Genomic DNA, 179,044 nt, shown 5'->3' on the forward strand with positions numbered 1-179,044 from the left:
CGGAGAGCGGCCAGACCACGGAGTCGACGCGGGCGACGACGGCGGAGCGGGGCACCGAGCCCTGGGCCGCGTCGTCCAGGTGGCTGCGGGAGTCGAGCGAGATGGTGCGGTCGTCGCCGAGGAGGAAGAGGCTGCCCTCGGGGACGGTGGCGCTGAACTCCTCGGGGACGACCCCGCCGGGGCCGCCCGACTGGGCGCCCAGGTACGGCTCGTCGATCGGGGTGCCGTTGACGGTGAGCCGGCCGTCGGTGCCGCAGCAGGCGACGGTGTCGCCGCCGATGCCGACGACCCGCTTGACCATGGTCGCGCCGCCCCACAGCGGGTCTTCGAAGACGACGACGTCACCGCGTCGCACCTCGGCGCCGTCGACGCGCTGGGCGAGGACCTTGGCGCCGGTCTCCAGGGTGGGGGCCATGGAGCCGGTGGGCACCGAGTACGGCCGGTAGAGCACGGCTCCCGCGGCGAGGCCGCCGAGGAAGAGCAGACAGCCGACGGCCACGGCGAGTCCCGACAGCACGCTGCCGAGACGGCCGCGGCCGTCGGTCTTCTTGTTCGCTGCGCCCATGTGCACCCCAGAGGTCCGTCGACGATCTGGGACGGCACCCTACCCGCGCGAAGCTACTCGGCGGTATGGCGCGTGGAGCGCTTCCTGCGGCGCCAGAGCACCAGCGGGAGCGCTCCGGCGAGGCCGGCCGCCGCCGGGGCCATGGCCGGCGCGGCGGCAGCGGCCTGGTCGAGTCCGGGCTGGTCGAAGACGTCCGGGACCGGCAGGGTCGCCCAGCGGGTGAGGGGCCAGGCGACGACGACGGCCCGGCCGACGACCTGGTCGTCGGCGATGGTGCCGCCGCCCGGGAGCTCCTGGTGGAAGCGGGAGTCGAGCGAGTTCTGCCGGTTGTCGCCCATGACCCAGATGCGGTTCTCGGGGACCTTGATCGGGCCGAAGGAGTCCTGGCAGGGCACGGAGCCGGGGTAGAGGTAGGCGGTCTCGTCGAGTTCCTTGCCGTTGAGGACGACCTTGCCGCCCTCCTTGCAGGAGACGGTGTCGCCGCCGACCGCGATGACCCGCTTGATGAGGTCCTTCTCCTCGGCGGACGGCATGAGGCCGATGAAGCTGAGGAACTTCTGGATCGCGTTCGGCTTGGGGGTCTCCGCGGTCTCCAGCCAGCCGCCCGGGTCGTGGAAGACGACGACCTCGCCGCGCTCGGGCTCGGAGCCGAACCACGGCGTCAGCTTGTCGACGAGGACCCGGTCGCCCTTCTTCAGGGTGTTCATCATCGATTCCGAGGGAATCGAGAACGCCTGCACCAGGAAGGTCTTGATCAGCAGGGCGAGGATCAGCGCGATGCCGATGAGGAGCGGCAGCTCCTTCCAGAAGGACCGCTGCTTCCTGGGCCGCGCCCCCGTCCCCTCGGCACCGTCGGTGCCCTCGGCCCCGTCGCCGTGCTCCGGCCGGTCGTCGCCGGACGGCGACGTCCCGCCGCCGCTGTTGTTCTCTTCCGTCACGTTCTCACCTCTGGCCCCGTCGGCCCTGTCCTCGGGCCCGTCGTGTCCGGAACGTGCGCCGACGGCCACTTCCCCCACATCCACTCCTCACTCCGTGCAACTGCCCGTCCCGGAACAGGGACAGGCCCGCCACTCCCATAACGAGCAGGAGTTCCGCAGGGGTCGGCGGCCAGGGCATTCCGTTCACGTTCCGCGTGGACACACTATGCGACATGCCGAGCGCGGTCCCGGAGGTCGTACGTCCGTCCGGCACGGCGGCGAAGGTCTCCCGCTCCTCCAGGCCGCGCCAGTGTCCGAGCGGCCAGGCGATCACCACGGCGCGGCCCACGACCTGCTCCTCGGCGATGGTGCCCCGGCCGGGCTCGTCGAGGTGGTAGCGCGAGTCGGCGGAGTCGGAGCGGTGGTCGCCGAGGACGAAGACGCGGCCCTCGGGGACCTTCACGTCGAAGGGGATCGTGGACGGCTTGTCCCCGGGGTTGAGGTACGGCTCGTCCAGCGGCACGCCGTTGACGGTGATCCGGCCGTCCTTGCCGCAGCAGCGGACGGTGTCGCCGCCGACCGCGATCACCCGCTTGATGAGGTCCCGGTCGTCGGCCGAGGGCATCAGTCCGATGAAGGTCAGCGCCTGCTTGAGCTGCTTGATCCCGACGGGGTCCTCGGCGGCGGGGGCGGTCTCCTGGTGGAGCCAGCTGCCGGGGTCCTTGAAGACGACGACGTCCCCGCGCTGCGGCTTCGAGCCGAACCACGGGGTGAGCTTGTCGACCAGGACCCGGTCGTGGATCCGGATCGTCTGCTCCATGGAGCCGGACGGGATGACGAAGGCCTGGACGAGGAAGGTCTTGAGGACGAGCGCGATCAGCACGGCGACGCCGACGAGGATGGGGATCTCGCGGATCGCGGAGCGCCGGCGGCGGCGCTGGACCCGGCGGGCCAGCCGGCGGCGTTCGGCGCGGCCGGGCGGCGCCGTCGGCGCCTCCTCCGGCCCGGTGCCCGCCCGCGGCCGGCCGCGGCTACCCATGCCCGCTCCCCCGCGCGCTCCCCTGACCGCCGTCCTGCCCGCTCCCCGGTGCGCTCTCCCGCCCGCTCCCCGGTGCGCTCTCCCGCCCGCTCCCCCACCCGCTCTCCCGCGGCCCGAAGGGGTGCCCGCCGGCGGGCGGCGCCGGTACGGAGTCGTACGCGTCGGTCTCGGGCACGGTGGTCCAGCGGCCGAAGGGCCAGACGATCCAGTCGGCGCGGCCGACGACCTTGTCGACGGGGACCACGCCGCCGCCGGGGCTGCCGAGGTGGTCGCGGGAGTCGCTGGACTGGCTGCGGTGGTCGCCCATCACCCAGAGGGTGCCCGGGGGCACGACGATGTCGAAGGGGACGTCGGAGGGCCGGTCGCCGGGCGTGAGGTACGGCTCCTGGACGCGGCCGCCGTTGACGGTGATCCGGCCGTCCTCGTCGCAGCAGACGACCCGGTCGCCGCCGACGCCGACGACCCGCTTCACGAAGTCGGTCTCGTCGGGCGCCGCGAGCCCGAGGGCGGCCGCCGCGTCGTGCAGCAGACCCGTGACGGGGTTGCCCGCCGGCTCCTCCCGGACGAAGGATCCGGTGCCGTCGAAGACCACGACGTCACCGCGGCGCGGCTCATTGCCGAAACGGTACGCCAGTTTGTTGACCAGGATCCGGTCCCCGACCTGGAGGGTGGGTTCCATGGAGCCGCTGGGGATCAGGAACGGCTGGGCGACGAAGTGGCTGAGCAGCAGCAGGAAGACCACACAGGCGGCGCCGACCAGCCCCGTCCTGCGCCAGGAGGGTCCGGCGCGGCCGGAAACGCGCACGGAGCGCGACCCGTCCTCCGACGCGGGATCCACTGGGGATTCCGCCGGGGAGGAGGGGTCGCGCTCCGTGTGCTGTGCTTCGGTGTCCATCGGGGGGTGAGCCTATCCGGCCCGCCTGTACGTGGAGTGTGAAGCCTCGCGCGAGCGGTGAGCCGAAGCTCAGTTGTCGCGCTTCTCCTTGATCTTGGCGGCCTTGCCGCGCAGCTCACGGAGGTAGTAGAGCTTGGCGCGACGGACGTCACCGCGGGTGACGAGCTCGATCTTCTCGAAGATCGGGCTGTTCACCGGGAAGGTGCGCTCGACGCCGACGGAGAAGGAGACCTTGCGGACGGTGAAGGTCTCGGAGACGCCGGAGCCCTGGCGGCGGATGACGACGCCCTTGAACTGCTGGATACGCGAGCGGTTGCCCTCGATGACGCGCACGTGGACGTTCACGGTGTCGCCGGGACGGAAGGCGGGCAGGTCGGAGCGGAGCGAAGCCGCGTTCACCTGGTCGAGCAGGGAGGCCATGGAGGTCTCTTTCCTCGCCGATGCCACAGGCCATCAGCGGTGACGTACGAATCATGGGGATGCCGTCCTGTCGAGTGGCGGGCGGCTCCCCCTGTGGCAGGGGCGCGCGCCGGACGGACGGCAGTCGCCTATTCTTCCACGCCCTCGACCCTGCGCCAAAATCGGCCGCCGGGCTCGGGGGCCCAGCCGAGGATCGAGAGGGTCTCGCGGTCCTTCTTGTCGAAGGCGGAGGGGTCGCAGCGCTCGATGAGGTCGGGCCGGTTGGCGGCGGTGCGCCGGAAGGCCTCGTCGCGGCGCCAGCGGGCGATCTTGCCATGGTGGCCGCTGACCAGCACCTCGGGGATGGCGTGACCGCGCCACTCCGGGGGCTTGGTGTAGACGGGGCCTTCGAGGAGGTTGGCCATGGCGCCGGGGGCGAAGGAGTCGTCGCGGTGCGACTCGGCGTTGCCGAGGACCCCGGGGAGCAGCCGGGCGACGGCCTCGGTGATCACCAGGACGGCGGCCTCGCCGCCGGCGAGCACGTAGTCGCCGATGGAGACCTCGTAGACGGGCATGCGGGTGGCGTACTCGTCCATGACGCGGCGGTCGATGCCCTCGTAGCGGGCCGGGGTGAAGATCAGCCAGGGCCGCTCGGAGAGCTCGACGGCGAGTTCCTGGGTGAAGGGGCGGCCGCTGGGCGTGGGGACGACGATGACGGGGCCGTGGGCGCCGGCGTCGTAGCCGTCGGCGAGCGTCTGGTCGAGGGCCTCGCCCCAGGGCTCGGTCTTCATGACCATGCCGGGGCCGCCGCCGTACGGGGTGTCGTCGACGGTGTTGTGCCGGTCGTGGGTCCACTGCCGCAGGTCGTGGACGTGGACGTCGAGCTGTCCACGCGCGCGTGCCTTGCCGACGAGGGAGACGTTCAGCGGTTCGAGGTACTCGGGGAAGATCGTGACGACGTCGAGCCTCATGCCTGATCGCCCTCTTCGCCCTCTTCGGCGTCGTCGGCGTCGTCGGCGTCGTCGGCGTCGTCGGCGTCGCGGGCGGAGGCGATCTCGGCGCGGTCGTCGATGAGGCCGGGCGGCGGGTCGATGACGGCCCGCTGGTTCTCCAGGTCGATCTCGGTGACGATCTGCTCGACGAAGGGGATCATCAGCTCGGTCCCGTCGGGCCGCTCGACGATGAACAGGTCCTGCGAGGGCAGGTGGGAGATCTCGGTGATGGCGCCGATGACGGTGCCGTCGGCGAGGACCACGTCGAGGTCGACGAGCTGGTGGTCGTAGTACTCGTCCTCCTCCTCGGGGAGTTCCGCCGGGTCGACCTCGGCGATGAGGAGGGTGTTGCGGAGCGCCTCGGCGGCGTTGCGGTCGCGGACGCCCTCGAAGCGGAGCAGCAGCCGGCCGCTGTGCACCTTGCCGGACTCGATGGTCAGCGGACCGGCGGAGGCCGGGTCGGTGAGCAGGACGGCGCCGGGGCCGAGCCGCAGTTCGGGCTCGTCGGTGCGCACCTCCACGGTGACATCGCCCCTGATCCCGTGGGCGCGGCCGATCCGCGCGACTACCAACTGCACTGGTGAACTCTTCCTGTCGTACGGCAACGGGCCGGGGTGGGCGGTCTGCCCTCCCCGGCCCGTGCCGGTGTCAAACTTTCAGCGGACCTGGTCCACGTCGACGAGGTCGACGCGGATGCCACGACCGCCGATGGCGCCCACGACGGTGCGCAGCGCACGCGCGGTGCGGCCGTTGCGGCCGATCACCTTGCCGAGGTCGTCGGGGTGGACCCGGACCTCCAGCACGCGGCCGCGACGCAGGTTGCGCGAGGCGACCTGCACGTCGTCGGGGTTGTCGACGATGCCCTTCACGAGGTGCTCGAGAGCCTCCTCGAGCATGATCAGGCCTCGGTGGTGGACTCGGCCTCGGCCTCGTCCGCCTTCGCCTTCTTGGCCTTCGGGGTGATGGCCTCACCCTTGTCCTCGGCACCCTCGAGAGCCTTGGCGAACTCGTCGAAGGAAGCGCGCTTCTCTTCCTTGGTCGCCGGGGCGAGCAGCGGCTTCTCCGGGGCGGGAAGGCCCTTGTGCTTCTGCCAGTCGCCGGTGAGCTTCAGGATGGCGAGGACGGGCTCGGTCGGCTGGGCGCCGACGGAGAGCCAGTACTGCGCACGCTCGGAGTCGACCTCGATACGCGACGGGTTGTACGTCGGGTGGTAGAGGCCGATCTCCTCGATCGCGCGGCCGTCACGGCGGGTGCGCGAGTCGGCGACGACGATGCGGTAGTGCGGCTGGCGAATCTTGCCGAGGCGCTTGAGCTTGATCTTGACTGCCACTGGAGTGGTGTCTCCTGGTCTTGACGTGGTTGGGCACTTGAGATGCCACGTGGGGTTGCGGTACTCGGGTGCCCGATGGACGCGTCAGCCGGAGGAGAGAGGGGTCCTGTGCGACTGTCGAGTACAGCTGTCCATTGTGCCACACGCCGCCGCACCGCTCGCCGCCAGGTCAGCCGACGGCGCCGACCGTCTCGGGGATCCGGAACGGCTTGCCGCAGCCTCCGCAGACGATCGGGGCCTGGGCCAGCACCGAGGGCACCACGCGCACGTTGCGCCCGCAGTCGCAGACGGCCTTGACGCGGACGCCGCCGCCCGAGGAGCCGTGCCGGGCGGCCGGTCCGCGGAAGGAGCGCTTGGTGTCGGCGGCGGTGGCGACGGTGTGGGCCTTGAGCGCGCGCTGCAGCCGCTCGATGGTGGGCCGGTACCGGCGCTTCGCCTCGGGGTTGAGCGTGACCAGGGAGAAGCCGCTGCTGGCGTGCGGCTCCTCGGGATGGTCGAGGCCCATCTCCTCGGCGATCGCCAGGAATCTGCGGTTGTGGTAGCGGCCGGCGCGGGAGGTGTCGCGGACACCCCGGGCGGCGGCGATGCCGTGGACTGCCTCGTGGAGCAGTCGCTCGAAGGAGAGCTCGGCGCCACAGGCGGACGAGGACTCTCCGATCAGGGACTCGGGCGCGGCGAGGTCCGGCAGCTCGGGGTGGTGCCGCTGAATGTCGGCCCACGCCTGCGCCAGCTCTGCGGCGAGGACAGGTGGTGTCGTGCTCACGTCGGGTACAACGAGCTGGATCCCCTCCGGGTTCCATTCCGGGGCAACTCAAATATTTTGCACGTACCCGTCAGTCGGTACCCAGGCGTCCACAGCTGGTGCACAGGGCGCATACGCCCCGGCGCGCGGTCACCTCACGCACGCCCGGCCCTTGCGGGAGGGGACCTTACCGGGTCGGTGCCCGACTTCGGGCACCGACCCCCGGCTTCGCCGTCGCCCTCGCGGGGTGTGTGGCCCGAACTCGCCCCCGGTCGTCCGGCCCGAGCACTGGACGCCGGGCGCGAAGCGCAGTTCCCTGACTACGGGGGGCTGTCGTCCGGCACGGATTGGGGCCTGATCCATGACACCTACGCTCGTCCCGCACCACCCCGCGCGCGATTGGGCCGAGATCCAGGAACGGATGCTCGTCCCGCTCTACGAGGCGGTCCACGAACGCCTCGGCGTGGGCCCGGGCACCCGCCTGCTCGGCCTGGACTGCGGGACCGGTCTGGCGCTGCTGATGGCGGCGGCCCGGGGCGCCCTGGCCGCCGGGGCGGAGGCGGACCACGCGCGCGTGGAACTGGCCAGAACCCGTCTGCCCGACTCCGTGGCGGTCACCTCCGGCGTCCCGGAGGACGGCCCGTACGACGTGATCACCGCCTTCCACGCGGCCGACCGGACCGCCTTCGTGCCGGACGGGCTCACCCGGGCGGCGCAACGCGGCACGGCGGTGGTGCTGGCCGGCTGGGGGCCGCCGGAGCGGTGCGCGACGGAGCCGCTGCTGCGGCTCGCGGACCGGCTGGCGGACCGGCGCCCCTCCCCCCGTACCGACCTGGGGGCGCTCGCCGTCCGGGCCGGGCTGCGGCCGGTGGGCGACGGCCGGGTCGCCTGTCCCTTCGGGTACGCGGACGAGGCCAGCGCCGTGCGCGGGCTGCTCTCCACCGGGGCCTTCGACGCGGCGGTGCGGGCCTCCGACCCCTCCCGGGTGGAGAAGGAGATCGAGGAGGCCCTGGCGCCCTACCGGCGTGCCGACGGCACGGTGTGGATGCCGAACGTCTTCCGGTACGTCATCGCGCGCGTGCCCTAGGCCGTCTCTTCCGGATCGCGCGCGTGCCCCGGCCGCCCCGGGAGGCGGTGCGGCTCAGGCGGGCGGGCGCTCGGGGTTGGGGCCCACTCCGGGCTCGGGGGCGTTCGGGTCGGGGCGCTCGATGCCGGCCGCGCGGTAGGCCGCGTCCTCCTCCAGGGTCTCGCCGGCCAGGAGGGCGGCGGAGAGGGCGTCGAGCTTGTCGCGGTTCTCGTTCAGGAGGCGGACGGCGTCCTCGTAGCACTCGTCGACGATGCGGCGCATCTCGGCGTCGACGGTGTCGAGGGTCGAGGGGGCGGCGGAGAGGCCGTACGCCTGCTGGGCGTCGCTCGGGATGGCGGTGAGCCGGCCGACGGTCTCGCTCATGCCCCAGCGGCCGACCATGCCGCGGGCGATGGTGGTGACCTGCTCCAGATCGCTCTCGGCGCCGGTGGTGATGACGCCGAAGACGACCTGCTCGGCCGCCATGCCGCCGAGGGCGCCGATGATCCGGCCGCGCAGGTACTCCTCCGTATAGGCGTACTTATCGGCGTCGGGTGTGGACAACGTGACGCCGAGGGCGCGGCCGCGCGGCACGATGGTGATCTTGCGGACGGGGTCGGCGCCGGGCTGGAGCATGCCGAGGAGGGCGTGGCCGCTCTCGTGGTAGGCGGTGCGGCGGCGTTCCTCCTCGGGCATGACGAGGGGGCGTTCGGCGCCGAGCTGGACCTTCTCCAGGGCGTCGGAGAGGTCGGACTGGGTGACGGCCCTCTGTTCGCGCTTGACGGCGAGGAGGGCGGCCTCGTTGGCGAGGTTGGCGAGTTCGGCGCCGGTCATGCCGGGGGTGGTGCGGGCGACCTGCTCCAGGTCGACGTCCTTGGCGAGCGGGATCTGCCGGGTGTGGATCTTGAGGATGGCCTCGCGGCCGCCGCGGTCGGGCGGGTTGACGTGGACGATCCGGTCGAAGCGGCCGGGGCGGGTGAGGGCGGGGTCGAGGACGTCGGCGCGGTTGGTGGCGGCGAGGACGATGACGCCCTCGGAGCCGGTGAAGCCGTCCATCTCGGTGAGGATCTGGTTGAGGGTCTGTTCGCGCTCGTCGTGGCCGCCCATGCCGGAGCCGCCGCCGCGGGCCCGGCCGATGGTGTCGATCTCGTCGATGAAGATGATCGCGGGGGCGACCTTGCGGGCCTCGGCGAAGAGCTCGCGGACGCGGGAGGCGCCGACGCCGACGATCATCTCGATGAACTCGGAGGCGGAGGCCGAGAAGAAGGGCACCCCGGCCTCGCCCGCGACGGCCCGCGCGAGGAGGGTCTTGCCGGTGCCGGGCGGGCCCGCGAGGAGGACACCGCGGGGCATCTTGGCACCCATCTCGCGGTAGGCCTGCGGGTTCTTCAGGAAGTCGACGACGTCGTTGAGCTCGCCCTCCACCTCGTCGATGCCGGCGACGTCGGCGAAGGTGGTGCGCTTGCCGCCCTCCACCTCGACCGGTTTCGGCGGCTGCTTGCGGCCGAGCATCCCGCCGGCTCCGCCCATGCCGGAGCTCATCCTGCGGGCGATGAAGACCCAGAGGAGGACGAGGAGGAGCATCGGGGCGAGGGAGAGCAGCAGATTGGCGAAGAAGGAACGTTCCTGCACCACGGGCTCGGCGGTGACGGTGACCTTCTGCTGGGTCAGCTGCGCCCACAGGTCGTCGTCGGCGAAGGCCGGGCGCTGGGTCTGGAACTTGGTGTAGTCGCCCTTGCCGTCGGGCACGGGCTGCTTGTCCTTCAGCTGCCCCTGGATGGCGTCGCCCTTGGAGTAGATCTTGGTGACGTTCCCGGCGGTGACCTGCTTGCTGAACTCGGTGTACGAGATCGTCGGCCCGTCGCCCTCGTTGAAGAACGACAGCACGAGGTTGGCGATCAGGTAGACGGCGAGCGCGGTGAGGATGAGGCCGCCCCAGCCTCCGGGCATCTTCTTCTTCTGCGGCGGGGGCGGCGGCGCCCCTTCCGAGCGCCAGGGCTGGTCGGTCCGGTCGCGCGGGGGTACGGGGTTGGCCACGTCGCTCTCCTCGGGGCGGCAGTGGCCCCAGTATCGGAGAACGGGATCAAGGCGGCATTCCGGGTGGTCCGGGTGGACGAAAAGGGGCCCGGGGCGGTTTCGATGACACGAAACCGCCCCGGGCCCCTCCGGCCGACGGGGGTCAGCCCATGAACTTCTTGAACTCGTCCGGCAGCTCGAAGTCCTGCGGGCCCTGGCCGGCGCCCGGCAGCCCGAAGGCGCCGCCCTGCTGGGCCTGCTCCCGCTTCTCCTGGGCGGCCTGCTCCTCGGCCTTCCGCTTCATCGGGTTGCCGCTCTTGCGCTTGCCCTTGGCCTGCTTGACCTGCTTCTTCTGCCGGCCGGGGCCGCCGCCCATGCCCGGGATGCCGGGCATGCCGGGCAGGCCGCCGCCCTGGGCCATGCGGGACATCATCTTGCGGGCCTCGAAGAACCGCTCGACCAGGCCCTTCACGGCGCTGACCTCGACGCCGGAACCCTTGGCGATACGGGCGCGGCGGGAGCCGTTGATGATGGTCGGGTCCTGGCGCTCGGCCGGGGTCATCGACTTGATGATGGCGGCGGTACGGTCCACGTCCCGCTCGTCGATGTTGGCGATCTGCTCCTTCATCTGCCCCATGCCGGGCAGCATGCCGAGGAGCTTGCTGATGGAGCCCATCTTGCGGACCTGCTCCATCTGGGCGAGGAAGTCGTCCAGGGTGAAGTCCTGGCCCTTCTTCGACGCGAGCTTCGAGGCCATCTTGGCGGCCTCTTCCTCGTCGAAGGTCTGCTGGGCCTTCTCGATGAGCGACAGCATGTCGCCCATGCCGAGGATGCGGGACGCCATGCGGTCCGGGTGGAACGCGTCGAACTCGTCCAGCTTCTCGCCGTTGGAGGCGAACATGATCTGCTTGCCGGTGACGTGCGCGATGGAGAGCGCGGCACCACCGCGGGCGTCGCCGTCGAGCTTGGAGAGGACGACGCCGTCGAAGCCGACGCCGTCGCGGAAGGCCTCGGCGGTGTTGACCGCGTCCTGACCGATCATCGCGTCGACGACGAAGAGGATCTCGTCGGGGCTGACGGCATCGCGGATGTCCGCGGCCTGCTGCATCAGCTCCTGGTCGATGCCGAGGCGGCCGGCGGTGTCGACGACGACGATGTCGTACATCTTCGACCGGGCGTACTCGATCGAGTCCTTGGCGACCTGGACCGGGTCGCCCACGCCGTTGCCGGGCTGCGGGCCGTAGAAGGCGACGCCCGCGCGGTCGGCGACGACCGAGAGCTGGTTGACCGCGTTGGGGCGCTGGAGGTCGCAGGCGACGAGCAGCGGCGAGTGGCCCTGCCCCTTCAGCCAGAGGCCGAGCTTTCCGGCGAGGGTGGTCTTACCGGCACCCTGGAGACCGGCGAGCATGATCACGGTGGGCGCGGTCTTGGCGAACCGCAGCCGGCGGGTCTCGCCGCCCAGGATCGAGATCAGCTCGTCGTTGACGATCTTGATGACCTGCTGCGAGGGGTTCAGCGCCTTGGAGACCTCGGCGCCGAGGGCCCGCTCCTTGACGTTCTTGATGAACGCGCGGACGACCGGCAGGGCGACGTCGGCCTCGAGGAGGGCGATACGGATTTCCCGGGCCGCGCTGTCGATGTCCTGCTCGGAGAGGCGGCCTTTGCCCCGGAGGGACTTGAAAGTCGCGCTGAGGCGGTCGGAAAGCGTATCGAACACGGTGGTCGCGATCCTCGGGTCGGGGCGGATGGTCGCCACCCAGGGTATCCGGCCCCGGGACACCCCTGGCCTTGCCCGTCGGATTGGGCCGGCGAGGCCCTCGTCACGCCAGCGCCGCCTCCAGCGCCCGCGCCAGGTCGATCGCCTCCTCGTCCGGCAGGAGGGAGCCGTCGGGGCGGGTCACGTACAGGGTGTCGACGGCGTTGGCGCCGAGCGTGGAGACGTGGGCGCTGCGGACCCGTACCGCCGCTCCCTCCAGGGCGCGGCCGATCCGGTGGAGCAGGCCGGGGGCGTCCTGGGCGCGGACCTCCAGGACGGTGGCGAGGCGGGAGTCGGCGGGGGCGACGGTGACGCGGGGCGGCGGGGCCTGGACGCCGCGGCGGCGCGGGTAGGCGGCCTCGCGCTCGGCGAGCCGGGCGGGGATGTCGAGGGAGCCGTCGAGGGCGCGCAGCAGGTCGGCGCGGAGCCGGTGGCCCTGGGGCAGGGAGCCGTACTCGGCGGCGACCCGCCAGTCGAGGACGAGGACGGATCCGGGGCCCGCGTCGAGTTCGGCGGGGAGGTCCACGGCGCGCAGGTCGGCGGCGCGGACGGTGAGCCGGTGGAGGGCGAGGACGCCGGCGACGGCGGGCAGGACGCCGGGCTGGTCGGGGAGGGCGATGACGAGTTCGACGCCGACGGGCTCGGGTCCGTCGGGGTCGAGGGGCTGCTCGTCGCGGGTGTGGAGGGTGAGGGCGGGTTCGCCGGTGCGCAGGGCCTCGACGGCGAGCCGTTCCTGTTCGGCGCTGGGGGCGGCGGCCTCGGGGTCGGGCAGGGGCTGGCCGGCGAGGACGCCGGAGACCCGTTTGACGAGGTCGGCGACGAGGGAGGCGCGCCAGGCGGACCAGGCGGCGGGTCCGGTGGCGAGGGCGTCGGCCTCGGTGAGGGCGTGGAGGAGTTCGAGGGTGCCGACGGTGCCGACGGCGGTGGCGACCGACTGCACGGTGGCGGGGTCGTCGAGGTCGCGGCGGGTGGCGGTCTCGACGAGGAGGAGGTGGTGGCGGACGAGGGTCGCGACGGTGGCCGTGTCGGTGCGGTCGAAGCCGACGCGGGCGGCGAGGTCGCGGGCGATGGTCTCGCCGGCGACGGAGTGGTCGCCGGGCCAGCCCTTGCCGATGTCGTGGAGGAGGGCGGCGACGAGGAGGAGGTCGGGGCGGCCGACGCGGCGGGTGAGGGAGGCGGCGCGCACGGCGGTCTCGACGAGGTGGCGGTCGACGGTCCAGGTGTGGACGGGGTTGCGCTGCGGGCGGTGGCGGACGCGCTCCCAGTCGGGCAGCAGGCGGGTGACGAGTCCTTCGGCCTCCAGGGCCTCCCAGACGGGTACGGCGGAGGCGCCGGCCCCGAGGAGGGTGACGAGGGCCTCGCGGGCCTCGGCGGGCCACGGCACGGGCAGCGGTCCGGCCGTGGCGGCGAGCCTGCGGACGGCGTGCGGCGAGAGCGGCAGGCCGTGCTGGGCGGCCGCGGCCGCGGCGCGCAGCGGGAGGGCGGGGTCGCGTTCGGGCCGCGCGGAGAGGGCGAGGACGGCCTCGCCGTCCATCTCGACGACGCCCTCGGCGAGCGGGGTGCGCTCCACCGGCTGTTTCCCGGCGCCGGTCCGGCCGCCGCCGAGGAGCGAGCGGAACCGGGGGCGGGCGGAGCGGGCCTTGAGGACGCGGCCGACCTCGCGCCAGGTGACGTCGGAGGCGTAGCTGACGATGCCGGCGGCCTCGTACACGCCCCGGAGCAGGGTGTCGGCGTCGAGGAGGCCGAGTTCCGCGGCGACGGCGTCCTGTTCCTGGAGGGCGAGCCGGTCGGTGGCGCGGCCGGTGGCGAGGTGGAGGGCGTCGCGGGCGTCGAGGAGGCGGCGGCGGGCGGTGTCGAGGCCGTCGCGGGGGGCGTCGGCGAGCCAGGAGGCGGCGACGGCGCGCAGGGCCTGGGCGTCGCGGAGGCCGCCGCGGGCCTCCTTGAGGTCGGGTTCGAGGAGGAAGCGGAGTTCGCCGGAGCGTTCGGCGCGGTCGCGGCAGAGTTCGGCGAGCTCGGGGAGGCGGCGGACGGCCTGGTTGCGCCAGTCGGCGAGGACGGTGGAGCGCAGGGCGGCGGCGAGCGCGGTGTCCCCGGCGAGGGGGCGGGCGTCGAGGAGGCCGAGCTGGACCTTGAGGTCCTCGGCGGCCGTGGCGCGGGCCTGGGCGGGGGTGCGGACGGAGTGGTCGAGGGCGAGTCCGAGGTCCCAGACGGGGTACCAGAGGCGGTCGGCGAGGGCGGCGATCGCCTCCTTGGGGGCGGTGCCGTCGTGGAGCAGGAGGAGGTCGAGGTCGCTGCGCGGGGAGAGTTCGGAGCGGCCGTAGCCGCCGACCGCGACGAGGGCGACCCCCGGGGGCGGTGCGGCGGCGGCGAAGAGTCCGGCGAGCCAGTCGTCGGTGAGCCGGGCGAGGGCGGTGCGGCGCTCCGGCCCGGACGGCGTCTTCTCCTGGAGGAGCCGCAGGCGGGCCGCCGCGTAGCCTCCTCCCCCGAGCTCTCGGCTTCGCTCGCCCAGGGGGGACCCCCACCCCTGCTCTTCGGCGGCGTCCTGCGGTTCGAGGGTGGTCACCGGCGGCTCCTTCTTCGCGGATGGGGCTGCGGGAACGGCCCGGCGGACCGTCGGGTCCGCCGGGCCGTGCTGCTAGAGCGCGTCGGGTCCGCGCTCGCCCGTGCGGACACGGACGGCGGTCTCGACCGGGACGCTCCAGACCTTTCCGTCACCGATCTTGCCGGTGCGGGCCGCCTTCACGACGACGTCGATGAGCTGTTCGGCGTCCTCGTCCTCGACCAGGACCTCGATGCGGATCTTGGGGACGAGGTCGACGGTGTACTCGGCGCCGCGGTAGACCTCGGTGTGGCCGCGCTGGCGCCCGTACCCGCTGGCCTCGGTGACGGTGAGGCCGTGGACCCCGAAGGCCTGGAGGGCCTCCTTGATCTCGTCGAGCCGGTGCGGCTTCACGACCGCGGTGATGAGCTTCATGCGTCCACCTTCTTGTTCTCCGTGGCAACCGGCGCGGCGACGGCGGTGCTGCGCCCGGAGGCGCCGCCGCCGGCTCCGCTGAAGTCGTAGGCGGTCTCGGCGTGCTCGACCTGGTCGATGCCGGAGACCTCGTCGTCCTCGCTGACCCGCATGCCCATGGTCTTGTCGATGATCAGGGCGAGGATCGCGGAGACGACCAGAGAGTAGGCGAGGACGGCGAAGACGCCGACGGCCTGCTTGCCGAGCTGCTCCAGGCCGCCGCCGTAGAAGAGGCCCTTGGCGTCGGACTGGACGCCGCCGGTGGCGAAGAAGCCGACGAGGAGGGAGCCGAGGACACCGCCGACGAGGTGGACGCCGACGACGTCGAGGGAGTCGTCGTAGCCGAACTTGTACTTGAGGCCGACGGCCATGGCGCAGACGAGACCGGCGATGGCGCCGATGGCGATGGCGCCGAGCGGGGAGCAGGAGCCGCCGGCGGGGGTGATGGCGACGAGGCCGGCGACGGCGCCGGAGGCCGCGCCGAGGGTGGTGAAGGAGCCGTGGCGGAGCTTCTCGTAGGCGAGCCAGGCGAGCATGGCGGCGCCGGTGGCGACCTGGGTGTTGACGAACATCACGGCGCCGACGCCGTCGTCGTTGCCCAGCCACGAGCCGGCGTTGAAGCCGAACCAGCCGAACCAGAGGAGGCCCGCGCCGAGCATGACCAGCGGGAGGCTGTGCGGGCGCATCGGGTCCTTCTTGAAGCCGACGCGCTTGCCGATGACGAGGATGACACCGAGGGCCGCGGCACCGGCGTTGATGTGGACCGCCGTACCGCCGGCGAAGTCGATGACGCCCATCTCGAAGAGCCAGCCGCCCGCGCCCCAGACCCAGTGGGCGACGGGGAAGTAGACGACGGTGACCCAGAGGGTGATGAAGAGGGCCCAGGCGGTGAACTTGACCCGGTCGGCGAGGGCGCCGCTGATCAGGGCGGGGGTCAGGATGGCGAACATGAGCTGGAAGACGGCGAAGACGTACACCGGGATGGTGTAGCCGTCCCAGAGCTCGGTGACGCCGATGCCGCTGAGGCCCAGGTAGTCGGAGGACCAGCCGACGAGGCCGCCGGAGTCGGTGCCGAAGGCGACGCTGAAGCCGTAGAGCACCCACAGGACCGTGACGATCCCGAGGCTGATGAAGCTCATCATCAGCATGTTGAGGGTGGACTTGACGCGGACCATGCCTCCGTAGAAGAAGGCCAGGGCCGGGGTCATCAGCATGACCAGGGCGGAGCAGATGAGCATGAACCCGGTGTTGGCGGCGGACAGCTCGGGGGCGTCTGCTGCCAGGGTCGTGATGGCTGGTGCCATCGGCGTCTCCTCGTCGTCGGATGCGGCCTGTGCGGGGCGGGGCCGGCGGTGAGCGGCGGCCTGAGGGGTGGCCGGTGATGGCCCAGAGATTCGCGCAGCGCGGTTTCCGACGATGCCGCTCGATGTTTCGGCGCAGTGACGAAGGGCGGGGGTGTGTTACGTGACCGTGAACGTCCGGGTCACGGGGAAGTAACGGGCGTACTCTCCGGGCGGTACCGGGCGGACGAGGGGGCGTCCGGTACGCGGACCGGCCGCGTCGGCGTCCGTGTGTCCTGTGCGGCGGGGGAGCCGAGTCGGGCAGTACGGGACGTCCGGCGCGGCCGGGGTCGTGGGGCTCTCGCGAGCGTGCGGTAGAGGTCAGACGGCCTCGGCGGACTCGGGCAGGAGCAGGGTGAGACGGTCGGTGAGGTCGACGACCTCGGCGACGTCACCGAAGTCGCGGGCCGCGGTGTCGACGGTCTTGCGGAGCCGGTTGTTGACCCGCTCGGATCGGATGGAGCGGGCGACCCCGAGGGCCTTCTCGGCGAGGACGACGGACTGCTCGGGTTCGCGCTTGAGCAGGTGGACGGTGGCCATGCCGATGAGGTTGAGGGCGTACGAGCGCTGGTGGTCGGGGTCCTTCTCGAAGAGTTCGACGGCCCGCTCCATGACGGGCTCGGCCAGCGAGGCGTAGCTCGGGGAGCGTCCGGCGACGTAGGCGAGGTCGCGGTAGGAGTGGGAGTTCTCGCCGTTGAGCTCGGCCTCGGTGAAGAAGCGGATCCAGTCGGGCTCGGGGCCGCCTTCGAAGGTGGCGTCGGCGAAGGTGTCCTCGGCCATCCGGACGGCCCGCTTGCACTTGGAGGGCTGGCCCATGTTGGCGTAGGCGCGGGCCTCCATCGCATACAGCATGGCCTGGGTGCGGGGGGTGGCGCAGTCCCGGCTGCCGTACTGGGCCAGGTGGATCAGTTCGAGGGCGTCGTCGGGGCGGCCGAGGTGGATCATCTGCCGGCTCATGGACGAGAGGATGTACGAGCCGAGCGGCTTGTCGCCGGCCTCCTTGGCGGCGTGCAGGGCGAGGACGAAGTACTTCTGGGCGGTGGGCTGGAGGCCCACGTCGTAGCTCATCCACCCGGCGAGTTCGGCGAGTTCGGCGGCGACGGTGAAGAGGCGCTTGGCGGTGGCGGCCGGCTGGGCCTCCTGGAGGAGGTCGGTGACCTCGTGGAGCTGGCCGACGACGGCCTTGCGACGCAGTCCGCCGCCGCACTGGGCGTCCCACTTGCGGAACATGGCGGTGGTGGATTCGAGGAGGTCGAGCTCGATGTCGGAGAGCCGGCGGGGGCGGCCGCCGGGCGCCTGCTCGCCGGGGGCCGGTTCACCGACGGGGGTGGGGACCAGCCAGCGCTGCATGGGCTCGATGAGGGCGGGTCCCGCAGCGAGCTGGAGCGAGGAGCCGAGGAAGCCGCGCCGGGCGAGCATGAGGTCGCTGCGGGAGAACTCGCTGAGCAGGGAGACGGTCTGCGGTCCGGCCCAGGGCAGGTCGACGCCGGAGACGGAGGGCGTCTGGTGGGCGGTGCGCAGGCCGAGGTCCTCGATGGCGACGACGGAACCGAAGCGCTCGGAGAACAGCTCGGAGAGGATTCTCGGGATGGGTTCGCGGGGCTGTTCGCCGTCGAGCCAGCGGCGGACGCGGGAGGTGTCGGTCGAGATGTGGTGGGCGCCCATCTGGCGGGCCCTGCGGTTGACCTGACGGGCCAGCTCGCCCTTGGACCAGCCGCTGCGCACGAACCACGAGCCGAGCCGCTCGTTGGGGCGCTTGCCGGCAGTCGTACCGTCTGTGCCGTTGCCGCCCACTGGAACGCCCCCATCCACCTGATTGCCTGTCGTGCGAACCCCTATCAGAATGCCGCGTCCCGCGGCTCCCCGCTCGGTGTTCCGACTCCTTCGAACGGGAAACCGGCTTGCCTCCGGCATACCCACCCGCGTACGCCCCTCCGGGCTTCGGGTACCGAAAGTAATCCTACGATCACCCCTCCCGTGAGGGCGTGACAAGAAACGCCACCATTCGCCACCCCTTCGAATGAACTCGCCGGGGGCCGCACGCGATTCACTTGACATGCGACGAACCGGAATCAGCGGACGGAAGCGCGAAGAGGCGCGCGCCACCGTGCGCACCACCCCGTACGAGACCGTGCGCCACCCTGGGCGACGAACCCCGGGCGCGGCGTCACCGAAAGTGACGGGGATCCTCCGGCTCGTAACCACCGGCGCGTCCGACCCGTTGGAGGGGGCATGGGCTTCACGATCGGCGGCATTCGTGAGATGCGGACCGGCTCACGCCGCCGCGCACGCACCACCGAGTGCACAGCGGTGGCCGAGTACACCGGACTCTGGGGCTGGGACGTCCAGCCCGGCGCACGGGCCGCGGGCGGCCAGTGCTCCTGCGGCGACCGGGCCTGCACGGCCCCGGGCGCGCACCCCCTCTCCTTCGCCCCGCCCGTCCCGGCGGGCGCGGGGCTCGACGACGCGGCCAAGGCCTGGTCCGAGTACCCGGGGGCGGCACTGCTGCTGCCGGTGGGCCGCGCCTTCGACGTGATCGACGTGGCCGAGGCGGCGGGCCGGCGGGCGCTGGTCCGGATGGAGCGGATGGGGCTGCCGCTGGGCCCGGTCTGCGCGACGCCGACCGGCCGGGCGCAGTTCTTCGTCGCGCCGGGCGCGGCGGAGGAGCTGCCGCGGCTGCTGTACCGGATGGGCTGGGACGACGCGGATCTGGATCTGCACTGCCTGGGTCCCGGCACCCACATCACCGCTCCCCCGTCGCAGCTGGGCGGGCTCGGCCCGGTGCGCTGGCTGCGGCCGCCGACGCTGGACACGGCGGGGGCACCGCCGCAGGCCCGGCTGCTGCTCGGCACGCTGGCGTACATGTGCCACCGGACGCACGGCTAGCCGTACGGCGGATACGACGAGGGCCCCCGCTCCGGGACGGAGCGGGGGCCCTTCCGTGAGGCCGGTGCGGGTCAGTCGCCGATGAGGGCGTCGACGAAGGCGGCCGGCTCGAAGGGGGCCAGGTCGTCGGGGCCCTCGCCGAGGCCGACGAGCTTGACCGGGACGCCCAGCTCGCGCTGGACGGCGACGACGATGCCGCCCTTGGCGGTGCCGTCGAGCTTGGTCAGGACGATGCCGGTGATGTCGACGACCTCGGCGAAGACGCGGGCCTGGATGAGGCCGTTCTGGCCGGTGGTGGCGTCGAGGACGAGGAGGATCTCGTCGAGCGGGCCGTGCTTCTCGACGACGCGCTTGACCTTGCCGAGCTCGTCCATGAGGCCGGTCTTGGTGTGCAGGCGGCCGGCGGTGTCGATGAGGACGACGTCGGCCTTCTCGGCGATGCCCTCCTTGACCGCGTCGTACGCGATCGAGGCCGGGTCGCCGCCCTCGGGGCCGCGGACGGTGCGGGCGCCGACCCGGTCGCCCCAGGTCTGGAGCTGGTCGGCGGCGGCGGCGCGGAAGGTGTCGGCGGCGCCGAGGACGACCGACTTGCCGTCGGCGACGAGGACGCGGGCGAGCTTGCCGGTGGTGGTGGTCTTGCCGGTGCCGTTGACGCCGACGACCATGACGACGCCGGGGACGTCCTCGGGGCTCTCGGTGTGGACGGTGCGGTCGTAGTCGCCGAGGAGGGCGATCAGCTCCTCGCGGAGCAGGCCGCGCAGCTCGTCGGGGGTGCGGGTGCCGAGCACCTTGACGCGCTCGCGGAGCCGCTCGACCAGTTCCTGGGTGGGGGCGACGCCGACGTCGGCGGTGAGGAGGGTCTCCTCGATCTCCTCCCAGGTGTCCTCGTCGAGGTGCTCGCGGGAGAGCAGGGTCAGCAGGCCCTTGCCCAGCGAGTTCTGGGAGCGGGCGAGCCGGGCCCGGAGGCGGACGAGGCGTCCGGCGGTGGGCTCGGGCACCTCGATCTCGGGCGCGGCGGGGGCCTCGGGCTCCTCGACGGCCGGGGCCTCGGCCTCGGGGGCCTCCGGGGCCTCGGCGGCGGGGAGGCCGACCTCCTCGACGGTGCGGCGTGGTTCTTCCCGCGGCGTCTCCGCCTCGTCGCCGACGTGCGGCTCGGCGGGCGGAGCGGTGATGGTCGGCGTGGTGGACGGCGGTTCGGCCGGCGGCAGCTGCTTCTTCTTGCGACCGCTGATCACGAGCCCGCTGGTCACGGCGACCGCGACGACCAGAGCGATGACTACAGCAAGGATGAGTTCCATAACGACTCCCAGTATGGCGTGACCCGATGCGCCCGCCGTCGTCCCCGTAAAGGGGCACAGCCCCACGGGCCGGGCTGGTCCGCCGTTCGGCGCACGCCGACGGGAAGCCCAGTGGGCGGAGTCACAACCCGTCCGGTATCGGAACACCGGACCGGTAGTGCCGCGCGTCACGCACGGCCATATGAATCTGACGCTACGTCAGCTAGTGTCCCCCCTCCGTCGGCCATCCACCACGGAGGGGGACCCCATGTCATTCACCGTCATACGGTTCAACCTGGTCGACCCGCGCGCCACCCCCGAGTCCCTCGCGGAGCGGTACCGCGCCGCCCTGGAGATGGCGGCCCACGCCGACCGGCACGGGGTGGACACCGTGCAGACCGAGGAGCACCACGGGGTGGAGAACAACTGGCTCCCCTCCCCCTTCGTCTTCGCCGGCGCGGTCTTCGGCGCCACCCGCAGGATCGCGGTCACGGTCTCCGCGATCATCGGCCCGCTGCACGACCCGCTGCGGCTCGCGGAGGACATCGCGGTCCTGGACCTGCTGAGCCGGGGCCGGCTGGTGACGGTGGCGGGGATCGGCTACCGCCCGGAGGAGTACGAGGAGCGCGGGGTCGACTGGGGGCGGCGCGGGAAGCTCCAGGACGAGCTCCTGGAGACCCTGCTCGCCGCCTGGACGGGCGAGCCCTTCACGTACCGGGGCCGTACGGTACGGGTCACCCCGCGGCCCTTCACGCGGCCGCACCCGCTGCTGCTCGTCGGGGGCTCCTCGAAGGCGGCGGCGCGGCGGGCGGCCCGGCTCGGGCTGCCGTTCTTCCCCTCCGCCCACCTGCCGGAGCTCGAGACGTACTACCGGCAGCGGTGCGCGGAGTACGGCACCGAGGGCTGGACGATGATGCCGGGGCCGGTGACCCCGCTGCTGCACGTGGCGGAGGACCCGGACCGGGTCTGGGCGGAGTACGGGGAGCACTTCCTGCACGAGGCGCGGACCTACGCCTCCTGGCAGTCGAAGGACATCCGCTCGGCGGTGCGGTCGACGGCGGCGAACGTGGCGGAGCTGCGGGCGGAGGGCGTGTACCGGGTGGTGACGCCCGAGGAGTGCGCGGGGCTCGGTCTGGAGAGCCTGGTGCTGCATCCGCTGTGCGGGGGGATGCCGGTGGAGGAGGGGTGGCGGAGCCTGCGCCTGTTCTGCGACGAGGTGCTGCCCCGCCTGCGGGGGTGACCCGTCAGCCCATCTCCTCCAGGGTCTTGCCCTTGGTCTCCTTGACGTACCTGAGCACGAAGGGGATCGAGAGGACGGCGAAGACCGTGTAGATGACGTAGGTGCCGGAGAGGTTCCAGTCGGAGAGGGACGGGAAGCTGGCGGTGATGACCCAGTTGGCGATCCACTGGGCGGAGGCGGCGACGCCGAGGGCGGCGGCGCGGATCCGGTTGGGGAACATCTCGCCGAGGAAGACCCAGACGACCACGCCCCAGGAGAGGGCGAAGAAGAGCACGAAGACGTGGGCGGCGACGAGCGCCACGACGCCCTGGGTCTCGGGGAGTTTGCCGTCGACGAGGTCGGCGGAGAAGGCCCAGGCCTCGAAGGCCAGCGCGATCGCCATGCCGACGGAGCCGACGAGGGCGAGCGGCTTGCGGCCGACCCGGTCGACCAGGACCATCGCGATCACGGTGCCGATGATGTTGATGATCGACGTGGTGAAGGAGTAGAAGAACGAGCTCGACGGGTCGATGCCGACGGACTGCCAGAGCGTCGCGGAGTAGTAGAAGGCGACGTTGATGCCGACGAGCTGCTGGAAGACGGAGAGGCCGATGCCGACCCAGACGATCGGCAGCAGACGGAAGCGGCTGCCGGGGGCGAGCAGGTCCCTGAAGGTGGACTTGTGCTCGCTGCGCATGGCCAGGTCGATCTCGGCGACCCGGCGGTCGAGGTCGACGCCGTGGCCCTCGACCTCGGCCAGCACCTCCTTGGCCCGCTCGGTCCGCCCGACGGAGATGAGGAAGCGGGGGGACTCGGGGATGGCGAAGGAGAGCAGCCCGTAGAGCAGGGCGGGGACCACCATCACACCGAGCATCCACTGCCAGGCCTCCAGGCCGCCGATCTCGCCGCGCTGGTCGCCGTCGGCGAGCTGGAGGATGCCGTAGTTGACGAGCTGGGAGACGGCGATGCCGATGACGATGGCGGCCTGCTGGAAGGAGCCGAGGCGGCCCCGGTAGGCGGCGGGGGCGACCTCGGCGATGTAGGCGGGGCCGATGACGGAGGCCATGCCGATGGCGAAGCCGCCGACGATCCGCCAGAGGGCCAGGTCCCAGAGGGCGAAGGGCAGGGCGGAGCCGACGGCGCTGACCGCGAAGAGGACGGAGGAGATCTGCATGCAGCGGATGCGGCCGATGCGGTCGGCGATCCGGCCGGCGGTCGCGGCGCCGATGGCGCAGCCGATCAGGGCGATGGCGATGACCTGGGCGAGGGTCGCGGAGCCGATGTCGTAGCGGTCGCGGATGGCCTCGACGGCGCCGTTGATGACGGAGCTGTCGTAGCCGAAGAGGAATCCGCCCATGGCGGCGGAGGCGGTGATGAAGATGACGTGGCCGAGGTGGTCCGGGTGCGCCGCCCGGCCTCCGGACGGCGGCGGCGTGGGGGCCTGTGCGGTGTCGGTCACATGGACTCCTCGGTGCGGCGGTCGTCCCGCTGTCGGCTCCCCGGGGCCCGCCGGGCGGCCGGGGCTTCCAGTGGCGCACACCTTCCGCCGGTCCACCACTTCAGCGGAGCCGCTGGCTGATCACCTTCGAGACGCCGTCACCCTGCATGGAGACGCCGTACAGCGCGTCGGCGACCTCCATCGTCCGCTTCTGGTGGGTGATCACGATGAGCTGCGAGGACTCCTGGAGCTCCCGCATGATCCGGATGAGCCGCTGGAGGTTGGTGTCGTCGAGCGCGGCCTCGACCTCGTCCATGACGTAGAAGGGGCTGGGGCGGGCCTTGAAGATGGAGACGAGCAGCGCCACGGCGGTCAGCGAGCGTTCGCCGCCGGAGAGCAGCGAGAGCCGCTTGACCTTCTTGCCGGGCGGCCGGGCCTCCACGTCGACGCCGGTGGTGAGCATGGAGTCGGGGTCGGTGAGGACCAGCCGGCCCTCGCCGCCGGGGAAGAGGCGGGAGAAGACGCCCTCGAACTCGCGGGCGGTGTCGTGGTACGCCTCGGTGAAGACCTGCTCGACGCGCTGGTCGACCTCCTTGACGACCTGGAGCAGGTCGGCGCGGGTCTTCTTCAGGTCCTCCAGCTGTTCGGAGAGGAAGCGGTGCCGGTCCTCCAGGGCGGCGAACTCCTCCAGGGCCAGCGGGTTGACCTTGCCGAGCTGCTGGAAGGCGCGCTCGGCGGCCTTCAGCCGCTTCTCCTGCTCCGAACGGATGAAGGGGCGCGGCTGGTCGCGGAGGCCCTCCGGGTCCTCCGGCGGCGGCTCCCCCTCGGCGGGCGGCGACGGCGGGACGGGCTGGTCGGGGCCGTACTCGGCGGTGAGCGCGCCCGCCTCGACGCCGAACTCCTCCAGCGCCTTCGCCTCCAGCTGTTCGATCCGCAGCCGCTTCTCGGCGCCCAGGACCTCGCCGCGGTGGACGGAGTCGGTGAGCTTGTCGAGCTCGGTCTTGAGCTCGCGGCCGCGGGTACGGGCCGCGGCGAGGCCCTGCTCGCGGTCGGCGCGGGCGGCGGCCGCCGCGGCGCGCTCGCGCTCGGCGCGCTCCAGGGAGACCTCGGCGTGGGCGAGGAGGGTACGGGCTCCGCCGGCGACGGCGCGGGCGACGCGGGCCTCGTGGCGGAGGCGGGCGCGGCGCTGCTCGGCACGCGCGCGTGCCTCCCGTTCGGCGCGGGCGGCCCGGTCGAGGGAGTCGGCGCGGCCGGCCAGGCCCTTGACCCGCTCCTCGTGGGTGCGGACCTGGAGGCGGGCCTCCATCTCGGTCTGGCGGGCGTTGGAGCCGTCGATGGCGAGCCGGTCGCGGACGGAGGTGTCGGGTTCCTCCTCGGCGGGGGTCTCCTCGGCGACGAGGAGCCGTTCGGCCAGCTCTTCGGCCTCGGCGCCGGCGCGTTCCAGGGCCTCCTGGGCGCGGGCGACGGCGGCGGCGGTCCGTTCGGCCTCGCCGGCCGCTCCCCTGGCCTGGCCGGAGAGCCGGCCGAGGGCCTGGGCGACGGTCGCCTTCTCCTTCTCGGCGGTGCGCCGGAGGGCGTCGAGTTCCTCGACGCGGGCGGCGGCGGCCCGGCGGTGTTCGGCGGTCTCCTCCTTGGCGCGGGCCGACTCCTCGCAGCGGACGGCGAGTTCGGCGAGTTCGGCGGCGGCCTCGTCGACCTGGGCCTGGACTTCGAGGAGGCTGGGGGCGCCGGCGGAGCCGCCCTGGGCGTGGTGGGCGCCGAGCAGGTCGCCGTCGGCGGTGACGGCGGTCAGGCCGGGGTGGGCGCGGACGAGTTCCAGGGCCTCGTCGAGGCCGTCGACGACGACGGTGCCGTCGAGCAGCCGGCGTGCGGCGGCGACGAGCCCCTCGGGTCCGGTGACGAGTCCGGCGGCGGGCACGGTGCCGGAGGGCAGCGGCGTCGGGTCCCGCCGCTCGGCGGCGGTGAGGAGCAGGGCGGCGCGGCCGGCGTCCTGTTTGCGCAGGAGGCGGAGGGCCTCGACGGCGGCGGCGGGGCCGTCGGCGGCGAGGGCGTCGGCGGCGGCGCCGAGCGCGGCGGCGACGGGGACCTCGTATCCGGGGGTGACGGTGAGGAGTTCGGCGGCCGGGCCGAGGATCCCGGCGAGTCCGGCGGAGAGCAGGGCGCCGGTGCCGTCCTTGCGGCGCAGTCCGAGGGCGAGGGTGTCGTGCCGGGCGCGGGTGGCGGCCCGGCGGCGCTCGGCGTCGGCGGCGGCCTCGCGGGCGGCGCTCAGCGCGGTCTCCGCGCCGGCGAGGGCGCGGCGGGCCTCCTCGTACCGTTCGCCGTGGGCGGTGTCGGCGGCGTCGAGCCCGTCGACCTCGGCCTTGAGCCGCTCGTACTCCTCCTGGGCGGCGACGGCCCGGTCGGCGGCCTCGTCGCGGGCGGCGGCGAGCCGGTCGATCTCGGCCTGGGCGGAGGCGGCGCGCGAGCGGGCGGCGTTGACCTGGCCGTGCAGCCGGGCGAGGCCCTCGCGGCGGTCGGCGAGGGCGCGGGCGGCGTCCTTGAGTCGGCGTTCCTCGGCGGTGAGGGCCCGTTCCAGCTCGGCCCGGTGGTCGACGGTGTCCTCCAGGGCCCGCTCGGCGGCCTCCAGGGCGGCGGCCAGCTCGGCCTCCTGTTCGCGGACCCGGGCGGCCTCGCGTTCCAGGTCCTCGGGGTCGCGGCCGCGCCGCTCCTCGGCGGGGGCGTCGGTGGCGCTCTTCACGCGGGCGTCGGCGAGGGAGATCGTGCCGCGGACGCGTTCGGCGAGCTGGGAGAGGGCGTACCAGCTCTGCTGGGCGCGCTCCATGCGGGGGGCGAGGGCGCGGACCTCGGCCTCCAGGGCGGCCTCGTGGGCGAGGGCCGCGCGCAGCTCCTCCTCGGTGGTCTCCTTGCGGGCCAGGAGGGCGGCCTCGTCGGCGAGTTCGGCGTGCAGGGCGCGCCGGTGGCGGACGAGGTCGTCGGCGAGGAGACGGAGCCGGGCGTCGCGCAGGTCGGCCTGGATGACGACGGCGCGGCGGGCGACGGCGGCCTGCCGGCCGAGCGGCTTGAGCTGGCGGCGCAGTTCGTCGGTGAGGTCCTGCACGCGCGCGAGGTTGGCCTTCATCGCGTCGAGCTTCCGCAGCGCCTTCTCCTTGCGCTTGCGGTGCTTGAGGACGCCGGCGGCCTCCTCGATGAAGGCACGCCGGCCCATGGGGTCGGCGTGCAGCACCGAGTCGAGCTGTCCCTGGCCGACGATGACGTGCATCTCGCGGCCGATGCCGGAGTCGGAGAGGAGGTCCTGGATGTCGAGGAGCCGGCAGGTGTCGCCGTTGATCTGGTACTCGCTGCTGCCGCCCCGGAACATGATCCGGGTGATGGTCACCTCGGCGTAGTCGATCGGCAGGGCGCCGTCGGCGTTGTCGATGGTGAGCGAGACCTCGGCACGGCCGAGCGGGGGCCGCCCGGTGGTGCCGGCGAAGATGACGTCCTCCATCTTGCCGCCGCGCAGCGACTTGGCGCCCTGCTCCCCCATGACCCAGGAGAGGGCGTCGACGACGTTGGACTTGCCGGAGCCGTTGGGGCCGACGACGCAGGTGATTCCCGGTTCGAACCTCAGCGTGGTGGCGGAGGCGAACGACTTGAATCCGCGGAGCGTCAAGGCCTTGAGGTGCACCCACGGGACTCTACCCGGGGTGTCGCGTTTCGCCCGTGATCGCGCAGGGCAGACCCTCGGGTGAGGAGCGCCGTGACGCGGGTGGACCGGGGTGACGCACGGGGGACGGGGGCCGCGGGGGACACGAGGGTCCAGAAAAGAAGGGACGCCGGAGCGCCCCTTGCCTATTCAGCTGTTCCCACCTGAGCCCGTCTGGCATGGGTGTCAGGTGAGCGCAGGCTCCGCCTGGGGTACGTCGAGGTCGATGCGGTCGAGCAGCGACTCGCCCTGCTGAGCGGCGGCAGCGTTGAGCGCGTCGTTCTCGGTCTGGATCCGTACGAGCTCGGATTCCAGGTCCTGGACGCGCTGCTGAAGCCGTCGCATCTCGGCGAGGAGTCGCGGGTCGGAGCCGCCGACGTAACCGAGAAGCGCCTTTGCCATGATGAGTGGTCCTCCACACTGAGTGACCGACCGATTGCGGTGTGGGTCGTGAGGGATGGATTCGCACCCGCGGTGCTCGGCAGTACCTGAGTCGTGCCGGTGTTCTACTGCCACACAGCTAAGGTGCGCGGGGCTTCCAGAGTCTCACCAAAAAGTTTGACGGTCAACACGATCACGCCCCGACGGGTGTGGCGGACGGGGAGTTCGCGGCCGCGACGCAGGCGGCGGCGCCTCTCGACCCGTGCGCTCCGGGGCGTGGCGATGATCCTTACCCGGGAAGCCTTGCACGAGTGCCGAATCTTGGCAACCACCAGGCAGGACGCCCGTCCGCCCGCGTTCACCGGCACGCAACCGGCCCCCCGCCCGGAGCCCGTCGAGGGCGTCCGGAGGGAGGGCCGGCGAAGGGGCGGAGAGGTCGTCGGGGCGGGGGTCAGCGGATGGCGAAGCCGTCGTAGCCGCCGCGGGGGGTGCCCCATATCTCGGTGACACCGTCCACGCGGCCGGGCGTGTCCCCGGTCCGCAGCCAGTCGAGCAGCCGGTGGCAATTGTCACTCGGGCCCTCGGCCACCACCTGCACCCGGCCGTCGTCGAGGTTCAGGGCGAAGCCCGTGAGGCCGCCGATCTCCAGAGCGTTTGCCCTGGTGAACCAGCGGAAGCCCACTCCCTGTACCCGTCCACGCACCCAGGCGGTCATCCGTACATCGTCACTCATGGCTGCACGCTAGCGGGCGGATTGCCCGAACAGCACGTCGCGGCGGCTTCCCATGGCGTACAGTCCGACGGAATGCGCCTCACCCACACGGGTGCACGCCGCTCGGCCGTCCGCACGGAGCGTCACGCTCCGCGGAACTCCGTGCCGAAAGCAAAGGCCGCAAAGATCCAGTAGCGAAGATCCGGCAGGAGCCGGTCAGAGCCAGCTCAGGGAGGCAGGGCAGATGGGACGCCACCGTCGCTCCGGCGCCGCGCCCGCCGAGGCAGACTACGCGACCGGCACCGACCGCGGTCACGCGGGTACCCGCCGCAAGCGGCGCGGCCGCCCGGTCCGCACCGGACTGATCGGCGCCTCGGCCGCCGTCGTCGTCGGCGCCGCCGCCGTCGCGGTCGCCGCCCCGGGGATCCTCCCCGGCGGCGACACCCTCACCGCGGGCAACGCCGGCAGCAGCCGGCCCGTCACCACGGAGACCCGGCAGACCCCCGAGCTGACCACCCAGGGCGGGGCGACCCGCACCCCGGCCGACGCCTCGACGGGCACCGGCGGCACGGGCGAGGGCTCCCGGAGCGCGAAGAAGACCGCGGCCCCGGCCTCCCCCAAGGCCACGCCCACCCCCACGAAGACCGCCACGAAGACCCCGACCCCCTCCCCCACGCCGTCGAGGACGCGCGCCGCGGCCCCCGCGCCCACCACCGCCCCGGCGAAGCCGAAGCCGTCGAGGACCGCGCAGGCCCCGGCCACCACCCAGGCGGCCCCGGCGCCCACCGCCACCACGAAGGCCCCGGCCGAGGAGACGGCCGAGGCGGCCGGCTCCACCGCCGACCGCGCGGACGCGGCCGAGGCCGAGGTGCTGCGCCTGGTGAACGCCGAGCGCGCGAAGGTCGGCTGCACCCCGGTCCGGCCCTCCGCCGGCCTGGCCGGGCTCGCCGGCGCCTTCAGCGCCGACATGGCCGCCCGGAACTTCTTCGACCACACCGACCCCGACGGCGCCACCCCCTGGTCCCGCGCCCAGGCCGCCGGCATCACCAGCCTCGGCGCCGAGAACATAGCCCGCGGCCAGGTCGACGCGACCGCCGTGATGGTCTCCTGGATGAACAGCGACGGCCACCGCGCCAACATCCTGAACTGCGACTTCACCACCCTCGGCGTCGGCGTCCACTTCGCCGACGGCGGCCCGTGGTGGACCCAGGACTTCGGCTACTGAACCAGCCGCCCCCACGGTTACCGTGGGGGGTATGAGCGACGATCCGGCCTTCGACGTGTTCGCGCGCGGGTGTGCCTCGCGGGTGACCCTTGAGCACATCACCGGACGGTGGGGCGGCCTCACCCTCTCCGCCCTGCACGAGGGCTCCTTCCGCTTCAACGAGCTGCGGCGGCGGGTCGACGGCGTCAGCGAGAAGATGCTGGCGCAGACCCTGCACGCGCTGGAGCGGGACGGCCTGGTCCACCGGGAGGCGCAGCCGGTCAACCCGCCCCGGGTCGACTACCGGCTGACCCCGCTGGGGCGGGACGTCGCCGAACGCCTCGTCGGCCTGATCGCGCTGGTCGAGGGGCGGATGCCGGAGGTCGTCGCGGCCCGGGAGGCGTACGACTCCGAGCGCGCCGCCGTCACGGGCTGACGCGCGGGCGGCGCTGGCAGCGCGGGCAGAAGTAGCTGGACCGGTTCATCCAGGCGCGGCGGCGCATCGGGGTGCCGCAGCGCCGGCAGGGCTCGTCCTCACGGCCGTAGGCGTCGAGCGAGCGGTCGAAGTAGCCGGACTCGCCGTTCACGTTCACGTAGAGGCTGTCGAAACTGGTGCCGCCGGCGGCGAGGGCCGCGTTCATCACGTCGCGGACGTGGCCGAGGAGCTCGGCCGAGCGCGGGCGGGTGAGGGTGGCGGTCGGCCGGTCGTAGTGCAGCCTGGCCCGCCACAGCGCCTCGTCGGCGTAGATGTTGCCGACGCCGCTGATCAGCGACTGGTCCAGGAGCGCCCGCTTGATCGTGGTGCGGCGCAGCCGGAGCGCGGCCTGGAAGGCGGCGTCGTCGAAGGCCGGGTCGAGCGGGTCGCGGGCGATGTGCCCGATGACGTCCGGCAGCCCGTCGGCGCTGTCGGGGGCCGTGTCGTGCAGCGAGAGTCCGCCGAAGGTGCGCTGGTCGACGAAGCGGAGCTCCGTACCGGTCACGCCCGCGACGGAGTCGCTGTCGGACGGCGTGAAGCGGATCCGGATCCGCAGGTGCTTCTCGTCCGGGGCGTCCGCCGGCTGCACCAGGAGCTGCCCGCTCATCCCGAGGTGCCCGAGGACGGAGGTGCCGGTGTCGGCGAGCGGCAGCCACAGGTACTTGCCGCGGCGGCGGGCCGGCTCGAAGCGCTGACCGGTCAGCCGGGCCGCGAAGTCCTCGCCGCCCGCGGGGTGGCGCCGGACGGCCCGGGGGTGGAGGACCTCCACGCCGGCCACGGTCCGCCCCGCGACCCAGCGCTCCAGTCCGCGCCGGACGACCTCGACCTCGGGCAGCTCGGGCACGGGACTCCTCCGGAGGGGGTACGGGGTGGTGTCCTCGCAGCCTACCGCTCGGGCCTGGCCGGGGACCGCGCCGGGAAAGGTCCGGGAAACGGCTCCGCCCGCCCCCTGGTGGGGGCGGGCGGGAAGAACTCCGCTGAAGGATGCGGTCGCTCACGCGAGGTCGGCGAGGTCGCGTGACCGATCGGGCTCGGGTTGTGAGGCCCTGGCCGGCAGGCGTTCAGGCGGTGGCCGGGGTGGCCCCGTCCGTCCGGTCCTGCTCGCCGGTCGTGCCGGCCTCGGCCGCGGCCTTGGCCGCCGCCGCCCGCTCGTCCGCGGCCGCGCGGATCGCGCGCCACGCGGACTCGGCGGCCTGCTGCTCCGCCTCCTTCTTGCTGCGGCCGGTGCCGGTGCCGTACGAGACACCACCGACGCGGGCGGCAGCAGTGAAGGTCTTCTCGTGGTCCGGTCCCTCCTCGGAGACGAGGTACTCCGGGACACCGAGTCCCTCGGCCGCGGTGAGCTCCTGGAGACTGGTCTTCCAGTCCAGGCCGGCACCGAGGTTCGAGGACTTCTCGATCAGCGGGTCGAAGAGCCGGTGCACCAGCTCGGACGCCGCGTCGAGACCCTGGTCGAGATAGACCGCGCCGATCACCGCTTCGAGGGTGTCGGCGAGGATGGATGCCTTGTCCCGGCCGCCCGTGCCCTCTTCGCCCCGGCCGAGCCGGATGAAGGAGCCGAGGTCGAGGCCGCGCCCGACGTCCGCCAACGCACGCGAGTTGACCACCGCGGCCCGGAGCTTGGCCAGCTGGCCCTCCGGCAGATCCGGGTGGGTGCGGTAGAGGGTGTCGGTGACCACCAGGCCGAGCACGGAGTCCCCGAGGAACTCCAGACGCTCGTTGGTGGGCAGACCGCCGTTCTCGTACGCGTACGAGCGGTGGGTCAGCGCACGCACCAGAAGGGCGGACTCGAGGTGATACCCGAGCCGCCCTTCCAGAAGCGTGTGGGACGAGGCGTTGCTGATGTTGTCAGACATCGTGCCTCTCACCAGCCCGCTCAGACCGAGAGGACCTGGCGCTTGTTGTAGGTGCCGCAGCTCGGGCACGCGATGTGCTGCAGCTTCGGCTCCTGGCAACGCTCGCACGAAACCAGGGTGGGGACCGCAGCCTTCCACTGCGACCGGCGGTGGCGCGTGTTGCTGCGCGACATCTTCCGCTTCGGAACAGCCACGGCTACTTCTCCTGCTTCTCGTCGACACCGGTAGCGGCGTCGCTCATGTTGTCCTTCTCGTCGGCTCCCAGCGAACCGGCGAGTTCCTGCAGTGCCGCCCAACGGATGTCGGTGGCGTCGTGGTGGTGGTCGGGGTGGTCGTTCAGGTTGATTCCGCAGTCGGAACACAGACCCGCACAGTCCTCCCGGCACACCGGCTGCATCGGCAGAGCGAGCACCACGGCGTCACGCAGCACGGGTTCGAGGTCGAACATGCCGTCCTCGAGGGGGGTCATGCTCTCGTCTTCATCGTCCTCGTCGTCCGCGGCCGCTTTGACACGGCCCCGGTCGTCGGATTCCGGGTACGAGAACATCTCCTGGAAGTCCGCGTCGAGCTCCAGCTCGACGGGCTCCAGACACCTTACGCACTCCCCCTCGGCCGATGCACGGGCGGTGCCTGTGACAAGCACCCCTTCCATGACGGACTCGAGTCGGAGTTCGATCTCCACCGGAGCGCCCTCGGGCACTCCGACGACCCCGGCGACGCCGAGATCGGCGGGCGCGTCGATCGTGCGGGAGATCCGCTGGAGGGCACCGGGACGCCGCCCCAGCTCGTGTGTGTCGAACACGAGGGGGTTGCGGTGGTCGAGGCGCGTGCTCAGGGCTCTTCCTGCTTTCGGATCGTTCGCGTCGCAAAGTCTTCACGGGGGCTGCCGCTTGCGGGCAGCAGGGATCGCGGGAATACACACGACCGAAGAGCCAGGATACTGGACGCTTCGCCCTGGGCCCAATCGGCCCCCGCGCCGGGCTACTGCCCCTGCTCGTAGCGGCGCAGCTGCTCCAGATCGATCATGCTCGTGTCGAAGAAGCTGGTCTCGTCGAGCGCGGCCGGCCGGGGCTGCTCCTGGTAGCCGTACGGATCGGCCTGCGCCGGCTGCTGGTAGGCATAGGGGTCGTGCTGGGGCTGCTGGTACGCGTACGGGTCCTGCTGCTGGTAGCCGTACGGGTCCGCCTGCTGGGGCTGCTGCTGGTAGCCGTAGGGGTCCTGCTGGGCGGGGATCTGCGCGGCGACCGGGGCGGGCGCGGCCACGGGGGCGACGGGCTCCGGGTCGGCGAGCTCCGCGAGGCCGGCGAGGTAGTCGGCGTCGCTGGTGTGCACGGAGTGGCCGAGGCCCTCCTGGGCGGCCATGTGCTCGCCGAGGTCGTCGGTGGCGATCCGGCCGTGCAGCTTCTGCCGGCCGCGGCCGACGGCCTCCAGGGTCTTGGAGAGGACCGCCTCGAAGGCGCCCAGCTTGGCGTCCACGTACTCGTCGGCGCGGGCGATCAGGGTCCCCGGGTCCGCGCTGTACTCGGGGGCGTCCTCGTCGGCGTAGCCCTGCTCGTCCAGGCCGGGGCCGCGGCCGAGGAGCTTCTCGCGGCCGCGGTCGACGGAGCCGATGGTCTTGTTGAGGACGACCTCGAAGTTGGCGAGCTTGGAGTCGACGTACTCGTCGGCCTCGGCGCGGACCTCCTCGGCCTCGCGGCGGGCCTCGGAGAGGATCCGGTCGGCCTCCTCCTGCGACTGCCGGGCGATCTGGGTGTCGGAGACGATGGTGCCGCGCTCGGCGTGGGCGGCCTCGATGATCCGCCCCGCCTCCTGGCGGGCCTGCTCGACCATCTGCTCGCGCCCGCCGATCAGCTCCTGGGCCTGGGCGAGGGAGTTCGGCAGGGCGTCCCGTACCTCTTCGAGGAGGGCGAGGAGATCGGCGCGGTTCACCACGCAGGAGGCCGACATGGGCATCGAGCGGGCGTTCTGTACGGTCGCGACGATCTCGTCGAGCTTCTTCTGCACGTCCACCGGGTGCTCGCCACTCTCTACAGCTGGATGGAGACGGACGGGACGACTGTAAGGGCAGTCGCGGCCCGTCCGACACCAGGTGACGGAGCGTCAGCGGCGGTGGCCGCGCGTCACTTCTGCGCGAGCCGCTCGGTGAGCCGGCCGAGGACCGCCGGGGGCACCAGGTGGGAGACGTCTCCGCCCCAGGCCGCGACCTCCTTGACCAGCGAGGACGACAGGAAGCTGTACGTGGGGTTGGTGGGCACGAAGAGCGTCTCGACGCCCGACAGGCCGTTGTTCATCTGGGCCATCTGGAGCTCGTAGTCGAAGTCGCTGACCGCGCGCAGGCCCTTGACGATGGCGGGGATGTCCCGCTGCTTGCAGAAGTCGACGAGCAGGCCGTGGAAGGACTCCACCTCGACGTTGCCGAAGTCGGCGGTGACCTCGCGGATCAGCTCGATCCGCTCCTCGACCGCGAACAGGCCCTTCTTGGACTGGTTGATCATCACCGCGACGTGCACGACGTCGTACAGCTTGGAGGCGCGGGCGATGATGTCGAGATGTCCGTTGGTGATGGGGTCGAACGACCCCGGGCAGACGGCGCGGCGCACCTTGGTTCCCTCGCTCTCCGGTCCGGTCATCGTGCGTCTTCGCACGTAGAGGCGGCGCGACCGTACCAAAACGTTCCCTCGCCGTAACGGCGGGACCGCAGTGGTTCGAAGCCGTCCGGCCAGCCGAAGGAGCCGCCTCGGGTGCTGCGTTCCACGGTGACGACGGCATCCTCGCTCAGCCAGCCCCCTGAGCGCAGTGTGAGGAGGATCTCCCGCAGCTCCTCGTCCGCGACCGCGTAGGGCGGGTCGAGGAAGACCAGGTCGTACGGCTCGGCCGGGGCCGGTCCCGTGACGATCTGCTCGGCCTTCCCGGTGCGGGCCTCGGCGCCGGGCAGGCCGAGCGCGGCCACGTTCTCCCGGACGGTGCGGGCGGCGCGGGCGTCGGCCTCGACGAGCAGGGCGTGGACGGCGCCGCGCGAGAGCGCCTCCAGACCGACGGCGCCGGAGCCCGCGTACAGGTCGGCGACCCGGCTGCCCTCGATGCCGTGGAGCGCCTCCCAGGTGGAGAAGAGGCCCTCGCGCGCCCGGTCGGAGGTGGGGCGGGTGCCGTTGCCCGGGGGCACGGCCAGGCGCCGCCCGCCGGCGGTGCCGGCGATCACGCGGGTCATCGGTTTCCTCGTCCTGCGTCGTCCAGTGCGTACGCCCCAGGATATGGCCGTGCGGGCCGGGGGCACGGTCAGCCCTTCTCCAGGTACTCCTCCCGCTCCTCGCTCAGCAGCGCGTCCAGGGCGGTGCGCAGCCCCGGGTGGGCCGCCAGGTCGGGGTCGGCGAGGACGAGGGCGGTGGCCTCCTCGCGGGCGGCGGCGATGACCTCCTCGTCGTCGATGACGGCGAGGACCCGCAGGGAGGAGCGGACGCCGGACTGGGCCTGGCCGAGGACGTCGCCCTCGCGGCGCTGTTCGAGGTCGATGCGGGAGAGCTCGAAGCCGTCGAGGGTCGAGGCGACGGCGCCGAGCCGCTGGCGGGCGGGGCTCGCCTCGGGCATCTCGGTGACGAGGAGGCAGAGGCCGGCGGCGGAGCCGCGGCCGACGCGGCCGCGGAGCTGGTGGAGCTGGGAGACGCCGAAGCGGTCGGCGTCCATGATCACCATGGCGGTGGCGTTGGGCACGTTCACGCCGACCTCGATGACGGTGGTGGCGACGAGGACGTCGAGCTCGCCGGCGGCGAAGCGGCGCATGACGTCGTCCTTGTCGTCGGGGTGCATGCGCCCGTGCAGGACGGCGATCCGCAGCCCGGCGAGGGGGCCGGCGGAGAGCTTCTCCGCGACGTCGAGGACGGCGAGCGGGGGCCGCTTCTCGGCCTCGTCCTCGGCGGAGGGCTTGCGCTTGGCGGCCTTCTTCTCGTCCTCCTCGTCACCGATGCGGGGGCAGACCACATAGGCCTGGTGGCCGTTCTCCACCTCCTCGCGGACGCGCTCCCAGGCGCGGGCGAGGAAGTGCGGCTTGTCGGCGGCGGGGACGACGTGGCTGGCGATCGGGGAGCGACCGGCGGGGAGCTGGTCGAGGACGGAGGTCTCCAGGTCGCCGAAGACGGTCATGGCGACGGTCCGCGGGATCGGGGTGGCCGTCATGACGAGCAGGTGCGGCGGCTGCTTCCCCTTGCCGCGGAGCGCGTCGCGCTGCTCCACGCCGAACCGGTGCTGCTCGTCGACGACGACCAGGCCCAGGTCGTGGAACCTGACCTTGTCCTCGATGAGGGCGTGCGTCCCGATGACGATCCCCGCCTCGCCGGTGACCAGGTCGAGCAGGGCCTGCCGGCGGGCGGCGGCCCCCATGGAGCCGGTGAGCAGCACCACCTTGGTGGCCCGCTCGGCCCCGCCGAGCATCCCGCCCTCGGCGAGCCGGCCCATCATCTCGGTCACCGACCGGTGGTGCTGCTGGGCGAGGACCTCGGTGGGCGCGAGCATGGCGGCCTGTCCCCCGGCGTCGACGACGGCGAGCATGGCCCGCAGGGCCACCATCGTCTTGCCCGATCCGACCTCGCCCTGGAGCAGGCGGTGCATGGGGTGGTCGGTGGCGAGGTCGTCGAAGATCTCCTTGGAGACCTTGGTCTGGCCGTCGGTGAGGGTGAAGGGGAGCTTGGCGTCGAAGGCGGTGAGGATGCCGTCGGCGGCGGGGCGGCGGGGGACGGCGGGGAGCTGGGTGTCGGCGTGCCGACGGCGGGCGAGGGCGACCTGGAGGACGAAGGCCTCGTCCCACTTGAGCCGTTCGCGGGCGGCGGCGACGTCGGCCTTGGCGCGGGGGCGGTGGATCAGGCGCAGGGCGTCGGGGAGTTCGGCGAGGCCGCGGCCCTCGCGCAGGGCGGGCGGGAGCGGGTCGACGGCGTCGTCGGCGGCGGGCAGGACGGCGTCGACGGCCTTGGCGATCTTCCAGGACTCCAGCTTGGTGGTGGCCGGGTAGATCGGGATGAGCGCGCTCGCCCAGGCGTCCACGGCCACGTCGCCGTCGCCGCGCAGGAGTTCGTAGGCGGGGTGGGCGAGCTGGAGGCGGCGGTTGAAGAGCGAGACCTTGCCGGAGAACATCGCGCGGGTGCCGGGCAGCAGGTCGTGGTGGGGCTTGTGGACGCCCTTGCCGAAGAAGACCAGCTGGAGCCGGCCGGACCCGTCGGTGATGGTGACTTCGAGGCGCTGGCCGCGGCCCTTGGCGCCGTTGAAGGTGTGCACGCGGGCGTCGGCGACCTGGGCGACGACGGTGACGTGCTCGTCGAGCGGCAGGTCGGAGAGCGTGGTCAGCTCGCCCCGCTCCGCGTACCGCCGGGGGTAGTGGTGGAGGAGGTCGCCGACCGTGTGCAGGTCGAGGGCCTCGGCCATGACCTTGGCGGTGGCGGGGCCGAGGGACTTCTTGAGGGGTTCGTCGAGCGCGGGCACGTGTTCCATTGCACACCATCGCTCGGACACGGGGGGTATCCCGACCCCCGGAGCTCGGACACCAAGGGTGATGCCGCCATCACGCTACGGGCATGGTGCTGTGTGCCGGGCAGGGCTTGTCCGTCACGAGTCCGCGTCAGCGGGCGAGTGAGAAGCCACCGCGTTCTCGCACAGGCGGAGTCACCGCACACCACCGGGCCGAGGGCATCGGAGAACAGGTGCGCACGGAGCGCTCGGACGATGGTTCCACGGCATCGCGGGACTGTCGCCCGAGCGCTCTCATTCCACCCCCACGAGGAGCGGCGGGGCGCCTTCGCCGGCGTGGTACGTGACGGTGTCGACGGCCAGGTAGCCGCGGCGGACGTGGGCTTCGAGGGTGTCGGCGAGGCCGGGCGGGGCGCTGTCGGCGACGACGAGGGTGACGAGTTCGCCGCCGGCCTGGAGCATCCGGTCGAGGACCGTGCGGGCGGTGGCGGTGAGGTCCTGGCCGATGACGGCGACGTCGCCCTCGATGAGGCCGAGGACGTCGCCGGCCTGGCAGACGCCGGCGCTGGTGAAGGACTGGCGGGCGGCGACGGCGAGTTCGGCGTAGCGGGTGGCGCCGGCGGCGGCGGTCATGGCGACGACGTCCTCGTCGAAGGTGCGCTCGGGTTCGTGGACGGCGAGGGCGGCGATGCCCTGGACGGCGGCCCGGGTGGGGATGAGCGCGACCCGGATGCCCTCGGCGCGGGCCCGTTCGGCGGCGGACGCGGCGGCGGCCCGCAGGTCGGTGTCGTTGGGCAGGAGGACCACCTCGCGCGCGTGGGCGCGGCGGACGGCGTCGAGGAGTTCGTCGCCGGTGGGCGGTTCGCCGGGCCGGGCCTGGAGGGTGGTGGCGCCGGCCTCGGCGCAGAGTCCGGCGAGGCCCTCGCCGGGGAGGACGGCGACGACGGCCCGCTGGGCCCGCTCCCCGCGCGCGTGGGCGGGCGCCTCGGCCGTGTCGTCGGGTGCGGGCGCGGGGCCGGCGCTCGCGAAGTGGGTGACGCGGATCCGGTGCGGGCGGCCGGCCTCGATCCCGGCCTCGACGGCGGCGCCCGCGTCGTCGACGTGGACGTGGACGTTCCAGAGCCCGTCGCCGCCGACGACGACGAGGGAGTCGCCGAGGGCGTCGAGCCGGGCCTTGAGGAGTTCGACGGCGGCGTCCTCGGCCTCCAGGAGGTACAGGACCTCGTAGCCGGGCCCCTGCTCGCCGTCGTGGCCGCAGGTCTCCTCCGGCCGCTCGGGCAGGGCGCGGACCGCCGGGGACGGCGGCAGCGGTGCGGGGGCCCGTCCGGTCACCGTCTCCACCAGCGCGCCGAGGACGGCCACCAGGCCCTGTCCTCCGGCGTCCACGACCCCGGCGCGGCCGAGCACGGCCAGTTGGCCGGGGGTGGCCTCCAGGGCCGTCCTGGCCCCGTCGTAGGCCTTCCTGGCCACGTCCGGGAGGGGACCGCCGTCCGCGCAGCCGGCCGCCGCGGCGGAGGCGACGGTGAGGATGGTGCCCTCCTCGGGGTGGGCGACGGCGGCGCGGGCGGAGGCGGCGGCGGTGTCGAGGGCGCGGGCGAGATGGTCGCCGTCGGCGCCGTCGGCGAGGACGGCGGCCATGCCGCGCAGCAGCTGGGACAGGATGGTGCCGGAGTTGCCGCGGGCGCCGAGGAGCGCCCCGTGGGCCAGGGCGCGGACCGCGTCGGCGGTGTCGGGCGCGGAGGCTCCGGCGGCTCCGGGGGCGGCGAAGACGGCCTCGACGGCCCGGCGGCCGGCCTCGGCGGTCAGGTAGAGGTTGGTGCCGGTGTCCCCGTCGGCGACCGGGAAGACGTTGATGGCGTCGATCGCGGCCCGCTCCCGGCCGAGGGCCTCGGCCGTCCGCGCGCTCCAGGCCCGGACCGCCTCGGCGTCGAGGACGAGACGCTCGTCACCTCGGACGGCGGGGTCGAAGGGCTGCGGGGCTCGCGACAACGGGGGTCCTCCTTCGGCGGTGAAGTCCACCGCAGGGTAGACCGGGGGCTTCCGGGTCCGGGGGCCGGGACGCCGTCGGACCGGACCGTGGTAGTTTCGTTCCACCGGAGCAGTCGTTGTATGCTGCTTCGGTTGCCCGGCACTCGTCGGGCCATCCCCGGCAAGCCACTTCAGACTCCTGATTCCGGTGCGCCGGATCTCACTGTAAATCTGAAGTCTTTGGAGTGACCCGTGGCTGCCAACTGCGACGTCTGCGGCAAGGGGCCGGGCTTCGGCAACAACATTTCGCACTCGCACCGCCGTACGTCTCGTCGCTGGAACCCGAACATCCAGCGTGTGCGTGCCGTGGTCGGTCGGACGCCGAAGCGGCTCAACGTCTGCACCTCGTGCATCAAGGCCGGCAAGGTCTCGCGCTAATCGCGACGTTTCCGTGTCGTAGCGCAGCCCCTGCGGTTGCCTGGGAAGGCCGGTCCACCTCGGTGGACCGGCCTTCCGCCTTGTCTGCGCCACACGCCGTGCCCGCATTGCCCGCATGACGACGAAGGGCGGGTCCGACCTCGGGGGTCGGACCCGCCCTTCGTCGTGCCGACGGCGCGGTCGCGTCAGCGGCCGAGCTCCCACCCGTGGTCGACGGGCCCGATGCCCTCCCCCAGGGCGAAGCCGGCGGCGAGCGCCCCGGTCACGTACGCCTTCGCCTCCCGTACGGCCTGCGGCACGGGCTGTCCCTTGGCGAGGCCGGAGGCGACCGCCGAGGCGAGCGTGCAGCCGGTGCCGTGGGTGTGCCGGTTGTCGTGGCGGGGGGCGGACAGCCAGTGCTCCTCGGTGCCGTCCGTGAGGAGGTCCACGACCTCGGCCGCGTCCCCGGGCAGGTGGCCGCCCTTGATGAGCGCCCAGCGCGGCCCGTACCCGAGGATCGCGTCGGCGGCCCGGCGCATCCCGTCCTCGTCCTCGACGACGATCCCGGTGAGCTGCGTCACCTCGTCCAGGTTGGGCGTGGCGACGGTCGCGGCCGGCAGGAGCCGCTTCCGTACGGACTCCAGGGCGGTGGCCGCGAGCAGCGGGTCGCCGTGCTTGGAGACGCCGACGGGGTCGACGACCACGGGCACGGCCGTCCCGGCGAGGAGCTCGGCGACGGTGTCGACGAGCGGGGCGGTGGCGAGCATCCCGGTCTTGACCGCGTGGACGCCGATGTCGTCGACGACGGCCCGGTACTGGGCGCGGACGGCCTCCGCGGGGAGCTCCCAGACGCCGTGGACCCCGCGCGAGTTCTGCGCGGTGACGGCGGTGACCACGCTCATGCCGTGGACGCCGAGGGCGAGCATCGTCTTGAGGTCGGCCTGGATGCCGGCGCCGCCGCCGGAGTCGGATCCGGCGACGGTGAGCACCAGCGGCGGCCGCGGGTTCACTCGGTCTCCCCGAAGTGGTCCCAGCCGCCGGTGCTGTGCCAGGGGGCGCCGTCGACGGTCACCTGGGGCAGCGCGGAGGGGGCGATGACCTCGCCGATCACCTTCCAGCGGGCGGGCAGCTTCACGTCCGGCGGGAAGGTGGCGACGATCGCGTGGTCCTCGCCTCCGGTGAGGACCCACTGGAGCGGGTCGACGCCGACGGCCTGGCCGATGTCGTGCATCTGGCCGGGGATGTCGATGAGCCCGGAGCGCAGGTCGATGCGGACGTTGCTGGCCTCGGCGATGTGGCCGAGGTCGGCGATGAGGCCGTCGCTGACGTCGCACATGGCGGTGGCGCCGAGCCCGGCGGCGGCCGGACCGGCGTGGTACGGCGGCTCGGGGCGGCGGTGGGCCTCGACGAAGGCGCGCGGCGAGCGGAAGCCCCGGGAGAGGACCGCGTAGCCGGCGGCGGACCAGCCGAGCCAGCCGGTGTAGGCGACGACGTCGCCGGGCTGCGCGCCGCCCCGGGTGACCGGGTCGGCGTTGCGGAGGTCGCCGAGGGCGGTGATGGAGACCATGATCGTGTCGCCGCGGACGACGTCGCCGCCGACCACCGCCGCGCCCGCGACCTGACATTCGTCGCGCAGCCCGTCCATGAGCTCCGTGGGCCAGGTGACGGGGAGTTCCGCGGGGACGACGAGGCCGAGGAGGAGGGCGGTGGGGACCGCGCCCATGGCGGCGATGTCGGCGAGGTTCTGCGCGGCGGCCTTGCGGCCGACGTCGTACGCCGTCGACCAGTCGCGGCGGAAGTGCCGTCCTTCGAGCAGGATGTCCGTGCTGGCCACCACGCGCCGGTCCGGGGCGGAGACCACGGCGGCGTCGTCGCCCGGCCCGATCCGTACCGCCGGGGTGGAGGTGAGCCGGGACGTGAGCTCCTTGATGAGCCCGAACTCGCCCAGTTCTCCGACTGTGCCCTTCACCGCGTCTCACCTCGTGTCGTCGTGCCGGCCGGCCGTCGGCGGAGCGTCCGCTCGCGCCGCGGGTCGCGGGCCGTCACCGTGCTGGGTACCGTCAAGTTGACCGTCAACTTCCGTCCTGTGTACGCCACACCCCGGGCGCTCCGGAAGGCGCGGGTCTCCCCGCGGCTTCCGGCGACGCGGTACCGTGGCGTCTCTTTCTCCCACAAGATCCTCGTGGCCGCCCTGGAGGTTCCGTGGTACAGGCGTACATCCTGATTCAGACAGAGGTGGGCAAGGCGTCGAGCGTCGCCGACACCATCTCCAAGATCCCGGGGGTGATCCAGGCAGAGGACGTGACCGGGCCGTACGACGTGATCGTGCGGGCCCAGGCCGACACGGTCGACGAACTCGGCCGCATGGTGGTCGCGAAGGTCCAGCAAGTGGACGGCATCACGCGCACCCTGACCTGCCCGGTCGTCCATCTGTAGCCCCCGTCTACCCTTGGCCGGTGACCTCTTCCCACCGGCCTCTCGGCCTGCCCGCCGCGGCCGCCGTCCTGCTGCTGGCCGTGACCGGCTGCTCCTCCGGCGCCCAGGCGTCCGTGCGGGTGCCGACTCCGCCCGCGGCGGAGGCGGCGCTCTGCCGTGCGCTGGCGGAGGAGCTCCCGGACACCGTGGCGGGGCAGGAGCGGAGCGATCCGTCTCCCGGCTCCGAGCTGACCGCCGGGTGGGGAGACGGAGCGATCGTACTGCGCTGCGGGGTGGACCGGCCCGAAAAGATGAGCGATCCGCAGGCGCAGGCCGTCTCCGCCGAGGGCGTGCGCTGGATGCTGGAGCAGCCCGAGCAGGGCGGCCCCCGGTTCACCTCGGTGTACCGGAAGACCTATGTCGAGGTCGCCCTGGACGAGCGGTACGCGCACGACATCGGGCCGCTGGTCGATCTCGCCGCCCCGGTGGAGCGGGCCGTGCCCTGCGCCCTCGAACCCGAGTGCCGTTAGGGCCCGGCCCCCCGACCGGGCCCGTCCGCGCTAGCGCAGGCCCGTGGAGCGGGTCAGCGCGGCCTGGATCAGCCGGTCGACCAGCTCGGGGTAGCTCACGCCGCTCTCCTGCCACATGCGCGGGTACATGGAGATCGGGGTGAAGCCGGGCATGGTGTTGATCTCGTTGATCACGAAGTCGCCGTCCTCGGTGAGGAAGAAGTCGGCGCGGACCAGCCCCTCGCAGGAGACCGCCTCGTAGGCGGCGACGGCCAGGCGCTGGATCTCGGCGGTGGCCTCGTCCCCGATCGGGGCGGGCACGATGCCGGAGGCCGAGTCGATGTACTTGGCCTCGAAGTCGTAGAAGTCGTGGTCGGTGACCGGCGGGATCTCGGCGGGCACGCTGGCGCGCGGGCCGTCCTCGAACTCCAGGACGCCGCACTCGATCTCGCGGCCGCGCAGCAGCGCCTCCACGATGATCTTCGGGTCGTAGCGGCGGGCCTCCTCGACGGCCTCGTCGAGGCCGGAGAGGTCGTCGACCTTGGTGATGCCGACGGAGGAGCCGCCGCGGGCCGGCTTCACGAAGAGCGGCCAGCCGTGGTCGGCGGCGAACTCGACGATCTTCTTGCGGGCCTCGGCCGGGTTGCGGTCCCACTCGCGCGGCCGGATGACCTCGTACGGGCCGACGGGCAGGCCGTAGGAGACGAAGACCCGCTTCATGTACTCCTTGTCCTGGCCGACGGCGGAGGCGAGGACACCCGCACCGACGTACGGGATGCCGGAGAGCTCCAGGAGGCCCTGGAGGGTGCCGTCCTCGCCGTAGGGGCCGTGGAGCATGGGGAAGACGACGTCGACCTCGCCGAGGGCCTGCGGCAGCGTGCCGGGCTCGTGCAGGACGACCTCGCGGCTGGCCGGGTCGACGGGGAGGACCACGCCGCCGGTCTCGGACTCGGCGAGCTGGGCGACGTCCGGCAGGGAGCGCTCGGCGATGGCCATCCGCTCGGGGGCGTCGGCGGTCAGGGCCCAGCGCCCCTCCCGGGTGATGCCGATGGGCAGCACGTCGTACTTGGTCCGGTCGATCGCCTTGAGGACGGCGCCGGCGGTGACGACGGAGATGGCGTGCTCGGAGCTGCGTCCGCCGAAGACGACGGCCACGCGCGGCTTGCGGGGGCTCTGGGTGTTCTCGCTCATATCGCGATGAGCGTACCTTGCGGTGTCCGAACTCCTGAGCGCCCCGCTCGCCGCCTCGCGCGGACGGCTCAGCGCGTCGGGGTCAGCGCCTTTCGGGCTTGGCGCTGCGCGACATGAGCTCCTTCAGGGCGACCGTCGGCGGCTTCCCGTCGTGGACGATCGAGACGACGGTCTCGGTGATGGGCATGTCGACGCCGTGGCGGCGGCCCAGATCGAGCACCGACTCGCAGGACTTGACGCCCTCGGCGGTCTGCTTGGTGGCCGCAACGGCCTCCTGGAGGGTCATCCCGCGGCCGAGGTTGGTGCCGAAGGTGTTGTTCCGGGAGAGCGGCGAGGAGCAGGTGGCGACGAGGTCGCCGAGGCCCGCGAGGCCGGAGAAGGTCAGCGGGTCGGCGCCCATGGCGAGGCCGAGGCGGGTGGTCTCGGCGAGGCCTCGGGTGATGAGCGTGGCCTTGGAGTTGTCGCCGAGGCCCATGCCGTTGGCGATGCCGACGGCGAGGCCGATGACGTTCTTCACCGCGCCGCCGAGCTCGCAGCCGACCACGTCGGTGTTGGTGTACGGGCGGAAGTACGGGGTCATGCAGGCGGCCTGGAGCCGCTGGGCGACCGACTCGTCGACGCAGGCGGCGACGGCGGCGGCGGGCTGCCGGGCGGCGATCTCGCGGGCCAGGTTGGGGCCGGTGAGGACGGCGACGCGCTCGGCGGGCACGCCGGCGACCTCGGTGATGACCTCGCTCATCCGCTTGGCGGTGCCGAGTTCGATCCCCTTCATGAGGGAGACGAGCACGGTGTCGGGGCCGAGCTTCGGCGCCCAGGCGGCGAGGTTCTCGCGCAGGGTCTGGGAGGGGACGACGAGGACGGCGAAGTCGGCGCCCTCGGCCGCCTCGCCCGGGTCGGCGGTGGCCGTGATGCCCTTGGGGAGTTCGACACCGGGCAGGTAGTCGGGGTTGGTCCGGGTGGTGTTGATGGTCTCGGCGAGCGCCGGGCGGCGGCCCCAGAGGCTCACCTCGCAGCCCGCGTCGGCCATCACCATGGCGAAGGCGGTGCCCCAGGAACCGTTCCCGAAGACGGCGGCCTTGGTCATGCGGCGCCTCCCTCGGCGGCCTTGCGGCGCAGGGCCTGACGGGCGCGGCGCGGATCGTAGGGCTCGGCGGGGGCCCGCTCGCCGCGGACCTCCTCCAGGAGGGCGGTGACGGCGGCCATGATCGTCTCGGTGGCCTCGCGCAGCACCTCGGGGGTGGGCTCCAGGCCGTCGAAGCGGGAGAGGTCGACCGGCGGGCCCGCCTGCACGATCAGCGTCTTGCGCGGGAAGAAGCTGAACTTGTCCTTCTTCGCGTACGGCGGCATCGCGAGGTTGGCGCCCCACTGGGCCACCGGGATGACGGGCGCCTTGGTGAGCAGCGCGACGCGGGCGGCGCCGGTCTTGCCCGGCATGGGCCACATGTCGGGGTCCCGGGTGAGGGTGCCCTCGGGGTAGAAGGCCACGCACTCACCCCGCTCGATGGCGTCCACGGCGGCGCGGAAGGCGTCCAGGGCGTTCGCGGTCTCGCGGTAGACGGGGATCTGGCCCGTGTTGCGGAGCATCGTGCCGACGAATCCGGCCTTGAAGAGCCCCGCCTTGGCCAGGAAGCGCGGCACCCGGCCGGTGTTGTACTGGTAGTGCGCGTAGGAGAGCGGGTCCAGGTAGGAGTTGTGGTTGACCGCGGTGAGGAAACCGCCGTCGGCCGGAATGTGCTCCATGCCGCGCCAGTCCCGCTTGAACAGAACCACCAGGGGGGGTTTGGCGATGACCGCCGCGAGGCGGTACCAGAAGCCGATTCTGCGGCGGGGCACTCGGCGCACCTTTCTCCGGGTCTTGCTGGCAGGGGGTCAAGTGTCGCCCCATGCTCCTGCTGTGTCGAGTGACACCGTACGCCCCGGGGCCCGGCCCGTACCGCCGGGGCGGGACAGAATGGGCCGCGATGAACACGGATGCGGACGACGGCTGGTCCCTGGTCGTACCCCTGAAGCCCCTGGCCCTGGCGAAGAGCCGACTGGCCCCCGCCGCCGGGGAGCTGCTGCGGCCCCGCCTCGCCCTGGCCTTCGCCGAGGACACGGTGGCGGCGGCCCTGGAGTGCCCGGAGGTCCGGGACGTGGTGGTGGTCACGGACGATCCCGCGGCCGGGCGGGCGCTGGCCGCGCTGGGGGCCCTGGTGGTGCCGGACGCGCCGGCGGCGGGGCTCAACGCGGCGCTCGCGCACGGCGCCCGGGCGGTACGGGAGCGGCGGCCGCACGCGCGCGTGGCGGCCCTGAACGCGGATCTGCCGGCGCTGCGTCCGGCGGAGCTGGCGCGGGTCCTGGCGGCCGCCCGGCAATTCCCGAGGGCATTTCTCGCAGATGCCGCCGAAATAGGTACGACATTCCTCTCGGCGGCTCCGGGGGTGGAATTGGAACCGGCATTCGGTGGTGCGTCGCGGCTTCGGCATTTGTCTTCGGGCGCGGCGGAAATCACGCTGTCCGGGGTGGATTCCGTGCGCCGGGACGTGGACACCGGCGAGGATCTGGCGGCGGCGGGTTCGCTGGGCCTCGGCCCGCGGACGGCGGCCCGGCGCCCGGCGGCGGCCGGATAGGCTGCGGTCCATGCAGGCGACCGCGTACACGTACGACCCCGAGACCCGCAGCGGCAGTGTGCTGCTCGACGACGGCACCCCGGTGGAGTTCGGCACGGAGGCCTTCGACGCGGGCGGGCTGCGGCTGCTGCGTCCGGGGCAGCGGGTGCGGATCGAGACGGAGCCGGACGCCCCCGGCGCGGCCCCGCGGATCACGCTGGTGACGCTCCAGACCTTCTGAGCCCCGCCCCCTACCCCGTCGGCCGGAGGCGGTACGGCTCCGGGAACGCGCCGCGGGCCGGGCTCCCGTGGTGGGAGCCCGGCCCGGCGGACGTGCGGGGACCGTCCTACTTCTTGGCGGCGGCCTTCTTGGCCGTGGCGGTCTTGCGCGCCGTGGTCTTCTTGGCGGGCGCCTTCTTCGCCACGGCCTTCTTCGCCGGGGCGGTCTTCTTGGCGACCGTCTTCTTGGCCGCGGCGGCCGGGGTGGCCTTCTTGGCCGGGGTCGCCTTCTTGGCGGCGGCCTTCTTGGCCGTGGCGGTCGTCTTCTTCGCGGCCGCGGTGGTGGTCTTCTTGGCCGGCGTGGCCTTCTTGGCGGCGGCGGCCGTGGTCTTCTTGGCCGGCGTGGCCTTCTTGGCGGCGGCCTTCTTGGCCGTGGTGGCCTTCTTGGCCGCGGCCTTCTTCACGGTGGCGGAGGCGCCGCCGGTCAGGCTGCCCTTGGGGGCCTTCTTGACGGAGACCTCGCCGCCCTTGGGGAGCTTCTTCGACCCGCTGACCAGGTCCTTGAAGCCCTGGCCCGCGCGGAAGCGCGGAACGGAGGTCTTCTTGACCCGCACGCGCTCACCCGTCTGCGGGTTGCGGGCGTAGCGGGCCGGACGGTCGACCTTCTCGAACGAGCCGAAGCCCGTGACCGAGACACGGTCGCCGGAGACCACGGCGCGCACGATGGCGTCGAGCACGTGGTCGACGGCTTCGGCGGCCTGCTGGCGACCGCCCAACTTGTCGGCAATCGCTTCTACGAGCTGCGCCTTGTTCACGTCTTCCCCTTCGGAGACTTTGCCGGAACGAAACTGTTCAAGCTTTTTCGCACGTTAGGCATGTATATACCGCAAATCAAACACGAAACGGGCTAATCACCCTAGTGCCGCAACGCGGAAGTGCCGTTGCGGAGTTCCTGGTGTCAGTCGTCTTCAGGGAATCGACCCTCGTCGAGGTCCTTCATCAACCGGTCCAGACGCGTCGCCGCGTCCGCGAGATCGTGCTTCGCCGCGGCCGTCACGACCAGCAGCTTCCGGGACAGCGCCATCCTTACGCCCTCCGGGACTTGCAGTGCGCGCACCCGGGAGTGCGCTTCTTTCAATCGGTCGGCGACTTCCTCGTAGAGCTTGAGTTGGTTGTCGCGTTCCATGCACCGATTGTGCCATCTAGGGCGAGTTGTCGCCCGACAGGGTCTCAACAAGCGACTGCGCCCCCCACCGGAGGGTGGGGGGCGCAGTCTTGGAAAAGCGCTGCTCAGGCCGTAATTGTACGGGGCTTGAAGGACGGCCTGGCCGCCTCGTAGGCCGCGATGTCGGCTTCGTTCTGAAGGGTGAGGCTGATGTCGTCCAGGCCGTTCAGGAGCCGCCAGCGGGCGTTCTCGTCGAGCTCGAAGTCGGCGTCGATCCCGGCCGCCAGGACCTTGCGGGCCTCCAGGTCGACGGTGATCTCGGCGGTCGGGTCGGCCTCGGTCAGCTCCCAGAGGGCGTCGACCGTCTCCTGCGGGAGGACGACCGTCAGCAGACCGTTCTTCAGCGAGTTGCCGCGGAAGATGTCGGCGAAGCGGGCCGAGATGACGGCCTGGAAGCCGTAGTTCTGCAGTGCCCAGACGGCGTGCTCGCGGGAGGAGCCGGTGCCGAAGTCGGGGCCGGCGACCAGGACCGTGGCGCCCTGCCGCTCGGGGCGGTTGAGGACGAACTCGGAGTCCTTGCGCCAGGCCTCGAAGAGGCCGTCCTCGAAGCCGTCGCGGGTGACCTTCTTCAGCCAGTGCGCGGGGATGATCTGGTCGGTGTCGACGTTGCTGCGGCGCAGCGGGACGGCGCGGCCGGTGTGCGTGGTGAAAGCTTCCATGGTTCTCAGACCCCCGCGGTGGTGACGGCGTCGGACAGGTCGGCCGGGGAGGCCAGGTGGCCGAGGACGGCGGTGGCGGCGGCGACCTGGGGGGAGACCAGGTGGGTGCGGCCGCCCTTGCCCTGCCGGCCCTCGAAGTTGCGGTTGGAGGTGGACGCGGAGCGCTCGCCCGGGGCCAGCTGGTCGGGGTTCATGCCCAGGCACATCGAGCAGCCCGCGTGCCGCCATTCGGCGCCGGCGGCCTTGAAGACCTTGTCCAGGCCCTCCTCGACGGCCTGCAGGGCGACCCGGACGGAGCCGGGGACGACCAGCATGCGGACGCCGTCGGCGACCTTGCGGCCCTCCAGGAGGGAGGCGGCGTTGCGCAGGTCCTCGATGCGGCCGTTGGTGCAGGAGCCTACGAAGACGGTGTCGACCTTGATGTCGCGCAGCGGCTGCCCGGCGGTCAACCCCATGTACTCCAGGGCCTTTTCGGCGGCGAGGCGCTCCGAGGGGTCTTCGTACGAAGCCGGGTCGGGGACGTTCGCCGAAAGCGGGGCGCCCTGGCCGGGGTTGGTGCCCCAGGTGACGAACGGGGCCAGCTCGGCGGCCTCGATGACGACCTCGGCGTCGAAGACGGCGTCCTCGTCGGTGCTCAGGGTCTCCCAGTAGGCGACCGCGGCGTCCCAGTCCTCGCCCTCGGGGGCGTGCGGACGGCCCTTGAGGTAGGCGAACGTGGTCTCGTCGGGGGCGATCATGCCCGCGCGGGCGCCGGCCTCGATGGACATGTTGCAGATGGTCATGCGGCCCTCCATCGAGAGTTTCTCGATGGCGGAGCCCCGGTACTCCAGGACGTAGCCCTGGCCGCCGCCGGTGCCGATCTTCGCGATGACGGCGAGGATCAGGTCCTTGGCGGTGACGTCGGCGGGCAGCTCGCCGTTCACGGTGATGGCCATGGTCTTCGGGCGGGCCATGGGCAGCGTCTGGGTGGCCAGGACGTGCTCGACCTGGCTGGTGCCGATGCCGAACGCCAGGCCGCCGAAGGCGCCGTGCGTGGAGGTGTGGGAGTCGCCGCAGACCACGGTCATGCCGGGCTGGGTCAGGCCCAGCTGCGGTCCCACCACGTGGACGACGCCCTGCTCGACGTCGCCGAGCGGGTGGAGCCGTACGCCGAACTCCGCGCAGTTCTTGCGCAGGGTCTCCAGCTGGGCGCGGGAGACCGGGTCCGCGATCGGCTTGTCGATGTCGAGGGTGGGGGTGTTGTGGTCCTCGGTGGCGAGGGTGAGGTCGAGGCGCCGGACCTGCCGTCCGTTCTGGCGGAGGCCGTCGAAGGCCTGGGGGCTGGTCACCTCGTGCAGCAGGTGAAGATCGATGAAGAGGAGGTCGGGCTCGCCCTCGGCGCGCCGGACGACGTGGTCGTCCCAGACCTTCTCCGCGAGTGTCCTACCCATCGCTTTCCCTCCGGCCGGCGGCTGCGCCGGCACCACTAGAGACCGTTGTGCGGTCCGTTGTGCGGCCGCCTCACCAGAGTGACAAGTTCCTCGGAAAATTGAACTTGCGTTTCACAGAGTGAGACGCGAATATCGTTGCATGGACAACTCTAGCGGCGTAGGCGTTCTCGACAAGGCAGCCCTTGTCCTGAGCGCCCTGGAGTCCGGTCCGGCCACCCTCGCAGGACTGGTCGCGGCGACGGGACTCGCACGACCCACGGCCCACCGACTGGCCGTGGCACTGGAACACCACCGGATGGTGGCCCGCGACATGCAGGGCCGCTTCATTCTCGGCCCGCGGCTCGCGGAGCTCGCGGCGGCGGCCGGCGAGGACCGGCTGCTCGCGACGGCCGGTCCGGTGCTCACGCATCTGCGCGACGTGACCGGGGAGAGCGCGCAGCTCTACCGGCGCCAGGGCGACATGCGGATCTGCGTGGCGGCGGCCGAGCGGCTGTCCGGTCTGCGGGACACCGTCCCGGTGGGCTCGACGCTGACCATGAAGGCCGGCTCCTCGGCGCAGATCCTGATGGCCTGGGAGGAGCCCGAGCGGCTGCACCGCGGCCTCCAGGGCGCCCGTTTCACGGCGACGGCCCTGTCGGGCGTACGGCGCCGCGGCTGGGCCCAGTCGATCGGTGAGCGGGAGCCGGGCGTCGCGTCCGTCTCCGCGCCCGTCAGGGGCCCGTCGAACCGCGTGGTGGCCGCCGTGTCGGTCTCGGGCCCGATCGAGCGCCTGACCCGCCACCCGGGCCGTATGCACGCCCAGGCGGTCATCGACGCCGCCGCCCGTCTCAGCGAGGCGCTCCGCCGCAACGGCTGATCTTCCTCTGTTCATCTGTACGTTCTCCGGCTCACCGCTCCAACGCCGCAGCGGTGGGCCGGAGTTGTCCGTGCGCCGTGCCGGGAACAGCGAAGAAGCCCTCCCCCGAAGGGAAGGGCTTCTTCGTCGAGTACCCCCGACCGGATTCGAACCGGCGCTACCGCCTTGAGAGGGCGGCGTGCTAGGCCGCTACACAACGGGGGCTTTGGATCATGCGGGCGTTGATACCGCCGCAGATCCGAGCTGGTCTACCAGGACTCGAACCTAGACTAACTGAACCAGAATCAGTCGTGCTGCCAATTACACCATAGACCAATACGTGGTTAGACCAGCGTCGTACCCCCGACCGGATTCGAACCGGCGCTACCGCCTTGAGAGGGCGGCGTGCTAGGCCGCTACACAACGGGGGCCCTAGCGATCCTGCATCGACATCACCGGGAGCTACCCAGGTGATCCCGCGGGAAGGATCTGTACCCCCGACCGGATTCGAACCGGCGCTACCGCCTTGAGAGGGCGGCGTGCTAGGCCGCTACACAACGGGGGCTCGTGGATGCCAATCCACTGGTTTGCAGATGAGCTCTGCGAGCTGGCCTACCTGGACTCGAACCAAGACTAACTGAACCAGAATCAGTCGTGCTGCCAATTACACCATAGGCCACCGGGGCAACTTCCCCGTGAGGGGGATCTTGCTCGGCTTGCGCTTTCCGGGTTCTTGCCTTTCGGCTTGCTCCCCTCGGCGCAGGAAGAACATTACCCGAAGGTGGACGGTGCTCCAAAACGGGTATCCCCGCGGAGCAGCGGAGGGAGCTGGTGGAGGTCGGTGATGCGGTGCAGGCCGGGCTGTCCGCCGGTGTCGGCGCGGTCCAGCCAGATGCCGTGGAGCCCCGCCTCCTGGGCGCCGAGCGCGTCGATGTCGGGGCGGTCCCCCACGTACGCCACCTCGTGCGGGGCGAGGCCGAGCGCGGCGCAGGCGGCGTGGAAGGCCTCGGCGGCCGGCTTGGCGGCGCCCAGCTCGGCGGCGCACAGGACGGCCTCGAAGCGGTCGCGGACGCCGAGGGCGCGCAGCTTGGGCTCCTGGGCGTGGAGGCTGGAGTTCGACAGGACGCCCTGCCGGTAGTCGGCGGCGAGCAGGTCGAGGACGGGCAGGGCGTCGGGGAAGAGCTCCCAGGCGGCCTCGTAGTGGGCCACGTACCGGTCGAACCAGGCGTCGGTCTCGGGGTCGGCCATCTCCTGCCGGTCCAGGAAGTCGCGGACGCGCCACCGGCGCTGCTCCTGCCAGTCGCCCAGGCCGTCCTCGTACCGCCGCCAGTGGTGCTCGGTGAGCTCCTTCCAGAGCCGCAGGGCGTCCTCGACGGAGCCGTGCAGGCCGGTCAGGCCCTCGGCGGCCAGGTGGGCGCGCATGCCGGCGCGGTCGGCGCCCGCGTAGTCGAAGATCGTGTCGTCCACGTCCCAGAGGACGGCCCGGATGCTCATGGCACCGACCGTACGCCTCGGGCGGCTCCGCCGGGAGGGGGCCGGTGGATCTTGGGACGCCGACGGGGGCGGCTCCCGGAGGGTGTTCCGGGTGCCGCCCCCGTCGTCGTGCGGGTGGCGCGGTCGGCGCGGTTACGCGGCGAGCTTCGCCAGGGCCGCGTCGATGCGGGCCAGGGTCTTCTCCTCGCCCAGGATCTCCAGGGACTCGAAGAGGGGGAGGCCGACGGTGCGGCCGGTGACGGCGACGCGGACCGGGGCCTGGGCCTTGCCGAGCTTGAGGCCGTGGGCCTCGCCGGCGGCGAGGACGGCGTTCTTGAGCGACTCGGGGTCGTTCCAGTCGGCGTCCACCAGCTTCTCGCGGGCGGTGGTGAGGAGGGCCGCGGGCTCGCCCTTCATCGCCTTGTCCCAGGAGGGCTGGTCGAAGACCGGCTCGGACAGGAAGAGGAAGTCGACGTTGGCCGTGATCTCGGAGAGGACGGTCAGGCGGGTCTGGGCGTGCGGGGCGATCCGCTCCCAGGCCGTGCGGTCGAAGTCCTCGGGCGCCCAGGGGGCGTGCGGGGCCCGCAGCCAGGGCTCGCAGGCCTCGGCGAAGGCCTTCACGTCCAGCATGCGGATGTGGTCCGCGTTGATGGACTCGGCCTTCTTGAGGTCGAAGCGGGCCGGGTTGGCGTTGACGTCCGCGATGTCGAACTTCGCCACCATCTCGGGGATGGTGAAGATGTCCTGGTCGGCGGAGAAGGACCAGCCGAGCAGGGACAGGTAGTTCAGCAGGCCCTCGGGGAGGAAGCCGCGCTCCCGGTAGAGGTTGAGGGAGGCCTGCGGGTCGCGCTTGGAGAGCTTCTTGTTGCCCTCTCCCATCACGTACGGCAGGTGGCCGAAGTGCGGGATCTCCTTGGCGACGCCCAGCTCGATCAGCGCCTTGTAGAGGGCGATCTGGCGGGGGGTGGAGGAGAGCAGGTCCTCGCCGCGCAGGACGTGGGTGATCTCCATCAGGGCGTCGTCGACCGGGTTGACCAGGGTGTAGAGCGGGGCGCCGTTGGCCCGGAGGATGCCGTAGTCCGGCACGTTCTCCGGGGTGAAGGTGAGCTCGCCGCGGACCAGGTCGGTGAAGGTGATCGGCTCGTCGGGCATCCGGAAGCGGACGATCGACGCGCGGCCCTCGGCCTCGTACGCCGCCTTCTGCTCCGGGGTGAGGTCGCGGCAGTGGCCGTCGTAGCCGGACGGGCGGCCGGCGGCACGGGCGGCCTCGCGGCGCTCGTCGAGCTCCTCGGTGGTGCAGTAGCAGGGGTACGCGTACCCGCCGGCGAGCAGCTTCTCGGCGACGTCCTTGTAGATGTCCATCCGCTGCGACTGGCGGTACGGGGCGTGCGGGCCGCCGACCTCGGGGCCCTCGTCCCAGTCGAGGCCGAGCCACTTCAGCGAGTCGAGGAGCTGCTCGTACGACTCCTCGGAGTCGCGGGCCGCGTCGGTGTCCTCGATGCGGAAGACCATGGTGCCCTGGTTGTGCCGGGCGAAGGCCCAGTTGAAGAGGGCGGTGCGGACCAGGCCCACATGGGGGTTGCCGGTCGGGGACGGACAGAAACGGACGCGGATCGCGTTAGCCACGCTTGATCACCCTGTTGGTGAGAGTGCCGATGCCTTCGATGGTGACGGCGACCTCGTCGCCGACGGTGAGGGGGCCGACCCCGGCGGGGGTGCCGGTGAGGATGACGTCGCCGGGGAGCAGCGTCATGGCCTCGGTGATGTGGACGACCAGGTCCTCGATGGAGCGGATCATGTCGCTCGTCCGACCGAGCTGGCGTTGTTCGCCGTTGACCGTGGCCTGGATGGCGAGGTCGCTCGGGTCGAGGTCGGTCTCCACCCAGGGGCCCAGCGGGCAGCTCGTGTCGAAGCCCTTGGCACGGGCCCACTGGGCCTCGCGCTTCTGGACGTCGCGGGCGGTCACGTCGTTGGCGCAGGTGTAGCCGAAGATCACGTCCTTGACGCGCTCCCGGGGCACCTCGCGGCACATGCGGCCGATCACCACGGCCAGTTCGGCCTCGTGGTGCAGCTCGCTGGAGAAGGAGGGGAACTCGATGGCGTCGCCGGGGCCGATGACCGAGGTGGTCGGCTTGAAGAAGGCGACCGGGACCTCGGGGACCTCGTTGCCGAGTTCCTTGGCGTGCTCCGCGTAGTTGCGGCCGATGGCCACGACCTTGTTGGGGAGCACCGGCGGCAGGAGCCGTACCTTGCTCAGCGGGACCTTGGTGCCGCTGAGCTCGAAGTCGGTGTACGGGATGCCCTTGATGATGTCGAGGACGAGGCCGCCGGACTCGACGGTCCCCTCGCCCTCGACCGCGCCGAAGGCGACATTGCCGTCGATGGAGAATCTGGCGATGCGCACGAGTGCTGTCGCCCCTCACTTGGTACTGGCTGGAGTCTGACGCTCCAGGCTAACGCGGCGCGGGGCGGCCGCCCGGCGGTTTTCGCCGGTGGCGGGCGGGCGGAGCGCCCGATCAGGCCTCGGCGAGGTAGGCCGGGACGTACGGCGCGGGGGCCTGCATCAGGACGGTGCGGCGCGGGTTGGCGGTCGCGCCGGGGAGCTCCGTCGCGTACTCGGGGGTGGCGCCGCGGCCGAGGGCGGCGGCGTCCGCGAGGTGGGCGAGGGTGGAACGGCGCGGGTTGGCCGTGATGGCGGGCGTGGGTGCAGTCATCGCGCAGGCAGACCTTGTCCGGGACGGGCGCCCGTACGGGCGCGAGAATGGTGTAAAGCGTCAGGCTAAATCAAGGCGTTCCCTTCGAATACATGGCCAAGACATCGATTCCGGTGTGAGTTTGCTCACCAACGGGTGGATTTTCCGGGCATTATGGACGCGCATGTCAGGTTACGGAAAGGGACATTCCGCCACTGAAGCCGCCATTCCGCTCCTGATCATCGCGACTGGGACACACGGGGGTGCCGGACCTTTGGCCAGGAAAAGTCCGAATCCTCCGTGATCATCTTCTACACCCCGTGACCTGGCGCGCACGGTTGGTCATCCCCCCTGCGGTACAGACCGCAGCCCTTGTTGGAGTTCCGGCACTGTGCTGGAATTCCACGCATCCGCCGCGGGTTCGAAGCCGGCACGCAGGGGGCGCAACGCAGCGCCGGCCGAGTGGCGGGAAAGGGGGATCTGCGCCGGTCACCGACGACCACCTGGGGCGCACCGACGCGTCCCGACGACGCCGACACCGTCCGCTCCGGTTCCACCCGGAAGGACGCCTGGTCCAGAGGTTGCGACGCTAGTGCAGGGACGTTTCAAGAGGGATGGCACGGGCTCTGCCCCGGCCCGCAAGGGCCGCGCGGAGGCTCCGTCGGAGCAGGAACCGCGTGCCGGGACCGACCGCGGTCCCGCGGCCCCGCACCCCACCCAGCAGGCGCCCGGCGCGGGCGGCCAGAGCAGGCCCCAGGGCAAGGCCCAGGGCAAGGGCAAGGGCAAGGGCAAGGGGACGCGGCCGAACGGCGAGTCCGGCGAGTCCGGCGAGTCCGGCGAGTCCGGCGAGTCCGGCACGCCCGCCGCCGCGCGCGGCGACAAGGGCACCGCGCCCGCGACGCCCGAGAACGCCACCGGCCCCCGAATAGCCCTCCGCAACTGGCGCATCTCCACCCGCCTCGTGGCCCTGCTGACCCTCCCCGTGGTCGCGGCCACCAGCCTCGGCGGCATCCGCATCAACGAGTCGCTCCAGGACATGCAGCAGCTCGACCACATGCAGCTGCTCACCAAGCTCACCCGTGAGGCGACCGCGCTCGCGCAGGCCCTCCAGGCCGAGCGCGACCTCTCCGCGGGCCCGCTCGCCAACGGCCGTCCGGTCAGCGACTACCAGGTCGCCAACCCGCGACGCCGTACGGACCGCTCCTACGACGCCTTCCTCGACGCCACCCGGGCCATCCCGAACAGCGAGGACGACGAGGCGCTGCAGAGCATCCGCTCCAACGTCGGCACCATCGCCGCGCAGGTCATCGACCTCCACAACATCCGGACGAACGCCTACCAGAAGGGCGTGCAGCACTCGGTGACGGTCGAGGCGTACAGCCGCCTCATCCGCTCGCTGCTCAGCCTCTCGCAGGACATGGCGCAGGCGACCAGCAACCCCGAGATGATCAAGCGGACCCGCGCGCTCGCCGCGTTCTCGTCCGCCAAGGAGTACGCCTCCATCCAGCAGGCGATCATCGCGGGCGCCCTGCCGGCCAGCGACAAGACCGCCGGCCGGATCCAGCCCGGCGACCGCCTCTACGGCGAGGCCGCGCTCAAGAGTGAGAACAACGCCTTCAAGACGTTCACGGCGATCTACGAGGGGACCGGCGGCGACGCCACCGACCTCACCGACTCGCTGCACTCGGGCAACCCCACGATCCTGGACGCCGAGAAGTACGCCGAGCGCGTCCTCGCCTCCGACGGCGCCATGCCCGGCGGCGTGCGCCGCGGTTACCTCAACTTCACCGACGAGTACGAGACGAAGATCGCGGCCATGGGCCGCATCGAGAACCAGCTCCTCGGCGACATGGAGACGATGGCCCGTGAGCTGCGCCAGGAGTCGCAGCGCGAGGCCATCATCAACGGTGCGCTGATCCTGCTCGTCCTCGGCGTCTCGCTCATCGGCGCCTTCGTCGTGGCCCGCTCCATGATCCGCTCGCTGCGCCGGCTCCAGGACACCGCCACCAAGGTCGCCCAGGAACGCCTGCCCGAGCTGGTCAAGCAGCTCTCCGAGTCCGACCCGCAGGACGTCGACACCTCCGTCGAGTCCGTCGGTGTGCACTCCAGGGACGAGATCGGCCAGGTGGCCGCGGCCTTCGACGACGTGCACCGCGAGGCCGTCCGCCTCGCCGCCGAGCAGGCCCTCCTCCGGGGCAACGTCAACGCGATGTTCACCAACCTCTCGCGCCGTTCGCAGGGCCTCATCCAGCGCCAGCTCTCGCTCATCTCCGAGCTGGAGTCCCGCGAGGCCGACCCGGACCAGCTCTCCTCGCTGTTCAAGCTCGACCACCTCGCGACCCGTATGCGCCGGAACGGCGAGAACCTCCTCGTCCTCGCCGGCGAGGAGCCGGGCCGCCGCTGGACCCGCCCGGTCCCGCTGGTCGACGTCCTGCGTGCCGCCGCCTCCGAGGTGGAGCAGTACGAGCGCATCGAACTGGCCGCGGTCCCGGCGACGGACGTCGCCGGCCGGGTCGTCAACGACCTCGTGCACCTCCTCGCCGAGCTGCTCGAGAACGCCACCTCGTTCTCCTCCCCGCAGACCAAGGTCCGGGTCACCGGTCACGCGCTGCCCGACGGCCGCGTGCTCGTCGAGATCCACGACACCGGCATCGGCCTCTCCCCCGAGGACCTCGCCGCGATCAACGAGCGGCTCGCCTCGCCGCCCACCGTGGACGTCTCCGTCTCCCGCCGCATGGGCCTCTTCGTGGTCGGCCGCCTGTCCCTGCGACACGGCATCCGCATCCAGCTGCGCCCGTCGGACTCGGGCGGCACCACCGCGCTCGTCATGCTCCCGGTCGACGTCGCCCAGGGCGGCCGCAAGCCGGCCCCCAAGTCGGGCCCCGGCTCCCAGGGCGCGGCCCCTCAGGGCGGCAACGCCCCCGGCGGCCGTCTCCCCGGCGGTCCCGGCGCGGCCGGCGGTCCCGGCGCTCTCGGCGGCCCCGCCGGCGGTCCCGGCGCCGGACGTCCGGGTCTCGGCGGCCCCTCGGCCCCGGCCGGCCGGCTCGGCGCGGGCCCCGGTGCCGCGCGTCCCCAGGTCGGCCCGGCCGGCGGACCGCGCACCGCGCTGCCCGCCCGGGACGGCGCGCCGCAGGCCCCTGCCCCGCAGCAGCCCCAGCCGGCCAACGCCCAGCTGGAGCAGACCGGTCAGCTGCCGCAGCTCCCCCAGCCGGCGCAGCCCGGCCCGGGTGCGGGTCTCATCGGCGGCGCGGCCAGCGCCATCCCGTCCCGCACGGACGTGTGGGGCGGCAGCCCGCGCACCCCGCAGGCTCCCCAGGCGCCGCAGCAGCAGGACCCGAACGGCTTCCCGCGCGCCGAGCTGCCCGGCGGCAACCCGCAGCCGCAGCGCCCGCAGGGCGCGAGCTGGGGCAGCGACCCGGCCCAGCAGCCGGTGCGCCGCCCGCAGCAGGACATGACGCCGCTGGACGCCCCGCGCGGCCACGACGACAGGGAGACCACGGGCTCGTTCGCCGTGCCCGGCGCCCCGCAGGGTCCCGGTTCCACGGGCCAGTTCCCGCGGCCGGACTTCAACGCCCCGCAGGCGCCCATGGCTCCGCAGGCCCCGCAGGTCCCGCAGTTCCAGGACCCGGCGTCCACCGCGGCCTTCGCCCGCCCGGACTTCGAGGCCCCGCAGGCTCCCCAGGCCCCGCAGGCTCCCCAGGCCCCGCAGTACCAGGCCCAGCCGCCGTACGGCAGCCAGCCCTTCGTACCGCAGGTCCCCCAGGCGCCGCAGGTCCCCCAGGCGCCGCAGATGCCGCAGATGCCGCAGAACCTGCAGGCCCCGCAGCCCCCGGCCCCGCGGCAGCGCACCGGCGACGACTTCGGCGCCGGCCGGCCCGGTCTCCCGCAGACGGGTCACCCGCAGCAGGGCTTCGCCCAGGCCGGTCCGCAGCAGGCCGCCCCGCAGGCGCCCCAGCCGCGTCAGCCGCAGCCGGGTCAGCCGCAGCTCGGCCGGCCGCGTCGTCCGGAGGCCCTGCCGCCGGCGCCGGCCGCGGGCGACGGGCGCACCCCGCTCTACGACACGCTGGAGACCAACTGGTTCCAGCAGGAGCAGGGGCAGCAGCAGGCCCCGGCCGCCCCGCAGGCCCAGCCGCAGCAGCCGCAGGCGCACGAGGTCGACCGGACCATGCAGACCCCGGTCGTCCCCCAGCCCGCGCCGGCGGCGCAGCGCCCGGCCCCCGGCCAGGCTCCCGACGGCGGACGGCCGGCCACCTGGCGGCCCTCGCCCAACGACGACCTGGTGCGCCAGGCCGAGCGGGCGCGCAAGCCCTCCGCCGGCGGGGTCACCACCTCCGGTCTTCCGCGCCGTGTGCCGAAGGCCAACCTCGTACCCGGGACCGCACAGGAGCAGGCCCACACGGCCGGCCCCCAGGTCTCGCGTGCACCCGACGACGTCCGCGGCCGACTCACCAACCTGCGCCGCGGTATCCAGCAGGGCCGTCAGGCGGGCAACTCGACCACGGGTAGCTTCCACCTCGGTCCGAACCACCAGCAGGAGCGATAGTTGAGCGCGATGAGCCAGGCGGCGCAGAACCTGAACTGGTTGATCACCAACTTCGTGGACAACACCCCCGGGGTGTCCCACACGGTGGTGGTCTCCGCCGACGGCCTTCTGCTGGCCATGTCCGAAGGGTTCCCCCGCGACCGTGCCGACCAGCTGGCGGCGGTCGCGTCCGGGCTCACCTCGCTGACCGCGGGCGCCTCCCGGATCTTCGAGGGCGGTCCCGTGGCACAGACCGTGGTGGAGATGGAGCGCGGCTTCCTCTTCCTCATGTCGGTCTCGGACGGCTCCTCGCTCGCCGTGCTCGCGCACCCGGAGTGCGACATCGGCCTCGTGGGCTACGAGATGGCGCTGCTGGTCGACCGGGCCGGCAGCGTCCTCACCCCGGATCTCCGTGCGGAGCTCCAGGGCAGCCTGCTGCACTAGCGGTCCCCACCCGCTCGCGGCACCTGTCCGACCCCCTCGTCGGGGCGGTACGCCCCCCACACGTACCGCCCCCGGCACCGTTCATCGTCCGGCCGCCCCATCCGGCCCCCCACCGGCCCCATCAGACGGCAGAAGGCTTGCTGTCACGCCCGGAGGATTCATGACCCCGCCCCCCGCCTCTCACGATCCGTACGGTGGCTCGTCGCTGGACGACCCGTACGGTCATGAGGGCGACCAGCCGCTGGTCCGTCCGTATGCGATGACCGGCGGCCGGACCCGGCCGCGCTACCAGCTCGCCATCGAGGCACTGGTCAGCACCACGGCCGACCCGGCGCACCTCGCCACGCTCCTGCCCGAGCACCAGCGCATCTGCCACCTGTGCCGTGAGGTCAAGTCGGTGGCCGAGGTGTCCGCCCTGCTGTCGATGCCGCTCGGCGTCGCCCGGATCCTCGTGGCCGACCTGGCCGAGGCGGGCATGGTGGCCATCCACCAGCCGGGCAACGGAGAAGCCGGCGGCACGCCGGACGTGACACTGCTCGAAAGGGTGCTCAGTGGACTTCGCAAGCTCTAACGGCGGCGCGGCGAGATCGACCACCAGCGCGAAGATCGTGGTGGCCGGTGGCTTCGGCGTGGGCAAGACCACGTTCGTCGGCGCCGTCTCGGAGATCAACCCGCTGCGCACGGAGGCCGTGATGACCGCGGCATCCGCCGGGATCGACGACCTCACGCACACCGGCGGGAAGACCACCACCACGGTGGCGATGGACTTCGGCCGCATCACGCTGGACCAGGACCTGATCCTGTACCTGTTCGGCACCCCCGGCCAGGACCGCTTCTGGTTCATGTGGGACGACCTGGTCCGCGGCGCCATCGGCGCCGTCGTCCTCGTCGACACCCGCCGTCTCGCCGACTGCTTCCCCGCGGTCGACTACTTCGAGAACTCCGGCCTCCCCTTCGTCATCGCCCTCAACGGCTTCGACGGCGCCCAGCCGTACCAGCCGGAGGAGGTCCGCGAGGCGCTGCAGATCGGCCCGGACACCCCGATCATCACCACCGACGCCCGCCACCGCGCGGACGCCAAGAGCGCGCTCATCACCCTCGTCGAGCACGCCCTCATGGCCCGTCTCAAGTAGGTTTTGAGCCAGGGCAGTTGTCATATGCCGCCGTCCGGGGCCGGCCCGAGTCGATCTGTGGCCTTCGACACGGCCCGCCCCGGGCTTCATAACATTTCGACAGAGAATTCGGGCGCCTCGGACACCCGACGCATCCGATCCGTGTCACTGCGCTCACGTGAGCCCCGCCTTTTGGCGGGGCTCGTTCTTTATGCCCGTTTTATGTGAGGCGTCGGCCACGGGAAGCCGTCCCGTCCCACTGTTTGGAAGGGACCCCCTTCACGTGCTGCAATTCATGAACTCCCGAGTAGTACGGCCCTGAACGAAACACCGGCACGACGTAGGTGCCGACGCGGAGAGGTTGTTGGTCGAGTGAGGCGAAGCATGGATGGCTCCGCGGAGCAGGAGGCGCGGGGCAACTTCACCCCGCCGTCGCGCAGCGCGCTGTCGCCCGCGGACGTACCGGTGACCCCCGCGCCCGCGCCCGCCCCGCAGGGCAGCTCCAGCAAGCTGTCCCCGCGCAACTGGCGGGTGCCCACCCGGCTGAACGCCATCCTCCTCATACCCGTGCTCGTCGGCCTCGTCATGGGCGGCTTCCAGGTCAAGGGGTCGATCGACACCTGGCAGGAGGCGCAGGACGCCGAGAAGACGGCGCTCATCGTGCGCGCCGCCTCGGAGTACTCCACCGCCCTCCTCAACGAGCGCGACCTGACGGCCGTCCCTCTGCTCTCCGGCAAGGACCGGGCCTCCGAGGAGATCACCCAGGCCTACGCGGCCACCGACGCGGCCCGCGCCAAGTTCGACGAGGCCGTCCGGAACATGCCCTCGGGCCAGGGCCTGGAGCGCCGTCTGCAGGCGTTCAAGAACGAGGAGCCCAAGCTCGCGGCCCTCCGCAAGTCCGCCTACACGGCCGCGCTCGACCCGGTGAACACCCAGCTCGGCTACACCGGCGTGCAGCACTACCTCATGGAGTTCTCCAACGAGCTCGGCCTGGGCACCGGCAACATCACCAGCTACGGCCGGACCGTCTACGCGATCCAGCTGGCCAAGGCCGCCGGCTCGCTCCAGCGCTCCATCGGCACCCAGCTGCTCGTCCGGCCCAGCGCCAAGGACGCGGTCTTCGCCCAGCAGTCGGTCGCCTTCAACTCGTACAACTACCTGGAGCAGATCGCCCTCGGCGAGTACAACTCCGGTGGCACGGCCGAGGACGTCGAGCGCCTGAAGAAGGTCATGGCGGGCAAGGCCGCCGAGGGCGAGCGGAAGATGCAGGCCGCCGACATCACCCTGCCCAAGGGCAAGGACGGCTCGGTCTACTCCGGCGTCGCCACCGCGATCGGCTCCGCCGAGGACGCGGACGCGATCAAGGCCCTCGCGGCCAAGAAGATCAACGCCGAGACCTGGATGGCGATCGCCACCGCCAAGTTCGACGGCTACAGCGAGGTCGAGAAGACCCTCGTCGACAAGGCCGTGGCCGAGGCCACCGCCATCTCCGACGAGGCCAAGACCGACGCCTGGGTCACCGGCGCCATCGTCGTCGTCGCCCTGCTCACCGCCTTCGTCCTCGCCGGGATGATGGCCCGCCAGATGAGCCGCTCGATGCGCGAGCTGCGCACCGCCGCCTTCGGCATCGCCGAGCAGCGCCTGCCGATGCTGGTCGACCAGCTCTCCCGTACCGAGCCCGGCCGGGTCGACACCCGGGTGCAGCCCATCCCGATCGACTCCCAGGACGAGATCGGCGAGGTCGCCCGCGCCTTCGACCAGGTCCACCGCGAGGCGGTGCGGCTCGCCGCCGAGCAGGCCATGCTCCGCGGCAACGTCAACGCGATCTTCACCAACCTGTCGCGCCGCAACCAGTCGCTGATCGAGGGCCAGCTGACCCTCATCACCGACCTGGAGAACAACGAGGCCGACCCGGACCAGCTGGAGAACCTCTTCAAGCTGGACCACCTCGCGACCCGTATGCGCCGCAACGGCGAGAACCTCCTCGTCCTCGCCGGCGAGGAGCCGGGCCGCCGCTGGGACCAGCCGGTCCCCCTCGTCGACGTGCTGCGCGCCGCCTCCTCCGAGGTGGAGCAGTACGAGCGCATCGAGATCGCCGGCGTGCCGGAGGCCGAGATCCACGGCCAGGCCGTGACCGACCTCGTGCACCTGCTCGCCGAGCTCCTGGAGAACGCCACCACGTTCTCCTCCCCGCAGACCAAGGTCCGCGTGACCGCGACCCGTCTCCCCGACGGCCGCGTGATGGTCGAGATCCACGACAAGGGCATCGGCCTCACCGCCGAGGACTTCGCGGACATCAACCACAAGCTGGCGAACCCGCCCACCGTGGACGCGGCCGTCTCCCAGCGCATGGGCCTCTTCGTGGTCGGCCGGCTCTCCGACCGGCACGGCATCCGCGTCCAGCTCCGCCCCTCGGGCGAGCAGGCCGGCACCACCTCGCTGGTCATGCTGCCGGACGCGATCACCCACGGTGGCGGTGGCGAGCAGCCGGTCCAGGACGACTTCACGGTCTCCCAGATCATCCCGCACCAGCAGCAGGGCTCCTTCGAGGCCGTCCAGCCGGCCCCGATGCGCACCGCCGCCGAGCTCGGCTTCGACGACTCGCGCTACGAGCAGCAGGGCGAGGGCCAGCAGCTCGACCCGGTCAACCGCTCGCTGATGCGCGAGGAGCGCCGCGCGGCCCTGGAGGCCCAGGTGCACGTCGCCGACTCCGCGGCGTACGAGGAGCCCGAGCAGGGCCCGGCGTACGGCGCCGAGTACGGCCAGGAGCAGGGCTACGGCCAGGAGTACGCCCAGGGCTACGAGCAGGGCCAGGGGTACGCCCCCGAGTACGGCCACCAGGAGCAGGGCTACGAGCAGCAGCCGCAGGACGGCTACGGCTACGCCCCGCAGCAGGGCTACGAGGAGTACGCCCCGCAGGGCGAGGGGTACCCGCAGCAGGCGTATGCGGAAGCGGCGTACGGCTCCCAGGAGCCGGCCCAGGGTGGTTACGAGCAGGCGTTCGAACCCCAGTCCCACCAGGGCGAGTGGCCGGAGCAGAGCTCCTACCAGGGCGCTTTCGACCAGGGTTACCGTCCGGAATCGGAATCTTCGCAGCGCGCTCCCGAACAGGGCGCCGAGCGCGTAGGCTTCGACCGTCCGGCCCCGGCTCCCAGTCCCGCTCCGGACACCGGCCACGGACTGACCGACGCCGGTCTGCCGCGCCGTGGCGGTGGCGCCCCGCAGGCGCCCCAGGCGCAGCGGCCCGTACCGCCGGCCCAGCCCGACCGGCCGGTGGGGCAGGACGAGCAGAACCAGAACAATGCCTCCGAAGAATGGCGCTCGGCCAATGACGAGCGCTGGGAGCAGGCCAAGAAGCTCCGCGAGCCGAAGGCGGGCGGGGTCACCTCCTCCGGCCTCCCCCGGCGCGTCCCCAAGGCCAACCTGGTCGAGGGCACGGCGGAGCAGACGCCGCAGGGCGGCCCCCAGGTCTCCCGGGCACCCGAGGACGTGCGGGGCAGGTTGAGCAACCTGCGCCGCGGGGTCCAGCAGGGCCGCACCGCGGGATCGGACACGAACGGATCGGGCTTCGGCCCGGGTAGTACCTACGACCAGGAGCGTTAGTGTGAGCGCGATGAGCCAGGCGGCGCAGAATCTGAACTGGTTGATCACCAACTTCGTGGACAACACCCCCGGGGTGTCCCACACGGTGGTGGTCTCCGCCGACGGACTCCTGCTGGCCATGTCCGAGGGGTTCCCCCGGGACCGTGCCGACCAGCTGGCGGCGGTGGCCTCCGGGCTGACCTCGCTGACGGCGGGCGCGTCCCGGATCTTCGAGGGCGGCGCGGTCAACCAGACCGTGGTGGAGATGGAGCGGGGCTTCCTCTTCATCATGTCGGTCTCGGACGGTTCCTCGCTGGCCGTCCTCGCCCACCCGGAGTCCGACATCGGTCTCGTGGGCTACGAGATGGCCCTCCTCGTGGACCGGGCGGGCTCCGTCCTCACCCCGGACCTGCGGGCGGAGCTCCAGGGAAGTCTTCTCAACTAACAGACACACAGTGCGTTTCACGTCACCGCACCGTTAGGGTGCGGTGACGCGGCTCCAAGGGACATGGACCGCGAGGCAGTCGGAGGAGGAGACGTGGGAACACCCCCGGGGGCGAACCCCTACAACGGTTTCGACGCGCATCAGGCGCCGTTGGGCGACACCGCGCAGAACCGGTACAACTTCCCTTCCGCACCCAGCAGACAGGGTGTCCCCCAGTCCTACGGGCAGCAGCAGGCCCAGCCGGTGCCGCCGCGCGCGGCGGGCTCCTCCGCCGCCGGCGGCGGGCACAACCCGCTCGTGCGTCCTTACGCGATGACCGGCGGCCGGACCCGGCCGCGCTACCAGCTCGCCATCGAGGCGCTGGTCAGCACCACGGCCGACCCGGCCAGGCTGCAGGGGCAGTTGCCCGAGCACCAGCGGATCTGCCGGCTGTGCTTCGAGATCAAGTCGGTCGCGGAGATCTCGGCCCTTCTCTCCATTCCCCTCGGCGTTGCCCGGATCCTCGTCGCCGACCTGGCCGAGGCCGGACTTGTCGCCATTCACCAGCCCGGCGGCGACGAGGCCGCCGGCGGTCAGCCAGACGTGACACTGCTCGAAAGGGTGCTCAGTGGACTTCGCAAGCTCTAGCGGCGGCGCGGCCCGTTCAACCACCAGCGCGAAGATCGTGGTGGCGGGTGGCTTCGGCGTGGGCAAGACCACGTTCGTGGGTGCCGTCTCGGAGATCAACCCGCTGCGTACCGAGGCCGTCATGACGTCCGCGTCCGCGGGCATCGACGACCTCACCCACACCGGCGACAAGACGACGACGACTGTCGCCATGGACTTCGGCCGCATCACGCTGGACCAGGACCTGATCCTGTACCTGTTCGGCACCCCCGGCCAGGACCGCTTCTGGTTCATGTGGGACGACCTGGTCCGCGGCGCCATCGGCGCCGTCGTCCTCGTCGACACCCGCCGTCTCGCCGACTGCTTCCCCGCGGTCGACTACTTCGAGAACTCCGGCCTCCCCTTCGTCATCGCCCTCAACGGCTTCGACGGGAACCAGCCGTACCAGCCGGAGGAGGTCCGCGAGGCCCTCCAGATCGGCCCGGACACCCCGATCATCACCACCGACGCCCGCCACCGCGCGGACGCCAAGAGCGCGCTCATCACCCTCGTCGAGCACGCCCTCATGGCCCGCCTGCGGTAACCGTCCCGACGGCGCGTCGGCACGACACCACGCGAAAGGGCCCCCGCTCCTCGGAGGAGCGGGGGCCCTTTGGCGTGTGTCCGGGGCGTCAGCGCCAGCTGTGCGGGGCGCGGAAGCCGCTCTCGCGCTCCAGGCGGCGCCAGCCGGCGGTGGTGCGGCCGTGGCCGTCGGAGGCGGGCTCGGGGTGGGTGGCGGCGCGGGCGAGGAGGACCGCGGTGATGGCGGCGAGTTCCTCGGGGTCGGCGTGGCCCTTCTCGACGCGGAGAAGGTTGGCAGGGGTGCTCACGTGGATGACTCCTCTGACGAGTCTTACTGAGGCGGGTTGCCGTGCTTGCGGGACGGCAGGTCGGCGTGCTTGGTGCGGAGCATGGCGAGGGACCGGATGAGCACCTGGCGGGTGTCGGCGGGGTCGATGACGTCGTCGACCAGGCCGCGCTCCGCCGCGTAGTACGGGTGCATCAGCTCGGCCTTGTACTCCTTGACCATGCGGGTGCGCATGGCCTCGGGGTCCTCGGCCTCCGCGATCTGCTTGCGGAAGATCACGTTGGCGGCGCCCTCGGCGCCCATGACCGCGATTTCGTTGGTGGGCCAGGCGTACGTCAGGTCGGCGCCGATCGACTGGGAGTCCATGACGATGTACGCGCCGCCGTACGCCTTGCGCAGGATCAGCGAGATCCGGGGCACGGTCGCGTTGCAGTAGGCGTACAGCAGCTTGGCGCCGTGGCGGATGATTCCACCGTGCTCCTGGTCGACGCCGGGCAGGAAGCCGGGCACGTCCAGAAGGGTGATGATCGGGATGTTGAACGCGTCGCACATCTGCACGAAGCGGGCGGCCTTCTCCGAGGCCTCGATGTCGAGGACACCGGCGAGGGACTGCGGCTGGTTGGCGACGATGCCGACGACCTGGCCGTCGAGGCGGGCCATCGCGCAGATGATGTTGCGGGCCCAGCGCTCGTGGATCTCCAGGAAGTCGCCGTCGTCGACGAGCTCCTCGATGACCTTGTGCATGTCGTACGGGCGGTTGCCGTCGGCGGGCACCAGGTCGAGCAGGACGTCGGAGCGGCGGTCCGCCGGGTCCTCGGAGGGGACCGTCGGCGGGTTCTCGCGGTTGTTCTGCGGGAGCATCGACAGGAGGTAGCGGACCTCCGCGATGCAGGTCTCCTCGTCGTCGTACGCGAAGTGCGCGACGCCGGAGGTCTCGGCGTGGACGTCGGCGCCGCCGAGGCCGTTCTGGGTGATCTCCTCGCCGGTGACCGCCTTGACGACGTCCGGGCCGGTGATGAACATCTGCGAGGTCTCGCGGACCATGAACACGAAGTCGGTGAGGGCGGGGCTGTAGGCCGCGCCGCCGGCGCACGGGCCGAGCATCACCGAGATCTGCGGGATGACGCCGGAGGCCTTGGTGTTGCGCTGGAAGATGCCGCCGTAGCCGGCGAGGGCGGAGACGCCCTCCTGGATGCGGGCGCCGGCGCCGTCGTTCAGGGAGACCAGCGGCGCGCCGGCCGCGATGGCCATGTCCATGATCTTGTGGATCTTCGTGGCGTGGGCCTCGCCCAGGGCGCCGCCGAAGATGCGGAAGTCGTGGGCGTAGACGAAGACCGTGCGGCCCTCGACCGTGCCCCAGCCGGTGATGACGCCGTCGGTGTACGGCTTCTTCGCCTCCAGGCCGAAGCCCTGCGCGCGGTGCCGGCGCAGCTGCTCGACCTCGTTGAAGGACCCCGCGTCCAGGAGCAGCTCGATGCGCTCGCGCGCGGTCAGCTTGCCCTTCGCGTGCTGGGCCGCGGTCGCGCGCTCGCTGGGGCCGGCCAGCGCCTGCTCGCGCAGCACGTGCAGTTCGGCGACGCGGCCACGTGCGTCGGTGGGCTCGCTCGGGATCTCGTCGACAAGGGTCATGTACCGACCCTACGAACTCGACCAAGGAAACCCCGCCGTCGACTCCGTACAGTCTCGCGTGTCGATTCCTGGCGGGGCCGGACAGAACCGTGGGGTCACCGGAGCGAGTCCACAGCCCTGGGACCCCTTTGCTTGTGGGGAGTACACAAATGGAGAGCGCGGGCCTCCGGGTTTCCGGGGGCCCGCGCTCGGTGGCGGCGCGCGGTTCAGCAGCCGCCGCAGTTGTAGAAGGTCACGTCCCAGTGGTTGCCCTCGTCGGCGTAGACGTTGCCCGCGCCGGAGCGCCACTGCGGGGCGCCGTCCCCGCGCAGGCCGATGTAGGTGAACGTGTTCTTGATGTAGTTCCCCACACACGTGTACTTGCTGAAGTCCAGCTTGTAGCCGTTCCAGTGCGAGTAGGTGCCGCTCGCGTGGCCGGTCTCGGTGCCGCCGGTGATGTTGAGGGCGCAGCCGCTGGCGCTCTTGAGGGTCTGGGCGCCCTGGGCGGTGGCGAGGTTCAGCTGCTCGAACGAGGTGCAGGTGGAGTTGTACCGGTCGGAGCAGCCGCCGGAGGACGACCAGGTGATGCCCGAGTTGCGGAACATCGAGGTCGCGGTGGCGTGGCTGATCTTGGTGACGGCGTGGGCCTCGCCGCCGGAGGTGAGGGCGCCGAAGCCGGGGGCGAAGAGGGCGCCGAGGACGAGCGCGAGGGCGGTGAGGACGGAGCGGAGCTTCACGGGGGTTGCCTCCTGCTGGTGACCGTGACGGGCGGGAACGGCTGTGCAGGTGGTGCTGCGCGCACGGGGATGATGCCGCAGTTCTACGCGCGTCCGCCAGAGGGCGTCGGGGTCCGGCGTGGACCGTTCGGGGGAAGCTTCGCGAGAAAGGTTGAAAGTTGTACGTAAGGGGGTTACAGTCATTCTCGTTGAAGGTTCAACAAACACCCCCACCAAGGAGCACGTCATGGGCATCTTCGGCCGCAAGAACACCTCGTCCGCCGTCACCACCACCCCCCGCCCGGTGGACCCGGCCCTCGCCGCCCTGACCGGCGAGTACACCATCGACGCCGCCCACAGCAGCATCGGCTTCACCGTCCGCCACGCCATGGTGACCAACGTGCGCGGCTCCTTCGGCGAGCACGAGGGGAGCCTGAAGCTGAACGGCGGCGACCCGTCCGCCTCCAGCGCCGCCATCGACGTCAAGATCGCCTCCATCGACACCGGCATCGGCGACCGCGACAACCACCTGCGCGGCGGCGACTTCTTCGACGCCGAGCAGTTCCCGCTCATGACCTTCCGCTCCACCGAGGCGGCGCACCTGGGCGGCGACACGTACCGGATCACCGGCGACCTGACCATCAAGGACGTCACCAAGCCGCTCTCCATCGACCTGGAGTTCAACGGCACCGCCACCGACCCGTACGGCAACGAGCGCGTCGGCTTCGAGGGCTCCGCCGAGATCCTCCGCTCCGCGTGGGGCCTGACCTGGAACGCGGCCCTGGAGACCGGCGGCGTCATGGTCAGCGACAAGGTCAAGCTGAACTTCGACATCTCCGCGATCAAGAACGCCGCCTGACCCTCCCGACCCGCCCGACCCTGCTGGCCCCAGGCCCCGTGTGACACGAGCGCGCCCGCCCTCCGCGACGATGCGGACGGCGGGCGCTCGGCGTTGTCAGTGGCGGCCGTTAGCGTCACGCGCATGGAAATCCGTATCGACAGCGCCGTGTTGACCGATGCCGTCGCGTGGGCCGCGCGCGTGCTGCCCGCCCGCTCCCCGATGCCCGTGCTCGGCGGGCTCCTCCTGGAGGCCGGGGAGGACGGCACGCTGGGCGTCTCCGGGCTCGACCACGAGGCCTCCGCGCGCGTGGCGGTCGAGGCCGAGACCGTGGTGGCGGGGCGCGCCCTGGTGCTCGGCCGGCGGCTGCTCGACATCTGCAAGGTGCTGCCGCCGGGGCGGATCGCGCTCGCCGTGGAGGAGGCCCGGCTCTCGGTCGGCGCGGGCGACGTCCGCTTCGGCCTCTCACTGCTGCCGCTCGACTCCTATCCGGCCGCCCCGGCGCTGCCGCCGGTCCTCGGCGAGGTCGACGGCGGCGCCTTCGCGGAGGCGGTCGGCCAGGTCGCGGCGGCGGCCGGCCGGGACGACTCGCTGCCGGTCCTCACCGGGATACGGCTCGCCCTGGACGGGGCCGTGATGACGCTGGCCGCCACGGACCGCTACCGGTACGCGGTCCGCACCCTGGAGTGGCACCCGGCCGCCGGGTTCGCGGACCCCGCCGACGTGGTCGTCCCGGCCCGGCGCCTGGCCGAGACCGCCCGCTCCTTCGCGGGCGCCGGGCGGGCCCGGGTCGGGCTCGACGCGCACTCCATCGGCTTCGAGCACGCAGGCCGCCGCACCACCGCCCGGCTGTTCGACGGCCGGCTCCCCCGCCACGACAAGCTCTTCGCCCTCGGCGACCACGCCGTCGCGGTCACCGGCCGGGCCGCCCTGGTCGAGGCCGTGAAGCGGGTCGCGGTGGTCGCCGAGGGCGACAGCCCGGTCCAGCTCGCCTTCGAGGGGACGTCGCTCCGGCTGCGCGCGGGGTACGAGGACGACGTGGCCTCCCAGCTGCTGCCGGCCGCGCTCGACGGCGCCGGGGCGATGACGGTCGCCTTCAACCCCGGCTATCTGCTCGACGCCCTGACCCGCTTCACCGCCGAGGAGGTACGGCTCCACCTGCTCGGCCCCGGCCAGCGCGCCCTGCTCGCCGACGGCGCCGACGGCGGCCACCGGCATCTGCTGATGTCGGTGAAACCGCTGGTCTGACGCGGTCCGGACTCAGAAGCCGCCGCCGCCGAAGTCGCCGCCGCCACCGAAGTCGCCGAAGCCGCCACCGCCGCCGCCGTAGTCCCCGCCGCCGAAGTCGCTGCCGCCGAAGTCACCGGAGGAGATGTCGCCGCCGCCGAAGTCGCCGCCGCCGTACTCCGCCGCGTACGCGGGGGTGGAGAGGGCGGAGCCGAGCATGGTGCCGACGAGGAGGCCGGGGAGGAGGCCGCCGCCGAAGTAGCCGCCCGCCCAGGGGCCGTAGGCCGGGCCCGCCTCCCAGTAGGGGCGGCGGCCGCCGTCGGTCTCGACGGTGCGGGCGCGGGGGTCCTGGCCGTCGTCCAGGCGGGCCGCGTCGGCGGCGCAGACCGGGACCTCGCGGGAGGCGCCGCCGGCCGGGGTCCAGGTGCGGTCCTCGGTGGACGGGCCGTGGCGCGGGTCGAAGAAGCACGGGGGCCGGCGCTCGGGCAGCGGCCGGGAGGCGCGGCGGGCGTCGAGCACGGCCAGGAAGTAGCGCCCGTCCTCCAGGGCCTGGGTGACCCCGCGCACCTCGTGCGGGTGCTCCACCGCGCCCATCCGCGTCTTCGCCCGGTCGTAGGAGTCCAGGGCCTGTTCGTAGTCGGCGCGCATCGCCTCGTCGGCGCCCGCCTCGGCGGGGTGGAAGTCGAGCCGCTCCAGCTCCTCGCCGAACGCGGTGATGTCCTCGTCGACGACGACCCGGAGCCGCTCCAGGGCGGCCCGCTCCTCGGCCTCCTTCCGCTTCCTCCGGCCGCGCACCACGGCGTAGGCGGCGGTGCCTCCGGCGGCGGCGACCGCGCCCAGGGTGACGAGGCCGGCGACCGGGACGCCGGAGTCCTCCGCGGCGCCGCCGGGCCAGGCGGCGGGCGCGGAGCCGCGCATCGCGGGCAGGGCCTGGTCGGCGAAGGCGTTCAGTTCGGTGGCGGCGTCGGCGCCGGGCCGGTCGGCGACACTGACCATGTTGTCCACGGCGGCCGCGGACAGGATCCGGGTGTCGGCCTTGGCGGCGAACTCGTCGCCGAGCCGGACGGCGTACACACCGGCGAGGCCGGTCTGCTCGCGCAGGTTCTCGATGAGCCCGTTCGGCGGGTACTCCGCGCCCTCCGGGAGGACGGCGACGAAGAGCGGCTTGTCCGCGGACTCGATCTTCTCCGCCAGGGCGGCCGCGTCGGCGGACGAGAGTTCTCCGGCGGCGCCCGGGTCGACGTACACCGGGCCCTGTCTGAGCGCGGCGGCCGCGTCCGGCACGCCCGTGGCCCTGGCGCCCGCCGACGCGGGGGCCAGGGCCAGAAGCAGCAGGAGGATCAGCCCGGCGAGGGCCGACCACACCGAAATCGCCCTGGTCCTCATGGTTCGAAATTACCCGAATGGGCGGGAACTAGACATAGCGGGCGCAGATCGGTTGTCCGGCGGGGTGGAACCCCGCTATTCGGCGGGGTCGACCCCCGCCCGCAGCAGCCCGTAGGTGAAGGCGTCCTCGATGGCCTGCCAGGAGGCGGCGATGACGTTCTCGCCGACGCCGACCGTGGACCACTCGGTGTTGCCGTCGCTGGTGGTGACGAGGACGCGGGTGGTGGACTCGGTGCCGTGCCGGCCTTCGAGGATGCGGACCTTGTAGTCGACCAGCTCGAACTTGGCGAGCTGCGGGTAGATCCGCTCCAGGGCGACCCGCAGGGCGCGGTCGAGGGCGTTGACCGGACCGTTGCCCTCGGCGGTGGCGAGCATCCGCTCGCCCTTGGCCCAGAGCTTGACCGTGGCCTCGTTGGCGTGGGTGCCGTCGGGGCGGTTCTCGGTGATCGCCCGCCAGGACTCGGTACGGAAGTAGCGGCGGGCCCGGCCCTCGGCCTCGGAGCGCAGCAGCAGCTCGAAGGAGGCGTCGGCGGCCTCGTACGTGTAGCCCCGGAGCTCGCGCTCCTTGACCCGCTCGACGACCCGGGCGACGAGCGCGCGGTCGCCGCCGAGGTCGACGCCGAGCTCCTTGCCCTTGAGCTCGATGGAGGCCCGGCCGGCCATGTCGGAGACGAGCATCCGCATGGTGTTGCCGACCAGCTCGGGGTCGATGTGCTGGTAGAGGTCGGGGTCGACCTTGATGGCGGAGGCGTGCAGGCCGGCCTTGTGGGCGAAGGCGGAGACGCCCACGTACGGCTGGTGGGTGGAGGGGGTGAGGTTGACGACCTCGGCGATGGCGTGCGAGATGCGGGTCATCTCGGCGAGCGCGCCCTCGGGCAGCACCCGCTTGTCGTACTTGAGCTCCAGGGCCGCGACGACGGGGAAGAGGTTGGCGTTGCCGACCCGCTCGCCGTAGCCGTTGGCGGTGCACTGGACGTGGGTGGCACCCGCGTCGACGGCGGCGAGGGTGTTGGCGACGGCGCAGCCGGTGTCGTCCTGGGCGTGGATGCCGAGCCGGGCGCCGGTGTCGGCGAGGACGGTGGAGACCACGGCCTGGACCTGGGCGGGGAGCATGCCGCCGTTGGTGTCGCAGAGGATGACGACGTCGGCCCCGGCCTCGTGCGCGGCGCTGACCACGGCCTTGGCGTACTCGGGGTCGGCCTTGTAGCCGTCGAAGAAGTGCTCGCAGTCGACGAAGACGCGGCGGCCCTGGGCGACCAGGTGCGAGACGGTGTCCCGGACCATCTCCAGGTTCTCGTCGAGGGTGGTGCGCAGGGCCAGTTCGACGTGCCGGTCGTGGGACTTGGCGACCAGGGTGATCACCGGCGCGCCGGAGTCCAGGAGCGCCTTGACCTGCGGGTCCTCGGCGGCGTTGCCGCCGGCCCGGCGGGTGGCGCCGAAGGCGACGAGCTGCGCGTGCCGGAAGTCGATCTCCTCGCGGGCGCGGGCGAAGAACTCGGTGTCGCGCGGGTTGGCGCCGGGCCAGCCGCCCTCGATGAAGCCCACGCCGAAGTCGTCGAGGTGCCGTGCGATGGTCAGCTTGTCCGCGACGGTGAGGTTGATGCCCTCGCGCTGCGCCCCGTCGCGCAGCGTGGTGTCGAAGACATGGAAACTGTCGTCGAGGCGCGAGCCCTCGGCGTTCTCCGTGGTCATGGCTCTGATGGCTCCTGTCGGATGTGGCTCCGGAAGGTATGGATCCACTTGCCCCCATTCTCACGCGCCGTCCGTCTCCGGCGCGGGTGGGGCCGGAAAACGAAAAAACCCCTCGCGGGTGCGAGAGGTCTGCGCGCGGGTCTGGGGCACGGTGTCCACTGCCGCGGGGGGTCGTTCCGCGGATCAGCGGTCACTGCGGACCGGCGCGCTGCTGCCGATAATCATCGTGGTAGCAAGCACGCCGGAAGTCTGCCACAGGCGGGCGTCCGGCCGGACGCCGGTCTCACGATACGGGCAGCCGGTCCCGCCGCTGCTCGGGCACGGCCTTGCCGACCCGGCCGAGGTCGATGTCGCGGGTCTCCCGCATGGTGACGTAGACGATCAGGGAGACGGCCGCGCAGCCGGCGACGTACCAGTAGTAGCCGGATTCGATGCCGGAGTCCTTGAACCAGAGAGCCACGTACTCGGCGGTGCCGCCGAAGAGGGCGTTGGCGATGGCGTACGGCAGCGCGACGCCGAGGGCGCGGATGCCGGTCGGGAAGAGCTCTGCCTTCACGCAGGCGTTGATCGAGGTGTAGCCGGTGACGACGAGCAGGGCGAGGAGCGCGAGGCCGAGGGCCGGCCAGAAGGAGCCCGCGTGCCGGAGCATCGTCATGATCGGCACGGTGAGGAGCGTCGAGCCGACCGCGAAGGTGATGAGCAGCGGGCGGCGGCCGATCCGGTCGGAGAGCCGGCCGGCGAGCGGCTGGAGGCAGGCGAAGACGATCAGCGCGCAGAAGGAGACCAGGGTGGCGGTCTGCTTGGGCAGCCCGGCGGAGTTGGAGAGGTACTTGGTGAGGTAGGTGGTGTACGTGTAGTAGGCCACCGTGCCGCCCATGGTGAGCGCGATGACGAGGAAGGCCTCGCGCTTGTGCGCCCACAGGGCCTTGAGGGTGCCCTTCTCGCCCTGCCCCACGCCGTCGTCGGCGGTCTCCTCGTACACCTCGGTCTCCAGCATGTTCCGCCGCAGGTAGAAGACGACGGCGGCGCCGAGGGCGCCCACGATGAAGGGGATGCGCCAGCCCCAGCTGTGCAGGGCCTCGGTGGACATGGTCCGCTGGAGGACGATCTGGAGGCCGAGGCCGAGGATCTGTCCGGCGGTCATGGAGACGTACTGGAAGCTGGAGGCGAAGCCCCGGTGCTGCGGGGCCGACGCCTCGGTGAGGTAGGTGGCGCTGGCCGCGTACTCGCCGCCGACGGAGAGCCCCTGGAGGAGGCGGGCGACGAGGAGGACGGCGGCGCCGCCGTAGCCGGCGACCGCGTAGGTGGGGGCGACGGCGATGAGCAGCGCCGAGGCGGACATGAGGGTGACGGTGAGGGTGAGCGCCGCCTTGCGGCCCTTGCGGTCGCCGACCCGGCCGAGGAGCCAGCCGCCGACCGGGCGCATGAAGAAGCCGACGGCGAAGATGCCGGCGGTGTTCATGAGTTTGGCGGTGTCGTTCCCCTCGGGGAAGAAGGCGCCCGCGAAGTAGGTCGCGAAGCTCGCGTACACGAACCAGTCGAACCACTCGACCATGTTCCCGGCGGAGCCGACCCAGATCTTCTTCCAGTGATCTCTTCCCATGGCCCGGAACCGTGCCGGACCCCGCCCGCGGCGGGCAAGGGTGCAGGGGGCAACGATCGGGAGTACTTGCGTGCGTTACGTTCGCGGGATCAGGGTTTCGTCGATGAACTCCCTTACCTGGGCCAGGACTTCGCTCCGCCCGGTGCCGGGCAGCCCGACCGCCACGTGCACGCTGTAGCCGTCGAGGAGGGCCCTCATCCGGCTCGCGAAGCGGTCCGGGTCCACGGCCCGGAACTCGCCGCGCGAGACGCCCTCGGCGAGGATCGCGACGAGGTCCCGGTGCCAGGCGCGCTCGATGGCGGCCTGACGGGCCCTGGCCTCGTCGTCGGCGTTCTGCGAGCGGTTCCAGACCTCCAGCCAGAGGGTCCAGTGGGGGTCGCGCGGCCCGTCCGGCACGTACACCGCGACGTATCCGTCGAGCCGCTCGCGGGCGCTGCCGGGCCGGGAGAGCAGCGCGCCCCGCTCGGCCCCGAGCCGGCTCTCGCTCCACTCCAGGGTCTGCAGCAGCAGCTCGTCCTTGGTGCGGAAGTAGTAGAGGAGGTGGCCGCTGCTCATCCCCACCTGCCGGCCGAGCCCGGCCATGGTCAGCCCGTCGAGCCCCCGCGCGGCCACGGTGTCCATGGCCGCGGCGAAGACCTCCTCCCGGGGCGGTGCCGCCTGGTTGCGGCGGCGGGGGGCGGGGGCCTGATCACTCTGCTGACTCACTCGTACGTTCTACACCGAGGGCTGCTGCTGGGTGATGCAGTGGATGCCGCCGCCGGCCGCGAAGATCGTCCGGGCGTCGACGAGGACGACCTCGCGGTCCGGGAAGAGCCGGCGGAAGATCTCGGCGGCGAGCTCGTCGTGGGGGTCGTCGAAGGCGCACAGGATCACGGCGCCGTTGCAGAGGTAGTGGTTGATGTAGGAGTAGTCGACCCAGTCGCCCTCCTCGTCGGTGAGGACGGTGGGGGCGGGGACCTCGATGACCTCCAGGGGGCGGCCCTGGGCGTCGGTCCGGGCGCGCAGGAGGTCCACGTACAGCCGGGAGCGGACGTAGTCGGGGTGGCGGGGGTCCTGCTGGCTGTGGACGAGGACGGTGCCGGGGCGGGCGAAGGCCGCGACGATGTCGATGTGGCCCTGGGTGCCGTAGAGGCCGTAGTCGCCGGCGAGGCCGTGCGGGAGCCAGATCGCCTTGGTGGTGCCGAGCCTGGCGTGGATCTCCCGCTCGACCTGCTCGCGGGTCCACTCGGGGTTGCGGCCCGGGCCGAGCTGGACGGTGTCGGTGAGCAGGACGGTGCCCTCGCCGTCGACGTGGATGCCGCCGCCCTCGTTGACCAGCTCGCTGCTCAGGACGGGGACGCCCGCCGCGTCCGCGACATGGCGGGCGATCTTGGAGTCGTGCTCCCAGCGGGCCCAGTCCTGGGCGCCCCAGCCGTTGAACACCCAGTCCACGGCGGCCAGGGAGGTGCCGTCGGTGACGAAGGTGGGGCCGATGTCGCGCATCCAGGCGTCGTCGAGCTCCCGCTCGACCAGCTCGACGTCCTCGCCGAGGAGGGCGCGGGCGCCCTCGGCGTCGCCGGGCGCGACGACCATGGTCACCGGCTCGAAGCGGCGGACGGCGCGGGCGACGGAGGCCCACGCCCCGCGGGCCTCGGCGAGCTCCTCGTCGCTCGTGAAGGTGGGGTTGGGGCTCGGCCAGGCCATCCAGGTCCGCTCGTGCGGGGTCCACTCGGCGGGCATGCGGTACGAGGTCATGGGCGGTCCTAGAGGAAGGAGAGGCGGTTCGGGGGCGGTGCCGGTCCCACGCCGTGCGGGTCGGTCGCACGTCATCCGCCTCCCGTTTGAGCGACACTCTAAATGCTGGACGGATCGCTTCCAAGTATTGACGTATCCGTCAGGTGCGGGTCACATTGAGCGCCACTCAAAAACATCCCCTTCCGCTCCCCCGGAGGTCCCATGGCGACGATCGAACAACGCGGAGTCGACACCATCCCCGAGGCCGAACGCACCAGCGGCCCCCGCGACCTCGTCGCGATCCTGCTCGGCTCCAACCTCTGCCTGGGCGTGATCGTCTTCGGCTGGCTGCCGGTCTCCTTCGGCCTCGGCCTGTGGGGCTCGGTGACCTCCGTGATCGCCGGCACCCTCGCCGGCGTCGCCGTCACCGCCCCGCTGGCGCTGGTCTCGCTGCGCACCGCCACCAACCTCTCCACCTCCTCGGGCGCCTTCTTCGGCGTCCGCGGCCGGCTCGTCGGCTCGGTGGTGGGGCTGCTGCTCTCGCTCGGCTACACCGCCCTGACCCTGTGGATCGGCGGCGACGTCATCGTGGGCGCGCTCGCCCGGCTCACCGGGGCGTCCACCGGGGACGGCGCGCACGCCGTCGTCTACGCGCTGCTCGCGGCCTGCACGGCGGTGGCCGCCGTGTACGGCTACCGGCTGCTGCTCCGCCTCAGCAAGGCGCTCGCCGTGGGCATGACCGTCCTGCTGGCCCTCGGGCTCGTCGCGTACGCCGGCGACTTCACCGCCGCGCCCGCGCCGGACACCCCGTACCTGCTCGGCACCTTCTGGCCGACCTGGCTGCTCTCGGCCGTCGCCGCGGGGCTCAGCGGCCCGGTCGCCTTCATCACCCTGCTCGGCGACTACACCCGCTACGTCTCCCCCGCCCGGCACAGCGTCCGCGCGGTCCGCCGGGCCACCTGGCTGGGCCTCCTCGTCGGCCTGCTGGTGCCCCAGCTCTTCGGTACGTACACGGCGCTCGCCGCCCGCGCGGGCCTCGACTACGCGGGGCCGCTGGTCGCCGTCTCCCCCGGCTGGTACCTGGTCCCGCTGCTGCTGGCCGCCACCGCCGGCTCGGTCGGCAACGCCGGTCTGATGCTCTACTCGATGGGCCTGGACCTGGACGCGATCCTGCCCCGGGCCACCCGGGCGCGGGCCACCGTCGTGGTGGCGGCGGTCGCCACCGGTTTCGTCTTCCTCGGCCACTTCGCCTCGGACGCCCAGTCGGCGATGACCTCGTTCGTCCTGCTCCTGACCGCGATCGGCACCCCGTGGGCGGTCATCACCCTCATCGGGCACGCGCGCTGCCGCGGGGAGTACGACCCCGAGGCGCTCCAGGTCTACAACCGGCGCTCGCGCGGCGGGATCTACTGGTACGCGGCCGGCTGGCACCCGCGCGCCACCGCCTCCTGGGCGCTCGGCGCGGCGGTCGGCCTGGCGGCCGTCTCCACCCCGCTGTACGAGGGTCCGCTGCTGGCCCTGACCGGCGGGATCGACTGCAGCTTCGTGCTCTCGGGCGTGGTGGGCGGCGCGCTGTACGCCGCCCTGACGCCGCGCGGGGCTTCCGGGACCGTGACGGCCCCGGAAGCCCTGGCGGTGTCGGAGTGACCGACGGGGCGGCTACTTGCCGAGCTCGTGCATCCAGCCGTGGGCGTCCTCGGCCTTGCCGGTCTGGATGGCGAGCAGCGCCTCGCGCAGCTTCATCGTGACCTCGCCGGGCCGGCCGCCCGACTGCTGCCACTCGCCCCGGGCGGACTTGACCGTGCCGACCGGGGTGATGACGGCGGCGGTGCCGCAGGCGAAGACCTCGGTGAGGGTGCCGTTCTCGGTGTCGGCCTGCCACTGGTCGATGGAGACGCGGGCCTCCTCGACCTCGTGGCCGAGGTCGGCGGCGAGCTTGAGGAGGGAGTCACGGGTGATGCCCTCCAGGATCGAGCCGCTCAGGGACGGGGTGACGATCTTGTTCCCGTACACGAAGTACAGGTTCATGCCGCCGAGTTCCTCGACCCACTTGTGCTCGACCGCGTCGAGGTAGCAGACCTGGTCGCAGCCCTTGGCCGCCGCCTCGGCCTGCGCGAGCAGGGAGGCCGCGTAGTTGCCGCCGGTCTTGGCGTCGCCCATGCCGCCGGGGACGGCGCGGACGCGGTCCTCGGAGGCCCAGATGGAGACCGGCTTGACGCCGCCGGGGAAGTACGGGCCCGCCGGGGAGGCGATGACGACGAAGAGGTACTCGTTCGCCGGGCGGACGCCCAGGCCGACCTCGGTGGCGATCATGAACGGGCGCAGGTAGAGGGAGGCCTCGCCACCGTGCTCCGGGACCCAGGCCTCGTCCTGGCGGACCAGGGCGTCGCAGGCCTCGATGAAGGTCTCGACCGGCAGTTCGGGCATGCCGAGCCGGTGCGCGGAGCGCTGGAAGCGGCGGGCGTTGGCGTCCGGGCGGAAGGAGGCGACCGAGCCGTCGGGGCGGCGGTACGCCTTCAGGCCCTCGAAGATCTCCTGGGCGTAGTGGAGCACGTTGGTCGCGGGGTCGAGGGAGAGCGGGCCGTACGGCACGAGCTGGCCGTCGTGCCAGCCGCGGCCCTCGGTCCAGCGGACGGTGACCATGTGGTCGGTGAAGTGGCGGCCGAATCCCGGGTTGGCCAGGATCTCCGCGCGCTCCGCGTCGGACAGCGTGCTGGAGGAGGGCTTGAGCTCGATCGTCGTCATGGGTGCTTGTCCTTCACCGGTTGTGTGTGTCGGACCGCGCCCCGCCCGCCCGGCATGACTGCTAGGACGTCCGAGCTTTCCCGCATGTGGCGGCCCACGTCCGATTATCGCGCGTGGGAACCCTGGTACGAAAGGCGGGTGAGGCGGTCCGGGGTCGATGGCGGCACCCCGCGACCGTACGAGAACAGCCGCCGGGTGCGTGGGAGACCCGGCGGCTGCTGAGTGATGTCAGTGACGCGCGGGTCAGCTCGCTACTCGCGCGGCGAGCGCGTCGCCGATCTCGTCCGTCGTGCGGACGGCGGCGCCCCGCTCGGTCAGGTCGGCCTCGACGGCCGCCTCGACGCGGGCGGCCTCGGCCTCGTAGCCGAGGTGGCGCAGGAGGAGGGCGACGGAGAGGACGGTGGCCGTGGGGTCGGCCTTGCCCTGGCCCGCGATGTCCGGCGCGGAGCCGTGGACCGGCTCGAACATGGACGGGAAGTCGCGGCTCGGGTTGATGTTGCCCGAGGCGGCGACGCCGATGCCGCCGGAGACGGCCGCGGCGAGGTCGGTGATGATGTCGCCGAAGAGGTTGTCGGTGACGATGACGTCGAAGCGGGCCGGGTCGGTAACGAGGAAGATCGTCGCCGCGTCGACGTGCAGGTAGTCGGTGGTGACCTCGGGGAACTCCTGGGCGACCCGGTTGAAGATGTCGGTCCAGAGGTGGCCGGCGAAGGTCAGCACGTTGTTCTTGTGGACCAGCGTCAGCTTCTTGCGCGGACGGGCCTGGGCGCGGGCGAAGGCGTCCCGGACCACGCGCTCGACGCCGAAGGCGGTGTTGACCGAGACCTCGGTGGCGACCTCGTGCTCGGTGCCCTTGCGGATGGTGCCGCCGTTGCCGGTGTACGGGCCCTCGGTGCCCTCGCGGACGACGACGAAGTCGATCGCGGGCTGGCCGGCGAGCGGGGTCGCGACGCCGGGGAGCAGCCGGGAGGGGCGCAGGTTGACGTGGTGGTCGAAGGCGAAGCGCAGCTTCAGGAGGAAGCCGCGCTCCAGGACGCCGGACGGGACCGAGGGGTCGCCGATCGCGCCGAGCAGGATGGCGTCGTGCTTCTTGAGGGAGTCGAGGTCGGCGTCGGTGAGGGTCTCACCGGTGGCGTGGTAGCGCCGGGCGCCGAAGTCGTACTCCTCCGTCTCCAGCTTCACGTCCTGGGGAAGCACGGCCGTGAGGACCTTGAGGCCCTGGGCCACGACCTCCTGGCCGATGCCGTCGCCGGGAATGACTGCGAGATTGATGCTGTGAGACATGGCGGCACCCTACTCTTCGTCCCATCGTCTGACACGGTACGTCCACCATGTGGACGAACCGCCAGGCGTCGGGTGGGCCGGACGGGTCCGGCCCGACGGATCAGTGGCCGGTGGAGCCGCCGTTGTCACGGCGGTCGAGGGCGCGCTGGAGGGCGGCGGCGGCGTTCTGCCGGGCCTCGTCGCTGGGACGGGCGACGGAGTGACGGACGCGGGGGGCGGTCTGAACGGCCATGGGGGATCGACTCCTTGAGATCAGTGGTGATCCGGGCGTGCGGAGATCAGTGGTGATCGAAGGCGCCGGAAGGGGCGGGGAGCGCCGCCGCAGGGGTTGCCTGCACAGGGCGTCGCGCTCTCGACCGCCATTCGCTGATGAAGCGAGACGTTCGGCTTCTACAAAGCTAGGCCAGGGACCCGCATCTGTCTCCACAATTACTCGGACTTCCTACTATCTGAGACGCCCGGTTTCGCACCGTCGGCACCGCCTGCCCACAGCGTCGCCGCCACCGGGTCCTCGCCGCACCTATCTAGCTTGCATTCCTACCTAGGTGGTGATGCAATGCGCTCATGGCCGCAGACCGCAGATCCAGCTGGCTCAAAGGAGTCCTCGACCTGCTCGTCCTCTCCCGCCTGACCGACGGGGAGAGCTACGGGTACGAGATCGCCAAGGCGCTCGCCGAGGCGGGCCTCGGCGAGATCAAGGGCGGGACGCTCTATCCCGTCCTGAACCGCCTGGAGGAGGCCGGCCTGGTGGAGGCCGAGTTCCGGGCCGCCGAGCGCGGCCCGGGCCGCCGCTACTACCGGCTGACCCCCCTGGGGCGCGAGCGCCTCGCCGGGGAGAGCCGGGCGTGGCGGGAGTTCCACCGCGCCGTCGACACCGCGCTGCACGACACCGCGCCGTAGCGACGACGCGCCGCACGACACCGCACCGACACAGGGGGAAGCACCACATGAACGACGACGACTACTTCGCCGAGGTGGCCGGGGTCCTGGCCGCCGGCGGCGTCCCCGCCGCGCAGGTCGAGGCCACCGTGGAGGACCTGCGGGCCCACCTCGCCGAGACCGGCGCCTCCCCCGAGGAGGAGTTCGGCCCGGCCGCCCGGTTCGCGGCCCGGCTCGGCGGGCGGGCCCCCGAGCCGGACGGCCCCGACGGGACGGCCGAGCAGTGGACGTGGACCGCCGACGTCTTCAACGACCGGCGGATGCTGGCGGTGCACGGCGCCCAGGGCTGGGAGGTCGAGTCCCTCGACCCCCTCGGCCGCTTCGTCTGCCGCCGCACCCCCGGCACGGCGCTCCGCTGGGAGTACCGCCGCGAGGTGATCGCCGGCCGCCGGCGCGCCCGGGTCGAGGACGAGCTGACGCCGGAGGGCTGGGAGCTGTGCGGGGAGTGGCTGGTGTACGGCTACTTCAAGCGGCCGGCGGCGGCGACGGCCGGCCCGGCGGGCGCCCTGGCGGCCCCGCCGGCCGCCCCGCGCCAGTGGCTGTTCCTGAGCCGCCGGGGCAAGGCGGCGCTCGCGGTGTGGGTGCTCCTGACGGGCGGCGCGACGACGGCGTTCCTCGTCGGCGGGCTCGGCGCCCCCGGGTTCGCGCTCGCCGTCGCCCTGACCTCGTCGCTCCTCGGCGTGTGGACGGCCACCCTGGAGACGGCCGCCGGCCGCGAGCGACGGGCCGGGGCGGAGTAGGACGGCGGCGCGGCGGGCTCAGACCACGTCGCCGTCGCGCCAGTCGAAGACCAGCGGGGAGCCGGGGTCGGGCAGCGCGAGCCCGCCGGCCGGGCGGAGGAAGACCCCGCCCTCCTCCTCGGGGAGCGGGACGGTGCCGTCCGGCCCGAGCACCGCGATCCGGCCGCCCCACACCTGCCAGCCGCGCGCCCGGTAGAGCGCCGCGCCCTCGTCGGAGGCGGAGAGCGCGCCGAAGCGGTGGGTGCCGTCGACGACCCGCTCCAGGGCGTCCATGACCGCCCCGCCGAGCCCCCGGCGCCGCGCGTCGGCCCGGACGGCGACGCCCTCCACGTACCCGATCCGGTACGAGCCGCCGCGGTGCAGCACCCGGCGCTGGACGACGGCGCCGTGGGCGACGAGCCCGGCCGCGTCCTCGGCCCAGGCGTGGATCCCGCCCAGCGTGTGGTCCCAGTCCTCCGCGGAGAAGTCCCCGTCGAAGGCGGCGTCGAGCAGCGCGCGGACGGCCGCCAGCCGCTCCGCGCCGAGTTCGTGGGTGGGTGCGGTCCGCACGGTCGTCATCCCCTCACCCTTCCACACCCGCCCCGGGCCCCGGGCGGACATGAGTACCGCCCCCGTCCCCGGCCTGGGGGGACCGGGGAGGGGGGCGGTGATCAGGGGCCGCTCACGCGGCGGGTGGGGCTCAGCCCATGTGCGGGTAGCCGTACTCGGTCGGCGGGACCAGCGTCTCCTTGATGGCGCGGGTCAGCGTCCAGCGCATCAGGTTCTGCGGGGCGCCGGCCTTGTCGTTGGTGCCGGAGGCGCGGCCGCCGCCGAAGGGCTGCTGGCCGACGACGGCGCCGGTCGACTTGTCGTTGATGTAGAAGTTGCCCGCGGCGAAGCGGAGCTTCTCCATCGTGTGCGCGGCGGCGGCGCGGTCGTTGGAGATGACGGCGCCGGTCAGCGCGTAGTCGGAGACCGACTCCATCTGCTCCAGCATGGCGTCGTACCGGTCGTCCTCGTAGACGTGGACGGCGAGGATCGGGCCGAAGTACTCGGCCTTGAAGACCTCGTTCTCCGGGTCGGTGCACTCGATGACGGTCGGGCGGACGAAGTAGCCCTCCGAGTCGTCGTAGGTGCCGCCGGCGACGATCGTGCAGCTCGGGTCGGAGGACGCACGGTCGATCGCCGCCTTGTTCTTCGCGAACGAGCGGTCGTCGATGACGGCACCGATGAAGTTCGACAGGTCGGTGACGTCACCCATCGTGATGCCGTCGACCTCGGCCGCGAACTCCTCCTTGAAGCCGTCGTTCCAGATGGAGGCCGGGATGTAGGCCCGCGAGGACGCGGAGCACTTCTGGCCCTGGAACTCGAAGGAGCCGCGGGTCAGCGCGGTCTTCAGGACGGCACGGTCGGCGCTGGGGTGGGCGACGACGAAGTCCTTGCCGCCGGTCTCGCCGACGATCCGCGGGTAGGAGCGGTACTTCTCGATGTTGGTGCCGACCGTCTTCCACAGGTGCTGGAAGGTCTTGGTCGAGCCGGTGAAGTGGATGCCGGCCAGGTCGCGGTGGTGCAGCGCCACCTCGGAGACGGCGATGCCGTCGCCGGTGACCAGGTTGATGACGCCCTTGGGCAGGCCGGCCTCCTCCAGGAGCTCCATGAGGAGCACGGCGGAGTGGGTCTGCGTCGGGGACGGCTTCCAGACCACCACGTTGCCCATGAGGGCGGGGGCGGTGGGCAGGTTGCCCGCGATGGCCGTGAAGTTGAACGGCGTGATCGCGTAGACGAAGCCCTCCAGCGGGCGGTGGTCCAGACGGTTCCACACGCCCGGGGAGTTGGCCGGCGGCTGCTCGGCCAGGATCTGGCGGGCGTACGCCACGTTGAAGCGCCAGAAGTCGACGAGCTCGCACGGGGTGTCGATCTCGGCCTGCTGGGCGGTCTTCGACTGGCCGAGCATGGTCGAGGCGGCCAGCGTCTCGCGCCAGGGGCCGGCGAGCAGCTCGGCGGCGCGCAGGATGATCGCGGCGCGGTCGTCGAAGGACATGGCGCGCCAGGCCGGGGCGGCGGCCAGGGCGGCGTCGATGGCGTCCTGGGCGTCCTGCTCGGTGGCGCCGCGGAAGGTGCCGATGACGGACTTGTGGTTGTGCGGCTGCACGACCTCGAACTCGTCGCCGCCGCCCATGCGCTTCACGCCGCCGATGGTCATCGGCAGCTCGCGCGGGTTGTCGGCCAGCTCCTTGAGCTTGGCCTCCAGACGGGCGCGCTCCGGGGAACCGGGGGCGTAACCGTGCACCGGCTCGTTGACGGGAGCGGGGACCTGGGTCACTGCGTCCATGAGGGTCTTGACTCCTTCAAAGAGGGGGGAGGTGGGCTCAGCCCTTGGTCAGGATGGAGCGGACGAAGAAGAGCAGGTTGGCCGGCTTCTCCGCGAGGCGGCGCATGAAGTAGCCGTACCAGTCGGTGCCGTAGGCCGTGTAGACGCGCATGCGGTGACCCTCGGCGGCGAGGCGGTTCTGCTCCTCGGAGCGGATGCCGTACAGCATCTGGAACTCGTACTCGTCCAGCTTGCGCCCGGCGCGGCGGGCCAGCTCCTGGCCGATGGCGATCAGGCGCGGGTCGTGCGAGCCGATCATCGGGTAGCCCTCGCCGTCCATCAGGATCTTCATGATCCGGACGTACGCCTTGTCGATCTCGGCCTTGTCCTGGATCGCGACCTCGGCGGGCTCCTTGTAGGCGCCCTTCACGATGCGCACGCGGGAGCCGTCGGCGGCGAGGCGGCGGGCGTCCTCCTCGGTGCGGAAGAGGTACGCCTGGATGACGCAGCCGGTCTGCGGGAAGTCCTTCCGCAGCTCCTGGTGGATGGCGAACATCGAGTCGAGGGTGGTGTGGTCCTCGGCGTCCAGGGTGACCGTGGTGCCGATCTCGGCGGCGGCGACGACGACCGGGCGCACGTTGGAGAGGGCCAGCTCGTGCCCGTCCTCCAGCGACTGGCCGAACATCGAGAGCTTCACGGACATCTCGGCGCGCTCGCCGAGGCCCAGCTCCTTGAGGCGGCCGATCAGCTCCAGGTAGGCGTCACGGGCGGCGTAGGACTGCTCGACGGTGGTGATGTCCTCGCCGACGACGTCGAGCGTGACCTCCAGGCCGCGGGCGGTCAGGTCCCGGACGATCGGGACGACGTCGTCCACGATCTCGCCGGCGATGAAGCGCGCGACGACCTGCTTGGTCCCGGGCGCGGCCGACACGAGACGGCGCATCTTGTCGCTGCGCGACGCGGCGAGGATCACGGGACCCAGCACGGGGCACCTCCAGAGGGGCAAGGAAGAACGGGGCCATTACCGGTCGCAGGGGTACGAACCGGGAACAGCACGGGTAACCACCGTGAAACCTAAGGATCGCTCCGATCCTGCGCCATCTACAGCTGTCACGCATCCGTGAACACGCCCTCAGACAACTGTCTGAAGGAAGCGGCGGGCGGTGCGAGAATGGGCCCGTGAAGGGCGATTACCAGGAGCTGGTGGACGAGATCTCGGCGCTGCTCGGCACCCCGGCGACCCTGGAGAACCGCGATTTCGGGCTGATCGCCTTCGGTGCCCACGACAGCGACGACGACAGCGCCATGGACCCGGTCCGCACCCGCTCGATCCTGACCCGCAAGTCCACCCCGGCGGTCCGCGCCTGGTTCGAGGGCTTCGGCATCACCCGGGCCACCGGACCCGTCCGCATCCCCGCCGCGCCGGACGCGGGCGTCTACCGGGACCGGATCTGCCTCCCGGTGCGCCATCGGGGTGTCGTCCTCGGCTACGTCTGGCTCCTGGACGCCGAACCCGGCCCCTCGCACGAGCGGCTCACCGCCGCGATGGAGGTCGCCGCGCGCATCGGCGAGCTCCTCGCCGACGAGGAGCGGGCGGGCGCCGACCTCTCCCGCGAGCTGCGGGCCGTCCTCACGGCGGAGCGCGGCTGGCAGTACGACATGGCCGTCGCCGCCCTCCGCACGGCCCTGGGCCCGGACGCGGACGGCCTCCACGCCCTGCTCTGCGTCGCCCCCTGGACCGGCGAGGACTCCCCCTCCCCCCGTGCGGTCCCCGGCGCCGCCGCCGTCTGCGCCCTCCCCTGGCAGGGCCCGGGCGGCCGCCACACCGGTGCCCCGGACCGGGGCGCGGGCACGACCGGGGGCGACGCGGCCCCCGGACCCGACGCGGCCCGCGGCGGCCCGGCCCGGGGGGCCCGCGCAGGGTCCGCCGGTACCGGCTCCGCCCGCGGCACGACGACCCGGCAAGGCCCCTCCGCCGCGTCGTCCGACCGGGGGTACGCCCCCGGGCCCGGACCGCAGCGGGCCCTCGCGGTGCTGGTGCGGCTGCGCTCCGGCGACAACCTCTCCCCCGCGACCACCGCCGCCGGGCGGCTGCGGGACACGGCCGGGCCGGCCGCCGTGGCCGGGATCGCCGCGCCCCGGCGGGGACTCGGGGAGCTGGACCTCTGCTGGCGCGAGGCCTCGGCCGCCGCCCGTACCGCGCACTCCCAGCCCCGCCTCGGCCCGCTCGCCCACTGGTCGGAGCTCGGCGCGTACCGGCTGCTCACCGCCCTCCCGCGGACCGAGCCCGACCCGGCGGTACGGGCGCTGCTCGCCCCCGCGCACACGGAACTGGCCCGCACGGCCGAGGTGTTCCTCGACCACGCGGGCCAGGCGGGCCGCACGGCGGCGGCCCTGGGCATCCACCGGCAGACGCTCTACTACCGCCTCTCCCGGGTCGAACAGCTCACCGGCCTCGACCTGGACTCCGGCGAGGACCGCCTCCTCCTCCACATGGCCCTGAAGGCGGCCCGGCTCTGAGGGACCGGCCGGTTCGGCCGGTCGGCCCGGAGTCCCGCAGCTCCCACCACCGGGCGTCCCACCGCCGGCACCCGGCGGAATCCCGCAGGGCACAGCACCGCACCCGGCCGCCGGACGGCCCCTGAGGGGCGGTCGTCCGGGGACCGGGTGCGGGAGAAGGGCCGTGCGGGCCGGGGGTCAGATCAGGTTGACCGAGCGGGCCGAGGTGGCGCCGATCTCCGTGGAGATCTCGGCGATCACGGCCGCGGGGACGGTGTCGTCGACGGTGAGGACGACGAGCGCCTCGCCGCCCTCCTCCGTACGGGAGACCTGCATGCCCGCGATGTTCAGACCGGCCTCGCCGAGGATCCGGCCGACGGTGCCGACGACGCCGGGACGGTCCTCGTAGCGCAGCACGACCATGTGGTCGGCGAGCGCCAGGTCCACGTCGTAGTCGCCGACGGCGACGATCTTCTGGAGGTGCTTGGGGCCGGCCAGGGTGCCGGAGACCGACACCTCCTCGCCGCTGGAGAGGGTGCCGCGCACGGTGACCATGTTGCGGTGGTCGGGCGACTCGGAGCTGGTGGTGAGGCGGACCTCGACACCGCGCTCCTGCGCGAAGAGCGGGGCGTTCACATAGGACACGGTCTCGTCGACCACGTCCTCGAACACGCCCTTGAGCGCGGAGAGTTCGAGCACCTTGACGTCGTGCTGGGTGATCTCGCCGTACACCTCGACGTCGAGGCGGGCCGCGACCTCGCCCGCGAGGGCGGTGAAGATCCGGCCGAGCTTCTCGGCGAGCGGCAGACCCGGCTTGACGTCCTCGGCGATGACGCCGCCCTGGACGTTGACCGCGTCCGGCACCAGCTCGCCGGCGAGCGCGAGGCGCACCGACCTGGCGACGGCGATGCCGGCCTTCTCCTGGGCCTCGTCGGTGGAGGCGCCGAGGTGCGGGGTGCAGACGACCTGGTCGAGCTCGAAGAGCGGGGAGTCCGTGCAGGGCTCCTTGGCGTACACGTCGAGGCCGGCGCCGGCGACGCGGCCCTCCTTGAGGGCCGAGTACAGCGCGGCCTCGTCGACGATCCCGCCGCGGGCGGCGTTGACGATGCGGACGCTCGGCTTGACCTTGTGCAGCGCCTCGTCACCGATGAGACCGAGGGTCTCGGGGGTCTTCGGCAGGTGGACGGTGATGAAGTCGGCGACCTCCAGGAGCTCGTCCAGGGTCAGCAGCTTCACCCCCATCTGGGCGGCGCGGGCCGGCTGCACGTAGGGGTCGTACGCGACGATCTTCATGCCGAAGGCGGACATGCGCTGGGCGACCAGGACGCCGATGCGGCCGAGGCCGACGACGCCGAGGGTCTTCTCGCTGAGCTCGACGCCCGTGTACTTGTTCCGCTTCCACTCGCCGTTCTTCAGCGCGGTGTTGGCCTGCGGGATGTTGCGCGCGGTGGCGACGAGGAGGCCGCAGGCGAGCTCGGCGGCGGTGACGATGTTGGAGGTCGGGGCGTTCACGACCATCACGCCGGCCTTGGTGGCGGCGGAGACGTCCACGTTGTCCAGGCCGACGCCGGCGCGGGCGACGACCCGCAGCTTCTTGGCGGCGGCGATGGCCTCCGCGTCGACCTTGGTCGCCGAGCGGATGAGGATGGCGTCGACGTCGGCGATCGCGGGGATCAGCTCGGCGCGGTCGGCGCCGTTGCAGTGCCGGATCTCGAAGTCCGGTCCCAGGGCGTCGACGGTGGCGGGCGACAGCTCTTCAGCGATGAGTACGACAGGTTTCGAGCTCACGTGAGTCCTCACAGAGGCAGTGCGGACGGCCGTCCCGACGGCCGCAGGCGGTGGAGGGGGCTTGCCGCGTGGAAGCGCACGACGCTGTGGGCCAGACGCGATGTTGTTGAGCAGTGTAGTGCCGCATCGGCGCACGTCGTACGCCTCGTTGGAAGGATCACCCGTCCGTGGTTGGACGAGGTGTCCAAGGATGCGGCGCGGGGCCGGACGATGTGTCCGGCCCCGCGCCGAGAGGCTTACGCCTCCTCGTCGTTCACCCAGCTCATGAGCTTGCGCAGCTCCTTGCCGGTGGTCTCCAGGAGGTGCTTCTCGTCCTGGGTCTTGTACTCGTTGTACTTCTTCAGGCCGCCGTGGTACTCGTCCATCCAGTTCTTGGCGAAGGTGCCGTCCTGGATCTCGGTGAGGACCTTCTTCATCTCGGCCTTGGTGTCGGCGGTGATGACGCGCGGGCCGGTGATGTAGTCGCCCCACTCGGCGGTCTCGGAGACGGACCAGCGCATCTTCTCCAGGCCGCCCTCGTACATGAGGTCGACGATCAGCTTCAGCTCGTGGAGGCACTCGAAGTAGGCGATCTCCGGCTGGTAGCCGGCCTCGACCAGGGTCTCGAAGCCCGCCTTGACGAGCGCGGAGGCACCACCGCAGAGGACGGCCTGCTCGCCGAAGAGGTCGGTCTCGGTCTCCTCGGTGAAGGTCGTCTTGATGACGCCGGCGCGGGTGCCGCCGATCGCCTTCGCGTACGACAGGGCCAGGGCGAACGCGTTGCCGGTGGCGTCCTTCTCGACGGCGGCGATCGCGGGGACGCCGCGGCCCTCCTCGTACTGGCGGCGGACCAGGTGGCCCGGGCCCTTCGGGGCGACCAGGGCGACGTCGACGCCGGCCGGGGGCGTGATGAAGCCGAAGCGGACGTTGAAGCCGTGGGCGAAGAACAGCGCGTCGCCGTCCTTCAGGTTCGGCGCGATGGACTCCTCGTAGACCTTGGCCTGGATCGGGTCCGGGATCAGGATCATGATGAGGTCCGCCTCGGCCGCCGCCTCGGCGGGCGTGACCACGCGCAGGCCCTGCTCCTCGGCCTTGGCCTTGGACTTCGAGCCCTCGTGCAGACCGACGCGGACGTCCACACCCGAGTCGCGGAGCGACAGCGCGTGGGCGTGGCCCTGGCTGCCGTAGCCGATCACCGCGACCTTGCGGCCCTGGATGATCGAGAGGTCGGCGTCGGCGTCGTAGAACAGCTCGGCCACTGGGATTCTCCTTGGTGTGCTGGTGTTGCGTCCCACCGTACGGCGGGTGGTGGACAGGAAGTCTTCTGGTCTCGTCAGGCGGAACGGTCGAGCGCCCGCAGGGACCGGTCCGTGATGGACCGGGCGCCGCGCCCTATGGCGATGGTGCCCGACTGGACGAGCTCCTTGATGCCGAACTGCTCCAGCATCTTGAGCATGGCGTCCAGCTTGTCGCCCGAACCGGTGGCCTCGATGGTGACGGCCTCGGGCGAGACGTCGACGGTCTTGGCGCGGAAGAGCTTGACGATCTCGACGATCTGGGAGCGGGTCTCGTTGTCGGCGCGGACCTTCACCAGGACGAGCTGGCGCTGGATCGCGGCGCTGGGCTCGAGTTCGACGATCTTCAGGACGTTGACCAGCTTGTTGAGCTGCTTGGTCACCTGCTCCAGGGGCAGGTCCTCGACGTTGACCACGATGGTGATGCGGCTGATGTCGGGGTGCTCGGTGACGCCGACGGCGAGGGAGTCGATGTTGAAGCCGCGACGGGAGAACAGGGCGGCGATCCGGGCGAGGATGCCGGGCGTGTTCTCGACCAGGACGGAGAGCGTGTGCTTGGACATGGTGTGTGGGTCTCTTCCCTGTGGCTCGTCGCTGCTCAGTCGTCTTCGCCGTCGCCGAAGTCGGGGCGGACGCCCCGGGCGGCCATGACCTCGTCGTTGGAGGTGCCGGCGGCGACCATCGGCCAGACCTGGGCGTCCTCGTGGACGATGAAGTCGATGACGACCGGCCGGTCGTTGATGGCGTTGGCCTCGGCGATGACCTTGTCGAGGTCCTCCGGGGACTCGCAGCGCAGGGCGACGCAGCCCATGGCCTCGGAGAGCTTCACGAAGTCCGGGACGCGGGTGCCCTTGGCCTCCGGGTTGACGTCGTCCGGGCCGGAGTGCAGGACCGTGTTGGAGTAACGCTGGTTGTAGAAGAGGGTCTGCCACTGGCGGACCATCCCGAGGGCGCCGTTGTTGATGATGGCGACCTTGATCGGGATGTTGTTCAGGGCGCAGGTGGTGAGCTCCTGATTGGTCATCTGGAAACAGCCGTCGCCGTCGATCGCCCAGACCGCCCGGTCGGGAACGCCGGCCTTGGCGCCCATGGCGGCCGGGACGGCGTAGCCCATGGTCCCCAGGCCGCCGGAGTTCAGCCAGGTGGCCGGCTTCTCGTAGTCGATGAAGTGGGCGGCCCACATCTGGTGCTGGCCGACGCCCGCGGTGAAGATCGTGCCCTCGGGGGCGAGCTGTCCGATGCGCTGGATGACCTGCTGCGGGGAGAGGCTGCCGTCCTCCGGCAGGTCGTAGCCGAGCGGGTAGGTCTCGCGCCAGCGGTTCAGGTCGGACCACCAGGCGGTGTAGTCGCCCTGGTTGCCCTCGCTGTGCTCGGCCTGGACGGCCTGGACCAGGTCGGCGATGACCTCGCGGGCGTCACCGACGATCGGGACGTCGGCGGCGCGGTTCTTGCCGATCTCGGCCGGGTCGATGTCCGCGTGGACGATCTTGGCGTACGGGGCGAAGCTGTCGAGCTTGCCGGTGACGCGGTCGTCGAAGCGGGCGCCGAGGGCGACGATCAGGTCGGCCTTCTGGAGCGCGGTGACCGCGGTGACGGCGCCGTGCATGCCGGGCATGCCGACGTGCTGCGGGTGGCTGTCGGGGAAGGCGCCGAGGGCCATCAGGGTGGTGGTGACGGGGGCGCCGGTGAGCTCGGCCAGGATCTTCAGCTCGGCCGTGGCGCCCGACTTGATGACACCGCCGCCGACGTAGAGGACCGGGCGCTTGGCGGCGGTGATCAGCTTGGCGGCCTCGCGGATCTGCTTGGCGTGCGGCTTGGTCACCGGGCGGTAGCCGGGCAGGTCGGTCTGCGGCGGCCAGGAGAAGGTGGTCTTCGCCTGGAGGGCGTCCTTGGCGATGTCGACCAGGACCGGGCCGGGACGGCCGGTGGAGGCGATGTGGAAGGCCTCGGCGATGGTCTTCGCGATGTCCTCGGCCTTGGTGACCAGGAAGTTGTGCTTGGTGACCGGCATGGTGATGCCCACGATGTCCGCCTCCTGGAAGGCGTCGGTGCCGATCGCCTTGGAGGAGACCTGCCCGGTGATCGCGACCAGCGGGACCGAGTCCATGTGCGCGTCGGCGATCGGGGTGACCAGGTTCGTCGCGCCGGGACCGGAGGTCGCCATGCAGACGCCGACCTTGCCGGTGGCCTGGGCGTAGCCGGTGGCCGCGTGGCCGGCGCCCTGCTCGTGGCGGACCAGGATGTGGCGGACCCTCTTGCTGTCCATCATCGGGTCGTACGCCGGGAGGATGCAGCCGCCCGGAATGCCGAAGACGGTGTCCGCGCCCACCTCTTCGAGAGAGCGGATGAGGGACTGCGCGCCCGTGACGTGCTCGACGGTGGGGGCGGGCGTCGCGCCGCTGCGGGGCCGCGGCTGCGGATGGTGCCCGGTGGCCTGCTCGGTCATCAGCATCTCTTCTCGAAGCAGAGGGTTTTTTGCGGGGGTTTTACGGGGTTTGGCGTCGACTTCGGGGAGAACCGATGCAACAAAAAACCCCTCGTGCCGGAAGGCAAGCGAGGGGAGCGCGTCGGGTGGTTCTCAGCCGGCCTTCATGGGCCCGGCTTCAGCCGACGCGCTTTCCAAGTACGAGAATTCGGGTGCGCATGGCATTGACCCTCCCTCTCGGGCCACATCACTGTCAAGTGGGTGGGACGCGCGTCTCATCATGTGAGCTGTTCGGGGGAGGGATTCCGCCGCTCCTCGGACCCCTTGCCGGCCGGTACGGAGACGGCTCCGGGCAGCGGATAGTCGCCCCGGACGAGGGCGCGCCGCAGTCGGTACTCGTCGAGCGGGCCCGAGAAGGCCATGCCCTGCGCGTGCCGGCAGCCCATGGACCGCAGGGCGAGCACCTGCTCGGGGACGTCGACGCCCTCGGCGACGGTCCCCAGGCCCAGCTCGCCGGCGATGCGGAGCACACCGCTGGTGATCTTGCGGAGCCGGGCGGACTCGACCACTCCTTCGACGAGGGTCCTGTCCAGTTTCAGTATGTCGACCGGCAGGCGTCTGAGGGCGTGAACGGCGACGTGTCCGCTGCCGAATCCGTCGAGGGCGATGCGGACGCCGAGCCGGCGCAGGGCGACCAGGCGCTGCTCCAGCTCGTCGAGGGGGGTCCGCTCGTCGGTGTCGGCCAGCTCGACGACGAGGGAGCCGGACGGCAGCCCGTGCCGGGCGAGCAGGGCCTCGACGGAGCCGAGGGGCAGGGAGCGGTCGAGCAGCCGGCGGGCGGAGACCCGGACGGAGACCGGGGTGCGGTGGCCGGCGCCGGCCCGCTCGGCGGCCTGCTCGACGGCCTCCTCCAGGAGCCAGCGGCCGAGCTCGGCGGTGCGCTCGCCGTCGTCGGTGACCCGCAGGTACTCGGCGGGGGTGAAGAGGATGCCCTGGGCGGAGCGCCAGCGGGCCTGCGCGCTGACGGCGGAGACCCGGCCGGTGGCGAGCTCCACGACGGGCTGGTGGAGGAGGGCGAACTCGCCGTCGTGGAGCGCGCTGCGCAGCCGGGCGGCGAGCTCGGTGCGCCGGACGACCTCGGCCTGCATCTGGGGGACGTACAGCTCGACCCGGTCCTTGCCGCCGGCCTTGGCGCGGTACATGGCGAGGTCGGCGTTGCGCAGCAGGTCGCCGGCGCCGATGCCGGGCTCGGCGAAGGCGACGCCGATGGAGGCGGCGACCCGGACCTCGGTGCCGCCGTCGACGCGGTAGGGGCGGGAGAGGGTGAGCCGGAGCCGGTCGGCGATCTCCTGGACCTGGGTCTCGCGGGCGGCGCGGTCGCGCAGCCCGTCGCCGAGGATGAGGGCGGCGAACTCGTCTCCGCCGAGCCGGGCGGCGGTGTCCCCGGCGCGTACGGCCTCCTGGAGGCGGCGGGCGGCCTGGATCAGGAGGTCGTCCCCGGCCTGGTGGCCGAGCCGGTCGTTGACCCCCTTGAAGCCGTCGAGGTCGATGAAGAGCACGGCGGTGCCGGGGTCGGAGGAGCGGCGGCCGCCGAGGGCCTGTCCGACGCGGCGGGTGAAGAGCGCGCGGTTGGGCAGGTCGGTGAGCGGGTCGTGCTCGGCGTTGTGCTGCAACTGGGCCTGGAGCCGGACCCGTTCGGTGACGTCGCGGCTGTTGAAGATCAGTCCGCCCTGATGGCGGTTGACGGTGGACTCGACGTTGAGCCACTCGCCCCCGCCCTCGCCCTCTCCGGGGCGGGAGGGGCCCGCGTGGCCGGAGCGGAAGCGGCACTCGATGCGGGTGGTGGGCTCCTCGGCGGGCGAGGCGGCGAGGAAGCGGCGGACCTCGTGGACGACGGCGCCGAGGTCGTCGGGGTGGATGAGCGCGGCCAGTTCGGAGCCGACGAGCTCCTCGGCGTCCCGGCCGTACACGCCGGTGGCGGCGGGGCTGACGTACCGCAGGACGCCGTTGGGCGCGGCGATCATGATGACGTCGCTGGAGCTCTGCACGAGCGACCTGAAGTGGTTCTCCTTCTGGGCCAGTTCGTGGGTGAGGGCGATGTTGTCGATCAGCATGATGCCCTGGCGGACGACGAGGGCGAGGACGACGGCGCAGCCGGTGAGGACGACGACGCGGTCGACCCGGCGCCCCTCGACGACGTTGTACAGGATGCCGAGGGTGCAGACGGCGGCGGCGAGGTACGGGGTGAGGGCGGCGAGCGAGCCGGCGATGGGCCGGCTGGCGGGCCCCGGGGCGCGGACCGCCGTCGCCTCCGGCGGGCGGTGGACGCCCCAGGGGGCGTAGGCGAGCAGCAGGGAGCCGGCGAACCAGCCGGCGTCGAGCAGCTGGCCCGAGACGTAGTTGGCGCGCAGCAGCGGCGAGGTGAAGAGGGCGTCGCAGAGCACGGTGAGGGCAAGCGCGGCGATGGCGGTGTTGACCGCCGAGCGGTTGGCCGGGGAGCGCCGGAAGTGCAGGGCGAGGACCATGCTGACGAGCACGATGTCGAGCAGCGGGTACGCGAGGGACAGCGCGGCCTGGGCCACGGACTCGCCCTGGAAGTGGGCGGTGTGGGCGAGGGCGAGGCTCCAGGTGAGGGTCAGCAGCGATCCGGCGATGAGCCAGGCGTCGAGCCCCAGGCAGACCCAGCCGGCCCGGGTGACGGGCTTCTTGGCGAGGACGAGGAGGCCGACGATGGCGGGCGGGGCGAAGAGTAAGAAGAACAGGTCGGCGACGGAGGACTCGGGGACGTCCTGGCCGAGCACGACCTCGTACCAGCCCCAGACGCCGTTCCCGGCGCCGGCCATGAAGGACGAGAAGGCGAAGAGGAGCCAGGCGGGGCGGGTGCCGCCGGGCTCGGTCCTGGCGTAGAGGAAGCAGGAGACGGCGGCGGTGAAGGCGGCGGCGCTCAGCCCGAAGTCGCCCATGAACAGGGCGAGTCGGGGCGAGCCCCAGCCGAGGGCGGCACCGGTGGTGTAGCCGGCGCAGACGAGACCGAGGGCGATCTGCGCGAGGAGCGAGCCGGCCCAGGCGGCCCGGCACTCGGGGCCGGGGCCGGGGGCGGGGCGGTCGGGTCCGGCCGGCTCCGCGGGGGCGGGCCCGTGGCGCATCAGCGCGGTGGCGCCGGTGCCGTTCACCGCGCTCCCCCACCCCGCGCCGTGCCCGGGGCCGCCGCCCTCGCCGCCGCGCTGGACGGGCACGTCGCGCCCCGCCGCCGCGGGGGCCGGGCCGGGTGTGCCGGAGCCGGGTGTGCCGGAGCCGGGGGCGTGCGCCTCCGGGACGGCCGGTTCGGTCCCGGGCCCCGGGATCCGCGGCAGGCCCGGGGCGTCGGCGCGCGACGCGCCGTCCAGGCGCTCCGCGCGGTGTGGCGCGGCCTGGTCCGGCACCGAGCGCGCGAGGTCGGCAGGGAGGAGCGGGAGATGCCCCGGCGGCGGCGTCGCCGCGCCGGACCGTCGGTCCGTCGGCCGTGCTTCACCCGTCACCCCCCTCGGAATCTGATGGCCCGTCACTTCGCTCCCCAGCGTCAGCCCGTACAGACGCATGTCCCCCGATCCGGGACGATACACCAGGACCGTCACTCAGGGACAGGGCTGCAGTACTCTCCGTGACGGCGAGGGGGCTTGCGGGCGGCGCGCCACGGGGGCGCACTCGGGCGCGCGCGCCGCCGGACCCCCCGGAAAGGTGGTCCTCAGGTGGTGCGGAGGACGTTCGCGAGCTCCTCCCCCGCCGCGTACCGCCCGACCTGCGCCGCGATCAGCCGCTTCGCCCTCGGCATGAACGCCGAGGTGGAACCGCCGACATGGGGCGTCACGAGCACCCCGGGAGCGTGCCAGAGGGGGTGCCCGGCCGGCAGCGGTTCCGGGTCCGTGACGTCGAGCGCCGCCGTGATCCGCCCGCTCTCCACCTCCTTGAGCAGGGCGTTCGTGTCCACCACCGGGCCGCGCGCGACGTTGACGAGCAGCGCCCCGTCCTTCATCCGGCCGAGGAAGCCCGCGTCGGCCAGGTGCCGGGTCTCCGGCGTGAGCGGGGTGGACAGCACCACCACGTCCGCCTCGGGGAGCAGGGAGGGGAGATCGGCCAAGGGGTGCACCGGACCGCGCGCCGTGGTGCGCGCGGAGCGCGCCACCCGCGCCACCCGCGCGCACTCGAAGGGCGCGAGCCGGTCCTCGATCGCCGCGCCGATCGACCCGTACCCGACGATCAGCACGGACTTGTCGGCGAGCGCCGGGTAGAAGCCGTCCCGCCACTCCTCGGCGTCCTGGCCGCGCACGAAGCGCGGGATGCCGCGCAGGGAGGCGAGTATCAGGGCGAGGGTGAGTTCGGCGGTGCTGGCCTCGTGGACGCCCTTGGCGTTGCAGACCGAGACGCCGGGGCCGAGCGCGCCGAGCCCGGGCACGACGTGGTCGATGCCGGCCGAGAGGGTCTGCACGACGCGCAGCGAGGTCATCGCCGCGAGCGGCCGGACCGCGATCGCGGAGCCCTTCATGTACGGGACGACGTAGAAGCCGCAGTCGGCCGGATCGGCCGGGAAGTCGGCTCCGCCGTCCCAGAAGCGGTAGTTCAGCCCCGACGCGCCCGGGTCGGGCAGCCCGTCGATCTCGTCGGCGGGGATCGGAAGCCACACGTCGGCGGCGGTGGGTGCGAGTGTCATGACCGGGAGGCTATGCGAAGAATCCCGCACGCCATTGGTTACTTTGGGGGGCGGCACAGGGAGGGGTAGCGGCACGTGGAGCGCAGGACTATCGGGGCGACGGCGCTCGGCGTGGGGGCCATCGGCCTCGGCTGCATGCCGATGAACTGGGGCTACAGCCGCTCGCAGCAGCGCGGCGACCGCTCGCTGCGGGCCGTGCACGCGGCCCTGGACGCCGGGGTGAGCCTGCTCGACACGGCCGACATGTACGGGCCGTTCACCAATGAGCTGCTGCTCGGGCGGGTGCTGAAGGAGCGCCGTGCGGACGTCTTCGTGTCGACGAAGTGCGGGCTCCTCGTCGGCGACGGGCACGTGGTGGCCAACGGCCGGCCGGAGTACGTGCGCCGGGCCTGCGACGCCTCCCTGCGGCGGCTCCAGACGGACGTCCTCGACCTGTACCTGCTGCACCGCGCGGACCCCGAGGTCCCGGTGGAGGAGACCTGGGGGGCGATGGCGGGTCTGGTGGCCGCGGGCAAGGTGCGGGCGCTCGGGCTGAGCGCGGTCGGGGTGCGGCGGACCCGGCGTTCGCGTACCGGCGATCTGTACGAGGGAACGATCCGCCAACTGGGACGGGTGCAGCAGGTGTTCCCGGTGGCGGCGGTCCAGGCCGAGCTGTCGCTGTGGGCGCCGGAGGCGCTGGCGCGGCTGCTGCCCTGGTGCGCGGACCGCGGGGTCGGGCTCCTCGCGGCGATGCCGCTGGGCAGCGGGTTCCTGACCGGGACGCTGACGCCGGGCGGCGGCTTCGAGCCGGACGACCCGCGGGCCAGGCACCCCCGCTTCACCTCCGAGATGATGGCGGCGAACCAGCCGCTGGTGGCCGGTCTCCGCCGGGTGGCGGAGCGGCACGGCGACGGGGTGACCCCGGCGCAGGTGGCGCTGGCGTGGGTGCTCGCGCAGGGGCGGCACGTGGTGCCGGTGCCGGGGACGAAGCGGGAGCGGTGGGCGGTCGAGAACGCCGGGGCGGCGGGGCTGCGGCTCACCGCCGGCGACCTGGCGGAGCTCGCCGCGCTGCCCGACGCGCGGGAGTCCTGGGACTGAGGAACCCGGCCGGAGACGGCCCGCGACCGGGGCGGGCGGGGGATCGGCGGTGTATCAAGGAGGGAAGGCCGCCGCTCGTACGCCCGTCCTGCCGAAGGGGATCGGATCATGAGACGTCCCGCCGTACCGAAGGCCCTGTGGGGCGCCGCCGCGCTGGTGCTGGTGGCCGGCTGCTCCTCGGCCGGCGACCCCGCCGACGCCGGCGCCCGGAGCACCTCCGCGCCGCCCGCCGCGTCGTCCCCCGCCGTGCCGTCGTCCGGCGCGCCGTCCGGCGCGGGGCGGGTGACGGTGGCGGGGACGCTCACCGAGGGGCTGCGCTCGCCCTGGGGCCTTGCCGCGCTGCCCGGCGGCGACCTGCTGGTCTCCTCGCGGGACGAGCGGACGATCACCCGGGTGGACGGCCGCGGCGGCGCGCAGACCACGCTGGGCGAGGTGCCGGGCGTGGTGCCGGGCGGCGAGGGCGGGCTGATGGGCCTCGCGGTGCGCGAGGGCTGGGTGTACGCGTACCTGACCGCCGAGTCGGACAACCGGATCGTGCGGATGCGGTACGGCGGCGGCGCCGGCGACCGCCTCGGCGCGCCGGAGCCGGTGCTCACCGGCATCCCCAAGGGCACGGTCCACGACGGCGGGCGAATCGCCTTCGGGCCGGACGGGATGCTGTACGCGGGGACCGGCGAGACGGGAGAGACGGGGCTCGCGCAGGACCGGGGGTCGCTGGGCGGGAAGATCCTGCGGATGACCCCGGAGGGCGAGCCCGCGCCGGGCAACCCCTTCGCGGGCTCGGTGGTGTACTCGTACGGCCACCGGAACGTCCAGGGGCTCGCCTGGGACGCCGAAGGGCGGCTGTGGGCCGCCGAGTTCGGGCAGAACACCTGGGACGAGCTGAACCTCGTCGAGCCGGGCCGGAACTACGGCTGGCCGGAGGTCGAGGGGCGGGCGGGCAAGGCCGGGTTCGTGGACCCGGTGGCGCAGTGGCCGACCTCGGAGGCCTCGCCGAGCGGGATCGCCTACGCCCGGGGCGCGGTGTGGATGGCCGGCCTGCGGGGCGAGCGGCTGTGGCGGATCGGTCTGTCGGGCGCCGAGCTCTCCGGGGAGCCGGAGGCCTTCCTGACCGGGGAGCACGGGCGGCTGCGGACGGTCCTCGCGGACGGCGGCGGGCGGCTGTGGCTGGTGACGAGCGAGACCGACGGCCGGGGCACCCCCGAGGCCGGGGACGACCGGATCCTGCGCCTGGAGGTGGGCTGAGGAGGGAGCCGGGCGACGCCGATCCGGCCCGGGGCCGGTGGACCCGGCCTCGGGGCGGGTGACGATACGGGTTCCGGGGCAGGGCGCGGGATCAGCGGGGGGCGTCGAGGAGGTGGAGGCGGTGGGCCATCGCGGCGGCCTCGCCGCGGCCGGAGACGCCGAGCTTGGCGAGGATGTTGGAGACGTGGACGCTCGCCGTCTTGGGCGAGATGAACAGCTCCTCGGCGATCTGCCGGTTGGTGCGGCCGGCCGCGACCAGGCGCAGGACGTCCTGCTCCCGGGGGGTCAGGCCGAAGGCGTCGGCCTCGGGCTCCGTGTCCGGGACGGCGGGGCCGGGGTCGTCCGTCAGGGAGATCCGGGCGCGGGCGGCGAGCAGTTCCACGTCCTCGCGCAGCGGGTGGGCGCCGAGGGCGACGGCGGTGGCCTGGGCCTGCCGGAGCAGGGCCGTGGCCTCCTCGCGGCGGCCGCCCCCGGCGAGGAGGGCGTCGGCGAGCCGGTGGCGGGCGCGGGCCAGCGGGTGGGGCAGTCCGAGCGGGGTCCACGCCTCGACGACCTCGGTCCAGCGGGCGGCGGTCTCGCGGCCCTCGGCGCGGGCCAGTTCCTCGCCGACCTGCGCCGAGTGGGCGGTCCAGACGGCGGCGGGGGCGGCGAGCGCCCGGACGCAGCGGCGGATGGCGGCCAGCGCCTCGGCGCGGCCCTGCTCGGCGGCGGGCAGGCCGCGGCTGTCGGCCTCGGCGGTGACGGCGGCGAGCACGAGGGGCCAGCCGTAGCGGTGGGTCCCGGGCGGGAAACCGGCCTCGGCGACGGCGGCGAGCCGGGCACGGACGTCGGCGAGCCGGCCCTCGGCGGCGGCCGCGGCGACGTCGATGCCGGCCAGCGGGAGGGTGTACTGCGGGATCGGGTCGCGGCTGCCGTAGACGCCACGGGCCTCGTCGAGGTGGTGGGCGGCGGTGGCGGTCTCGCCGCGGGCGACGGCGATCTGGGCGAGCCGGAGGTGCGCGGAGGCGCGCGGCTTGGTGCTGGTGACGGAGGCGAGGAGGCGTTCGGCCTCGGTGCGGGCCTCCTCCCAGCGGCCGAGGGAGAAGAGGGACTCGGCCCTGTTGCCGCGGATCCAGCCGGCGGCCTCGACCAGGCCGCGGGCGCGGGCCAGTTCGAGGCCGGCGTCGGCGAGTTCGACGGCCTCGCCGGAGCGGCCGAGCGACTCCAGGGCGGAGGTGATGTTGATGTGGGCGCGGGCCGTTTCGTGGAACTGGCCGAGGGCGGTGGTCCGTTCGCGTACCGCGTGCATCTCGGCGAGACCGGCCTCGCGGTCTCCGGCGGCGACCATGATGGTGCCGAGGGTGAGGCGGGCGTTGAGTTCGGTCGCCTCGGCCTTGACCAGGCGGGCGTATTCGACGGCGCGTTCGGCGGCCGCGAGCGCCTCGGGTCCCGGCTTGCGGAGCATGCCCCAGCCGGCGGCGCCGGCCAGGACGGTGGCGTGGACGGCGGACGGCGGCAGGCCCTTGACGAGTTCCTGGGCGCGGGAGATCTCGGTCCAGCCGTCACCGCGGCCGAGGTTGGACTGGAGCCGGGCCTGCTCGGCCCAGAACCAGGCGGCGCGCAGCGGGTCGTGCTCGTCGTCGCCGTCGAGGAGCCGCAGCGCCATCCTGCCGATCTTCAGGGCGCGTTCGCGTTCGCCGCAGAGGCGGGCGGCGACGGCGGCCTCGGCGAGCAGGTCGAGGTGGCGCAGCGGGGTGGTCTCGGGGTCGCAGCCGCAGGCGGGGTAGGACTCGGCGTAGTCGATGGGGCGCAGGCCGGCGCGGATCCCGGCGGGGGCCTCGTCCCAGAGTTCCATGGCCCGTTCGAGGAGGCCGAGCTGTTCGGCGTAGGCGTGCCGCTTGCGGGTGGCGACGGAGGCGTCGAGGACGGCGGGGAGCGCCTTGGCCGGGTCGTGGGCGTGGTACCAGTACGTGGCGAGCCGGGTGGCCCGCTCGTCGGGGCGGACGAGGCCGGGGTCGGCCTCCAGGGCCTCGGCGTAGCGGCGGTTGAGGCGGGAGCGTTCGCCGGGCAGCAGGTCGTCGCTGACGGCCTCGCGGACGAGGGAGTGGCGGAAGCGGTAGCCGTCGCCGTCGGGGACGGCGAGGAGGAGGTTGGCGCCGACGGCGGCGCGCAGGGCCTCGATGAGTTCGTCCTCGCCGAGGCGGGAGACGGCGGCGAGGAGGCCGTGCTCCACGGTGGAGCCGCCCTCGGCGATGATCCGGGCGACCCGCTGGGCGGCTTCGGGGAGGGCCTCGACGCGGACCAGGAGGAGGTCGCGGAGGGAGTCGCTGAGCGGGTGGGCGCCGTCGCCGCAGGAGCGGGAGGCGACGAGTTCCTCGACGAAGAAGGCGTTGCCGTCGGAGCGGTCGAAGATCTCGTCGACGAGGACGGGGGCGGGCTCGGCGGCGAGGATGCCGGTGAGCTGGCGGTGCACCTCGGTGCGGGTGAAGCGGGAGAGCTCGATGCGGCGGATGGTGCGCATCCGGTCGAGTTCGGCGAGCAGGGGACGCAGCGGGTGGCGGCGGTGGATGTCGTCGGCGCGGTAGGTGGCGACGACCACGATCCGGCCGCGGCGCAGGGTGCGCAGCAGGTAGGTGAGGAGGTGGCGGGTGGAGGTGTCGGCCCAGTGGAGGTCTTCGAGGACCAGGACGAGGGTCCGATCGGCGGCCAGCCGCTCCAGGAGGCGGACGGTGAGCTCGAAGAGGCGGGCGGTGGCGTCCTCGTCGCCGGCGTCCGCGGCACCGGGGTCGCCGAGCTCGGGGAGGAGGCGGGCCAGTTCGCCCTCGTGGCCGTCGGCGGCGGCGGTGAGCTCCTCGGGGAGGCGGCGGCGCAGGGTCCGCAGGGCGGTGGAGAAGGGCGCGAAGGGGAGTCCGTCGGCGCCGAGCTCCACGCAGCCGCCGAGGGCGACGACGGCGCCGGCGGCGCAGGCCGCGTCGCGGAACTCCTCGACGAGCCGGGTCTTGCCGACGCCCGCCTCGCCGGCGACGAGCAGCGCCTGGGGCTCTCCCGCGGTCGCGCGGGAGAGCGCCTCGGTGAGGGCGGTGAGTTCGCCGGCGCGGCCGACGAAGACGGGGCTGACGGACCTGGTCTCCACGGCGCCGAGCATCGCACAGGCGCCCTGCCGGTCGCTCATACGGGGGTCACGCGACCTGGGCGTAGCGGTCCTTGCCGGTACTCACCCGCCCCTCGGGTTCCCGGTGGCCGGCCCGCGCGGCCTTGGCGGCGCGGGCGGCCTCGCGGCCGAGGCGCTGGGCGGCGGCCTCGCGGACCAGCTCGGCGTGGGCGGTGCGGTGGAGTTCGTACGCGAACATGGGGTGCTCCCTGGGCTTCGGTGTCGGTATCGCTCCTTGCGATGCCTCCACCTTCCTCGCCCAGCCGGTGCCGGGGCATCGGGCGAGTGCCGCATGTTCGCGGTGCGGGGGGCCTTAGGGAGGGCCCGGGGGTGCCTTAGGCACTCCCGGGGTGCCGTCCGGGGGCCTCAGGCGGACCGGGCGGCGCGCCACTCGGGGGCGAGGACGGCCCAGATCTCGGTGTCCGTGCGGATGCCGCGGTGGGTGTAGTTCTCGCGGACGACGCCCTCCCTGGTCATGCCGAGGCGGTGGGCGACGGCGGTGCTGGCCGTGTTCGCGGTGGAGGCGTACCACTCGACGCGGTGGATCCCGCGCCGCTCGACGGCCCAGTCGATGATCGTCCGGCAGGCGCGGGTGACCAGGCCGCGGCCGGCGGCGGAGGGTTCCAGCCAGCAGCCGACCTCGGCGTTGCCGGCGGCCACGTCCATGGTGCGGAACATGACGCCGCCGACGAGGGTGCCGTCGGTCCAGATGCCGTAGAGGCGTCCGGCGTCGTGCGCGGTCTTGTCGGCGTAGCCCTGGAGGAAGGCGCGGGCGGAGTCGAGGTCGTGGACGACGTCGGCGAGGCCGATGTGCGTGCCGACGTACTCCCGGCCGCGGTCCATGTGGGCGAGGAACTCCTCCGCCTGCCAGGGCTCCAGCGGCCTCAGCTCGGCGCCGTCGTCACCCAGCGATATCGCGAACATCCTCGTTCTCCTCCGTGGCCGGTGCCGTCACTCGCTGCCCGGGGATCTTCGCACGGGCATCGGCGGCGACCCGGCATTCCGGGGGCTCGATGCTGATCCGGGGCAGGATCCGGTCGAGGCTCCGGGGCAGCCACCAGTTGGCTCCGCCGAGCATGTGCATGAGGGCGGGGACGAGGAGGGTGCGCAGGACGAAGGCGTCGAGGGCGACGGCGGCGGCGAGGGCGATGCCGAACATCGCGATGACCCGGTCGCCGGAGAGGACGAAGGCGAGGAAGACCGAGATCATGATGACCGCGGCGGAGTTGATCACACGGCTGGTCTCGGCGAGGCCGACCCGGACCGCCCGCCGGTTGTCGCCGGTCTCCAGCCACTCCTCGTACATCCGGCTGACCAGGAAGACCTGGTAGTCCATGGAGAGGCCGAAGAGGACCGAGACCATGATCACGGGGAGGAAGGGCTCGATCGGGCCGGAGCTGCCGAGGCCCAGGAGCTCGCTGCCCCAGCCCCACTGGAAGATCGCGACGACGATGCCGAAGGCGGCGGCGACGGCGGCGATGTTCATGGCGGCGGCCTTCAGCGGGATGCCGATGGACCGGAAGGCGAGCAGCAGGAGCAGACAGCCGAGGGCGACGACGGCGCCGACGAAGAGCGGCAGCTTGCCGACGATGATCTCGGCGAAGTCGTCGTACGAGGCGGTGATGCCGCCGACGTGGACGTCGAGGGAGGTGCCGGTCCCGGCGGCCGGGACGACGTCCTGGCGGAGCCGGTCGACGAGCTCGCTGGTGGCCTTGGACTGCGGCGAGGAGTCGGGGACGACGGTGAGGACGGCGGTGTCGCCGGAGCCGTTGTACGTCACCGGGGAGACCGAGGCGACGCCCTTGGTGGCGGCGAGCGCGTCCGGCAGCTGGTCGAGGGCGATCCGGTCGTCGGCGCCGTCGAGGCTCGCGACGAGGGTGAGCGGGCCGTTGACGCCCGGCCCGAAGCCGTCGGCGAGGAGGTCGTACGCCTGCCGGGTGGTGGCGGTGGCCGGATTGTTGCCCTGGTCGGAGGTGCCGAGGTGGAGCGAGAACGTCGGCAGCGCGAGGACGGCCATGACGACGGCGGCGACGGCGCCGAGGAGCTTGGGGTGGCGCTCGACGAAGGCGGACCAGCGGGCGGCGAAGCCGGTGGGCAGCTCGGGCTGCGGGCCGTGCTCGGCGAGGGCGCGCCGCTCGCGCCGGGAGAGGGCGCGCATCCCGATGAGGGAGAGCAGCGCGGGCAGCAGGGTGACGGAGGCGGCGACGGTCAGGACGACGGTGAGCGAGGCGGCGATCGCGACGCCGTTGAGGAAGCTCAGCCGGAGGATGAGCATGCCGAGGAGGGCGATGCAGACGGTGGCGCCGGCGAAGACGACGGCCCTGCCGGTGGTGGCGACGGCGGTCTCCGCGGCCTCGGCGACGCTCAGGCCGCGTTTCAGGCCCTTGCGGTGCCGGGTGACGATGAAGAGGGCGTAGTCGATGCCGACGCCGAGGCCGATGAGCATGCCGAGCATGGGCGCGAAGTCGGCGACGGTCATCACGTGCCCGAGGAGCACGATCCCGGAGTAGGCGATGCCGACGCTGACCAGGGCGGTGGCGATGGGGAGCAGGGAGGCGGCGAGGGAGCCGAAGGCGAGGAAGAGGACGACGGCGGCGACGGCCACGCCGACGGCCTCGGCGATGTGCCCGCCGGGCGCCTCGGTGAGGGCGACGGCGCTGCCGCCGAGCTCCACCTGGAGCCCCTCGGTCCCGGCGGCCTTCGCGGTGTCGACGAGGGCCCGCGCCTGCTCGACGGGGATGTCGTCGGCCTGCTCGCGGAAGGTCACGGTGGCGTAGGCGGTACGCCCGTCCTCGCTGACCTGCCCGGGAGCGGCGCCGGTCCCGTACGGGGAGGCGACGGCGGCGACGCCGGGAAGGTCCGCGACCTCCGCCAGCATCGGCCCGATCCGCTCCTGCACGGCGTCGGCGCGGACGCTGCCGCGCTCGGTGTGCCAGACGATGGTGTCGGTGTCGCCGCCGAGCCCCTGGAAGCCCCGGTCGAGCAGCGCCGTGGCCCGCCCGGACTCGGTGCCGGGCACCTCGTAGTCGTTGGAGTACGCGCTGCCGGCGAAGGCGGCGGCGCCGCCGATCCCGACGAGGGCGAGGACCCACAGGAGGACGGCGACGAGGCGGTGCCGGATGAACCACCGTGCGATGGCTGCCAAAGGACGTGCTCCCTGCCTGGATCGGTGCTCGCGGCCCACTCTCGCAGCCAAACGTGATCGTTTGCCCGTTTCGTGTCGATCCTCACAGATCGTGCGGGGTCGACGGCGGCACCGCCGTCAGGCGCAGTCGAGCTCGCGCTGGGCGAAGGCCATGAAGTCCTCCATCAGCCCCGGCAGGGCTTCCTGCGCCTTCGCCTCGTCGGGCACGCCGGTGAAGTCGATGTCCAGGGCGAGGTACTTTCCCGAGTGGGTGAGGGAGGCGGCGGGCTCACAGGCGACGTAGGCGGTGGCGCCGCCGTTCCGGATGGAGCCGCCGCTGCCCGCGTCGAGGGGGAGCGCGTCCGGGAAACTCCACAGTTCCCGTTCGGCGTCTCCCTCCGAATCCAGGAGCTCGGCCCCGGCCCTGAACGAGGTGGCCCTGTCGGCGTAGACCATGCACGACGTCCGGTCCCCCGCGTCGGCCAGTACGAAATGCCTCGCCCGGTGGTTCACCTTCTCGGCCGGAGCCAGGATCCTGTTCACGTCCGGCCCCGAGAAGGCCCCCCAGCAGATACGCTCGGGCAGCTCCGGCGCCGCCTTCGGCTCGCCCGGCGAGCAGCCGACCAGAAGCCCGGCCAGGGCCAGGACGGCGGCCGCGCTCCTCGAACGGGACCCGCGCGTCACCCTGCGGGGCACTTCAGCTCGCGCTGGGCGAAGGCCATGAACTTCTCCAGGAGCCCGGGCACCGCGCTCTGCGTCTTCTCCGTGTCGACCTTCCAGAGGGTGTCGACGTACAGGGCGATGTACTTCCCCGGGTCGGACGGGGACGTCGACGGCTCGCAGACGAAGTGCGTGGCGGCGCCACCGTCCCAGATGATGCCCCCCTTGCCCACGTCGAGGGGGCGAGGATCGTGCGAGTCCCAGGAGGACCATTCGATCGAGCGCTCGAATTCCCGGAACGTGGCATGGGCCGTGAACCGGGTGATCCCGTCGACATCGACGCTGCAGGTCTCCGAGTCCAGGCTTTCGTCCAGTACGAAATCCCCGTCGCTGACGGTGACCTTCTCCCCGGCGGGGAGGAACGGGGTGACCTCGCTGCCGGAGAAGGCTCCCCAGCAGACGCGCGCGGGCAGCTCCGGAGCCGCCTTCGGCTTGTCCTCCGCGCAGCCCGCCAGCAACACCGGCGCCACCGCACCGGCCACCGCGGCCATGGCCGTCTTCCTGAGCCGGCGTACGCGCCTCATCGCCTCACCCCTTCGCACTGGAAACCAGGTCGCGCCCGACGGAATGGGCGGTGCCGGCACCGACGGACGCGGTGCCTTGATACTCCTCGATCTGCTCGGGAGTGAGGTTGGTGCCTCGCGCAGCCGCTTCCACCGCCCTGGCGGCCGCCTCCTTCACGGCTGCCTCGGACTGCGCGTAGTCCGCGGCCGTCTCCCTGCTGCCCTCGGCCGTCTTGTCCTGCTTCGCGCTCTCCACCGCCGATTCGGTGACGTCCTCCTTGATCCAGGTGATGACGTCACCGCCCACGGGAATCATCTCGATGTACTTCCCGCCGACCATGTCGATGATCCGGTTCGTCCACTTCGCGTTCTCTTCCGTGCCCTTGTTGTACTCCTCCGCCTCGTGCGCCTTGGCGTCGTGGACGGCCTGGGCCCTCGCCTCCGTCATGATGCCCGCGATCTCGCCTCCGGGATGAACGGCGTTCTTCAGCGCTTCGCCGGGGTCGCCGTGCTTCTCGGGGTGCTGGAAGACGTCGGCCACCAGCATGGTCGTGTACGCCTGCTGGGCGTTGGTGATCGCGCCGTACGCGTCGGGATCCTGGCCGACCGCGCCGAGGAAGAAGGCCATCTCGTCCTTCTTGAACTTCGCCATCTCGCCGAACGGCATGGCCTGGTTCGCACCGTTCTCCGCGGCGGCCTGGAGGTCGGGCATGTACTCCGCCGCCATGTTGCCGAAGTTCGGGGAGAGACCGCTGAGGGGCCCGTCGTCGGTCACGAGCTCCGGCGCGTTGCCGATCTTCTCGACGACCTTCTCCATGACGCTCGCCATGGTCTTGGTGTGCTCCACGGGCTTGGCGTTCTCGTCGCCGGGGACGCGGCCGGTGACGGCCGCCTCCAGGGCGTTGCCGGTGGCCGCCTGACCGGGGTTCTGCTCGGTGCCGCCGGAGACCGTGTCGTAGTAGTCGTCCGTGGGCTTCTTGTCGAGCATGTGGTCCACGACGCTCTTCGCGTCCTTGCCCGTGAGCTCCTCGTCCGCGAGGGTGACGATGCCGTCCTTGTTCGTGTCGCCGCGGAGCTGTTCGTCGAAGAAGGCCGCGGAGGCCGCCGGGTTGTTGGCCATGGCCTCCATGAGGCCGGTGAGGGGGTTGAAGCCCTTGCCGCCCTTCTCGTCGAGGTTGATGCGCACGTCCATGTCCGTGGGCAGGGAGTGGCCCCAGCGGCCCGGGTCCTCGCGGTCCATGGCGACCATGTCGCGGCCGACGGACACCAGGAAGTCCTTGTCGTACGTGCCGTCGCGGAGGAGGCCGCTCAGGGCCTGGTAGCCGTAGATCTTCGAGAAGCCGACGCCGGGGACGTCGAGCTCCTTGCGGCCGGCTTTCAGGAGTCCCTCGGTCCACGCGACGTCGAGGTGGTTCGGGGTCGTCCGCTGGGTGGCGAGGCCGAGCATGGCGCCCATGTCGGACTGGATGTTGCGGACCATGTCGACGCGGTCCTGGCCGGCCGGGCCGAGGGAGGTCGCGTTCAGCGACATCTTCGCGTAGGCGTCGAGCGTTCCCTCGGGACCCACCCACCGGTAGAAGCCGGTCGCGAACTCGGGGTCGTTCCGGTTGTCGTCCAGGAGCTCTTCGAGTTCCTTCAGCTCGGCGACGTTCCGTGCCGTGCCGCCCTCGCCGGTGACCTTCTTCAGCAGGTCCGCGGCCCGGGCGACCTGCTCCTCGTCGAGGCTCTGGTAGGTCGGCGCGGTGAAGTTGTGGTCGTCCTTCACGTTCGCCGCGAGCGCGCGCCGCAGCGAGTCGTCGGCGTCGGCGCAGTCCTCGACGATGCGGTCGATCCTCGCCTGCCAGGAGACCACGGCCGCCTTCTGCTTCCGCACGGCCTCGGCGTAGCCCGCCTGGTCCGGGTCGTGGCGCGCCGTCACGTCCTTCTCCAGGTCGTGCCGCGGCGTGACCTTGCCCTTCGCGTCGACGTGGACGCCGGCCGCCGGGCCCTCCTCGTCCCTGATCCGGACGAGGGCGTCCCTGGCCGCCAGGAAGGAGGTGTGGGCGTCGGCGAGCAGCAGCTGGATGCCCTTCGCCTGCGCCTCGGCGTCCGCGAACTCCTTGGCCGTCTTGTCGATGAAGGGCCGGGTGACGTCGGAGTTGACGCCCTGCCACTGGGCCTTGTCGGTCTTGGCCTTCATCCCCTCGCGGGCGTCGGTGGCGAGCGTCTTCAGCCTGGTTGTCATCTCCGACCAGTCGTCCGCGGCCTGCTTCAGCTTGGCGACGGGCGCGTTCACGACGTCTTCGAATGTCAGCACGGCGGTTCCCCCGGGTCCTCTACTTGAAGTACTCGTCGATCTTGGACGTGGAGAGCAGGTCGCCCGCGATGTCCACGTCGTCCTTGGCGTGCGTGGACTTCGTGTAGTCGAGGTGGTTGGAGATCCGGGCGCAGGCGTCCAGGAGCGTCCGCAGCTGGCTGTTCCACCGGTCGTGCACCTTCAGCAGCTCCGATCCGCTGGTGAAGTTGCCGTTCGTGAGGGCGATCGACGCGTCGAAGGTCGAGGGCCTGGCGTGGTCGCCGTCCCGGGAGAGCCGGCCGTACAGCAGGTACGCCTCGTGTCCGATCGCCCCGAGGTCGTCGCGGTTCACCACGAGGTCCCCGGACCCGGCCGTCGCGCCCGCGTTTCCGTCAAGTCCGTTCAGCCGCATCCCGGCCGCCGGGCTCTGCGCGTGGTCGGTCTTGAGCTGTTCCCACTCGTCCCAGGACATCCTGCTCCCCCTCGTCGACCCCTGTGACCGGCCCGCGGACCTCACGCGCGCGAGCCCCTCGCTTCACACTAGCAACATGGCCATGTCACACCGGCTCGGGGGAGGGCCCCGGTGCGTACGCGCATGCGAAGGGATCATGGTCGCGCCCGTCCGGTACCGTCTCCGCCGGCGCGGGGCGACGCCACGCACCTCGGTTGACCCCCGACTCCCCCGAACGGCAAGCTGACCTTCTGTCATTCACTGTGCCCTGGGGGAATGTTGAGCAAGTCGGCACACCACATCGGACCCGATTCCGCGCCGGACCGCTACCGGTTGCTCCGCTCCATCGGACGCGGCGGCGAGGCGGTGCTCTATCTCGCGGAGATCGAGCTCGCGGGCGGCACCGAGCCCGTCGTCGTCAAGGTCCTCGACTCGAAGACGACGATCACGCCCGAGATCTTCGAGCGGGTCAGCCGCAAGTGGAACGAGCAGGCCGAGCTGCTCCGGTTCGTCAGCCGGCCGGGGGTCGTCGGCGTGCGCGAGCACTTCCAGGGACCGCCCATCCACGCGGCCGGCGAGTCCGGCACCCTGACCGGCCGGGCCCTCGTCCTCGTCATGAACCACGTCGACGGCCTCGACCTGCGCGACTGGCGCGCCGAGCGGACCCTGACCACCCACGCCGAGCGGCGCGAGGTCATGCGGACGCTCGAACAGCTCGCGGACGTCCTCGACTGGCTGCACTCCGGGAAGGCCACGCCGTCCGGCCGGACCGTCGTCCACGGCGACCTCTCGCCGGGCAACGTGATGGTCGACGAGCACGGCCAGGCCACCCTCGTCGACTTCGGCCTCAGCAAGCTGACCGCCGACCACCAGACCGCCGAGGTGTGGTTCACCCCGGGCTACGCGGCGCCGGAGATCTTCGAGGGCAAGCGGACCCCGGCCACCGACCGGTACGCCTTCGGGGCCATCGCCTACTTCCTGCTGAGCGGCCAGTCGCCGCCGGCCACGCCCGAACAGCTGGCGGCCGCCTTCGGCACGGTGCCGCAGATCGCCGGGCTCTCCGAGGAGCAGCGCCGGAAGGTGCTGGCCATCGCGGCGGCCGACGCGGACAGGCGGCCGCTGTCGCTGTCGGCCTGGGTCAAGGAGGTCCGGCACGGGGTCGTCTCCACGACGACGACCTCCCGCCCGGCGACCCCGCAGGACGCGCCGCCGAAGGACGCGGCCCCGCGGGACGCCGTCCCGCAGGACGCCGTCCCCCCGCGTCCGGCCGACGCGCCGGCCGTGCCTCCGCTCCCCGTCGCCCCGCCCGTGGGGCCCCCGCCGGCCGAGCCCCCCGCCCAGCCGGCCGCGGCGGTCCCGCCGGTCCAGGACACCGCGCCCACTCCCCCGCCTGTCCAGCCCGCTCAGCCGGTGCAGCAGGTCCAGCCGCAGGTCTCCACGCCGGCGCCGGCGCCCGCGCCCGCTCCGTCCGCGCCCGTCGGGTACGACGCCGGGCAGGGCGCGTACGGTCCGCCGACCGCCGGCGCCCCCGCGTACGGCGGGCCCGGCTACGGCGGGCAGGGGTTCGGGCCTCCGACGGCCGGGATGCCCACCGTCGGCGGGCCCGGCGGACCGACCGGGTCCCTGCCGCAGCGCTCTCCGGAGCCGCGCAGGCGCCGCAAGGGACCGCTGATCGGCGCCCTCGCCGGTGTCCTCCTGGTCGCCGTCCTCGCCGTGGTCGGCATCCGGCTGCTCGGCGACCGCGACGCGAAGGACGGCAAGAACGACGAGGCAGGACCGAGCACCACGACCTCGGCCTCGGCGACCACCGAGGCCCCCACGGAGGAGCCGACGACCGAGGCGCCCACCGCGGAGCCGACGACCGAGTCCCCGACCGCGGAGCCGAGCACCGAGGCGCCGACCGAGAGCGGCAGTCCGACCGTCGACCCCGGCCAGGTGCCGGACGCGACCGAGGCCGACCTCACCACCCTCGCCTCCGTCAGCGACCCCGACGACTTCGAGATCGGCAGCGCCAAGATCAACACGAAGGAGTACGGAGCCGCCCTGATCGGCGACTGCTACAGCGGCGCCTACGTCGAGTACGACCTCAACCGGGAGTGGAAGACCTTCACCTTCACGGCCGGCGTCGACGACGGCTCCAGCATCGAGACCGCGCGGATCATCGTCTCCATCGACGACAAGCCCGCCCTCTTCAACGAGACCGTCGACCTCGGCAAGCCCATCGACGCCTCCCTGAAGGTCGAGGGCGCCCTGCGGCTGCGGCTCAAGGTCGAGGCGACCTGCACCGACTCGGGCAACGGCGTCATCGCCGCCCCGATGCTCAAGCGGTAGCCCGTACGCGTACGGAAGAGCGGCCCCGCACCGGACAACTCCGGTGCGGGGCCGCTCTTCCAGGCGTACGGGCAGGAGGGCTCAGCCCTCGCTGACGCCCAGCTTCTCCAGGATCAGGTCCTTGACCTTCGCCGCGTCGGCCTGGCCACGGGTGGCCTTCATGACCGCGCCGACCAGCGCGCCGACCGCCGCGACCTTGCCGCCGCGGATCTTGTCGGCGATGGCCGCGTTGCCCGCGATGGCCTCGTCGACGGCCGCGCCGAGCGCGCCGTCGTCGGAGACGACCTTCAGACCGCGCTTCTCGACGACCTCGTCCGGGGTGCCCTCGCCGGCGAGGACGCCCTCGATGACCTGGCGGGCCAGCTTGTCGTTGAGGTCGCCGCCGGTGACCAGGGCCGAGACCCGGGCCACGTCCGCCGGCGTGATGGGCAGCTCCTCCAGGGAGACGCCCTTCTCGTTGGCGTTGCGGGCCAGCTCGCCCATCCACCACTTGCGCGCGGAGGCCGCGTCGGCGCCCGCGTCGATCGTGGCGACGATCGGGTCGACCGCGCCCGCGTTGAGGATGGACTGCATCTCCTGCTCGGAGACGCCCCACTCCTCGCGCAGCCGGTTGCGGCGCACGCGCGGCAGCTCGGGCAGGCCCTTGCGCAGCTCCTCGACCCACTCACGGGCCGGGGCGACCGGGACCAGGTCCGGCTCCGGGAAGTAGCGGTAGTCCTCGGCGTTGTCCTTGATGCGGCCGGAGGTGGTGGAGCCGTCGTCCTCGTGGAAGTGACGGGTCTCCTGCACGATCGTGCCGCCGGACTCCAGGACCGCCGCGTGACGCTGGATCTCGAAGCGCGCCGCCCGCTCCACGGAGCGGAGCGAGTTCACGTTCTTCGTCTCCGAGCGGGTGCCGAAGGTCTCGGAACCCTTCGGCATCAGCGACAGGTTGACGTCGCAGCGCATCTGGCCCTTGTCCATGCGCGCCTCGGAGACGCCCAGGGCGCGGATCAGCTCGCGCAGCTCGGCCACGTACGCCTTGGCGACCTCGGGGGCCCGCTCGCCGGCGCCGACGATCGGCTTGGTGACGATCTCGATCAGCGGGATGCCGGCCCGGTTGTAGTCGAGCAGCGAGTGCGAGGCGCCGTGGATGCGGCCGGTCGCGCCACCGATGTGGGTGGACTTGCCGGTGTCCTCCTCCATGTGGGCGCGCTCGATCTCCACGCGGAAGACCTCGCCGTCCTCCAGCTGGACGTCCAGGTAGCCGTTGAAGGCGATCGGCTCGTCGTACTGGGAGGTCTGGAAGTTCTTCGGCATGTCCGGATAGAAGTAGTTCTTCCGGGCGAAGCGGCACCACTCGGCGATCTCGCAGTGCAGCGCGAGGCCGATCTTGATGGCGGACTCGACGCCGATCTCGTTCACGACCGGCAGCGCGCCGGGCAGGCCGAGGCAGGTCGGGCAGGTCTGCGCGTTGGGCTCGGCGCCCAGCTCGGTCGAGCAGCCGCAGAACATCTTCGTCTTCGTGCCGAGCTCGACATGGACCTCAAGGCCCATGACGGGGTCGAACGAGGCCAGTGCCGCCTCGTACGACAGCAGTTCAGTGACAGTCACGGTGGAACTTTCCCTCTCAGCCCAGCAGGACGTCGTCGTCGCCGAGGCGCTTCAGCTCGCGGTACAGGATCGCGAGGCCGGTGACGATGGCGGCGGCGGACACGACGGCGTCGACGAGCTTCAGCGTGTCGTGCTCGGCGCGGGCCTTCTTGATCTGCTTCGTCACGGCGACGGCGCCGAAAGCGGTGGTGCCCATGGACAGGTACGTACCGGTCTTGGACTTCTTGAAGCCCTTGGCCTTCTGCAGCGCACTGGTACTCACAGCGACGGAGCCTCCTCGATCAGCGGGTGACCCCACTTTTCCACGAAGGCGGCCTCGACGGCGGCACCGACCTTGTAGAGCCGGTCGTCCTGCATGGCGGGGGCGATGATCTGCAGCCCGACCGGGAGACCGTCCTCCGGCGCCAGGCCGCAGGGGAGCGACATGGCGGCGTTGCCGGCCAGGTTGGTCGGGATGGTGCACAGGTCCGCGAGGTACATCGCCATCGGGTCGTCGGCGCGCTCGCCGATCGGGAAGGCGGTGGTCGGGGTCGTCGGGGAGACGATCACGTCGACCTGCTCGAAGGCCTTCTCGAACTCGCGGGTGATGAGGGTGCGGACCTTCTGGGCCGAGCCGAACCACGCGTCGTAGTAGCCGGAGCTGAGCGCGTACGTGCCGAGGATGATGCGGCGCTTCACCTCGGGGCCGAAGCCGGCCTCGCGGGTCAGGGCGGTGACGTCCTCGGCGGAGCGGGTGCCGTCGTCGCCGGCCCGCAGGCCGTAGCGCAGGCCGTCGAAGCGGGCCAGGTTGGACGAGCACTCGGACGGCGCGATCAGGTAGTACGCCGAGAGGGCCAGGTCGAAGGTCGGGCAGTCCAGCTCGACGACCTCGGCGCCCAGCTCCTTCAGCAGCTCGACGGACTCGTCGAAGCGCTGCATGACGCCGGCCTGGTAGCCCTCGCCGCGGAACTGCTTGACGACGCCGACGCGCATCCCGGCCACCGAGCCGTTGCGGGCGGCCTCGACCACCGGCGGGACCGGCAGGTCGACGGAGGTGGAGTCCAGCGGGTCGTGGCCGGCGATCGCCTCGTGCAGCAGGGCCGCGTCCAGGACCGTACGGGCGCAGGGGCCGCCCTGGTCGAGGGAGGAGGAGAAGGCCACCATGCCGTAGCGGGAGACCGAGCCGTAGGTCGGCTTGACGCCGACGGTGCCGGTGACGGCGGCGGGCTGGCGGATCGAGCCGCCGGTGTCCGTGCCGATGGCCAGCGGGGCCTGGAAGGCCGCGAGCGCGGCCGAGGAGCCGCCGCCGGAGCCGCCGGGGATCCGGGTGAGGTCCCAGGGGTTGCCGGTCGGGCCGTAGGCGCTGTTCTCCGTGGAGGAGCCCATGGCGAACTCGTCCATGTTGGTCTTGCCGAGGATGACGACGTCGGCGGCCTTGAGGCGCTTGACCAGCGTGGCGTCGTACGGCGGGATCCAGCCCTCCAGCATCTTCGAGCCGACCGTGGTGGGCACGCCCTGGGTCGTGAAGATGTCCTTGAGGGCCAGCGGGACGCCGGCCAGCGGGCCGAGCTTCTCGCCGCGGGCGCGCTTCTCGTCGACGGCGCGGGCCTGCGCGAGGGCGCCCTCGCGGTCGACGTACAGGAAGGCGTGGACCTTCTCGTCGACGGCGTCGATGCGGGCCAGGTGGGCCTCGGTGACCTCGACCGCGGTCAGCTCGCCGGAAGCGATCTTCGCGGCGGTCTCGGCGGCGGTGAGCTTGATGATGTCCGTCATGATCAGTCCTCCCCCAGGATCTGCGGCACCTTGAAACGCTGCTGTTCCTGGGCGGGGGCGCCGGAGAGCGCCTGCGCGGGGGTGAGCGAAGGGCGGACCTCGTCCGCGCGCATGACGTTCGTCAGCGGCAGCGGGTGGGAGGTCGGCGGGACGTCCTGCTCGGCGACCTCGGAGACGCGGGCGACCGCGCCGATGATGTCGTCGAGCTGACCGGCGAAGTGGTCGAGTTCCTCTTCGGCGAGTTCCAGACGCGCCAGCCGAGCGAGGTGTGCGACCTCCTCGCGCGTGATGCCAGGCATGCAGCGATCCTCTGGGGTGAGTCTGATGGTGTGGGCCCAATCCTAGGGGGCCCGCGCCCCTCCCCGTGAAACGGTCGGCCCGGACGGCCCCCTCGCCCGGGCGGCGAGGGGCGTCAGGGGGCCTCCGGATCACTGCACGACGTGTCCGGGGGCCGGGGCCTGCTCGGTCACGGGGGCGATGTCGACCGCCCGGCGCCAGCCGTGCTCGCCGCGGGCGCGCAGCCAGGCGGTGGTCTCGGCGGGCGGCATGGCGGCCGAGACCAGCCAGCCCTGGACGGCGTCGCAGCCCAGGTCGCGCAGCCGCTCCCAGGTCTCGTCGTCCTCGACGCCCTCGGCGACGACGAGCAGGCCGAGGGAGTGGGCGAGGTCGACGGTGCAGCGGACGATCTCGGCGTCCTCGGTGTCGACGGCGAGCCGGGCGACGAAGGAGCGGTCGATCTTCAGCTCGCTGACCGGGAGCCGGCGCAGGTGGACGAGGGAGGAGTAGCCGGTGCCGAAGTCGTCCAGGGACATCTTGACGCCGTGGCCCGTGAGGCCGTTGAGGGTGTCGGCGGCGCGCTGCGGGTCCTCCAGGAGGACGTGTTCCGTTATCTCCAGCTGGAGGGAGCCGGCCGGGACGCCGTGACGGGCGAGCCGGGCGGCGACGGCGCCGGCGAAGCCGGGGGTGTGGACGTCGCGCGGCGAGACGTTGACGGCGACGGGCACCTCCAGGCCCTGGGCGCGCCAGCGGGCGACCTGGGCGAGGGCGGTCTCCAGGACGTACTCGGTGAGGTGCGGCATCAGGCCGGAGGACTCGGCGATGGCGATGAACTCGTCCGGTGGAACCTTTCCTCGCTCCGGGTGGACCCAGCGGACGAGGGCCTCCAGACCGGCGACCTGGCCGTCGAAGCGGACCTTCGGCTGGTAGTGGAGCTCGACCTCGCCGGCGTCCAGGGCGCGGCGCAGGTCGCCGAGGAGGCCGAGGCGGTCGGGGGTGTTGGAGTCGCGCTTGGACTCGTACACCTCGACGCCGGTGCGGTCGCGCTTGGCCTGGTACATGGCGACGTCGGCGCGGCGCAGCAGGCCCTCGGCGTCGCGGGCGTGGTCGGGGTAGACGGCGACGCCGGCGCTGGCCTCCAGGACGAGGACGAGGCCGTCGAGGTCGAGCGGGGAGGAGAGCTCGGCGACGAGGTGGCGGGCGACCCGCTGGGCGCTGGTGGTGGAGTCGGCGACGGGCAGCAGGACGGCGAACTCGTCGCCGCCGAGCCGGGCGGCCTCGGCGCCGCGCGGCAGGGCGAGGCGGAGCCGGTCGGCGATCTGGAGGAGCAGCCGGTCGCCGGCGAGGTGGCCGAGGGTGTCGTTGACGGAGCGGAAGCGGTCCAGGTCGATGAGGACGAGGGCGGCGCGGGCCTCCTCCTCCTCGGCGTCCTCCAGGGCCGTCCAGGTGCGCTCCAGGAGCCACTGGCGGTTGGGGAGGCCGGTGAGGGGGTCCTTGAGCTGTTCCTCGGCGCGGGCGCGGGCGATCCAGAGGGTGGAGTCGAGGGCGATCAGCGGGATCGCGAAGAGCGGCAGGAGGACCGGGCGGGCGGCGGCGACGACGCAGATCAGCGGGGCGATGCCGAGCAGGGCGACGGCGACGAGCCCCTGGCGCAGGAGCGCGGTGCGGGCGACGGTGGGCAGGCCGCGGCCGGGCGGGGCGAGGGTGTACCACAGCAGCAGCCGGGTCGCGAGGAGGTAGGCGCCGGCCGCGAGGACGATCTCCGGGGCGTCGGCGATCCCCCAGTCGAGCGGCTGCCAGGGGCTGTCGACGCGGGGGACGTCGCCGAAGAGGGCGAGGACGAGGGCGGCGGCGCCGACGCCGAGGATGTCGGCGGCGCCGTGCAGCAGGCCCTGTCGCCAGCGGTGCCGGCGGGCGGCGCTGACGAGCACGACGACGGTGAGCGAGACGAGTCCGGCGGGGACCCAGCCGTACAGGAGCAGGACGGCGAGGGTGAGGGCGGCGCCGGAGCCGGTGCCGCCCCACCAGCGCTCGCGGCCGAGGGCGACGAGGTGGCCGACGATGAGCCCGGTGAGGAGGGCGAGGGACCAGCCGGCGACGCCGCCGGGGAAGAGCGGGTGGCCGGAGGTCAGGGCCTGCTGGAGGCCGGTGACGAGCACGGCGGCGGCCGTGCCCAGCACGGCGGCGGGCAGGCCGGTGAAGCCTGCGGGGAGCACCCGGCCACGCGGCCGTGACACCGGTGCGGCACTCTCGGTCGGTTCCATTCCCGTCCCTCTCACAGGCGGCGGTGCCGTCGCTGTCCGATGGGCCGCGGCGAGGCGGCCGTGGTGGCGTCCGGCCGCCGCTCGTACGCCCCGCCGGCTTCGGGGCGGGGCGCATGGCGCGGGGCCGTTCGTCCGGTCGCACGGCCGCGCAGAGCCCTCGCGCGGCGGTGCGGGACGAGACGCACGGTCACCACAGTAGGCCGCCGAGGGCGCCGAGGGGCAGCGCTCTCCCTCTCTTGCCCGAATGCGACCTGGCCACCCGTAACGATCTGGTATGCGCCGAACGGGTGAGCTTCCCGGGGCGGGAAGGGGCCGGTGAGGGTTACTCCTCGACCGGCTGTGCGACCTCGCGAGCGGCCTCGGGACCCTGTTCGAGCAGGATCTTGAAGCCTGCCTCGTCCAGAACCGGAACCTTCAGCTGCATCGCCTTGTCGTACTTGGAGCCCGGGTTCTCCCCCACCACGACGAAGCTCGTCTTCTTGGAAACGGAACCGGTGACCTTGGCTCCGCGGCTCTGGAGCGATTCTTTTGCGCCATCCCGGGTGAACTGCTCCAGGGTGCCGGTCACGACGACCGTCAGACCCTCCAGCGGACGCGGCCCCTCGTCCTCCCCGGCGCCCTCGTCCTCCAGGGTGACGCCGGCGGCGCGCCACTTCCGCACGATCTCGCGGTGCCACTCCTCGGCGAACCACTGCTTCACGGCGGCGGCGATGATGCCGCCGACCCCGTCGACCGCGGCCAGCTCCTCCTCGGTGGCCTGCTCGATCCGCTCCAGGGAGCGGAACTCGCGGGCGAGCGCCTCGGCGGCGACGGGGCCGACGTGGCGGATGGAGAGGCCGTTGATGAAGCGGGCGAGCGGGCGGGTCTTGGCGGCCTCGATGTGCGCCAGCATCGCGAGGGCGTTCTTCTTCGGCTCGCCCTTCTGGTTGGCGAAGACGGTGACGATCTTCTCCTCGCCGGTCTTCGGATCCCGCTTGGGCAGCCCCGAGTCGGCGTCGAGGACGTACGCCTTGACCGGCAGCAGCTGCTCGATGGTGAGGTCGAAGAGGTCGCCCTCGTCGGTCAGCGGCGGCTCGGCGGGCTCCAGGGGCCGGGTGAGGGCGGCGGCGGCCACCGCGCCGAAGTTCTCGATGTCCAGGCACTGGCGGCCGGCGAGGAACTCGACCCGCTCGCGCAGCTGGGCCGGGCAGGTCCGGGCGTTCGGACAGCGGAGGTCGATGTCGCCCTCCTTCATCGGCTTCAGCGCGGTGCCGCACTCGGGGCAGTCGGCCGGCATCACGAACTCCCGCTCGGTGCCGTCCCGCAGGTCGACGACCGGGCCGAGGATCTCCGGGATGACGTCCCCGGCCTTGCGGAGCACCACGGTGTCGCCGATGAGGACGCCCTTGGCCTTCACCACCTCCTGGTTGTGGAGGGTGGCGAACTCGACCTCGGACCCGGCCACGGTGACCGGCTCGACCTGGGCGTAGGGGGTGACGCGGCCGGTGCGGCCGACGCCGACCTTGATGTCGACGAGCCGGGTGTTGACCTCCTCCGGGGCGTACTTCCAGGCGATGGCCCAGCGCGGGGCGCGCGCGGTGGAGCCGAGCCGGCCCTGGAGGGGGATCTCGTCGAGCTTGACGACGACGCCGTCGATCTCGTGGGCGACGGAGTGGCGGTTCTCCCCGTAGTACGCGATGAACGCGCGCACCTCGGGGAGACCGGCGACGACCTTGTTGTGCGTGGAGGTGGGCAGGCCCCACTCGCGCAGCAGCCCGTACGCCTCCGAGAGCCGGGAGATCTCGAAGCCCTCGCGGGCGCCGATGCCGTGCACGACCATGTGGAGCGGGCGGGTGGCGGTGACCTTGGGGTCCTTCTGGCGCAGCGAGCCGGCCGCCGCGTTGCGCGGGTTGGCGAAGGGCTTGTCGCCGGCCTCCACCAGGCGGGCGTTGAGCGCCTCGAAGGCCTCCATGGGGAAGTAGACCTCGCCCCGGATCTCGACGAGGTCCGGGATCCGGTCGCCGTGGAGGCGCTCGGGGATGTCGGCGATCGTCCGCACGTTGGGCGTGATGTCCTCGCCGGCGCGGCCGTCGCCGCGGGTGGCGGCGCGGGTGAGCCGGCCGTGCTCGTAGGTGAGGTTGACGGCGAGGCCGTCGACCTTGAGCTCGCACAGGAAGTGGAAGTCGGGGGTGCCGACGTCCCGGGCGACGCGCTCCGCCCAGGTCGCCAGCTCCTCGTCGTCGAAGGCGTTGTCCAGCGAGAGCATGCGCTCGCGGTGCTCGACCGAGGCGAAGTCGGTCTCGTACTGCCCCGCCACCTTCTGGGTCGGCGAGTCGGGCGTGCGCAGCTCCGGGTGCTCCTCCTCCAGCGCCTCCAGGGCGCGCAGGAGCCTGTCGAACTCCGCGTCGCTGACGACCGGCTGGTCCTTCACGTAGTACCGGAAGCGGTGCTCCTCGACCTGCTCGGCGAGCTCGGCGTGCTTCTCGCGTGCCTCCGCGGGCACGACCGCCTCTCCGCCGGGCAGGGCCCCCTGTTCGACTGCCACCTTCGTCCGTCCTCCCGTGCCTTCAGAACCCGGTCACTCTGGGTTGTCCGCGAGCGATCTCGCCGCCCGGGCGCAGTGGGCGAGCGCCGCCCGGGCGTACGCGGGCGAGGCGCCCGCGAGCCCGCACGTGGGGGTGACGACCACGGACTCGGCGAGAGTCCCCGGATTCAGCCCCAGCCTGCGCCACAGCGTCCTGACACCCATGACGCTACCTCCCGGGTCGGACAATGCCGTGTCGGTGGACGGCACCACACCGGCGAAGAGCTTCGTGCCGGCCTCGACGGCCTCGCCGATCGGCTCCTCGTCACGTTCGGTGAGCAGGCCGAAGTCGAACGAGACGCCGGCGGCCCCGGCCCGCCGCAGCAGCCCGAAGGGCACGCCGGGGGCGCAGGAGTGGACGGTGACGGGCCCGTCGTGGGCGGCGATCACGTCCCGCAGGGCGGATTCGACGACCTGCCGGTCGACGGCCCGGTGGGTGCGGTAGCCGGAGGCCGTACGGACCCGGCCGAGGAGGACGGCGGTCAGCGAGGGCTCGTCGAGCTGGAGCACGATCCTGGCCCCGGGGACGCGCTTGGCGACGTCGGCGAGGTGCTCGCGCAGGCCCTCGGCGAGGGAGGCGGCGAGGTCGCGGCAGGCACCGGCGTCGCCCAGGGCGGCCTCTCCGCCGCGCAGTTCCAGGGCGGCGGCGAGCGTCCACGGGCCGACGGCCTGGACCTTGAGCGGGCCCTCGTACCCCTGGGTGAACTCCTCCAGGGCGTCGAGGTCCTCGCCGAGCCAGGAGCGGGCGCGGCGGGTGTCGCGGCCGGGCCGGTCGCTGATCCGCCAGCCGCTGGGCTCCACGTGCGCGTACAGGTCGACGAGCATGCCGAGGGTGCGGCCGATCATGTCGGCGCCGGGGCCCCGGGCGGGCAGTTCGGCGAGGAAGGGGAAGTCCTCGAAGGTGCCGGTGACGGTCTTGGCGGCCTCGCGGGCGTCGCCACCGGGCAGGGACCCGACGCCGGTGGCGGGGCCCCACTGTGCGATGTCGTTCATGGCGCGGCTACCGTCCCGGACGGACCGTCAGGTCGTTGACCTCGGCGTCGCGCGGGAGGTCGAGGGCCATCACGATGGTGGTCGCCACGGACTCGGGGTCGATCCACCGCGCGGGGTCGTACTCCTTGCCCTCCTGCTGGTGCACCTTGGCCTGCATGGGGCCGGCGGTGCGGCCGGGGTAGACCGAGGTGACGCGGACGCCGTTGCCGTGCTCCTCGTGGCGCAGCGAGTCGGCGAGCGCCTTCAGGCCGTGCTTGGAGGCGGCGTACGCGCTCCACTCGGCGTGCGCGTTCAGCCCGGCGCCGGAGTTCACGAAGAGGACGTGCCCCTGGGAGAGGCGGAGCTGCGGCAGGAAGTGCCGGGTCAGCTCGGCGGGGGCGACCAGGTTGACGTTCAGCTGGTGGTGCCAGGCCTTGGGCGTCAGCTCCCCGACCCCGCCGAGGTCGACGACGCCGGCGATGTGCAGCAGCGAGTCGACCCGGTCGGGCAGGCTCTGGTGCGAGAACGCCCAGGAGAGCCGGTCCGGGTCCGCCAGGTCCCCGACGAGCGTCCGGGCGCCGGGGAACTCCGCCGCCAGCTCCTTCGCCCGCCCCGCGTCGCGCACGTGCAGCACGAGCTCGTCCCCGCGCGCGTGCAGCCGCCGCGCGACGGCCGCGCCGATGCCGGAACCGGCCCCGGTGATCACATGAGTAGCCATGGGGCCATGGTCCCATCAGCGGGCGGCGATCTCGCCCTCCAGGTGCGCCAGTGCCGTCGGGCCGTCCTCGGCGAAGAAGGCGAGGTCGGCGAGGGGGCGCGGGAGGAAGCCCTCTTCCTCCATGCGCCGGAACTGGATCCTGAGGCCGTCGTAGAAGCCGGCGGTGTTGAGGAAGACGACGGGCTTGGCGTGCTTGCCGTGCTTCTTCAGTTCCAGGATCTCGGTGGCCTCGTCGAGGGTGCCGGTGCCGCCGGCCATGACGACGATCGCGTCGGACTTGGCGAGGAGGAGCGCCTTCCGCTCGGCGAGGTCCTCGGTGATGGTCATCTCGTCGGCTCCGGGCCGGGCCTTGGCGGCGAGGAAGCCGACGGAGACGCCGACGAGGCGGCCGCCGGCCTCCTGGACGCCGTCCGCCACGACCTTCATCAGTCCGGTGTCGGAGCCGCCCCAGACGAGGGTGTGGCCGCCCTTGCCGAGGAGGCGGGCGAAGTCGCGGGCGGGTCCGGTGTAGCGCTCGTCGAGGTCGGCGGCGGAGAGGAAGACGCAGATGTTCATGCCGACACGGTAGGACACCCCTCCGTTCTCCACCGCCGTGGTTTCTTCACGGTCCTGACCTGCGGGTTCCACGATTCTTCGGGAATTCCCCGGCGGCGGCGATGAGTTCCGGCGAGTCCGCCGGTCTGCCCTGCCATGGACGAGGTGAAGAGGGTCGTGTCACGGGACGGGACGCCGATCGCGTACGCGCGGTACGGGGCGGGGGCCGTGGACCGGCCCGCGGTGGTGCTGGTGAGCGGGGAGCCGGGGACGGGGGCGGACGGGCTGCCGCTCGCCCGGCTGCTGGCCCGGAGCCACCCGGTGTACGTGTACGACCGCCGGGGGCCCGGCGGGGACGGCTACGCGCTGGAGCGGGAGTTCGAGGACCTGGCGGCGGTGCTCGCGGCGGCAGGTCCCGGGGCGGTGGTGCACGGCACGGGGACGGGCGGGGTGCTGGCCCTCGCGGCCGCGGCGGCGGGGGTGCCCGTGACGGCCGTGTCGGTGTTCGAGCCGCCGTACGACGGGCGGCGGCCCGTCCCGGAGGTGCACGCGCGCGTGCTGGTGGTCGACGGGGGCGCGAGCCCCGCGCCGGTCCGGCGGGCGGCCCGGGAGCTGTCGGCGCTGCTGCCGCGCGCCCGGCACCGCACGCTGACGGGGCAGACCCACGAGGTGGCGCCCCATGTGCTGGCGCCGGTCCTCATGGACTTCGTGGCGGACGTCGCGCAGTCGGCCTACGTCGCCTGAGCCGGGCCGTCCCCGCCGCTACGCGGGGGCGGCGGCCGTGCGGCGTACCGTCGTCGCGATCGTCGCCGAGCCCACGACGCGCGTGCCGGCGTAGAGGACGACGGCCTGGCCCGGGGCGACGCCCCGGACGGGCTCGTCGAAGGTCACCTTCAGCTCGCCGTCCTCCAGGGCCGCGCTCACCTCGGTCTCGCCGCCGTGGGCGCGGAGCTGGGCGGTGTAGCGGCCGGGGCCGTCGGGGGCGGTGCCGCACCAGCGGGGCTTGATCGCGGTGAGGGCGGTGACGTCGAGGGCCTCGGCGGGGCCGACGGTGACCGTGTTGTTCACCGGCGAGATGTCGAGGACGTAGCGGGGCTTGCCGTCGGCGGCCGGGTGGCCGATGCGCAGACCCTTGCGCTGGCCGATGGTGAAGCCGTACGCGCCCTCGTGGGTGCCGAGCTTCGCGCCGGACTCGTCGACGATGTCGCCCTCCGCCGTGCCCAGGTGGGAGGCGAGGAAGCCCTGGGTGTCGCCGTCGGCGATGAAGCAGATGTCGTGGCTGTCGGGCTTCTTGGCCACCGCGAGGCCGCGCCGCTCGGCCTCGGCCCGGATCTCGTCCTTGGTGGTGAGGGTGTCGCCGAGCGGGAACAGGGCGTGCGCGAGCTGCTTCTCGTCGAGGACACCGAGCACGTACGACTGGTCCTTGGCCATGTCGGAGGCGCGGTGCAGTTCGCGGGTGCCGTCCTCGTTCAGGACGACGGTGGCGTAGTGGCCGGTGCAGACGGCGTCGAAGCCGAGCGCGAGCGCCTTGTCGAGGAGCGCGGCGAACTTGATCTTCTCGTTGCAGCGCAGGCACGGATTGGGCGTGCGGCCCGCCTCGTACTCGGCGACGAAGTCCGCCACGACGTCCTCGCGGAAGCGCTCGGCGAGGTCCCACACGTAGAAGGGGATGCCGATGACGTCGGCGGCCCGGCGCGCGTCGCGCGAGTCCTCGATGGTGCAGCAGCCGCGGGCTCCGGTACGGAAGGACTGCGGGTTCGCGGAGAGCGCGAGGTGCACGCCGGTGACGTCGTGGCCGGCCTCGACGGCTCGGGCGGCGGCGACGGCGGAGTCCACCCCGCCGGACATGGCGGCGAGGACGCGAAGGGGGCGCGGAGTCTCAGTCATAGCCCTACCAGGGTACGGGGCGGCGGGAACCGTCCGGCCGGGATGGAGCGTTCCGATAGGCATGGGGAGCGAGAACGGCGCGAAGAAGGCCGGAAAGAGGCGGGGGGTCCGGCGCCGCACCGTGCTGCTCGGCGGCGGCGTCGCGGTGGCGGGCACGGCGGTCCTGGCGCGCGAGGAGCTGGCGCGGGCCTGGTGGCGGCTGCCGGGGATGGAGAGGCCGCGCACGGACGGGGCGCTCGACCACAAGCCGGCGGAGTGGACGGCCGCGCACCAGGCGAACTGGCGGCGGGCGGACCGGCCGGACGACTACGTGATCGACCGGGTGGTGATCCACGTGGTGCAGGGCTCGTACGCGACGGCGCTGAAGGTCTTCCGCAATCCGCTGCACGGGGCGGCCACGCACTACGTGGTCCGCAAGGACGGGCACGTGGCGCAGATGATCCGGGAGCTCGACGTGGCCTTCCACGCCGGGAACCGGGACATGAACGAGCGGAGCATCGGCATCGAGCACGAGGGCTTCGTGGACCGGCCGCGGGACTTCACGCCGGAGATGTACGCGGGCTCGGCGCGGCTGACGGCGGACATCTGCCGGCGGTACGCGATCCCGGCGGACCGGGAGCACATCATCGGGCACGTCGAGGTCGAGGGCACCGACCACACCGATCCCGGCCCGCACTGGGACTGGGACCGGTATCTGGAGCTGGTGCGGCGGGAGCTCACGAAGCCCCCCGCGACGGAGCCCCCGGCCGGGGCCTGACCGGGGCCTGACCGGGGCCTGACCGGGGCCTGACCGGGCTAGCTGAGGCCGGCGGTCCTGGCGCGTTCCACGGCGGGGCCGATGGCGTCGGCGACGGCCTTCACGTCCTCCTCGGTGGAGGTGTGGCCGAGGGAGAAGCGGAGGGTGCCGCGGGCCAGGTCGGGGTCGGTGCCGGTGGCGAGCAGGACGTGGCTGGGCTGGGCGATGCCGGCGGTGCAGGCGGAGCCGGTGGAGCAGGCGATGCCGGCGGCGTCGAGGAGCAGGAGCAGGGAGTCGCCCTCGCAGCCGGGGAAGGTGAAGTGGGCGTTGGCGGGGAGCCGGTCGGCCGGGTCGCCGCCGAGGACCGCGTCGGGGACGGCCGTACGGACGGCGCTGACGAGCGCGTCGCGCAGGGCGCCGATCTCGCGGGCGAAGGCCTCCTGCCCCTCGGTGGCGAGGCGGGCGGCGGTGGCGAAGGCGGCGACGGCGGGGACGTCGAGGGTGCCGGAGCGGACGTGCCGCTCCTGGCCGCCGCCGTGCAGCACGGGGACGGGGGTGTGCTCGCGGCCGAGGAGCAGGGCGCCGATGCCGTAGGGGCCGCCGATCTTGTGGCCGGAGACGGTCATGGCGGCGAGCCCGGAGGCGGCGAAGTCGACCGGGAGCTGACCGACGGCCTGGACGGCGTCGGCGTGCAGCGGGACGCCGAACTCGGCGGCGGTGTCGGCGAGGGCGCGGACCGGCATGACGGTGCCGATCTCGTTGTTGGCCCACATCACGGTGGCGAGGGCGACGGACTCCGGGTCGCGGGCGATCGCCTCGCGCAGCGCCTCGGGGTGGACCCTGCCGTGGGCGTCGACCGGCAGGTACTCGACGTCGGCGCCCTCGTGGCCGGCGAGCCAGTCGACGGCGTCGAGGACGGCGTGGTGCTCGACGGGGCTGGCGAGGACGCGGGTGCGGCGCGGATCGGCGGCGCGGCGGGACCAGTAGAGGCCCTTCACGGCGAGGTTGTCGGCCTCGGTGCCGCCGGAGGTGAACACCACCTCGCTGGGGCGGGCGCCGAGCGCGGCGGCGAGCGTCTCGCGGCCCTCCTCGACGGTCCGCCGGGCGCGCCGCCCGGCGGCGTGCAGGGAGGAGGCGTTGCCCGTGACGGCGAGCTGGGCGGTCATCGCCTCGATCGCCTCGGGGAGCATGGGCGTGGTCGCGGCGTGGTCGAGGTAAGCCATGGTGGGTCGATTCTACGAGCCCGGGTGCGGGGCTCCCCGCCGCACCGGGCTCGTGGGGCGCCGTACGGGCTCAGCCGCGCGGGGCGCGGGCCAGCTGGCGGGACTGGGCGACGAGGCGGTCGGCGCTGTCCCAGACCTCGGCGTCCTCCTCCAGGAAGCCGCCGGCGAGGTTGCGGGTGGTGATGGAGACCCGCAGCGGGCCGGGGGCGGGGCGGCAGCGGACGTGGGTGGTGAGCTCCACGGTGGGCGTCCAGCCCTTGAGGCCCAGCTCGAAGGAGGTCGGCGGCAGGGCGTCGACGGCGAGGAGCAGGGAGAGCGCGTCGGGCTCGCGGCCGTCGGCGAGGCCGAACCAGGCGCGCATCTCGCCCTTGCCGGAGGGGGCGCCGACGGCCCAGCCGACGCAGGAGGGGTCGAGGCGCAGGTCGAGCCGGTCGGTGATGGCGGAGGAGCCGGGGATCGGCGGGGCCGGGCCGTCGGAGGCGCTGAAGCACCGGTCGATCGGGGCGAGGGCGGGCGGGACCGCGCTGGTGCGGACCTCGTCGGTGAGGGCGTCGAGGTCGCCGTAGGAGGCGAGGACGCGGATCCGCTCGACCTCGGTGCCGTCCTCGGCGTACTGGTAGAGGGAGGCGGTGCCGGTCGAGAGGGTCCGGCCGGTGCGGACGGTCTCGGTGCGGATGACCGCGGGGCCCGGCACCGACGGCGTGAGGTAGTGCGCCGAGACGGTGAACGGGTCGGGGTGCGGCAGGTGGTCGCCGAGGGCGCGGCCGAGCAGGGCGAGGAGGTAGCCGCCGTTGACGGCCTGGATGATCGTCCAGCCGGCCGAGAGCTCGGCGTCGTAGACACCGGGCTCGCGCAGGGCGACGGCGGTGTCCCGGTCGAACTCGCTGGGCGCCGCGGTCTCGGCGGCGGGGCTCGTCTCGGTGCTCGTGCTCATGCGGCCGACGGTACAGCAGGAAACTACTGAGCGGTAGCTTTTTCGGGTTCCTCGCGGGCGGACGAGCGGCGGTTCCAGGCGCGCGGCGCGCGCCAGTGGTAGCGCATCGCGAGCAGCCGCAGGAGGAAGGCGGTGAGCACGGCGGCACCGCTGGTGTAGGCGTTCAGGACCTCGAAGCGGATGCAGAGGACGACCATGGCCGCGCCGACGATCGCGGGCACGGCGTAGAGGTCGCGGTCCCAGCGGAGCAGGGACGGCACCTCGTTGGCGAGGACGTCGCGCAGCACGCCGCCGCCGACGGCCGTGGCGAGGCCGAGCGCCGCGGAGGAGGTGAGGCCGAGCCCGTAGTCGTACGCCTTCGTCGTCCCGGTCACGCAGAAGAGGCCGAGGCCGGCCGCGTCGAAGACGTTCACGGCGGTCTGGGTGCGCTCCACCTCGGGATGGAGGAAGAAGACGAGCGCGGTGGCGACCAGCGGCATGAGGAAGTAGCCGAGGTCGGTGAAGGCGGCCGGGGGTACGGCTCCGATGATGAGGTCGCGCAGGAGGCCGCCGCCGAGCGCGGTGACCTCGGCGAGCACGGCCATGCCGAAGACGTCGAAGTTCTTCCGGACGCCGAGGAGGGCGCCGGAGATGGCGAAGACGAAGATGCCGATGAGGTCGAGCGTGTGTTGGACCGACGGGCTGAACAGATCGTGGAGCACCGGGCAATTGTGCCGTGTGCACGGAAAGGGCCCGGCCGCACCACGGCGACCGGGCCCCTCCGGGCCGGGCTACTTCTGCCCGGAAGCCGCTTCGGGCTCCTCGGAAGCCTGCGCGGGCTCCTTCGAGACCTGCTCGGACTCCTCCGAAGCCGCCGCGGACTCCTCCGAGGCCTGCGCGGGCTCCTTCGAGACCTGCTCGGACTCCTCCGAAGCCGCCTCTGGCTCCTCCGAAGCCGGCTCGGGCTCCTTCGAGGACTGGGCCGGGATCGCGGCCGTGGCGGTCCCGCCCGCCATGGGGAGCTCGCCCGACCGGATCTCCTGCGTGAAGTGGCAGGCCACCTTGTGGCCGTCGCCCGCGTCGGTGAGCTCGGGGCGCTCCTGGGAGCACTTCGGCTGGGCCCACGGGCAGCGGGTGTGGAAGCGGCAGCCGGCCGGCGGGTTCGCCGGGGAGGGCAGGTCGCCGGTGAGGAGGATCCGCTCGCGCCGCTCCTCGACCTCCGGGTCGGGGACGGGCACGGCCGACATGAGCGCCCGCGTGTACGGGTGCAGCGGCTCCTCGTACAGCGAGTCGCTCGGCGCCTCCTCGACCAGGGAGCCGAGGTACATCACGCCGATGACGTCCGAGATGTGCCGGACGACGGCGAGGTCGTGGGCGATGACCAGGTAGGTCAGGCCCAGCGACTCCTGGAGCTCTTCGAGCAGGTTGATGACCTGCGCCTGGATGGAGACGTCGAGGGCGGAGACCGGCTCGTCGCAGATGATGAGGTCGGGCTCCAGGACCAGCGCGCGGGCGATGCCGATGCGCTGGCGCTGGCCGCCGGAGAACTCGTGCGGGTAGCGGGAGAGGCTGTTGGCGGGCAGGCCCACCTTGGCGAGGATCTCCCGGATCTTCTCCCGCCGCTCCTCCTGGTTCGCGCCGATGCCGTGCGCGGCCATGCCCTCGCTGAGGATCGACTCGATGTTCTGGCGCGGGTTGAGGCTGCCCAGCGGGTCCTGGAAGACCATCTGGAGCCGGCGGCGGAAGGAGCGCAGCTCCTTCTCCGGCAGCTTGGCCACGTCGGTGCCGTCGAGGACGACGGAGCCGTCGGTGACGTCCACGAGCCGCAGCACGGCCCGCCCGAGGGTGGTCTTGCCGCAGCCGGACTCGCCGACGAGGCCGTACGTCTGGCCCGCCTCGACCTTGAGGGAGATGCCGTCCACGGCGTAGACGTGGCCGACGGTGCGGTCGAAGAGGATGCCCTTCTTGACGGGGAAGTGGACCTTCACGCCGTCGAGTTCGAGCAGGCTCATGCCGGTACCTCCGTCGTGGCGAGGACCGGGTTCGCGCAGCGGGCGCGGTGTCCGGCCGCGCGCGGTTCGGTCAGTTCGGGCGTGCCGGTGAGGCACTCCATCTCGTACCGGTCGCAGCGCGGGGCGAAGGCGCAGCCGTCGGCCCAGGCGATCTGGTCGTTGATGGACCCGCGGATCGGGTGGAGCGGTTCGCCGCGCGGGGCGTCGAGCCGCGGGATGGAGCCGAGCAGGCCGTGGGTGTACGGGTGCGTCGGGTGGGCGAACAGCTCGCGCCGGGCGGCCGACTCGACGACCTTGCCGGCGTAGAGGACGTTCACCTGGTCGCAGAGGCCGGCGACGACACCCAGGTCGTGGGTGATCATCAGCAGCGCGGTGCCCTCCTGGTCGACCAGTTCCTTGAGGAGTTCGAGGATCTGGGCCTGGATGGTGACGTCGAGCGCCGTGGTCGGCTCGTCGGCGATGAGCAGGCGGGGGGCGCAGGCGACCGCCATGGCGATGAGCGCGCGCTGCCGCATGCCGCCGGAGAGCTGGTGCGGGTACTCCTTGAGGCGCCGGTCCGGGTCGGGGATGCCGACCCGGTCGAGCAGGTGGGCGGCCTCCTTGCGGGCGGCCTCGCCCTTCAGGCCGCGGTGGCGCTGGAGGATCTCGGTGACCTGGACGCCGATGGGGACGACCGGGTTCAGCGAGGACAGCGGGTCCTGGAAGATCATCGCCATCTCGCGGCCGCGCAGGTCGCGCAGTTTCGAGGGGGCGAGCTTCAGCAGGTCGGTGCCGTCGAGGTCGGCGCGGCCGCCGAGGGTGACGCCCTTGGACGGCAGCAGGCCCATGAGGGCGAGCGAGGTCACGGACTTGCCGCAGCCGGACTCGCCGACGAGGCCGACGACCTGGCCCTGGTCGACGCTGAACGAGACGCCGTTGACCGCCCGGACGTCCTTGCGGCCGCGGCCGCCGAAGGTGACGGTCAGTTCGTCCACGGTGAGCAGTGCCATGTCAGCCTCGCAGCTTCGGGTCGAGGGCTTCGCGCATGGCCTCGCCGAGCAGGGTGAAGCCGAGGGCGGTGATGACGATGCCGACCGCCGGGTACATCGACATCATCGGCTCGTTGTCGAAGAAGCGCTGGGCCGCGGAGAGCATGACGCCCCACTCCGGCACCGCGGGGTCGGGGTTGCCGAGTCCGAGGTAGGAGAGGGCGGCGGCCTCGATGATGGCGGTGGCGAGGCTGAGCGTCGCCTGGACGATCACCGGGCTGAGCGAGTTCGGCAGGATCTGGGTGAAGACGATCCGCCGCTTGCGGATGCCGAGCGAGCGGGCGGCGAGCACGTAGTCGCTGCCGCCCTGGGCGAGCATCGAGCCGCGGAGCAGCCGGGCGAAGACCGGGATCTGCACGACGCCGACGGCGATCATCACGGTGGTGAGCGACTGGCCCATCACGGCGGCGACGGAGACGGCGAGGAGCAGCGAGGGCAGCGCGAGGAGGATGTCGGTGACGCGCATGATGGCGTCGTCGATCCGCCGTCCGGCCTTCCCGCCGAGGGTGGCCGCCGCGCCGGACACGATGCCGACGAAGGCGCCGATCAGCAGGCCGATGAGCATGGAGACGACGCCGACGAGCAGGGTCTGGCGGGCGCCCACGAGCATCCGGGAGAAGAGGTCGCGGCCGAGGTGGTCGAGGCCGAACCAGTTCTCGGCGCGGGCGCCGACGAACTGGCCCCGGTTGGAGAAGACCTCGCCGCGCCAGGTCTGGTCGGCGGGGCCGTACGGGGCGACCCAGGGGCCGATGATCGCGAGCAGGACGAAGCCGGCGATGATCACGGCGCCGATGATCGCCATCTTGCTGCCGCGCATGCGGCGCATGGCCTCGCGCCAGAGGCTGGCGCCGCTGGCGGTCTCGGTCTTCGCCGTGAGCTGGGCGAGCCGGTCGATCTTGGAAGCAGTGGTGGTGAGACTCATCAGTGCACCCGCACCCTCGGGTCGATGACGCTGTAGGCGAGGTCGACGAGCATGTTGATCACCACGTAGATCATGGCGATGAACAGGATGAAGCCGACCAGCACCGGGTAGTCACGGGCGTCGATGGCGGTCCGGATGAAGGAGCCGATGCCGCCGAAGGTGAAGACGGACTCGGTGAGCACCGCGCCGGAGAGCAGGCTTCCGGTGAGCAGGCCGACGGCGGTGACGACGGGGAGCATCGCGTTGCGCAGGACGTGCCGGCCGCGGACGACCCGGCGCTCCAGGCCCTTGGACTCGGCGGTGCGGATGTAGTCCTCGCCGAGGACCTCCAGGACGCTGGCGCGGGTCATGCGGACGATGACCGCGAGCGGGATGGTGGCCAGGGCGATGCCGGGCAGCACCAGGTGCATCAGGGCGTCCCAGGCGGCGTCGAGCTCGCCGGTGAGCACGCCGTCGAGGACGGCGAAGCCGGTGACGCTGGTGGCGTCGATGCCGGTGGACTGGCGGCCGAAGGTGCCGAAGATGTCGCCGAAGGCGCCCTTGAGCAGCTGGGCCAGGAAGAAGACCGGGATGCAGATGCCGACGAGGGAGCCGGAGACGGAGGCCACGTCGAGCCAGCCGCCGCGCTTGCGGGCGGCGAGGTAGCCGAGCGGGATGCCCACGGCGGTGGCGATGAGCATGGCCGCGAGGCTGAGTTCGACGGTGGCGGGGAAGCGCAGCACGAACTCGTCCCACACGGGCTGTCCGGTCTGCACCGAGGTGCCGAGGTCGAGGTCGAGGAGGCGCTTGAGGAAGCGTCCGTACTGCACGTAGATCGGCTGGTCGAGTCCCAGCGCGCGGTTGATGCGCGCCACATCGGCCTCGGTCGCCCGCTCGCCCAGGATCGCTGAGGCGGGTCCGCCGGGCAGCCGGTTCAGCCAGATGAAGAGCAGAACCGACAGGCCGAGCAGGGTGGGTATGAGCTGGAGAAGTCGTCGTACGACGAGTCGCAACACCCCGCGTGCCCCTTTCTTGCGTGTGGAGGGTGGATGCGCGGACGCCCGGCCACGGCAGGAGCGCGTGACCGGGCGGACCGCTTACGGGTGTGTTACTTGAAGGAGACCTCGGCGAAGTTCTCCTGCGTCAGCGGGGAGACCTTCGGCGGGACCACGTTCTTGCCGAACGCGATGGCCGGCGGGGAGGAGGTCAGCGGGACGCCCGGGAGGTACTCCATGATCGTCTCGTTGGCGGCCTTGTAGAGGTCCGTGCGCTTGGTCGGGTCGCCCTGGAGCGAACCGGCCTTCACCGCGTCGAAGACCTTCTTGTCGTCGAAGCCCCACTGCTTGCCGGGGCCGGCGAACCAGGTGCCGATGAAGTTGTAGCCGTCGTTGAAGTCACCGGTCCAGCCGAAGATGTGGAGGGCGCAGTCGCCGCTCTCCACCGCGTCGACGTAGTCCGGGTTCCACTTCTTCGGCTTCGGGTTGACCTTGATGCCGGCCTTCTCCAGGTCGGCCTTGATCAGCTCGAAGATGTCCTGCGGAGCGGGCATGTACGGGCGGGTGACCTCGGTCGGGTAGCAGAAGTCGATCGACAGGTTGCCCGCGCCGGCGCCGGCGAGGAGCGACTTGGCCTTGGCCGTGTCGAACGGGTACTGCTTCACCTTGTCCGAGTAGCCGGCGATGGTGTGCGGCATGAACTGCGTCGCGACCTTGCCGCCCTCGGGCAGCTGGGTCTTGACGATGTTCTCGCGGTCGACGGCGTGCGCGATGGCCTGGCGGACCTCGGGCTTCTTCAGCGCCGGGTTGGCGCCCTGCGTCATACCGAGGTAGAGCAGGTTGAAGACGTCACGGGTCGGGACCTTGAAGCCCTCGCCCTCGAGGGTCTTGATGTCGGCGGGCGCGACCAGGTCGTAGCCGTCGATGTCACCGGCCTGGAGCGCCTGGCGGCGGCCCTCCTCGGTGTCGATCGTGCGGAAGACCAGGTTCTTCACCTTGGCCTTCTCGCCCCAGTAGTCGTCGAAGCGCTCCAGGCTGACTTCCTTGTTGCCCTTGTTCCACTTCGTGATCTTGTACGGGCCGGTTCCGGCGACCGCGCCGGCCTCCTGGCTGTACTTGGGGTACGTGATGGCGTCCCCGGCCTCGCTGATCTGCTGCTTCCCGTACTCCTGGAGGGCCTTCGGCGAGTGGATCGCGAGGGCGTTCAGGGAGAAGCCGCCGGGCAGGTTGGCGGAGGGCTCGAAGACCTCGATGACGGCGGTGGCGTCGTCCTTGACCGTGCAGGACTTGTAGTTCGCCTTGGGCGTCTCCTTGTCCTCGTTGGCCTTGAAGCCGCCCATGATGGTCTGCCAATAGTACGAGACCGCGCTCGACTGGTAGGTGCCCTTCCAGTTGAACCAGTAGTCGTAGTTGGCGCAGACCGCCTTCGCGTCGAAGGCCTCGCCGTCGTGGAACTTCACGCCCTTGCGGAGGTTGAAGGTCCAGACGGTGCCCTCGGGGTTGCTCGACCACTTCTCGGCGAGCCCGCCGACGAGCTTGCTGCCGCCGGGCTCGTGCTCCAGGAGAGCCTCGAAGGCCTGGCGGGTGACCCGGAAGGTCTCGCCGTCGCTCGCGAGGGCCGGGTCGAGGGAGGCCGGGTCGCCCGGAGCGCCGAACACGAAGGTGTCCTTGGCCCCGCCCTTGTCCCCCTCCTTCCGCTCGCTCGCACAGCCCGTGGCGATGAGGCCGACCGCGATGGCCGCCGTCAGAGCCCGGGTCGACCGGGAATTGAGTATGCGCATGGGTCCACCCCTGGCTCGCCCTGTTGTGGTCTTGACCGGCCGAACGCTACTGGCGAGTGACGCGGCAGAGAACAGTCCGCATAGCGGTGATACCAACCTGAGACCCGGACACTCACCAAAACGGTCCGATGCCGGACATCGCCGGTCCGAGTGGTCTCAAAGTGGACGCAAAACCCCGCCCTGGCAAGGAATTTCGGCCAGAACGGGGCAGGAGTCGAGCAGAAGGCGTCAGCGGTGCTGCGCGGGCGGGTAGCCGTATCCCGGACGATGAGATCCCGCATGCTGAGACGGGGCTCCGTGTGCGTCGCGGTCGTAGAAGGGCCGGGCGTGCGCCTTCAGCCAGAGCGCCACCGGGTCGTACGCGTCGGAGAGCGCGACCGTCGAGACGGGCAGCCCCTCGGGCACGGATCCGATCGACTGGCGCATCATCGCCCGCACCTCGTCGACGGCCGCGGCCGAACCGTCGTACAGGTCCAGGCCGATGACCAGGTACGGAGTCCCGAGCGCGGGCTGCACCCAGCCGCGCCGCAGCGAGCGGACGGCCGGGGTCCGGTGCGCGTTCTGGGTGAGCTGGGCGTAGAACTGCGGGATCTCCAGGGCGGGTTCGGAGACCCGCAGCGGCCCGGCGGGCATCCGGTCGAGGCCGGTGGCGATCCGGCGGAGGTCCGCCCAGGGGATGCCGACGCCGCCGCCGGGGGCGTGCGGGTTGAGCCAGACGCCCCAGCGCTCGGGGTAGAGCGAGCGGGCGATCTCGCGGCCGGTGACGCGCTCGTGGGCGCGGTGCCAGCCGGAGGCGGCGAGCTCGCCGGGCGAGGTGACGCAGGGCGCGTAACCGTGCCCGTCGACCTCCATGTTGCCGTACTGGGCGTCGGGCGAGCCCGGGGAGCCCTGCCAGAGCAGCATGTACAACTCGCCGTCGGCCAGGGCGTGCAGCAGGCCCTCGTACGCGTCGTAGCGTCCGGGCGCCACCTGGCGCAGCATCTGCTCGACCTCTCCGGCCGCGGCGCTGCCTGACGCGCTCACCCTGGGTCCCGCCCCTCTGTCTGTCTCGTACGGCTCGTGTTCGGTGGATCGGTGGATCAGTGGCCCGCGCGCTGGTAGAAGGGGCGCACCCGCTCCAGCATCCAGTCTCCGACGGGGTCGGCCGCCATGTCGAGGAGGATCAGGTTCACCGGCCAGGCGACCTCGACGCGGCCGAGGGCGCGGCCCAGCGCGTCCAGCGGGGCGTTGCGGTCGACGCCGTCCCAGCCCAGGAGCTGGACGCCGATGAAGAGGGCCGGTTCGGTGCCCTCGACGCTGGCGAGGGTGCGGCGGGCCGAGGCGACGACTCCGGTGGCCTCGAACTCGGCGGAGGCCGCGGCGAGGAAGTCGACCGGGTCGTCCTGCCAGTCGGGCTCGAAGAGCCGGACCCGGCCGCCGGACGCGGGCCCGTCGAGGGCGGTGCGGCCGACCCTGCAGAGCTCGGCGACGGCGGGCGGGGGCAGCGGGACGCCGACGGTGCCGCCGGGGTTCACCGCGATCCCGAGCTGCGGGGGCAGGCCGCGGGCGAAGTCACGGGCGGGCGCGACGGTGAAGGACATGTGGTCGCCGACGCAGGCGAGGAACTGCTCCTGGGAGCTGAAGACGGGGACGAAGGCGCCGCCGCCGATCTCCATCGTGGCGAGGTCCAGGTCGGGGCTGTCCGGACCGCCGCCGTTGGGCAGCGGGACCCACACCTGGCTGCGGCCGAGCACCTCGATGAGCCGGCCTCCGGCCGCGGGCTCGCCGAGCGCGGCGGCGAGCGCCTCCTCCAGCTCGTTGCCCGGCCACGTCACGTCCACGGTGGTTCCGTCCCCTTCTCGTACGGCCCTGGTCCCGGCCGTCCCGCAGCACCCTAACGCCGCCCCGCCCCGGCTGTGACCAGAACCCGGCGCGCGGGCCTCACACCGGGGCGCGGAAGCCGATCCGGCGCAGCGCGGCCGCCGCGTCCCGGTCGAGGAGGGTGGCGGAGGCGCAGCCGCGCGGCGGGCGGCCCGCCTCGACGGCGGCGACGAGCCGGCCCACCGCCCTGCGGTGCCGGGCGAAGGCGTACGCGGACACCCCCCGGCCCCGCTCCCGCTGGCCGTCCCTGGCGGTGGCCGGGTCGACGTCGAGGAGGACCAGGTGGAGGGCGCGGCCGCGGCGGGCGGCCGAGCGGGCGAGCCAGCCGCGGACCCAGGACTGGGTGCCGCAGTCGTGGACGACGACCCCGGCGCCGGAGCGCAGGGCCCGGTGGAGCCCGGCGTAGTGCGCGATCCGGACCAGCGGGCGGTAGAGCGCGTACGGCAGGAAGGCGGGCATCCGGGCCTCCCAGCGCTCGCGGGCGTCCTGGGAGTCGATGCCGAGGCCGGCGGCGGCCCGGCGCAGCAGGGTGGACTTGCCGCTGCCGGGGAGCCCGGAGACGACCACGACGTCACCGGCGGCGAAGGTGAGGACGCGCGGGCCGCGGCCGCCCCGGTCACGCAGGTCCCGCACCACGCGCCCGCGCCGCCGGGTCCTGGCGCGGGCCCGCTGGGCCGGTATGGCGGCGTCACTCGCGAAGACGCCGGTGTGCTGGATCCTCATCGCTGCTCCCCCTGTCGGGCCCCCGGGGGACGTGTCGGGAGACCTACGGAGACCCTTGCCCACGAAGTGTAAAGAAACGGTAATCCGAGACAAGCGATTTGCGGCGCCGACACGGTATGCGAGGATGTGCGCGCCAGGCGCGCGCAGCGCCCTACAACCGCATACCGGCCGCTCGAATCCGCGCGGGAGAGTTCCGGACCGGCCCCTGGGCCGCCCGGGCGCCGAAGGAGCAAGACCCTCCCTTGAATCTCTCAGGCCCCGTACCGCGTGGATGAGGCAGATCTGAAAAGCGGGACATGCGTCGTGTCCCCACCCAAGGTGCAAGCCGGGGATGCCCCCGGTGAACCTCTCAGGTTCCATGACAGATGGGGAGGAACGTCCTTGCCTGTCATGTTTTCCGCCTTCGGGAACCGGGAGCCACGTCCACCATGAGCACCACCCCCCGTCTGACCGCCCTCGATGCCCTGCATCGTTCGCTGGGCGCGACCATGACCGACTTCGCCGGCTGGGACATGCCGCTGCGGTACGCCAGCGAGCGCGACGAGCACAACGCCGTCCGCACCCGGGCCGGCCTCTTCGACCTCTCCCACATGGGCGAGATCACCGTCACCGGCCCGCAGGCCGTCGACCTGCTCGACTACGCCCTGGTCGGCAACATCTCCACGGTGGGCAACGGCCGCGCGCGCTACACGATGATCTGCCGGGAGGACGGCGGCATCCTCGACGACCTGATCGTCTACCGCCTCGGCGAGACCGAGTACATGGTCGTCGCCAACGCCTCCAACGCCCAGATCGTCCTGGACGCCCTGGTCGCCCGCGCCGGCGGCTTCGACGCCGAGGTCCGCGACGACCGCGACGCGTACGCCCTGATCGCCGTGCAGGGCCCCGAGTCCCCCGGCATCCTCAAGCAGCTCACCGACGCCGACCTGGACGGCCTGAAGTACTACGCGGGCCTCCCCGGCACCGTCGCCGGCGTCCCGGCGCTGATCGCCCGCACCGGCTACACCGGCGAGGACGGCTTCGAGCTCTTCCTGAAGCCGGAGCACGCCGAGGGCGTGTGGAAGGCGCTGACCGAGGCGGGCGCGGGCGTCGGCCTCATCCCGTGCGGCCTGTCCTGCCGCGACACGCTGCGCCTGGAGGCGGGCATGCCGCTGTACGGGCACGAGCTGACCACCTCGCTCACCCCCTTCGACGCCGGTCTGGGCCGGGTCGTGAAGTTCGAGAAGCCGGGCGACTTCGTGGGCCGCAAGGCGCTGGAGGCCGCCGCCGAGCGCGCCGAGACCGCCCCGCCGCGCAAGCTCGTCGGCCTGGTCGCCGAGGGCCGCCGCGTCCCGCGCGCCGGCATGCAGGTGGTCTTCGGCGGCGAGGTCGTCGGCGAGATCACCTCGGGCGCCCCCTCCCCCACGCTCGGCGAGCCGATCGCGATGGCGTACGTCGACGCGGCGCACGCGGCCCCCGGCACCGAGGGTGTAGGGGTGGACATCCGCGGCACCCACGAGCCGTACAAGGTCGTGGCGCTGCCGTTCTACAAGCGCCGGAAGTGACGCGGTCGTCCCGGATCCCGTCTCACCCCGCAAGACCCCGTACATCCGCACTCCCCCGGTACAGGAGAATCAGGACATGAGCAACCCCCAGCAGCTTCGCTACAGCAAGGAGCACGAGTGGCTGTCGGCCGTCGAGGACGGCGTCGCCACGATCGGCATCACGGAGCACGCGGCCAACGCCCTCGGTGACATCGTGTTCGTCCAGCTCCCCGAGGTCGGCTCCACCGTGACCGCGACCGAGGAGTGCGGCGAGCTGGAGTCGACCAAGTCCGTGAGCGAGCTGTACTCCCCGGTGACCGGTGAGGTCGTCGAGGCGAACCAGGACGTCGTGGACGACCCGTCGCTGGTGAACTCCGCTCCGTTCGAGGGCGGCTGGCTGTTCAAGGTGCGCCTCACGGCCGAGCAGGACGACCTGCTCTCCGCCGACGAGTACACCGCCTTCACCGCAGGCTGACCGAGACCCCCTAGGGATCGCTTCATGTCGCTTCTGAACACTCCCCTCCACGAGCTGGACCCGGACGTCGCCGCCGCCGTCGACGCCGAGCTCCGCCGCCAGCAGTCCACCCTCGAGATGATCGCCTCGGAGAACTTCGCTCCGGTCGCGGTCATGGAGGCCCAGGGCTCCGTCCTCACCAACAAGTACGCCGAGGGCTACCCGGGCCGCCGCTACTACGGCGGCTGCGAGCACGTCGACGTGGCCGAGCAGATCGCGATCGACCGGATCAAGGACCTGTTCGGCGCCGAGTACGCCAACGTGCAGCCGCACTCCGGCGCCTCCGCCAACCAGGCCGCGCTCTTCGCCATCGCCCAGCCGGGCGACACGATCCTGGGTCTCGACCTGGCGCACGGCGGCCACCTCACCCACGGCATGCGCCTGAACTTCTCGGGCAAGCAGTTCAACGTGGTCGCGTACCACGTGGACGAGGCCGGCCTGGTCGACATGGCCGAGGTCGAGCGCCTCGCCAAGGAGCACCGCCCGAAGGTGATCATCGCCGGCTGGTCGGCGTACCCGCGTCAGCTGGACTTCGCGGAGTTCCGCCGGATCGCCGACGAGGTCGAGGCGTACCTGTGGGTCGACATGGCCCACTTCGCGGGCCTGGTCGCGGCCGGTCTGCACCCGAACCCGGTCGAGTACGCGGACGTGGTGACCTCCACCACGCACAAGACGCTCGGCGGCCCGCGCGGCGGCATCATCCTGGCGAAGAAGGAGTTCGCGAAGAAGCTGAACTCCTCCGTCTTCCCGGGCTTCCAGGGCGGCCCCCTGGAGCACGTGATCGCGGCCAAGGCCGTCTCCTTCAAGGTCGCGGCCTCGGAGGAGTTCAAGGAGCGCCAGCAGCGCACCCTGGACGGCGCCCGGATCCTGGCCGAGCGCCTGGTCCAGGACGACGTCACGGCGCACGGCGTCTCGGTCCTCTCCGGCGGCACGGACGTGCACCTGGTCCTGGTGGACCTGCGCGACTCCGAGCTCGACGGCCAGCAGGCCGAGGACCGGCTCCACGAGGTCGGCATCACGGTCAACCGGAACGCCGTTCCGAACGACCCGCGCCCGCCGATGGTCACCTCCGGCCTGCGCATCGGCACGCCGGCCCTCGCCACCCGCGGCTTCCAGGCCGAGGACTTCCGCGAGGTCGCCGACGTCATCGCCGAGACGCTGAAGCCCGGCTTCGACGCCGAGAAGGCCGAGGCGCTGAAGGCCCGCGTGACCGCGCTGGCCGAGAAGCACCCGCTGTACCCCGGCCTGAAGTAATTTCGTACGCTTTTGTTCGTACGAAAGCTCCGGGGCACCGCGCACACTGGACAGTGAGCGCGGTGCCCCGCCCCATGTCTCCACCCCCGCCTTCCACGCTTTTCTGCTCCACCCCGGCAGACAACGGCGTCTAGCCCCACAAGGAGTCCTCCCGTGGCCATCTCGGTCTTCGACCTGTTCTCGATCGGCATCGGCCCGTCCAGCTCCCACACGGTGGGCCCGATGCGCGCGGCCCGGATGTTCGCCCGCCGGCTGAAGAACGAGGGCCTGCTCGCCCACACGGCGAAGGTCCGTGCGGAGCTGTACGGCTCGCTGGGCGCCACCGGCCACGGCCACGGCACCCCGAAGGCGGTCCTCCTGGGCCTGGAGGGCAATTCGCCCCGCACGGTCGACGTGGAGCACGCCGACGAGGAGTTCGAGCGGATCAAGGCGAGCGGGCGGATCGACCTGCTCGGCGCCCACGAGATCCCGTTCTCCTTCGACGACGACCTGATCCTGCACCGCCGCAAGGCGCTGCCGTACCACGCCAACGGCATGACGGTCTTCGCGTACGACGCCGAGGGCGCGCTCGTCCTGGAGAAGACGTACTACTCGGTCGGCGGCGGCTTCGTCGTCGACGAGGACGCGGTGGCGGGCGAGAACCCGATCATCCCCGACGACACCGCCCTGAAGTACCCCTTCCGCACCGGTGACGAGCTGCTCCGCCTCACCAAGGAGACCGGCCTGTCGATCTCCTCCCTGATGCTGGAGAACGAGAAGGCCTGGCGCACCGAGGACGAGATCCGGGCCGGCCTCCTGGAGATCTGGCGGGTGATGCAGGCCTGCGTCTCGCGCGGCATGTCCCGCGAGGGGATCCTGCCCGGCGGCCTGAAGGTCCGCCGCCGCGCCGCGACCCTGGCCCGCAAGCTGCGCTCCGAGGGCGACCCGGCGATGCACGCGATGGAGTGGATCACCCTCTACGCGATGGCGGTGAACGAGGAGAACGCGGCGGGCGGCCGGGTGGTCACCGCCCCGACGAACGGCGCGGCCGGCATCATCCCGGCGGTCCTGCACTACTACATGAACTTCGTCCCGGGCGCCGACGAGGACGGCATCGTCCGCTTCCTCCTCGCGGCCGGCGCGGTCGGCATGCTCTTCAAGGAGAACGCCTCGATCTCCGGCGCCGAGGTCGGCTGCCAGGGCGAGGTCGGCTCGGCCTGCTCGATGGCGGCCGGCGCCCTCGCCGAGGTCCTCGGCGGCTCCCCCGAGCAGGTGGAGAACGCGGCCGAGATCGGCATGGAGCACAACCTGGGCCTCACCTGCGACCCGGTCGGCGGCCTGGTCCAGATCCCGTGCATCGAGCGCAACGGCATGGCGGCGGTCAAGGCCGTCACGGCGGCGAAGATGTCGATGCGCGGCGACGGCAGCCACCTGGTCTCCCTCGACAAGGTCATCAAGACCATGAAGGAGACGGGCGCCGACATGAGCGTGAAGTACAAGGAGACCGCCCGCGGCGGCCTCGCGGTGAACATCATCGAGTGCTGATCCCCGCGCGTACGTGACGAACGGCCGGTCCCGCCCCCACGGGACCGGCCTTCGTGCGTTCGGGTCAGTAGCGGACCCAGAGGACGATGACGTCCGGGCGGGTGGAGGTGAAGGGCTCGCAGAAGAAGATCGGCCCCCAGATCGCGTAGCCGGCCTGGCCGGCGGCCTGGCACTCGGCGTACGAGGAGTGGTGGCTGCGCGGGTAGAAGCCGGGGCCGGCGGCCTCGGCCGAGCCGGCCGTGCCGAGGGCGAGGGCTCCGGCGGTGGCCGCGGTGGCGAGTGCGGCTGCGACGCGACGGTACATGGCATGTCCTCCTGAAATGAACGATGCGATGTGGTGCGTGTGGGTCTCGTGCGGTTCCTGACGGCTGCGCAGCCGGGACGAAACGTATCGGCGCACCCCCTGCCCGGCAATAGGTCTAGGCCAACACTCGGAGGGGATGTCCGGATTCGCGGAGAGCGGCCGGATCCGATCGGTCAGAAGCGCGCCCAGTGCGGGTCGGGGACCACCGTGAGGAGGGCGGAGAGGGCCACGATCACGCCGAGGACGGCGAGTTCCACGCGGGCCGGGGGGCTCGCGTCGGCGCCGGAGCGCAGCCGGGAGCGGGCCGCCAGGGCCAGCAGGCTGGCGCCGCCGAAGAGGGCGAGCTTCACCAGCAGGACCCTGCCGTACGCGGTGGTGAGCGCGGCCTCCAGGGGGAGGCGGCGCAGGGTGGAGACGGTGCCGGTGACGGCCAGGGCCGCGTAGACGCACGCCGCCATCCGGGCGTACCGCAGGAGCACCGCGCGGCCGCCCTCGCCGCGCGGCCGCAGGACCCGCAGGACGTACAGCAGCGTCCCGGTCCAGAGCGAGGCGGCGGTGAGGTGGACGACGGTGAGTCCGGTGCCGACGCCGAAGCCGGCGGTCTCGGGGTGGGCGCGCAGCGCCTCGGCGACGATCGCGGCGGCGAGCGGGAGGGCGGCGAGGCCGGGGCGCCGGGAGGCGGCGCAGACGGCGGCGAGGAGGCAGGCGTTGGCGGTGGCGAGCAGCAGCCGGCCCTCGCGGAGCGCGTAGACGACGGGGAGGCTGAGGCCGCTGACGGCGGCGAGGAGCAGCAGGAGGCCGGTGGCGGCGGCCGCGGCGAGCAGGGCGCCGGGGACGGCGAGGGGGCGCGGCAGGGGCCCCTCGCCCGCGATCCGGCGGCCGGCGAGTTCGCCCACGGCGACGGCGAGGCCGGTCAGGAGCAGGAGCCGGAGCAGGGTGGTGGTGGGGGCCGCGGGTATCCGCAGTTCACCGGTGCCCGTCCGGGCGAGGCCGGCGCCGAGGACGGCGACGGCGAGGGCGCCGAGGACGGCGGCGACGAGGGCCACCGCGCCGCGACGGCGGGGGGTGCCGAAGGGTCCGGGAAGCGTCACCGGACGATCGTCACCGAGCCCGGGACGGGCGGCAACTCAGGGTGAACGCCGCCCGTTCCCGGTCCCGGGGCCGGTCAGACCGGGGTCAGGCCTTGCTGAGGTGGGCCCAGAACTCGTCCCACGACAGCCGGCCGTCGCCGTTGTCGTCGCGCTGCTTGATGAGGGCCTCGGCCACCGTCTCGGTGACGTTGAAGTCGCCCAGCTGGGCCATGACGCTCTTGTACTCCGCGGCGGTGATGAAGCCGTCCCCGTCCACGTCGTACCGGTTGAATGCCGTCCGTGCCGACTCGATGTCCGCCACTGCTTCCGCCCCTTCTCGGTGCTGTTCTGACGGGGGTCAGATTAGCTGGCCGTGCGGTGTCCGATGATGGCGGTATGAGCACTGACGTGGCACGGATCCTGGAGGCGGCGGCGCGCGGGGAGTTCCCCGCGACGGACGGGAGCACGACGGTGGTCCCGCAGCCGGACGAGCGGGACGCCGGGGTGCTGGCCTTCACGGCCCACTCGGTGGTCTTCGCGGACGTCGATCCGGAGTGGGTGCGGGCGGAGCTGGCCGCGACCGGGAGCGATCCGCTGGCGGCGAGCATGCATCCCGGGTTCCTGGTGCGGCTGATGGCGAGGACCGGCCGGCGGATGAACACCGTCGACCTGCTGACGGTCGCGGACGCCCTGCCGGGCCCGCCGCCGGTGACGCTGCGGGAGATCGAGGACCCGGAGCATCCGCGGGTGGCGCGGGCGCTGAAGTACCGGGACGACGTACGGGTGTGGGCGGCGGACGGCGGTGTGCTGGTCCTGGGGCGCGGCGTCGCCGGGCGCATGGAGGCGGCGATCGAGGTGGACGAGACGGTGCGCCACCTGGGCCTGGGCCGGGCACTGGCGACGGCGGCGCGGCATCTGACGCCGGACGCCGTGGTGTGGGCGCAGCAGTCGCCGGGCAACGCGCGAAGCGTGCGGACCTTCCAGGCGGCGGGGTACCGGCCGGTGGCCTCGGAGGCGCTCCTCACCGCCTCCTAGGGCGGGCCCGGCCGTCCACCATATGGATGATCGAGGGAAACAAGCGGTGAACCGCATAGTCATTCATGGTTTGCAAGGCGAGTGCCGCACGTCACCAACGATTCACAGTTAAAACGTATGGTTATGTCCGGATTGATAACGATGTGGGCGCTTGGCGGTGTGGCCTGCCGTCTGTCATAGTCGGTGACACGACCCCCATTGACCCGGGCCAGGTCGCCTCTGCGGCCGTGGATACACCCCCCCGTCCACGGCGCATCACACGGAAGCCCCCAAGCAGCCCCACCACGGCGCACGGGGGCTTCCGTGCGTCCGGGGCCGGTCAGCGGTCGGTGACCCGCATCTCGAACCAGGTGGTCTTGCCGCGCGGCCCGAGGTCCGCGCCCCAGCGGTCGGAGAGCTTGTCGACGAGGAAGAGGCCCCGGCCGCTGACGTCGAGCTCGGCCACCGGCATCAGGCAGGGCAGCCCGCGCGAGGGGTCGCGCACCTCGATCCGGATCCGGCCGGGGCGGCGCTGGGCGCGCAGCACGAAGACCCGGGCGCCGGTGTGCCGGACCGCGTTGCCGACGAGTTCGGAGACGAGCAGGACGGCGTGCTCGGCGAGGTTCGGACCGAGCCCCCACTGCCGGAGCACCACGTACTGGGTCATCCGGCGGGCGATCCTCGCCGACTCCGGGAGCGACGGCAGCTTCACGTCGATCTCCGCCGGATTGCCGTACCGGTCCATCGCCGCGAGGGCCTCTTCGTCCTCCAGGGTCGGTGTCCACCGGGCGGCGGGCACGCCGCCCTGCCGTGGTTGTTCCCTGCTCTCCAGGCCCGCCATGCCCTCCATCATGGCCGCAGGAGACGGCCCGCGGGGGCCGTTCCGGTGGAATGGCCCCCGCGGGACGGCGTGTCGCCGTGACGGTCCGTCGGCTGACGGCCCGTCCGGCGGGAGGTCAGGCGAACTTCGCCTTGCCCGGGCCCTCTTCGACGAAGCTGCGCATGCCGGTCTCGCGGTCGGCGGTGGCGAACAGCGCGGAGAACCAGGTCCGTTCGAGGGCGAGACCGGTGTCGATGTCGGCCTCCAGACCCTGGTCGATCGCCTCCTTGGCGGCCCGCAGCGCCACCGCCGGGCCCTGGGCCAGCTTCGCGGCCCAGGCGTGCGCCTGCTCGTACACCTCGGCGGCCGGCACGACCCGGTCGACCAGGCCGAGCGTGAGCGCCTCGTCGGCCTTCACCATCCGGCCGGTGAAGATGAGGTCCTTGGCCTTGGAGGGGCCGACGAGCCGGGACAGCCGCTGGGTGCCGCCGGCGCCGGGGATCAGGCCGAGCAGGATCTCGGGCTGGCCGAGCTTGGCGTTGTCGGCGGCGATCCGGTAGTCGGCGCAGAGCGCGAGCTCGCAGCCGCCGCCGAGGGCGTAGCCGGTGATCGCGGCGACGACCGGCTTGGGGATGCGGGCGACGGCGGTGAAGGAGTCCTGGAGGGCGCGCGACCGCTCGACCATGGCCACGTGGTCCATGACCTGCATCTCCTTGATGTCCGCGCCGGCCGCGAAGACCTTCTCGCCGCCGTAGAGGACCACGACCCGCACGTCGTCGCGGTCGGTGGCCTCCTGGGCCAGTTCGCGCAGCCGGTCCTGGGTGGCGATGTCCAGCGCGTTCATCGGCGGGCGGTCGAGGCGGATCGTGCCGACGCCGTCGGCGACTTCGAGGTTCACAGTCATGGGGTGAAGGTTAGTGGCCGTTAACGGGAGCGGGCCCGGTGCCGTTGCTCACAGAGCGGACGGCACCGGGCCCGTACCCGGCTGGGGAGGGACCTACTCGGTCCACTCCGCCCAGGACATGTTCCAGCCGTTCAGGCCGTTGTCCGGCTTGATCTGCTTGTCCTTGGAGTTCTTCACGATGACGACGTCACCGATGATCGAGCGGTCGAAGAACCAGGCGGCCGGGGTGGAGCTGTCGCCCGCGCCCCGGGTGTCCGAGAGGCCGACGCAGCCGTGGCTGACGTTCTGGGAGCCGAAGGTGGACTTCGGGGCCCAGTAGTTGCCGTGCACGAAGGTGCCGGAGGTGGACAGGCGCATGGCGTGCGGCACGTCCTTGATGTCGTACTCGCCGCCGAAGCCCACCGTGGCCCCGTTCATGCGGGTCACCTTGTACTTCTCGCTGATGACCATCTGGCCGTTGTACGTGGTCGTGGACGGGGCGCCCGCGGTGATCGGGAGGGTCTTGATGATCTTCCCGTCGCGCTCGACCTTCATCGTCTTGGCGCTGGCGTCGACCGTGGAGACCTGACGGCGGCCGATGGTGAAGGAGTACGTCTTCTTCTGCTTGCCGTAGACGCCCGGGCGGCCCTCGACGCCGTCCAGGTTCAGCTCGACGGTGACCTTCGTCCCCGCCTTCCAGTACTGCTCGGGGCGGAAGTCGAGGCGGTCGTTGCCGAACCAGTGGCCCTCGATCTCGACGGCCGGCTCGGCCGTCACCTTGATGGCCTTCTCCACGGCCTCCGGGTCGGTGATGCCCCGGGTGAAGTGGAGGGAGACCGGCATGCCGACGCCGACGGTCGTGCCGGCCTCCGGCGTGTAGTGGCCGATGAAGGTGTTCTTCGGGGTCAGCGTGGTGAAGGTGGTGTCCTTGGCGGACTCCCGGCCGTCGGCGTCCTTCGCGATCGCGTGGACCTTGTACTGGGTCCCGGCCGACAGATGGGCCAGCGGCTCCCAGCTGGCGCCGTCCGCGGAGATCTTGCCCTCGACCGCGTCGCCCTTGGAGTCGGCGACGGTCACGGTGGTCAGCTTGCCCTGCTCGGCGGTGACCTTGAGGGCCCCGCTGGTGGCGACCGCTTCGGCGCCGTCCTTCGGCAGGACGGTGACGACCGCCTGCGAGGCGGCGTTGTCGGGAGCGGTGCTCCCCTGGCCGGTGCCCTTGCCGCCCGCGCCCGCGCCGGAATCGGCCGGCTCCCCGCCGCCGCAGGCGGTGAGGACCACCATCAGCGCCCCCGCGGCCAGTGCTCCGAGACGGACGCCCCGCCGCCGTGCCGGCGTCCCCGATATCGGCTGCCCGTTCACTATGGTCTTCTCCCCTCGCACGACCCGGCCGCCGGCCGGGCCCCACCCCCTGTACGCACGTCCCGCGCACGGCGCTAGATAATCACACCGGAAGACACGAAAGTTCCACGTACATGTCACCGTTCAGTCCCAGTTGGGACGGGGCCGGAGGCGAGCGGGGAGCGGCTCGCGTCCGGCCGCCGGACCGGGGCCGGGTCAGCGGAGCGCGGAGCCCTTCCTCCAGCTCCCCCAGTCCATGTTCCAGCCGCCCAGGCCGTTGTCCGGAGCGACCTTCCGGTCCCGGGAGTTGACCACCTCGACGACGTCCCCGACCAGGCTCCGGTCGAAGAACCAGCCCGCCGGGGTCTCGGCGCCGCCGCCCTTCACGTCCCGCAGCCCCACACAGCCGTGGCTGACGTTGGCCGAGCCGAAGGTGGACGCGTCCGCCCAGTAGTTGCCGTGGATGAAGGTGCCCGACTCGGTGAGCCGCATGGCGTGCGGCACGTCCTTGATGTCGTACTCGCCGCCGAAACCGACCGTGGCGCCGTTCATCCGGGTCACGTCGTACAGCTCGGTCACCACCATCTTCCCGTTGTACGTGGTGGTCTTCGGCGCTCCCGCGGTGATCGGCAGCGTGGCGAGCAGCCGCCCGTCCCGCCGGACCTCCATGGTGTGGGCGGCGGCGTCGACCAGGGAGACCTGGGAGCGGCCGACCGTGAAGCCGACCGTCTTGCGCTGGATGCCGTAGACGCCGGGGGCGCCCTCGACGTCCCGCAGGCCGAGCTCGACCGTCACCTTCGTGCCGGCCGCCCAGTACGCGGCCGGGCGGAAGTCGAGCCGCTCCTTGCCGAACCAGTGGCCCACGACCTCCACCGGCGGGTCCGCGGTGACCCGGATGGCCCGCTCCACCTCGGCCCGGTTCTCGATCGGCCGGTTGAAGCCGAAGGAAACGATCATGCCGGCGCCGACCGTGGAACGGTTCTCCGGAGTGAAGTAGCCGATGAAACGGCTCTCCGGCACCACCGTGGTGAAGGTGGTGTGCCGGGCCGAGCGGCGCCCGTGGGCGTCGAGCGCCACCGCGTCCACGCTGTACTTCGCGGCGAGCGCGAGCCGGGTGCCGTCGGCGGGGCGCCAGCGCAGCCCGTCGGCCGCGATCGCCCCGGGCACGGCGGCCCTGCGGCCGTCCGCCACCTGGGTCACGCTCACCCGTTCGAGCCGCCCGCTGTCCACCCGCACCTCCAGGGGACCGCCCGCGGGGACCGCCCGGCTGCCGTCCTCCGGGCTGACCCGGATCACGTCGCCGGGGGCCCGCGCCTTCCCCGGGAGGTCCAGGCCGAGGCCCCCTCCCCCGTCCGATCCGGTGCAGCCGGCGAGGCCCACGAGGAGCCCCGCCACCGCGAGAAGTTGCCCGGCCCGTTCCCATACACGTGTCACGCGTGGCCCAACGACGACCCCCCTCCAGGGGAAACGTCCGGACGGGCCATGTTGGGGGGACGGCGCTGCGGGCAGAACAGGGAGTACGACCGGGAGTACACGAGGGTGCGGGAGGACGCGCGGGGCCGGGGCCGGGACGCCCTCGCCCCGGCCGCGGGCCCGCCGGAGCCGCGGGAGGCCAGGGCGGTGTCGAGCGCAGCCGAACAGCAGGCGGTACCGGAGCATGCCTTGGGACGGCCCGCGCCCCCGGTGTGGCCGGGGACGCCCACCCCGCTCGGGGCCCGCTGCCGGACGGGACCGGACGGGACCAGGGGCACCAACTTCGCGCTCTGGGCGGGCGGAGCGGAGGCCGTGGAGCTCTGCCTCTTCGCGCCCGACGGCACCGAGACCCGGCTGCCGCTGACCGAGCTGACCCACGAGATCTGGCACGGCTTCGTGCCGGGCGTCGGCCCCGGACAGAGGTACGGCTACCGGGTGCACGGCCGCTGGGACCCGTGGACCGGCGCCCGCTGGAACCCGGCGAAGCTGCTGCTCGACCCGTACGCCCGGGCCGTCGACGGCGACTTCGCGGCGCTGCCCCCGGAGGCGTACGGACACGTCCGGGACTGGCCGCAGCAGCATGTCGCCGACACCGTCCGCGACGAGCGGGACTCCGCCCCGCACGTGCCCAAGGGGGTCGTCGTACGGGACGACGACGACTGGTCCGACGACCGCAGGCCCAAGACGCCCTGGCAGGACTCCGTCATCTACGAGCTGCACGTCAAGGGCTTCACCGCACGGCACCCCGGCATCCCGGAGCGCCTGCGCGGCACCTACGCGGGACTCGCCCACCCGGCCGCGGTCGACCACCTCGTGCGCCTCGGGGTGACGGCCGTCGAACTGCTGCCGGTGCACCAGTTCGCCCACGAGGACCACCTGCTGCGGCGCGGCCTCACCAACTACTGGGGCTACAACTCGATCGGCTACTTCGCCCCGCACGCCGGCTACTCCTCGTCCGGCACCACCGGGCAGCAGGTCGGCGAGTTCAAGCGGATGGTGCGGGCCCTGCACGCGGCGGGCATCGAGGTGATCCTCGACGTCGTCTACAACCACACGGCGGAGGCGGGCGAGCTCGGCCCCACGCTGTCGCTGAAGGGCATCGACAACCGCGGCTACTACCGGCTCCAGTCGGACGCGCGCAGGTACGCCGACTACACCGGCTGCGGCAACACGCTCCACGTCGTCCAGCCGCAGGTGCTGCGGCTCATCACCGACTCCCTGCGGTACTGGGTCACCGAGATGGGCGTCGACGGCTTCCGCTTCGACCTGGCGGCGGCGCTCGCCCGCTCGATGCACGACGTCGACATGCTCTCCCCCTTCCTCGCCGTCATCGCCCAGGACCCGGTGCTCCGCCGGGTCAAGCTCATCGCCGAACCGTGGGACGTCGGCAACGGCGGCTACCAGGTCGGCGCCTTCCCGCCGCTGTGGACCGAGTGGAACGACCGCTACCGGGACGCCGTACGGGACTTCTGGCGCGGCGCGCTGCCCGACGTCCGTGACCTCGGCTACCGGCTCTCCGGCTCCAGCGACCTGTACGCCTGGGGCGGCCGCCGCCCCTACGCCTCCGTCAACTTCGTCACCGCCCACGACGGCTTCACGCTCCGCGACCTCGTCACGTACGAGCGCAAGCACAACGAGGCCAACGGCGAGGGCAACCGCGACGGCACCCACGACAACCGCTCCTGGAACTGCGGCGCGGAGGGCGAGACCGACGACCCGGCGGTGAACGCCCTCCGGCTCCGCCAGCTCCGCAACCTGCTCACCACCCTGCTGCTCTCCACCGGGGTGCCGATGCTCGTCGCGGGCGACGAGATGGGCCGCACCCAGGGCGGCAACAACAACGCGTACTGCCAGGACAACGAGACCGGCTGGCTCGACTGGTCGCTGCCCGAGGACCCCGGCCGCGCCCAGCTCCTCGCCCTCACCCGCCGGCTCCTCGCCCTCCGCCACCGCCACCCGGTGCTGCGCCGCCGCGCCTTCTTCTCCGGCCGGCCGCAGGGCGCCGACGGGCTGCGGGACCTCGCGTGGTTCGGCCCCGACGGCACGGAGATGACCGAAGGGGACTGGTACGCGCCCTCGGCGACGCTCGCCCTCTACCTGTCGGGCCGCGACATACCGGGCCGCGACGAGCGGGGCGAGCAGGTCCTCGACGACAGCTTCCTCGCCGTCCTCCACGCGGGCCCCCGCCCCCTCGACTTCCGCCTCCCCGGCCCGCCCTGGGCCCAGACCTACGAACGCGTCCTCGACACGTCCCTGGACGACCAGACCGCACCCCCCGGCACGCTCCACCCCGGCGGGGCGGCGCTCACGGTGGGGGCGCGGTCGGTGGTGCTGCTGCGGGTGGCGGGGTGAGGGCCGCCGCCCGCGGGGTCAGCGGAGCGCGACGTAGCAGGTGAAGTCGCCGCGGGCGTGGGCGTCGGGACCGGTGAACACGAAGCTGAGGCTCTCGTGGCCGGTGGTCCAGAATGTGCCGGAGGGGCGGCCCCCCGCCTTCCAGGCGGCCGGTGCCTCACGGAAGTCGGCACGGCACCGGTCGACGGCGAACCGGTCCGCCACGCCCTCGGGGTCGGCGTTCCGGACCGTCTCGTCGATCCGCTGCTGTCCGAAGACCCGGAGGTCGGCGCCGCGGCAGGGGACGACACGGACGAGGCCGGTGCTTCCGAGGCCGGTGTCGGTGGACGCGCAGGCGCCCGGCTTCACGTCGGTCATCGCCGTGAGCACCGTCCTCGCGGTCTCGGAACGCTCCGTGGCCGGGACGAGGGCGGTGACCGGGGCGCCGTGCCGGGTGAGGGCGAGTTCGACGCGGAGGCCGGTGAGCTTGCGCAACGTCCCCTCGCCGTGCAGGTGCGCGAGCAGCTTCCCGAAGTCGGCCTCGGCGCGGACCAGCCGGCCCCGGCGGTCGAGCTCGACGACGACGGTCTGCGTGGGTCCGCGCCCCTCCACGTGTCCGGCGACGGCGGGCGGCAGCGCGCTCCGCGCCGTCAGGTCGTCGACGTGCGCGCGGTACCGGCGCCCGCCGCCGGGCAGCGGCTCGGAGTCGACGGCGGTGGAGACCTTCAGCACCTCGGCGAGGGTGCGCCCCCACGGGGCCGCGTCGCCGGCCAGGTCGAGGACGCCGCCGGCGGCGTCGGCGAACTCCTTGGGGTCGGCGGCGGCGTACCGCAGCCAGACCCCGCTCTCCTGGCGGTACGCGATCTCGTTCCCCTCGACCGCGTACGCGTGCCGCTCGGTCCGGCCGGGCGTGAAGTCCAGGTCGTCCGCGACGGATGCCGAGAAGCCGGCCGGCACGCGGCGGGTCCGCTCCGCGCGGGCGGCGTCCTTCCCCCAGTCGAGGACGCCGGCCGTCCGCTCCACGGCACGTCCGCCGGAGGTCGTGTAGGTGACGGTGGCGGTGAAGCCGGCCGTCCCGATGTCCGCGAGCGCGTCGCCCGCGGCGGCGGGCTGCTTGTGCGCGGGCATGTCGAAGACGGGCAGCCGGGTCGGGGACGGGGACGCCGTCGCGGTCGCGGTCGCGTCCCTGGAGTCGGCCGCCCGTTCCGCGCCGCCCTCGCAACCGGCGACGGCGAGCAGCAGCGGCAGCGCGACGACCGCCGCGCGGAATCTCTGACGGGTCCTCATCGTGTCTCTCCCCACCCTGGTACGTGCCCCGGTCGGGGATCCTATGCAGCGGGCGGCGGGGCGTCGGAGGCGGAGGGGGCGGTGGCCGAAAACCGGGTGAGACGTGTCAGTGGTGAACCGTAGGGTCGGGCCTGATGCCCACGAAACCTGCCACCCCCGAGGACCGCCCCGCCGACCGTTCGGCGGTGCGGGTGCTGTTGCGGCTCTGGCCCTACGTCCGGCCCGTGCGCGGGCGGTTCTTCGGTGCCGCCGCCGTCGCGGTCGTCGCCTCCTGTCTGTCGCTCGTCTTCCCGCTGGTCCTGAAGTGGCTGGTGGACGGGCCGGTCGCGGACCGGGACCCGGGCGGGGTGTGGCTGGGGGCGCTGTACCTGCTGCTGCTCGGCTTCGCCGAGGCCGGGCTCTTCGGGCTGCGGCGGTGGCTGGTGGCCCGGCCGCTGTCCTCGGTGGAGGCGCGGATGCGGGAGGACCTGTACGGCAGGCTCCAGCGGCTGCCGATCGCCTTCCACGACCGGTGGGCGTCCGGGCAGCTGCTCTCGCGCGGGACGACGGACCTGATGCTGGTCCGGATGTTCCTGGCCTTCCCGCTGACCTTCCTGGTGGTCAACGGGGTGACGCTGCTGGCCGGTTGCGTCCTGCTGCTCGCACAGGACTGGTCGCTCGGCCTGGTGCTCCTGACGCCCGTGGTGCCGGTGGTGGTCCTCTGCTCGTTCTTCGAGAGCCGGTACGCGGTCGTCGCGCGCCGCGCCCAGGACCAGGTCGGCGACCTGACGACGGTCGTCGAGGAGAGCGTCCTCGGCATCCGGATCGTCAAGGGCTTCGGCCGCCACCGCAGCCAGGCGGAGTCCTTCCGCCGGCTCGCCCGGCTGCTGCGCTCCACCGAGCTGGCCAAGGCACGGCTGCTCGCGCTGATCTGGGCGTTCATCACGATCCTGCCGGAGCTGGCGATCGGGGCGACGCTGGTGCTCGGCACGGTCCAGGTCGCGGACGGGGACCTGTCGGCGGGCACGCTGGTCGCCTTCCTGTCGACGGCGCTCGCGCTGCGCTGGCCGGTGGAGTCGATCGGCTTCCTCCTCGCGATGAGCCAGGAGGCGGCGACGGCCACCGAGCGGTACTTCGAGGTGATGGACGCGGAGGTGGAGCCGGACACGGCGGCGGACGGCGGGCCCGGCGCGGAGGGCCCGGACGGGGTGCGCTTCGAGGGGGTGTCGTTCCGGTACCCGGACGCCCCGGAGGGGGCGCCGCCGGTCCTGGACGGCATCGACCTGCACATCCGGCCCGGCGAGACGCTCGCCCTGGTCGGCGCCACGGGTTCCGGCAAGACCACGCTCACCGCGCTCGTCCCGCGGCTGCACGAGGCGACCGGCGGCCGGATCCTGCTCGACGGCGAGGACATCGCCCTGATGGACCGGGAGCGGCTGCGGTCGCTGGTGTCGGTGGCCTTCGAGGAGCCGACGCTGTTCTCCGCGAGCGTCGGGGAGAACGTGCTGATGGGCGCCGGGCAGGAGGCCGGCGGGACGGAGCTGCGGCGCGCCCTGGGCGTCGCGCAGGCGGAGGGCTTCGTGGACCGGCTGCCGGAGGGCGCGGGGACGCAGGTCGGCGAGCAGGGGCTGAGCCTCTCGGGCGGGCAGCGCCAGCGGCTCGCGCTCGCCCGGGCGGTGGTCGGCCGGCCGCGCTTCCTGGTCCTGGACGATCCGCTGTCGGCGCTCGACGTGCACACGGAGGCGCGGGTGGAGGCGGCCCTGCGCGAGGTGCTGAAGGAGACGACGGCGCTGGTCGTGGCGCACCGGCCGTCGACGGTGATGCTGGCCGACCGGGTGGCGCTGCTCTCGGGCGGGCGGATCGCGGCGGTCGGCACCCATCAGGAACTGCTGCGCGGCAGCGGCGAGTACGCCTGGCTGATGGCGGGCGAGGGGGACGGGGAACGATGACGGAGAGCACGCTCGCGCGGGCGGAGGACGAGGAGGAGCGGGCCGGCGGGTCCGGTCCGGGCCCGGGCGATCCGTTCGACCGGGACGATCTGCCGGCGCCGCGCGGGGCGACCGGGGCGCTGCTGCGCTCGCTGCTCGCCGGGCACCGGTTCCGGGTGGCGGTGGCGGCGCTGGTGCTCCTGGTGAAGGAGGCGGCGGTCCAGGCGGGCCCGCTGCTCGTGGCGTACGCGATCGACCGGGGCGTGCCGGCCTTCCGCGCCGGGGACCACGGGCCGCTGATCGCGGTGGCGGTGGGCTATCTGCTGTGCGCGGTGGGCGCGGGGGGGCTCCAGTACGGTTTCGTGCGGGGCGCGGCGCGGATCAACCAGGGCGTGCTGCTCGACCTGCGGGGGCGGATCTTCCGGCACGCGCAGGTGCTGAGCGTGGACTTCCACGAGCGGTACACCTCGGGGCGGCTGATCTCGCGGTCGACGACGGACGTGGAGTCGCTGCGGGAGCTGCTGTCGGAGGGGCTGCAGGAGCTGGTGGGGGTGGTGCTGTCGTTCGTGTCGATCTCGCTGGTGCTGCTCTGGCTGGACCTGGGGATCGGGGCGGTGGCGGTGGCCTCGTTCGGTCCGCTGTACCTGCTGGTGCGGATGTACCGGCGGCGGGCGGGCGCGGTGTACGCGGAGCGGTCGACGGCGATCGCCGGGGTGATCGTGAAGTTCGCGGAGACGATGAACGGCATCCGGCCGGTGCGGGCCTTCCGCCGGGAAGGGGTGAACGACGCGGAGTTCGCGGGGCTGAACCACCGGCACGAGCGGAGCAACGGGGACGCGCTCCTGGAGATGGCCCGCTATGTGGTGGGCTCGCGCGTGGTGGCGAACACGGCGGTGGCCGGAATGTGCCTGTGGGGCGCCTACCGGGTGGCGGAGGGTTCGCTGGAGCTCGGCGTGCTGGCGGCGGCGGTGCTGTACGTGCGACGGCTCTACGACCCGATCGACCGGCTCGGGATGTTCCTCAACTCGTACGAGTCGGCGGCCGCTTCGCTGACGAAGATCGCGGGGCTGCTGGCGCAGGAGCCGGGGGTGCCGGAGGCGGCGGCGCCTCGGGGGCTGCCGGAGCGGGCGGGGGCGGATCCGGGCCGGGAGGTCGTCTTCGACGGGGTGCGGTTCGCCTACCGGACGGGCGGTGAGGTGCTGCCCCGCTTCTCCTTGCGGATCCCGGCGGGGCAGACGGTGGCGGTGGTCGGCGCGACCGGCGCGGGCAAGTCGACGCTGGCGAAGCTGCTCGCGCGCTTCTACGACCCGACGGAGGGCCGGGTGCTGCTCGACGGCGTGGACCTGCGGGAGCTGTCGACGCCCGAACTGCGGCGCGGGGTGGTGATGGTGACCCAGGAGGCGTTCCTCTTCTCGGGGACGGTCGCGGAGAACATCGCGATCGGGCGGCCGGACGCGAGCCGGGAGGAGATCGAGCGGGCGGCGAAGGCGATCGGCGCGCACGCGTTCATCGCCGGGCTGCCGGACGGCTACGACACCGACGTACGGAAGCGGGGCGGCCGGATCTCGGCCGGTCAGCGCCAGTTGGTGGCCTTCGCGCGGGCGCTCCTGGCGGATCCGGCGGTGCTGATCCTGGACGAGGCGACGAGCTCGCTGGACGTGCCGGGCGAGCGGGCGGTGCAGCACGCGATGGACACGGTCCTGGCGGGCCGCACGGCGGTGGTCATCGCCCACCGCCTCTCCACGGTCGAGGTCGCGGACCGGGTCCTGGTGATGGAGGCGGGCCGCGTCGTCGAGGACGGCGCCCCGGCGGAACTGGTCGGCGGCGAGGGCCGCTACGCGGGCCTCCACCGCGCCTGGCGCGACTCGCTGGCGGGCTGACGCCCGGCCGAGGAGCGGAAGACGGGATTCGGGCCGCAGGGTTTCGGCCATCGCTTCGGTAAAGGGGGGCCGGCGTCCGAGGAGCGGGACGGGCGCCGGAGCCGGCGGGTCCGGATGGGGGCCCCTGAAGGGATTCCTGCACGGAGAACGGTGGGCGACCGGGCGTTCATGATCGACGAAACGTCCGGTTAACGAACACGACCGTACGCGCAGCGGACGACTTCCGGCCAAGTTGTTGACGCGGTCCTGACAGGTACCGGCGGTAGCTGCGACTCTCTCCCAGGTTCCTCGCAACCGCGTTCGCCGCATCACCCGTTCGTGTTTCACCGCTCTGCTTGCACCACCCGGCCCGCCCACCCAGCGGACCGGTACCCCCCTCGCAAAAGGAGTTCGCGTGAGATCCACGCCCAGCCGCCGTGCCACCGCGACCGGCGCGCTCGTCGCAGCCGCCGCCATGATCGCCGTCGGCGTCCAGGCCGGCAGCGCCTCCGCCGACAACCTCGGCACGGCCGCCGCCCCGGCGTCGGCCCTCGGGAAGGTCGACCCGGGCAAGCTCCCCGCCGACCTCTCCCCCGCCCAGCGCACCGCGCTGATCAAGGCCGCCGACGCCGACAAGGCCGAGACGGCCAAGGAGCTGGGCCTCGGCGGCCAGGAGGCGCTCGTCGTCCGAGACGTGGTCCAGGACCGCGACGGCACGACCCACACGCGCTACGAGCGCACCTACGCGGGCCTCCCGGTCCTCGGCGGCGACCTGATCGTGGCCGAGTCCAAGGCCGGCGCCACGACCGGCGTCTCCAAGTCCTCCCGCGCGGAGCTGAAGAACGTCGACCTCGCGGCCACCGTCGCCCCCGCCGCCGCGGAGAAGCAGGCCGTCGGCCTGGCCGCCGCCGAGGGCTCGAAGGCCACCAAGAGCGAGCGCGCCCCGCGCAAGGTCGTCTGGATGGGCCAGAGTGGCGCCCCGGTCCTCGCGTACGAGACCGTCGTCGGCGGCCTCCAGCACGACGGCACGCCGAACGAGCTGCACGTCGTCACCGACGCCAAGTCCGGCGCCAAGCTGTACGAGTGGCAGGCCGTGCACACCGGCACCGGCAACACCCAGTACAGCGGCCAGGTCACGCTCGGCACCGCGCCGTCGTACACGCTGACCGACACCGGCCGCGGCAACCACAAGACGTACAACCTCAACCGCGGCACCTCCGGCACCGGGACGCTCTTCTCCGGCTCGGACGACGTCTGGGGCGACGGCACCCCGTCCAACCTGGAGACGGCCGGCGCCGACGCCCACTACGGCGCCGCGCTCACCTGGGACTACTACAAGAACGTGCACGGCCGCTCCGGCATCCGCGGTGACGGCGTCGGCGCGTACTCCCGGGTCCACTACGGCAACGCCTACGTCAACGCCTTCTGGCAGGACTCCTGCTTCTGCATGACGTACGGCGACGGCGCGAGCAACGCCAAGCCGCTCACCTCCATCGACGTGGCCGCCCACGAGATGACCCACGGCCTGACCTCGGTCACCGCCAAGCTGGTCTACAGCGGCGAGTCCGGCGGCCTCAACGAGGCGACCTCCGACATCTTCGCGGCGGCCGTCGAGTTCTACGCCAACAACCCCAACGACAAGGGCGACTACCTCGTCGGCGAGAAGATCGACATCCGCGGCAACGGCACCCCGCTCCGCTACATGGACAAGCCCAGCAAGGACGGCTCGTCCAAGGACGCGTGGTACTCGGGCATCGGCTCGATCGACGTCCACTACTCCTCGGGCCCGGCGAACCACTTCTTCTACCTGCTCTCCGAGGGCAGCGGCGTCAAGACCGTCAACGGCGTGACCTACGACTCGCCGACCTCCGACGGCCTGCCGGTCACCGGCATCGGGATCGACAAGGCCCGGATGATCTGGTTCAAGGCCCTCACCACCAAGTGGACCTCGTCCACCAACTACGCGGGCGCCCGCACCGGCACGGTCGCGGCCGCCGAGGAGCTCTACGGCGCCGGCAGCCCCGAGGCCCTCGCCGTCCAGCACGCCTGGGCCGCCGTCAACGTCGGCACCCGCCCGGGCACCACGCCGCCCACCGGCACGGTCTTCGAGAACACCGCCGACGTCTCCATCCCGGACTCCCCCGGCGCCGCGGTCACCTCGACGGTCAACGTCACCGGCCGCACGGGCAACGCGCCCAGCAACCTCGCCGTCGGCGTGGACATCGTCCACACCTACATCGGTGACCTCGTCGTCGACCTCGTCGCCCCCGACGGCTCGGTCTACAACCTGCACAACCGCTCCGGCGGCAGTGCGGACAACATCGCCCAGACCTACACCGTGAACGCCTCCTCCGAGGTCGCCAACGGTGCCTGGAAGCTCCGCGTCCAGGACAAGGCCGGGGCCGACACCGGTTACATCAACAGCTTCAAGCTGACCTTCCCGTAAGGCCGGGAGCACAGCCCGAAGCGGACACGACGGACGCCCGGAGGGATCCCATCCCTCCGGGCGTCCGCCCGTTCACCCCAGCTCGTCCCGCGCGCTCAGCCGCCCGCCGGTGAAGCACAGCCGGTAGACCGGCAGCTCCGCGAAGACCGTCGCCCGGTAGTACCGGCACTCGTCCGCGCCCGCCGGCTCCGGCGGCAGCCCCGCCGGCGGCGCCTCCAGGGCGTGGTCGGGCAGGTCCTCCACCAGCTCCCCGTACGCCTGGCCGACCAGCAGCCGCGCGTAGTTGTCGGGCTCCAGGTACGAGCGGGACTGCGACCACAGGGCCACGCCCGCCGTCAGCACCGCGAGGGCCGCGAGCAGCGCCAGCGGGATCCAGATCGCCCGCACCAGGTCCTTCCGCACCCGGCGGCGCGCCCGGTCCAGCTCCCGGGCCGAGGTCGGCGCGGCCGGCACCGCGGCCGGCGCCCGCCGGGGCAGCACCGCCGTCAGCGCGAAGCCGCCGCCGCGCACCGGGCCGTGGGTCAGGGTGCCGCCCGCGAGCCGCACCCGCTCGTCCAGGCCGACGAGCCCGGAGCCCCCGGAGGCGGGCTCCCCGGCCCCCTCGCCCGGCCCGTTCCCCACCCGTACCGTCACCCGCCCGCCGGTCTCCCGGACCTCGACCGTGACGGCCGCGCCCGGGGCGTGCTTCGCCGCGTTCGTCAGCCCCTCCTGCACCACCCGGTGCAGCGCCCGGCCCGCCATGCCCGGCAGCTCCGGCACCGGACCGTCGCCGCGGAGCGTCACATCGAGCCCCGAGGCCCTGGCCCGGTCCACCAGCTGGCCGACCGTCTCGTCCGCCGGTGTCGTCGGCGCCCCCTCGCCGTCCTCCCTCAGCACCCCGATGACGTCCCGCAGCCGCTCGGTCGCCTCCGCCGCCGCCCTCCGCAGCTCGCCCGCCGCCCGCTGCTGCTCGGGCCCGAGTCCCGGATCCACCTCCAGGGCGCCCGCCCGCACCGCGATCAGCGCCAGGTCGTGGCCGAGGGAGTCGTGCATGTCGCCGGCGATCCGCGACCGCTCCCGCAGCCGCTCCCGGTCGGCGACCGCCGCCTGCTCCCGCTCCATCCGGTCGGCCAGCTCCCAGCCGCTGCGCACCAGCCGGTCGTACTGGCGGACGTACCGGCCGACCAGCCAGGGCGCCACGATCGCCAGGGCGAGGGCGAGCAGCAGGGTGAACCAGGGGCCGAGGGAGGTGCCGGTAAGCCGGGTGGCGACGAGCCCCACGGCGGCCACCGCCCCGAACAGCCAGAGCGAGCCGCGGGTGTGGTCCTGCCGCCGCCCGGCGAGATAGCCGAAGGCGACCAGGGCGAGGCTGTACGAGGGCGTGAACAGCTCCAGCGAGGCGGGCAGGCTCGCGGCGACCGTGACCGCGAGCGGCAGCAGCGGCCACCGGCGGCTGACGGCGACACAGCCGCCGAGGACGGTGACCCCGGCGGCGACCTGGAACCAGGACCCGCCGTCGTTCGGGTCGGAGCGCAGCAGCACCGGGAGCGAGAGCAGCAGCCACAGCGCCAGGTCGAAGAGCCGCCGGCGCGCCGGCGAGACCTCAGGCATCCGAGGGCCCCGGGCCGGCGGTGAGACCCGCCTCGTGCGCGAGGATCGCGAGCTGGACGCGGTTGCGCAGGCCGAGGCGGGCGAGGACGGCGCTGACGTGGGCCTTGACGGTGCCCTCGACGACGTACATGCGGGCGGCGATCTCCTGGTTGGAGCAGCCCGCGGCGAGCAGCGAGACGACCTCGCGTTCGCGGCCGGTGAGCGGGGCGAGCCGGACGCGGGCGGCGGCCGCGCGGGTGAGCCGCTCGCCGCCGAGGGTGTCGATGACCCGGCGGGCGACGGTCGGCGAGAGGGCGGCGCCGCCGGCGGCGACCGCGCGGACCCCGGCGATCAGCTCGCGCGGGTCGCCGGACTTCAGGAGGAAGCCGCCGACGCCGGTGCCGAGGGCCCGGGCGATGTAGTCGTCCTCGGAGAAGGTGGTGAGCATGACGACCGCCGTCTCCGGCAGGGTGCGGCGGAGCGCGTCGGCGGCGGCGAGGCCGTCGAGCCGGGGCATCCGGATGTCGAGGAGGGCGACGTCGGGCCGGTGCAGCCGGGCCAGCTCCACCGCCTCGTGCCCGTCGCCCGCCTCGGCGACCACCTCGATCCCCGGGTCGGTGGTGAGGATGGCCCGCACCCCGGCGCGGATCATCGTCTCGTCGTCGGCCAGCAGCACCCTGATCATGCCGTCCAGCCTAGGCACCCGGGCCGTACCCGGCCCCGGGTGCCCGGTCGGGCTACCTCAGGAGCACCCCCGCGCCGTCGCTGCCCGGGTCCTCGGGCAGCGCGATCAGGCCGGGTTCGGCGGGGTGGGCGAGGAGCGGGTGGGCGGGCAGCACGCGGACGGTGCAGCCGAAGGGGCCGGTGCGGTCGAGCTCCAGGGTGCCCGCGTAGGGCTGCCGGCCCTCCAGGTCGGGGCCGCCGGCGGGCTTGAGGGCGACCGTGCGGGTGCCGGTGAGGGTGTCGTCGGCGTCGACGCGGCCGGTCACCGCCTGCACCTCGACGTCGTCGGGCGTCAGGCCGCCGAGCGCGACCCGGACCCGGACGCACGGCGTCGCGCCCAGCTCCGCACCCGCCTCGGCGAGGTCGTCGCCGACCTCCACGTGGTCGACCGAGACGCCCGGCCAGGCCGCCCGGACCCGGGCCTTCCAGGCGGCGAGCTCCCGCGCCCGGACCGGGGTGAGCGCCCGGCGGGCCGCGGCGGCGGGGACGTAGAGCCGCTCCACGTACTCCCTGACCATCCGGTCGGCGAGGACCTTCGGGCCGAGTTCGGTGAGGGTGCGGCGGACCATGGCGGTCCAGGCGGCGGGGACGCCGTCGGGGCCGCGGTCGTAGAAGCGGGGGGCCACCCGGCGTTCGATCAGCTCGTAGAGGGCCGCGGCCTCCAGGTCGTCGCGGCGCTCCTCGTCGGCCGCGGCCGCCCCGTCGGCGGTGGGGATCGCCCAGCCGAACTCGGGCTCGTACCACTCATCCCACCAGCCGTCGAGGACGGAGAGGTTGAGACAGCCGTTGAGGGCTGCCTTCATGCCGCTGGTGCCGCAGGCCTCCAGCGGGCGGAGCGGGTTGTTGAGCCAGACGTCGCAGCCGGGGTAGAGGCCGCGGGCCATCTCCATGCCGTAGTCGGGCAGGAAGACGATCCGGTGCCGGACCCGGGGGTCGTCGGCGAAGCGGACGAGTTCCTGGACGAGCTTCTTGCCGCCGTCGTCGGCCGGGTGGGCCTTGCCGGCGACGACGAGCTGCACCGGCCGCTCGGGGTGGAGCAGCAGGGCGCGCAGCCGGTCCTTGTCGCGCAGCATCAGGGTGAGCCGCTTGTACGAGGGGACCCGGCGGGCGAAGCCGATGGTGAGGACCTCGGGGTCGAGGACGGTGTCGGTCCAGCCGAGTTCGGCGGCGGCCGCGCCACGCTGCCGCCAGGAGGCGCGGAGCCGGTCGCGGACGTCGGCGACGAGCCGGGTGCGCAGGGCTCCGCGCAGCTCCCACAGCTCGCGGTCGCTCGCGTCGGGGCCGAGCCGGGCGGCCTCGGGGGCGGTCCAGGTGGGGGCGTGGACGCCGTTGGTGATGGAGGTGATCGGCACCTCGTCGGCGTCGAAGCCGGGCCAGAGCCCGGCGAACATCTCCCGGCTGACGGCGCCGTGGAGGGTGGAGACGCCGTTGGCGCGCTGGGCGAGGCGCAGGCCCATGGCGGCCATGTTGAAGACGCCGGGCTCGCCGCCGAGCGGGGTCTCGTCGCCGAGGGCGAGGATCCGGCCGGTGTCGAGGCCGGGCAGGGCGCCGTCGTCGCCGAGGTGGCGGGCGACGAGCTCCCGGTCGAAGCGGTCGATGCCGGCGGGGACGGGGGTGTGGGTGGTGAAGACGGTCCCGGCCCGGACGGTCTCCAGAGCGGCGTCGAAGTCGAGTCCCTCGCCCTGGAGTTCGCGGATCCGTTCGAGTCCGAGGAAGCCGGCGTGGCCCTCGTTGGTGTGGAAGACCTCGGGCGCGGGGTGGCCGGTGAGCCGGGTGTAGGTGCGCACGGCGCGGACGCCGCCGATGCCGAGGAGCATCTCCTGGAGGAGCCGGTGCTCGCTGCCGCCGCCGTACAGCCGGTCGGTGACGGACCGCTCGCCGGGAGCGTTCTCCTCGACGTCCGAGTCGAGCATGAGCAGCGGGACGCGGCCGACCTGGGCGACCCAGATGTGGGCGTGCAGGCTCCGCCCGCCGGGCAGGGCGAGGGCGATCCCCGCGGGGCCGCCGTCGGCCTCCCGGAGCAGCGAGACCGGGAGCTCGCCGGGGTCGAGGACGGGGTACTGCTCCTGCTGCCAGCCGTCCCGTCCGAGGGACTGCCGGAAGTAGCCGTGGCGGTAGAGCAGTCCGACGCCGACCAGCGGCACGCCGAGGTCGCTGGCGGACTTGAGGTGGTCGCCGGCGAGGATGCCGAGCCCGCCGGAGTACTGGGGCAGGGCGGCGGCGACACCGAACTCGGGCGAGAAGTAGGCGAGGGCGGCGGGCCCGTCGCCCTCGCCGCGCTCCTGGTACCAGCGGGGCCGTTCCAGGTAGCCGTCGAGGTCCTCGGCGGCGGTGGCGAGCCGGGCGAGGAAGTCCCGGTCGGCGGCGAGCGCGGCGAGCCGGGGCGCCTCCAGGGCGCCGAGGACCCGGACGGGATCGGCGCCCGCGAGCCCCTCGGGGGCCAGGGAGTCGAAGAGGGCGCGGGTCGGTTCGTGCCACGACCAGCGCAGGTTGCGCGCCAGGGCGGCGAGGGGTCGAAGGGTGTCGGGGAGGACAGGACGCACGGTGAATCGACGGATTGCCTTCACGTGTCCCACCTTCGCAGGCCGGTGACGCTACGGAGTGGACGCACCACGCTGTGCGCCCGGCGTGCCGCCCCGAGCCTAGGTCCACCGGCGCCGCTCCGGCCACGGCGCGCCGCCGGCCCCCGGGGGCACGGGCGGGGCGCCGGGGGCGCGTGCGTCACGGCCCTGGGGGCGTCAGGGGGTCTCGATGCCCAGGGCCTGGATGTCGGTCAGGTTGAACGCCTCGTGGACGTAGACGTTGGTCAGCCGCGGGTTGCGGTAGTTGACGTTCTTCTCGGCGGTGATGGGCAGGTAGTAGGCCCCGTCGGTGAGCCGGTGGTTGATCTCCTGGTAGAGCCGGGTCGCCTCGGCCTCGTCGGTCTCGGCCGTCGCGCGGTCGAACAGTTCGTCGATCCGGCGGTCGTTCACCCGGGCGTAGTTGCTGTTGCCCTCGGTCCTGCTCAGGGCGCTGTCGGCCAGGGGCTGGAGGAAGCCCGCGCCGGTGGGGAAGTCGGCGCCCCAGCCGAGCAGGAGCATGCCGATCCCCTTCTTCTTCAGGATCTCGGGGGAGCCCAGGGCGGCGTAGTAGGCCGAGAAGTTGTCGAACCGCTCGATCTCCAGGGTGATGCCGACGGCCTTCAGGTCGTTCTGCAGGGCGGTGGCCGCCGGGAGGTCCTTGGGATTGCCGCTGTTCAGGGCGGCCTTCACGGTGAAACCGCCGGGCTTGCCGCACGCCCGCAGCGCCTCCTTCGCCTTCTCCGGCCGGGGCTTGCCCCCGGTCACGCCGAAGGGGTCGTAGGAGTCGGCGCCCCGGGCCGTCGGGGGCAGCATGTTGCCCTGCAGCGAGGCGAAGGCCGGCCCGCCGCGCGCGGTCCGCAGCGCCTCGGTGCCGGCCGCGTACACCACCGCCTTGCGGCAGGCGAGGTTGTTCATCGGGGCGGTGTCGGAGATCATCGCGACCATCCGGAGGTACCCGTTGTACGGGTTGTCCACGCCGGCCTTCAGCTTCGGGTCCTGCAGCATCCTGGTGGCGGTCTGCTGCGACAGGCCGATGTGGGAGGCGTCCAGGTCGGCGGTGCCCGCCAGCATCTGCTCGTCGACCTTGTCCTGACCGGAGACGATGCTCAGCTCGACGCGGTCCGGCAGGGCCTTGCGGAGCGGGTCGGTGGCGGGGTCCCACTTCTCGTTGCGGACGAGGACCAGCGACCGGTCCGGCTGGTACGAGTCGAAGCGGTACGGGCCGGAGGCCAGGGGCCTGGTCCCGTAGCGGTCCGCGGTGTCGCGGGTGCGCGGCACGGGGGCCGTCGCGCCCATGGTGAGCAGGTAGGGGAACCGGGAGTCGGGCTCGGCCAGCCGGAAGACGAGCGTGAGGTCGTCCGGGGTCTCGACGGACCGCAGGCCCGCCGCCCCCGTGTCCTTGTACGGGCCCTGGTAGTTCTGCTTCCGGTCCAGGACGTCGACGAGGTACGTGGGTCCGCCGGCGATCTCCGGGGCGAAGGCGCGCTCGATGCCGTACTTGACGTCCGCGGCGGTGATCGGCGAACCGTCCTCGTACGTCAGTCCCGGCCGCAGCCTGAACGTGTAGGTGCGGCCGTCGGAGGACACCTCGGGCTGCGCGGCGGCGAGGTCCGGGACCACCGCGAGGCCCTTCTCCCCGGGTTCGGCGGCGTAGGTCATCAGCGTGCGGGCGTAGAGCCGCTGGATGTTCCAGACCCACCCCGAGTAGGAGCGGGCCGGATCCCAGGAGTCCGCGTCCGCCCCGCTCACCAGGCGGAGGGTGCCGCCCTTCGTGCCGGAGGCGTTGACCACCTTGCCGACCGCGGCGTTGAAGCCCCCGTCGGATCCGGTGGACTCCTCGCCCTTCCCCTCGTCCTTGCCCCGGTCCTTCGCCTGGTCCTGCGTCTGCTCCTGCTTCTTGGACGGGTCGTCCTTCTGCGTGAGGATCACGGCGGTGGCGCCGCCGCCCGCCACCAGGGCGGCGCCGAGGGCGATCGCCACGAGTCTGCGGCCCCGGGGGCGGCCGGGCGCGCGCGCCGGGCCGCCCCCGCCGGGACCGGGCGGATACGGGGCGGGGGCCGTGACGGCGTACGGGTTGCCGGGGACCGGAGGGCCGGCGGGGAGCGGCGGCGCACCCGGCGGCGGCGTGCCCGGTACGGCGGGCGGCGGCGTGGCGGGGACGGCGGGAGGGGGCGTACCGGGCACGGCCGGCGGGGGCGTGCCCGGTGTCGCGGGCGGGGCCGGCGTGTCCGGTGTCACGGGCGGCCCGGCGGGGCTCTTCACGAGGGGGACGCGGGGGTCGGGCCTGGCGGCCGTGCCGGCCGAGGGGTCCGCCGAGGGCCATGGGGGCGGCGTGGTCGGCGCGGGACCGGGACCGGCGGCCGGCCCTGCGGCGCCGCCCGCCTCCCCGAGGGCCGTCGCCACCGCGTCCGGCAGCCAGTGGGTCTCCTTCGCGGGCCCTCCCCCGTAGGTGTGGCCGCTGCCCTCGCCGAGCAGTCCGGCGAACTCCGCCAGCAGCTCCGGCACGGTGGGCCGCCGGGCGGGGTCCTTCTCCAGGCACCGGCCGATCAGCTCCGTCCCCGGCGGCAGCAGGCGCAGGTCGGGCTCGCCGTAGACGGCGCGGAAGTTCACCGAGTGCGCGGAGCCGGTCCCGAACGGCCCGGTTCCCGTGGCCGCGAAGGCCAGCACGGCGCCCAGCGAGAACACGTCGGCGGCCGGGCCGACGGTGGTTCCCGCGATCTGCTCGGGCGACATGAAGCCGGGGGTGCCGATCACCATCCCCGCCTGCGTCAGGACGCTCGACTCACCGATGATCGAGATGCCGAAGTCGATCACCCGGGGGCCGTCGGCGGCGATCAGCACGTTCGACGGCTTCAGGTCACGGTGGATCAGCCCGGTGCCGTGGATGGCCTCCAGGGCCTCGACCAGTCCCGCCCCCAGGTAGAGCAACGAGCGCAGGGGCCACGCCCCGTGGGTGCGCACCGCCGTCTCCAGGGGCAGGCCGGGGACGTAGGCGGTGGCGAGCCAGGGCGGCGAGCCCATGGGGTCGGCGTCGACCACGGCCGCGGTGAAGAAGCCGGTGACCCGCCGGGCGGCCTCCACCTCGCGGACGAACCGGCGCTGGAACTCGGGGTCTTCGGCGAGTTCGGCGCGCACCACCTTGACGGCGACCATCCGGCCGCTGGTGGAGCGACCCAGGTAGACGCGTCCCATTCCGCCCGCCCCGAGGCGCGCGAGAATCCGGTACCGCCCCACCTGTCGCGGATCCGAACCGTCCAGCGCTTGCAAGTCCGCCCCCGTCCCCGGCGCCGCGTCCGGTGGGCGCCGGGCACGATTACATCAGATCGGCCGCCGGTCCCGGCGGGGCCGAGGTCACGCCCTGCGGGGCGCCGCGGCCCGGTACTCGCCCGGGGTCATGCCGTAGGCGGTGCGGAAGGCGAGGTGGAAGCCGACGCGGCTGCGGTAGCCGACGCGGGCGGGCACGGCCGACTGGGGAAGCCCGGTCCCGGCGAGCAGCCGGGCCGCCTCCCGTATCCGGCGGGCCGTCAGATGGCGGGCCGGGGAGGTGCCGACGGCCTCGCGGAAGGCGGCGGTGAAGGCGGAGCGGGACATCCCGGCCTCCCGGGCGAGGGTGACCACGGTCCACGGCTCGGCGTAGCGGGTCTCGACGGCGGCGACCGCGCGGCCGATGCCGGGGTGGGGGTACGGGCCGTCCGGCGGGCGGGGCGCGGTGACGGCGAGCGCGAGGGCCGTCTCGAACGCCCGCAGGGCGAGCAGCCGGTCGCCGGGCCCGGCCCGCCGTCCGGGAGCGGCGAGCAGCCGGAGGGTGTCGCGGAGCAGCGGCGCCCCCTCGACCTGGTCCCGTGCGAGCAGGACGGCCCGGGGCAGGGCGGCGACGAGCGGGGTGACGGCCCGCCGGTCGTATCCGGTCCGGAGGCTCAGCAGCCGGGCGGGCGGCCCGGGGCCGTCGAGGACGGCGACCAGGGCGGCGGGTCCGTCGGGGCCGTCGGGCGGCCGGGCCGGGACGCCCTGGTCCGCGAGGGCGGCGAGGACGCGGTGGCGGGCGGCGGCGGGCAGCAGGACCAGTTCGCCGCGGGCGGGTTCGAGGGGGGCGGCGCCGGCGGCGGCGATCCGGCACCGGCCCTCCAGCACGTAGTGCAGCACGGCCCGGGCGGCGACGGCGTCCATGGGTCACGCACCTTCCGCGGTCGGTGACGACGGAGCGTCAGCGTAGCGAGGGAGGCGGGGGATCCGTCCGTCCCGCGGCACCGGCGGGTTTCGGCCGACTCGCGCCTTGCCGCACCCCCTACGCCCTAGTAGTTAACAAAGGGCCGGATTGCCCGCGCGTGAACCCGGGGAAGCTCCCCGGGTACTCCCCCGAATCCCTCCCTTCCGTCCCGTCCCCGTACCCGTCCCGTACCCGTCTCCGCACCCGTCTTCGTACCCCTGCTTCATCCCTGTGGGCCCGCCATCCGAGTGAACGCGGTGGGGCGCGGCGATGCCGTCCTCCCCCCGGCCTCCGGCGCGGCTAGAAAGAGCGCACCACCACCCGCACCCCCGTAAACCGTCAGGTGATGCTGTGAATCCGCTCATGGGACGCATTCCCGTACTGGACGTCCGCCCGCTGGTCGACTGCGGCCGGCGCCCCGCGAAGGCGGTGGCCGGCGAGACCTTCGTGGTGTCGGCGACCGTCTTCCGCGAGGGCCACGACGCGGTCGCCGCCAATGTCGTACTCACCGGCCCCACGGGCCGTCCGGGGCCGTGGACCCCGATGCGCGAGCTGGCCGAGGGCTCCGACCGCTGGGGTGCCGAGGTCACCCCGGACGCCGAGGGGCCGTGGACCTACACCGTCGAGGCGTGGAGCGACCCGCTGGCGACCTGGCGCCACGCGGCGAGGATCAAGATCCCGGCCGGGATCGACTCCGAACTCGTCCTGGCCGAGGGCGCGGAGCTGCACGAGCGGGCCGCGAAGGGCGTCCCGAAGAAGGGCGGCGGCCGTGAGGCGGTGCTCGCGGCGGCCGACGCGCTGCGCGACGAGTCCCGGCCCGCGGCCGCGCGCCTCGCCGCCGCGCTCGCGCCGCGGGTCATGGAGACGCTGGAGCGGCATCCGCTGCGCGAACTGGTCTCCGCCTCCCCGGCGTTCCCGCTCCGGGTCGAGCGGGAACGGGCCCTGTACGGCGCCTGGTACGAGTTCTTCCCGCGCTCGGAGGGCGTGCGGAAGGTCAAGGGCCGTACGGTTCCGGGGAGTTTCCGCACCGCGGCCGAACGGCTCCCGGCCATCGCGGCGATGGGCTTCGACGTGGTCTACCTGCCGCCGATCCACCCGATCGGCGAGACCCACCGCAAGGGCCCCAACAACTCCCTGTCGGCGTCCCCGAGCGACGTCGGCGTGCCGTGGGCGATCGGCTCGCCGGAGGGCGGGCACGACGCGGTCCACCCGGACCTGGGCACGATCGAGGACTTCGACGCCTTCGTGGCCCGGGCCCGCGAGCTGCGCCTGGAGGTCGCGCTCGACTTCGCGCTCCAGTGCTCGCCGGACCACCCGTGGGTGGAGAAGCACCCGGAGTGGTTCCACCACCGGCCGGACGGCTCGATCGCCTACGCGGAGAACCCGCCGAAGAAGTACCAGGACATCTATCCGATCGCGTTCGACGGCGCCGGCGACAACATGGACGGGATCGTCGCCGAGACCGTGCGGGTGCTGCGGCACTGGATGGACCACGGGGTGCGGATCTTCCGGGTGGACAACCCGCACACCAAGCCGGTGGTGTTCTGGGAGCGGGTGATCGGGGAGGTCAACGACCGGGACCCGGACGTGATCTTCCTGGCGGAGGCCTTCACCCGTCCGGCGATGATGCGGACCCTCGGCGCGATCGGCTTCCAGCAGTCCTACACGTACTTCACGTGGCGGAACTCCAAGGACGAGCTGACCGAGTACCTCACGGAGCTGTCCGGGGACGTGGCGGCGCAGATGCGGCCCAACCTCTTCGTGAACACCCCGGACATCCTGCACGCCTATCTCCAGGAGGGCGGCCGGCCGGCCTTCGAGGCGCGCGCGGTGCTCGCGGCGACGCTCTCGCCGACCTGGGGGATCTACGCCGGGTACGAGCTGTGCGAGAACACCGCGCTGCGCGCGGGCAGCGAGGAGTACCTGGACTCGGAGAAGTACCAACTCAAGCCGCGCGACTGGGAGTCGGCGGAGCGGGCGGGCGCGACGATCACCCCGCTGATCACCGCCCTGAACCGGATCCGGCGCCGCCACCCGGCGCTCCGCCGGCTGCGGAACCTCACCTTCCACGACACCGGCAACCCGCAGGTGATCGCGTACTCCAAGAAGGAGGGTTCGAACACCGTTCTGGTGGTCGTCAACCTCGACCCGCACCACACCCAGGAGGCGACGGTCTCGTTGAACATGCCGGAACTCGGCCTCGGCTGGCACGAGACCGTACCGGTGCGCGACGAGCTCACCGGCGACACCTATCACTGGGGCAGGAACGCCTACGTGCGTCTGGAACCGGGCGTCACGCCCGCGCACGTGCTCGTCCTGCGACCGTCCCCGCAGACCGGAGGGTCACCCACCTCATGACCGTCAACGATCCCGTCCCCGACACCTTCGAGTCCACGCCCGCCAAGGACCTCGACCCCGACTGGTTCAAGCGGGCCGTCTTCTACGAGGTCCTCGTCCGGTCCTTCCAGGACAGCAACGGCGACGGCGTCGGCGACCTGAAGGGCATCACGTCCCGCCTGGACTACCTCCAGTGGCTCGGCGTGGACTGCCTGTGGCTGCCGCCGTTCTTCAAGTCCCCGCTGCGCGACGGCGGATACGACGTCGCCGACTACACCTCGGTCCTCCCCGAGTTCGGCGACATCGCCGACTTCGTGGAGTTCGTGGACGCGGCGCACCAGCGCGGGATGCGCGTGATCATCGACTTCGTCATGAACCACACCAGCGACCAGCACCTGTGGTTCCAGGAGTCCCGGCGCGACCCGGAGGGACCGTACGGCGACTACTACGTCTGGGCCGACGACGACAAGCAGTACCAGGACGCCCGGATCATCTTCGTCGACACGGAGACCTCCAACTGGACCTTCGACCCGGTCCGCAAGCAGTACTACTGGCACCGCTTCTTCTCGCACCAGCCGGACCTCAACTACGAGAACCCGGCCGTGCAGGAGGAGATCCTGTCGGCGCTGAAGTTCTGGCTCGACCTGGGGATCGACGGCTTCCGGCTCGACGCGGTGCCCTACCTGTACCAGCGGGAGGGCACCAACTGCGAGAACCTGCCGGAGACCCACACCTTCCTCAAGCGGGTCCGCAAGGAGATCGACGACCACTACCCGGACACGGTGCTGCTCGCCGAGGCCAACCAGTGGCCCGAGGACGTCGTCGACTACTTCGGCGACTTCCGCTCCGGCGGCGACGAGTGCCACATGGCCTTCCACTTCCCGGTCATGCCGCGGATCTTCATGGCCGTGCGCCGCGAGTCGCGCCACCCGATCTCCGAGATCCTGGCGAAGACGCCGGAGATCCCCTCCGGCTGCCAGTGGGGCATCTTCCTCCGCAACCACGACGAGCTCACCCTCGAAATGGTCACGGACGAGGAGCGGGACTACATGTACGCCGAGTACGCCAAGGACCCGCGGATGCGGGCCAACATCGGCATCCGGCGGCGGCTCGCCCCGCTCCTCGACAACGACCGCAAGCAGATGGAGCTGTTCACCGCGCTGCTCTTCTCGCTGCCGGGCTCCCCGGTGCTGTACTACGGCGACGAGATCGGCATGGGCGACAACATCTGGCTCGGCGACCGGGACGGGGTGCGCACCCCGATGCAGTGGACCCCGGACCGGAACGCCGGCTTCTCCTCCTGCGATCCGGGCCGCCTCTACCTGCCGGCCATCATGGACCCGGTCCACGGCTACCAGGTGACCAACGTGGAGGCGGGGATGGCCTCGCCGTCCTCACTGCTCCACTGGACGAAGCGGATGATCGAGATCCGTAAGCAGAACCGCGCCTTCGGGACGGGGACGTACACCGAACTGCCGTCGTCCAACTCCGCGGTGCTCGCCTTCCTCAGGGAGGCCGCTCCGGAGGGGGGAGAAGACGCCGATCTCGTCCTCTGCGTGAACAACTTCTCGCGGCACGCGCAGCCGACCGAGCTGGACCTGCGGCGCTTCGCCGGGATGCGGCCGGTGGAGCTGATCGGCGGGGTGGAGTTCCCCGCGGTCGGCGAGCTGCCGTACCTGCTGACGCTGGCGGGCCACGGCTTCTACTGGTTCCGCATGAAGCGGAGTTGACGGGAGGCCGATCCGGCCTCCGACGGGGTGGGACGGTTTCCTCCGTCCCACTCTGGGAACTGTGTCCCACACACGAACCACCCCCATCCGGGTCCATCCCGCTCCATCCATATGGATCTTCCCTTTCCGACACGTCCCGCACATCCGGACAGCCCCAGCCGCCATCCGGGACAATCTGCGCATTTGAACGCTTACGACAGCCCTGTGCGCACCCCGGGGAAAGGACGCGATGCCATGCCGGAGACCGCCGCATCCACCACCCGGGCCCCGGACGCCCTCCTTCCGTCCCTGACACCCCTGCTCCACGAATGGCTGCCCCGGCAGCGCTGGTTCGCGGGCAAGGGCCGCCGGGTCACCGGATTCACGCTGGACACGGCCACCGAGCTGCTGCCCCTGGACGGCCCGGGCCCCGGACTCCTCCACCTCCTGCTCCGGGTCGAACAGCCCGGCCGCCCCGCCGGAGAACCCGCCGACTGCTACCAACTCCTCCTCGGCGTACGGACCCAGCTGCCGCCGCGCCTCGCGCCCGCCCTCATCGGACGCGTCCGCCAGGGCCCGCTCGCCGGCCGCGCCGTCTACGAAGGGCTGCGGGACCCGCGCCTCGCCGGGCTCCTGTACGAGCGGCTGCGCACCCCCGGCCGCACCGGGCCGCTCCGCTTCCACGCCACCCGCGCGCTGCCCGGGGCGCTCGCGCCGCGGGTCCTCGACGCCGAACAGTCCAACTCCTCGCTGGTGTTCGGCGACGCGTACATCCTCAAGATCTTCCGCCGGGTCAGCCCCGGCGCCAATCCCGACCTCGAACTGCCCCTGGCGCTCGGGCAGGCCGGCTGCGCCCGCGTCCCGGCGCCCGTCGCCTGGTTCGAGTCGGGGGCGGCGACGCTCGGCGTCCTCCAGCCGTACCTCCGCGACTCGCGCGACGGGTGGCGGCTCGCTCTCGACGCGCTCGCGGCCGGACGGGAGTTCACCGCGGAGGCGCGGGCGCTCGGGCGGGCCACCGCCGAGGTGCACCTCGCGCTCGCCGCGGCCCTGCCCACCCAGCGGCTCGAACGCGCCGAGACGGAGGGCCTGGCCGCCGCGATGGACCGGAGGCTGCACGCCGCCGCGCAGGCCGTCCCCGCGCTGCTGCCGTACGTCCCCGGGCTGCGGGCGGTCTTCGCGGCCGCGGGCGACGCGGAGGGGGCGGGCACGGTGCAGCGGATCCACGGCGACCTGCACCTCGGGCAGACGCTGCGCGGCTCGGACGGCGGATGGGCCGTCATCGACTTCGAGGGCGAGCCGGCGAAGCCCCTCGACGAACGGCGCCGCCCGCAGCCGACGGTCCGCGACGTCGCGGGCATGCTGCGCTCCTTCGACTACGCGGCGCGTACGCACCGGCCCTGGAACGCGGAGTGGGCGGCACGCTGCCGGGCGGCGTACTGCACGGGGTACGCGGAGGTCGCGGGCGCGGATCCTCGGACGGACCCGGCGCTGCTCCGCGCCTACGAGACGGACAAGGCGGTGTACGAGGTCGTCTACGAGGCCCGCCACCGCCCCGACTGGCTCCCCGTTCCCCTCTCCGCCATCCACCGCCTCGCCACCCCTCCGTGACCCGGCCGCGCGCTGCGCCCGCGCCGCCGTGTCGCGGGAGGGGGTGGGACATGGCCCGTTCGGCGGAGTTTCCGGGCGGGTTGTGGGGGTGTTGACATGTTCGTACACATTCCGAGCTTTCTGGAGGCCCACCGGTGACCGCCAAGACGCCCCGCACAGCGCCCCCTCTCGACCCCGGCGAGCGCGCGCGGCTGCTCGCCGGCGAGCATCACGACCCGCACGCCCTCCTCGGCGCGCACCCGGTGAAGGGCGGGATCGTCATCCGGGCGCTGCGCCCGTGGGCGGGCGGGGTGACGGCCGTGCTGCCGAAGGGGCGGAAGGTCGAACTGGACGACGAGGGCGACGGGTTGTTCTCCGCGTTCGTGCCGCTGCTGCGGAAGGTCCCGGCGTACGAGCTCCGCGTGCGGTACGGGGACGACGAGCTCGCCGTACAGGATCCGTACCGGCACCTGCCGTCGCTCGGCGACCTCGACCTGCACCTGATCGGCGAGGGCCGGCACGAGGAGCTGTGGACGGCGCTGGGGTCGCGGGTGATGACGCACGGCGGCGTCACCGGCACCCGCTTCGCCGTCTGGGCGCCGAACGCCCGCGGCGTCCGCGTCACCGGCGACTTCACGCACTGGGACGGCACCGGCCTGCCGATGCGTTCGCTGGGGTCCACCGGCGTGTGGGAACTGTTCGTGCCCGGCATCGGGGAGGGGGCCGTCTACAAGTACGACATCACGCGGCCCGACGGCTCCCACACCGTCCGCGCCGACCCGATGGCACGCCGCACCGAGTGCCCGCCGGACACGGCCTCGATCGTCACCGAGTCGCACTACACGTGGGACGACGCCGCGTGGATGGCGCGGCGCGGCGCCCGGCCGCCGCACGAGGCGCCGATCTCCGTCTACGAGCTCCACCTGCCGTCCTGGCGTCCGGGCCTGACCTACCGCGAGCTGGCGGTCGAGCTGCCCGCGTACGTCCGCGAACTCGGCTTCACGCACGTCGAGTTCATGCCGGTCACCGAGCATCCCTTCGGCGGCTCCTGGGGCTACCAGGTCACCGGCTTCTTCGCGCCGACGGCCCGCCTCGGCACCCCGGACGACTTCAAGTTCCTGGTGGACGCGCTGCACCGGGCCGGGATCGGCGTCCTGATGGACTGGGTGCCGGCGCACTTCCCGAAGGACGACTGGGCACTGGCCGAGTTCGACGGGCGGCCGCTGTACGAGCACGCCGACCCGCGCCGCTCGCACCACCCGGACTGGGGGACCCTGGAGTTCGACTACGGCCGCAAGGAGGTGCGCAACTTCCTGGTCGCCAACGCGGTGTACTGGTGCCAGGAGTTCCACGTCGACGGCCTGCGCGTGGACGCGGTGGCGTCGATGCTCTACCTGGACTACTCCCGCGAGTACGGCGAGTGGCTGCCGAACGAGTACGGCGGCCGGGAGAACCTCGACGCGGTCGCCTTCCTCCAGGAGATGAACGCCACCGTCTACCGCCGCTGCCCCGGCATCGTCACCTTCGCCGAGGAGTCGACCGCCTGGGACGGGGTGACGCGGGCGACGGACCTGGTCGGGCCGGGCGGTCACGGCGGGCTCGGCTTCGGCATGAAGTGGAACATGGGCTGGATGCACGACTCGCTCCAGTACATGGAGAAGGAGTCGGTGCACCGCAAGTACCACCACCACGAGATGACCTTCTCGATGGTGTACGCGTACAGCGAGAACTACATCCTGCCGATCTCGCACGACGAGGTCGTGCACGGCAAGCGGGCGCTGGTGTCGAAGATGCCCGGCGACTGGTGGCAGCGGCGCGCGAACCACCGCGCCTACCTGGGGTTCATGTGGGCCCACCCCGGAAAGCAACTCCTCTTCATGGGGCAGGAGTTCGCGCAGGGCTCGGAGTGGTCGGCGGACCACGGGCCCGAGTGGTGGCTGCTCGACCCGGAGTACGGGGCGCAGGCCGACCACCGGGGCGTGAAGGACCTGGTGCGGGACCTGAACCGGGTGTACACGGCGACGCCCTCGCTGTGGGAGCGGGACACCGTGCCGGAGGGCTTCGAGTGGGTGGTCGGGGACGCCGCCGACGACAACGTCCTCGCCTTCCTCCGCTACGACGCCTTCGGCTCGCCGCTCCTCGCGGTCTGCAACTTCTCCCCCGTCGTCCGGCACGACTACCGGCTCGGCGTGCCGGACGCCTTCGCCGCCTGGGGCGAGGTGCTCAACACGGACGCGGCCCGGTACGGCGGTTCGGACGTGGTCGGCACCGACCCGGTGAAGACCGAGTCGGTGCCGTGGCACGGGCGGTCGGCCAGCGTCCGGACGACGCTGCCGCCGCTCGCGACGGTCTGGCTCCGCCCCGCGTGACGGCCGCCGGGCGGGCCTGACGGTCCTCAGGCCCGCCGGACGATCCCGAGCCGCTGGGTGGCCCGGGTCAGCGCCACGTACAGGTCGTTCGTGCCGTGCGGGGCGCCGGCCCGGATGCCGTCCGGGTCGACGACGAGGACCGTGTCGAATTCGAGGCCCTTCGCCTGGCGGGGGTCGAGGAGGACCACCGGGCTCGTGAGGTCGGGCTTCGGCCCGTACGAGGCCTCGGGGAGCGCCTCGACCAGGCCGGGCAGCAGCTCCGCCGGGGCGATCACCGCGAGCCGGCCCTCGGCGCGGAGCTCGGCGGCGACCGCGTCGGCGGTCTCCTTCACCGGGTCCTCGACCGCGCGGTCCCACGGCTCGACGCCGGTGGAGCGGACCGATCCCGGCGGCTCGAAGGCCGGATCGTCCTCGCGGCGCACGGCGGCCGCGACCGCCATGATCTCGGCGGGCGTGCGGTAGTTGACCCCCAGCCGCACGTGCTGCCAGCGGTCCTCCACGTACGGGGCGAGGATCCGCTCCCACGCGCCGACGCCGGCCGGGTCTCCGGTCTGCGCCGGGTCGCCGACGAGGGTCATGGAGCGGGTGGGGCTGCGGCGCATCAGGAGCCGCCACAGCATGGCGGACAGCTCCTGCGCCTCGTCGACGATGATGTGGCCGAAGGCCCAGGTGCGGTCGGCGGCGGCCCGCTCGGCGGCGGTGCGGTGGTCGGCCTCCTCGTGGCGCTCGGCGAACCGCTCCGCGTCGATGATGTCGTGCGCGGACAGCACCTCCGAGGCGTCCTCGTCGAGCTCCTCCTTGTCCTCGAACTCGTAGGTGCGGGAGGCGAAGGAGACGTCGAGGACGCCCTGCGCGTACTGCACCTGCCGCTGCCGCTCGGCCTCCTGCGCGGCCCGCTCGGCGGAGTCGTCGTGGCCGAGGAGTTCGGCCGCCTCGTCGAGGAGCGGTACGTCACCCGGGGTCCACGCGCCGCCGTCGCGGCGGATCGCCGCCGCGTCCTCCTCGGGGAGGTGGGTGGGCTCGGCGAGGTAGTCGGCGAGGAAGGCCTCGGGGGTCAGTTCCGGCCAGAGCTCGTCGATGGCGGCGTGCACGTCGGCGTTGGCGGCGATGCCCTTGGCGAGCAGCGCGATGTCGTCGGGGCCGAGGAAGTTCGGGCCGCCGTACGGGTCGGCGCCGATCCGGTCGGCGAGCTGCGCGGCGAGCGCGTCGAGGATCCGGAAGGCGAAGTAGGGGCGGGCGAGGTTGTGCGGCAGGGCGGTCTCGCGGGCCTTGTGGCGGGCCTCCAGGGCCATGTCCCAGTCGATGACGAGGTCGCCGTCCTCGTGCGGGACGACGAGCGGCGCCCCGCGCTCGGGGACCTGCTGCCGGTCGCGTACGGCCCCGGCGAGGGCGGCGGCCATCCGGACGTCGCCCTTCACCGCGGCGGCGCGCGGGGCGTCCGTGCCGGTGGCGCGGACGCCGGGGTACAGCTCGCCGGGGGTGGCGAGGAGGACGCCGGTCTCGCCGAGCGAGGGCAGCACGTTGCCGATGTAGCCGAGGAAGGCCGGGTTGGGGCCGACGATGAGGACGGCACGCTTCGCGAGCTGCTCGCGGTGGGCGTAGAGGAGGTACGCGGCCCGGTGCAGGGCGACGGCGGTCTTGCCCGTGCCGGGGCCGCCCTCGACGACGAGGACGCCGTGGTGCGGTGAGCGGATGATGGCGTCCTGCTCGGCCTGGATGGTCTGCACGATGTCGTGCATCCGGCCGGTGCGGGCGGCGTCGAGCGCGGCGAGGAGGACCTCGTCGGCGTCCCGGCCCTCGTGGCCGGAGCGGCTGCGGTCGGCGAGGTCGAGGACCTCGTCGTGGAGCGAGACGACCTCGCGGCCCTTCGTGGTGATGTGCCGGCGGCGGGTGAGGCCCATGGGCTCGTGGCCGGTGGCGAGGTAGAAGGGGCGGGCGATCTCGGCGCGCCAGTCGACGACCAGCGGGGTGCGCCGCGGGTCGTCCTCGCGCAGCCCGATGCGGCCGATGTGGTGGTCGCGGCCGTCCTTGAAGACGAGCCGGCCGAAGCAGAGCCCGGTCTCCCCGGCGTTGAAGGCGGCGAGCAGCCCCGACTGCTCGGCGACCAGGATGTCCCGCTCCAGGCGCGACTGCGCGCTCCCGGTCCCGGACGTCCCGAGCGCCTCGCCCACGGCGGCCTCGGCCCGGTCCCTCAGGTCGTCGAGCCGCGCGTAGAGCGAGGTGATGAATTTCTGCTCGTCCCGAATTGGCTCGGTTGACAATTCGACTCCCAGCGCGATACAGTGCCTTTAGTGAAATGCTCCGTGAATTCGTTACGACATCGTCGGGAACGGGCACACGGAATTCACCAATATAGGCGCCGCACCACCCCGACTGTCAATTCAGCCGGGGTTTTTTCGTGCCGTCAGGCGCTCTCGGTGTGGCGCAGGATCTCCTTCGCGAGCGGGTCGTGGACCTCCGGCGGAAGGGCGTGGCCCATGCCGGGGATCTCGGCGAGCCGGGCGCCGCGGATCACCTGGACGAGGTGCTCGGCGTGCGGCGCCGGGGCGACCGGCTCCGCCGGGGCGGAGATCACCAGGGTGGGCACCTCGGTGGCGGCGAGCCGTTCCGTACGGACGAGGCCCGAGTAGTCGGCGCGGGCGTGGGCGGTGCCGGGGACGTGGTGCCCGGTGTGGGCGACGATCCGGCGCTCCTGCGCGCGGAACCACTCCGCGTCGAAGGGCAGGACGTCGCCGGCGAGGACCCGCCAGTGCGCGACCCGGGCGTCCAGCTCCCCCTCCAGGTCCCGCTCCCGCGCCGGCCGGGACCACAGCTCCAGCAGCGCGGCGGAGGGTCCGGGCAGCTCCTCGACCGGGGTCAGGGTCCCGTCCGGGGCGGTGTACGGGGTCGCGCTGAGCGCGGTGGTGCCGATGACGGTCGCGCCGAGCAGCCGGTCGGGGTGGTCGGCGACCAGCAGCTGGGTGAGCAGTCCGCCCAGCGACATGCCGACCACATGGGCCCGCTCGACTCCGCACGCGTCCAGGACGGCGACGGCGTCCTCGGCGAGCCGGGAGAGCGGGTAGGGCCTCTCGTCGAAGGCCCAGGTGGAGCGGCCGGTGTCCCGGTGGTCGTAGCGGATCACCCGGTGCCGGGCGGCGAGCCGCTCCACGAGTCCGTCGGGCCAGGCGAGCCCGGACGCCTGGGCCCCCATGACCAGGAGCAGCGGGGGCAGGCCGGGGTCGCCCTGCTCCTCGACCCAGAGCCGTACGCCGGGCTCCACGTCCACAAACCGTTCGCGCGTCATGCCGCTCCCCTTCCGTCGAACTCAACGAGACGAGACGTATCGTATCGCCATCCCCCCGGAGGAAGTCAAGCACGAAGAAGGGCGGGCCCCGGGGGGTCCCGCCCTTCGCGCGCGGCAGGCCGTCCGCGCCGCGCGCCCGGCCTGATCCGGAAGAAGCGGCCTAGGCCGCTTCTTCCGGATCGGGCCGGATCAGGGAGCGGCGTCTGGTGCGTGCGCTCGCAAGGCGGAGGAGGGAGTCCATGCGGAGCATCGGCGACCGACGACAACGCGGCGAGCG

Annotated in this window: 150 protein-coding genes, 5 tRNA genes and 1 riboswitch (1 of these 156 cut by a window edge); of the genes, 43 read left to right on the plus strand and 112 right to left on the minus strand. The window is 72.7% G+C overall.

What is annotated here, in order from left to right:
• From lepB (AB0E19_RS14125) to AB0E19_RS14170, 10 genes are all read right to left on the minus strand, one after another.
• On the minus strand, positions 1 to 565 hold the 5' portion of the coding sequence (gene lepB / locus AB0E19_RS14125; RefSeq protein ID WP_362178348.1) for a signal peptidase I. Its footprint begins 194 nt before the window's first position; 565 of the gene's 759 nt are visible here — the first part of the coding sequence; its start codon is at positions 563 to 565; its stop codon lies beyond the left edge, outside the window.
• Between the two features lie 53 nt (positions 566 to 618).
• Complete coding sequence (gene lepB / locus AB0E19_RS14130) at positions 619 to 1,572, minus strand: signal peptidase I (protein ID WP_362178738.1); 954 nt, start codon at positions 1,570 to 1,572, stop codon at positions 619 to 621.
• Positions 1,508 to 2,521: a signal peptidase I gene (gene lepB / locus AB0E19_RS14135; RefSeq protein ID WP_362178350.1), complete on the minus strand. Its 1,014-nt coding sequence runs from the start codon at positions 2,519 to 2,521 to the stop codon at positions 1,508 to 1,510. Before lepB (AB0E19_RS14135) ends, lepB (AB0E19_RS14130) begins: the two co-directional genes overlap by 65 nt.
• Complete coding sequence (gene lepB, locus AB0E19_RS14140; protein ID WP_362178352.1) at positions 2,514 to 3,416, minus strand: signal peptidase I; 903 nt, start codon at positions 3,414 to 3,416, stop codon at positions 2,514 to 2,516. Before lepB (AB0E19_RS14140) ends, lepB (AB0E19_RS14135) begins: the two co-directional genes overlap by 8 nt.
• 69 nt (positions 3,417 to 3,485) lie before the next feature.
• A complete protein-coding gene (rplS, locus tag AB0E19_RS14145) occupies positions 3,486 to 3,836 on the minus strand; it encodes a 50S ribosomal protein L19 (protein ID WP_030496989.1) in 351 nt (116 codons plus the stop codon).
• Between the two features lie 128 nt (positions 3,837 to 3,964).
• Positions 3,965 to 4,786, minus strand: a complete 822-nt coding sequence (trmD, locus tag AB0E19_RS14150; protein WP_360601738.1) for a tRNA (guanosine(37)-N1)-methyltransferase TrmD — start codon at positions 4,784 to 4,786, stop codon at positions 3,965 to 3,967.
• Entirely contained in the window at positions 4,783 to 5,385 is a 603-nt protein-coding gene (rimM, locus tag AB0E19_RS14155) for a ribosome maturation factor RimM (protein ID WP_362178358.1), read from the minus strand. Before rimM ends, trmD begins: the two co-directional genes overlap by 4 nt.
• A gap of 78 nt (positions 5,386 to 5,463) precedes the next feature.
• Entirely contained in the window at positions 5,464 to 5,703 is a 240-nt protein-coding gene (locus AB0E19_RS14160) for an RNA-binding protein (RefSeq protein ID WP_005311361.1), read from the minus strand.
• A gap of 2 nt (positions 5,704 to 5,705) precedes the next feature.
• Positions 5,706 to 6,137: a 30S ribosomal protein S16 gene (gene rpsP / locus AB0E19_RS14165; protein ID WP_030496986.1), complete on the minus strand. Its 432-nt coding sequence runs from the start codon at positions 6,135 to 6,137 to the stop codon at positions 5,706 to 5,708.
• 169 nt (positions 6,138 to 6,306) lie between these two features.
• Positions 6,307 to 6,900, minus strand: coding sequence for a hypothetical protein (locus AB0E19_RS14170; RefSeq protein ID WP_360601742.1), 594 nt, complete (start codon positions 6,898 to 6,900; stop codon positions 6,307 to 6,309).
• Positions 6,901 to 7,240: 340 nt separating this feature from the next.
• Between AB0E19_RS14170 and AB0E19_RS14175 the strand changes: the two genes are divergently transcribed.
• Positions 7,241 to 7,966, plus strand: a complete 726-nt coding sequence (locus AB0E19_RS14175; protein WP_362178362.1) for a methyltransferase type 11 — start codon at positions 7,241 to 7,243, stop codon at positions 7,964 to 7,966.
• A gap of 54 nt (positions 7,967 to 8,020) precedes the next feature.
• On the opposite strand, the gene ftsH is transcribed toward AB0E19_RS14175, so the two are convergent.
• The 6 genes from ftsH to AB0E19_RS14205 all read right to left on the minus strand — a co-directional run bounded on the left by ftsH (position 8,021) and on the right by AB0E19_RS14205 (position 17,864).
• Positions 8,021 to 9,982: an ATP-dependent zinc metalloprotease FtsH gene (ftsH, locus tag AB0E19_RS14180; RefSeq protein WP_362178365.1), complete on the minus strand. Its 1,962-nt coding sequence runs from the start codon at positions 9,980 to 9,982 to the stop codon at positions 8,021 to 8,023.
• Between the two features lie 142 nt (positions 9,983 to 10,124).
• Positions 10,125 to 11,678: a signal recognition particle protein gene (gene ffh / locus AB0E19_RS14185; protein ID WP_360601748.1), complete on the minus strand. Its 1,554-nt coding sequence runs from the start codon at positions 11,676 to 11,678 to the stop codon at positions 10,125 to 10,127.
• A gap of 103 nt (positions 11,679 to 11,781) precedes the next feature.
• Positions 11,782 to 14,226, minus strand: coding sequence for a [protein-PII] uridylyltransferase (locus tag AB0E19_RS14190; protein ID WP_362178741.1), 2,445 nt, complete (start codon positions 14,224 to 14,226; stop codon positions 11,782 to 11,784).
• Positions 14,227 to 14,352: 126 nt separating this feature from the next.
• The gene (locus AB0E19_RS14195) at positions 14,353 to 14,691 is read right to left on the minus strand and encodes a P-II family nitrogen regulator (protein ID WP_015036464.1); all 339 of its coding nucleotides are present in this window, start codon (positions 14,689 to 14,691) and stop codon (positions 14,353 to 14,355) included.
• Positions 14,688 to 16,034, minus strand: coding sequence for an ammonium transporter (locus tag AB0E19_RS14200; protein WP_362178371.1), 1,347 nt, complete (start codon positions 16,032 to 16,034; stop codon positions 14,688 to 14,690). Before AB0E19_RS14200 ends, AB0E19_RS14195 begins: the two co-directional genes overlap by 4 nt.
• Before the next feature lie 357 nt (positions 16,035 to 16,391).
• Positions 16,392 to 17,864 carry a hypothetical protein gene (locus tag AB0E19_RS14205; RefSeq protein ID WP_362178373.1) on the minus strand — a complete coding sequence of 491 codons (1,473 nt, stop codon included), beginning with the start codon at positions 17,862 to 17,864 and terminating at the stop codon, positions 16,392 to 16,394.
• 438 nt (positions 17,865 to 18,302) lie between these two features.
• On the opposite strand from AB0E19_RS14205, the gene AB0E19_RS14210 reads away from it, so the two are divergent.
• Positions 18,303 to 18,956 (plus strand): bifunctional DNA primase/polymerase, encoded by a 654-nt coding sequence (locus tag AB0E19_RS14210; protein WP_362178375.1) that lies wholly within the window; start codon positions 18,303 to 18,305, stop codon positions 18,954 to 18,956.
• A 71-nt stretch (positions 18,957 to 19,027) separates the two neighbouring features.
• Here AB0E19_RS14210 and ftsY read toward each other — a convergent pair whose 3' ends face one another.
• A complete protein-coding gene (gene ftsY / locus AB0E19_RS14215; protein WP_362178378.1) occupies positions 19,028 to 20,254 on the minus strand; it encodes a signal recognition particle-docking protein FtsY in 1,227 nt (408 codons plus the stop codon).
• A 247-nt stretch (positions 20,255 to 20,501) separates the two neighbouring features.
• On the opposite strand from ftsY, the gene AB0E19_RS14220 reads away from it, so the two are divergent.
• Positions 20,502 to 21,473 (plus strand): LLM class flavin-dependent oxidoreductase, encoded by a 972-nt coding sequence (locus AB0E19_RS14220; protein WP_362178381.1) that lies wholly within the window; start codon positions 20,502 to 20,504, stop codon positions 21,471 to 21,473.
• A 4-nt stretch (positions 21,474 to 21,477) separates the two neighbouring features.
• Here the strand turns inward: AB0E19_RS14220 and AB0E19_RS14225 are convergent, their stop codons facing one another.
• The 4 genes from AB0E19_RS14225 to AB0E19_RS14240 all read right to left on the minus strand — a co-directional run bounded on the left by AB0E19_RS14225 (position 21,478) and on the right by AB0E19_RS14240 (position 27,689).
• Positions 21,478 to 22,911: a sugar porter family MFS transporter gene (locus AB0E19_RS14225; protein ID WP_362178385.1), complete on the minus strand. Its 1,434-nt coding sequence runs from the start codon at positions 22,909 to 22,911 to the stop codon at positions 21,478 to 21,480.
• Positions 22,912 to 23,011: 100 nt separating this feature from the next.
• Positions 23,012 to 26,557 carry a chromosome segregation protein SMC gene (gene smc / locus AB0E19_RS14230; RefSeq protein ID WP_362178388.1) on the minus strand — a complete coding sequence of 1,182 codons (3,546 nt, stop codon included), beginning with the start codon at positions 26,555 to 26,557 and terminating at the stop codon, positions 23,012 to 23,014.
• A 204-nt stretch (positions 26,558 to 26,761) separates the two neighbouring features.
• Positions 26,762 to 26,977: a hypothetical protein gene (locus tag AB0E19_RS14235; protein WP_169086434.1), complete on the minus strand. Its 216-nt coding sequence runs from the start codon at positions 26,975 to 26,977 to the stop codon at positions 26,762 to 26,764.
• A gap of 430 nt (positions 26,978 to 27,407) precedes the next feature.
• Positions 27,408 to 27,689 carry an acylphosphatase gene (locus tag AB0E19_RS14240; protein ID WP_362178392.1) on the minus strand — a complete coding sequence of 94 codons (282 nt, stop codon included), beginning with the start codon at positions 27,687 to 27,689 and terminating at the stop codon, positions 27,408 to 27,410.
• Positions 27,690 to 27,912: 223 nt separating this feature from the next.
• Between AB0E19_RS14240 and AB0E19_RS14245 the strand changes: the two genes are divergently transcribed.
• Together AB0E19_RS14245 and AB0E19_RS14250 are read left to right on the plus strand one after the other, a co-directional pair.
• Positions 27,913 to 28,893, plus strand: coding sequence for a CAP domain-containing protein (locus AB0E19_RS14245; protein ID WP_362178395.1), 981 nt, complete (start codon positions 27,913 to 27,915; stop codon positions 28,891 to 28,893).
• 31 nt (positions 28,894 to 28,924) lie between these two features.
• The gene (locus AB0E19_RS14250; protein WP_362178398.1) at positions 28,925 to 29,308 is read left to right on the plus strand and encodes a helix-turn-helix domain-containing protein; all 384 of its coding nucleotides are present in this window, start codon (positions 28,925 to 28,927) and stop codon (positions 29,306 to 29,308) included.
• On the opposite strand, the gene mutM is transcribed toward AB0E19_RS14250, so the two are convergent.
• The 9 genes from mutM to AB0E19_RS14295 all read right to left on the minus strand — a co-directional run bounded on the left by mutM (position 29,298) and on the right by AB0E19_RS14295 (position 38,643).
• Complete coding sequence (gene mutM, locus AB0E19_RS14255; protein ID WP_362178401.1) at positions 29,298 to 30,191, minus strand: bifunctional DNA-formamidopyrimidine glycosylase/DNA-(apurinic or apyrimidinic site) lyase; 894 nt, start codon at positions 30,189 to 30,191, stop codon at positions 29,298 to 29,300. The two genes, AB0E19_RS14250 and mutM, sit on opposite strands and share 11 nt — an antisense overlap.
• A gap of 217 nt (positions 30,192 to 30,408) precedes the next feature.
• Positions 30,409 to 31,203 carry a ribonuclease III gene (gene rnc / locus AB0E19_RS14260; protein ID WP_360601774.1) on the minus strand — a complete coding sequence of 265 codons (795 nt, stop codon included), beginning with the start codon at positions 31,201 to 31,203 and terminating at the stop codon, positions 30,409 to 30,411.
• 20 nt (positions 31,204 to 31,223) lie between these two features.
• Entirely contained in the window at positions 31,224 to 31,397 is a 174-nt protein-coding gene (gene rpmF, locus AB0E19_RS14265; protein ID WP_015036448.1) for a 50S ribosomal protein L32, read from the minus strand.
• Positions 31,398 to 31,399: 2 nt separating this feature from the next.
• Positions 31,400 to 32,005, minus strand: coding sequence for a DUF177 domain-containing protein (locus AB0E19_RS14270; RefSeq protein ID WP_362178405.1), 606 nt, complete (start codon positions 32,003 to 32,005; stop codon positions 31,400 to 31,402).
• Positions 32,006 to 32,184: 179 nt separating this feature from the next.
• Entirely contained in the window at positions 32,185 to 33,213 is a 1,029-nt protein-coding gene (locus AB0E19_RS14275) for a cell division initiation protein (protein ID WP_362178408.1), read from the minus strand.
• 110 nt (positions 33,214 to 33,323) lie between these two features.
• Positions 33,324 to 33,803, minus strand: a complete 480-nt coding sequence (coaD, locus tag AB0E19_RS14280; RefSeq protein WP_189949970.1) for a pantetheine-phosphate adenylyltransferase — start codon at positions 33,801 to 33,803, stop codon at positions 33,324 to 33,326.
• Between the two features lie 26 nt (positions 33,804 to 33,829).
• A complete protein-coding gene (gene rsmD, locus AB0E19_RS14285) occupies positions 33,830 to 34,411 on the minus strand; it encodes a 16S rRNA (guanine(966)-N(2))-methyltransferase RsmD (RefSeq protein WP_359522997.1) in 582 nt (193 codons plus the stop codon).
• A gap of 68 nt (positions 34,412 to 34,479) precedes the next feature.
• A complete protein-coding gene (gene recG / locus AB0E19_RS14290) occupies positions 34,480 to 36,678 on the minus strand; it encodes an ATP-dependent DNA helicase RecG (protein ID WP_362178412.1) in 2,199 nt (732 codons plus the stop codon).
• Between the two features lie 270 nt (positions 36,679 to 36,948).
• Positions 36,949 to 38,643: a DAK2 domain-containing protein gene (locus tag AB0E19_RS14295; RefSeq protein WP_362178415.1), complete on the minus strand. Its 1,695-nt coding sequence runs from the start codon at positions 38,641 to 38,643 to the stop codon at positions 36,949 to 36,951.
• Positions 38,644 to 38,874: 231 nt separating this feature from the next.
• Between AB0E19_RS14295 and rpmB the strand changes: the two genes are divergently transcribed.
• Positions 38,875 to 39,060: a 50S ribosomal protein L28 gene (gene rpmB / locus AB0E19_RS14300; protein WP_003957616.1), complete on the plus strand. Its 186-nt coding sequence runs from the start codon at positions 38,875 to 38,877 to the stop codon at positions 39,058 to 39,060.
• Positions 39,061 to 39,245: 185 nt separating this feature from the next.
• Here rpmB and thiD read toward each other — a convergent pair whose 3' ends face one another.
• Positions 39,246 to 40,049, minus strand: coding sequence for a bifunctional hydroxymethylpyrimidine kinase/phosphomethylpyrimidine kinase (gene thiD, locus AB0E19_RS14305; protein WP_362178418.1), 804 nt, complete (start codon positions 40,047 to 40,049; stop codon positions 39,246 to 39,248).
• Positions 40,046 to 41,008: a thiamine-phosphate kinase gene (locus AB0E19_RS14310; RefSeq protein ID WP_362178421.1), complete on the minus strand. Its 963-nt coding sequence runs from the start codon at positions 41,006 to 41,008 to the stop codon at positions 40,046 to 40,048. The genes thiD and AB0E19_RS14310 overlap by 4 nt, the downstream gene beginning before the upstream one ends.
• 233 nt (positions 41,009 to 41,241) lie before the next feature.
• Between AB0E19_RS14310 and AB0E19_RS14315 the strand changes: the two genes are divergently transcribed.
• Both AB0E19_RS14315 and AB0E19_RS14320 read left to right on the plus strand, forming a co-directional pair.
• Positions 41,242 to 41,475: an Lrp/AsnC ligand binding domain-containing protein gene (locus AB0E19_RS14315; RefSeq protein WP_360601789.1), complete on the plus strand. Its 234-nt coding sequence runs from the start codon at positions 41,242 to 41,244 to the stop codon at positions 41,473 to 41,475.
• 20 nt (positions 41,476 to 41,495) lie between these two features.
• Complete coding sequence (locus AB0E19_RS14320; protein WP_362178426.1) at positions 41,496 to 41,984, plus strand: DUF3515 domain-containing protein; 489 nt, start codon at positions 41,496 to 41,498, stop codon at positions 41,982 to 41,984.
• A 30-nt stretch (positions 41,985 to 42,014) separates the two neighbouring features.
• Here AB0E19_RS14320 and AB0E19_RS14325 read toward each other — a convergent pair whose 3' ends face one another.
• The 3 genes from AB0E19_RS14325 to AB0E19_RS14335 all read right to left on the minus strand — a co-directional run bounded on the left by AB0E19_RS14325 (position 42,015) and on the right by AB0E19_RS14335 (position 44,987).
• The gene (locus AB0E19_RS14325; protein WP_362178429.1) at positions 42,015 to 43,154 is read right to left on the minus strand and encodes a D-alanine--D-alanine ligase family protein; all 1,140 of its coding nucleotides are present in this window, start codon (positions 43,152 to 43,154) and stop codon (positions 42,015 to 42,017) included.
• Positions 43,155 to 43,236: 82 nt separating this feature from the next.
• Entirely contained in the window at positions 43,237 to 44,238 is a 1,002-nt protein-coding gene (locus AB0E19_RS14330) for an NAD(P)H-dependent glycerol-3-phosphate dehydrogenase (protein ID WP_362178432.1), read from the minus strand.
• A complete protein-coding gene (locus AB0E19_RS14335) occupies positions 44,235 to 44,987 on the minus strand; it encodes a lysophospholipid acyltransferase family protein (RefSeq protein WP_362178435.1) in 753 nt (250 codons plus the stop codon). The genes AB0E19_RS14330 and AB0E19_RS14335 overlap by 4 nt, the downstream gene beginning before the upstream one ends.
• A gap of 128 nt (positions 44,988 to 45,115) precedes the next feature.
• Here AB0E19_RS14335 and cofC point away from each other — a divergent pair, with 128 nt between their 5' ends.
• Both cofC and AB0E19_RS14345 read left to right on the plus strand, forming a co-directional pair.
• The gene (cofC, locus tag AB0E19_RS14340; protein WP_362178438.1) at positions 45,116 to 45,763 is read left to right on the plus strand and encodes a 2-phospho-L-lactate guanylyltransferase; all 648 of its coding nucleotides are present in this window, start codon (positions 45,116 to 45,118) and stop codon (positions 45,761 to 45,763) included.
• Positions 45,764 to 45,773: 10 nt separating this feature from the next.
• Positions 45,774 to 45,983 (plus strand): hypothetical protein, encoded by a 210-nt coding sequence (locus AB0E19_RS14345; RefSeq protein WP_362178441.1) that lies wholly within the window; start codon positions 45,774 to 45,776, stop codon positions 45,981 to 45,983.
• Positions 45,984 to 46,089: 106 nt separating this feature from the next.
• On the opposite strand, the gene AB0E19_RS14350 is transcribed toward AB0E19_RS14345, so the two are convergent.
• From AB0E19_RS14350 to leuC, 4 genes are all read right to left on the minus strand, one after another.
• Complete coding sequence (locus AB0E19_RS14350; RefSeq protein WP_362178443.1) at positions 46,090 to 46,776, minus strand: HU family DNA-binding protein; 687 nt, start codon at positions 46,774 to 46,776, stop codon at positions 46,090 to 46,092.
• A gap of 143 nt (positions 46,777 to 46,919) precedes the next feature.
• Complete coding sequence (locus AB0E19_RS14355; protein WP_030750706.1) at positions 46,920 to 47,147, minus strand: hypothetical protein; 228 nt, start codon at positions 47,145 to 47,147, stop codon at positions 46,920 to 46,922.
• Positions 47,148 to 47,251: 104 nt separating this feature from the next.
• On the minus strand, positions 47,252 to 47,845 hold the full coding sequence (gene leuD / locus AB0E19_RS14360) for a 3-isopropylmalate dehydratase small subunit (protein WP_362178447.1): 594 nt from the start codon (positions 47,843 to 47,845) through the stop codon (positions 47,252 to 47,254).
• Positions 47,846 to 47,850: 5 nt separating this feature from the next.
• The gene (gene leuC, locus AB0E19_RS14365) at positions 47,851 to 49,275 is read right to left on the minus strand and encodes a 3-isopropylmalate dehydratase large subunit (protein ID WP_362178450.1); all 1,425 of its coding nucleotides are present in this window, start codon (positions 49,273 to 49,275) and stop codon (positions 47,851 to 47,853) included.
• A 139-nt stretch (positions 49,276 to 49,414) separates the two neighbouring features.
• On the opposite strand from leuC, the gene ndgR reads away from it, so the two are divergent.
• Positions 49,415 to 50,131 (plus strand): IclR family transcriptional regulator NdgR, encoded by a 717-nt coding sequence (ndgR, locus tag AB0E19_RS14370; RefSeq protein ID WP_005311436.1) that lies wholly within the window; start codon positions 49,415 to 49,417, stop codon positions 50,129 to 50,131.
• Positions 50,132 to 50,262: 131 nt separating this feature from the next.
• Here the strand turns inward: ndgR and AB0E19_RS14375 are convergent.
• From AB0E19_RS14375 to AB0E19_RS14415, 9 genes are all read right to left on the minus strand, one after another.
• Positions 50,263 to 50,335, minus strand: a tRNA-Glu gene (locus AB0E19_RS14375).
• Between the two features lie 39 nt (positions 50,336 to 50,374).
• Positions 50,375 to 50,446: transfer RNA gene (locus AB0E19_RS14380), tRNA-Gln, on the minus strand.
• 22 nt (positions 50,447 to 50,468) lie between these two features.
• A tRNA-Glu gene (locus AB0E19_RS14385) sits at positions 50,469 to 50,541 on the minus strand.
• A 61-nt stretch (positions 50,542 to 50,602) separates the two neighbouring features.
• Positions 50,603 to 50,675: transfer RNA gene (locus AB0E19_RS14390), tRNA-Glu, on the minus strand.
• A 42-nt stretch (positions 50,676 to 50,717) separates the two neighbouring features.
• Positions 50,718 to 50,789: transfer RNA gene (locus tag AB0E19_RS14395), tRNA-Gln, on the minus strand.
• 92 nt (positions 50,790 to 50,881) lie between these two features.
• Complete coding sequence (locus AB0E19_RS14400; RefSeq protein WP_362178455.1) at positions 50,882 to 51,604, minus strand: HAD family hydrolase; 723 nt, start codon at positions 51,602 to 51,604, stop codon at positions 50,882 to 50,884.
• Positions 51,605 to 51,736: 132 nt separating this feature from the next.
• Positions 51,737 to 53,209, minus strand: coding sequence for a glutamate--tRNA ligase (gene gltX, locus AB0E19_RS14405; protein WP_362178458.1), 1,473 nt, complete (start codon positions 53,207 to 53,209; stop codon positions 51,737 to 51,739).
• Entirely contained in the window at positions 53,202 to 53,987 is a 786-nt protein-coding gene (locus AB0E19_RS14410; protein ID WP_362178461.1) for a fumarylacetoacetate hydrolase family protein, read from the minus strand. Before AB0E19_RS14410 ends, gltX begins: the two co-directional genes overlap by 8 nt.
• A gap of 112 nt (positions 53,988 to 54,099) precedes the next feature.
• Positions 54,100 to 54,297, minus strand: a complete 198-nt coding sequence (locus AB0E19_RS14415) for a hypothetical protein (protein ID WP_362178465.1) — start codon at positions 54,295 to 54,297, stop codon at positions 54,100 to 54,102.
• A gap of 571 nt (positions 54,298 to 54,868) precedes the next feature.
• Here AB0E19_RS14415 and AB0E19_RS14420 point away from each other — a divergent pair.
• From AB0E19_RS14420 to AB0E19_RS14455, 8 genes are all read left to right on the plus strand, one after another.
• Positions 54,869 to 58,819: a nitrate- and nitrite sensing domain-containing protein gene (locus AB0E19_RS14420; RefSeq protein ID WP_362178468.1), complete on the plus strand. Its 3,951-nt coding sequence runs from the start codon at positions 54,869 to 54,871 to the stop codon at positions 58,817 to 58,819.
• Between the two features lie 9 nt (positions 58,820 to 58,828).
• A complete protein-coding gene (locus AB0E19_RS14425) occupies positions 58,829 to 59,242 on the plus strand; it encodes a roadblock/LC7 domain-containing protein (RefSeq protein ID WP_030496942.1) in 414 nt (137 codons plus the stop codon).
• 160 nt (positions 59,243 to 59,402) lie between these two features.
• Entirely contained in the window at positions 59,403 to 59,813 is a 411-nt protein-coding gene (locus AB0E19_RS14430; RefSeq protein WP_031013914.1) for a DUF742 domain-containing protein, read from the plus strand.
• Complete coding sequence (locus AB0E19_RS14435) at positions 59,794 to 60,375, plus strand: ATP/GTP-binding protein (protein ID WP_360601821.1); 582 nt, start codon at positions 59,794 to 59,796, stop codon at positions 60,373 to 60,375. Before AB0E19_RS14430 ends, AB0E19_RS14435 begins: the two co-directional genes overlap by 20 nt.
• 351 nt (positions 60,376 to 60,726) lie before the next feature.
• Positions 60,727 to 63,957 carry a nitrate- and nitrite sensing domain-containing protein gene (locus AB0E19_RS14440; RefSeq protein WP_362178472.1) on the plus strand — a complete coding sequence of 1,077 codons (3,231 nt, stop codon included), beginning with the start codon at positions 60,727 to 60,729 and terminating at the stop codon, positions 63,955 to 63,957.
• 10 nt (positions 63,958 to 63,967) lie between these two features.
• Positions 63,968 to 64,381 (plus strand): roadblock/LC7 domain-containing protein, encoded by a 414-nt coding sequence (locus tag AB0E19_RS14445; RefSeq protein WP_030496939.1) that lies wholly within the window; start codon positions 63,968 to 63,970, stop codon positions 64,379 to 64,381.
• Positions 64,382 to 64,474: 93 nt separating this feature from the next.
• Positions 64,475 to 65,008: a DUF742 domain-containing protein gene (locus AB0E19_RS14450; protein WP_362178475.1), complete on the plus strand. Its 534-nt coding sequence runs from the start codon at positions 64,475 to 64,477 to the stop codon at positions 65,006 to 65,008.
• Positions 64,989 to 65,570, plus strand: coding sequence for an ATP/GTP-binding protein (locus AB0E19_RS14455; protein WP_015036414.1), 582 nt, complete (start codon positions 64,989 to 64,991; stop codon positions 65,568 to 65,570). Before AB0E19_RS14450 ends, AB0E19_RS14455 begins: the two co-directional genes overlap by 20 nt.
• A gap of 88 nt (positions 65,571 to 65,658) precedes the next feature.
• Here AB0E19_RS14455 and AB0E19_RS14460 read toward each other — a convergent pair whose 3' ends face one another.
• The 3 genes from AB0E19_RS14460 to AB0E19_RS14470 form a co-directional block, all read right to left on the minus strand.
• The gene (locus AB0E19_RS14460; protein WP_362178479.1) at positions 65,659 to 65,856 is read right to left on the minus strand and encodes an acyl-CoA carboxylase subunit epsilon; all 198 of its coding nucleotides are present in this window, start codon (positions 65,854 to 65,856) and stop codon (positions 65,659 to 65,661) included.
• 23 nt (positions 65,857 to 65,879) lie between these two features.
• Complete coding sequence (locus tag AB0E19_RS14465) at positions 65,880 to 67,463, minus strand: acyl-CoA carboxylase subunit beta (protein WP_362178482.1); 1,584 nt, start codon at positions 67,461 to 67,463, stop codon at positions 65,880 to 65,882.
• A gap of 206 nt (positions 67,464 to 67,669) precedes the next feature.
• Positions 67,670 to 68,179, minus strand: coding sequence for a hypothetical protein (locus AB0E19_RS14470; RefSeq protein ID WP_362178485.1), 510 nt, complete (start codon positions 68,177 to 68,179; stop codon positions 67,670 to 67,672).
• Positions 68,180 to 68,405: 226 nt separating this feature from the next.
• Here AB0E19_RS14470 and AB0E19_RS14475 point away from each other — a divergent pair, with 226 nt between their 5' ends.
• Together AB0E19_RS14475 and dnaN are read left to right on the plus strand one after the other, a co-directional pair.
• Positions 68,406 to 69,017 (plus strand): YceI family protein, encoded by a 612-nt coding sequence (locus AB0E19_RS14475; protein WP_362178488.1) that lies wholly within the window; start codon positions 68,406 to 68,408, stop codon positions 69,015 to 69,017.
• A gap of 123 nt (positions 69,018 to 69,140) precedes the next feature.
• The gene (dnaN, locus tag AB0E19_RS14480; RefSeq protein WP_362178492.1) at positions 69,141 to 70,244 is read left to right on the plus strand and encodes a DNA polymerase III subunit beta; all 1,104 of its coding nucleotides are present in this window, start codon (positions 69,141 to 69,143) and stop codon (positions 70,242 to 70,244) included.
• A 12-nt stretch (positions 70,245 to 70,256) separates the two neighbouring features.
• Here the strand turns inward: dnaN and AB0E19_RS14485 are convergent, their stop codons facing one another.
• The 5 genes from AB0E19_RS14485 to AB0E19_RS14505 form a co-directional block, all read right to left on the minus strand.
• Positions 70,257 to 71,609 (minus strand): hypothetical protein, encoded by a 1,353-nt coding sequence (locus tag AB0E19_RS14485; RefSeq protein WP_362178495.1) that lies wholly within the window; start codon positions 71,607 to 71,609, stop codon positions 70,257 to 70,259.
• Positions 71,610 to 71,684: 75 nt separating this feature from the next.
• The gene (gene cimA / locus AB0E19_RS14490) at positions 71,685 to 73,301 is read right to left on the minus strand and encodes a citramalate synthase (protein ID WP_362178498.1); all 1,617 of its coding nucleotides are present in this window, start codon (positions 73,299 to 73,301) and stop codon (positions 71,685 to 71,687) included.
• Between the two features lie 283 nt (positions 73,302 to 73,584).
• Positions 73,585 to 74,904, minus strand: a complete 1,320-nt coding sequence (locus AB0E19_RS14495) for an MFS transporter (protein ID WP_362178501.1) — start codon at positions 74,902 to 74,904, stop codon at positions 73,585 to 73,587.
• 75 nt (positions 74,905 to 74,979) lie between these two features.
• A complete protein-coding gene (locus tag AB0E19_RS14500) occupies positions 74,980 to 75,525 on the minus strand; it encodes a TetR/AcrR family transcriptional regulator (protein ID WP_362178746.1) in 546 nt (181 codons plus the stop codon).
• Between the two features lie 93 nt (positions 75,526 to 75,618).
• Positions 75,619 to 76,638, minus strand: a complete 1,020-nt coding sequence (locus AB0E19_RS14505) for an agmatine deiminase family protein (RefSeq protein WP_362178504.1) — start codon at positions 76,636 to 76,638, stop codon at positions 75,619 to 75,621.
• 201 nt (positions 76,639 to 76,839) lie between these two features.
• Between AB0E19_RS14505 and AB0E19_RS14510 the strand changes: the two genes are divergently transcribed.
• Positions 76,840 to 78,264 (plus strand): cytosine permease, encoded by a 1,425-nt coding sequence (locus AB0E19_RS14510; RefSeq protein WP_362178508.1) that lies wholly within the window; start codon positions 76,840 to 76,842, stop codon positions 78,262 to 78,264.
• A gap of 12 nt (positions 78,265 to 78,276) precedes the next feature.
• Here AB0E19_RS14510 and AB0E19_RS14515 read toward each other — a convergent pair whose 3' ends face one another.
• The 3 genes from AB0E19_RS14515 to AB0E19_RS14525 form a co-directional block, all read right to left on the minus strand.
• Positions 78,277 to 79,362 carry a branched-chain amino acid aminotransferase gene (locus AB0E19_RS14515; RefSeq protein ID WP_362178511.1) on the minus strand — a complete coding sequence of 362 codons (1,086 nt, stop codon included), beginning with the start codon at positions 79,360 to 79,362 and terminating at the stop codon, positions 78,277 to 78,279.
• 243 nt (positions 79,363 to 79,605) lie between these two features.
• Positions 79,606 to 80,646: a 3-isopropylmalate dehydrogenase gene (locus AB0E19_RS14520; RefSeq protein ID WP_360601849.1), complete on the minus strand. Its 1,041-nt coding sequence runs from the start codon at positions 80,644 to 80,646 to the stop codon at positions 79,606 to 79,608.
• Between the two features lie 100 nt (positions 80,647 to 80,746).
• A complete protein-coding gene (locus tag AB0E19_RS14525; RefSeq protein ID WP_360601851.1) occupies positions 80,747 to 80,878 on the minus strand; it encodes a hypothetical protein in 132 nt (43 codons plus the stop codon).
• Positions 80,879 to 81,210: 332 nt separating this feature from the next.
• Between AB0E19_RS14525 and AB0E19_RS14530 the strand changes: the two genes are divergently transcribed.
• Both AB0E19_RS14530 and AB0E19_RS14535 read left to right on the plus strand, forming a co-directional pair.
• Entirely contained in the window at positions 81,211 to 81,546 is a 336-nt protein-coding gene (locus AB0E19_RS14530; protein WP_362178516.1) for a helix-turn-helix transcriptional regulator, read from the plus strand.
• A gap of 47 nt (positions 81,547 to 81,593) precedes the next feature.
• Positions 81,594 to 82,325: a hypothetical protein gene (locus AB0E19_RS14535; RefSeq protein WP_362178519.1), complete on the plus strand. Its 732-nt coding sequence runs from the start codon at positions 81,594 to 81,596 to the stop codon at positions 82,323 to 82,325.
• An 18-nt stretch (positions 82,326 to 82,343) separates the two neighbouring features.
• On the opposite strand, the gene AB0E19_RS14540 is transcribed toward AB0E19_RS14535, so the two are convergent.
• From AB0E19_RS14540 to AB0E19_RS14550, 3 genes are all read right to left on the minus strand, one after another.
• Positions 82,344 to 82,883 (minus strand): GNAT family N-acetyltransferase, encoded by a 540-nt coding sequence (locus AB0E19_RS14540; protein ID WP_362178522.1) that lies wholly within the window; start codon positions 82,881 to 82,883, stop codon positions 82,344 to 82,346.
• A 121-nt stretch (positions 82,884 to 83,004) separates the two neighbouring features.
• Entirely contained in the window at positions 83,005 to 84,636 is a 1,632-nt protein-coding gene (pruA, locus tag AB0E19_RS14545) for an L-glutamate gamma-semialdehyde dehydrogenase (RefSeq protein WP_362178525.1), read from the minus strand.
• A gap of 37 nt (positions 84,637 to 84,673) precedes the next feature.
• Positions 84,674 to 85,600, minus strand: coding sequence for a proline dehydrogenase family protein (locus AB0E19_RS14550; protein WP_362178528.1), 927 nt, complete (start codon positions 85,598 to 85,600; stop codon positions 84,674 to 84,676).
• Between the two features lie 194 nt (positions 85,601 to 85,794).
• On the opposite strand from AB0E19_RS14550, the gene AB0E19_RS14555 reads away from it, so the two are divergent.
• The gene (locus tag AB0E19_RS14555) at positions 85,795 to 87,135 is read left to right on the plus strand and encodes a helix-turn-helix domain-containing protein (RefSeq protein ID WP_362178531.1); all 1,341 of its coding nucleotides are present in this window, start codon (positions 85,795 to 85,797) and stop codon (positions 87,133 to 87,135) included.
• Between the two features lie 177 nt (positions 87,136 to 87,312).
• On the opposite strand, the gene serA is transcribed toward AB0E19_RS14555, so the two are convergent.
• From serA to AB0E19_RS14585, 6 genes are all read right to left on the minus strand, one after another.
• Positions 87,313 to 88,902, minus strand: coding sequence for a phosphoglycerate dehydrogenase (serA, locus tag AB0E19_RS14560; protein WP_360601867.1), 1,590 nt, complete (start codon positions 88,900 to 88,902; stop codon positions 87,313 to 87,315).
• A gap of 236 nt (positions 88,903 to 89,138) precedes the next feature.
• Entirely contained in the window at positions 89,139 to 90,140 is a 1,002-nt protein-coding gene (gene ilvC / locus AB0E19_RS14565; protein ID WP_362178535.1) for a ketol-acid reductoisomerase, read from the minus strand.
• Between the two features lie 74 nt (positions 90,141 to 90,214).
• Entirely contained in the window at positions 90,215 to 90,739 is a 525-nt protein-coding gene (gene ilvN, locus AB0E19_RS14570; protein ID WP_362178538.1) for an acetolactate synthase small subunit, read from the minus strand.
• Positions 90,740 to 90,774: 35 nt separating this feature from the next.
• Positions 90,775 to 92,622 carry an acetolactate synthase large subunit gene (locus tag AB0E19_RS14575; RefSeq protein ID WP_362178541.1) on the minus strand — a complete coding sequence of 616 codons (1,848 nt, stop codon included), beginning with the start codon at positions 92,620 to 92,622 and terminating at the stop codon, positions 90,775 to 90,777.
• A gap of 257 nt (positions 92,623 to 92,879) precedes the next feature.
• A complete protein-coding gene (locus tag AB0E19_RS14580) occupies positions 92,880 to 96,119 on the minus strand; it encodes an EAL domain-containing protein (protein WP_362178545.1) in 3,240 nt (1,079 codons plus the stop codon).
• Between the two features lie 206 nt (positions 96,120 to 96,325).
• Entirely contained in the window at positions 96,326 to 97,288 is a 963-nt protein-coding gene (locus tag AB0E19_RS14585; RefSeq protein ID WP_362178548.1) for a 2-hydroxyacid dehydrogenase, read from the minus strand.
• A gap of 75 nt (positions 97,289 to 97,363) precedes the next feature.
• On the opposite strand from AB0E19_RS14585, the gene AB0E19_RS14590 reads away from it, so the two are divergent.
• Both AB0E19_RS14590 and AB0E19_RS14595 read left to right on the plus strand, forming a co-directional pair.
• Entirely contained in the window at positions 97,364 to 98,365 is a 1,002-nt protein-coding gene (locus AB0E19_RS14590; protein ID WP_362178551.1) for an aldo/keto reductase, read from the plus strand.
• Between the two features lie 108 nt (positions 98,366 to 98,473).
• Positions 98,474 to 99,610 carry a PQQ-dependent sugar dehydrogenase gene (locus AB0E19_RS14595; protein ID WP_362178556.1) on the plus strand — a complete coding sequence of 379 codons (1,137 nt, stop codon included), beginning with the start codon at positions 98,474 to 98,476 and terminating at the stop codon, positions 99,608 to 99,610.
• A gap of 91 nt (positions 99,611 to 99,701) precedes the next feature.
• Here AB0E19_RS14595 and AB0E19_RS14600 read toward each other — a convergent pair whose 3' ends face one another.
• The 8 genes from AB0E19_RS14600 to AB0E19_RS14635 form a co-directional block, all read right to left on the minus strand.
• Complete coding sequence (locus tag AB0E19_RS14600; RefSeq protein WP_362178559.1) at positions 99,702 to 102,761, minus strand: AAA family ATPase; 3,060 nt, start codon at positions 102,759 to 102,761, stop codon at positions 99,702 to 99,704.
• 7 nt (positions 102,762 to 102,768) lie between these two features.
• On the minus strand, positions 102,769 to 102,939 hold the full coding sequence (locus AB0E19_RS14605) for a hypothetical protein (RefSeq protein WP_362178562.1): 171 nt from the start codon (positions 102,937 to 102,939) through the stop codon (positions 102,769 to 102,771).
• Between the two features lie 167 nt (positions 102,940 to 103,106).
• Positions 103,107 to 103,664: a GNAT family protein gene (locus tag AB0E19_RS14610; protein WP_362178565.1), complete on the minus strand. Its 558-nt coding sequence runs from the start codon at positions 103,662 to 103,664 to the stop codon at positions 103,107 to 103,109.
• Positions 103,642 to 105,885, minus strand: coding sequence for an MMPL family transporter (locus AB0E19_RS14615; RefSeq protein WP_362178568.1), 2,244 nt, complete (start codon positions 105,883 to 105,885; stop codon positions 103,642 to 103,644). The genes AB0E19_RS14610 and AB0E19_RS14615 overlap by 23 nt, the downstream gene beginning before the upstream one ends.
• Before the next feature lie 117 nt (positions 105,886 to 106,002).
• Entirely contained in the window at positions 106,003 to 106,548 is a 546-nt protein-coding gene (locus tag AB0E19_RS14620; RefSeq protein WP_362178571.1) for a hypothetical protein, read from the minus strand.
• A complete protein-coding gene (locus AB0E19_RS14625; RefSeq protein ID WP_362178574.1) occupies positions 106,545 to 107,108 on the minus strand; it encodes a hypothetical protein in 564 nt (187 codons plus the stop codon). The genes AB0E19_RS14620 and AB0E19_RS14625 overlap by 4 nt, the downstream gene beginning before the upstream one ends.
• A gap of 4 nt (positions 107,109 to 107,112) precedes the next feature.
• Complete coding sequence (locus AB0E19_RS14630; RefSeq protein WP_362178577.1) at positions 107,113 to 109,383, minus strand: hypothetical protein; 2,271 nt, start codon at positions 109,381 to 109,383, stop codon at positions 107,113 to 107,115.
• Positions 109,384 to 109,402: 19 nt separating this feature from the next.
• A complete protein-coding gene (locus tag AB0E19_RS14635; RefSeq protein ID WP_362178579.1) occupies positions 109,403 to 109,834 on the minus strand; it encodes a hypothetical protein in 432 nt (143 codons plus the stop codon).
• Positions 109,835 to 110,089: 255 nt separating this feature from the next.
• Here AB0E19_RS14635 and AB0E19_RS14640 point away from each other — a divergent pair, with 255 nt between their 5' ends.
• On the plus strand, positions 110,090 to 112,144 hold the full coding sequence (locus AB0E19_RS14640) for a protein kinase (protein ID WP_362178583.1): 2,055 nt from the start codon (positions 110,090 to 110,092) through the stop codon (positions 112,142 to 112,144).
• Between the two features lie 81 nt (positions 112,145 to 112,225).
• Here the strand turns inward: AB0E19_RS14640 and gatB are convergent, their stop codons facing one another.
• The 9 genes from gatB to AB0E19_RS14685 all read right to left on the minus strand — a co-directional run bounded on the left by gatB (position 112,226) and on the right by AB0E19_RS14685 (position 122,837).
• The gene (gene gatB, locus AB0E19_RS14645; RefSeq protein WP_362178586.1) at positions 112,226 to 113,737 is read right to left on the minus strand and encodes an Asp-tRNA(Asn)/Glu-tRNA(Gln) amidotransferase subunit GatB; all 1,512 of its coding nucleotides are present in this window, start codon (positions 113,735 to 113,737) and stop codon (positions 112,226 to 112,228) included.
• A 16-nt stretch (positions 113,738 to 113,753) separates the two neighbouring features.
• A complete protein-coding gene (locus AB0E19_RS14650) occupies positions 113,754 to 113,999 on the minus strand; it encodes a hypothetical protein (protein WP_356722984.1) in 246 nt (81 codons plus the stop codon).
• A complete protein-coding gene (gene gatA / locus AB0E19_RS14655) occupies positions 113,996 to 115,489 on the minus strand; it encodes an Asp-tRNA(Asn)/Glu-tRNA(Gln) amidotransferase subunit GatA (RefSeq protein WP_362178590.1) in 1,494 nt (497 codons plus the stop codon). Before gatA ends, AB0E19_RS14650 begins: the two co-directional genes overlap by 4 nt.
• 2 nt (positions 115,490 to 115,491) lie before the next feature.
• The gene (gene gatC, locus AB0E19_RS14660) at positions 115,492 to 115,788 is read right to left on the minus strand and encodes an Asp-tRNA(Asn)/Glu-tRNA(Gln) amidotransferase subunit GatC (RefSeq protein WP_030750846.1); all 297 of its coding nucleotides are present in this window, start codon (positions 115,786 to 115,788) and stop codon (positions 115,492 to 115,494) included.
• Positions 115,789 to 115,917: 129 nt separating this feature from the next.
• Positions 115,918 to 118,029 (minus strand): bifunctional diguanylate cyclase/phosphodiesterase, encoded by a 2,112-nt coding sequence (locus AB0E19_RS14665; RefSeq protein WP_362178595.1) that lies wholly within the window; start codon positions 118,027 to 118,029, stop codon positions 115,918 to 115,920.
• Between the two features lie 322 nt (positions 118,030 to 118,351).
• Positions 118,352 to 120,553, minus strand: a complete 2,202-nt coding sequence (ligA, locus tag AB0E19_RS14670; RefSeq protein ID WP_362178598.1) for an NAD-dependent DNA ligase LigA — start codon at positions 120,551 to 120,553, stop codon at positions 118,352 to 118,354.
• A 33-nt stretch (positions 120,554 to 120,586) separates the two neighbouring features.
• Positions 120,587 to 121,585 (minus strand): methionine synthase, encoded by a 999-nt coding sequence (locus tag AB0E19_RS14675; protein WP_362178601.1) that lies wholly within the window; start codon positions 121,583 to 121,585, stop codon positions 120,587 to 120,589.
• 7 nt (positions 121,586 to 121,592) lie between these two features.
• Positions 121,593 to 122,282 carry an SDR family oxidoreductase gene (locus AB0E19_RS14680; RefSeq protein ID WP_362178604.1) on the minus strand — a complete coding sequence of 230 codons (690 nt, stop codon included), beginning with the start codon at positions 122,280 to 122,282 and terminating at the stop codon, positions 121,593 to 121,595.
• Positions 122,283 to 122,297: 15 nt separating this feature from the next.
• Positions 122,298 to 122,837, minus strand: a complete 540-nt coding sequence (locus AB0E19_RS14685; protein WP_362178608.1) for a TIGR00730 family Rossman fold protein — start codon at positions 122,835 to 122,837, stop codon at positions 122,298 to 122,300.
• A 135-nt stretch (positions 122,838 to 122,972) separates the two neighbouring features.
• Here AB0E19_RS14685 and AB0E19_RS14690 point away from each other — a divergent pair, with 135 nt between their 5' ends.
• A complete protein-coding gene (locus tag AB0E19_RS14690) occupies positions 122,973 to 123,560 on the plus strand; it encodes an alpha/beta fold hydrolase (protein ID WP_362178611.1) in 588 nt (195 codons plus the stop codon).
• Positions 123,561 to 123,578: 18 nt separating this feature from the next.
• Here the strand turns inward: AB0E19_RS14690 and mnmA are convergent, their stop codons facing one another.
• Positions 123,579 to 124,703 (minus strand): tRNA 2-thiouridine(34) synthase MnmA, encoded by a 1,125-nt coding sequence (gene mnmA, locus AB0E19_RS14695; protein ID WP_362178614.1) that lies wholly within the window; start codon positions 124,701 to 124,703, stop codon positions 123,579 to 123,581.
• 61 nt (positions 124,704 to 124,764) lie between these two features.
• On the opposite strand from mnmA, the gene AB0E19_RS14700 reads away from it, so the two are divergent.
• Positions 124,765 to 125,460: an N-acetylmuramoyl-L-alanine amidase gene (locus AB0E19_RS14700; RefSeq protein WP_362178617.1), complete on the plus strand. Its 696-nt coding sequence runs from the start codon at positions 124,765 to 124,767 to the stop codon at positions 125,458 to 125,460.
• 38 nt (positions 125,461 to 125,498) lie between these two features.
• Here AB0E19_RS14700 and AB0E19_RS14705 read toward each other — a convergent pair whose 3' ends face one another.
• The 11 genes from AB0E19_RS14705 to AB0E19_RS14755 form a co-directional block, all read right to left on the minus strand.
• Positions 125,499 to 126,662, minus strand: coding sequence for a cysteine desulfurase family protein (locus AB0E19_RS14705; RefSeq protein WP_362178620.1), 1,164 nt, complete (start codon positions 126,660 to 126,662; stop codon positions 125,499 to 125,501).
• Between the two features lie 70 nt (positions 126,663 to 126,732).
• Entirely contained in the window at positions 126,733 to 127,596 is an 864-nt protein-coding gene (locus tag AB0E19_RS14710; protein WP_362178623.1) for a thioesterase family protein, read from the minus strand.
• A 23-nt stretch (positions 127,597 to 127,619) separates the two neighbouring features.
• Positions 127,620 to 128,297, minus strand: coding sequence for a trimeric intracellular cation channel family protein (locus AB0E19_RS14715; protein WP_360601931.1), 678 nt, complete (start codon positions 128,295 to 128,297; stop codon positions 127,620 to 127,622).
• A gap of 69 nt (positions 128,298 to 128,366) precedes the next feature.
• The gene (locus AB0E19_RS14720) at positions 128,367 to 129,587 is read right to left on the minus strand and encodes an oligopeptide/dipeptide ABC transporter ATP-binding protein (protein WP_362178627.1); all 1,221 of its coding nucleotides are present in this window, start codon (positions 129,585 to 129,587) and stop codon (positions 128,367 to 128,369) included.
• Positions 129,584 to 130,576 carry an ABC transporter ATP-binding protein gene (locus AB0E19_RS14725; RefSeq protein ID WP_362178630.1) on the minus strand — a complete coding sequence of 331 codons (993 nt, stop codon included), beginning with the start codon at positions 130,574 to 130,576 and terminating at the stop codon, positions 129,584 to 129,586. The genes AB0E19_RS14720 and AB0E19_RS14725 overlap by 4 nt, the downstream gene beginning before the upstream one ends.
• Position 130,577: 1 nt before the next feature.
• Entirely contained in the window at positions 130,578 to 131,537 is a 960-nt protein-coding gene (locus AB0E19_RS14730) for an ABC transporter permease (protein ID WP_362178633.1), read from the minus strand.
• Positions 131,537 to 132,532, minus strand: coding sequence for an ABC transporter permease (locus AB0E19_RS14735; protein ID WP_362178636.1), 996 nt, complete (start codon positions 132,530 to 132,532; stop codon positions 131,537 to 131,539). Before AB0E19_RS14735 ends, AB0E19_RS14730 begins: the two co-directional genes overlap by 1 nt.
• 92 nt (positions 132,533 to 132,624) lie before the next feature.
• Entirely contained in the window at positions 132,625 to 134,292 is a 1,668-nt protein-coding gene (locus AB0E19_RS14740) for an ABC transporter substrate-binding protein (RefSeq protein ID WP_362178639.1), read from the minus strand.
• Positions 134,293 to 134,520: 228 nt separating this feature from the next.
• Entirely contained in the window at positions 134,521 to 135,315 is a 795-nt protein-coding gene (locus tag AB0E19_RS14745) for an enhanced serine sensitivity protein SseB C-terminal domain-containing protein (RefSeq protein WP_362178642.1), read from the minus strand.
• 56 nt (positions 135,316 to 135,371) lie between these two features.
• Positions 135,372 to 136,112, minus strand: coding sequence for an enhanced serine sensitivity protein SseB (locus tag AB0E19_RS14750; protein ID WP_362178644.1), 741 nt, complete (start codon positions 136,110 to 136,112; stop codon positions 135,372 to 135,374).
• A gap of 100 nt (positions 136,113 to 136,212) precedes the next feature.
• Entirely contained in the window at positions 136,213 to 136,875 is a 663-nt protein-coding gene (locus AB0E19_RS14755; protein WP_362178646.1) for an AAA family ATPase, read from the minus strand.
• Between the two features lie 173 nt (positions 136,876 to 137,048).
• A riboswitch (glycine riboswitch) is annotated at positions 137,049 to 137,151 on the plus strand.
• Positions 137,152 to 137,303: 152 nt separating this feature from the next.
• Here AB0E19_RS14755 and gcvT point away from each other — a divergent pair.
• The 4 genes from gcvT to AB0E19_RS14775 all read left to right on the plus strand — a co-directional run bounded on the left by gcvT (position 137,304) and on the right by AB0E19_RS14775 (position 141,690).
• A complete protein-coding gene (gene gcvT, locus AB0E19_RS14760) occupies positions 137,304 to 138,419 on the plus strand; it encodes a glycine cleavage system aminomethyltransferase GcvT (RefSeq protein WP_362178649.1) in 1,116 nt (371 codons plus the stop codon).
• Positions 138,420 to 138,495: 76 nt separating this feature from the next.
• Positions 138,496 to 138,873: a glycine cleavage system protein GcvH gene (gcvH, locus tag AB0E19_RS14765; protein ID WP_360601951.1), complete on the plus strand. Its 378-nt coding sequence runs from the start codon at positions 138,496 to 138,498 to the stop codon at positions 138,871 to 138,873.
• 24 nt (positions 138,874 to 138,897) lie between these two features.
• Entirely contained in the window at positions 138,898 to 140,166 is a 1,269-nt protein-coding gene (glyA, locus tag AB0E19_RS14770; protein WP_362178654.1) for a serine hydroxymethyltransferase, read from the plus strand.
• Between the two features lie 153 nt (positions 140,167 to 140,319).
• Complete coding sequence (locus AB0E19_RS14775) at positions 140,320 to 141,690, plus strand: L-serine ammonia-lyase (RefSeq protein ID WP_362178658.1); 1,371 nt, start codon at positions 140,320 to 140,322, stop codon at positions 141,688 to 141,690.
• Positions 141,691 to 141,754: 64 nt separating this feature from the next.
• On the opposite strand, the gene AB0E19_RS14780 is transcribed toward AB0E19_RS14775, so the two are convergent.
• The 3 genes from AB0E19_RS14780 to AB0E19_RS14790 form a co-directional block, all read right to left on the minus strand.
• Entirely contained in the window at positions 141,755 to 141,994 is a 240-nt protein-coding gene (locus AB0E19_RS14780) for a hypothetical protein (protein WP_362178661.1), read from the minus strand.
• Between the two features lie 173 nt (positions 141,995 to 142,167).
• Positions 142,168 to 143,085 carry a CopD family protein gene (locus AB0E19_RS14785; protein WP_362178664.1) on the minus strand — a complete coding sequence of 306 codons (918 nt, stop codon included), beginning with the start codon at positions 143,083 to 143,085 and terminating at the stop codon, positions 142,168 to 142,170.
• A gap of 85 nt (positions 143,086 to 143,170) precedes the next feature.
• A complete protein-coding gene (locus tag AB0E19_RS14790) occupies positions 143,171 to 143,386 on the minus strand; it encodes an EF-hand domain-containing protein (RefSeq protein WP_362109659.1) in 216 nt (71 codons plus the stop codon).
• A gap of 74 nt (positions 143,387 to 143,460) precedes the next feature.
• Between AB0E19_RS14790 and AB0E19_RS14795 the strand changes: the two genes are divergently transcribed.
• Complete coding sequence (locus tag AB0E19_RS14795) at positions 143,461 to 144,099, plus strand: GNAT family N-acetyltransferase (protein WP_362178668.1); 639 nt, start codon at positions 143,461 to 143,463, stop codon at positions 144,097 to 144,099.
• A 319-nt stretch (positions 144,100 to 144,418) separates the two neighbouring features.
• On the opposite strand, the gene AB0E19_RS14800 is transcribed toward AB0E19_RS14795, so the two are convergent.
• The 4 genes from AB0E19_RS14800 to AB0E19_RS14815 form a co-directional block, all read right to left on the minus strand.
• Positions 144,419 to 144,931, minus strand: coding sequence for an ATP-binding protein (locus tag AB0E19_RS14800; RefSeq protein ID WP_362178671.1), 513 nt, complete (start codon positions 144,929 to 144,931; stop codon positions 144,419 to 144,421).
• 103 nt (positions 144,932 to 145,034) lie between these two features.
• The gene (locus AB0E19_RS14805) at positions 145,035 to 145,802 is read right to left on the minus strand and encodes an enoyl-CoA hydratase-related protein (RefSeq protein ID WP_362178674.1); all 768 of its coding nucleotides are present in this window, start codon (positions 145,800 to 145,802) and stop codon (positions 145,035 to 145,037) included.
• Positions 145,803 to 145,895: 93 nt separating this feature from the next.
• The gene (locus AB0E19_RS14810; protein WP_362178677.1) at positions 145,896 to 147,140 is read right to left on the minus strand and encodes an Ig-like domain-containing protein; all 1,245 of its coding nucleotides are present in this window, start codon (positions 147,138 to 147,140) and stop codon (positions 145,896 to 145,898) included.
• A 195-nt stretch (positions 147,141 to 147,335) separates the two neighbouring features.
• Positions 147,336 to 148,553: an Ig-like domain-containing protein gene (locus tag AB0E19_RS14815; RefSeq protein WP_362178681.1), complete on the minus strand. Its 1,218-nt coding sequence runs from the start codon at positions 148,551 to 148,553 to the stop codon at positions 147,336 to 147,338.
• Positions 148,554 to 148,739: 186 nt separating this feature from the next.
• Here AB0E19_RS14815 and glgX point away from each other — a divergent pair, with 186 nt between their 5' ends.
• Positions 148,740 to 150,944 carry a glycogen debranching protein GlgX gene (gene glgX / locus AB0E19_RS14820; protein ID WP_362178749.1) on the plus strand — a complete coding sequence of 735 codons (2,205 nt, stop codon included), beginning with the start codon at positions 148,740 to 148,742 and terminating at the stop codon, positions 150,942 to 150,944.
• Between the two features lie 18 nt (positions 150,945 to 150,962).
• Here glgX and AB0E19_RS14825 read toward each other — a convergent pair whose 3' ends face one another.
• Positions 150,963 to 152,210 (minus strand): hypothetical protein, encoded by a 1,248-nt coding sequence (locus AB0E19_RS14825; protein ID WP_362178684.1) that lies wholly within the window; start codon positions 152,208 to 152,210, stop codon positions 150,963 to 150,965.
• A 134-nt stretch (positions 152,211 to 152,344) separates the two neighbouring features.
• Here AB0E19_RS14825 and AB0E19_RS14830 point away from each other — a divergent pair, with 134 nt between their 5' ends.
• The 3 genes from AB0E19_RS14830 to AB0E19_RS14840 all read left to right on the plus strand — a co-directional run bounded on the left by AB0E19_RS14830 (position 152,345) and on the right by AB0E19_RS14840 (position 158,422).
• Positions 152,345 to 154,138: an ABC transporter ATP-binding protein gene (locus tag AB0E19_RS14830; protein WP_362178688.1), complete on the plus strand. Its 1,794-nt coding sequence runs from the start codon at positions 152,345 to 152,347 to the stop codon at positions 154,136 to 154,138.
• Positions 154,135 to 155,997, plus strand: coding sequence for an ABC transporter ATP-binding protein (locus AB0E19_RS14835; RefSeq protein WP_362178692.1), 1,863 nt, complete (start codon positions 154,135 to 154,137; stop codon positions 155,995 to 155,997). The genes AB0E19_RS14830 and AB0E19_RS14835 overlap by 4 nt, the downstream gene beginning before the upstream one ends.
• 394 nt (positions 155,998 to 156,391) lie before the next feature.
• Entirely contained in the window at positions 156,392 to 158,422 is a 2,031-nt protein-coding gene (locus tag AB0E19_RS14840; RefSeq protein WP_362178695.1) for a M4 family metallopeptidase, read from the plus strand.
• A 72-nt stretch (positions 158,423 to 158,494) separates the two neighbouring features.
• Here the strand turns inward: AB0E19_RS14840 and AB0E19_RS14845 are convergent, their stop codons facing one another.
• From AB0E19_RS14845 to AB0E19_RS14865, 5 genes are all read right to left on the minus strand, one after another.
• Positions 158,495 to 160,012, minus strand: coding sequence for a histidine kinase (locus AB0E19_RS14845; RefSeq protein ID WP_362178698.1), 1,518 nt, complete (start codon positions 160,010 to 160,012; stop codon positions 158,495 to 158,497).
• Complete coding sequence (locus tag AB0E19_RS14850; protein ID WP_362178701.1) at positions 160,005 to 160,676, minus strand: response regulator transcription factor; 672 nt, start codon at positions 160,674 to 160,676, stop codon at positions 160,005 to 160,007. The genes AB0E19_RS14845 and AB0E19_RS14850 overlap by 8 nt, the downstream gene beginning before the upstream one ends.
• Positions 160,677 to 160,728: 52 nt before the next feature.
• Complete coding sequence (gene glgP / locus AB0E19_RS14855) at positions 160,729 to 163,281, minus strand: alpha-glucan family phosphorylase (RefSeq protein WP_362178704.1); 2,553 nt, start codon at positions 163,279 to 163,281, stop codon at positions 160,729 to 160,731.
• Between the two features lie 171 nt (positions 163,282 to 163,452).
• A complete protein-coding gene (locus AB0E19_RS14860; protein WP_362178752.1) occupies positions 163,453 to 166,509 on the minus strand; it encodes an ABC transporter substrate-binding protein in 3,057 nt (1,018 codons plus the stop codon).
• A gap of 117 nt (positions 166,510 to 166,626) precedes the next feature.
• A complete protein-coding gene (locus tag AB0E19_RS14865; protein ID WP_362178707.1) occupies positions 166,627 to 167,442 on the minus strand; it encodes an AraC family transcriptional regulator in 816 nt (271 codons plus the stop codon).
• 403 nt (positions 167,443 to 167,845) lie between these two features.
• Between AB0E19_RS14865 and AB0E19_RS14870 the strand changes: the two genes are divergently transcribed.
• The 4 genes from AB0E19_RS14870 to glgB all read left to right on the plus strand — a co-directional run bounded on the left by AB0E19_RS14870 (position 167,846) and on the right by glgB (position 175,484).
• On the plus strand, positions 167,846 to 169,840 hold the full coding sequence (locus tag AB0E19_RS14870) for an alpha-1,4-glucan--maltose-1-phosphate maltosyltransferase (protein WP_362178710.1): 1,995 nt from the start codon (positions 167,846 to 167,848) through the stop codon (positions 169,838 to 169,840).
• Positions 169,837 to 171,549 carry a maltose alpha-D-glucosyltransferase gene (gene treS, locus AB0E19_RS14875; protein WP_362178713.1) on the plus strand — a complete coding sequence of 571 codons (1,713 nt, stop codon included), beginning with the start codon at positions 169,837 to 169,839 and terminating at the stop codon, positions 171,547 to 171,549. Before AB0E19_RS14870 ends, treS begins: the two co-directional genes overlap by 4 nt.
• 234 nt (positions 171,550 to 171,783) lie before the next feature.
• Complete coding sequence (locus tag AB0E19_RS14880; RefSeq protein WP_362178716.1) at positions 171,784 to 173,136, plus strand: maltokinase; 1,353 nt, start codon at positions 171,784 to 171,786, stop codon at positions 173,134 to 173,136.
• Positions 173,137 to 173,270: 134 nt separating this feature from the next.
• A complete protein-coding gene (gene glgB, locus AB0E19_RS14885; RefSeq protein WP_362178719.1) occupies positions 173,271 to 175,484 on the plus strand; it encodes a 1,4-alpha-glucan branching enzyme in 2,214 nt (737 codons plus the stop codon).
• Positions 175,485 to 175,510: 26 nt separating this feature from the next.
• Here the strand turns inward: glgB and AB0E19_RS14890 are convergent, their stop codons facing one another.
• Complete coding sequence (locus AB0E19_RS14890; protein ID WP_362178722.1) at positions 175,511 to 177,745, minus strand: UvrD-helicase domain-containing protein; 2,235 nt, start codon at positions 177,743 to 177,745, stop codon at positions 175,511 to 175,513.
• A 143-nt stretch (positions 177,746 to 177,888) separates the two neighbouring features.
• Positions 177,889 to 178,767, minus strand: coding sequence for an alpha/beta hydrolase (locus AB0E19_RS14895; RefSeq protein WP_362178725.1), 879 nt, complete (start codon positions 178,765 to 178,767; stop codon positions 177,889 to 177,891).
• Between the last annotated feature and the right edge of the window lie 277 nt (positions 178,768 to 179,044).

This window comes from Streptomyces sp. NPDC047974 (genome assembly GCF_040653375.1).
GTDB lineage: Bacteria > Actinomycetota > Actinomycetes > Streptomycetales > Streptomycetaceae > Streptomyces.

Bases quoted from the DNA above. Each gene is read 5' to 3' on its own strand.
- gatC (WP_030750846.1), bottom strand. From the start codon at position 115,788: ATGCCTGGCATCACGCGCGAGGAGGTCGCACACCTCGCTCGGCTGGCG.
- AB0E19_RS14540 (WP_362178522.1), bottom strand. From the start codon at position 82,883: ATGACGACCGTGCGGACCGCACCCACCCACGAACTCGGCGCGGAGCGG.
- mnmA (WP_362178614.1), bottom strand. From the start codon at position 124,703: ATGACTGAGACTCCGCGCCCCCTTCGCGTCCTCGCCGCCATGTCCGGC.
- AB0E19_RS14510 (WP_362178508.1), top strand. From the start codon at position 76,840: ATGGCGACGATCGAACAACGCGGAGTCGACACCATCCCCGAGGCCGAA.
- AB0E19_RS14600 (WP_362178559.1), bottom strand. From the start codon at position 102,761: ATGAGCGACCGGCAGGGCGCCTGTGCGATGCTCGGCGCCGTGGAGACC.
- trmD (WP_360601738.1), bottom strand. From the start codon at position 4,786: ATGAGGCTCGACGTCGTCACGATCTTCCCCGAGTACCTCGAACCGCTG.
- AB0E19_RS14730 (WP_362178633.1), bottom strand. From the start codon at position 131,537: ATGAGTCTCACCACCACTGCTTCCAAGATCGACCGGCTCGCCCAGCTC.
- AB0E19_RS14705 (WP_362178620.1), bottom strand. From the start codon at position 126,662: ATGGCTTACCTCGACCACGCCGCGACCACGCCCATGCTCCCCGAGGCG.
- AB0E19_RS14495 (WP_362178501.1), bottom strand. From the start codon at position 74,904: ATGGGAAGAGATCACTGGAAGAAGATCTGGGTCGGCTCCGCCGGGAAC.
- AB0E19_RS14430 (WP_031013914.1), top strand. From the start codon at position 59,403: ATGACCCCGCCCCCCGCCTCTCACGATCCGTACGGTGGCTCGTCGCTG.
- AB0E19_RS14685 (WP_362178608.1), bottom strand. From the start codon at position 122,837: ATGAACATCTGCGTCTTCCTCTCCGCCGCCGACCTCGACGAGCGCTAC.
- AB0E19_RS14505 (WP_362178504.1), bottom strand. From the start codon at position 76,638: ATGACCTCGTACCGCATGCCCGCCGAGTGGACCCCGCACGAGCGGACC.
- ilvN (WP_362178538.1), bottom strand. From the start codon at position 90,739: ATGTCCAAGCACACGCTCTCCGTCCTGGTCGAGAACACGCCCGGCATC.
- AB0E19_RS14485 (WP_362178495.1), bottom strand. From the start codon at position 71,609: ATGAGGACCAGGGCGATTTCGGTGTGGTCGGCCCTCGCCGGGCTGATC.
- treS (WP_362178713.1), top strand. From the start codon at position 169,837: ATGACCGTCAACGATCCCGTCCCCGACACCTTCGAGTCCACGCCCGCC.
- AB0E19_RS14850 (WP_362178701.1), bottom strand. From the start codon at position 160,676: ATGATCAGGGTGCTGCTGGCCGACGACGAGACGATGATCCGCGCCGGG.
- AB0E19_RS14250 (WP_362178398.1), top strand. From the start codon at position 28,925: ATGAGCGACGATCCGGCCTTCGACGTGTTCGCGCGCGGGTGTGCCTCG.
- AB0E19_RS14525 (WP_360601851.1), bottom strand. From the start codon at position 80,878: ATGGCCGTTCAGACCGCCCCCCGCGTCCGTCACTCCGTCGCCCGTCCC.
- leuC (WP_362178450.1), bottom strand. From the start codon at position 49,275: ATGGGTAGGACACTCGCGGAGAAGGTCTGGGACGACCACGTCGTCCGG.
- pruA (WP_362178525.1), bottom strand. From the start codon at position 84,636: ATGGACGCAGTGACCCAGGTCCCCGCTCCCGTCAACGAGCCGGTGCAC.
- recG (WP_362178412.1), bottom strand. From the start codon at position 36,678: ATGGAACACGTGCCCGCGCTCGACGAACCCCTCAAGAAGTCCCTCGGC.
- AB0E19_RS14575 (WP_362178541.1), bottom strand. From the start codon at position 92,622: ATGACCGAGCAGGCCACCGGGCACCATCCGCAGCCGCGGCCCCGCAGC.
- AB0E19_RS14475 (WP_362178488.1), top strand. From the start codon at position 68,406: ATGGGCATCTTCGGCCGCAAGAACACCTCGTCCGCCGTCACCACCACC.
- AB0E19_RS14415 (WP_362178465.1), bottom strand. From the start codon at position 54,297: ATGACTGCACCCACGCCCGCCATCACGGCCAACCCGCGCCGTTCCACC.
- AB0E19_RS14665 (WP_362178595.1), bottom strand. From the start codon at position 118,029: ATGGAACCGACCGAGAGTGCCGCACCGGTGTCACGGCCGCGTGGCCGG.
- gatA (WP_362178590.1), bottom strand. From the start codon at position 115,489: ATGACGGACATCATCAAGCTCACCGCCGCCGAGACCGCCGCGAAGATC.
- AB0E19_RS14160 (WP_005311361.1), bottom strand. From the start codon at position 5,703: ATGCTCGAGGAGGCTCTCGAGCACCTCGTGAAGGGCATCGTCGACAAC.
- AB0E19_RS14195 (WP_015036464.1), bottom strand. From the start codon at position 14,691: ATGAAGCTCATCACCGCGGTCGTGAAGCCGCACCGGCTCGACGAGATC.
- AB0E19_RS14725 (WP_362178630.1), bottom strand. From the start codon at position 130,576: ATGGCACTGCTCACCGTGGACGAACTGACCGTCACCTTCGGCGGCCGC.
- AB0E19_RS14500 (WP_362178746.1), bottom strand. From the start codon at position 75,525: ATGGACACCGTGGCCGCGCGGGGGCTCGACGGGCTGACCATGGCCGGG.
- AB0E19_RS14780 (WP_362178661.1), bottom strand. From the start codon at position 141,994: ATGTACCGTCGCGTCGCAGCCGCACTCGCCACCGCGGCCACCGCCGGA.
- gcvT (WP_362178649.1), top strand. From the start codon at position 137,304: ATGAGCACCACCCCCCGTCTGACCGCCCTCGATGCCCTGCATCGTTCG.
- AB0E19_RS14865 (WP_362178707.1), bottom strand. From the start codon at position 167,442: ATGGACGCCGTCGCCGCCCGGGCCGTGCTGCACTACGTGCTGGAGGGC.
- AB0E19_RS14755 (WP_362178646.1), bottom strand. From the start codon at position 136,875: ATGAGGATCCAGCACACCGGCGTCTTCGCGAGTGACGCCGCCATACCG.
- AB0E19_RS14675 (WP_362178601.1), bottom strand. From the start codon at position 121,585: ATGAACGACATCGCACAGTGGGGCCCCGCCACCGGCGTCGGGTCCCTG.
- dnaN (WP_362178492.1), top strand. From the start codon at position 69,141: ATGGAAATCCGTATCGACAGCGCCGTGTTGACCGATGCCGTCGCGTGG.
- cofC (WP_362178438.1), top strand. From the start codon at position 45,116: ATGAACACGGATGCGGACGACGGCTGGTCCCTGGTCGTACCCCTGAAG.
- AB0E19_RS14240 (WP_362178392.1), bottom strand. From the start codon at position 27,689: ATGAGTGACGATGTACGGATGACCGCCTGGGTGCGTGGACGGGTACAG.
- AB0E19_RS14830 (WP_362178688.1), top strand. From the start codon at position 152,345: ATGCCCACGAAACCTGCCACCCCCGAGGACCGCCCCGCCGACCGTTCG.
- AB0E19_RS14530 (WP_362178516.1), top strand. From the start codon at position 81,211: ATGGCCGCAGACCGCAGATCCAGCTGGCTCAAAGGAGTCCTCGACCTG.
- AB0E19_RS14635 (WP_362178579.1), bottom strand. From the start codon at position 109,834: ATGTCCTGGGACGAGTGGGAACAGCTCAAGACCGACCACGCGCAGAGC.
- AB0E19_RS14425 (WP_030496942.1), top strand. From the start codon at position 58,829: ATGAGCCAGGCGGCGCAGAACCTGAACTGGTTGATCACCAACTTCGTG.
- lepB (WP_362178352.1), bottom strand. From the start codon at position 3,416: ATGGACACCGAAGCACAGCACACGGAGCGCGACCCCTCCTCCCCGGCG.
- AB0E19_RS14235 (WP_169086434.1), bottom strand. From the start codon at position 26,977: ATGGCAAAGGCGCTTCTCGGTTACGTCGGCGGCTCCGACCCGCGACTC.
- AB0E19_RS14595 (WP_362178556.1), top strand. From the start codon at position 98,474: ATGAGACGTCCCGCCGTACCGAAGGCCCTGTGGGGCGCCGCCGCGCTG.
- AB0E19_RS14610 (WP_362178565.1), bottom strand. From the start codon at position 103,664: ATGTTCGCGATATCGCTGGGTGACGACGGCGCCGAGCTGAGGCCGCTG.
- AB0E19_RS14465 (WP_362178482.1), bottom strand. From the start codon at position 67,463: ATGACCCTTGTCGACGAGATCCCGAGCGAGCCCACCGACGCACGTGGC.
- AB0E19_RS14880 (WP_362178716.1), top strand. From the start codon at position 171,784: ATGCCGGAGACCGCCGCATCCACCACCCGGGCCCCGGACGCCCTCCTT.
- lepB (WP_362178350.1), bottom strand. From the start codon at position 2,521: ATGGGTAGCCGCGGCCGGCCGCGGGCGGGCACCGGGCCGGAGGAGGCG.
- ndgR (WP_005311436.1), top strand. From the start codon at position 49,415: ATGGACAACTCTAGCGGCGTAGGCGTTCTCGACAAGGCAGCCCTTGTC.
- rsmD (WP_359522997.1), bottom strand. From the start codon at position 34,411: ATGACCCGCGTGATCGCCGGCACCGCCGGCGGGCGGCGCCTGGCCGTG.
- AB0E19_RS14690 (WP_362178611.1), top strand. From the start codon at position 122,973: ATGGACGAGGTGAAGAGGGTCGTGTCACGGGACGGGACGCCGATCGCG.
- gcvH (WP_360601951.1), top strand. From the start codon at position 138,496: ATGAGCAACCCCCAGCAGCTTCGCTACAGCAAGGAGCACGAGTGGCTG.
- AB0E19_RS14895 (WP_362178725.1), bottom strand. From the start codon at position 178,767: ATGACGCGCGAACGGTTTGTGGACGTGGAGCCCGGCGTACGGCTCTGG.
- AB0E19_RS14680 (WP_362178604.1), bottom strand. From the start codon at position 122,282: ATGGCTACTCATGTGATCACCGGGGCCGGTTCCGGCATCGGCGCGGCC.
- AB0E19_RS14400 (WP_362178455.1), bottom strand. From the start codon at position 51,604: ATGAGCATCCGGGCCGTCCTCTGGGACGTGGACGACACGATCTTCGAC.
- AB0E19_RS14845 (WP_362178698.1), bottom strand. From the start codon at position 160,012: ATGCCTGAGGTCTCGCCGGCGCGCCGGCGGCTCTTCGACCTGGCGCTG.
- AB0E19_RS14220 (WP_362178381.1), top strand. From the start codon at position 20,502: ATGTCATTCACCGTCATACGGTTCAACCTGGTCGACCCGCGCGCCACC.
- ftsY (WP_362178378.1), bottom strand. From the start codon at position 20,254: ATGGAACTCATCCTTGCTGTAGTCATCGCTCTGGTCGTCGCGGTCGCC.
- AB0E19_RS14605 (WP_362178562.1), bottom strand. From the start codon at position 102,939: ATGTTCGCGTACGAACTCCACCGCACCGCCCACGCCGAGCTGGTCCGC.
- rplS (WP_030496989.1), bottom strand. From the start codon at position 3,836: ATGGCCTCCCTGCTCGACCAGGTGAACGCGGCTTCGCTCCGCTCCGAC.
- leuD (WP_362178447.1), bottom strand. From the start codon at position 47,845: ATGGAAGCTTTCACCACGCACACCGGCCGCGCCGTCCCGCTGCGCCGC.
- cimA (WP_362178498.1), bottom strand. From the start codon at position 73,301: ATGACCACGGAGAACGCCGAGGGCTCGCGCCTCGACGACAGTTTCCAT.
- AB0E19_RS14175 (WP_362178362.1), top strand. From the start codon at position 7,241: ATGACACCTACGCTCGTCCCGCACCACCCCGCGCGCGATTGGGCCGAG.
- AB0E19_RS14640 (WP_362178583.1), top strand. From the start codon at position 110,090: ATGTTGAGCAAGTCGGCACACCACATCGGACCCGATTCCGCGCCGGAC.
- AB0E19_RS14535 (WP_362178519.1), top strand. From the start codon at position 81,594: ATGAACGACGACGACTACTTCGCCGAGGTGGCCGGGGTCCTGGCCGCC.
- AB0E19_RS14710 (WP_362178623.1), bottom strand. From the start codon at position 127,596: ATGAGCACGAGCACCGAGACGAGCCCCGCCGCCGAGACCGCGGCGCCC.
- rnc (WP_360601774.1), bottom strand. From the start codon at position 31,203: ATGTCTGACAACATCAGCAACGCCTCGTCCCACACGCTTCTGGAAGGG.
- AB0E19_RS14740 (WP_362178639.1), bottom strand. From the start codon at position 134,292: ATGCGCATACTCAATTCCCGGTCGACCCGGGCTCTGACGGCGGCCATC.
- AB0E19_RS14345 (WP_362178441.1), top strand. From the start codon at position 45,774: ATGCAGGCGACCGCGTACACGTACGACCCCGAGACCCGCAGCGGCAGT.
- AB0E19_RS14700 (WP_362178617.1), top strand. From the start codon at position 124,765: ATGGGGAGCGAGAACGGCGCGAAGAAGGCCGGAAAGAGGCGGGGGGTC.
- AB0E19_RS14325 (WP_362178429.1), bottom strand. From the start codon at position 43,154: ATGAGCGAGAACACCCAGAGCCCCCGCAAGCCGCGCGTGGCCGTCGTC.
- AB0E19_RS14520 (WP_360601849.1), bottom strand. From the start codon at position 80,646: ATGTCTCACAGCATCAATCTCGCAGTCATTCCCGGCGACGGCATCGGC.
- AB0E19_RS14835 (WP_362178692.1), top strand. From the start codon at position 154,135: ATGACGGAGAGCACGCTCGCGCGGGCGGAGGACGAGGAGGAGCGGGCC.
- AB0E19_RS14825 (WP_362178684.1), bottom strand. From the start codon at position 152,210: ATGAGGACCCGTCAGAGATTCCGCGCGGCGGTCGTCGCGCTGCCGCTG.
- AB0E19_RS14870 (WP_362178710.1), top strand. From the start codon at position 167,846: ATGGGACGCATTCCCGTACTGGACGTCCGCCCGCTGGTCGACTGCGGC.
- AB0E19_RS14245 (WP_362178395.1), top strand. From the start codon at position 27,913: ATGGGACGCCACCGTCGCTCCGGCGCCGCGCCCGCCGAGGCAGACTAC.
- glyA (WP_362178654.1), top strand. From the start codon at position 138,898: ATGTCGCTTCTGAACACTCCCCTCCACGAGCTGGACCCGGACGTCGCC.
- AB0E19_RS14720 (WP_362178627.1), bottom strand. From the start codon at position 129,587: ATGAGCCTGCTCGAACTCGACGGCGTGAAGGTCCACTTCCCCGTCAAG.
- AB0E19_RS14330 (WP_362178432.1), bottom strand. From the start codon at position 44,238: ATGACCAAGGCCGCCGTCTTCGGGAACGGTTCCTGGGGCACCGCCTTC.
- AB0E19_RS14625 (WP_362178574.1), bottom strand. From the start codon at position 107,108: ATGAGGCGCGTACGCCGGCTCAGGAAGACGGCCATGGCCGCGGTGGCC.
- AB0E19_RS14200 (WP_362178371.1), bottom strand. From the start codon at position 16,034: ATGGCACCAGCCATCACGACCCTGGCAGCAGACGCCCCCGAGCTGTCC.
- AB0E19_RS14445 (WP_030496939.1), top strand. From the start codon at position 63,968: ATGAGCCAGGCGGCGCAGAATCTGAACTGGTTGATCACCAACTTCGTG.
- AB0E19_RS14355 (WP_030750706.1), bottom strand. From the start codon at position 47,147: ATGGAACGCGACAACCAACTCAAGCTCTACGAGGAAGTCGCCGACCGA.
- AB0E19_RS14585 (WP_362178548.1), bottom strand. From the start codon at position 97,288: ATGACACTCGCACCCACCGCCGCCGACGTGTGGCTTCCGATCCCCGCC.
- AB0E19_RS14795 (WP_362178668.1), top strand. From the start codon at position 143,461: ATGAGCACTGACGTGGCACGGATCCTGGAGGCGGCGGCGCGCGGGGAG.
- AB0E19_RS14800 (WP_362178671.1), bottom strand. From the start codon at position 144,931: ATGATGGAGGGCATGGCGGGCCTGGAGAGCAGGGAACAACCACGGCAG.
- AB0E19_RS14515 (WP_362178511.1), bottom strand. From the start codon at position 79,362: ATGACGACGATCGAGCTCAAGCCCTCCTCCAGCACGCTGTCCGACGCG.
- AB0E19_RS14210 (WP_362178375.1), top strand. From the start codon at position 18,303: ATGGGCTTCACGATCGGCGGCATTCGTGAGATGCGGACCGGCTCACGC.
- AB0E19_RS14805 (WP_362178674.1), bottom strand. From the start codon at position 145,802: ATGACTGTGAACCTCGAAGTCGCCGACGGCGTCGGCACGATCCGCCTC.